224 protein-coding genes and 9 pseudogenes (1 of these 233 running past the window's edge) are annotated in these 221755 nt (G+C 72.2%); 131 read left to right on the plus strand and 102 right to left on the minus strand.

Features of this window, described 5'->3' with window-relative positions; genetic code table 11:
• The first annotated feature begins 48 nt into the window (after positions 1–48).
• Complete coding sequence (locus AB0J66_RS02540; RefSeq protein WP_364655014.1) at positions 49–828, plus strand: hypothetical protein; 780 nt, start codon at positions 49–51, stop codon at positions 826–828.
• Positions 829–910: 82 nt separating this feature from the next.
• Positions 911–1171, plus strand: a complete 261-nt coding sequence (locus AB0J66_RS02545) for a hypothetical protein (RefSeq protein WP_364655016.1) — start codon at positions 911–913, stop codon at positions 1169–1171.
• Between the two features lie 26 nt (positions 1172–1197).
• Here the strand turns inward: AB0J66_RS02545 and AB0J66_RS02550 are convergent, their stop codons facing one another.
• From AB0J66_RS02550 to AB0J66_RS02565, 4 genes are read right to left on the minus strand one after another with little or no spacing between them, the layout of a single operon-like run.
• Positions 1198–2937: a GAF domain-containing protein gene (locus AB0J66_RS02550; protein WP_364655018.1), complete on the minus strand. Its 1740-nt coding sequence runs from the start codon at positions 2935–2937 to the stop codon at positions 1198–1200.
• Positions 2938–2983: 46 nt separating this feature from the next.
• Positions 2984–3892: a nitroreductase family protein gene (locus AB0J66_RS02555; RefSeq protein WP_364655019.1), complete on the minus strand. Its 909-nt coding sequence runs from the start codon at positions 3890–3892 to the stop codon at positions 2984–2986.
• Between the two features lie 56 nt (positions 3893–3948).
• Positions 3949–4692: a HAMP domain-containing sensor histidine kinase gene (locus AB0J66_RS02560; protein ID WP_364655020.1), complete on the minus strand. Its 744-nt coding sequence runs from the start codon at positions 4690–4692 to the stop codon at positions 3949–3951.
• Between the two features lie 25 nt (positions 4693–4717).
• Positions 4718–5332, minus strand: a complete 615-nt coding sequence (locus AB0J66_RS02565) for a DUF2202 domain-containing protein (protein ID WP_364655022.1) — start codon at positions 5330–5332, stop codon at positions 4718–4720.
• Between the two features lie 173 nt (positions 5333–5505).
• On the opposite strand from AB0J66_RS02565, the gene AB0J66_RS02570 reads away from it, so the two are divergent.
• From AB0J66_RS02570 to AB0J66_RS02590, 5 genes and pseudogenes are all read left to right on the plus strand, one after another.
• A complete protein-coding gene (locus AB0J66_RS02570) occupies positions 5506–5661 on the plus strand; it encodes a hypothetical protein (RefSeq protein ID WP_364655024.1) in 156 nt (51 codons plus the stop codon).
• Positions 5662–5670: 9 nt separating this feature from the next.
• A pseudogene (locus tag AB0J66_RS02575) lies at positions 5671–6558 on the plus strand (ATP-dependent metallopeptidase FtsH/Yme1/Tma family protein); the annotation flags it as partial.
• 128 nt (positions 6559–6686) lie between these two features.
• A pseudogene (locus tag AB0J66_RS02580) lies at positions 6687–6893 on the plus strand (cell division protein FtsH); the annotation flags it as partial.
• Between the two features lie 82 nt (positions 6894–6975).
• A pseudogene (locus AB0J66_RS02585) lies at positions 6976–7128 on the plus strand (hypothetical protein); the annotation flags it as partial.
• 127 nt (positions 7129–7255) lie between these two features.
• The gene (locus tag AB0J66_RS02590) at positions 7256–8629 is read left to right on the plus strand and encodes an MFS transporter (RefSeq protein WP_364655026.1); all 1374 of its coding nucleotides are present in this window, start codon (positions 7256–7258) and stop codon (positions 8627–8629) included.
• 34 nt (positions 8630–8663) lie between these two features.
• Here the strand turns inward: AB0J66_RS02590 and AB0J66_RS02595 are convergent, their stop codons facing one another.
• Together AB0J66_RS02595 and AB0J66_RS02600 are read right to left on the minus strand one after the other, a co-directional pair.
• The gene (locus AB0J66_RS02595) at positions 8664–11024 is read right to left on the minus strand and encodes a glycosyl hydrolase family 65 protein (RefSeq protein WP_364655027.1); all 2361 of its coding nucleotides are present in this window, start codon (positions 11022–11024) and stop codon (positions 8664–8666) included.
• A gap of 87 nt (positions 11025–11111) precedes the next feature.
• The gene (locus AB0J66_RS02600) at positions 11112–11876 is read right to left on the minus strand and encodes a 2,3-bisphosphoglycerate-dependent phosphoglycerate mutase (protein ID WP_364655029.1); all 765 of its coding nucleotides are present in this window, start codon (positions 11874–11876) and stop codon (positions 11112–11114) included.
• Between the two features lie 113 nt (positions 11877–11989).
• On the opposite strand from AB0J66_RS02600, the gene AB0J66_RS02605 reads away from it, so the two are divergent.
• The gene (locus AB0J66_RS02605) at positions 11990–12679 is read left to right on the plus strand and encodes a CBS domain-containing protein (protein WP_364655031.1); all 690 of its coding nucleotides are present in this window, start codon (positions 11990–11992) and stop codon (positions 12677–12679) included.
• 57 nt (positions 12680–12736) lie between these two features.
• Here AB0J66_RS02605 and AB0J66_RS02610 read toward each other — a convergent pair whose 3' ends face one another.
• Positions 12737–14143: a DUF4389 domain-containing protein gene (locus AB0J66_RS02610; RefSeq protein WP_364655033.1), complete on the minus strand. Its 1407-nt coding sequence runs from the start codon at positions 14141–14143 to the stop codon at positions 12737–12739.
• Between the two features lie 142 nt (positions 14144–14285).
• On the opposite strand from AB0J66_RS02610, the gene AB0J66_RS02615 reads away from it, so the two are divergent.
• Positions 14286–15239: a nitroreductase family protein gene (locus tag AB0J66_RS02615; RefSeq protein WP_364655035.1), complete on the plus strand. Its 954-nt coding sequence runs from the start codon at positions 14286–14288 to the stop codon at positions 15237–15239.
• Here the strand turns inward: AB0J66_RS02615 and AB0J66_RS02620 are convergent.
• The 3 genes from AB0J66_RS02620 to AB0J66_RS02630 all read right to left on the minus strand — a co-directional run bounded on the left by AB0J66_RS02620 (position 15214) and on the right by AB0J66_RS02630 (position 18057).
• Complete coding sequence (locus AB0J66_RS02620) at positions 15214–15420, minus strand: hypothetical protein (protein WP_364655037.1); 207 nt, start codon at positions 15418–15420, stop codon at positions 15214–15216. The genes AB0J66_RS02615 and AB0J66_RS02620 overlap by 26 nt on opposite strands.
• Positions 15417–16526: an AMP-binding protein gene (locus AB0J66_RS02625; RefSeq protein ID WP_364655039.1), complete on the minus strand. Its 1110-nt coding sequence runs from the start codon at positions 16524–16526 to the stop codon at positions 15417–15419. The genes AB0J66_RS02620 and AB0J66_RS02625 overlap by 4 nt, the downstream gene beginning before the upstream one ends.
• Before the next feature lie 235 nt (positions 16527–16761).
• Positions 16762–18057: a CoA-binding protein gene (locus tag AB0J66_RS02630; protein WP_364655041.1), complete on the minus strand. Its 1296-nt coding sequence runs from the start codon at positions 18055–18057 to the stop codon at positions 16762–16764.
• 194 nt (positions 18058–18251) lie between these two features.
• On the opposite strand from AB0J66_RS02630, the gene AB0J66_RS02635 reads away from it, so the two are divergent.
• Positions 18252–18632, plus strand: coding sequence for a hypothetical protein (locus AB0J66_RS02635; RefSeq protein ID WP_364655043.1), 381 nt, complete (start codon positions 18252–18254; stop codon positions 18630–18632).
• Positions 18633–18691: 59 nt separating this feature from the next.
• Positions 18692–19093, plus strand: coding sequence for a spore germination protein GerW family protein (locus AB0J66_RS02640; protein WP_364655045.1), 402 nt, complete (start codon positions 18692–18694; stop codon positions 19091–19093).
• Positions 19094–19153: 60 nt separating this feature from the next.
• Here AB0J66_RS02640 and AB0J66_RS02645 read toward each other — a convergent pair whose 3' ends face one another.
• Positions 19154–19975: an SPFH domain-containing protein gene (locus AB0J66_RS02645; protein WP_364655047.1), complete on the minus strand. Its 822-nt coding sequence runs from the start codon at positions 19973–19975 to the stop codon at positions 19154–19156.
• A gap of 50 nt (positions 19976–20025) precedes the next feature.
• Here AB0J66_RS02645 and AB0J66_RS02650 point away from each other — a divergent pair, with 50 nt between their 5' ends.
• A complete protein-coding gene (locus AB0J66_RS02650) occupies positions 20026–21381 on the plus strand; it encodes a wax ester/triacylglycerol synthase domain-containing protein (RefSeq protein ID WP_364655049.1) in 1356 nt (451 codons plus the stop codon).
• Positions 21382–21392: 11 nt separating this feature from the next.
• On the opposite strand, the gene AB0J66_RS02655 is transcribed toward AB0J66_RS02650, so the two are convergent.
• Positions 21393–22406 (minus strand): hypothetical protein, encoded by a 1014-nt coding sequence (locus AB0J66_RS02655; RefSeq protein ID WP_364655051.1) that lies wholly within the window; start codon positions 22404–22406, stop codon positions 21393–21395.
• A 140-nt stretch (positions 22407–22546) separates the two neighbouring features.
• On the opposite strand from AB0J66_RS02655, the gene AB0J66_RS02660 reads away from it, so the two are divergent.
• The 7 genes from AB0J66_RS02660 to AB0J66_RS02690 all read left to right on the plus strand — a co-directional run bounded on the left by AB0J66_RS02660 (position 22547) and on the right by AB0J66_RS02690 (position 28521).
• On the plus strand, positions 22547–23050 hold the full coding sequence (locus tag AB0J66_RS02660) for a pyridoxamine 5'-phosphate oxidase family protein (protein ID WP_364655053.1): 504 nt from the start codon (positions 22547–22549) through the stop codon (positions 23048–23050).
• 3 nt (positions 23051–23053) lie between these two features.
• Positions 23054–24214, plus strand: a complete 1161-nt coding sequence (locus AB0J66_RS02665; RefSeq protein WP_364655055.1) for an acyltransferase family protein — start codon at positions 23054–23056, stop codon at positions 24212–24214.
• Entirely contained in the window at positions 24211–24801 is a 591-nt protein-coding gene (locus tag AB0J66_RS02670) for a hypothetical protein (RefSeq protein WP_364655057.1), read from the plus strand. Before AB0J66_RS02665 ends, AB0J66_RS02670 begins: the two co-directional genes overlap by 4 nt.
• A gap of 143 nt (positions 24802–24944) precedes the next feature.
• Positions 24945–25811, plus strand: coding sequence for a universal stress protein (locus AB0J66_RS02675; RefSeq protein WP_364655059.1), 867 nt, complete (start codon positions 24945–24947; stop codon positions 25809–25811).
• A 15-nt stretch (positions 25812–25826) separates the two neighbouring features.
• Complete coding sequence (locus AB0J66_RS02680; RefSeq protein ID WP_364655061.1) at positions 25827–26867, plus strand: ABC transporter permease; 1041 nt, start codon at positions 25827–25829, stop codon at positions 26865–26867.
• Positions 26864–27673, plus strand: a complete 810-nt coding sequence (locus AB0J66_RS02685; RefSeq protein WP_364655063.1) for an ABC transporter ATP-binding protein — start codon at positions 26864–26866, stop codon at positions 27671–27673. Before AB0J66_RS02680 ends, AB0J66_RS02685 begins: the two co-directional genes overlap by 4 nt.
• Positions 27670–28521, plus strand: a complete 852-nt coding sequence (locus tag AB0J66_RS02690; RefSeq protein ID WP_364655065.1) for an ABC transporter ATP-binding protein — start codon at positions 27670–27672, stop codon at positions 28519–28521. The genes AB0J66_RS02685 and AB0J66_RS02690 overlap by 4 nt, the downstream gene beginning before the upstream one ends.
• 7 nt (positions 28522–28528) lie before the next feature.
• On the opposite strand, the gene AB0J66_RS02695 is transcribed toward AB0J66_RS02690, so the two are convergent.
• The 6 genes from AB0J66_RS02695 to AB0J66_RS02720 are packed head-to-tail and all read right to left on the minus strand — an operon-like array spanning position 28529 to position 33710.
• Positions 28529–30106, minus strand: a complete 1578-nt coding sequence (locus AB0J66_RS02695; RefSeq protein ID WP_364655067.1) for an ABC transporter permease — start codon at positions 30104–30106, stop codon at positions 28529–28531.
• Positions 30103–31005 carry an ABC transporter ATP-binding protein gene (locus AB0J66_RS02700; protein ID WP_364655069.1) on the minus strand — a complete coding sequence of 301 codons (903 nt, stop codon included), beginning with the start codon at positions 31003–31005 and terminating at the stop codon, positions 30103–30105. Before AB0J66_RS02700 ends, AB0J66_RS02695 begins: the two co-directional genes overlap by 4 nt.
• Positions 31006–31011: 6 nt before the next feature.
• On the minus strand, positions 31012–31482 hold the full coding sequence (locus tag AB0J66_RS02705) for a universal stress protein (protein WP_364655071.1): 471 nt from the start codon (positions 31480–31482) through the stop codon (positions 31012–31014).
• Between the two features lie 54 nt (positions 31483–31536).
• Entirely contained in the window at positions 31537–32352 is an 816-nt protein-coding gene (locus tag AB0J66_RS02710; protein WP_364655073.1) for a universal stress protein, read from the minus strand.
• Positions 32353–32361: 9 nt separating this feature from the next.
• Positions 32362–33228 carry a universal stress protein gene (locus AB0J66_RS02715; protein WP_364655075.1) on the minus strand — a complete coding sequence of 289 codons (867 nt, stop codon included), beginning with the start codon at positions 33226–33228 and terminating at the stop codon, positions 32362–32364.
• A complete protein-coding gene (locus AB0J66_RS02720) occupies positions 33225–33710 on the minus strand; it encodes a flavodoxin domain-containing protein (RefSeq protein ID WP_364655077.1) in 486 nt (161 codons plus the stop codon). Before AB0J66_RS02720 ends, AB0J66_RS02715 begins: the two co-directional genes overlap by 4 nt.
• Before the next feature lie 196 nt (positions 33711–33906).
• Between AB0J66_RS02720 and AB0J66_RS02725 the strand changes: the two genes are divergently transcribed.
• From AB0J66_RS02725 to AB0J66_RS02775, 11 genes are all read left to right on the plus strand, one after another.
• Positions 33907–35016: a 4Fe-4S dicluster domain-containing protein gene (locus AB0J66_RS02725; protein WP_364655079.1), complete on the plus strand. Its 1110-nt coding sequence runs from the start codon at positions 33907–33909 to the stop codon at positions 35014–35016.
• Positions 35013–35822, plus strand: coding sequence for an FAD/NAD(P)-binding protein (locus AB0J66_RS02730; protein WP_364655081.1), 810 nt, complete (start codon positions 35013–35015; stop codon positions 35820–35822). The genes AB0J66_RS02725 and AB0J66_RS02730 overlap by 4 nt, the downstream gene beginning before the upstream one ends.
• Entirely contained in the window at positions 35822–36577 is a 756-nt protein-coding gene (locus AB0J66_RS02735) for an oxidoreductase (protein ID WP_364655082.1), read from the plus strand. The genes AB0J66_RS02730 and AB0J66_RS02735 overlap by 1 nt, the downstream gene beginning before the upstream one ends.
• Positions 36574–37872: a Ni/Fe hydrogenase subunit alpha gene (locus AB0J66_RS02740; protein WP_364655084.1), complete on the plus strand. Its 1299-nt coding sequence runs from the start codon at positions 36574–36576 to the stop codon at positions 37870–37872. The genes AB0J66_RS02735 and AB0J66_RS02740 overlap by 4 nt, the downstream gene beginning before the upstream one ends.
• 1 nt (position 37873) lies before the next feature.
• Complete coding sequence (locus AB0J66_RS02745; protein WP_364655085.1) at positions 37874–38335, plus strand: hydrogenase maturation protease; 462 nt, start codon at positions 37874–37876, stop codon at positions 38333–38335.
• Positions 38332–40602, plus strand: a complete 2271-nt coding sequence (hypF, locus tag AB0J66_RS02750; RefSeq protein ID WP_364655086.1) for a carbamoyltransferase HypF — start codon at positions 38332–38334, stop codon at positions 40600–40602. Before AB0J66_RS02745 ends, hypF begins: the two co-directional genes overlap by 4 nt.
• Position 40603: 1 nt before the next feature.
• A complete protein-coding gene (locus tag AB0J66_RS02755; protein ID WP_364655088.1) occupies positions 40604–40852 on the plus strand; it encodes a HypC/HybG/HupF family hydrogenase formation chaperone in 249 nt (82 codons plus the stop codon).
• Positions 40849–41961 (plus strand): hydrogenase formation protein HypD, encoded by a 1113-nt coding sequence (gene hypD, locus AB0J66_RS02760; protein ID WP_364655089.1) that lies wholly within the window; start codon positions 40849–40851, stop codon positions 41959–41961. The genes AB0J66_RS02755 and hypD overlap by 4 nt, the downstream gene beginning before the upstream one ends.
• Positions 41958–43013, plus strand: coding sequence for a hydrogenase expression/formation protein HypE (hypE, locus tag AB0J66_RS02765; protein ID WP_364655091.1), 1056 nt, complete (start codon positions 41958–41960; stop codon positions 43011–43013). Before hypD ends, hypE begins: the two co-directional genes overlap by 4 nt.
• A gap of 89 nt (positions 43014–43102) precedes the next feature.
• The gene (locus AB0J66_RS02770) at positions 43103–43960 is read left to right on the plus strand and encodes a universal stress protein (RefSeq protein WP_364655093.1); all 858 of its coding nucleotides are present in this window, start codon (positions 43103–43105) and stop codon (positions 43958–43960) included.
• Positions 43961–43965: 5 nt separating this feature from the next.
• Entirely contained in the window at positions 43966–45381 is a 1416-nt protein-coding gene (locus AB0J66_RS02775) for a serine hydrolase domain-containing protein (protein WP_364655094.1), read from the plus strand.
• On the opposite strand, the gene AB0J66_RS02780 is transcribed toward AB0J66_RS02775, so the two are convergent.
• From AB0J66_RS02780 to AB0J66_RS02790, 3 genes are all read right to left on the minus strand, one after another.
• Positions 45322–45510: a hypothetical protein gene (locus AB0J66_RS02780; protein ID WP_364655096.1), complete on the minus strand. Its 189-nt coding sequence runs from the start codon at positions 45508–45510 to the stop codon at positions 45322–45324. The genes AB0J66_RS02775 and AB0J66_RS02780 overlap by 60 nt on opposite strands.
• 78 nt (positions 45511–45588) lie before the next feature.
• Positions 45589–45774: a DUF6767 domain-containing protein gene (locus AB0J66_RS02785; protein WP_364655097.1), complete on the minus strand. Its 186-nt coding sequence runs from the start codon at positions 45772–45774 to the stop codon at positions 45589–45591.
• Positions 45771–46268 (minus strand): Crp/Fnr family transcriptional regulator, encoded by a 498-nt coding sequence (locus AB0J66_RS02790; RefSeq protein ID WP_364655099.1) that lies wholly within the window; start codon positions 46266–46268, stop codon positions 45771–45773. The genes AB0J66_RS02785 and AB0J66_RS02790 overlap by 4 nt, the downstream gene beginning before the upstream one ends.
• A 145-nt stretch (positions 46269–46413) precedes the next feature.
• On the opposite strand from AB0J66_RS02790, the gene AB0J66_RS02795 reads away from it, so the two are divergent.
• Complete coding sequence (locus tag AB0J66_RS02795; protein WP_364655101.1) at positions 46414–46572, plus strand: hypothetical protein; 159 nt, start codon at positions 46414–46416, stop codon at positions 46570–46572.
• A 3-nt stretch (positions 46573–46575) separates the two neighbouring features.
• Here the strand turns inward: AB0J66_RS02795 and AB0J66_RS02800 are convergent, their stop codons facing one another.
• Positions 46576–48207, minus strand: a complete 1632-nt coding sequence (locus tag AB0J66_RS02800; RefSeq protein WP_364655103.1) for an ABC transporter permease — start codon at positions 48205–48207, stop codon at positions 46576–46578.
• Entirely contained in the window at positions 48197–49105 is a 909-nt protein-coding gene (locus tag AB0J66_RS02805) for an ABC transporter ATP-binding protein (RefSeq protein WP_364655105.1), read from the minus strand. Before AB0J66_RS02805 ends, AB0J66_RS02800 begins: the two co-directional genes overlap by 11 nt.
• 122 nt (positions 49106–49227) lie before the next feature.
• Between AB0J66_RS02805 and AB0J66_RS02810 the strand changes: the two genes are divergently transcribed.
• Both AB0J66_RS02810 and AB0J66_RS02815 read left to right on the plus strand, forming a co-directional pair.
• Complete coding sequence (locus AB0J66_RS02810) at positions 49228–49749, plus strand: flavodoxin domain-containing protein (RefSeq protein ID WP_364655107.1); 522 nt, start codon at positions 49228–49230, stop codon at positions 49747–49749.
• Between the two features lie 82 nt (positions 49750–49831).
• Positions 49832–50227, plus strand: a complete 396-nt coding sequence (locus tag AB0J66_RS02815; RefSeq protein WP_364655108.1) for an Hsp20/alpha crystallin family protein — start codon at positions 49832–49834, stop codon at positions 50225–50227.
• A gap of 53 nt (positions 50228–50280) precedes the next feature.
• Here AB0J66_RS02815 and AB0J66_RS02820 read toward each other — a convergent pair whose 3' ends face one another.
• From AB0J66_RS02820 to AB0J66_RS02865, 10 genes are all read right to left on the minus strand, one after another.
• On the minus strand, positions 50281–51669 hold the full coding sequence (locus AB0J66_RS02820) for an NAD(P)(+) transhydrogenase (Re/Si-specific) subunit beta (RefSeq protein WP_364655110.1): 1389 nt from the start codon (positions 51667–51669) through the stop codon (positions 50281–50283).
• Positions 51666–51950 (minus strand): NAD(P) transhydrogenase subunit alpha, encoded by a 285-nt coding sequence (locus AB0J66_RS02825; RefSeq protein ID WP_364655112.1) that lies wholly within the window; start codon positions 51948–51950, stop codon positions 51666–51668. The genes AB0J66_RS02820 and AB0J66_RS02825 overlap by 4 nt, the downstream gene beginning before the upstream one ends.
• Positions 51947–53023 carry an NAD(P) transhydrogenase subunit alpha gene (locus tag AB0J66_RS02830; RefSeq protein ID WP_364655113.1) on the minus strand — a complete coding sequence of 359 codons (1077 nt, stop codon included), beginning with the start codon at positions 53021–53023 and terminating at the stop codon, positions 51947–51949. Before AB0J66_RS02830 ends, AB0J66_RS02825 begins: the two co-directional genes overlap by 4 nt.
• On the minus strand, positions 53020–56577 hold the full coding sequence (gene nifJ, locus AB0J66_RS02835; protein ID WP_364655115.1) for a pyruvate:ferredoxin (flavodoxin) oxidoreductase: 3558 nt from the start codon (positions 56575–56577) through the stop codon (positions 53020–53022). The genes AB0J66_RS02830 and nifJ overlap by 4 nt, the downstream gene beginning before the upstream one ends.
• The gene (locus AB0J66_RS02840) at positions 56574–58211 is read right to left on the minus strand and encodes an NAD(P)-binding protein (RefSeq protein ID WP_364655116.1); all 1638 of its coding nucleotides are present in this window, start codon (positions 58209–58211) and stop codon (positions 56574–56576) included. The genes nifJ and AB0J66_RS02840 overlap by 4 nt, the downstream gene beginning before the upstream one ends.
• An 11-nt stretch (positions 58212–58222) precedes the next feature.
• Positions 58223–59116 (minus strand): fructose-bisphosphate aldolase, encoded by an 894-nt coding sequence (locus AB0J66_RS02845; RefSeq protein WP_364655118.1) that lies wholly within the window; start codon positions 59114–59116, stop codon positions 58223–58225.
• A gap of 51 nt (positions 59117–59167) precedes the next feature.
• Positions 59168–61642, minus strand: coding sequence for a cation-transporting P-type ATPase (locus tag AB0J66_RS02850; protein ID WP_364655119.1), 2475 nt, complete (start codon positions 61640–61642; stop codon positions 59168–59170).
• Positions 61639–62505, minus strand: a complete 867-nt coding sequence (locus AB0J66_RS02855; RefSeq protein ID WP_364655121.1) for a universal stress protein — start codon at positions 62503–62505, stop codon at positions 61639–61641. Before AB0J66_RS02855 ends, AB0J66_RS02850 begins: the two co-directional genes overlap by 4 nt.
• Before the next feature lie 7 nt (positions 62506–62512).
• Positions 62513–63244 (minus strand): nitroreductase, encoded by a 732-nt coding sequence (locus AB0J66_RS02860; protein ID WP_364655123.1) that lies wholly within the window; start codon positions 63242–63244, stop codon positions 62513–62515.
• Positions 63245–63322: 78 nt separating this feature from the next.
• Complete coding sequence (locus AB0J66_RS02865; protein WP_364655125.1) at positions 63323–65047, minus strand: GAF domain-containing sensor histidine kinase; 1725 nt, start codon at positions 65045–65047, stop codon at positions 63323–63325.
• 83 nt (positions 65048–65130) lie between these two features.
• Between AB0J66_RS02865 and AB0J66_RS02870 the strand changes: the two genes are divergently transcribed.
• Positions 65131–65772 carry a response regulator transcription factor gene (locus AB0J66_RS02870; RefSeq protein WP_364655127.1) on the plus strand — a complete coding sequence of 214 codons (642 nt, stop codon included), beginning with the start codon at positions 65131–65133 and terminating at the stop codon, positions 65770–65772.
• A 5-nt stretch (positions 65773–65777) separates the two neighbouring features.
• On the opposite strand, the gene pflA is transcribed toward AB0J66_RS02870, so the two are convergent.
• From pflA to ppdK, 4 genes are all read right to left on the minus strand, one after another.
• A complete protein-coding gene (gene pflA / locus AB0J66_RS02875; protein ID WP_364655128.1) occupies positions 65778–66509 on the minus strand; it encodes a pyruvate formate-lyase-activating protein in 732 nt (243 codons plus the stop codon).
• Positions 66509–68746, minus strand: coding sequence for a formate C-acetyltransferase (pflB, locus tag AB0J66_RS02880; protein WP_364655130.1), 2238 nt, complete (start codon positions 68744–68746; stop codon positions 66509–66511). The genes pflA and pflB overlap by 1 nt, the downstream gene beginning before the upstream one ends.
• A gap of 73 nt (positions 68747–68819) precedes the next feature.
• Positions 68820–69854 carry an alcohol dehydrogenase AdhP gene (gene adhP / locus AB0J66_RS02885; RefSeq protein ID WP_364655131.1) on the minus strand — a complete coding sequence of 345 codons (1035 nt, stop codon included), beginning with the start codon at positions 69852–69854 and terminating at the stop codon, positions 68820–68822.
• A 66-nt stretch (positions 69855–69920) separates the two neighbouring features.
• Positions 69921–72515, minus strand: coding sequence for a pyruvate, phosphate dikinase (gene ppdK, locus AB0J66_RS02890; protein WP_364655133.1), 2595 nt, complete (start codon positions 72513–72515; stop codon positions 69921–69923).
• Positions 72516–72646: 131 nt separating this feature from the next.
• On the opposite strand from ppdK, the gene AB0J66_RS02895 reads away from it, so the two are divergent.
• From AB0J66_RS02895 to AB0J66_RS02905, 3 genes are read left to right on the plus strand one after another with little or no spacing between them, the layout of a single operon-like run.
• On the plus strand, positions 72647–73687 hold the full coding sequence (locus AB0J66_RS02895; RefSeq protein ID WP_364655134.1) for a zinc-dependent alcohol dehydrogenase family protein: 1041 nt from the start codon (positions 72647–72649) through the stop codon (positions 73685–73687).
• A complete protein-coding gene (locus AB0J66_RS02900) occupies positions 73684–74319 on the plus strand; it encodes an SRPBCC family protein (RefSeq protein ID WP_364655135.1) in 636 nt (211 codons plus the stop codon). Before AB0J66_RS02895 ends, AB0J66_RS02900 begins: the two co-directional genes overlap by 4 nt.
• 10 nt (positions 74320–74329) lie before the next feature.
• Positions 74330–75019 carry a CBS domain-containing protein gene (locus AB0J66_RS02905; protein WP_364655136.1) on the plus strand — a complete coding sequence of 230 codons (690 nt, stop codon included), beginning with the start codon at positions 74330–74332 and terminating at the stop codon, positions 75017–75019.
• A 45-nt stretch (positions 75020–75064) separates the two neighbouring features.
• Here the strand turns inward: AB0J66_RS02905 and AB0J66_RS02910 are convergent, their stop codons facing one another.
• Positions 75065–75391 (minus strand): hypothetical protein, encoded by a 327-nt coding sequence (locus AB0J66_RS02910; RefSeq protein ID WP_364655137.1) that lies wholly within the window; start codon positions 75389–75391, stop codon positions 75065–75067.
• A 105-nt stretch (positions 75392–75496) separates the two neighbouring features.
• Positions 75497–76219: a universal stress protein gene (locus tag AB0J66_RS02915; RefSeq protein WP_364655138.1), complete on the minus strand. Its 723-nt coding sequence runs from the start codon at positions 76217–76219 to the stop codon at positions 75497–75499.
• A gap of 382 nt (positions 76220–76601) precedes the next feature.
• On the opposite strand from AB0J66_RS02915, the gene AB0J66_RS02920 reads away from it, so the two are divergent.
• Positions 76602–77036, plus strand: a complete 435-nt coding sequence (locus AB0J66_RS02920) for a hypothetical protein (protein WP_364655140.1) — start codon at positions 76602–76604, stop codon at positions 77034–77036.
• A gap of 52 nt (positions 77037–77088) precedes the next feature.
• Here AB0J66_RS02920 and AB0J66_RS02925 read toward each other — a convergent pair whose 3' ends face one another.
• The gene (locus AB0J66_RS02925) at positions 77089–77580 is read right to left on the minus strand and encodes a hypothetical protein (RefSeq protein WP_364655141.1); all 492 of its coding nucleotides are present in this window, start codon (positions 77578–77580) and stop codon (positions 77089–77091) included.
• A 33-nt stretch (positions 77581–77613) separates the two neighbouring features.
• Positions 77614–78282, minus strand: a complete 669-nt coding sequence (locus AB0J66_RS02930) for a site-2 protease family protein (protein WP_364655142.1) — start codon at positions 78280–78282, stop codon at positions 77614–77616.
• Between the two features lie 273 nt (positions 78283–78555).
• On the opposite strand from AB0J66_RS02930, the gene AB0J66_RS02935 reads away from it, so the two are divergent.
• The 8 genes from AB0J66_RS02935 (at position 78556) to AB0J66_RS02970 (ending at position 87736) form a co-directional block, all read left to right on the plus strand.
• A complete protein-coding gene (locus AB0J66_RS02935; RefSeq protein WP_364655144.1) occupies positions 78556–78960 on the plus strand; it encodes a hypothetical protein in 405 nt (134 codons plus the stop codon).
• A 10-nt stretch (positions 78961–78970) separates the two neighbouring features.
• Positions 78971–79714, plus strand: a complete 744-nt coding sequence (locus AB0J66_RS02940) for an SDR family NAD(P)-dependent oxidoreductase (protein ID WP_364655145.1) — start codon at positions 78971–78973, stop codon at positions 79712–79714.
• Between the two features lie 86 nt (positions 79715–79800).
• Positions 79801–82188 carry a phosphoketolase family protein gene (locus tag AB0J66_RS02945; protein WP_364655147.1) on the plus strand — a complete coding sequence of 796 codons (2388 nt, stop codon included), beginning with the start codon at positions 79801–79803 and terminating at the stop codon, positions 82186–82188.
• Positions 82185–83072 carry a universal stress protein gene (locus AB0J66_RS02950; protein WP_364655148.1) on the plus strand — a complete coding sequence of 296 codons (888 nt, stop codon included), beginning with the start codon at positions 82185–82187 and terminating at the stop codon, positions 83070–83072. The genes AB0J66_RS02945 and AB0J66_RS02950 overlap by 4 nt, the downstream gene beginning before the upstream one ends.
• 32 nt (positions 83073–83104) lie before the next feature.
• The gene (locus tag AB0J66_RS02955; RefSeq protein WP_364655149.1) at positions 83105–85831 is read left to right on the plus strand and encodes a cation-transporting P-type ATPase; all 2727 of its coding nucleotides are present in this window, start codon (positions 83105–83107) and stop codon (positions 85829–85831) included.
• A gap of 23 nt (positions 85832–85854) precedes the next feature.
• Positions 85855–86736, plus strand: a complete 882-nt coding sequence (locus tag AB0J66_RS02960) for a universal stress protein (RefSeq protein WP_364655151.1) — start codon at positions 85855–85857, stop codon at positions 86734–86736.
• Between the two features lie 12 nt (positions 86737–86748).
• On the plus strand, positions 86749–87039 hold the full coding sequence (locus tag AB0J66_RS02965) for a hypothetical protein (protein ID WP_364655152.1): 291 nt from the start codon (positions 86749–86751) through the stop codon (positions 87037–87039).
• A gap of 10 nt (positions 87040–87049) precedes the next feature.
• Positions 87050–87736, plus strand: a complete 687-nt coding sequence (locus AB0J66_RS02970) for a phosphoribosyltransferase family protein (RefSeq protein WP_364655153.1) — start codon at positions 87050–87052, stop codon at positions 87734–87736.
• Here AB0J66_RS02970 and AB0J66_RS02975 read toward each other — a convergent pair.
• The 3 genes from AB0J66_RS02975 to AB0J66_RS02985 all read right to left on the minus strand — a co-directional run bounded on the left by AB0J66_RS02975 (position 87730) and on the right by AB0J66_RS02985 (position 90803).
• The gene (locus AB0J66_RS02975) at positions 87730–89901 is read right to left on the minus strand and encodes a bifunctional polysaccharide deacetylase/glycosyltransferase family 2 protein (RefSeq protein ID WP_364655155.1); all 2172 of its coding nucleotides are present in this window, start codon (positions 89899–89901) and stop codon (positions 87730–87732) included. The two genes, AB0J66_RS02970 and AB0J66_RS02975, sit on opposite strands and share 7 nt — an antisense overlap.
• A complete protein-coding gene (locus AB0J66_RS02980; RefSeq protein ID WP_364655156.1) occupies positions 89901–90179 on the minus strand; it encodes a hypothetical protein in 279 nt (92 codons plus the stop codon). The genes AB0J66_RS02975 and AB0J66_RS02980 overlap by 1 nt, the downstream gene beginning before the upstream one ends.
• Before the next feature lie 114 nt (positions 90180–90293).
• Entirely contained in the window at positions 90294–90803 is a 510-nt protein-coding gene (locus AB0J66_RS02985) for a hypothetical protein (RefSeq protein WP_364655158.1), read from the minus strand.
• Positions 90804–91256: 453 nt separating this feature from the next.
• Here AB0J66_RS02985 and gap point away from each other — a divergent pair, with 453 nt between their 5' ends.
• Complete coding sequence (gene gap / locus AB0J66_RS02990; RefSeq protein WP_364655159.1) at positions 91257–92258, plus strand: type I glyceraldehyde-3-phosphate dehydrogenase; 1002 nt, start codon at positions 91257–91259, stop codon at positions 92256–92258.
• Between the two features lie 4 nt (positions 92259–92262).
• Positions 92263–92874 (plus strand): CBS domain-containing protein, encoded by a 612-nt coding sequence (locus AB0J66_RS02995; RefSeq protein ID WP_364655160.1) that lies wholly within the window; start codon positions 92263–92265, stop codon positions 92872–92874.
• A 52-nt stretch (positions 92875–92926) separates the two neighbouring features.
• Here the strand turns inward: AB0J66_RS02995 and AB0J66_RS03000 are convergent, their stop codons facing one another.
• On the minus strand, positions 92927–93796 hold the full coding sequence (locus AB0J66_RS03000; RefSeq protein ID WP_364655161.1) for a universal stress protein: 870 nt from the start codon (positions 93794–93796) through the stop codon (positions 92927–92929).
• Positions 93797–93928: 132 nt separating this feature from the next.
• Here AB0J66_RS03000 and AB0J66_RS03005 point away from each other — a divergent pair, with 132 nt between their 5' ends.
• On the plus strand, positions 93929–94882 hold the full coding sequence (locus AB0J66_RS03005) for a nitroreductase family protein (RefSeq protein ID WP_364655163.1): 954 nt from the start codon (positions 93929–93931) through the stop codon (positions 94880–94882).
• Positions 94883–94885: 3 nt separating this feature from the next.
• On the opposite strand, the gene AB0J66_RS03010 is transcribed toward AB0J66_RS03005, so the two are convergent.
• The 3 genes from AB0J66_RS03010 to AB0J66_RS03020 are packed head-to-tail and all read right to left on the minus strand — an operon-like array spanning position 94886 to position 99285.
• Positions 94886–95752: a universal stress protein gene (locus AB0J66_RS03010; protein ID WP_364655165.1), complete on the minus strand. Its 867-nt coding sequence runs from the start codon at positions 95750–95752 to the stop codon at positions 94886–94888.
• A gap of 11 nt (positions 95753–95763) precedes the next feature.
• Complete coding sequence (locus AB0J66_RS03015) at positions 95764–98415, minus strand: GNAT family N-acetyltransferase (RefSeq protein ID WP_364655166.1); 2652 nt, start codon at positions 98413–98415, stop codon at positions 95764–95766.
• Between the two features lie 3 nt (positions 98416–98418).
• Entirely contained in the window at positions 98419–99285 is an 867-nt protein-coding gene (locus AB0J66_RS03020; RefSeq protein WP_364655167.1) for a universal stress protein, read from the minus strand.
• A 177-nt stretch (positions 99286–99462) separates the two neighbouring features.
• Here AB0J66_RS03020 and AB0J66_RS03025 point away from each other — a divergent pair, with 177 nt between their 5' ends.
• The 3 genes and pseudogenes from AB0J66_RS03025 to AB0J66_RS03035 all read left to right on the plus strand — a co-directional run bounded on the left by AB0J66_RS03025 (position 99463) and on the right by AB0J66_RS03035 (position 101432).
• Complete coding sequence (locus AB0J66_RS03025; RefSeq protein ID WP_364655168.1) at positions 99463–100392, plus strand: universal stress protein; 930 nt, start codon at positions 99463–99465, stop codon at positions 100390–100392.
• Positions 100393–100488: 96 nt separating this feature from the next.
• Positions 100489–100890: pseudogene (locus AB0J66_RS03030) on the plus strand (SulP family inorganic anion transporter); the annotation flags it as partial.
• A gap of 14 nt (positions 100891–100904) precedes the next feature.
• Positions 100905–101432 (plus strand): STAS domain-containing protein, encoded by a 528-nt coding sequence (locus tag AB0J66_RS03035; RefSeq protein ID WP_364655169.1) that lies wholly within the window; start codon positions 100905–100907, stop codon positions 101430–101432.
• Here AB0J66_RS03035 and AB0J66_RS03040 read toward each other — a convergent pair.
• The gene (locus AB0J66_RS03040; protein ID WP_364655170.1) at positions 101396–101842 is read right to left on the minus strand and encodes a universal stress protein; all 447 of its coding nucleotides are present in this window, start codon (positions 101840–101842) and stop codon (positions 101396–101398) included. The two genes, AB0J66_RS03035 and AB0J66_RS03040, sit on opposite strands and share 37 nt — an antisense overlap.
• A complete protein-coding gene (locus AB0J66_RS03045; RefSeq protein WP_364655171.1) occupies positions 101839–102048 on the minus strand; it encodes a DUF1918 domain-containing protein in 210 nt (69 codons plus the stop codon). The genes AB0J66_RS03040 and AB0J66_RS03045 overlap by 4 nt, the downstream gene beginning before the upstream one ends.
• Positions 102049–102313: 265 nt before the next feature.
• Here AB0J66_RS03045 and AB0J66_RS03050 point away from each other — a divergent pair, with 265 nt between their 5' ends.
• Positions 102314–102589 carry a DUF1876 domain-containing protein gene (locus AB0J66_RS03050; protein WP_364655172.1) on the plus strand — a complete coding sequence of 92 codons (276 nt, stop codon included), beginning with the start codon at positions 102314–102316 and terminating at the stop codon, positions 102587–102589.
• Between the two features lie 3 nt (positions 102590–102592).
• Positions 102593–103072 (plus strand): hypothetical protein, encoded by a 480-nt coding sequence (locus tag AB0J66_RS03055; RefSeq protein ID WP_364655174.1) that lies wholly within the window; start codon positions 102593–102595, stop codon positions 103070–103072.
• Between the two features lie 24 nt (positions 103073–103096).
• On the opposite strand, the gene AB0J66_RS03060 is transcribed toward AB0J66_RS03055, so the two are convergent.
• Both AB0J66_RS03060 and AB0J66_RS03065 read right to left on the minus strand, forming a co-directional pair.
• Positions 103097–104545, minus strand: coding sequence for an AAA family ATPase (locus tag AB0J66_RS03060; protein ID WP_364655175.1), 1449 nt, complete (start codon positions 104543–104545; stop codon positions 103097–103099).
• A 15-nt stretch (positions 104546–104560) separates the two neighbouring features.
• Positions 104561–105529 (minus strand): nitroreductase, encoded by a 969-nt coding sequence (locus AB0J66_RS03065; RefSeq protein WP_364655177.1) that lies wholly within the window; start codon positions 105527–105529, stop codon positions 104561–104563.
• Between the two features lie 211 nt (positions 105530–105740).
• On the opposite strand from AB0J66_RS03065, the gene AB0J66_RS03070 reads away from it, so the two are divergent.
• A complete protein-coding gene (locus AB0J66_RS03070) occupies positions 105741–106040 on the plus strand; it encodes a hypothetical protein (protein ID WP_364655178.1) in 300 nt (99 codons plus the stop codon).
• A 10-nt stretch (positions 106041–106050) separates the two neighbouring features.
• Positions 106051–107040 (plus strand): zinc-binding alcohol dehydrogenase family protein, encoded by a 990-nt coding sequence (locus AB0J66_RS03075; RefSeq protein WP_364655179.1) that lies wholly within the window; start codon positions 106051–106053, stop codon positions 107038–107040.
• A 4-nt stretch (positions 107041–107044) separates the two neighbouring features.
• Here AB0J66_RS03075 and AB0J66_RS03080 read toward each other — a convergent pair whose 3' ends face one another.
• Together AB0J66_RS03080 and AB0J66_RS03085 are read right to left on the minus strand one after the other, a co-directional pair.
• Positions 107045–108529 carry a long-chain fatty acid--CoA ligase gene (locus tag AB0J66_RS03080; protein WP_364655181.1) on the minus strand — a complete coding sequence of 495 codons (1485 nt, stop codon included), beginning with the start codon at positions 108527–108529 and terminating at the stop codon, positions 107045–107047.
• A gap of 28 nt (positions 108530–108557) precedes the next feature.
• Complete coding sequence (locus AB0J66_RS03085) at positions 108558–109967, minus strand: wax ester/triacylglycerol synthase family O-acyltransferase (protein WP_364655183.1); 1410 nt, start codon at positions 109965–109967, stop codon at positions 108558–108560.
• 130 nt (positions 109968–110097) lie between these two features.
• Here AB0J66_RS03085 and AB0J66_RS03090 point away from each other — a divergent pair, with 130 nt between their 5' ends.
• The 3 genes from AB0J66_RS03090 to AB0J66_RS03100 are packed head-to-tail and all read left to right on the plus strand — an operon-like array spanning position 110098 to position 112298.
• On the plus strand, positions 110098–110970 hold the full coding sequence (locus AB0J66_RS03090) for an alpha/beta hydrolase (protein WP_364655184.1): 873 nt from the start codon (positions 110098–110100) through the stop codon (positions 110968–110970).
• A 51-nt stretch (positions 110971–111021) separates the two neighbouring features.
• A complete protein-coding gene (locus AB0J66_RS03095) occupies positions 111022–111963 on the plus strand; it encodes a patatin-like phospholipase family protein (protein WP_364655186.1) in 942 nt (313 codons plus the stop codon).
• On the plus strand, positions 111960–112298 hold the full coding sequence (locus AB0J66_RS03100; protein ID WP_364655187.1) for a helix-turn-helix transcriptional regulator: 339 nt from the start codon (positions 111960–111962) through the stop codon (positions 112296–112298). The genes AB0J66_RS03095 and AB0J66_RS03100 overlap by 4 nt, the downstream gene beginning before the upstream one ends.
• Before the next feature lie 24 nt (positions 112299–112322).
• Here AB0J66_RS03100 and AB0J66_RS03105 read toward each other — a convergent pair whose 3' ends face one another.
• Positions 112323–112604, minus strand: coding sequence for a hypothetical protein (locus AB0J66_RS03105; protein ID WP_364655189.1), 282 nt, complete (start codon positions 112602–112604; stop codon positions 112323–112325).
• Between the two features lie 74 nt (positions 112605–112678).
• Positions 112679–113194, minus strand: a complete 516-nt coding sequence (locus AB0J66_RS03110; RefSeq protein ID WP_364655190.1) for a flavodoxin domain-containing protein — start codon at positions 113192–113194, stop codon at positions 112679–112681.
• A gap of 154 nt (positions 113195–113348) precedes the next feature.
• Here AB0J66_RS03110 and AB0J66_RS03115 point away from each other — a divergent pair, with 154 nt between their 5' ends.
• From AB0J66_RS03115 to AB0J66_RS03125, 3 genes are read left to right on the plus strand one after another with little or no spacing between them, the layout of a single operon-like run.
• On the plus strand, positions 113349–114035 hold the full coding sequence (locus AB0J66_RS03115; protein WP_364655192.1) for a CBS domain-containing protein: 687 nt from the start codon (positions 113349–113351) through the stop codon (positions 114033–114035).
• Positions 114036–114091: 56 nt separating this feature from the next.
• Complete coding sequence (locus AB0J66_RS03120; protein WP_364655193.1) at positions 114092–114571, plus strand: cyclic nucleotide-binding domain-containing protein; 480 nt, start codon at positions 114092–114094, stop codon at positions 114569–114571.
• Complete coding sequence (locus AB0J66_RS03125; RefSeq protein WP_364655195.1) at positions 114565–115050, plus strand: nitroreductase family deazaflavin-dependent oxidoreductase; 486 nt, start codon at positions 114565–114567, stop codon at positions 115048–115050. Before AB0J66_RS03120 ends, AB0J66_RS03125 begins: the two co-directional genes overlap by 7 nt.
• A 24-nt stretch (positions 115051–115074) precedes the next feature.
• Here the strand turns inward: AB0J66_RS03125 and AB0J66_RS03130 are convergent, their stop codons facing one another.
• Positions 115075–116073 (minus strand): nitroreductase, encoded by a 999-nt coding sequence (locus AB0J66_RS03130; protein ID WP_364655197.1) that lies wholly within the window; start codon positions 116071–116073, stop codon positions 115075–115077.
• A 175-nt stretch (positions 116074–116248) separates the two neighbouring features.
• Between AB0J66_RS03130 and AB0J66_RS03135 the strand changes: the two genes are divergently transcribed.
• The 6 genes and pseudogenes from AB0J66_RS03135 to AB0J66_RS03160 all read left to right on the plus strand — a co-directional run bounded on the left by AB0J66_RS03135 (position 116249) and on the right by AB0J66_RS03160 (position 120455).
• Complete coding sequence (locus tag AB0J66_RS03135) at positions 116249–116380, plus strand: hypothetical protein (protein WP_364655199.1); 132 nt, start codon at positions 116249–116251, stop codon at positions 116378–116380.
• Positions 116381–116646: 266 nt separating this feature from the next.
• Positions 116647–117103 (plus strand): annotated as a pseudogene (locus tag AB0J66_RS03140) (nitrate reductase subunit alpha); the annotation flags it as partial.
• 257 nt (positions 117104–117360) lie between these two features.
• Positions 117361–118047: a response regulator transcription factor gene (locus AB0J66_RS03145; protein WP_364655200.1), complete on the plus strand. Its 687-nt coding sequence runs from the start codon at positions 117361–117363 to the stop codon at positions 118045–118047.
• Positions 118037–119404, plus strand: a complete 1368-nt coding sequence (locus tag AB0J66_RS03150; protein WP_364655202.1) for a HAMP domain-containing sensor histidine kinase — start codon at positions 118037–118039, stop codon at positions 119402–119404. The genes AB0J66_RS03145 and AB0J66_RS03150 overlap by 11 nt, the downstream gene beginning before the upstream one ends.
• A 337-nt stretch (positions 119405–119741) precedes the next feature.
• Complete coding sequence (gene trxA, locus AB0J66_RS03155) at positions 119742–120125, plus strand: thioredoxin (protein WP_364655203.1); 384 nt, start codon at positions 119742–119744, stop codon at positions 120123–120125.
• Positions 120126–120185: 60 nt separating this feature from the next.
• Positions 120186–120455, plus strand: a complete 270-nt coding sequence (locus tag AB0J66_RS03160; protein ID WP_364655205.1) for a metal-sensitive transcriptional regulator — start codon at positions 120186–120188, stop codon at positions 120453–120455.
• Positions 120456–120625: 170 nt separating this feature from the next.
• Here AB0J66_RS03160 and AB0J66_RS03165 read toward each other — a convergent pair whose 3' ends face one another.
• Entirely contained in the window at positions 120626–121294 is a 669-nt protein-coding gene (locus AB0J66_RS03165) for a DUF2202 domain-containing protein (RefSeq protein WP_364655206.1), read from the minus strand.
• Positions 121295–121384: 90 nt separating this feature from the next.
• Positions 121385–121747: an FAD/NAD(P)-binding oxidoreductase gene (locus tag AB0J66_RS03170; protein WP_364655208.1), complete on the minus strand. Its 363-nt coding sequence runs from the start codon at positions 121745–121747 to the stop codon at positions 121385–121387.
• A gap of 270 nt (positions 121748–122017) precedes the next feature.
• Between AB0J66_RS03170 and AB0J66_RS03175 the strand changes: the two genes are divergently transcribed.
• The 4 genes and pseudogenes from AB0J66_RS03175 to AB0J66_RS03190 all read left to right on the plus strand — a co-directional run bounded on the left by AB0J66_RS03175 (position 122018) and on the right by AB0J66_RS03190 (position 125298).
• A complete protein-coding gene (locus AB0J66_RS03175; protein WP_364655209.1) occupies positions 122018–122290 on the plus strand; it encodes a rhodanese-like domain-containing protein in 273 nt (90 codons plus the stop codon).
• 10 nt (positions 122291–122300) lie between these two features.
• Positions 122301–123687, plus strand: a pseudogene (locus AB0J66_RS03180) (MBL fold metallo-hydrolase).
• Between the two features lie 82 nt (positions 123688–123769).
• A complete protein-coding gene (locus tag AB0J66_RS03185) occupies positions 123770–124369 on the plus strand; it encodes a rhodanese-like domain-containing protein (protein WP_364655210.1) in 600 nt (199 codons plus the stop codon).
• Positions 124366–125298 carry a sulfite exporter TauE/SafE family protein gene (locus AB0J66_RS03190; RefSeq protein ID WP_364655211.1) on the plus strand — a complete coding sequence of 311 codons (933 nt, stop codon included), beginning with the start codon at positions 124366–124368 and terminating at the stop codon, positions 125296–125298. Before AB0J66_RS03185 ends, AB0J66_RS03190 begins: the two co-directional genes overlap by 4 nt.
• A gap of 101 nt (positions 125299–125399) precedes the next feature.
• Here the strand turns inward: AB0J66_RS03190 and AB0J66_RS03195 are convergent, their stop codons facing one another.
• Positions 125400–125861, minus strand: a complete 462-nt coding sequence (locus AB0J66_RS03195) for a DUF302 domain-containing protein (protein ID WP_364655213.1) — start codon at positions 125859–125861, stop codon at positions 125400–125402.
• 322 nt (positions 125862–126183) lie between these two features.
• Here AB0J66_RS03195 and AB0J66_RS03200 point away from each other — a divergent pair.
• From AB0J66_RS03200 to AB0J66_RS03225, 6 genes and pseudogenes are all read left to right on the plus strand, one after another.
• Positions 126184–126561, plus strand: a pseudogene (locus AB0J66_RS03200) (transposase); the annotation flags it as partial.
• Positions 126561–127802: an FAD/NAD(P)-binding oxidoreductase gene (locus tag AB0J66_RS03205; RefSeq protein WP_364655214.1), complete on the plus strand. Its 1242-nt coding sequence runs from the start codon at positions 126561–126563 to the stop codon at positions 127800–127802. The pseudogene AB0J66_RS03200 and the gene AB0J66_RS03205, both read left to right, overlap by 1 nt.
• A 4-nt stretch (positions 127803–127806) precedes the next feature.
• The gene (locus tag AB0J66_RS03210) at positions 127807–128121 is read left to right on the plus strand and encodes a TusE/DsrC/DsvC family sulfur relay protein (protein ID WP_364655215.1); all 315 of its coding nucleotides are present in this window, start codon (positions 127807–127809) and stop codon (positions 128119–128121) included.
• A 13-nt stretch (positions 128122–128134) separates the two neighbouring features.
• Positions 128135–128650, plus strand: coding sequence for a DsrE/DsrF/DrsH-like family protein (locus tag AB0J66_RS03215; RefSeq protein ID WP_364655217.1), 516 nt, complete (start codon positions 128135–128137; stop codon positions 128648–128650).
• A 351-nt stretch (positions 128651–129001) separates the two neighbouring features.
• Positions 129002–129517, plus strand: a complete 516-nt coding sequence (locus tag AB0J66_RS03220) for a hypothetical protein (protein WP_364655219.1) — start codon at positions 129002–129004, stop codon at positions 129515–129517.
• Positions 129518–129777: 260 nt separating this feature from the next.
• Positions 129778–131760, plus strand: a complete 1983-nt coding sequence (locus AB0J66_RS03225; protein ID WP_364655221.1) for a cellulose binding domain-containing protein — start codon at positions 129778–129780, stop codon at positions 131758–131760.
• Positions 131761–131822: 62 nt separating this feature from the next.
• Here the strand turns inward: AB0J66_RS03225 and AB0J66_RS03230 are convergent, their stop codons facing one another.
• Positions 131823–133340 (minus strand): alpha/beta hydrolase, encoded by a 1518-nt coding sequence (locus AB0J66_RS03230; RefSeq protein WP_364655222.1) that lies wholly within the window; start codon positions 133338–133340, stop codon positions 131823–131825.
• Positions 133341–133485: 145 nt separating this feature from the next.
• Between AB0J66_RS03230 and AB0J66_RS03235 the strand changes: the two genes are divergently transcribed.
• From AB0J66_RS03235 to AB0J66_RS03255, 5 genes are all read left to right on the plus strand, one after another.
• On the plus strand, positions 133486–133647 hold the full coding sequence (locus AB0J66_RS03235) for a hypothetical protein (RefSeq protein WP_364655224.1): 162 nt from the start codon (positions 133486–133488) through the stop codon (positions 133645–133647).
• Positions 133648–133720: 73 nt separating this feature from the next.
• On the plus strand, positions 133721–136663 hold the full coding sequence (locus AB0J66_RS03240) for a PAS domain S-box protein (protein WP_364655225.1): 2943 nt from the start codon (positions 133721–133723) through the stop codon (positions 136661–136663).
• Between the two features lie 50 nt (positions 136664–136713).
• On the plus strand, positions 136714–138771 hold the full coding sequence (locus AB0J66_RS03245; protein WP_364655227.1) for a DUF4132 domain-containing protein: 2058 nt from the start codon (positions 136714–136716) through the stop codon (positions 138769–138771).
• Positions 138772–138811: 40 nt separating this feature from the next.
• Positions 138812–139246, plus strand: coding sequence for an SRPBCC family protein (locus AB0J66_RS03250; protein WP_364655228.1), 435 nt, complete (start codon positions 138812–138814; stop codon positions 139244–139246).
• Positions 139233–139562 carry a metalloregulator ArsR/SmtB family transcription factor gene (locus AB0J66_RS03255; RefSeq protein ID WP_364655230.1) on the plus strand — a complete coding sequence of 110 codons (330 nt, stop codon included), beginning with the start codon at positions 139233–139235 and terminating at the stop codon, positions 139560–139562. The genes AB0J66_RS03250 and AB0J66_RS03255 overlap by 14 nt, the downstream gene beginning before the upstream one ends.
• Before the next feature lie 9 nt (positions 139563–139571).
• Here AB0J66_RS03255 and AB0J66_RS03260 read toward each other — a convergent pair whose 3' ends face one another.
• Positions 139572–140672, minus strand: a complete 1101-nt coding sequence (locus AB0J66_RS03260; RefSeq protein ID WP_364655232.1) for a SigB/SigF/SigG family RNA polymerase sigma factor — start codon at positions 140670–140672, stop codon at positions 139572–139574.
• 127 nt (positions 140673–140799) lie between these two features.
• Between AB0J66_RS03260 and AB0J66_RS03265 the strand changes: the two genes are divergently transcribed.
• The 4 genes from AB0J66_RS03265 to AB0J66_RS03280 are packed head-to-tail and all read left to right on the plus strand — an operon-like array spanning position 140800 to position 144638.
• Complete coding sequence (locus AB0J66_RS03265) at positions 140800–141321, plus strand: GAF domain-containing protein (protein ID WP_364655233.1); 522 nt, start codon at positions 140800–140802, stop codon at positions 141319–141321.
• A 9-nt stretch (positions 141322–141330) separates the two neighbouring features.
• Positions 141331–142035, plus strand: coding sequence for a GAF and ANTAR domain-containing protein (locus AB0J66_RS03270; RefSeq protein WP_364655234.1), 705 nt, complete (start codon positions 141331–141333; stop codon positions 142033–142035).
• Positions 142036–142063: 28 nt separating this feature from the next.
• On the plus strand, positions 142064–143860 hold the full coding sequence (locus AB0J66_RS03275; protein WP_364655235.1) for a thiamine pyrophosphate-requiring protein: 1797 nt from the start codon (positions 142064–142066) through the stop codon (positions 143858–143860).
• A 13-nt stretch (positions 143861–143873) separates the two neighbouring features.
• Complete coding sequence (locus AB0J66_RS03280; RefSeq protein WP_364655236.1) at positions 143874–144638, plus strand: nucleotidyltransferase domain-containing protein; 765 nt, start codon at positions 143874–143876, stop codon at positions 144636–144638.
• Here AB0J66_RS03280 and AB0J66_RS03285 read toward each other — a convergent pair.
• Positions 144635–145075: a hypothetical protein gene (locus AB0J66_RS03285; RefSeq protein WP_364655238.1), complete on the minus strand. Its 441-nt coding sequence runs from the start codon at positions 145073–145075 to the stop codon at positions 144635–144637. The two genes, AB0J66_RS03280 and AB0J66_RS03285, sit on opposite strands and share 4 nt — an antisense overlap.
• Before the next feature lie 143 nt (positions 145076–145218).
• Between AB0J66_RS03285 and AB0J66_RS03290 the strand changes: the two genes are divergently transcribed.
• Positions 145219–146181, plus strand: coding sequence for a hypothetical protein (locus AB0J66_RS03290; protein WP_364655239.1), 963 nt, complete (start codon positions 145219–145221; stop codon positions 146179–146181).
• A 31-nt stretch (positions 146182–146212) separates the two neighbouring features.
• On the opposite strand, the gene AB0J66_RS03295 is transcribed toward AB0J66_RS03290, so the two are convergent.
• On the minus strand, positions 146213–147241 hold the full coding sequence (locus AB0J66_RS03295; protein WP_364655241.1) for a hypothetical protein: 1029 nt from the start codon (positions 147239–147241) through the stop codon (positions 146213–146215).
• A gap of 36 nt (positions 147242–147277) precedes the next feature.
• Here AB0J66_RS03295 and AB0J66_RS03300 point away from each other — a divergent pair, with 36 nt between their 5' ends.
• Positions 147278–147670 carry a hypothetical protein gene (locus AB0J66_RS03300; RefSeq protein WP_364655242.1) on the plus strand — a complete coding sequence of 131 codons (393 nt, stop codon included), beginning with the start codon at positions 147278–147280 and terminating at the stop codon, positions 147668–147670.
• A 157-nt stretch (positions 147671–147827) separates the two neighbouring features.
• Here AB0J66_RS03300 and AB0J66_RS03305 read toward each other — a convergent pair whose 3' ends face one another.
• Positions 147828–149654: a PHB depolymerase family esterase gene (locus tag AB0J66_RS03305; RefSeq protein WP_364655244.1), complete on the minus strand. Its 1827-nt coding sequence runs from the start codon at positions 149652–149654 to the stop codon at positions 147828–147830.
• Positions 149633–152302, minus strand: a complete 2670-nt coding sequence (locus tag AB0J66_RS03310; protein WP_364655246.1) for a TIM barrel protein — start codon at positions 152300–152302, stop codon at positions 149633–149635. Before AB0J66_RS03310 ends, AB0J66_RS03305 begins: the two co-directional genes overlap by 22 nt.
• 155 nt (positions 152303–152457) lie before the next feature.
• Between AB0J66_RS03310 and AB0J66_RS03315 the strand changes: the two genes are divergently transcribed.
• Both AB0J66_RS03315 and AB0J66_RS03320 read left to right on the plus strand, forming a co-directional pair.
• The gene (locus AB0J66_RS03315; RefSeq protein ID WP_364655247.1) at positions 152458–154017 is read left to right on the plus strand and encodes a Na+/H+ antiporter; all 1560 of its coding nucleotides are present in this window, start codon (positions 152458–152460) and stop codon (positions 154015–154017) included.
• A complete protein-coding gene (locus tag AB0J66_RS03320) occupies positions 154014–154508 on the plus strand; it encodes a hypothetical protein (protein WP_364655248.1) in 495 nt (164 codons plus the stop codon). The genes AB0J66_RS03315 and AB0J66_RS03320 overlap by 4 nt, the downstream gene beginning before the upstream one ends.
• A 267-nt stretch (positions 154509–154775) precedes the next feature.
• Here the strand turns inward: AB0J66_RS03320 and AB0J66_RS03325 are convergent, their stop codons facing one another.
• Together AB0J66_RS03325 and AB0J66_RS03330 are read right to left on the minus strand one after the other, a co-directional pair.
• Complete coding sequence (locus tag AB0J66_RS03325) at positions 154776–155909, minus strand: glycosyltransferase family A protein (protein ID WP_364655249.1); 1134 nt, start codon at positions 155907–155909, stop codon at positions 154776–154778.
• Positions 155906–156937, minus strand: coding sequence for an XRE family transcriptional regulator (locus AB0J66_RS03330; RefSeq protein ID WP_364655251.1), 1032 nt, complete (start codon positions 156935–156937; stop codon positions 155906–155908). Before AB0J66_RS03330 ends, AB0J66_RS03325 begins: the two co-directional genes overlap by 4 nt.
• A gap of 458 nt (positions 156938–157395) precedes the next feature.
• Between AB0J66_RS03330 and AB0J66_RS03335 the strand changes: the two genes are divergently transcribed.
• Complete coding sequence (locus tag AB0J66_RS03335) at positions 157396–157635, plus strand: hypothetical protein (RefSeq protein ID WP_364655252.1); 240 nt, start codon at positions 157396–157398, stop codon at positions 157633–157635.
• Positions 157636–157714: 79 nt separating this feature from the next.
• Positions 157715–158272, plus strand: a complete 558-nt coding sequence (locus AB0J66_RS03340; RefSeq protein WP_364655254.1) for a GNAT family N-acetyltransferase — start codon at positions 157715–157717, stop codon at positions 158270–158272.
• Positions 158273–158279: 7 nt separating this feature from the next.
• Here the strand turns inward: AB0J66_RS03340 and AB0J66_RS03345 are convergent, their stop codons facing one another.
• Positions 158280–159614, minus strand: coding sequence for a hypothetical protein (locus AB0J66_RS03345; RefSeq protein ID WP_364656029.1), 1335 nt, complete (start codon positions 159612–159614; stop codon positions 158280–158282).
• A 199-nt stretch (positions 159615–159813) separates the two neighbouring features.
• Here AB0J66_RS03345 and AB0J66_RS03350 point away from each other — a divergent pair, with 199 nt between their 5' ends.
• The 3 genes from AB0J66_RS03350 to AB0J66_RS03360 all read left to right on the plus strand — a co-directional run bounded on the left by AB0J66_RS03350 (position 159814) and on the right by AB0J66_RS03360 (position 161478).
• The gene (locus tag AB0J66_RS03350; protein ID WP_364655256.1) at positions 159814–160473 is read left to right on the plus strand and encodes a DUF305 domain-containing protein; all 660 of its coding nucleotides are present in this window, start codon (positions 159814–159816) and stop codon (positions 160471–160473) included.
• Positions 160474–160493: 20 nt separating this feature from the next.
• Entirely contained in the window at positions 160494–161189 is a 696-nt protein-coding gene (locus AB0J66_RS03355) for a VIT family protein (protein ID WP_364655258.1), read from the plus strand.
• A gap of 79 nt (positions 161190–161268) precedes the next feature.
• Entirely contained in the window at positions 161269–161478 is a 210-nt protein-coding gene (locus AB0J66_RS03360) for a hypothetical protein (RefSeq protein WP_364655259.1), read from the plus strand.
• Here AB0J66_RS03360 and AB0J66_RS03365 read toward each other — a convergent pair.
• Complete coding sequence (locus AB0J66_RS03365) at positions 161472–161882, minus strand: cupin domain-containing protein (RefSeq protein ID WP_364655261.1); 411 nt, start codon at positions 161880–161882, stop codon at positions 161472–161474. The two genes, AB0J66_RS03360 and AB0J66_RS03365, sit on opposite strands and share 7 nt — an antisense overlap.
• A gap of 91 nt (positions 161883–161973) precedes the next feature.
• Between AB0J66_RS03365 and AB0J66_RS03370 the strand changes: the two genes are divergently transcribed.
• The gene (locus AB0J66_RS03370; protein WP_364655263.1) at positions 161974–162708 is read left to right on the plus strand and encodes a helix-turn-helix transcriptional regulator; all 735 of its coding nucleotides are present in this window, start codon (positions 161974–161976) and stop codon (positions 162706–162708) included.
• A 41-nt stretch (positions 162709–162749) separates the two neighbouring features.
• Positions 162750–163871 carry a 4-hydroxybenzoate 3-monooxygenase gene (locus AB0J66_RS03375; RefSeq protein ID WP_364655264.1) on the plus strand — a complete coding sequence of 374 codons (1122 nt, stop codon included), beginning with the start codon at positions 162750–162752 and terminating at the stop codon, positions 163869–163871.
• Here the strand turns inward: AB0J66_RS03375 and AB0J66_RS03380 are convergent.
• Entirely contained in the window at positions 163864–164190 is a 327-nt protein-coding gene (locus AB0J66_RS03380; protein ID WP_364655265.1) for an STAS domain-containing protein, read from the minus strand. The genes AB0J66_RS03375 and AB0J66_RS03380 overlap by 8 nt on opposite strands.
• 155 nt (positions 164191–164345) lie before the next feature.
• On the opposite strand from AB0J66_RS03380, the gene AB0J66_RS03385 reads away from it, so the two are divergent.
• On the plus strand, positions 164346–165269 hold the full coding sequence (locus AB0J66_RS03385; protein WP_364655267.1) for a hypothetical protein: 924 nt from the start codon (positions 164346–164348) through the stop codon (positions 165267–165269).
• 237 nt (positions 165270–165506) lie between these two features.
• Here the strand turns inward: AB0J66_RS03385 and AB0J66_RS03390 are convergent, their stop codons facing one another.
• The gene (locus AB0J66_RS03390; RefSeq protein ID WP_364655268.1) at positions 165507–166181 is read right to left on the minus strand and encodes a polysaccharide deacetylase family protein; all 675 of its coding nucleotides are present in this window, start codon (positions 166179–166181) and stop codon (positions 165507–165509) included.
• Here AB0J66_RS03390 and AB0J66_RS03395 point away from each other — a divergent pair.
• Together AB0J66_RS03395 and AB0J66_RS03400 are read left to right on the plus strand one after the other, a co-directional pair.
• Positions 166156–167022, plus strand: coding sequence for a GNAT family N-acetyltransferase (locus AB0J66_RS03395; protein ID WP_364655270.1), 867 nt, complete (start codon positions 166156–166158; stop codon positions 167020–167022). The two genes, AB0J66_RS03390 and AB0J66_RS03395, sit on opposite strands and share 26 nt — an antisense overlap.
• Positions 167015–167416 carry a DUF4279 domain-containing protein gene (locus AB0J66_RS03400; RefSeq protein ID WP_364655271.1) on the plus strand — a complete coding sequence of 134 codons (402 nt, stop codon included), beginning with the start codon at positions 167015–167017 and terminating at the stop codon, positions 167414–167416. Before AB0J66_RS03395 ends, AB0J66_RS03400 begins: the two co-directional genes overlap by 8 nt.
• A gap of 27 nt (positions 167417–167443) precedes the next feature.
• Here AB0J66_RS03400 and AB0J66_RS03405 read toward each other — a convergent pair whose 3' ends face one another.
• Positions 167444–167746 carry a transposase gene (locus AB0J66_RS03405; protein ID WP_364655273.1) on the minus strand — a complete coding sequence of 101 codons (303 nt, stop codon included), beginning with the start codon at positions 167744–167746 and terminating at the stop codon, positions 167444–167446.
• Between AB0J66_RS03405 and AB0J66_RS03410 the strand changes: the two genes are divergently transcribed.
• The 3 genes from AB0J66_RS03410 (at position 167680) to AB0J66_RS03420 (ending at position 170834) form a co-directional block, all read left to right on the plus strand.
• Positions 167680–168732: a transposase gene (locus AB0J66_RS03410; RefSeq protein WP_364655275.1), complete on the plus strand. Its 1053-nt coding sequence runs from the start codon at positions 167680–167682 to the stop codon at positions 168730–168732. The two genes, AB0J66_RS03405 and AB0J66_RS03410, sit on opposite strands and share 67 nt — an antisense overlap.
• A gap of 179 nt (positions 168733–168911) precedes the next feature.
• On the plus strand, positions 168912–170501 hold the full coding sequence (locus tag AB0J66_RS03415; protein WP_364655276.1) for an ABC-F family ATP-binding cassette domain-containing protein: 1590 nt from the start codon (positions 168912–168914) through the stop codon (positions 170499–170501).
• Entirely contained in the window at positions 170502–170834 is a 333-nt protein-coding gene (locus AB0J66_RS03420; RefSeq protein WP_364655277.1) for a gamma-glutamylcyclotransferase family protein, read from the plus strand.
• Positions 170835–170945: 111 nt separating this feature from the next.
• Here AB0J66_RS03420 and AB0J66_RS03425 read toward each other — a convergent pair whose 3' ends face one another.
• From AB0J66_RS03425 to AB0J66_RS03435, 3 genes are read right to left on the minus strand one after another with little or no spacing between them, the layout of a single operon-like run.
• Complete coding sequence (locus tag AB0J66_RS03425; RefSeq protein ID WP_364655279.1) at positions 170946–172118, minus strand: SIS domain-containing protein; 1173 nt, start codon at positions 172116–172118, stop codon at positions 170946–170948.
• Entirely contained in the window at positions 172115–172762 is a 648-nt protein-coding gene (locus AB0J66_RS03430; RefSeq protein WP_364655281.1) for a TetR/AcrR family transcriptional regulator, read from the minus strand. The genes AB0J66_RS03425 and AB0J66_RS03430 overlap by 4 nt, the downstream gene beginning before the upstream one ends.
• A 1-nt stretch (position 172763) precedes the next feature.
• Entirely contained in the window at positions 172764–173363 is a 600-nt protein-coding gene (locus AB0J66_RS03435; protein WP_364655283.1) for a TetR/AcrR family transcriptional regulator, read from the minus strand.
• 70 nt (positions 173364–173433) lie between these two features.
• Here AB0J66_RS03435 and AB0J66_RS03440 point away from each other — a divergent pair, with 70 nt between their 5' ends.
• Both AB0J66_RS03440 and AB0J66_RS03445 read left to right on the plus strand, forming a co-directional pair.
• Positions 173434–175389 (plus strand): acyl-CoA dehydrogenase, encoded by a 1956-nt coding sequence (locus AB0J66_RS03440; protein WP_364655284.1) that lies wholly within the window; start codon positions 173434–173436, stop codon positions 175387–175389.
• 64 nt (positions 175390–175453) lie between these two features.
• Positions 175454–175708 carry a hypothetical protein gene (locus AB0J66_RS03445; protein WP_364655286.1) on the plus strand — a complete coding sequence of 85 codons (255 nt, stop codon included), beginning with the start codon at positions 175454–175456 and terminating at the stop codon, positions 175706–175708.
• Here the strand turns inward: AB0J66_RS03445 and AB0J66_RS03450 are convergent.
• The 3 genes from AB0J66_RS03450 to AB0J66_RS03460 form a co-directional block, all read right to left on the minus strand.
• The gene (locus AB0J66_RS03450; protein ID WP_364655288.1) at positions 175699–177108 is read right to left on the minus strand and encodes a pentapeptide repeat-containing protein; all 1410 of its coding nucleotides are present in this window, start codon (positions 177106–177108) and stop codon (positions 175699–175701) included. The two genes, AB0J66_RS03445 and AB0J66_RS03450, sit on opposite strands and share 10 nt — an antisense overlap.
• 123 nt (positions 177109–177231) lie before the next feature.
• Positions 177232–177867, minus strand: a complete 636-nt coding sequence (locus tag AB0J66_RS03455) for a response regulator transcription factor (protein WP_364655290.1) — start codon at positions 177865–177867, stop codon at positions 177232–177234.
• On the minus strand, positions 177860–178993 hold the full coding sequence (locus AB0J66_RS03460) for a GAF domain-containing sensor histidine kinase (RefSeq protein ID WP_364655292.1): 1134 nt from the start codon (positions 178991–178993) through the stop codon (positions 177860–177862). Before AB0J66_RS03460 ends, AB0J66_RS03455 begins: the two co-directional genes overlap by 8 nt.
• Positions 178994–179096: 103 nt before the next feature.
• On the opposite strand from AB0J66_RS03460, the gene AB0J66_RS03465 reads away from it, so the two are divergent.
• Together AB0J66_RS03465 and AB0J66_RS03470 are read left to right on the plus strand one after the other, a co-directional pair.
• A complete protein-coding gene (locus AB0J66_RS03465) occupies positions 179097–179843 on the plus strand; it encodes an SDR family oxidoreductase (RefSeq protein WP_364655294.1) in 747 nt (248 codons plus the stop codon).
• Positions 179840–180844: an S-adenosylmethionine:tRNA ribosyltransferase-isomerase gene (locus tag AB0J66_RS03470; protein ID WP_364655296.1), complete on the plus strand. Its 1005-nt coding sequence runs from the start codon at positions 179840–179842 to the stop codon at positions 180842–180844. Before AB0J66_RS03465 ends, AB0J66_RS03470 begins: the two co-directional genes overlap by 4 nt.
• A 44-nt stretch (positions 180845–180888) precedes the next feature.
• On the opposite strand, the gene AB0J66_RS03475 is transcribed toward AB0J66_RS03470, so the two are convergent.
• The 5 genes from AB0J66_RS03475 to AB0J66_RS03495 all read right to left on the minus strand — a co-directional run bounded on the left by AB0J66_RS03475 (position 180889) and on the right by AB0J66_RS03495 (position 184737).
• Positions 180889–181335 (minus strand): hypothetical protein, encoded by a 447-nt coding sequence (locus tag AB0J66_RS03475; protein ID WP_364655298.1) that lies wholly within the window; start codon positions 181333–181335, stop codon positions 180889–180891.
• Between the two features lie 200 nt (positions 181336–181535).
• Complete coding sequence (locus tag AB0J66_RS03480; protein WP_364655300.1) at positions 181536–182486, minus strand: ABC transporter substrate-binding protein; 951 nt, start codon at positions 182484–182486, stop codon at positions 181536–181538.
• Between the two features lie 99 nt (positions 182487–182585).
• On the minus strand, positions 182586–183314 hold the full coding sequence (locus tag AB0J66_RS03485) for an MBL fold metallo-hydrolase (RefSeq protein ID WP_364655302.1): 729 nt from the start codon (positions 183312–183314) through the stop codon (positions 182586–182588).
• Between the two features lie 66 nt (positions 183315–183380).
• Positions 183381–183800 (minus strand): nitroreductase/quinone reductase family protein, encoded by a 420-nt coding sequence (locus tag AB0J66_RS03490; protein WP_364655304.1) that lies wholly within the window; start codon positions 183798–183800, stop codon positions 183381–183383.
• On the minus strand, positions 183790–184737 hold the full coding sequence (locus tag AB0J66_RS03495; RefSeq protein WP_364655306.1) for an RNA polymerase subunit sigma-70: 948 nt from the start codon (positions 184735–184737) through the stop codon (positions 183790–183792). Before AB0J66_RS03495 ends, AB0J66_RS03490 begins: the two co-directional genes overlap by 11 nt.
• Positions 184738–185309: 572 nt before the next feature.
• Between AB0J66_RS03495 and AB0J66_RS03500 the strand changes: the two genes are divergently transcribed.
• Entirely contained in the window at positions 185310–186266 is a 957-nt protein-coding gene (locus AB0J66_RS03500) for a TIGR03885 family FMN-dependent LLM class oxidoreductase (protein ID WP_364655308.1), read from the plus strand.
• Between the two features lie 41 nt (positions 186267–186307).
• On the opposite strand, the gene AB0J66_RS03505 is transcribed toward AB0J66_RS03500, so the two are convergent.
• Together AB0J66_RS03505 and AB0J66_RS03510 are read right to left on the minus strand one after the other, a co-directional pair.
• Positions 186308–187402, minus strand: coding sequence for an LCP family protein (locus AB0J66_RS03505; RefSeq protein WP_364655310.1), 1095 nt, complete (start codon positions 187400–187402; stop codon positions 186308–186310).
• 271 nt (positions 187403–187673) lie between these two features.
• Positions 187674–188111: a LysR substrate-binding domain-containing protein gene (locus tag AB0J66_RS03510; RefSeq protein WP_364655312.1), complete on the minus strand. Its 438-nt coding sequence runs from the start codon at positions 188109–188111 to the stop codon at positions 187674–187676.
• A 442-nt stretch (positions 188112–188553) separates the two neighbouring features.
• Here AB0J66_RS03510 and AB0J66_RS03515 point away from each other — a divergent pair, with 442 nt between their 5' ends.
• Positions 188554–188847, plus strand: a complete 294-nt coding sequence (locus AB0J66_RS03515) for a hypothetical protein (protein WP_364655314.1) — start codon at positions 188554–188556, stop codon at positions 188845–188847.
• Positions 188848–188898: 51 nt separating this feature from the next.
• On the opposite strand, the gene AB0J66_RS03520 is transcribed toward AB0J66_RS03515, so the two are convergent.
• Positions 188899–189582, minus strand: a complete 684-nt coding sequence (locus AB0J66_RS03520; protein WP_364655316.1) for a trypsin-like serine protease — start codon at positions 189580–189582, stop codon at positions 188899–188901.
• Between the two features lie 93 nt (positions 189583–189675).
• Here AB0J66_RS03520 and AB0J66_RS03525 point away from each other — a divergent pair, with 93 nt between their 5' ends.
• Together AB0J66_RS03525 and AB0J66_RS03530 are read left to right on the plus strand one after the other, a co-directional pair.
• A complete protein-coding gene (locus AB0J66_RS03525; protein WP_364655318.1) occupies positions 189676–189861 on the plus strand; it encodes a hypothetical protein in 186 nt (61 codons plus the stop codon).
• A 140-nt stretch (positions 189862–190001) separates the two neighbouring features.
• A complete protein-coding gene (locus AB0J66_RS03530) occupies positions 190002–193196 on the plus strand; it encodes a hypothetical protein (RefSeq protein WP_364655320.1) in 3195 nt (1064 codons plus the stop codon).
• Between the two features lies 1 nt (position 193197).
• On the opposite strand, the gene AB0J66_RS03535 is transcribed toward AB0J66_RS03530, so the two are convergent.
• Positions 193198–193908, minus strand: a complete 711-nt coding sequence (locus AB0J66_RS03535; protein WP_364655322.1) for a DivIVA domain-containing protein — start codon at positions 193906–193908, stop codon at positions 193198–193200.
• Positions 193909–194026: 118 nt separating this feature from the next.
• Here AB0J66_RS03535 and AB0J66_RS03540 point away from each other — a divergent pair, with 118 nt between their 5' ends.
• Positions 194027–194386, plus strand: coding sequence for a hypothetical protein (locus AB0J66_RS03540; RefSeq protein WP_364655324.1), 360 nt, complete (start codon positions 194027–194029; stop codon positions 194384–194386).
• Here the strand turns inward: AB0J66_RS03540 and AB0J66_RS03545 are convergent.
• The 3 genes and pseudogenes from AB0J66_RS03545 to AB0J66_RS03555 all read right to left on the minus strand — a co-directional run.
• Positions 194334–195884, minus strand: coding sequence for an FAD-dependent oxidoreductase (locus AB0J66_RS03545; RefSeq protein ID WP_364655326.1), 1551 nt, complete (start codon positions 195882–195884; stop codon positions 194334–194336). The two genes, AB0J66_RS03540 and AB0J66_RS03545, sit on opposite strands and share 53 nt — an antisense overlap.
• Before the next feature lie 47 nt (positions 195885–195931).
• Entirely contained in the window at positions 195932–196858 is a 927-nt protein-coding gene (locus tag AB0J66_RS03550; protein ID WP_364656031.1) for an alpha/beta hydrolase fold domain-containing protein, read from the minus strand.
• A 45-nt stretch (positions 196859–196903) separates the two neighbouring features.
• A pseudogene (locus tag AB0J66_RS03555) lies at positions 196904–197797 on the minus strand (NADP-dependent oxidoreductase); the annotation flags it as partial.
• A gap of 90 nt (positions 197798–197887) precedes the next feature.
• Between AB0J66_RS03555 and AB0J66_RS03560 the strand changes: the two are divergent.
• Together AB0J66_RS03560 and AB0J66_RS03565 are read left to right on the plus strand one after the other, a co-directional pair.
• The gene (locus tag AB0J66_RS03560) at positions 197888–198550 is read left to right on the plus strand and encodes a helix-turn-helix domain-containing protein (protein WP_364655328.1); all 663 of its coding nucleotides are present in this window, start codon (positions 197888–197890) and stop codon (positions 198548–198550) included.
• 5 nt (positions 198551–198555) lie between these two features.
• Positions 198556–199701 (plus strand): AI-2E family transporter, encoded by a 1146-nt coding sequence (locus AB0J66_RS03565; protein WP_364655330.1) that lies wholly within the window; start codon positions 198556–198558, stop codon positions 199699–199701.
• A 19-nt stretch (positions 199702–199720) separates the two neighbouring features.
• Here the strand turns inward: AB0J66_RS03565 and AB0J66_RS03570 are convergent, their stop codons facing one another.
• From AB0J66_RS03570 to AB0J66_RS03585, 4 genes are all read right to left on the minus strand, one after another.
• Positions 199721–201106 carry a cellulase family glycosylhydrolase gene (locus tag AB0J66_RS03570; protein WP_364655332.1) on the minus strand — a complete coding sequence of 462 codons (1386 nt, stop codon included), beginning with the start codon at positions 201104–201106 and terminating at the stop codon, positions 199721–199723.
• A 90-nt stretch (positions 201107–201196) separates the two neighbouring features.
• Complete coding sequence (locus AB0J66_RS03575) at positions 201197–201514, minus strand: hypothetical protein (RefSeq protein WP_364655334.1); 318 nt, start codon at positions 201512–201514, stop codon at positions 201197–201199.
• A 23-nt stretch (positions 201515–201537) separates the two neighbouring features.
• A complete protein-coding gene (locus tag AB0J66_RS03580) occupies positions 201538–202533 on the minus strand; it encodes a serine hydrolase domain-containing protein (RefSeq protein ID WP_364655336.1) in 996 nt (331 codons plus the stop codon).
• A 31-nt stretch (positions 202534–202564) separates the two neighbouring features.
• Positions 202565–203380, minus strand: a complete 816-nt coding sequence (locus AB0J66_RS03585; RefSeq protein ID WP_364655338.1) for a helix-turn-helix transcriptional regulator — start codon at positions 203378–203380, stop codon at positions 202565–202567.
• Between the two features lie 94 nt (positions 203381–203474).
• Here AB0J66_RS03585 and AB0J66_RS03590 point away from each other — a divergent pair, with 94 nt between their 5' ends.
• Positions 203475–204173: an SDR family NAD(P)-dependent oxidoreductase gene (locus AB0J66_RS03590; RefSeq protein ID WP_364655339.1), complete on the plus strand. Its 699-nt coding sequence runs from the start codon at positions 203475–203477 to the stop codon at positions 204171–204173.
• 30 nt (positions 204174–204203) lie between these two features.
• Here the strand turns inward: AB0J66_RS03590 and AB0J66_RS03595 are convergent, their stop codons facing one another.
• Complete coding sequence (locus AB0J66_RS03595; RefSeq protein WP_364655340.1) at positions 204204–204548, minus strand: DUF2795 domain-containing protein; 345 nt, start codon at positions 204546–204548, stop codon at positions 204204–204206.
• Positions 204549–204812: 264 nt separating this feature from the next.
• Here AB0J66_RS03595 and AB0J66_RS03600 point away from each other — a divergent pair, with 264 nt between their 5' ends.
• Positions 204813–206375, plus strand: a complete 1563-nt coding sequence (locus AB0J66_RS03600; RefSeq protein ID WP_364655341.1) for an MFS transporter — start codon at positions 204813–204815, stop codon at positions 206373–206375.
• Here the strand turns inward: AB0J66_RS03600 and AB0J66_RS03605 are convergent.
• Both AB0J66_RS03605 and AB0J66_RS03610 read right to left on the minus strand, forming a co-directional pair.
• Entirely contained in the window at positions 206364–206819 is a 456-nt protein-coding gene (locus tag AB0J66_RS03605; RefSeq protein ID WP_364655343.1) for a DUF4383 domain-containing protein, read from the minus strand. The genes AB0J66_RS03600 and AB0J66_RS03605 overlap by 12 nt on opposite strands.
• Positions 206820–206874: 55 nt before the next feature.
• A complete protein-coding gene (locus AB0J66_RS03610) occupies positions 206875–207132 on the minus strand; it encodes a hypothetical protein (RefSeq protein ID WP_364655345.1) in 258 nt (85 codons plus the stop codon).
• A 168-nt stretch (positions 207133–207300) separates the two neighbouring features.
• On the opposite strand from AB0J66_RS03610, the gene AB0J66_RS03615 reads away from it, so the two are divergent.
• The 5 genes from AB0J66_RS03615 to AB0J66_RS03635 all read left to right on the plus strand — a co-directional run bounded on the left by AB0J66_RS03615 (position 207301) and on the right by AB0J66_RS03635 (position 210062).
• Complete coding sequence (locus AB0J66_RS03615; RefSeq protein WP_364655347.1) at positions 207301–207669, plus strand: DUF4956 domain-containing protein; 369 nt, start codon at positions 207301–207303, stop codon at positions 207667–207669.
• The gene (locus tag AB0J66_RS03620) at positions 207666–207902 is read left to right on the plus strand and encodes a hypothetical protein (protein WP_364655349.1); all 237 of its coding nucleotides are present in this window, start codon (positions 207666–207668) and stop codon (positions 207900–207902) included. Before AB0J66_RS03615 ends, AB0J66_RS03620 begins: the two co-directional genes overlap by 4 nt.
• An 8-nt stretch (positions 207903–207910) precedes the next feature.
• On the plus strand, positions 207911–208051 hold the full coding sequence (locus AB0J66_RS03625) for a hypothetical protein (RefSeq protein WP_364655351.1): 141 nt from the start codon (positions 207911–207913) through the stop codon (positions 208049–208051).
• A complete protein-coding gene (locus AB0J66_RS03630) occupies positions 208048–209229 on the plus strand; it encodes a carbohydrate-binding domain-containing protein (protein WP_364655352.1) in 1182 nt (393 codons plus the stop codon). The genes AB0J66_RS03625 and AB0J66_RS03630 overlap by 4 nt, the downstream gene beginning before the upstream one ends.
• Positions 209230–209417: 188 nt before the next feature.
• Positions 209418–210062, plus strand: coding sequence for an NAD(P)H-binding protein (locus AB0J66_RS03635; RefSeq protein WP_364655353.1), 645 nt, complete (start codon positions 209418–209420; stop codon positions 210060–210062).
• A 6-nt stretch (positions 210063–210068) separates the two neighbouring features.
• Here the strand turns inward: AB0J66_RS03635 and AB0J66_RS03640 are convergent, their stop codons facing one another.
• Positions 210069–210530, minus strand: coding sequence for a helix-turn-helix domain-containing protein (locus AB0J66_RS03640; RefSeq protein ID WP_364655355.1), 462 nt, complete (start codon positions 210528–210530; stop codon positions 210069–210071).
• Between the two features lie 78 nt (positions 210531–210608).
• Between AB0J66_RS03640 and AB0J66_RS03645 the strand changes: the two genes are divergently transcribed.
• Positions 210609–211952 carry an MFS transporter gene (locus tag AB0J66_RS03645; RefSeq protein ID WP_364656033.1) on the plus strand — a complete coding sequence of 448 codons (1344 nt, stop codon included), beginning with the start codon at positions 210609–210611 and terminating at the stop codon, positions 211950–211952.
• A 62-nt stretch (positions 211953–212014) separates the two neighbouring features.
• On the opposite strand, the gene AB0J66_RS03650 is transcribed toward AB0J66_RS03645, so the two are convergent.
• Entirely contained in the window at positions 212015–212305 is a 291-nt protein-coding gene (locus AB0J66_RS03650; protein ID WP_364655357.1) for a hypothetical protein, read from the minus strand.
• A gap of 37 nt (positions 212306–212342) precedes the next feature.
• Between AB0J66_RS03650 and AB0J66_RS03655 the strand changes: the two are divergent.
• Positions 212343–213197, plus strand: a pseudogene (locus AB0J66_RS03655) (aminoglycoside phosphotransferase family protein).
• On the opposite strand, the gene AB0J66_RS03660 reads toward AB0J66_RS03655, so the two are convergent.
• On the minus strand, positions 213187–213552 hold the full coding sequence (locus tag AB0J66_RS03660; RefSeq protein ID WP_364655359.1) for a GIY-YIG nuclease family protein: 366 nt from the start codon (positions 213550–213552) through the stop codon (positions 213187–213189). The pseudogene AB0J66_RS03655 and the gene AB0J66_RS03660 sit on opposite strands and share 11 nt — an antisense overlap.
• Positions 213553–213605: 53 nt before the next feature.
• Between AB0J66_RS03660 and AB0J66_RS03665 the strand changes: the two genes are divergently transcribed.
• The 7 genes from AB0J66_RS03665 to AB0J66_RS03695 are packed head-to-tail and all read left to right on the plus strand — an operon-like array spanning position 213606 to position 221341.
• A complete protein-coding gene (locus tag AB0J66_RS03665) occupies positions 213606–214595 on the plus strand; it encodes a serine/threonine protein phosphatase (protein WP_364655360.1) in 990 nt (329 codons plus the stop codon).
• A gap of 48 nt (positions 214596–214643) precedes the next feature.
• A complete protein-coding gene (locus AB0J66_RS03670) occupies positions 214644–215639 on the plus strand; it encodes a MoxR family ATPase (RefSeq protein ID WP_364655361.1) in 996 nt (331 codons plus the stop codon).
• Positions 215639–216577 (plus strand): DUF58 domain-containing protein, encoded by a 939-nt coding sequence (locus AB0J66_RS03675; RefSeq protein ID WP_364655363.1) that lies wholly within the window; start codon positions 215639–215641, stop codon positions 216575–216577. The genes AB0J66_RS03670 and AB0J66_RS03675 overlap by 1 nt, the downstream gene beginning before the upstream one ends.
• The gene (locus AB0J66_RS03680) at positions 216574–217524 is read left to right on the plus strand and encodes a VWA domain-containing protein (RefSeq protein ID WP_364655365.1); all 951 of its coding nucleotides are present in this window, start codon (positions 216574–216576) and stop codon (positions 217522–217524) included. The genes AB0J66_RS03675 and AB0J66_RS03680 overlap by 4 nt, the downstream gene beginning before the upstream one ends.
• 20 nt (positions 217525–217544) lie before the next feature.
• A complete protein-coding gene (locus AB0J66_RS03685; RefSeq protein WP_364655366.1) occupies positions 217545–218228 on the plus strand; it encodes a response regulator transcription factor in 684 nt (227 codons plus the stop codon).
• On the plus strand, positions 218225–219373 hold the full coding sequence (locus AB0J66_RS03690; RefSeq protein WP_364655368.1) for a HAMP domain-containing sensor histidine kinase: 1149 nt from the start codon (positions 218225–218227) through the stop codon (positions 219371–219373). The genes AB0J66_RS03685 and AB0J66_RS03690 overlap by 4 nt, the downstream gene beginning before the upstream one ends.
• Before the next feature lie 27 nt (positions 219374–219400).
• The gene (locus AB0J66_RS03695; protein WP_364655369.1) at positions 219401–221341 is read left to right on the plus strand and encodes a SpoIIE family protein phosphatase; all 1941 of its coding nucleotides are present in this window, start codon (positions 219401–219403) and stop codon (positions 221339–221341) included.
• Here the strand turns inward: AB0J66_RS03695 and AB0J66_RS03700 are convergent.
• A protein-coding gene (locus AB0J66_RS03700) for a GGDEF domain-containing protein (protein ID WP_364655371.1) crosses the window boundary here: on the minus strand, positions 221326–221755 show its 3' end. Its footprint extends 956 nt past the window's final position; the window shows 430 of its 1386 coding nt (coding positions 957–1386); its start codon lies beyond the right edge, outside the window; it ends in the stop codon at positions 221326–221328. The genes AB0J66_RS03695 and AB0J66_RS03700 overlap by 16 nt on opposite strands.

Below are 221755 nucleotides of genomic sequence, written 5' to 3' on the forward strand. Positions count from 1 at the left end.
GTGTGCCGGAAGAAAGATGACGGAGGCCGGGACGTGAAGATTTCGAGCATGCGTGATCTCGACACGGGCGTCGTTACTTTGTGGCTGAGCGGCGGGCTCACGATGAGGGCCCAGCCGCCGCTGCGCCAGGCGATCGGAAAAGCGGCGGCGGAGTGCCCGGCCGCCGTGCTGGTCGACCTCTCCGGCCTCGGCCGGGTCGCCCCGGGCTCGCTGGCCGTCTTCGCCACAGCGACTTGCCAGGCGCAGGAGAACTGGGGCATGCCCGTGCTCCTGTACGGCGCGGGTCCGGAGACCAGCCGAGCCCTCGGCGCACACCGCAGCTTCGTGAGCCTGTACGACGACCGGCCGCAGGCGCTGTCTGCGATGCGGGCCTACGTTCCTCGCTGGATGCGCCGGCGGCTGCCGCCGGCGGTCGCGAGTGTGACCGCGGCTCAGGAGCTGCTCGGTGAGGCCTGTGTCGCGTGGGACCAGGTCAACGTGTACGACAACGCCCAGCTGATCGTCTCCGAGCTGGCCTCGAACGCGATCCGGCACGCCGGCACCGATTTCGATGTCATCACCGCCTTCACCGGCCGCTACCTGCGCATCGCCGTCCGGGACGGAAGCCACGCCATGCCGCGCCTCATCGACGCCTCGATGTCCGGCGGCGCCGTCCTGCCGGCCGGATCCGGCCGGGGGCTGCGCATCGTGGCCGCCGCCGGCACTCACTGGGGCGCGACGAGGCTCCGGGACGGGAAGATCGTCTGGGCGCTGATCGCCTCCCCTCGCCGAACGAGGACAACACCCGTAATGGGACCTTCGCCTCTGCGCCGGGCCGGTCGCCGGTGAGAGCGTGAATGCGCCGGGTGCCCCTCCTCCGGACATCCTGGCGGAGCGAGGACCATTTGGTCGCTCTCGCCGGGGAGCCGCAATGGGTCCGGACGTGCGTGCGGCGCACGGCCACGCGGTGATCCGCCGTCGACGGGCTCGCCCCGTACGGCTCGACGAGCTCGCGCCGCCGGAGCGCACGGACGTCATCGTGCCGTATCTGCGGGCGGGTCGGCGACGTAGCGGCGCGGCGGCCGGTGCGGCCGAGGCACGCTACTACTTCGGGCTCGGCCCCGACCCGGCCCGCGCCGACATCGACGCGGTCGCGGATCACTATCTAGTGTTCCGTGTCGTCTATCTGTAGGCGTCCCGAGGACGACGAGGAGCCGGTCAGGCGAAGGGCGCCGACCAGACGAGCAGCGTGCCGGCGGGCTGGGCCGGAGCGACGGTCAGCGTGCCCTGGTGGCGCTCCGCGCGCTGTCGCAGGTTGGCCAGCCCGCTGCGGCGGCCGTTGTCGGCGATGCCGATACCGTCGTCGCGGACTTCCAGCGTCACACGGCCGTCGGTGACGGTGACGGCGACGTCGGCCGAGCGGGCCCGGGCGTGCCGGGCGATGTTGCTCAACCCCTCGCGGAGAACGGCGACGAGGTCGTCCACCACGTCGCCCCGCAGCTCGTCGAGCAGGCCGGAGAATCGCAGCCCGGGTTCGAAGCCGAGGGTGTGCCGGGCCTGGCCGACGACCTCCAGCAGCCGGGCCCGGATGGTGTTCGTGTCGTTGCGCCGGCTCCGGTGCAGCGCGAAGATCGTGGTCCGGATCTGACCGATGGTGTCGTCCAGATCGTCGATGACAGCGGTGATGCGCTCCTGGGCGGCACCCGGGCCGATCCGGGCCGCCACCGTCTGCAGCGACAGGCCGGCCGCGAAGAGCTTCTGGATGACATGGTCGTGCAGGTCGGCCGCTATGCGGTCACGGTCGTCGAGCATCGCGGCCCGTTGCTGCTCGGCACGCGCCTCGGCCAGCTCGATGGCCACCGCGGCCTGGGTGGCGAAGCCGTCGGCCATCTCGAGTTCCTCGGCCGCGAAACCGGCCGCCTCGCGGCGGCGGAAGGCGCCGAGCACACCGAGGATCCGGGTCGACCCGCGCAGCGGAAGGACCATGCTGGGGCCGACGTCGATGGTGGCGGTGCTCAGCGGTTCGAGCCCCGCCTCCTGTGGCTCGTTGAGCCGCAACGGCCTGCCCTCGCGGTAGACCTTCCCGCTCAGCGAGCCCTCCAGCTCCAGGACCTGGCCGGGCAGCCCGTCGGCCCCCTCGCCGACGGCCACCTCGATCCCGAGGGCCTTGCCGTCCGGCAGCGGCAGCACGACCACGACGAGATCCGCCTTTGCCACTTCCCGGCTGCGTTCGGCAATCAGCTGCAAAGCCGTCGCCTCTTGGTCGTCCGCTGCCAGCAGCTGAGCCGTGATGGCCGCGGAGGCCTGCAGCCATTCACCGCGGACACGGGCGAACTCGTACAGCCGGGCGTTGTCGATGGCGGCGGCCGCGGTCGCCGCCAGGGCCCGGGTGAGCTCCTCGTCCTCCTGGCTGAACTCGCCCTTCTCGCTCTCGGCGAGGTAGAGGTTGCCGAACGCGGCGCCCCGGATGGTGATCGGGACGCCGAGGAAGCTGTCCATGGGCGGGTGGCCCGGCGGGAAACCGGAGGAGCGGACGTCGTCGGCGATGCGCCGCAGCCGGATCGGCCGGGGGTCGTCGATCAGCGCGCCGAGCAGGCCCTTGCCCTGGGGCAGGTGCCCGATGCGGGCCACCGCGTCGGCCGGCATGCCGGAGTGCACGAACTCGCTGAGCCCGCCGCCGGGCGCGATGACGCCGAGCGCGGCGTAGCGTGCCCCCACCAGCTCCCGGGCCGCCTCGGTGACCTGCTGCAGCACTGCCGGCAGGCTCAACTCGCCGACGATCAGCTGGTTGGCTCGCAGCAGGCCCCGGAGCCGGCCCTGGGTGCCGATCACCTCCTGAGCCCGGTCGATCAGCTGGCCGAGCAGCTCGTCCAGCTCGAGCCGGGGCTGGTCGGGGAAGGTCAGCCGAGGGGGTGTGGCGGCCGTCTGGTCACGTGGGTCGGTGCCTGATGTGGACACGGTTCTCCTCCAGCCGAGGCGTCGTCGCTGCCGCAGGCGGTTCCGGTCAGCCTAGGCCCGAGGTGACGGGGGAGGACACCTCGGAGAGCAGCACATCGTGAAGCGGGCGCCGGGGTGTGAGCCCACCCGGTTCGCCGTAGCCGATGCGGAAGGTCATCTGCGGGGCGCCGTAGCGGCCGAGCGAGCGGCGCAGCTGATCGCGCGCGGCCGGGACCTCGATGGGCTGCGACATCATCGAGCCGGCCAGGCCGGCGTCGGTGAGGGTGAGCAGGATGCGCTGCAGCGCCTGGCCCGCACCGATCTGATCGGCCGGCCGGTCGGCATAGGTGCCGAGCACGGCGATGAGCGGCTCCTGGTCGTGGGCGCGCCCGGGCACCGGGCGGAGCCAGCCGCCGCGGAAGGCGGCCGATGCCTCGCTTCGATAGGCCGGATCGCGCCGGAGCACGCGGTCGGCACTGGCCGCGATCTGCGCGAAGCCCGCCAGCGGCACTGTGCCGACCAGAAGGTCGAGCCAGACCGACTCGGCCCGCGCGGCCTCGAGCAGGCGGCTCCGGATCTCGGGCGGCACCGGATCCGGGCGGAACGGCCGGCGGTTGCTGTGCCGCCGGGCGATCGTGCCGTAGAGGGCCGCCTCGTCCGGCGAAGGCGAGGGCTCCGGTCCGGGCCGCAGCCGGGCGATGAGGTCGGGATCGCCGGGATCGGGCAGCAGCTCCACGACCGGCCGCGAGGCGTGCACGGCGAGCGCGAGGCGGGCGTTGAAGGTGGCCGCGCCGCAGGCGATCCGGGTCGCCCAGCCACGTTCGTCGGCCACGCTCAGGCGCCGCCGCGGATCGGCCAGGATATCGATCGCCCCGTCGCGCAGCCGGAACAGCCACGGCTGACTGTTGTGCATGGACGGAGCGCGGATCCCCGCTTCGGCCGCCCGCCACAGATCGGTCTCGGTATAGGTGTCCACGGGTTGCTCCTCGATGTCGGCTCCCTCACCAGGGTGCCGGGCGGGCCGAATCCCGTTCAGGGCCGAAAGACCCGCAGTGATCCCGGGTGCGCCGGCAGCCGTACGGTGAACACCGCCCCCCGGCCGGGCTCGCCGGTCGCCTCGATGGTGCTGCCGTGGCCTGCGACCACCTCGCGGGCCAGCGCGAGGCCGAGGCCGAACCGGCGCTGGTCGGCGTGCCCGCGCGCGAACCGGTCGAAGATGCGGTCCGCGTCGGCCGGGTCGAATCCGGTGCCGTCGTCGCGCACCGTCAGCGCCACCGAGCGTTCATCCGGCCGGTTCCGCAGCTCGACGGTCACGTGTCCGCCGGCCGCGGTGTGGCTCAGCGCGTTGTCGACCAGCGCCGTCACCACGCGGCGCAGCGCCGCCTCGCGGCCGGCGACCAGTGAGGGGCCGGCGTCGTCCGGATCGAACACGAGGGCGATGCCGAGCTGGCCGGTCCGGGCCGCGAAACCGGCCACCGCCCCGGCGGCCACGACGCCGAGGTCGACCTCCTCGGCCGCTCCGGCGCCGTTCTCCAGCTGGGTGGAGAGCAGCAGATCGTCGATCACCTCGCCGAGCTGGCGGGTCCCGGCCAGCAGCTGTTCGACATCGGCCGCCGTGTCGGCCGGCGAGGCGCCGGCCCGCAGGTCCTGCCGCAGCAGCTGGGCCCGGGTGTGCAGTTGCGTGACCGGGGTGCGCAGCTCGTGGCTGGCGTCGGCGACGAAGCGGCGCTGCCGGGCCAGCGCCTCGCCTAGACCGGCGGTGGGGACGGGCCGCACGACTGAGCCGGACGGATAGGGCGGCTCAGCGGGTGAGGGCGTTCAGTTGCCCCTCGGACATCCACCGTAGCGCGGTGTAGACGTGCTCGACGTCCGGGGCGCTGAGCCCGGCCAGGGCCGCGTCGAGTGTGGTGATCTCGTCCGTCTCGAGCCGGCGCCCCACGCCGCGTGGTGCGGCCAGGCCGGCACTGCCCTGAGCCAGCAGGCTGTCGTAGGTGCCGGCAGGCTGGTCGGTGGTCGGGTCGGCCACGCCGTACCGCCGGAGCAGCACCCGCAGCATGGCCAGATGCCCGCTCTGCGTGGCGGCGAGGTGATCGAACACCGTCGCGTCGTAGCGGGCGGCGAACGCCGTGTAAAGGTCGCGGGCGAGTTGTTCCTTCTGCGCCACGGACGCGAGCGTGGTCTTCTGCGCCGCGGTGAGGCGGCCCGTCGCCCCTTGCCGGCATGTGCCGTTGCCGTAACCGGATCCCATGCCGTAGCCCGGCCCCATCCGGTAGCCGCCGCGATCGGCGGTGGCCGAGGGCGCCGGGACCGGGGCGCCGAGGATGCCGGCCCCGGCCGGCGCCGTGACCGCCAGTCCTCCGATGCCGATCAGACCGGTCACCGCGATCGTGGCCGCCCGGCGGGAGATGGTCCTCATGGCTGGTCCCCTCCTCAGAAGCACGGTGTCATTTCTTCTGGATACGTCGGCGTGGTCACCCTCGCCCGGGCACAACGGCGCGAGCGAGGGCCCGTCCGCTGGTGTCTTAGGTCCCTGGTGGCCGGCTCCGCTCGTGTGCAGGCTGACACCAGGACCGCGTCGAAGGGGGCGGCATGATCACCGAGATGCCTCTGTCGCTGCGCCACCTCGCGCGAGCCGCCCCCACCGATCCGCCGAAGCTGCCACCCGCGTCGCCTCCGTCACGAACCGGGTGGTGGCGCCGATGGGTGTTGCCGGTCGGCCTGCTGGTGCTGTTCGCGCTGCTGTAGTGGCCTCTGCTGGCGAACGCCCCGGCCTCGGACACCCTGTCGTACACCGACTTCCTCGGCAAGGTCGATGCCGGGCAGATCGCCGCGGTCTCGGTCGACGACCGCGGTTCGGTGGCGGGCTCATACACCGACGGAAAGCGCTTCACCTCGCAGCTGCCCACCGCGCTGGACCCGACCGGGCTCGATCAACGGCTCAGCGTCCACAACGTGCAGGTCACCGCCACGCGCGCGCAGGGCTTGTGGCTATCGGGCCTGTTGGGCTGGCTGCCGTTCCTCGCCCTGATCGTGTTGTTCCTGGGGCTCGGCCTGCGCGCCGGCCGGCAACTCGCCGGCGGGGTCGGCGGGTTCGGCCGGTCACGAGCGCGGATCATCGAGGCCGAGCGCCCGCAGACCCGCTTCTCCGACGTGGCCGGCTACGACGGCGTCAAGCAGGAGATCAGCGAGGTGGTGGATTTCCTGCGGGAGCCGGAGAGGTACGCGGCGGCGGGCGCCACCGGTCCCAAAGGCGTGATCATGGTCGGGCCGCCGGGCACCGGCAAGACCCTGATCGCCCGTGCGGTGGCGGGCGGGGCTCGCGTGCCGTTCCTGTCGGTGACCGGATCCGAGTTCGTCGAGATGTTCGCCGGCGTCGGAGCGTCGCGGGTGCGCGACCTGTTCGCCGAGGCCCGCAAGCGGGCGCCGGCGATCGTGTTCATCGACGAGATCGACGCCTTGGGCAGCTGCCGCGGCGGCGCGCGGACCGGTGGGCACGACGAACGGGAGCAGACTCTCAACCAGTTGCTGGCCGAGATGGACGGATTCGACCAGGCGACCGGCACCGTCGTGCTGGCCGCGACCAACCGGCCGGAGACGCTGGACGGGGCCCTGCTGCGCCCGGGCCGTTTCGACCGGCAGGTGGTCGTGCCGCTGCCGAATCAGGCCGAGCGCTCGGCGATCTTGGCGGTGCACTCGGCCGGCAAGCACCTCGACCCTTCGGTGGATCTGTCCGTGGTGGCGCGGGGCACGCCGGCTTCTCCGGCGCCGACCTGGCCAATCTCGTCAACGAGGCGGCGATCAACGCCGTACGGGACAAGCGGGTCGTGGTCGGGCCCGGCGACTTCGACGCGGCCCGCGACCGTGTGCTGCTCGGCCGCCGGGACTCCTCGAACGCGCTGCTGCCGGAGGAGCGCCGCGCGGTGGCCTTGCACGAGGCCGGCCACGCCCTCGTCGCCGCCCTCTGCGAGCACGCCGACCCGGTGGCCAAGGTGATCATCCTGCCGGCGGGGATGGCGCTGGGGCGGGCGTCCCGATTTTCTCGGCGAGGACAGGGACGAACTGCTCGGCCGTCCGTACTCCGAGCAGACTCAGCGAGTCATCGATCAGGAGGTCGCCGCCCTGCTGCGCCAGGCGCAGGAACGCGCTATCGGTCTGCTGAGCTCCCACCGCGACGCCCTGGACCGGCTCGCGGATCTGCTGGTCGAACGGGAAACGGTCGACGGGCGGTGGTGCGGCAGGTGCTGCGTGCCGCCCCGGCCGGCGGGTCAGGTCCTGCGTGCTGTCGTGGACGGTCTTTCGGCCCTGCCGCGGCCGGTGCTGTTCGTCCGACCGTGGTGGTGTGAGTATCGGGCAGCACCTGTCGTCCTCCGCCCTGGCGGAAGTCGTCCGGCTGCGCCCGTTCCGCCGGCTGTGGTTGGTGTTCGGGCTGTCTTCGCTGGGCGACTGGCTGGGACTGCTCGCGACGTCGTCGTTCGCGTCCGCCCAGATGCGCTCGCCCGCGGCCCAGGGCGCGGCGTTCGGGGGCGTCATCGCGGTCCAGCTGTTGCCGTCGCTGATTCTCGGGCCGGTCGCCGGTGTGCTGGCCGACCGGTTCGACCGGCGGCGCACCATGGTTCTGGTCGATGTCGCGCGGTTCGCCCTGTACGCGTCGATCCCGACCGTGGCGCTGCTGTCGCAGGACCGGGCGGTCGTGGTCGCGTGGGCGGGAATCGCCTCGTTCGCGGCCCAGACCGGCGCGATGCTGTGGAACCCGGCCAAGGAGGCGGCGGTGCCGAACCTGCTGCCCCGCCGGCGGCTCGAGAAGGCGAACCAGCTGACCATCATCACCACGTACGGCATCACCCCGGTGCTGGCGGCGCTGGCCTTCGCCGGCGCGGCCCGGCTGCCGAGCCTGGGCCGCACCGACGCCGCCGCCTTCGCGCTGTACTTCGACGCGCTGACCTTCCTGGCCTCGGCGGCTGTGGTGCTGTTCGGGGTGCCCGAGATCTCGGGACGCCGTTCGGCAGCGCCGTCCCACGAGTCCTCGCTGGAGGCGCTACGGACCGGATGGCGTCATCTCACCGGCACGCCGCTGCTGCGCGGATTGATCGTGGGATTGCTCGGCGCTTTCACCGGTGCCGGGATCGTGGTGGGCGGAGCGCGCTTCTACAGCCGTTCCCTCGGTGGCGGTGATTCGACGTTCGCCCTGCTGTTCGCCGGGTTGTTCGTCGGCTTCGGGCTGGGCGTCGCGGCCGGCCCGAGGCTGGCCGGGCGGGTGTCGAGGCGCCTGGCGTTCGGTTTGTCGGTGCAGCTGGCCGGCCTGGCCGTGCTCCTGCTGGCCGTCACCACCCGTCCGGCGGTGGCCTTGGCGGAAGTCGTCGCCGTCGGGGTCGGTGCGGGCATGGCGTTCCTCTGCGGCATCACCCTGATCGGCCGGGACGTGGACGACGCCGTACGCGGCCGGGTCTTCGCCTTCGTCCAGACCGCAGCCCGGGCGATGTTGTTGCTCGCGGTCGCCGCATCGAGCGCGCTCGCCGGCGCCGGCGCCGGCCACGATGTCGTGATCGGCCCGATGGCCCTGGCTCCGGCCGACAGCCGGGTCCTCTACGCGATCGCCGGTCTGTGCGGACTCAGCGTCGGCGCCATCGCCCTCCGGCAGATGGCCGCCGCCGACGTCGCGTCCCTGCACCGGAGATGGCGCGACGCGTGGCAGCGCCGCCGACAGCGGCGCTGAGCACCGGAACGGATCGGCGACGGCTCACCGTCGGCTACGCGTCGGCGTGGCGGCGGCGGACCGGGCTGCGCCCGGGTGGTTGGACCGGCTCGGCGGTCAATGGGGTGGCGCCGTGGATCGGCCGGGTGACCGGTGCGCCGGGGGTGAGGGTCACGGGTTCGCCGTGATGCCACAGGTCAAGTTCGTGGTCGCCGGCCAGCGAGTACGTGGCCTGATGCCGGCCGATCTCGACGTGCAGGCGCTGTCCGCGCCAGAGCACGGAGAAAGCGAGCCGGTCGATGCGGGTGGGCAGGCGGGGCGCGAAACTGAGTCGGCCGCCGTGGTCGCGCAGCCCGCCCAGCCCGGCCACCAGGGACAGCCACGCGCCGGCCAGGGAGGCGATGTGCAGGCCCTCGCGGGTGTTGCGATGCAGATCCCGCAGGTCCATCAGGACCGCCTCGCCGATGTAGTCGTGGGCGAGCTCCAGATGCCCGACCTCGGCCGCCAGAATGGCCTGGGCGCAGGCCGACAGGGACGAGTCCCGTACCGTGCGCTGCTCGTAGTAGGCGAAGTCGCGGGCCTTGTCCTCGGGGGTGAAGGCGTCGCCGCACCAGTGCATCGCCAGCACGAGGTCGGCCTGCTTGACCACCTGGCTGCGGTAGAGCTCCAGATAAGGGAAGTGGAGCATCAGTGGGTACTCGCCGGGGCGTACGGCGCCGAAGTCCCATTCCTTGAGCAGGGTGAACCGGCGGTCCTGCGGGTGCACGCCCAGCTTGTCGTCGTACGGGACGGTCATGGCGGCCGCGGCGGCGCGCCAGCCGGCGATCTCCTCGTCGCCGACGCCGAGAGCCCGGCGCTGATCGGGCCGCCGGGCCACGGCGTCGGCCGCGGCCAGCAGATTCCGCCTCGCCATGAGGTTGGTGTAGACGTTGTCGTCGGCCAGGGCGGTGTACTCGTCCGGGCCGGTCACGCCGTCGAGGTGGAACGCGCCGGTCCGGTCGTGGTGGCCGAAGGAGGCCCAGAGCCGGGCCGTCTCCACCAGCAGTTCGGTGCCGGCCTCACGGTCGAACTCCTCGTCGCCGGTGGCGTTGACGTAGCGTACGGCCGCGTCGGCGACGTCGGCCGCGATGTGCACAGCGGCCGTGCCGGCCGGCCAGTAACCGGAGCACTCGTGGCCGCGGATCGTCCGCCACGGGAAGGCCGCCCCGGCCCACCCCAGGGTGGCCGCCCGTTCCTTGGCGAGCGCGAGGGTGGCGTGGCGCCAGCGCAGGACCTCGGCGGCCGCCCGCGGGCGCAGGTAGGTCAGGGCCGGCAGGACGAAGCGCTCGGTGTCCCAGAAGACGTGCCCGTCGTACCCCGGGCCGGTCAGGCCCTTGGCCGCGATGGGCTCGCCGCGCAGGCAGGCCCCGGCCTGCAGCACCTGGAAGAGCGCGAAGCGGGCCGCCTGCTGCACCTCGGCGTCACCGTCCACCTCGACGTCGGCGCCCGCCCAGAACGCGTCCAGGTAGGCGCGCTGGGCCGCCGTCAGCCCCTCCCAGCCTTCGAAGCGGGCGCCTTCGAGCGCCGCCTCGACCTGGTCGCGCAGGGCCGGCCACGACCGCCGGCCGGACCACGCGTAGGCCAGGAATTTGACCAGCCGCAGCGGCTGCCCGGGCTCGAGCCGGCCGACCACGGTGGTCCGGGCCAGGTCGTCCTCCGCCTCGCTGCGCCATCGCAAGTCGGCGGGGCCCTCGACGAGATGCTCCATCGCCACGGCCAGCCGCAGACCGCTTTCGCGGGTGGCGTGCGCCAGCAGGGCCCCGGTGCCGCCGGCCCGGCTGAGCTCGGCGACCAGGGGCGCCCGGAGCACGGCCGAGACCCGTGGGTCCTTGAGCGGGCCCGGCAGGGCCTCGTTGGTCACCAGCTCCGACTGCAGGATCACCCGGATCGGCGCGTCCAGCGGCTCCACCGTGTACTCGATCGCGGCGATCGGCCGCTGGGTCAGCGAGACCAGGCGGGTTGAGCGCACCCGCACGGCCCGGCCGGCCGGCGACTCCCATTCCACGTCCCGGCGCAGCACCCCCGCGCGGAGGTCGAGAACGCGTTCGTGGCGGCGCAGCCGGCCGTCGCGCACGTCGAAGGGCTCGTCGTCGACCAGCAGGCGGATCACCTTGCCGTTGGTCACGTTGACGATCGTCTGCCCGGATTCGGGATAGCCGTAACCGCCTTCGGCGTACGGCAAGGGGCGCAGCTCGTAGAACGAGTTGAGATAGGTGCCGGGCTGGGCGTGCGGGTCGCCCTCGTCGAGGTTGCCCCGCAGGCCGAGGTGACCGTTGGAGAGCGCGAAGATCGACTCCGACCGCCCCAGCAGCCGGCTGTCGAAGGCGGTCTCGCGGACCTGCCACGGCTCCACGGCGTACGCCGGGTGGCGGATCATGGTGGGCCTCCGCTCGCTATCCGGGGTGACGGGCCGCCCCTGACAGCTTGAGCCCGCCCGGTCCCGGCCCGCGAGGGCCGAACGGCCCTACGGCTGCCGGACCGGGCCGACGCGTATGCGCTCGCCGGCGCCGATCGGGTCGAGGTAGCGGCCGGCCGGCCCGGTGACGGCCTTCCCGCGCCGGTCCAGGCGGTAGCGCATCGGCACGGCGGTCGGGATGTCCAGGCGTTCGACCTCGGCCGGCCCGAGCTCCTCGAGGTACGTCACGAAGGCGCGCAACGTGTTGCCATGCCCGACCACCAGCGGTGTCTCACCGGCCAGCAACTGCGGAAACAGCACATCGGACCAGTACGGCAGCATGCGCCGCCACACGTCGGCCAGGCTCTCCGTGCGTGGCCGCGCGCCAGGCGCCAGGGTGGCGTACCGGGCGTCGGCGTACAACGCGGCCGTGTCTTCCTGATCCATCGGCGGCGGCGCCACCTCGTACGACCGCCGCCAGGCGCGGAACACGGCGGCATCGACCTCCGCGGCCACGGCGCGCTTGTCACGGCCGGTGAGGGCGCCGTAGTGGCGTTCGTTGAGCCGCCACGAGCGGTGCACCGGGATCCAGGACCGGCCGAGCTCATGCGCGACGATCTCGGCGGTGTGGATCGACCGCCGCAGCAGGGACGTGTGCACGGTCGTCGGCGTGATGCCCAGCTCGCGCAGGGATGCGGCGGCGCCGCGGGCCTGGGCGGCGCCCAGAGGGCTGAGCGGAACGTCGGACCAGCCGGTGAAGACGTCGGCGGCGTTGCTCACACTCTGCCCGTGCCGCAGGAGCAGCAGGGCGCCGCGATGCTCGGTACGCGTCATCCGAGCACCGTAGGCGACGGGGAGCACGTCCCGGCCGGACGGGCCGGAAGGCCCTCCTGCCGGTCCGCCGGCCGCCGTAACGTCCGGTGCGAATCCCATCGAAGGAGGACATGGTGAAGACCTGGAGTGTCGAGGATGTCATGACCAGGGCGGTCCTGTCCGTGACGGCGACCGACTCCTATCGGGACGTGGTCGATCTGCTGATCGGAAACAAGCTGAGCGCGGTGCCGGTGATCGACGCCTTCCGGCATGTCGTCGGGGTGGTGTCCGAGGCGGACCTGCTCCGCAAGATCGAGTACGCCGGCGAGGAGGAGCCGAGGCTCTTCGAGAGCCGCCGGCAGCGCGGCGAACGGCGCAAGGCCCGGGCCCGGACCGTGGCCGACCTGATGAGCGCGCCCGCGGTCGTGGCCCTCAGCAGCACCTCGATCGCCGCGGCGGCGCGGCTGATGGACAGGGAGAACGTCAAGCGGCTGCCGGTCGTCGACGACCTCGGGCGCCTGGTCGGCATCGTCTCCCGCGCCGACCTGCTGAAGGCTCACCTGCAACCTGACGACGAGATCCTCGCCGACATCGAGTCGGGTGTGCTGCGCCCGTACGTGGACGACGAGGGCACCAACGTCGCCGCGGCCGTGGCCGACGGGGTCGTCACGCTGTCGGGCCGCGTCCACCGTTACACGTCGGCCGAGCTGGCCGAGCGGCTGTGCCGGCAGGTCGCAGGTGTGGTCGATGTGCGGTCCTCGATCGCCTACGACTACGACGATCGCGTCTCGCTGGGCATCCGGATGGGGACGGTCGCCGGCTGAGCGCCCGGAAGGCGATCGCCCGGCCCGTTCGCGGGCCGGGCGAAGGTCGCCGTGCGGTCATGACCCGACCGTGGCCGGTGGAACCTGTTGCGGGGCCGGGCCGGTGGGACCGGGGGCCGGTGGTGGCGGGCTGTGCCGGCGGCCGAGGCCGATGCCGCCCAGCGCGATCAGCCCGATCGCGATGACGCCGAGTACGATACCGGTGGTGAGCAGGCCGGCGCCCAGACCGGTCAGATCGGGCACCTGGACCCCGCCGCGCACGTCGGCCGTCAGGCCGGGCGTGCCGTCGAGATTGGTCACGACGACCGCGTAGTCGCCGTCGGTGACGTTCCACTGCAGGGTGCCGGAGCCGGTCGCGGTGGCGATCCAGAACGGCTGAGCCGCGGGGTCGGCCACCGCCCGCGTGACGCCGCCGGCCCGCTGATAGCGGGCGTCTCCGGAGTTCACGCCGGTCAGCTCGTCGTGGGCGGTGCCGGCCAGCCACGCGTCGACGGAGCTCTGCGGGGCGATGCCGACGAACAGCGCCCGACCGGACGGCGACGTCGCGGACACCCGCAGCCCACCGACGTCGGCGATGTCGCGGGTCCACAGATCGGCGTCGGCGATCCTCAGGTTCTCGGCCGTGACCGCGGCCGTAGTGCTGCCCAGGCGCAGGGCCGGGCTGGTCACGTAGCCCGCGCTGTCCCGCGACGAGTCCAGGCCGAGCAGGACACCCCCGCCGATGGTCAGGCCGGCGGCCGGCGCGAGCAGCAATACTCCGGCCACGAGCGCGATGACCGAGCCGGCCACCGAGCCGGCGCGCGGTGGCGAAGCGAGTCTCGGTTCGTCCGGCGGCGGCTCGGGCTCGGTCTCTCCCTGATCCAAGCGGAACGGCGGATAAGTGGGCGTGAGCAAGGTCAGGTAGGCGGCCACCCGGAGATTCCAGCGGGCCACCCCGACCAGCAGATCGTGGAGTCCGCGCGGATATTTGCCGGTGAACAGCAGGGCCACGCCCGCGATCAGCAGCGCGGTGCCGATCACACTCACCGGGGCGCCCTCGCGCCGGGTGCCGGCGCCGGTCAGCGCGCCCAGGATCACCAGGTGCGGGACGGCGAACAGCCAGGCGACCAGGGGCAGCCAGCGCGGCGGCGGCCCGGACGGCTCCAGGTGCACGCGAGCCGGGTGGTCCGGCACGTCGGCCAGCGTGAACGGCGGGTACTGATCGGTGCCCAGGGCCTGGTAGCCGTAGTAGCCGACCCGCCACGTCCAGCGCAGCACGCCGAGGTTGTAGGCCCGGATCGACTCCGGGTAGCGGCCGGTGAACAGCACCGCCAGGTAGGCCACGAGAGTGAGCACCACCAGACCGGTCCACAGCACCAGCAGGACGATGTAGTGCGGGATCAGCAGCAGCCATTTCACCAGCCAGAGCCACCGGCTCGGCGAGGGGTCACGGCGTGCCTCGACCTGCAGCGGAAAGCGGTTCATGTCACCTCCCAGAAGGCGTTTCCTCCAGCGAATCGCCGCCGGCCCCGGCCCGGCAGGGCCGGAAGTCCGTGGGTGCGGGCCGTCCAGCCCTGCCACCCGCGACGGCGCGCGGCTTAGCGTGGGAGCGGAGAGGAGCCCGGTCATGGACGCACGCGTGCTCGTCCGGTGTGTCGAGGCGGCGACTCTGGCGCCGTCGCTGCACAACAGCCAGCCCTGGCGTTTCCGCATCGACGGCGACGCGGTCGAGGTGTACGCCGACCGGCTGCGCCAGCTGGAGGTGCTCGACCCGGCCGGCCGCGAGCTGATGATCAGCGTCGGCGCCGCCGTCTTCACCCTGCGGGTGGCGATGCGGGAGGCCGGCTGGATCCCGGGAGTCGAGACGTTCCCCGACGACCACCGGCCGGATCTCGTCGCCCGGGTGTTCCCCGAGCAGTCCGCCCGGCCCGGCCCGGGCGCGCGGGAACTCGCGGCCGCCATACCGCGCCGGCACACCAACCGGCGGCCCTTCGCCTCGGCCGTGGTCCCGGCCGGCGCCATCGAGAAGCTCGAGAAGGCCGCCGGCCACGAGGACGTGATGCTGACGGTCGCCGGCCCGGCGAGTCGTACGGTGATCGTCAGCCTGGGCCGGACGGCGGCGGAGCGTCTGAGCCGCCGCGGCGGTTACTTCGCGGAGCTCAACCGCTGGACACGGCCGTTCCCCGGCCGGCGCGACGGCATCCCGCCGTCCGCGATCGGGCCGTGGGACGCGATGGAGCGCGTCCCGATGCGTGACTTCGGCGTCGTCAGCCCGCAGCCGTCGCGCCGAGGCGAACGTTTCGAGGCGTATCCCACCATCGTCGTGCTCTCCACCCACGGGGACGGTCCGGAACAGTGGCTGCGGGCCGGTCAGGCCATGCAGCGGGTCCTGCTCGTCGCCACCGGCCTGGGCCTGGCCACCACGCCGGTCAGCCAGCCGGTGGAGATCGCCTCGATCCGCGAGGTGCTCTCCGACCCGAAGACCGGCCGCTGGGCCCAGATGCTGATCCGGCTGGGATACGGGGCACCGGCCGCCGCCACTCCCCGCCGCCCGCTCACCGACGTCCTGGCCGACGGCTGACCCCGCGCCGGCCGGCGAACCAGTAACAGCCGTCGTCGTCGCGGGAGACGAGGTCACCCGTCAGATACCAGCCCTCGCCGAAGGCGTCGGCGGTGCGGACGGGATCGTCGAGATAGCCCTGGAACATCGACGGCCACCCGGCTCGGAACGCGAGCTCGCCCACGGCGCCCGGCGCGGTCACGGGCTCGACCCGCCCCGGGGCGACCGCTTCACGACGGCCGCCCGGATGCCCGGCATCGGCCGGCCGATCGAGCCCGGCCACACGTCAAGGCCCGCGAAGTTGCTGACGAGAATGGCGCCGGTTTCCGTCTGCCACCACGTGTCGTGCACCGTGTGACCCAGGGTGGCGTGGCTGCCGGCGACAGTCTCCGGCCGGAGACCGCCTCCCTCGGCGACGATCAGGCGCAGCGACGGCGGCAGTAGATGCGGCAGCCCGTCTTTGTGCAACCGGTCGAGCAGGGCGGCGGGCGCGTACCACAGCGTCGTCCGCTCGTCGTGCGGCAACGACGGCGGGCCGAGGTCGACGACGGTCGTGACACCCCGGGCCAGTGGCGCGATCATCCCATAGGCGGTGTGGGTGACCCGGCCCGCGGACACCGAGATCTCGAGGTTGTCGTCGTCCTGCAGGTCGAGGGCGTACGTCGCGGACGCGAGCTGAGCGACCACCGCCTCGTGCGGGTGGACGACTCCGGAGACCGCGCCCATCGTCCCGGCCGTGAAATGCACCATGGCCGGTTGCCCGGGATCCGTGGGCGGAACGGCGAAGCGCGGCGACATCGTGCCCAGCACCGTGTCGAGACCGTCCGGCTCGGCAACGAGAAGGACCCGGCGCAGCCGGGAGAGATGTGGCCGGATCGGCGCGACGAACCGGTCGTACAGCTCAGGGCTGGTCACCAGAAGGGCGGCCTCGCTCGCGGACAGGCATCGCGGCGTCTCCGCGGCCCGCTCGACCGGCAAGGTGGTCAGGACCGCGCCGAACTTCAACGTCCCCAGGGCGCAGACGTACGCTTCGGGGCCGGCGCCGAGAAGCACGAAGATCCGATCGCCCGGCCGCAGCCCCAGCTCCTGGAGGACGTTGGCGAACCGGCTCGTGGCCCGCTCCAGGTCACCGTAGGTGAATTCGGAAATGCGCCACCCGGACGGAGAAACCGGAGCGCGGCCTTGTCCCGCCGGCTCGTCCGGGCGTGCCGGTCGACCGCCTCGTAGCCGATGTTGAGCCCGCGATCGTCCGGCAGACCGCTCAGCCAGGCCCGGGCCCGGGCCCAGCTGAAGTCGTGCCGCGTCCACGCGTAATTGTCGAGGTTGGACCGGGCACGGTCTCGCGCGCTCTTGCGGATGACTGCGAGATCAAGCACCTCGCTCCTCCTCGAGCCAGGCGGCGGACGGGTAATCGGTGTTTCGGGTTCGCCGGCAGGGCCTTCCCCGGGTCCATGGTGGGAGCGTCCACCACCTCAGGTTGTCACCATCGTGCCGGCGAACTCGATTTCATCGTCCGCCTGGGCGGTGACGGCGGCCAGGGCCGTCAGTCCTGTCCTGCGGGCCGGACGGCCGTACGGGCGCCACGGCGCCACCTCGCGTAGCGGTAGGTGTGGGCCATGGCCCGGATCGCCCGGTCGTGCTGCCGGTAGACGGGCAGGCGACGGATTCCCACGTGGAGCGGGTCGTCGGAGCTGCCGATGAGGACGGCGGCGGCGGTGCGGCCGGGATGGCGGTCCAGGACGTCGGCGACGGCGGTCAGCATCGCCCCGGGTACATTGGCCCGAGAGCCGACGATCATGGGCAGCACAATGTCGGCCCGGCCACCGGCGGCCACCTCCTCGACCGCGTCCGCCATCTCGCGCGGACCGGCGCCGGCGCCCAGATCCATGGTGCAGTCGCCGGGCATCGACGGCACGGCGAAGCCGTACGCCCGGGCCGCGCTCGCGGCGATCGAGGCGAGACCGCCGGCGTTCCCGACGATGGCCAGCCGGTTGCCGGCCGGCAGCGGCTGGTCGACCAGCATCCGGGCCGCGTCCGTCAGCTCGTCGAGGCCGTTCGCGCGGACGATACCGGGACCGGGCGCACCGCCGACGGTCAACACCGGTTTGCAGGCGGCCAGCATCCGGGCCGCGCAGTCGTGGGCGCCGGATGGACCGGCCGGGTCCAGGTAGAGGGCGACCGCCCGGGTGAGCGCGTCGTCCCGCCAGAAGTCGATCAGGTCGGCGATCTCGCCGTCCGGGCCCGGCCCGAGGGACACGAAGCCGGCCACCCCGCAGCCGTTGCGGGCCACGTGCTCCAGCACGGCGGCGCCGACCGCGCTGGACTGCACGGCCAGCGCCAGGCCGCCGCGGGCAGGCGGGGTCCGGGTGAGCGTGGCGTTCAGCAGCACACGGGGATCGGTGTTGAGCACGCCGAAGCTGTCCGGGCCGACCAGCCGGACGCCGTGGGCGCGGGCGACCCGGGCCAGTTCCCGCCCGCGCTCGGCGCAAGTGGCCGCGAGCAGCACGGCGTGCCGGGTGCCGAGCCGGCCGGCAGCCCGCAGGATCTCGGGCGCTTCACCGGGAGGGGTCGCCACTACGAGGAGATCGACCGGCCTGGGCAGACCCGCGATCGCGCGATGACCCGGGACCCCGCACACGGGGCGGCCCGAGTCGTGGACCGGGTAGAGCCGGGCCCGCAGACCGAAATCGCGCAGCGTGTGCACGATCTCGTAGCCGGCCTGGCCATGGCCGCGCATGGCCCCCACGACCGCGATCGACCGGGGCGCCAGCAGCGGCCGCACCGGCGAGGGGAGGGGAGTGCTCACGTCCGGAGCATCGTGGTCGGTGGTCGTCGTCATCCTCCGGCCCTCCTTCGGTGGGACCTCCACCGTGGGCACGGCGGCCACCTGGCCGTAAGGGCCGAAGGTCCCACCGGTCCTGAGCGGCCGGTGTCAGCCCGTCGACAGGCCCAATGACCCTACTGAGGACGGCCCGGGAGATTTGATCATTAGTTACGACCCGGTGAACGGCCGGGACCAGTCAGGGAGGCGTCATGACTCGTACGGAACAAGTCATCAGCCCTCAGGTGCACACCCATGGCGAGGTCGGGCCGGAGGCCGCTGCCTACGCCGTCGGCAAGCTGACCGCGGCCCTGCACCACGCCCCGGGACCGGTGCTGCGCTCGTCGCTGACGATCGACTCCGCGGCACCCGGCGACCGGGTGGACGCGCACGTCGACGTCAACGGGGTGGGCCTGCATGTGCACGCCATCGGCGAGACCCTGCAGGAGGCCACCGACCTGATGCAGGAACGCCTCCGCTCCCGGCTGCGCCGCATCCGCCGCCGCCCGCAGCAGGGCCCGCCCGCGCCACCTCCGTACCCGGCACAAGAGTCCTTCGACCCTGCCCTCGGTGCCGGCCCGGGCGCAGCGTGAGAAGTCGACGGACCGGTGCTTCGATCGGGGGGTGCCGGCCCCGGAAGGGAGTGATCACAATGGTGGCGACGACTGAGGGAACGGACGTCCTCCGCGCGGTACGCGACGGCCTGTCGGCGAGCACCGCGGGGCGGGTGTTCGGTGAGCCGGTCACCGAGAACGGCACCTTGATGCTGCCGGTGGCCAAGGTCGCCGGTGGCGGCGGAGGAGGCGGCGGGTCCGGGCCCGCCGGTGAGGGACAGCCCGAGGGCTCCGGCGGCGGCTTCGGCACGGCGGCGCGGGGGCTCGGGGTCTTCGTGCTCAAGGACGGCCGGGTCAGCTGGCATCCCGCCGTGGACGTGAACCGGATCGTGCTCGGCGGTCAGATCGTGGCGGTCACCGCCCTGCTCGTGGCCGGTGTCCTGCTGCGCGGCCGCCGCTTCAAGGCGCGCCGTCGTCCGGGGCTCCGGCGGCACAAGTAGCCGGGCGCGACGGGGACGGGGTGACACCGGCGGTGTCACCCCTTCGCCGTCCGCGACGGATCATCGGCTGGAGCCGGCGAGCTCCAGTCCGGACAGCGCGCTCTCGGCGCCGGCGGACTCGCCGCTGCGGGTGACCTTGTCGAAGTAGCGGAGCAGCTCGACCGGGAACGGCATCACCAAGGTGCTGTTCTTCTCGGCGGCCACGTCCACGACCGTCTGCAACAGCCGCAGCTGGAGCGCGCCCGGGGTGGCGGCCATCGCGTGGGCGGCCTCGGCCAGGCGCTTGGACGCCTGGAACTCGCCGTCGGCGGCGATGACCCGGGCCCGGCGTTCGCGTTCCGCCTCGGCCTGCCGTGACATCGACCGTTTCATGGTGTCGGGCAGCGCGACATCCTTGACCTCGACCCGCTCGATCAGCACCCCCCACGGCTTCTCGGTCGGCGCGTCGATCGTCGTCTTGAGCTCGCTGTTGATCCGCTCCCGGTCGCTGAGCAGGATGTCCAGGTCGGCCCGGCCGATCACCGACCGCAGCGAGGTCTGGGCGACCTGAAGCACCGCGCGCGGGTAGTCGCGCACGTTGACCAGCGCCCGGACCGGGTCGACGACGCGGTAGTACACCACGGCGTCCACCGTCAGGGTGACGTTGTCATGCGTGATCGCGCCCTGTGCCGGCACCGGCATCACGACCGTCTGCATGGTCACCTTCACCATGCGGTCGGCGAGCGGAATGATCACGCGCAGTCCGGGTTCGCGGACGCCGTCCAGCACGCGCCCGAAACGGAACACCACGCCACGCTGGTACTGCTGCACCAGCCGCAGGCTCAGCAACCCCAGGACCAGCACCGCGGCTACGGCGATGCCGGCGATCAGCCATCCGTTCATGGCTCCTCGATTCCTCGTCACTATGGACTTCCTCCTTTCACCCTGCTCCCGTGAAAGCGGTCCGGGCAGGAACCTCCGGCCTCCGGCGGTGGGCCGAGCGGCCCTGGATCCGCGTGGACAGCGGCCGGACAGTGGAACGGACAGGAGCGGAGAAGATGATGGAGCTCTACCGCAACGAGTCGCTCGCCGGCCGGGTGAGCGACGCCGACCTGGCCTACCTCGCGATGGACCGCGGGCCGGTGCACGAGCAGTTCGCGGTCGTGCTCCTCCTCGGGCCCGGCTTCGACGTCGAGCGGGGAGCCCGCGTGCTCGGCGAACGCGTCCGGCAGATCCCGCGGTTGCGGCAGCGCATAGTGCGTACCCGTCGCGGACCGGCCTGGGCGGACGACTGCTCCTTCGACCCGGCCCGGCACATCTACACCCGGCGCTGCCGCCGGCCGTGCAACGAACGCTCGGTGCTGGAAGTCGTCGTCCCCGAGGTGACGTGGTGGCTGCGGCGCGACCGGCCGCTGTGGCGGGCGATCTTCGTGACCGGCCTGGCGGAGGGGCGTACAGCCCTGGTGCTGATAGTGCATCACGCCCTGGCCGACGGCCTGGGTGGCCTGGCCGTCCTAAACGCGCTGATGGACGGCGGCGGGTCGCCGTCCGGCCCCGGGGCCGGACCACCCGAGCGTCGCCGCCGGCGGGGCCCGATCGCCGCGAGCACCGATCTCTTCCACGGCCGGGCGGCCCGGAACTCCTTGTTGCGGCCCACCGGGTCGCGACGGCGGGCGCTGGCGGTACGCACCGGCCTGGAGCCGGTCCGCGCCGCCGCCCACCAAGCCGGGGCCACGGTCAACGCGGCCGTGCTCGTCGCGGTGGCGGGAGCACTGCGCCGCCTGCTCGCCTACCGGCGCGAGAGCCTCGATGCCGTCCGTGTCGGCGTGCCGGTCGGCGACAGCCACCACAGCGCGCCGGGCGCGGGCAACGCGGTGAGCCTCATGGTGGTCACCGTGCCGGCTGATGGGCCGTACCGGCCCCGGATGGCCCGAGTGGCGGCCGACACGCGGGCCCGGCGCGGGCGGGCGGCCGCGCCGGCCCCGATCACGGTGCTGGGCCGGGTCTTCCGGCTCGCCGCCGCCACCGGGAGTTATCAGTGGTACATGAACCACCAGCGCCGGCTGCACATCGTGATCAGCTGCCTGCGCGGCCCGGCCGGCCCGGTGTGCCTCGCCGGTGTCCCGGTGGAGCGGATGATCCCGATCGCCCCGGCCACCACCTCCAACCTGACGATGGCCTGCCAGGCGTTGTCCTACGCGGGTGAGCTGACCGTGACCACGGTGGCCGACCCGGGCCGCTGCCCGGAGCTGGATCTGTTCGGCCGGTATTTGCACGCCGAGCTCGAGGCCGTCGCCACCCGCCGATGACCCGGTTCAGGTCAGGTCGCGGCCAGGAGGATGCCGGCGGCAGCGAGCATGAGCACCACCGCGGCCGCCGAGACAGCTCTACCGGCGGAGAGCTCAGGTAGCTCGCGTGGGCGCAGGGGTGTCCGGCGGCGGGCCAGCGCGACTGCCGCCCCGATCAGCACCGCGCCGGCGATCAACGTGGCGAACGCCGTGGCGACAGACCCCGGGAAGTAGGCGGTGGTGACGGCCGGGACGATGAACAACGAGCCGATCGCGGCGGTGACCAGCACCGCCAGGTCATGCCGGGCCACGGCGAACACGACGAGGCCGATGACCGTGCCCATGGACAGCATGGCATGCCAGCCCGCCCCGGCGAGGACGACGGCGCCGGCCACCGCGGCCAGCGCACCCAGGGCCCGGCCGAGAGCCGCCGGCCTGAGCAGGTCACCCCACGCCAGCAGGCCCCAAGCCAGGCGCGCGGCCCAGATCCCGGCCCAGGGCAACAGATCCTCGTCGAGCCCGAGAGCGACCAGGGCGCCGGCCAGGACGAGCCAGGGCAGCCAAGCCCCGGCGTGCTGCACGGGGTGATGATGGGCGGCCCAGAACGTGCCGGCGCACGCCAGGGCGCCGGCGGCCGCCACCGCGAACGCGCCGTCGAAGCCCAGATCGAGCAGATCCCGCCCGGCGATCAGCATCCAGGCGAACGCGGTCACGACGGCGGCCAGCCACAGCACCGCGCGCAGGCGCGCGGCCGCCGCACCGGCCCGGCCCGGCGTGATCACGCCGGCCCCGGTGAGCACCAGCCCGGCCGCGCCGATGACGATCAGCCGTCCCGCGGTGCCCAGCTCGGTCCAGTAGTGGCTGCTCAGCACGATCAGGGCAACAGTGACCAGACTGCCGCCGAGATAGCCGAGACCCTCGCTGACCAGCGAACGGCGCGACGCGCCACCGGGCAGCCCGGCACGCATCCGTTCCGCCTGCTCGGTCGTGACCAGTCCTTCTTCGGCCCACCGCTGGATCTGGTGCGCCATGTCAGCCGATCTCATCGTCAGCCTCCCCGGGGCGGACCCTCGCCTTCACTGTCATCCGCGCCGGCCGAGGCCACCAGGGCCGAAGGGCCGTGCCGGTCGGCCCTGCCGCCGGTGATGGACAGGGGTGTAGGTGTGGACTGAGGAAGGGAGCCGCCATGTCGACCTCGATCAGGGCCATGCGCCGCACCGGACCGTCGTTGACGGCCAAGGACGTGTGGCGTGCGATCTCCCGGGCGTCGTTCGCCGTGCTCGCTCACGTCACGCCGGCCGGTGCACCCCGCTCGAGCGGCGTCGTCTACATCCTCGAGGACGGCCGTCTCTACGTGGCGGTCGCCGCGGACAGCTGGAAAGCCCGGCACGTGGCCGCCGACGGGATGGTCGCGATGACCGTGCCGATCCGCCGGGGCGGGCCGCTGTCGCTGATGCTGCCGATTCCACCGGGCACAGTGAGCTTCCCCGCGGTCGCGGTGGTGCATCCGGGCGACCATTTGGCGCACCATCCGCGCCTGGCCCGGCTGCTGCCGCCCGACCGGCGCGGCACGTGCGTGATCCTCGAGATCCGGCCGACCGGTCATTTCGTCACGTACGGCCTCGGTGTTCCGCTGAGCGCGATGCGTGACCCGGCCCGCTCCCGGGCCCGGATACCGGCCGGGCGATGACCCATGCCGCCGGGCGGGCACCGTAACCGCTACCTGGACCTGCTCCGCGCGGCCGCGATCGTCCGTGTCATCGTCTACCACCTGTTCGGATGGCCGTGGCTGCCCATGGTCCTGCCCGCGATGGGCATCATGTTCGCCCTCGCCGGATCGCTGACCGCGGCCTCGATGTCGCGGCGCGGAGCCGTCCAGGTGGTCCGGTCGCGCCTGCGGCGCCTGCTGCCTCCGCTGTGGCTGCTCGGCCTGGTCGCCGTGCCGTTCATGATCCTCACCGGATGGGCGCGGGAAAGCGGTGGCGAACACCCCTTCTCCGTGCCGTCGCTGATCTTCTGGATCCTGCCGGTCGGCGATCCGCCGGGCAGCGAGGCCGCGGCTGACGTCTGGGTGCCGCTCTGGTACATCCGGGCCTATCTGTGGTTCGTGTTGCTCTCGCCGGCGCTGATCTTGCTATGGCGCCGGATCGGCTGGGCCACGGTGGCCCTGCCGTTCGGGCTCCTGGCCGCTCTCGGCCTGTCCGGCGTCTCGTTGCCGGCGGTCGCCGACGCCGCGGTCTGGGATTTCGCCACATTCGGAGCGTGCTGGATCGCCGGCTTCGCCCACCACGACGGCCGGCTGGCCCGGGTGGAACCGTGGCTGGCCTACACGCTGGCGCCGATGCTCGCCGCGGCGGCGCTGTGGCGGGCCCACGACGCCGGTAGCTGGGACCTCAACGACGTGCCGGAGACGCAGGCGCTCTGGTCCTTCGCGTTCGTCCTGATCGTGCTGCGCTGGCAGCCGCCGATGGGATGGCTCACCAGAGCCGTCCCGCTCGACCGGACGGTGACTGTCGTCAACTCTCGCGCCGTCACCATCTACTTGTGGCACAACGCGGCCATCGCGGCCGTCTGGCCGTTGCTGGCCTACCCGGGCCTCGACGACCTGGGCGGCCTGCCGGGCGCCGCGGTCCAATTGCTGACCACCTTCGTGCTGGTCCTCGCGACCATGCTGGCCTTCGGCTGGGCCGAGGACCTGGCCGCCCGTCGGCCGGCGCGGTTGTGGCCCAGCACGGCGGTCCCGGACAAGGCGGGACTTCAGTCCCGTCGAGGTCAGGCACTTGGCCTCGGGCGTCGCGCCGAGGCGTCCGGCAGTGTCAGGGGTACGGACACCGATGAAGGAGGAAGACCATGACGACCATCGGCCGCGGCTCCGCTGCTCATCTCGAAAGGGTCGAGGCGCCCGGCTCCATGCTCACCCACGCCGCCGCTCGCGCGCTCGCCGTGCTGCGCATCTCCACGGGCTTCGTGTTCCTGTGGGCGTTCTTCGACAAGACGTTCGGCTGGGGCTTCGCCACCCCCTCGGCGCGGGCCTGGACCAACGGCGGCTCGCCGACCAAGGGCTTCCTGTCCGGCGTCGACGTCGGGCCCGGCTGGCTCCAGACCTTCTTCCACAACATCGCCGGTGACCCCTGGGCGGACTGGCTGTTCATGCTCGGCCTGCTGGGCATCGGCCTGGCCTTCATGCTCGGCATCGGTATGCGGATCGCTGCCGGCGCCGGTGTGATCATGATGGCGCTGATGTGGGCCGCCGAATGGCCGCTGGACAAGACCACCAGCGCCGGCGAGCCCAGCATGTCGACCAACCCGATCACCGACTACCACTTCATCTACGCGGTCGCCGGCATCGTGCTCGCCCTCACCTACGCCGGGCACACCTGGGGCCTGGGCAAGTGGTGGGCCTCCCTGCCGCTCGTGCAGAAGTACCGCTGGCTCATCTGACCTCATGCGAACCCCACGACCGGCCCGGCCGCCGTCACGGCGGCCGGGCTTCGTGGGTCTTTGGGCCGGCCGAACCGGGACCTGGTGCCCTGCCGGCCCGCCGGTCACGGGATGACGCTGGAGGGGAGCCCGAAGGAGGCGTCATGAAACCGCACACGATCGTCGTCGGTGCCGACGGCACCGAGCACAGCAAGGCCGCGGTGCGCTGGGCCGCGCGCGAGGCCTACCGCCGTGGGCTGCCGTTGCGGGTCTCCCATGTCTTCGACTGGGAATGGGGCGAGGCCCGCTACGACATGAGCAACACCTACTTCGACGAAGCCCGCAAGCACGCCGAAGGCGTCACCGGCACCGCGGTCTACGAAGCCCGTACCGCGGCGCTGGAGGTGGATGTCGAAGGAGACCCGTTGGTCGGTCACGCCCCGGCCCGCCTGCTGGGCGAAGCCGAGGACGCCGAGCTGATGGTGCTCGGCAGCCGGGGCCGCGGCGGGTTCGCCAGCCTGTTGCTGGGATCGGTGAGCCAGCGCGTGGCCACCCACGCCGCTTGCTCGGTGGTGGTGGTCCGGGGACGCGGCGGCGACCTCACCGAGGGACCGGTGGCGGTCGGCCTGGACGATTCGGCGACGGCCGACACGGTGCTCGCGGTCGCCTTCGAGCAGGCGGCCGGACGGGGGAGCAGGCTGCTGGTGATCCGCGGTCAGGCGCCGGTCGGCTATGTGGCGGGTGACGTGGAGCTGCCGGAGCCGTCGGCCGAGGAACGCGCCCGGGTCGAGGCCCAACTCGCACCGTGGCGGGGCAAGTACCCGGATGTGCCGGTCGATGTCCGGCTGGTCCGCGACGGGGCGGCGGCCGCGCTGGTCGACGCGTCCTCCCGTGCCCAGCTGGTCGTGGTCGGCAGCCGGGGCCGGGGAACGATCACCGGGACGGTGCTCGGCTCCGTCGGGCTGCAGCTGCTGCATCACGCCGATTGCCCGGTGTACATCGTCCGCGAACCGGTTCGCCGTCAGGGCTGATCTCCCGTGTGGGCGATGATCGTCAAGGAGTTCCGGCAGATGCGCCGGGACCGTCGCACCCTGGCCATGATGGTCGTGCTGCCGATGCTTTTGCTAGTCGTCTTCGGATATGCGGCCAGCTTCGATGTCACGGCCATCCCGACCCGGGTGGTCGGTGACCGCGCCGCCGCGGTCGCGGAGCAGCTGCCGCCACCGTTCGAGGTGCGGGCTGTCGCACCCGCCGAAGGACGGCCAGAGGCGGTGCGGAGCCTGCGCGACGGCGTCGTCCCGGTCGTGATCGTGGCCGGGGCGAGCGGGGTCACGGTCCTGCTCGACGGCGCCGAGCTGTTCACCGCGAACGCGGCCCGGGCCGCCCTCGCGCGCACCGACGGCACCGCGCGGATCGAGGTCCTGTTCAACCCGGACCTGCGGACCTCGGCCGTCATGGTCCCCGGCCTGGCCGGCATGATCCTGCTCTTCGTGGGCACCGTGATCACCAGCCTCGGTGTGGTGCGGGAGCGGCAGAGCGGCACCCTCGAGCAGCTCGCGGTGATGCCGTTGCGGCCCCGCGACGTCTTCTTCGGCAAGATCACCCCGTATTTCCTCGTCGCCGCGGTCGATCTCACCGTCGTGGTCGCAGCCGGGACGCTGCTGTTCGGCGTGCCCTTCCACGGTTCTCTGCTGGTCCTGGCGCTCGGCGCGTTGCTGTTCCTGTTCGTCACGCTCGGCACCGGCGTGCTGATCTCCAGCGTGTCGCAGAACCAGGGGCAGGCCATCCAGCTCGCGATGATGACGCTGCTCCCGCAGGTGCTGCTGTCCGGGCTGATCTTCCCGCTGCGCTCGATGCCGGTCGGGGTGCGCTGGATCGGCTACCTGCTGCCGCTGACCTACTTCACCCAGATCTCGCGCGGCGTCATGCTGCGCGGCGCCCCGATCACGGCGCTGTGGCAGCCGTTCCTCTACCTCACCCTGCTGGGCGTCGCGGTGGTCACCTTCGCCACCTTGCGCTTCCGGGCCTTCCTGTCCCCGCAGGGCACCCGGCGGAGCCCGGCCGTGGCGGCGGGAGCGGAACCATGAGCTGGGGCCTGGACGGGGTCTCGGTGGAGCGGGGCGCCGTCACCGTGCTCGGCGCGGTGACCCTGGAGGTGACAAAGGGCGAAATCGTGGCCGTGGTCGGCGGTGACGGCGCCGGCAAGTCGACGCTGCTGGCCGCGCTGGCCGGGCTCATCCGGCCGTCGTCCGGAACGATCCGGCGGCCGGAGCGGTCCCGGATCGGTTTCCTGCCGGCGTCGTCGGGCGTGTACCCCGACCTGACGGTAAGCGAGAACCTGCGTTTCGCCGCCTCCGTCTACGGCCTGCCCGAGCGGATCGCGGCCGACCGCATCCGTACCCTGCTGGAACGGACCGGCCTGGCCGGGGCCGCCGATCGCCTCGGCGGCCGGCTCTCCGGTGGCATGCGCCAGAAGCTCGGTGTGGCCCGGGCGATGCTGCACCAGCCGGATCTGCTGATCCTCGATGAGCCCACCACCGGGGTGGACCCGGTGAGCCGGTCCGACCTCTGGTGGCTGCTCACCCGCGAGGTGGCCCGGGGATGCGCCGTCGTGCTGAGCACCACGTATCTCGACGAGGCGGATCGGGCCGGGCACGTCGTCGTCCTGCGGTCCGGCCGGGTCCTGACGGAAGGCACACCGGCCGCCATCACGGCGGCGGTGCCGGGGACCTTGCGCACCGTCGCGTTTCGGCCGGCGGCGCCGTTCGCCTGGCGGCGCGGGCGGACCTGGCGCGCCTGGAGCGCCGACGGCGGGCCAGACGGTGATCGGGTCGAGCCGGATCTGCAGGACGCGGTCGTGCTGGCGACCCTTCGGGCGGAGGGCCGGCCATGACCGAGCTTCTGGCCCGGTGCGCCGCCGTGTCGCATCGATACGGCACCCACACGGTTCTGGATGTCGTGAACCTTGAAGTGCCGACGGGAGAGGTCGTCGGTCTCCTCGGCGCCAACGGCGCCGGGAAGACGACCCTCATCCGGATCCTTCTCGGGCTGCTGGCGCCCTCGTCGGGGTCGGTGAGCCTGCTCGGCGCCGCGCCGTCGCGGCGGGCCCGCAGCCGGATCGGCTATGTGCCGCAGAGCCTGGGCCTGTACGAGGACCTGACCGCCGCCGAGAACCTCGACTTCACCGCCGCCGCGTTCGGCGGCCGGACCGCGTCCCTGCCGGCGGCGCTGGCCGTTCCGCCCGGCGTCCTCGCCGGCCGGCTTCCGCTGGGCCTGCAGCGGCGTCTCGCGTTCGCCACCGCGTTCGCGCACTCGCCGCGGTTGTACGTTCTGGACGAGCCGACGTCCGGGGTCGACCCGCTGGCCCGGACCCGGCTGTGGGACGTGATCCGCGACGTCGCCGACAACGGCGCCGGCGTCCTGGTGACCACCCACAGCATGGAGGAGGCCGAGGAGTGCGACCGGCTGGTCATGCTGGCGGCCGGGCGGGTGGTGGCCGACGGCACTGTCGCCGGGATCGTCGGGCATTCCCAGGTGGTCACCGTCACCGGCGACGACTGGCCGGGCGCGCTGTCCGCTCTGGAACGGGCCGGGCTGCGGCCCTCGCTGGTGGGCCGCTCGCTCCGGGTGCCGGGAACGGATCTCGCGGCGGCCCGGATCGCCCTGTCCGGCACGGGGGCGCGGGCCAGGCTCGCCCCGGCCACCCTGGAAGAGCGTTTCGTCGAGCTGACCGCTTCGTGAGGCGGGTTCAGGGGCCGATGTCGCGGCGGCGGAGGCCGGCATAGCCGGCTGTTGTGAGGACCGCGGCGACCAGCCCGATCGTCAGCAGCGGGGTGACGCTGAGCGGCTCCAGCGGGACCTGCGGGGTGTGCGCGAACGGCGACGCCCGCTGGGCCCAGCCCGGCAGGTCGAAGGACTCGGCGAACAGGCCCACGACCACGCAGTAGGCGACCGCGATCCACGACACCGCGGCGGCGGCCCGCGGTTTCCAGCCGACGGTCAGCACGGCCACCGCGGCGATCAGCCAGACCGCGGGCAGGTAGGTCAGCGCCGCCCCGGCCAGCCGGGGCACCTGGCTCGGGTCCGACACCGTCAGGGCGTACGCCAGTCCGAGGCCGCCGCCGATGGCGGCCAGGGCCAGGGCGGTGCCGGCCAGGGCCACGCTGAGATGCCCGGCCAGCCAGGCCAGACGGCTGGTCCGGGTGGCCAGGACCGGTTCGGCGCGCCCGCTGGTCTCCTCGGCGTGCAGGCGCAGCACGCTGGTGACTCCGTAAGCGGCGGCGACCAGGGCGGACAGCCCGAGGGTGAGAGCCAGATAGGCGTCCAGCACGCTGCGGCCACCACCGGGCAGGAACTGCATGATCTCGGGGTTGTCCTCGACGTACTGCTCGATGCTGTTCGCGACCGACCCGTAACCGGCGCCGAGCAGGGCCAGCCCGCAGACCCAACTGACCAGAGCCGTACGCTGCAGGCGCCAGGCCAGCCCGAAGGCGTTGCCGAGAGCGGGTGAGGCGGTGGACCGGCCGGGCCGGGACGGCACGAGGCCGGCGCCGAAGTCGCGCCGATCGAGCAGCGCCGCGGCCAGCATCACCAGCAGCGCGCTCACCACGAGCGGGATCAGCAGCGGCCACCAGCGGTCGCCGGCGTACGGGAAGGTGCGCTGGCCCCACCCGATCGGCGACAGCCACGACAGGGCGCCGTTGCCGGTGTCGCCGGCGGCACGCAGCGCGTACGCCGCGCCCAGGAGGAACCCCACCGCGCCGTACACCGCCCGGACATTCTCGAAGAGCTGGGCGGCGACCGCGGTGAGCGCGGCGAACACCAACCCGGTGGCTATCACCGCGAGGCCGAGTAGGAGCGACCCATCGGCCGGCAGACCGGTGAGAGTGGCCGCGCAGAACACCAGGAACCCGGCATTGGCGTCGGCCACCACGGCCAGCAGCAGCGCGGCGGCCGTCGGGGCGCGACGCCCGACCCGCACCGAGCGGATCAGCTCCGCGCGCCCCGCCTCCTCGTCGCCCCGGGTCTGCCGGCCGACCAGGAACATGCTCATCAACGCGACCACGATCGCCACGAAGGCGAAGATCTCGAAGACGATCTCGCCGCCGATCGACTGCAGCAGCGGGGTGGGCCCGCTCATGGCGATGACGGCGCTGTTGCCGCCGATCGTGCGCCGCAGGTTGGCCAGCGCCTCCGCGGTGCCGTAGAGCTTCTGGCTCTGCAGCGACTGCACGTACAGCAAGGCCGTGGCGCCCAGCAACCACCAGGGCAGCCCTCGTCGTTCGCGGCGCAGCATGAAGCGCAGCAGACCGATCGTCCCGGTCATGAGGGCGTCGCCTCGTCGCCGTAGTGGCGCAGGAACATCTCCTCGAGCGTGGGCGGGGTGCTGGTCAGACTGCGCACGCCGAGCGGGGCGAGACGCCGCACCACCTCGTCGAGCCGAGCCGTGTCGACATCGAAGCGGGCCCGGTGGTCCTCCAGGACGGCGTCGTGCACCCCAGCCAGACCGGTGATGCCGGTCAGCGGCTCGCTCGTCTCCACAGTGATCGACGTGCGGGTCAGATGGCGGAGCTCGGCCAGTGTGCCGGTCTCCACCCTTCGGCCGAGCCGGATGATGCTCACCCGGTCGCACAGCGCCTCCACCTCGGCCAGAATGTGGCTGGACAGCAGCACCGTGCGGCCGTCCTGTCGCATGTCCTGGATGCACTGCTGGAAAACCGATTCCATCAGCGGATCGAGGCCGGAGGTGGGCTCGTCGAGCAGCAAGAGCGGCGCGTCGGACGCGAGCCCGGCGATCAGGGCGACCTTCTGACGATTGCCCTTGGAGTAGGTGCGTGCCTTGCGGGAGGGGTCCAGATCGAACATCTCGAGCAGGCGGTCCCGGCGCCGCCGGTCGAGCCCGCCGCGCATGCGGCCGAGGAAGTCGATCACCTCACCGCCGGTGATGCCCGGCCACAGCGTGACGTCGCCGGGCACGTAGGCGAGCCGGCCGTGCAGGGCCACGGCGTCGCGCCATGGGTCGCGCCCGAGCAGGGTGACCTCGCCCGCGTCGGCTCGGAGCAGGCCGAGCAGCACCCGGATGGTGGTGGTCTTGCCGCTGCCGTTGGGGCCTAGGAAACCGTGCACCTCGCCGGCCGGCACGGTCAGGTCCAGCCGGTCCAGTGCCTGGACCGGACCGAACGACTTGCTCAGGACTGAGATCGAGATCGCCGGTCCGGTCGCCACGACGACTCACCGCGGGGCGGGCTCGGCGCCATGGGCCCGCGTCCCGGCCGGCACCGGGATCACGACGACCGGGCAGGCCGCCTTGCGGACGCATTTCTCACTGACCGAGCCGAGGACCGTGTGCCGCACCCCGTTGTGCCCGTGGCTGCCCAGCACGAGCAGGTCGGCCGAGCGGCTGCAGGCGCCGAGCACATCCGCGGGCGGGCCCTCGATCACCTCGGTGGCGACCGGGAGATGCGAGCCGTAGCGCGGCAGGAGCGCTCGGACCTCGTCGTCGAGCACCCGGGTGGCGCGCTCCTTCGCTTCCTCGGGGTTGGTCGCGGTGACCGGCCCGAACTCGAGCCCGTCCCACGACCAGGCGATGACGGCCTGCACGGCGCTGCCGCGCGTGGCCGCCTCGCGTACGGCCCACTCCAGGGCGCGGCGGCCACCTTCCGAGCCGTCCACGCCCACGACGATCAGATGTCGATCGGTCATGGCTTCACCTCCGTCGGGGTTCTCCTCCACCGTGCCGTCCGCGGCGGTGGCGGATCAGAGTCCAAAGTCCCTTGCTTCCGTGGGACGCGTAATCAGCACCGGGCAGCCGGCGTGGTGGAGCAGGTACAGGCCGGTCGAGCCCAGCAGCAGGCTGCGCGGGTAGTCGCGGCCGCGACTACCGACGACGACGAGCCGGGCGCCGGTGGAGAGCTGGGCCAGCGCCGGCCCCGGATCCCCGCCGGAGGGATCCAGCCGCACGGCCACCCGCGGATACTTCGGGCGCCAGGGCGCCACCTGCTCCTCGACGCGGTCCCGCTGCGCCCCGGCATGGACCACCACGAGGCCCTTGGCCCTGTCGGCCGCGGCCCGGAACGCCGTGCCGAGAACCGCGTCGGCGGCCGGGGAGTCGTCGACGCCGGCCACGACGGGCCCGTCGGGGGTGATACGGCCGCGGACGACGGCGACTGGGCACGGCGCGCGGCGGGCGACCCGTTCGCCGACCGACCCCAGTCCCAGGCCGGCGAAGCCGCCCCGCCCGCGGTGCCCGACGACCATCAGGTCGGCCTCGCGGGCGAGCTCACGCAGCCGTTCGACCGGCCGGCCGAGCAGGGTGTCGGATCGAACGGCGACCTCCGGGGCGATCCGGTGGGCCCGCCGGGTCGCCTCGGTGATGAAGCTGTTCGAGTCGGCCCACATGGCCTCTATGTAGGAGCGCTCGTCGCGGTCGCCCCGATCAACCGGACGTCCCTCAAGAACGTGGACGATTCGCAGCGGCGCCCGGCGATACCCGGCTTCGCGGGCCGCCCAGGCGACGGCCGTGTAGCCGGGGTCGGAGCCGTCGGCCCCGACGACGATCGAACGACGGTCCATGGGTATCCCTCACCCCCTGGTCTCATGGGTGACGACGACCGGGCAGGCGGCGTGGCGCAGCAGATGCTGGCTGACCGAGCCGAGCAACAGCCCGCCCAGCCGGCCACGGCCGTGGGTGCCCACCACGAGAAGCTGAGCGGCTCCGCTCGCCTCGGTGAGCTCCGCCGCGGGATGGCGGACGACCGCCCGCGCGGTGACCGGCACCGCCGGGTACTTGTCCCGCCAGCCGGTCACGAGCTCGTCGAACGGCCGCCGGATCCCGGGCGGAACCGTGCCGCGGGCCAGCTCGGTGGCGTTCACCATGCCGACGGTGGGCGCCCAGGTCCGGATCACGTGCAGCGGCACGTGGAGGTCGGCAGCCGCGTCGAAAGCGAAGCTCAGCACGGCGTGGGCATCGGCCGACTCGTCGACGCCGGCCACGATCGGGCGGTGCGCCTGCGCGGTGCCCCGCACCACCACGACCGGGCAGTGTGCGTGCGCGCTGACCGCGACGGTGATCGAGCCGAGCAGGCCCGACACGCCGCTGTGGCCGTGTGCGCCCAGCACGATCATGCGGGCCCCCGCGGACCGGTCGATCAGCGACGGAACGGCGTCGGCGTCCATGGTGACACTTGTCGCGGTCACTTCCGGATGGCTCCGGCGGGCTTCGGCGATCGCGTCGGCCAGGATGCCCTCGACCCCGCGGCGGATCTCCGCCTGCGGCAGGATGGAGGGTGACGGGATCATCGAGACCGCCGGCGCCCAGACGGGCCATTCGTAGGCATAGAAGAACTCGATCGAGGCGCGCGTCCGCGCCGCCTCGTCCAGGGCCCAGGCCGCGGCCATCCTGGCCTGTGGCGATCGGTCGTACCCGATGATGATTTTCTTGGTTGTCATGACGGTGCCCTTTCCTGACAGGCGATCAGCTGCCGGGCCCAGGCGCCGATCTCGGCCCAGTCACGCAGATCGCGTCGCGTCGTGCCGCCACGCCCGGCAGGGTCGGCGCCGCCGAAGAGCCCGGTCGCCACAGGGGTGAGCCAGGGCCGCCTCGCGAGCGCCCGATGGAGTTGATCCCAGCTGTGCCGCCACGCCTGTTCGTCGTCGCGGCGCGGCCCCAGAGCGAAGACCGCTGCCGGCACGGTGTGCAGGTCATCGCGATGCCGTTTGAGGAACCGGTGGGCGTCGCGATGCCAGCGGCCGGAGTAGAGGGGCGCGCCCAGCACCACCAGGTCGTACCCCGTCAGCGGTTCGTGGACGGCATGCGCGGGCACGGTCTCGGCGAGGGCGCCGCCGGCCCGGGCGACGGTGGCGACCGCCTCGGCGACCTCCCGGGTCGAGCCGTTCCTGGTCGCGTAGACCACGAGGACGTTGGCGTACATGGTGATCCTCTCATCAGTACCAGCACAGTCCTTCGCAGCGGCCTCGCACAGGGCACAAGGGCATGAACTGTCCGGGACAAGGGGGTGCCTCACCCGGCCGACGCGGGACTTCCGGCCCTGTCGCGGCGCCGCGACCCGGCAGACGGTGAAGAGGAGTCCGGGAGGCGCCATGAGTAGAGCCGGAGATTCGCCTCGGTTGATCGATCCCGCCGCGCTGGGCGTGCTTTTCAGCGCGCTGCGTGAACGCGGCTACACGATCGTGGGCCCGACCGTCCGCGACGGCGCGGTGGTGCTGGCCGAGCTGGAATCGGCCCGGCAACTTCCGTCCGGGTGGAGCGCCGACACCGAGGCCGGCCACTACCGGTTGCGGCGCCGGGCCGACGAGGCGGTGTTCGCCCACTGCGCCGGCCCGCTGTCGCTGAAGAACTTCGTGCATCCGCCGCGGGCCCGGCTCTGGTCGTCCGAGCGGGCCGAGAACGGCGCGGTGTCGACCACCGGGCCGGAGGAGCCCGGCAAACGCTTCGCGTTCGTCGGTGTGCATCCCTGTGACATCGCCGCGCTCGGGGTGCTCGACCGGGTGCTGGCCGGCGGGAAGCACCCGGACCCGGTCTACACCGCCCGCCGCGACGGCAGCTTCGTGGTGACCGCCGAGTGCACCGAGCCGGCCGCCACCTGCTTCTGCTCGTCGATGGGGACCGGGCCGGCCGCCACCGGCGGCTTCGACCTGGCGCTGACCGAGCTGCTCGACGGCGGCCACCGTTTCGTGGCCCGCAGCGGTTCACCGGCGGGGGCCGAGGTGCTGGCCGCCCTGCCGTCCCGGCCGGCCGGCACGGCCGACGTCCTGGCCGCCACGTCCGCGCTCGAGCAGGCGGCGGCCGCGATGACCCGGCACATGCCGAACGAACCGCTTCCCGCCCTGATCGCGGGCAGCCGGGAGTCGCCGCACTGGGACGACGTGGCGTCGCGCTGCCTGACCTGCGGCAACTGCACCATGGTGTGCCCCACCTGCTTCTGCACCACGACCGAGGACCTCACCGATCTCACGGGCGAGCACGCCGAGCGCTGGCGGCACTGGGACTCCTGCTTCAGCGTCGACTTCTCCTATCTGCACGGCGGCTCGGTGCGTACCTCCGCCGCCTCCCGCTACCGGCAGTGGATCAGCCACAAGATCGGCACCTGGCCCGAGCAGTTCGGCAGCTCCGGCTGCGTCGGGTGCGGACGCTGCATCGCCTGGTGCCCGGCCGGTATCGACATCACCCGGGAGGCGGCCGCCCTGTCGGCTGCGACCGCCGGGGACGAGCCGTGAACGCGGCCCTGCCGGTGCCGCACCGGGTCGCGGGCCGGTGGGTGGACACCGCCGACACGGTCACGCTGGAGCTGGCCCCGACGGGCGCGTCCCTGCCAGTCTTCCGACCCGGGCAGTTCGCGATGCTCACGGCCTACGGCATCGGGGATGTGCCGATCTCGGTGAGCGGATGGCACGGCCCGCGGCCGCTGCACACCATTCGTGCGGTCGGTGCGGTGACCCAGGCCCTCTACGACGCGCGGCGCGGTGACGTGATCGGGGTTCGCGGTCCGTTCGGCACGGCGTGGGACGTCGGATCGGCCGCCGGACGCGACGTGATCGTGGTGGCCGGCGGCATCGGCCTCGCCCCGCTGCGCCCCGTCGTGGAGCGGTTGCTCGCTGACCGGGCGTCGTTCGGGCGGATCGCGGTCCTCGTCGGCGCCCGGCAGCCGGCCGATCTGCTCTATCCGCGGGACCGTGACCGGTGGGCGGCGCGGGCGCAGGTCGAGGTGACAGTGGACCGCGCGGGCAACGGCTGGACCGGGCGGACCGGGCTGGTGACCACCCTGATCCCCGGCCTGCGGGCCGATCTGGGCGCAGCCGCGGCGTTCGTCTGCGGCCCGGAGCCGATGATGCGGTTCACCGTGCAGGCCCTTGTCGCCCGGGGCGTGTCGCCCGGCCGGGTGCAGGTGTCGCTGGAGCGCAACATGCGCTGCGGGCTGGGCTGGTGCGGCCACTGCCAGCTCGGGCCGCTGCTGCTGTGCCGGGACGGCCCGGTTGTCCGCTACCCGGTGGCCGAGCCGTTGATGAGCGTACGGGAGTTGTGATGCCCACCCTCGCTGTCTGGAAGTTCGCCTCGTGCGACGGCTGCCAGCTCACCCTGCTCGACTGCGAGGATGAGCTGCCGGCCGTGGCCGCCCAGGTGCGGATCGCCCATTTCCTGGAGGCGTCCCGCGCGGTCGAGCCGGGGCCCTACGACGTATCGCTGGTCGAGGGCTCGATCACCACCGCGGCCGACGTCGAGCGGATCCACCGGATCCGGGCCGCCTCGCGGGTGCTGGTCACCATCGGCGCGTGCGCCACCGCCGGCGGCATCCAGGCGCTGCGCAACAGCGCCGACGTGGCCGAGTACGCGGCGGTGGTCTACGCCCGGCCCGGTTATCTCGACACCCTGGCCACCTCGACCCCGATCGCGGCCCACGTCGACGTCGACTACGAGCTGCACGGCTGCCCGATCGACAAACGGCAACTGCTCGATACCCTCACCGCCCTGCTCGCCGGCCGCAAGCCGAACCTGCCGGCGCACAGCGTCTGTTTCGAGTGCAAGCGCCACAACACCGTCTGCGTGGTGGTGGCCCGGGGCGAGCCCTGCCTCGGCCCGGTGACCCGGGCCGGGTGCGGGGCGATCTGCCCGGCGCTGGGCCGTGGCTGTTTCGGCTGCTTCGGGCCGGCCGAGACCCCCAACGGCCCGGCCCAGGCCGCGCTGCTGCGAGCGGCCGGCGTGTCCGGCGAGGACGCCGCGCGGCTCTACCGGACCTTCAACGTGCTCGACTTCGCGGCAGTGGCGGGAGACGCGTCATGACCCACCGATCCGACCGGCTGATCGACGTGCGGGCCCTGGCCCGGGTGGAGGGCGAGGGCGCCATGCACGTCCGGGTCCGTGACGGCGCCGTCGCCGACGTGCGGCTGGAGATCTACGAGCCGCCCCGCTTCTTCGAGGCGTTCCTGCGCGGCCGCCGGCACACCGAGCCGCCCGACGTCACGGCCCGGATCTGCGGGATCTGCCCGGTGGCGTACCAGATGAGCGCCTGCGCGGCGATCGAGGACGCCTGCGGCGTCACGGTGCCGCCCGGCCTCGCCGATCTGCGCCGGCTGCTGTACTGCGGCGAGTGGATCGAGAGCCACACGCTGCACATCTATCTGCTGCACGCGCCCGACTTCCTGGGCTACCCGTCGGCTCTCGAGCTGGCCAAGGACCGGCCGGACCTGGTCGAACGCGGCCTGGCGCTGAAGAAGACCGGCAACGACCTGGTCGAGGTGGTCGGCGGCCGGGCCATCCACCCGGTCAACGTCCGGGTCGGCGGCTTCTACCGGCTGCCGGAGCCGGCCGACCTGGCCGCGCTGCGGGAGCGTCTGCGCGTCGCCCTCGACCAGGCGCTGGCCACCGTGCGGTGGGTGGCCGCCTTCGACTTCCCGGACTTCTCGCACGATCACGAGATGATGGCGCTGGTCGAGCCCGGCCGGTACGCCATCGAGCGCGGCATGGTCCGGACCACGGGCGGACTGGCCTTCGAGGTGCGGCAATTCGAGGACCATGTCGTCGAGGAGCAGGTGGCGCACTCGACGGCCCTGCACGCCCGCCTGGCCGGCCGGGGGCGGTATCTGACCGGCCCGGCCGCGCGCTACACCCTCAGCCATCAATGGTTGTCGCCGCTGGCCCGGCAGAGCGCCGAGACGGCTGGGCTCGGCGCCGAGTGCCGCAATCCGTACCGCAGCATCGTGGTCCGCGCGGTCGAGACGGTGTACGCGGTGGAGGAGGCGATCCGCCTGATCGACGACTACGAACCCCCGCCGGCGGCCGCAGTCCCGGTGCCGCCGCGGGCCGCGGCCGGCCGCGGCGCGACCGAGGCGCCGCGAGGCACCCTGTTCCACCGGTACGAGCTGGACGCCACAGGACTGGTCACCTCGGCCCGCATCGTGCCGCCCACCTCGCAGAACCAGGGCGCGGTCGAGGCCGACCTCGCCCGCTTCGTCGCCGGTCGGCTGGATCTGCCCGACGACCGGCTCACCGCCGAATGCGAGCAGGCCATCCGCAACTACGACCCGTGCATCTCCTGCGCCACCCACTTCCTCGACCTGCGCGTGGACCGGGGCTGACATGACAGCCCGGCGGGTGGTGATCGGGGTGGGCAACGAGTTCCGCCGCGACGACGGCTTCGGGCCCGAGGTTGTCGCCGAGCTGCGGGGCCGCCGCGACGCCCGGCTGGCCGGGGTGGAGCTGTGTGTCAGCGACGGGGAGCCGAGCCGGATGCTGGACGCCTGGTCGGGCGCGGAACTGGCCGTGGTCATCGACGTCGCCGCCGGTACCGGCCGCAGCAGCGGCTGGTGCGAGCTGTCCCTGCCCGAGCCGGGCGAGGCCCGGCACGTCGCCTCGGGGCACGGCATCGGGCTGGGCGTCACGGCGGCCCTGGCCCGGGCGCTCGATCGGTTGCCGGAGCGCCTGGTCGCCCTGGTCGCCTACGGTCAGGAGTTCGGCTTCGGGGTCGGTCTCAGCGACGGCGTCGCCGCGGCCGTCCAGCCGGTCGCCGAGCGGGTGATCGCCTTGGTGGCGACGCCGTGACCGGCTGGTCGGTGCGGGTCCGGGGCACCGTGCAAGGCGTCGGGTTCCGCCCGTTCGTCCACCGGGTCGCCACCGACCTGCGCCTCGACGGCGTGGTCAGCAACGTCGGCGGTGACGTCCTCATCGAGGTGGGCGGCACCGAGGCGGCCGTCCACCGGCTGGTCGAGGCGCTGCGGGAGCAGGCGCCGGCCGCCGCGGACATCGGCGAGATCACGGTTGTGCCGGTGGCCTCGGCGCCGGCCCCCGGTTTCCGGGTGGCGCCCAGCGCCGACGCCGACGTCTCCCGTGGCTTCGCCGGGCTCCCGGCCGATCTCGCCACCTGCGACGACTGTCTGCGGGAGCTGTACGACCCGGCCGACCGCCGCTACCGCTACCCGTTCATCAACTGCACCGCCTGCGGGCCGCGGGCCACCATCGTGGACGACCTGCCTTACGATCGGATGCGCACCGCCATGGCCGGGTTCGTGATGTGCCCGGACTGCGCGGCCGAGTACCACGATCCGGCCGACCGGCGGTACCACGCCGAACCAATCGCCTGCCCGGCGTGCGGGCCGCGGCTCGCCTGGCACGAGCACGGCCGTCGCACCGACGGCGAGCGGGCTCTGACGGCGGCGGCCGCCGCCGTCGCGGCCGGCCGGATCGTCGCGCTCAAGGGCCTCGGCGGATATCAGCTCATCTGCGACGCGACCGCGCCGGCGGCGGTGGAACGGCTGCGTGAGCGCAAGCGCCGGCCGACCAAGCCGTTCGCGGTGATGGCGCACGACGTGGTGGGGGCGGACACGGTGGCGTCCGCCGCCCTCCGCTCCCCGGCCCGGCCCGTCGTGCTGCTGGCCGGGGTGCGGGCCGGCCTGGCCCCCGCGGTGGCGCCCGGCCTCGACCGGACCGGCCTCTTCCTTCCCGCGACCCCACTGCACCACCTGTTGCTCGGCCTGCTGGGCCGTCCGCTCGTGGTGACCAGCGGCAACCGTGCCGACGAGCCGATCGCCATCGACGATGCCGACGCGGCCGAACGGCTGGCCGGGATCGCCGACGGCTTCCTGAGCCATGACCGGCCCATCCGGGCCCGTTACGACGACTCGGTCGTCCAGGTGATCGACGGTGCGCCGCGCCTGGTCCGCCGGGCCCGCGGTTACGCGCCCCGCCCGCTGGATCTGCCGATCCCCGCTCCTCGGCCGCTGCTGGCGGTCGGCGGGCATCTCAAGCACACCTTCACCCTGGCCCGGGGTGGGCGGGCCCTGATCGGCCCGCACGGCGGTGACCTGGCCGACGCCGACGTCCTGGCCGCCTTCCAGGCCACCGAGGCCCAGCTCAGCCGGTTGCACCGGTGCCGTCCCGAGGTGGTCGCGCACGACCTGCATCCCGGCTATCTGTCCACCGCCTACGCCCGGGAAGTGGCGCCGCCCGCCCGGCGCCTCGCGGTGCAGCACCACCACGCCCATGTGGTCTCGTGCGCGGCCGAGAACGGCGTCGAGGGCCCGTTCCTGGGTGTCGCCTACGACGGCCTCGGGCTCGGCGACGACGGCCGGCTCTGGGGCGGCGAGCTGCTGCTGGCCACCTACACCGGCTTCCGCCGGCTGGCCCGGTTCGGCACCGCGCCGCTGCCCGGCGGGGAGGCCGCGGTCCGCCACCCGGCCCGGATGGCGCTCGGCTACCTGTACGGCGGCGAGTTCCCCCTGCCGGCCGGGCCGCGACCGGCGCCGGCGGCCCGGATGCCCGCCGCCGACCTCGGCCGGCTGCGCCGGATGATCGAGCGCGGGGTGCGCAGCCCGCACGCGTCCAGCGCGGGCCGGTTCCTCGACGCGACCGCGAGCCTGCTCGGGCTCTGCGATGACGCCGGCTACGAGGGGGAGGCGGCGATTCGGCTGGAGACCGCTGCCCATCGGGCCGTCGGCACGCCGGAACCCCTTCCGTGGCGGATCGTCCGGCGCGGCGGCCTGTCCGTCTACGACTGGTCGGGCACGCTCGGCGCGTTGCTGCGGCGCCAGGCCGACGGTGAGCCGGCCGCCGCCCTGGCCGCGGCCGTGCATCGCGCGGTGATCGACGTGACCGTGGCCCTGTGCGCCCGCGCCGCCGAGCAGACCGGGGTGAGCGCGGTCTGCCTCTCCGGCGGCTGCCTGCAGAGCCGGATCCTCGCCGGCGAGCTGACCCGGGATCTGCGCGCGGCCGGGCTGACCGCGCTGCTCAACCGTGAGGTGCCGGCCAACGACGGCGGCATCAGTTACGGCCAGGCGGTGGTCGCCGCCGCCCGGCTGGCCGAGGGGAGCTGACATGTGCCTAGGCGTTCCGGGCCAGGTGACCGCCATCGAGAGGGAGGACGGCCTGCCGATGGGGACGGTCGACTTCGGCGGCGTCCGCAAGCGGGTCTGCCTCTCCTACGTGCCCGAGGCGCGGGCCGGCGACTACGTGATCGTCCACGTCGGCTTCGCGATCAGCACGGTCGACGCCGCCGAGGCCCGGCGCACCCTGGAGGTGCTGCGGGCCATGGACGGCGTGCTGGGGCGGGAGCTGGAACCGTGAAGTATCTCGACGAGTACCGCGATCCCGTGCTGGCCCGGGCGTTGCTGGCCGAGCTCCGGCGGATCACCACCCGGCCCTGGGCGCTGATGGAGGTGTGCGGCGGGCAGACCAACACCATCGTGCGCCAGGGCATCGACGAGCTGCTGCCGGCCGGTCTTCGTATGGTCCATGGGCCGGGCTGCCCGGTCTGCGTCACCCCGCTGGAGGTCCTCGACCGGGCGGTGGCCATCGCGCAGCGGCCCGGCACGATCCTGACCAGCTTCGGCGATATGCTGCGGGTGCCCGGTTCTCGGACGGACCTGCTGGCGCTGCGGGCCCGCGGCGCCGACGTGCGGGTGGTGTACTCGCCGATGGACGCGGTGACCCTGGCCCGCCGGGAACCCGGCCGGCAGGTCGTCTTCCTGGCCGTCGGCTTCGAGACCACCGCGCCGGCCAACGCGATGGCCGTGCTGCAGGCGGCCGCCCTCGGCCTGACCAACTTCAGCATGCTGGTCAGCCACGTCCTCGTGCCGCCGGCCATGGAGGCCGTGCTGCGCGCGCCCGGCTGCCAGGTGCAGGGGTTCCTCGGGGCCGGGCACGTGTGCGCGGTCATGGGCTGGACCGAGTATGAGCCGCTGGCCGCCCGCTACCGGGTGCCCATCGTGGTCACCGGCTTCGAACCGCTCGACCTGGTCGAGGGGATCCTGATGGCGGTGCGGCAGCTCGAGCAGGGGCGGCACGAGGTCGAGAACCAGTACGCCCGCGCGGTTCGCCGCGACGGCAACACGGCCGCGCGGGACGCCGTCCGGCGCGTCTTCGCGGTGACCGACCGGCGGTGGCGGGGGATCGGCACGATCCCGGCCAGCGGTTTGCGCCTGGCCGCCGAGTTCGCCGCGTTCGACGCCGAGCGCCGCTTCGACGTCGGCCGGCTCGTGGCCCGGGAACATCCGGCCTGCCTCGCCGGGCAGATTCTGACCGGGGCCAGGAAGCCGACCGACTGCATCGCCTACGGCACCACCTGTACGCCCCGGACCCCGCTCGGCGCGCCCATGGTGTCGGCCGAAGGTACCTGCGCCGCCTACTTCACCGCGGGCCGGCGCCGGCCACCACAACGGGAGGGACCGTCATGACCGCCGTCGACCCCACTACCGGAAGCTGCCCGGCGCCACGGCCCGAGACGGAGCTGATCCTGCTCGGGCACGGAGCTGGCGGCCGGCTCTCGGCCGAGCTGATCGGCCACGTCCTGGTGCCGGCGCTCGGCGCCGTCGCGCCGGGCGGCCCGCCGGAGGATGCCGCGGTGGTGGCGGTGGGGCAGACCGCACTGGCTTTGAGCACAGACGCGTACGTGGTGGATCCGCTCTTCTTCCCCGGCGGCGACATCGGCGCGCTCGCCGTGCACGGCACGATCAACGACCTGGCCATGCGCGCGGCCATGCCCGTCGCGCTGACGGTGGCGTACATCGTGGAGGAGGGCTTCCCGATCGAGGAACTGCGCCGGGTGGCCGCCTCGGTCGGGCGAGCGGCCGCGGATGCCGGGGTGCCGGTGGTCACCGGGGACACCAAGGTCGTCGGCCGTGGCGCCGCCGACCGGATCTTCGTGACCACCGCGGGTCTCGGGCGCTGCCCGCCGGACCCGCTGCCGTCGGCCGCCCGGGCCCGCCCAGGCGACGCCATCCTGCTGTCGGGGCCGATCGGCGGTCACGGCGTCACGGTGCTCAGCAGCCGCGAGGGGCTCGGCTTCGAGGCCGACGTCGCTTCCGACACCCGGCCGCTGCACCGTCTGGTCGCCGCCATGATGGCCGCGGGCGGCGACGGCGTGCACTCGTTGCGCGATCCGACCCGGGGTGGGCTGGCGGCAACGCTCAACGAGATCGCCGTCGCGTCCGGGACGGGGGCCGAGGTCGAGGAGCTGTCGCTGCCGGTCGGCGAGCCGGTCCGGGCGGCTTGTGAGCTGCTCGGCCTGGACCCGCTGTCGGTGGCCAACGAGGGCTGCCTCGTCGCCTACGTCGCCCCGGAGCGGGCGCAGGCCGTGCTCGAGGCGATGCGGTCCCGGCCCGAGGGCACCGGGGCGGTCCGCGTCGGCACAGTGTCCGAGGCGGGCCCGGTGATGCTGCGCACGGCGATGGGCGCCCGGCGGGTGATCGACATGCCGCTGGGGGAGCAGTTGCCGCGAATCTGCTGAACGGGACCAGGAAGCGGACCTTCGGCCCTGCCCACCGGGCCGGGCCGGGGTTCTGATGAAAGAGGACGAGCGGGTCCGGGAGGCCGGTCATGAGCGAGCTGGAGAAGCTACAGACGGAGCGGGACGCCCGCGACGGGCGGTCCACCAGATACAGCGAGGCCGTCGATCGCTATCTGGGCGTGGGTAGCTATCGATCGGAGGAACCGATGCGGCCGGTGGTTGCATCGGCGCGGACCGGGCTGGTGCTGGCCGGGGTGGACGACACACCGACCAGCTACATTGCCCTGGACCATGCGGCCATCGAAGCCGAGCTGCGCGGCTGGGGTCTGCGGATCCTGCACGCGCAGCACTCCGGCAGCCTCCACCAGCCCACCCGAGAGGACGGCGCTCGCCTGCTCGAGCGGTTGATCGACCGGGTACACGCGAGCGCGCCGACGGTCGCGGTGACCAGTCGCCTGGTCGTCGGCTCGGCAGCCACGCATCTGCTGGTCGCCGCGCGGGACGCCGGGCTGGTGGTGGTGGGACACCGGCACGGTCCGGCCAGTACCGTCTTCGGCGTCAGCGTGGCCGACCGGGTGGCCACCGACCACAACGGCCCGGTGCTGGTCGTGCGTGTCCCCGGTTGGCCGCCGGGACCGGGTTTCGGCCGGCGGCCGATCGTGGCCGGCGTCGACGGCCCGGAGGATCCGGCCGGCGAGTTCGCCCGGCGCGAGGCCCGCCTGCGGGGCAGTGATCTCGTCTTGCTGTACCCGGACCGGAGCCCGAGGATGCCCCGCACGAAGGTCGTGGACGGCGTCACCACGCACTCGCGATTCGTCACCGAGACCGCGGCCGAGGCGTTGCTCGACGTCTCCGATCAGGCCGCCGCGCTGGTGGTACCCCGCCGGAGCCCGGCCGTCCGGCCGCTGCTGCAGCGGGCGCGCTGCCCCGTCTTCCTGATCGGCTGACGGATATGATCGGCCCGACCGAGGAGTCGCTGACACGCAGCGCCGTCGCGATCGCGCGCCGGCGGCCCTGCGTCGGACTGGCGCTGGCCGTGGTCCGCCCGGCCGGGCCGATCGCGTTCGGCTTGCACGGGCTGGGCGGCATCGCGACGCGGGCGCCGGTCACGCCGGAGACGGTCTTCCGGATCGGCTCCATCACCAAGACCATGACCGCGATCGCGGTCCTGCAGCTACGTGACCGCGGGCTGATCGACCTGGACGCCCCGGCCCAGGCCTACCTGCGGGCATACCGACTCGGTCCCGGGCGTCCCGGCTTCCGGCCGGCCACGGTGCGGCACCTGCTGACCCACACCGCGGGCATCGGCGAGGTGCGCCGGCCGTCCGGCCTGCTGCGGTTGCGGGACCTCGGGGAGACCGTGCGCCACGGCGCGCCGGTGCCCGGCCCGGCCGAGTACTACCGGGGTCATCTGCGGATCCACGCCGACCCGGGCACCCGTTTCATGTACACCAACCATGGCTTCGTCACGCTGGGCCAGATTGTCGCCGACGTGACCGGTGTGACGCTGGACCGGTATCTGCGGGAGAACGTCTTCGAGCCGCTGGGGATGCGGCACACCGACCTGGAGCGCTCGGACCGGGTGCGCGGGGAGCGGGCCATCGGCTACGAGCTGCGGCGGCGCGGCGCCACGATGGTCGCGGACTACGACGTGATCACCGCGGCCGCCGGTGGCGTGTGGTCCACGGCGGCCGACGTCGCGCGGTACGCCTCGGCCCTGCTCGGCGGTGGCCGCAACGAGCACGGATCGATCCTGCCCTCGGCCACCGTGGCCGAGATGTTCGCCCCGCACTACCAGCCGGACCCGCGCGTCCCCGGTATCGGCCTGGCGTTCTTCCGGGCCGATCTGGGCAGCTTGCTCGCCGTCGAGCACGACGGTGTCCTGCCCGGCTTCGACGCGCACCTGCTCCTGGTGCCCGCGGCCGGCGCGGCCGTGGTGGCCCTGGCCAACGGCGCCCGCCGCGGCCTGCACTGGCTCGGCCCGGAAGTGGCCGGCCTGATCCGGAACCTGCTGGACCTGCCGGATCCGGCCGCCCGGCACGACGCCCCGCACCATCCGGAGGTGTGGGCCGATCTGTGCGGCCGCTACCGGCTGTCGGCCTACGCGACCGATCCGGCGCGCTTGTTCCTCGGCGCCGGGGCTGAGGTGCTGGTGCGGCGCGGGCAGCTGGTGATCCGCTTCCTGAGCCCGGTGCCCATGCTGCTGCGCGGGATGCCGCTGCGGCCCGACGATCCCGGCGACCCCTTCGTGTTCCGGGCCGATCTGCCGTTCGGCGGGGGCCGAGTCGTGTTCTCCGGTGAGCCCGGGTCACCGGCGCGCGCCGTCCATCTCGACCTCGGACCGCTGCGACTCGCCCGAAGCCGGTGAACGGTCCGTCCGGGTCGTCGCGGCCAGGGCAGCCACCACGTCGGCCGGGGAGCCGGCCCCGTTCCACACGGCGCGCTGCCGGTCGGCGCCGGTCCCCCGGGCCCGCGCCAGGGTCAGCAGATGCTCCACCGAGCGATCGTCGCCGGCGGCGGCCAGCGCTCCGCCGGTGTGGTCGACGAGCCGGTCCAGCAGAGCGCCGCCGGCCGGTCATGGCGGATTCCTCCGGGCCCTTGCGGCACGGGCTCTCCGGGCCGCCTCGCGAACCCCAGCCCACAGTTCGTCGTCGGTCATGACGAGGTACACCAGCGGGCAGTCCTGCGGGCCGGTGGCGCCCATCTCGCACAGTGTGCAGGGCTCACCGGGCCGTACGGGGCAGCGAGCGTCCGGCTTCATGCCCTTGTGCCCTCCGGGGTGAGAATCGGCGATCGGGCGGCGCAGAGATCGGCGACGCGGCCCCGGGCCGTCCGCAGGCGGCGCTGGGCCACGGCGAGGATCCGGTTGGTGAACGCCAGGCCGAACATCGGGTCCTCGGCGATCAGCTCACGAACCGCGCCGGCCCGCAGCTCGATCGTGTGACAGTCCTCGACGACGAAAGCGCCGACGGTGGAGCGGAACGGCGGGACGAGGCAGGACCATCCGACGACGTCGCCGCCGCCGATGCGCTCGATCGGCACGTCGCCGCCGGGCACGTGGAAGTCGAGCTGCACGAGGCCGGCCGAGATCAGCCACAGCTGGTCGCCGGGATGGCCCTCGCGCAACAGCCGGGTCGAGGCGGGCCACCGGGCGGGTGTGCCGCACGCGGCCAGCCGGTGCAGCCACCGGGCGGGAAAGTCGGCGATCAGCGGGTGCAGGGCGAGGTTGTCGAAGACTGTCAACGAGGTTGTCACTGTCGGCTCCTTTCCGGGCTTGCCCCCACTGTGGTCCGCGTGCTCCGGGGTCGGCAGGGCCGGAAGTCCGGTGGTGCCCGAACAAGCGGCCCTACCGGTCCGGCGGCTGCCGGCGGTATGCCTGAGAGGACGAGGGAGGCGCGCCGTGACTGTCATCTGGCTGATCGTCTGGCTCATCAACGGGACACCGGATGTCGTTTCGTGGGGTCCGTGGAACGGCTGGGGGGTCGCGTTGTTCGTATGCCTGGCCGTGGATCTGATCGGGGCAATCGGCCGGTCGAGCCGGCCGCGCCGGACGTCGTGAGCCTCACCAGAGGCCGCGCCGGCGGACCACGAGAAGGCCGAGTAGCGCCCAGGCGCCCAGGACGGCCAGATGCCACCAGGCCAGGCCCGAACCACCGCCGCCGGGCTCGGTGGCGGTCAGCAGCGCCTGCAGCAGGTGGCGCAGGGGAAACACCCCGGCCACCGTCGTGAGCGGGGACGGCAGCGGCTGATCGCCCACCACGAAGATCTCCGAGACGAAGCAGAGCGGCAGCAGGGTGCCGAGCGTGATCGCGACGAGTGAGCGGGCCGAGCGCAGCACGGCGGCGATCGCCAGACCGAGCGAGGCGAAGCACAGCGCGCCCGCGATGATGGTCAGGATCACGGCTGGCAGGTGCTGGGGCGGGAACCGCACGCCGAGGAAGCCGAGGCCCGCGGCCGCGAGCAACGAGGCGGCCAGCAGGGCGACGAGCACCGCGGCGCCGATCCGCCCGGCAACGTACCAGCGCAGCGGCAGGGGCGTGCCCCGCAACCGCTTGATCACGCCGGCCGAGCGCGCGCTCACCACCGCCTCGGGAAGGTCCACGTAGGCCGACACGGCGGCCGTGTAGGCCAGCATGCCGGCGAACAGATACTGGGCCATCGACAGGCCGTGCACCCGCGTATCGCCGAACACCGTGGGAAACAGCACCAGCAACAGCGCCGGGAAGACGACAGCGAAGAACACGGCGAGCGGATCGCGGGCCAGCCCCGTCACGGCGTACCGGATCTGCCCCGGCAGAAGCGCGGCCGACGCCGGGCGCCGGCTCACGACCGGAGGCGAGAGGCGATTCCCGGCCCTGGTGGGTGGCTCGGCGGCTGGGCGGGGCCGGGTGTCGCCGCGGGGCTCCCAGCCGAACCGGCGCTGGGCGACCACGGCGCCGGCCAGCGTCCACGCCGCCAGGACGATCAGGTGGCCCGGCGAGAAGCCGTACCCGCCGGTGGGGTCGAACGTTTCCGCCATGGCCTGGGCGAAGTGCTTGAGGGGCAGGGCCGAGCCGATCGCCGAGAGCCAGCGGGGCAGATCGGCTCCGACGATGAACACGTCGGAGACGAACGCCAACGGGATCAGCACACCCTGGGCCAGCGCCTGGGCGGCCCGGGCGGTGCGCACGAGCGCGGCCAGAGCCAGCCCCAGGCAGGCGCAGCAGGCTGTTCCGAGCAGCAGCGTGGCCAGCATCGCCGGCATCTTGCGCCAGATGACGTCCACGTCGTAGGCGGTCACGCCGACGGCCGCGAGCAGGGCCACGGTCACGCCGGAGACGATCACCGACGCGGCGACGCGGGCCCCCAGGACGGTCCACGTGGGAACCGGGGCGGCCCGCCGGCGCAGCAGCACACCGTTCTCCCGCAGCACCGCGGTGTCGGCCGCCAGCAGGGTGAACGAGGCCTGAGCGACGCCGAAGACCGCGAACGGGGGAACCAGGAACTGCGCCACCGGGACACCGGAGCCGGTCAGCTCGCCGCCCACGAGCGACGACACGATGACGAGGAAAGTCAACGGGAAGGCCACCGTGAAGAACGCGGCGACCGGGTTGCGCAGGAAGGCGCGGACGGCGTGGACGGTCAGTTGCGGCAGGGCCCTGATCCGGGTCGCGGGCGACGGCGGGCGCACCCGCTGGGCGACGTCAACGGTCATCGTCCTGATCCTCGGTCAGGCTCAGGTAGACGTCCTCCAGCGTCGGCGGCGTCACGGAGAGGTCCTCGAGCGGGAACCACCGCGCGGTGGCCCAGGCGGTCAGGTGCCAGGTGTCGGCGACCGGGTCGTGGGTGTCCAGCCGCACGGCACCGTCGGTCAGACGGGGCGCGGCGCTGAGCGACGGCAGATCCGACAGGGCGCCCCCGGGCATCCGGAAGCTGATCACGGTCGGCAGGGTGCTCGCGGCCCGCAGCTCGCCGGGCGTGCCCACGGCCAGCAGGCGGCCCTCGCGCAGCACGCCCACCCGGTCGGCGAGCCGTTGCGCCTCCTCCAGGTAGTGCGTGGTCAGCAGGATGGTGGTGCCGAGCTCGTGCAGGCTCGCGACCAGATCCCAGGCGTGATGCCGGGCCGCCGGGTCGAAGCCGGTCGTCGGCTCGTCGAGGAAGAGCAGATCGGGCGCGCCGGCCAGGCCGAGGGCCAGGTCGAGCCGGCGGCGCTGCCCGCCGGAAAGACCTTTGACCCGGGTGGTCCGCTTGCCGGCGAGCCCGACCAGGTCGATCAGCTCGTCCGGGTCGTGCCGGCGTGGGTAGAGGCTCGTCTGCAGGCGCACCAGCTCCCGGACGGTGAACTCCTCCTCGAAGCCGGCGGACTGCAGCACGACGCCGATCCGGGCCCGATAGGCCGGATCGGCGGCGGCCGGGTCGAAGCCCAGCACCTCGACCGTGCCGGCGTCGCGTCGCCGGTAGCCCTCGAGAATCTCGACGGCCGTGGTCTTGCCGGCCCCGTTCGGTCCGAGCAGAGCGAACACCTCGCCCCGGCCGACCGAGAAGGTGATCCCGTCGACCGCCCGCACGCTGCCGTAGGAGCGCGCGAGACCGCGTACCGCGATGGCCGTCATGACTTCAGCGTCGGGCCCGGCACCGGTCCGCCGCCAGCGACCGAGGTCCCTCGTCGAGGGACGAACGGCCCTGGCCGCGGGGGCGACCCGGCCGTCTGATGGTGAGAAGGGAGGAGAGGGCCATGCTCGTTCTGGTGACGTACGGAACCACGGGCGGCGGCACCGGCGAGATCGCCGAGTGGATCGCCGACGAACTGCGGGCGGCCGGGCTTCCGGTGCGTCTCGCGCCGGCCGGCGAGGTCGGCGAGGTCGGGGAGTACGACGCGGTCGTTCTCGGCTCCGGCCTGTACGCGCACGGATGGCACCGCGACGCCCGGCGCTTCGTGCACCGGTTCGCCGGCCGGTTCGCCACCCGTCCGGTGTGGCTGTTCAGCAGCGGGCCGCTCGACAGCTCGGCCGACACGCAGGAGCTGCCGCCGGTGCCGCACGCGGCCGCCGCGCTGCGGAAGCTGCCGGCCCGGCAGCACGTGACCTTCGGCGGCCGGATGACCACTCAGGCGCACGGCTGGCTGGGCCTGATCGGGCGGCGGCTCGAGCGTGAAGGGCACGGCGGCGACTTCCGCAACCCGGAGCGGGTCCGGGTCTGGGCGCGCGGCCTGGCCACCGAAATCCTGGCCGGCAGCGACGCCTCCGGCCGGTCCTGAGGACGGGTCGTTCGCCTCTGACCGCCGCGGCCGCGGCGAGGTCCGATGGAGGAGAACGGGAACACCGGCGAAGGAGGAGGAGATGAGTGCACTGTTGCCGCGCCTGCTGGGCGACATGACGGACTGGTTCGAGGTCGACTTCCCGCGTCCGCTGCCCGCCATCCGGTTCGAGGACAGGCTCAGCGAGGACGAGTACGTGCTGCGCGCCGAGCTGCCCGGGATCGACCCGGAGAAGGACATCGAGATCACCGCGGTGAACAAGGTCCTGACAGTGCGCGCCGAGCGCCGCGAGGAGGAGCAGAACCGGCACCGCAGCGAGTTCCGCTACGGCTCGCTGCAGCGTTCCGTGCGCCTGCCCGAGCACGCCGACGAGGACGCGATCAAGGCCACGTACCGCAAGGGAATCCTCGAAATCACGGTGCCGCTGACCGCGCCTCAGCCGAGCGGCCGGCAGATCGCTGTCACCCGCGAGGAGTGACGAGCTGATCCACCCCACGACGGCGGCCCCAGCCGGGGCCGCCGTCAGGCCCGTCAGGCGTAGGCGTGCAGAGCGGCCAGAATCGAGGCCAGGCCCTCTTTGGCGTCCGCGAAGAGCATCGTCGTCCGCGGATCGGTGTAGAGCTCGTTGTCGATGCCCGCGTAGCCGTGCCCGAGCGACCTCTTGATCACGACGACCGACCGCGCCTTGTCCACGTCGAGAATCGGCATGCCGGAGACCGGGTTGCCGGGACGGCGCGCCGCCGGATTGGTCACGTCGTTGGCCCCGACGACCAGCGCGACGTCGGCCCGGGCCAGGTCGGCGTCGCCCTCCTCGAGGTCGCGCAGCTGCTCGTACGGCGCGTTGGCCTCGGCCAGGAGCACGTTCATGTGCCCGGGCATCCGGCCGGCGACCGGGTGGATGGCGTAGCTGATCCGCACGCCACGCTGGGAAAGCGCCTCGGCCAGCGCGACCGCCTCGTGTTGCGCCTGGGCGGCGGCCAGCCCGTAGCCGGGCACGATCACGACCTGCTCCGCGTAGGCGAGCTGCAGGGCGACATCGTCCGCGGTCGTCTCCCGCACCGGGGCCGAGCCGGGCCCGGCCGCGGCCGCGATCGCGTCACCGGTGCCGTAGCCACCCGCGATGATCGCGCCGATGGACCGGTTCATCGCGTCGGCCATGAGTGAGGTCAGGATGGCGCCGGCCGCGCCGACCAGCCCGCCCGCGATGATCAGTGGGGTGCTGGCGAGGACGAAGCCGGCCATCGCCACGGCAGTGCCGGTGAATGCGTTGAGCAGCGAGATCACCACCGGCATGTCGGCGCCGCCGATGGGTAGCGTGAGCAGGATCCCGGCCGCCAGCGCGCAGCCGGCGAGACCGTACAGCGCGGCCACCGGGGCGTCGAAGCCGATGACGAGCACGCCGAGACCGGCCGCGATCACACCGAGCGCGGCCGCGGCCGGCCGGCCGAAGGGAACGATGATCGGCTGGCCGGCGATCTTTCCGGCGAGCTTGCCCGAGGCGACCAGCGAGCCGCTGAACGTCACGGCTCCGATGAGCACGTCCAGGACGCCGGCGACCGCCGCGCGGGTGCCGTCCGGCGGGTCACCGAGCGCGATGAGCGCGGCCGCCCCGCCACCGACCGCGTTGAAGACGCTGACGAGCTGTGGCATGGCGGTCATCCGGACCCGGCGGGCGGCGACCGTGCCGGCCACCCCGCCGGCCAGGGCGCCGGCGACGAGCGTGGTCACGGCGCCCACGCCGGCGTCGCCTTCGTGGACGAGCACCGCCGCGGTGACCAGGACGGCGACGGCCATGCCCAGGCCCGAGATCCGGTTGCCGCGCCGGGCGGTGGCCGGCGCGTTCATCAGATGCAGGCCGGCGACGAAGCCGACGGCGCAGGCCAGGTAGATCAGGTGCACGGCGGTGTCGAAGACGCTCATGACCGGCTCCGGAACATCGCCAACATCCGGTCGGTGACCACATAGCCGCCGGTCACGTTCATCGCGGCGCAGAACGCGGCCCCGGCCAGCACCACCTGGCCGGGCCCGGTGGACACCACGGCCGCCAGCAGCATGACGCCGATGATCACCACCCCGTGGATGGCGTTCGCGCCGGACATCAGCGGCGTGTGCAGGGTCGCCGGCACCTTGCTGATGACCTCGAAGCCGACCAGCAGGGCCAGGACGAAAACGGTCAGGTCGGCGACAAGCAGCGGATTCACGGCCGGGTTCCTTCCTCGGCGGGTAGCAGCAGGGCCCGGGTGATCTCGTCCTCCGGGTCGAGGACCACATCGCCGTGTGGCATCAGGTGGGTGAGAAGGGCCAGCAGGTTCCGGGCGTACGCCGTGGACGCCGCCACCGGCACGGTCGCCGCCAGATCGGGGGCGCCGATGACCAGGACGTCGCCGGCGCGGATGCGGTTGCCCGGCTCGGATCCCTCGACATTGCCCCCGATGTCGCCGGCCGCGATGTCGAGCACGACCGAGCCCGGTCGCATGGCGGCGAGCGCTTCGGCAGTGACCAGCCGTGGCGGTGTGCGCCCCGGGACCTGGGCCGTCGTGATGACCACGTCGAAGCCGGGGACGGCCTCAGTCAGCCCGCGCAGCTGGGCCCGGGTCTCGTCGTCGGTGAGGCTACGTGCGTAGCCGCCGTCCGCCTCGGCGCCCGCGGTGGCCAGGTCCAGCACGGCGGCGCCGGTGGACGCGATCTCGGCCCGGGCCGCCTCGCGGACGTCGTAGCCGGTGACCTGCGCGCCCAGCCGGCGTGCGGTGGCGATGGCCTGCAACCCGGCGACGCCGGCGCCGAGCACGAGAACCCGGGCCGGCCGCGTCGTGCCGGCCGCGGTCATCAGCATCGGGAAGAAGCCGGGGTACGCCTCGGCGGCGATCAGCGCGGCCTTGTAGCCGGCGACGTTCGCCTGCGAGGTGAGCGCGTCCATGGCCTGGGCCCGGCTCAGCGTGCGGGGGAGCCGGTCCAGGCTGACCGCGGTGACGCCGCCGGCCGGCCGGTCCGGTCCGGGGCCGAGCAGCCCGATGAGCACCTGGCCGGGTCGCGCGGCGGCCACGTCGTCCGGGCAGCGTACGGACAGGAGCACGTCGCTGTCGGCGTAGACCTGCTCGCGCGTGGTCACCACGGCGCCGGCGTAAGCCTCGTCGCCGAAGCTCGACGAGCGTCCCGCACTGGCTTCCACCTGTACCTTCAGGCCGCGGTCGGACAGCCGGCGCGCCGCGTCGGGGGTGAGCGCCACCCGGCGCTCGCCGCGCGCGGTCTCCCGGAGCACGCCGATGGTGGTCATCTCTCCCCCTGGGGCCGGGCGTCGGCCGGGAATCGCTCCGGGCCGCGGGTGGCCATCTCCTCGTAGGTGTCCCAGCGCTGGTCGACGGCCTCCTGTGCGAGGGCGGCGAGCCGGGCCGCCTCGGCCGGATCGGTGTCGCGCAGCCGGCGGAATCTCAGCTCCCTGTCGGTGTAGTCGGACAGGGGGGTGCGGGGGCGCGGCGAGTCGAGCAGGAACGGGTTGCGCCCGGCCGTGCGCAGCACCGGGTCGTAGCGCATCAGCGGCCAGTAGCCGGACCGCACGGCCCGGCGCTGCTGGCCGAGACCGTCGCGCATGTCGATGCCGTGGGCGATGCAGTGCGCGTACGCGATGACCAGCGACGGCCCGTCGTACGTCTCCGCCTCGCGCAGCGCCCGCAGCGTCTGCTCCGGGTCGGCGCCCATGGCCACCCGGGCCACATAGACGTTGCCGTAGGCGATGGCCTGCAGGGCGAGGTCCTTCTTGGGGGTGGTCTTGCCGGCCGCGGCGAACCGGGCGACGGCCGACAGCGGGGTGGCCTTCGACATCTGCCCGCCGGTGTTGGAGTAGACCTCGGTGTCGAGCACGAGCACGTTGACGTCCCGTCCGCCGGCGAGCACGTGGTCGAGCCCGGCCGAGCCGATGTCGTAGGCCCAGCCGTCCCCGCCGACGATCCAGACGCTGCGCCGCACCAGGTGGTCCAGCACGCTGCGCAGGTCGGCGACGGCCGGGTCGTCCGGCGGCAGCAGGTCCAGCCGGTGGCTGAGCTCGGTCAGGCGTTCGCGCTGGGCGGCGAACTCCGACTCGCGTCGCTGCGGTGCGGTCAGCACGGCGTCGACCAGGTCCGGCCCGAGCCGGTCGCGCAACTGGCCGAGACGGTCGGCGGCCAGCCGGTGGTGCAGGTCGGCGGCGAGCCGGAAGCCCAGGCCGAATTCGGCGTCGTCCTCGAACAGCGAGTTCGACCAGGCCGGCCCGCGCCCCTGCGGATTGCGGGTCCACGGCGTGGTCGGCAGATTGCCGCCGTAGATCGACGAGCATCCGGTCGCGTTCGCGACCATGAGGCGGTCCCCGAACAACTGCGACAGCAGCTTGAGGTATGGGGTCTCGCCGCACCCGGCGCAGGCGAGGGAGAACTCGAACAGCGGCTGCAGGAACTGCGCGCCGCGGACCGTGCCGAAGTCCACCCGCGACCGGTCGGCGTGCGGCAAAGTCTCGAAGAAGGCGATGTCGGACCGCCCCGCCTCGAGCCGCGGCTCCCGGGGCTCGAGGTTGATCGCCTTGTGCTCCGGGGTGCCGATCGGGCACGCCTCGACGCAAAGCGCGCATCCGGTGCAGTCCTCCAGGTAGACCTGCAGCGTGAACCCGGTCTCGGGCAGCCCGCGCGCGTTCAGCGGCGCGGACGGGAAGCCATCCGGGGCACCGGCGAGCTCCTTGAGGTCGTAGAACTTCGACCGGATCACGCTGTGCGGGCAGACGAACGAGCACGTGCCGCACTGGATGCAGGTCTGCGGGTCCCAGACGGCCACGAGGTCGGTGATGTTGCGCTTCTCGTAGGCGGTTGTGCCGCCGGGATAGGTGCCGTCCGCCGGCAGGGCGCTGACCGGCAGCCGGTCGCCCTGCCCGGCCAGCATCGCGCCGGTCACCTCGCGGACGAACGGCGGCGCGCCGGGCGGTACGGGTGGGGGACGGTGACGGGTGGCGGTGACCCGACCGGGTGCGGCGATGCGGTGCAGAGCGACCAGGGTGGCGTCGACGGCCGCGTGGTTGCGCGCGACGACGTCGGGCCCGCGCCGGGCGTACGTCCGGGTGATCGCGTCTTTGATCCTGGCGATGGCCTCGTCGCGGGGCAGCACGCCGGAGATGGCGAAGAAGCAGGTCTGCAGAATCGTGTTGGTGCGCCCGGGCAGCCCGTGTTCGGCCGCGATGCGGTCGGCGTCGATGGCCCAGACGGTCAGGCCGCGATCGAGGATCTGGTTCTGGACCTCGCGTGACAGCTCGTCCCACACCTGCTGCGGGTCCGGTGCATTCAGCAGGAGGGTGCCGTGGCGGGCGGCGTGGCCGAGCACGTCCACCCGGTCCAGCAAGGCGAGGTGGTGGCAGCCGATGAAGCCGGCCTCGGCGATGAGGTAGGGGGCGCGGATCGGGTCGGGCCCGAACCGCAGATGTGACACCGTCATCGACCCCGACTTCTTGGAGTCCAGGACGAAGTAGCCCTGCGCGTGCATCCGGGGATCGGCCCCCAGGATCTTGATGGTGTTCTTGTTCGCGCCGACCGTGCCGTCCGAGCCGAGCCCGTAGAACAGCGCCCGCACGGCGCCCGGCGGCTCGATGTCCAGCTCACCGTAGGGCAGGCTGAGACCGGTGACGTCGTCGGTGATCCCGACGGTGAACCGCGGGCGGGGGTGTGCACGGGCCAGTTCGGCGAAGACACCGGCGACCATCCCCGGGGTGAACTCCTTCGAGCCCAGACCGTAACGGCCGCCGATCACGGTCGGCATCGCGTCGCGGCGGTGCTCGGCCAGCGCGGCGACCACGTCGAGGAAGAGCGGCTCGCCCAGGGAGCCGGGCTCTTTTGTCCGGTCCAGCACCGCTATGCGGGTGGCGGTGGCGGGGATGGCCGCCGCCACCTCGGCCGCCGGGAACGGCCGGAACAGCCGGACCCGCAGCACGCCGACGCGGTCGCCGGCCGCGGTCAGGGCGGCCACCGTCTCCTGGGCCGTCTGCGCGCCCGAGCCCATCAGGACGACGACCCGGTCGGCGTCGGGCGCCCCGGTGTACTCGACGATGCGGTACCGGCGGCCGGTGCGGCGGCCGAGGGCTTGCATCGCGTCGTCCACCGCCCCGGGCACCCGGGCGTAGAACGGGTTGACCGTCTCCCGGCCCTGGAAGTAGACGTCCGGGTTCTGCGCCGTGCCGCGGATCACCGGGTGCTCGGGGGAGAGCGACCGGGCCCGGTGCTCGCGGACCAGCCCCGGAGGGATCAGCGCGCGCAGATCGTCATCGGTGAGCGTCTCGATGGTGTTGATCTCGTGCGACGTGCGGAAGCCGTCGAAGAAGTGCACGAACGGCACCCTGGTCCGCAGCGAGGCCGCCTGCGCGACGAGGGCGAGGTCGTGCGCCTCCTGGACCGAGGCCGAGGCGAGCAAGGCGAAGCCCGTGGCGCGCGTGGCCATCACGTCGGAGTGGTCGCCGAAGATGGACAGGCCCTGTGCGGCGAGTGAGCGGGCGGCCACGTGCAGCACGGCCGGGGTGAGCTCGCCGGCGATCTTGTACATGTTGGGGATCATCAGCAGCAGACCCTGCGAGGCGGTGAACGTCGTGCTCAGCGCCCCGCTCTGCAGGGCTCCGTGGAGAGCGCCGGCGGCCCCGCCCTCGCTCTGCATCTCGACCACGGTGGGCACTGAGCCCCAAATGTTGGTTCTTCCGGCGGCTGACCACTCGTCGGCCAGCTCGGCCATCGCCGAGGACGGGGTGATCGGGTAGATGCAGCAGACCTCGTTGAGCCGGTAGGCCACCGAGACGCAGGCCTCGTTGCCGTCGATCGTCGCGCGGGTCATGGTGTCGCCTCGGGAATCATCGTGATGGGGTGCACCGGGCACTGGTCGAAGCAGGTGCCGCAGCCGGTGCAGCGCGTGTAATCGAACCGGTAGCGATCACCCGGGCCGATCTTGATGACGGCGTCCTCGGGGCAGGAGCCCAGGCAGCTGTCGCATTCGAAGCAGGTGCCGCAGGACAGGCAGCGGGCCGCCTCGTAGCCGGCCGCGTCGGCGCCGAGACCACTGACCACCTCGGTGAAGTCGGCCAGACGCCGGCCGGGGTCGCGCTCGGTCTGCCGTCGTCGTCCCGCGTCGGTGAAGTACCACGGGTGCAGCCCGCCGAAGTCGGCGATCGGCGGCGGCGCCGGCTCGGTGGGGCTCAGGCCCCGCAGGTACGCGTCGATGTGCCGGGCGGCCGTGCGGCCGTGGCCGACGGCGACCGTCACCGTTCGTTCGGCCGGGACCATGTCGCCGCCCGCGAACACCCCCGCACAGCCGGTCATGAGCTGCGCCGAGACCACGACGGTTCCGTCCGGCGTGAACGCGATGCCCGGTACGCCGCGCAGGAAGGCGGTGTCGGCCCGCTGCCCGAGTGCCAACACGACGGTGTCCGCGGTGAGCGTCTCGGTGCGCCCGGTCGGCACCGGCCGTCCCTCGGCGTCGATCTCCATGACCTCGACGGTGAGGTTCGGCCCGTCGAACGCCTGGATGGTGCGCAGCCAGTTGATCCGGACGCCCTCTCGCTCGGCCTCGTCCGCCTCCTCCGGGTGGGCGGGCATTTGTGCGCGGGTACGCCGGTAAACCACTAGAGCTTCTTCGGCGCCGAGGCGGCGGGCCACACGGGCGGCGTCCATCGCGGTGTTGCCGCCGCCGTAGACGGCCACCCGGCGGCCGATGGTGGGCCGTTCCCCGGCGGCCACGCTGTGCAGCAACCCGACCGCGTCGACGATCCGCCCGGCTTCCCGCGCCGGGATGTCAACGCGCTTGGACAGATGGGCGCCCACGGCGACGAAGACGGCGTCGAAGCGACCGTCGCGCCGCTCGGCGACCAGGTCGCGGACCGGATGGTCACCGACGATCTCGACGCCGAGCGCGGCGATCCGGGCGATCTCGGCCGCCAGCACGTCACGGGGCAACCGGTAGGCCGGAATCCCGTAGCGCATCATGCCGCCGGGCTCCGGCTCGGCGTCGTGCACGACGACGTGATGCCCCAGCCGGGCCAGGTGGTAGGCGGCGGACAGCCCGCTGGGCCCGGCGCCGACCACGAGCACCCGCCGGCCGCTGGACGCGGGCGGCGGGTCGAAGCGCCAGCCGCGCTCGAGGGCGAGGTCGCCCAGGAACCGCTCGACCGCGTGGATCGACACCGGGCTGTCCAGCTCGGCGCGGTTGCAGACGCTCTCGCACGGGTGATAGCAGACCCGGCCGTGCACGGCCGGCAACGGGTTGGCCGCCACCAGCGACCGCCAGGCGCTTTCGTGGTCACCGGCGTGGGTCAGCGCCAGCCACTGCTGGATGTTCTCGCCGGCCGGGCAGCCCGCGTTGCAGGGCGGCAACAGGTCGAGGTAGACCGGGCGGTGCGTCCGGGCCGGCCCGCCCCGCGCCTGATCCAGGCGCAGGTCGGGCGGGGCCGTCAGGTCGTCGTGGGACTGGTTCATGACATGTCCCGTCAGGGTGTCGGGTACTTGGCCAGGATCTGGCGCAGCCGGTCGACGAAGCGCAACGACTCCTCGTGGTCGCGCTGCCAGACGTTGCGGCCGAAGATCAGGCCGGTGGCGCCGGCCGACATCGACTCCTGAGCCTTCTCGAACATCACCTCGTCGCTCGCCCGTCCGCCGCCGGAGACGAGGACCATGGTGCGGTTGGCCGCGCGGACCACCTCGTCGATCGCTTCCTGGCTGCTGAACTCCGTGGCGTACGCCTCGGGCACGTCGGTGTGCTTCTCGGGGTGCGGGAAATTGACCTTGACGACGTCGGCGCCGAGCTCGCTGGCCACCCGGGCGGCATAGTGCACGGCGTAGAAGGAGTCCTTGCCGCCCTTGCGCTCGATGGCCTCACCCCGCGGGTAGGCCCACACGATCAGCGGCATGCCGAATCGTTGCGCCTCCTGGCGGACGGCCCGGTACTGGGCGAAGTCGTCGTCCTGGGCGGGTGATCCCACGTACAGGGTGTAGCCGACCGCGTCGGCGCCCAGCCGGACGGCGTCCTCGACCGAGGCGTGCAGCGGCGACAGCGCGCTGCGGTCGCTGGGGATGTCGGTCTTGCCGTTCAGTTTGAGAATCAGCGGGACCTCGCCGGCATAGTCCCAGTAGAACTTCTCGGCCAGCCCGACCTGGATCGCGATGCCGTTGAACCCGCCCTCGAGGGCGAGCCGGACGATGTATTTCGGGTCGGCGGCGATCGGGTCGGGGAAGAAGTCGCGAGGGCCGTGTTCGAGGCCCTGGTCGTACGGGAGGAACAGGGCCGTGCCGTTGCCCAGCCCGTGCTTGTACAGGATCCGGTGCAGCCGGGCCTTCTTGCCGGCGCTCAGGCCACACTGGGCGAGCCGTAGCCGATTGCTCATGGCGCTCTCCTTTGCCTCGTTCTTCACGGTGCGCCCGGCGCCGCCCGGCGGTCAGAGGCGCAGGACCCGCCGTACGGGGCCGGTCGGCAGGCGCAGGGCCAGTCCGGGCACGACCGCGACGGCCGCGCAGGCCAGCAGCTCGAGGGGGGAGAGCGTCTCGGTGCCGAGCAGCGTTTGCAGCGGCGCGACCAGCACCCCGGCGACTTGGAGGAGTGCCGAGAGGGCGACGGCCGCGAGCAGCGACCAGTTGCGCGGGGTGCCCGGCGCCGCTTTGGCGCGGACGGCCAGGGCCACCCCGAGCTGGGCGAGACCGAGCACGACGAACATGACGGACTGCCAGGGGCGCCCGTTGTGGTGGGCGACGAGGCCGGCGGTCAGAACGACGGTGGCCACACAGATCCCACCGGCGAGCACGCTCGCCAGCAGGCCGTCGCCGAGCACGGATTCGCGTGGCGATCGGGGCCGGCGGTCCAGGACACCGGCCTCGGCCGGTTCCGCGCCCAGGGCGACGCCCGGCACGCCGTGCGTGAGCAGGTTGACCCAGAGCAACTGGGCCGGCAGCAGCGCCAGCGGCATGCCCAGCAGCGGACCGGCCAGCATGACCAGCAACTCGGCGATGCCTCCGGACAGGCCGTAACGCAGGAAACGGCGGATATTGTCGTAGATGCGGCGGCCTTCACCGATGGCGGTGGCCACCGTGGCCAGGTTGTCGTCGACCAGCACGAGCTCGGCCGCCTGCCGGGCGACCTCGGTGCCGCTGCCCATGGCGACGCCGATGTCGGCCCGGCGTAACGCGGGCGCGTCGTTGACGCCGTCGCCGGTCATCGCCACCACCTCGCCCTGCTGCTGCAGGGCGGCGATGATGTCGAGCTTCTCGGCCGGCTGGACGCGGGCGTGGACCCGAGCCTCACCGTCGCCCGACCCGCCTTCGGCGACGCGGTCGCCCGGGCCGATAATTCCGAGTTGAGTGCCGATGGCGGCGGCTGTCGCGGGATGGTCCCCGGTGATCAGCAGCAGCCGTACGCCGGAACGGGCGAACGCGGCGGCGGTGTCCCGGGCGCCGGCGCGCAGCGGGTCGCCGATGCCGACCAGCCCGGCCGGCCGCAGTGGCGGCAAGACGGCCGGGTCCGCGGTGAACCCGGTGGCGACGGCGAGGACCCGCAGCCCCTGGGCGGCCAGCTCGGCGGCCGCGCCGGCGTCGCTCGGCACCCCCTCGGGCGCGCCCTTGCAGACGACCAGAAAATCGCCGCCGGGCCGGCGGTGCACGGTCGTCATCCGCCGCGCCGCCTGGTCGAACGGATGCTCCGCCACCCGGGGCGCGGCCGCACGCTCGGCCGCGGCGTCGAGGCCACAGCGGGCCGCGAAGGCCAGCAGCGCCGCCTCCATCGGGTCGCCGGCCGCGGTCCACTCCGGCCGGTCCGCTGTGGGCGCGACGAGGCTGGCGTCGTTGCAGAGCAGGCCCGCGCGGGCGAGTAGAAGAAGCTCCTCACCCGAAGCGGCGGTGTCCTCCGCGGCGCTGATCTCACCGGCCGGGTCGTAACCCGCGCCGCGAACGGCGTACCGGGTTCCACCGGCGGTGACCGCCCGCTGCACCGACATGCGGTTCTGGGTGAGAGTGCCTGTTTTGTCGGAGGCGACCACGGTCACCGAGCCGAGCGTCTCGACGGCGTGCAGGCGGCGCGGGATGGCCCGGGTCCGGGCCATCCGCCGGGCACCGAGCGCGAGAGCGAGCGTGACCACCGCCGGCAGGCTCTCCGGCACCGCCGCCACGACCAGGCTGACCGCGGTGATGGCCATCCGCGCCAGCGGCTGCCCGCCGAGGACGCCCAGGGCGAACACGATAGCGGAGACGGCGACCGCCGTGACGCCGAGGACCCGGCCCAACGTCGCGATCCGCCGCTGCAACGGCGTCGGCCCGGGCCGCGTCCGGGCCACGAGCGCGGAGATCCGGCCGAGCGTGCTCGCGGGGCCGACGCGGATCACCGTGCCGGCCGCCCGCCCGGTGGCCAGCACGGTGCCGGCGGCTGCCTCTCCGCCGGAGGCGCGATGCACGAGGACGGATTCGCCGGTCACGGCCGATTCGTCGAAGCCGGCCCGCTCGGCCTCGCCGAGTCGCAGGTCAGCCGGGACCACGTCGCCGGCCTCGAGGCGGACGAAGTCGTCCCGGACCAGCTCGGCGGCCGGCACGATGCGGTCCTGGCCGTCGCGCACGACGCGGGCGGTGGGCGCGGCCAGGCGGTCCAGCGCGGCGATGGCCGCGTCGGCCCGGACCTGCTGGACCACGCCGATGACCGTGTTGACGGTGACGACCAGGAGGATCACCGCGGTGTCCGGCAGGTCGCCGAGCAGCGTGGTGACGATCGCCGCGGCGAGCAGCAGCGCGACCAGCGGGTCGGCGAGCTGATGGACGATCCGGCCGAACAGCCGGCGTGGCGGGAGCGCCTCGACCACGTTGGGCCCGTCGGCGGCCAGCCGCGCGGCAGCCTCGGCCGCAGTCAATCCGGTCGTGGTGACAACGGTGCTCACAGCGGATCTCCTTCGCGCTGGTCCGCCGGTACGACGGCGACCGGGCAGGGCGCCCGGGTGGCGACAGCGAGGGGGACGTCGCCGGTGCGAGCCCGGCCGACGACGCCGCGGCGCATGTCCCCGAGGACGAGCAATGCGGCGCCGTAGCCGGCCCGGTCCAGCCCCTCGATCACCGAACCGTGCAGGACCGCCCGCCGCACGGGCAGGCCAGGATGTCTGAGCGCCAACGGCTCCGTCTCGGCGGCCAGCAACTCCAGCGCGGCCGGCTCGATCGCGAAGTGCGCCGACAAGGTCACGTCGTCGTTGAAGTAGTCGTCCCGGCTCGCCGGCGAGACGTGGGCGGCGGCCAGGGGCAGGTCGTGCTCGCCGGCGAACGCGAAGCCGAAGTCCAGCGCCGCCCGGCTCGCCGCGGTGCCGTCCACGCCTACCACCACGTGTCCGGCCAGCGCGGCGCCCCGCGACTCCCGGGTCTCCGACCGGGCCACCACGATCGGGCAACAGGCGTGCCGCACCACCCGGCGCACGGTCCGGCCGCCCGTGCCCTCGCCGATCACCAGCAGCCGTACGCCGGTGGAAGCGGCGGCGAGCCGCGCCGCCGGCTCGCCGCGCGGAGCGAGCAGCGCGACGCGGTGCCCGCCGAGGCGCGACCGGGCCCGGACGACAGCGCGGGCCAACGGTGGATCGACCAGCTCGAGCTCGGCCGGGCCGAGTTCGCCGGCGAGCGGGTCCAGCGGTGACCCCGGCGGGCGGACGTACAGCAGCAGCACCAGCCGCGCGCTGTTCCGCTCGGCTTCGTTGACGGCCCAGGTCAGCGCCCGCCATCCGCTGTTCCCGCCGATCCCGGCCGCGATCGAGCGACCCATGGGTCACCTACTTCGTGAGGGTGATGAGGTCACGCAGGTCGTGGTGGGGCGTGGCCGGCGCCGGCTCGCGGCCGGCGGGGTAGCCGAGCCGGACGATCAGGTAGGGCACGCCGCTGTCGCTGATCAGCTGACGCGGCCAGGCCACTTCGGCGGCGTCGCTCAACGAAGTGGCGGACAGGCCGTCGGCGGCGGCGAGCAGCAGCAGCGCGGACAGGGATTCCCCGGCCCGCAGCAGGTCGCCCGGCCGGGCGCCGCGGCCGAAGAGGACGACCGAGACGGCGCCTTGTTCGTCGGTGCGGACGGTGTGCAGGCCGGCACCCTCGCTTTCGGCGAAGCGGCGCAGCTTGGTCAGCTCGAACTCGGTGACCGGCCGATTCCCGATCCCGCGCCGTTGCGCGCGCCGGCGTGCGATAGCGCCGGCCATCCGGACCGCCTCGGGGTCCGGCGGGACCGGCTTTCCGAGGTGGAGCCGGGCCAGCAGCTCGGGCCGCGCCGGGTCGGGCAGCCGCTCGACTGTCACGGCCCAGCCCGCCGCGGCCAGATAGGTGCGGGCGTGGTGCAGCGCCGTGCCGCAGCCGAGCAGCAGCAGGCGGCCGTCAGAGTCGACATTGTCGATCCGGCGCTCGAAATCGGCGAACAGCTCCATGCTGGTGCCGGTGATCCGCCAGCTCCACGGCTGGCAATTGAAGATCGACGGCGCGTTCTGGGCCGCGCGGGCGGCCTGCTCGAGCGGTGTCATAGCGGCGAACCTCCGTTGTCCGGTCTCTCACCACGGTGCCGCCCCGCCGGATGATCGATCAGAGTCGAAGGTCCCGTCTCAGCCCGGAAGTGGTACTCGCCATGTCAGAATCGTCCCCTCCTCGTTCGATCCGCGCCCGACCTCGAATGAGCCGCCGAACTGACGGGCCCGGTCGCCCATGCTGATCACCCCGCCCCGGGCCCGGGCCGGATCGAAGCCGACGCCGTCGTCCTCGACGCAGAGCACGGCCTCGCCGTCGGCCGCCCGCAGGGAGATGCGGGCGCTCTTGGCTTGCGCGTGCCGGGCTGTGTTCGACAGCGCCTCGCGGAGAACGGCCAGGATCTCCGACTTGAAGTCGTCGGGGATCGCGCTGTCGACCGGCCCCGACGTGTCCAGGACGGGATGGAAACCGAGCGCTTCGGCCGCCGCCTCCAGCTCCTCGCGCAGCTCGGACCGTAGGGACGGCCCGACGGGTGTGCGCAGTTCGAAGATCGAGCGCCGGATGTCACGGATGGTGGCGTCCAGGTCGTCGACCGCGGTGTTGATCCGCTGGGCCACCTCGGGTCGGACCGCCTGGTGAACGGCGCCCTGCAGGTGCATGCCGGTGGCGAACAGCCGCTGGATCACCACGTCGTGCAGGTCACGCGCGATGCGCTCGCGATCCTCCAGCACGGCGAGCTGCTGGCGTTCCTCCTGGGCGCGGGCCCGCTCGAGCGCCAGGGCGGCCTGACCAGCGAATGTTGACAGTTGCACCGCTTCCTCGTCGCTGGGTGGTTGGCCGGCGGGCTGGGTGACGATCAGGACCCCATGCAACGTGTCCGGTCCGGCGAGCGGGACGGCCATCGCCGGACTGTCCGGCACCGGCCCGGGCCATGCGGTGGCGGTCCGGAGGTTGTCCACGGGCCGGTACTTCTCCCGGCCGAACTCGGCCGCTGCGGCCGGATCGACCGAGACCTTCTTACCGGCCAGACCGGCGTACGCCCGGTCGGCGCTTTCCGCGACCTCGATGATGTAGCGGGCCTCCTCCTCCTCGTAGAGCATCACGAGCACGAGCTCGGCGCCGGCCACCTCGCGGGCGCGGCGGGCGATCAGCCCCAGAGCTTCGGTGCGGCGGACGGTGCCGAGCAGGACGCCGGTGATCTCCGCGCTGGCCGCCAGCCAACGCTCCCGCCGCCGGGCCAGCGCGTAGAGGCGGGCGTTGTCGATGGCGACACCGGCCGCGGCGGCGAGCGCGACCACGATCTCCTCGTCGTCGTCGCTGAACTGATCGGCTCCCTGCTTCTCGGACAGGTAGAGGTTGCCGAAGATCTGGCCGCGGGTCAGCACCGGCACGCCAAGGAAGCTGTGCATCGGCGGATGGTTCGGCGGGAAGCCGAACGAATCCGGGTGCCGGCGGATGTCGGGCAGCCGCACGGGGCGGGGGTCGGTGATGAGCAGGCCGAGCACACCGCGGCCGCGAGGTAGATCACCGATCTTCGCGTGCGTCACCGGGTCCATGCCGTGGGTGATGAAGTCGGCCAGGTCGGTACGGTCGGCTCCGATCACCCCGAGGGCGCCGTACCGCGCGCCGACCAGTGCGCACGCGGCTTCGACGATGCGCTGCAAGGTGTTGCGCAGCTCGAGGTCGCTGCCGATCCCGACCACGGCGTCGAGCAGGGAACGGAGTCGTTCCCTGCTGGTCATCACGTCGCCGACCCGATCGAGCATCTCCTGCAGGAGCTCGTCGAGCCGCACGCGGGACAGCGGGCTGAGACCCAGCGAAGGCGGATCGATCCGGTCGTCGTCCGGCAGCCGTTCGGCCATGGGCCCACGCTAGCGCCAGGGGTTGTGAAGGGGAACCGGCCGCCTGGCCTTGACTCGGTCGGCCCGGGCGGTAGAAAGAGAGGGTGATTCGCGTCTATCTGCTCGACGACCACGAGGTGGTCCGCCGTGGCCTGGTCGACCTGCTGCAGGCCGAGGGTGACATCGAGGTGGTCGGCGAGTCGGGTCTCGCCGTCGAGGCCACGCATCGCATTCCCGCGCTGCGGCCGCATGTGGCCGTTCTCGACGCCCGGTTGCCGGACGGCAGCGGCATCGACGTGTGCCGGGACGTGCGGGCGGTCGACTCCACGATCAAGGGCCTGATCCTCACCTCCTACGAGGACGACGAGGCGCTGTTCGCGGCGATCATGGCCGGGGCCTCGGGTTATGTGCTCAAGCAGATCCGCGGCAGTGATCTGGTCGACGCCGTGCGCCGGGTGGCGGCCGGGCAGTCCCTGCTCGACCCGGCGGTCACCCAGCGGGTCCTGGAACGGATCCGGCACGGTGTGGAGCAGCCGCGGGAGCTGCGGTCGCTCACCGATCAGGAACGACGGATCCTGGAGTTCATCGCCGAGGGCCTGACCAACCGGGAGATCTCCGAGCGGATGTTCCTCGCCGAGAAGACGGTGAAGAACTATGTGTCCAGCCTGCTCACCAAGCTCGGCCTGGAGCGCCGCACCCAGGCCGCGGTGCTGGCCACCCGCCTGCTCGGCGAGCATCCGCACTGAAGCCGTCAGAACACCGTCAGACCGTGCTCACGGAACTGACGCCGTACTCGCTCGATCAGGGCGATGTCCGGCGACGGCGTGCCGGCGAGCGGAAAAGGCCGGCCGAGCGCGGCGTACTTCGGGGCGCCGAGCCGGTGGAACGGCAACACCTCGACGCGTTCGACCGTCGGCACGCCGGCCGTGATGGCGGCGACGGCGTCGACGTTGGCCGGGTCGTCGGTGAGCCCGGGCACCAGGACGAACCGGACCCAGATGGGTTTACCGAGATCGGCCAGGCGGTGCGCGAAACGGACGGTCGGAGCCAGGCGGCCGGTCCGGGTGACCTCGCGGTAGGTGGCCGGGTCGCCGGATTTGATGTCGAGCAGCACCAGGTCGGTGGCGTCGAGCAGGGCGGCGTCGGCCCGGTCGCCGAGGAAGCCACTGGTGTCCAGCGCGGTGTGCAACCGCATGTCCTTGCAGCCCTGGAGCACCTCGCGGGCGAAGTCGCGCTGCTGCAGCGGCTCGCCGCCGCTGAGGGTCACCCCGCCGTGCGCCACCTTGAGGAAGCGCTCGTAGCGGCGGATCTCGGTCAGCAGCTCGCCGGCCGTCTCGAGCACGCCGTTGCGCCGGTACTGGGTGTCCGGGCTGTGGCAGTACTGGCAGCGCAGCGGGCAGCCGGCCAGGAAGGCGACGAAGCGGGTGCCCGGCCCGTCCACCCCGGTGGAGAGGTCGAAGGAGTGGACGGCGCCGGTGGTCATCACAGCGACCCGTGGAAGGTGCGGGAGATGACGTCGCGCTGCTGCTCGGTGGTGAGCTTGACGAAGTTGACCGCGTACCCGGAGACCCGGATGGTCAGCTGCGGATATTCCTCCGGATGGGCCATCGCGTCCTCGAGGGTGGCGCGGTCGAGGACGTTGACGTTCATGTGGAAGCCGCCGCCGTCGGTGTAGCCGTCGAGCACGCCGGCCAGGTTGCCGATTCGTTCGTCGCACGAGTGGCCCAGTCCGTCGGGGGTGACCGTGATGGTCAGGGAGATGCCGTCCCGGGCGGCCCGGTAGGGCAGCTTGGCCACCGACAGGGCCGCGGCCACCATGCCGTGCTTGTCGCGGCCGTTCATCGGGTTGGCGCCGGGGGCGAACGGCTCACCGGCCCGCCGGCCGTCCGGGGTGTTGCCGGTGTTCTTGCCGTAGACGACGTTGGACGTGATGGTCAGGACCGACAGCGACGGCTCGGCCCCGCGGTAGGCGGGCTGCCGCCGGATCTTCGCCATGAAGCGTTCCACCAGGTCGACGGCGATGGCGTCGGCGCGGTCGTCGTTGTTGCCGAAGGTGGGGAAGTCACCGTCGGCCGCGTAGTCGACGGCCAGGCCGGTCTTGTCGCGCAAGACCTTGACGTGGGCGTGCTTGATGGCACTGAGGCTGTCGACGGCCACGGACAGACCGGCGATGCCGGTGGCCAGGAACCGGTGCACGGGGTAGTCGTGCAGGGCCATCTCGAGGCGCTCGTAGGCGTACTTGTCGTGCATGTAGTGGATGACGTTGAGCGCGTCCACGTAGGTCTCGGCGAGCCAGTCCAGCGTCTTGTCGTACGCTGCGATCACGGTCTCGTAGTCGAGCACGTCAGCGGTGATCGGATCGGCCTCGAAGATCTGCTCGCCGCTGAGCTCGTCCCGGCCGCCGTTGATGGCGTACAGCAGGGCCTTGGCCAGGTTGGCCCGGGCGCCGAAGAACTGCATGTCCTTGCCGACGCGCATGGCCGACACGCAGCAGGCGATCGCGGTGTCGTCGCTGTAGGCGGGCCGGAGCAGCTCGTCGTTCTCGTACTGGATCGAGCTGGTGTCGATGGAGACCTGGGCGCAGAACCGCTTGAACCCCTCGGGCAGCGCCGGCGACCACAGCACGGTCAGGTTCGGCTCGGGCGCCGGGCCGAGGTTGTAGAGGGTCTGCAGGTAGCGGAAGCTGGTGCGGGTCACCAGCGGCCGGCCGTCGCAACCGATGCCGCCGAGGGCCTCGGTGACCCAGGTCGGGTCGCCGGAGAACAGCGCGTCGTACTCCGGGGTGCGCAGGAACCGGATGATGCGCAGCTTGATGACGAAGTCGTCGACCAGCTCCTGAGCGTCCTGCTCGGTGAGCCGGCCCTCGGTGATGTCGCGCTGCAGGTAGACGTCCACGAAGCTGGCCGTGCGGCCCAGCGACATGGCGGCGCCGTTCTGCTCCTTGGTCGCGGCCAGGTAGGCGAAGTACAGCCACTGAATCGCCTCCCGGCCGGTGGCCGCCGGGCCGGAGATGTCATAGCCGTACCGGTCGGCCATGAAGCGCAGCTCCTCCAGCGCCCGGATCTGCTCGGCGAGTTCCTCACGGTCGCGGATGACGTCCTCGGAGGACAGCCGCGCGTCCAGCGAGGCCTTGAGCTCGCGCCGGTCGGCGATGAGCCGGTCCACGCCGTAGAGGGCGACCCGCCGGTAGTCGCCGATGATGCGGCCGCGGCCGTACGCGTCCGGCAGGCCGGTGATAATGTGCGAGCGGCGGGCCGCCTTGACGTCGGCCGGGTAGGCGTCGAAAACGCCGTCGTTGTGGGTCTTGCGGTACTGACTGAAGATCGTCTTCACGGCCGGGTCGAGGCTGAAGCCGTACGCGGCCAGCCCGGCCTGGACCATGCGCAGGCCTCCGTTGGGCATGATCGCGCGGCGCAGCGGGGCGCTGGTCTGCAGCCCGACGATCAGCTCGTGGTCCCGGTCGATGTAGCCGGGCTCGTGCGAGGTGATCGTGGACGGGGTGTGCGCGTCGACGTCGTAGACACCCCGCCGGCGTTCCTCGGCGAACATGCGCCGCAGCTGCCGCCAGATCCGTTCCGTGCGGTGGGTCGGCCCGCTCAGGAACGAGGCGTCACCGGCGTACGGCTCGATGTTGTCGTGGATGAAGCCGCCGACGTCGATCGTCTCGCGCCACTGCGTCCCGCGGAAGCCGTGCCAGGCGTCGTGCGATGTGGGGGCCATGAACTCCTCCTTCGTCTTCCTTCAGCCTGGCCCGGCTCGCCCGCGGGGGACAGGGCCGGAGGTCCCGGCCCGGTCAGGGCACAAGGACCAACCGGGCCGGTACCCGGCCGGCCAGGACGTCCTCGACGGCGTCGTTGATCTTCTCGAGCGGACGGATCTCGTAGAACACCTTCGTGCGTCCCTCGGCGTGCAGGCGGAACACCTCGGCGAGGTCGGCGCGGGTGCCGACGATGGAGCCGATCACCTGCAGCCCCTTGAGGACCGTCTGGAAGATCGGCAGGGACATGGCGTTGTCCTTGGGCAGCGACACCAGGATCAGCCGGCCGCCGCGGCGCAGCGAGGCGTGAGCCTGCTCCACCACCTGGGGGTCGGCGGCGAGCACCACGGCGACGTCGGCGCCGCCGAGCGCCTCGATCGCGGCGACCGGGTCGGTCAGGGCCGCGTTGACGGTGTAGGCGGCACCCAGCTCCTTGGCCAGCGTGAGCTTCTCCTCGGTCACGTCGACCGCGATGGTGGTGCCACCGAAGATCTGCGCGTATTGCAGGGCCAGGTGGCCGAGGCCGCCGATGCCGAAGACGGCGACCCGGTCGCCCGGGCTGACCCCGCCGACCTTGACCGCCTTGTACGTGGTGACGCCGGCGCAGGTCAGCGGGGCGGCCTCACGTGGGTCGATGCCCTCCGGCACCGCCACCGCGTAGCGGGCGTCGGCGATCAGGTACTCCGCGTGCCCGCCGTCGACCGAGTAGCCGGTGTTGAGCTGGGTCTCGCAGAGCGTCTCCCGGCCGCTGACGCAGTACTCGCAGGTGCCGCAGGCCCGGCCGAGCCAGGGCACGGCGACCCGGTCACCGGCCTTGTGCTCGGTGACGCCCGGGCCGACGTTGTTGACGATGCCCACGCCCTCGTGACCGGGCACGAACGGCGGGGCCGGCTTGACGGGCCAGTCGCCGCGGGCGGCGTGGATGTCGGTGTGGCAGAGCCCGCTCGCCTCGATCCGGACCCGGATCTGGCCGGGGCCCGGCAGGGGCAGCGGCATCTGCCGGACGGTCAGCGGCCGGTCGAAAGCGGTGACCACGGCTGCACGCATGATGTCCTCCTTCTTGCTGTTCACGTTCCGAAGTCTCGGCCGACGTGGATCACCGCAGTAGGGCCGATAGACCCCCGCCGGCCGGGACCGTCACCGGCTGTCCGAGCCCGCTGCCCCGCTCGCGGCGCGACCGGCCTCGAGCCGGGCGATCGGCACGCGGAACGGCGAGCAGGACACGTAGTCCAGGCCGGCCTCGTGGAAGAACCGGACCGAGGCCGGGTCGCCACCGTGTTCGCCGCAGACGCCCACGGTCAGATCGGGCCGGGCGGCCCGGCCGCGGGTCACGGCCATCCGGACGAGCTCGCCGACCCCGTCAGCGTCGATGGTCTCGAACGGCGACACCGCGAAGATGCCGAGCCCGAGGTAGCGGCCGAAGAACGCGCCCTCCACGTCGTCGCGGGAGAAGCCCCAGGTCATCTGGGTCAGATCGTTGGTGCCGAAGGAGAAGAACTCGGCCGCACCGGCTATTTCGCCGGCGGTCAGGGCGGCCCGCGGCACCTCGATCATGGTGCCGATCCGGATCGGCGGCGCGCCGGGCACGCTCTGCAGCACCGACTCGGCTTCGGCCCGTACGGTCTCCAGCTCCTGGACCGCGCCGACCAGCGGCACCATGATCTCCGGTCGCGGCTCGCCGCCCGCGGCGACCCGGGCCGCCGCGGCTTGCGCCACCGCCCGGACCTGCATGGCGAACAGACCGGGAATCACCAGGCCGAGGCGGACGCCGCGCAGGCCCAGCATCGGGTTCTGCTCGTGCATGCGGCGCACCGCGATCAGCAGGACGCCGTCGCGCCCGGGGTCCTCGCCGAGCGCCTCGGCCCGGGCCACCCGCGCGGTCAGCTCCTCCAGCGGCGGCAGGAACTCGTGCAACGGCGGGTCGATCAGCCGTACGGTCACCGGCAGTCCGTCCATCGCCTCGAAGAGCTGCTCGAAGTCGGCGCGCTGCAGGGGCAGCAGGTCGTCCAGGGCGCTCGGGTCGCCGAGGATGAGCCGCTCCACCAGCTGCCGGCGCTCGCCGAGGAACATGTGCTCGGTGCGGGCCAGTCCGACGCCGGTGGCGCCGAAGCGGCGGGCCCGTGCGGCGTCGGCGCCCGTGTCGGCGTTGGCGTGCACCCCGAGCCGGGCCCGGTGGTCGGCGTGGATCATCAGGCGCTCGACCGCGGACAGCAGCGGATCGCCGTGCGCGGTGATCTGACCCTCGAAGTAGCGCACGACCTCCGACGGCCGGACCGGGACCTCGCCGGCGTAGACCCGGCCGGTGGTGCCGTCGATCGAGATGACGTCGCCGGAGCGCAGGGTGCGCCCGTTCACGGTGACCGTCTCACCCTCGATGGTGAGCTCCTCGGCGCCGCAGACGCATGTCTTGCCCATGCCGCGGGCGACGACGGCGGCGTGCGAGGTCTTGCCGCCGCGGGAGGTCAGGATGCCGCGTGCGGCGATCATGCCGGGCAGGTCGTCCGGGTTGGTCTCGCGCCGCACCAGGATGACCGGACCGGTCGCGGCGGCCGCGGCGGCCGAGTCGAAGACGATCGCGCCGACCGCGGCGCCCGGGGACGCGGCCACGCCGGTGGTCAACGGCGGTGGAGCGGAGGCGAGGTCGAAGCTGGGGAACATCAGGTGGGCCAGCTGCTCGCCGGTGACCCGTTGCAGCGCCTCGTCCAGGGTGATGGTGCCCTCGTCGACCAGCTGAGCGGCGATCACGAAGGCGGCGGCCGGTGTGCGCTTGCCGACCCGGGTCTGCAGCATCCACAGCTTGCCGTTCTCGATCGTGAACTCGATGTCGCACAGATCGCGGTAGCGCTGCTCCAGGCGCTCCATGACGGACAGGAGCTGGGTGTAGCTCGCCGCGTCGATGGCGGCCAGCTCGTGCAGGCTCAGCGTGTTGCGGATACCCGCGACCACGTCCTCGCCCTGGGCGTTCTGCAGGTAGTCACCGTAGACGCCGCGCCGGCCGGTCGCCGGGTCGCGGGTGAAGGCGACCCCGGTGCCCGAGTCCTCCCCGCGGTTGCCGAAGACCATGGCCATCACGTTGACGGCGGTGCCGAGATTCTGCGGGATGCGCTCCTGGCGGCGGTAGAGGACGGCGCGCTCGGCGTTCCACGACCGGAACACCGCGCCGATCGCCAGGAACAGCTGCTCGTGCGAAGCCTGCGGGAACTCGCGGCCGGTGTGGGCCAGGAAGACCTTCTTGTACGCGACCACCAGATCCCGGGGCTGGCCGGGCCCGATCGCGTCGAAGTCCTCGCCCGGCACGTCGAACACGGTCTTGCCGAACATCTGGATCAGCCGGCGGTAGGAATCCCAGGCGAAGTGCTCGTCGCCGCTCTGCCGGGCCAGGCCCTCGACGCTGGCGTCGTTGAGGCCGATGTCGAGGATCGTCTCCATCATGCCGGGCATGGAGAACTTGCCGCCGGACCGCACCGACAGCAGCAGCGGATCGTCGGCGTCGCCGAAGGTCTTGCCCATCTGCGTCTGCAGCAGCTCCAGGTGGCGTTGCACCTGGGACAGCAGCCCCTCGGGCATCCGGCCGGTGTGCAGATAATCGCGGCAGGCCTCCGTGCTGACAGTGAAGCCGGGTGGCACCGGCAGTCCCATGCGGGTCATCTCGGCGAGGTTGGCCCCCTTGCCGCCTAGCAGGTCCTTCAGATCCTTGTGGCCCTCGGTGAAGTCGTAGACGTATCTGGTCATGCCGGTCGCACCCCTCTCTTCTCCTCGTTGGTAACCCGGCCGAGGACCCGGCCTGTAGGGCCGGACGTCCCTACTGGACGGGACGGATCAGGGCCAGCGTGGAAGGCACAGACACCGGAAGGGAGACGGTAATGAGAGGTCTTGTGTACGGCGGGCCGGGGATGCGGTCCTGGACGGAGATCCCCGATCCCCGGATCCAGGATCCGCGCGATGCGATCATCCGGGTCGACGCCGTCACCATCTGCGGCACCGACCTGCACATCCTCGGCGGCGACGTGCCCGAGGTGGCGGCCGGCCGGGTCCTCGGCCACGAGGCGGTCGGTACGGTGATCGAGACCGGGAACGGTGTGGCGGGCCTCGTCGCGGGCGACCGGGTGCTCGCCTCCTGCATCTCGGCCTGCGGTATCTGCCGGTTCTGCCGCGCGGGCGCGTACGGCCAGTGCCTGGGCGGCGGGGGCTGGATCCTCGGCCACCTGATCGACGGGGTGCAGTCCGAGTACGCCCGGATCCCGTTCGCCGACCTGTCCACGTACAAGCTGCCGGAGCAGGTCAGCGACGAATCGGCGGTCCTGCTGGCCGACATCCTGCCCACCTCGTACGAAGTGGGCGTGCTCAACGGCCACGTGCGGCCGGGCGACACCGTGGTGGTGGTGGGCGCCGGGCCGATCGGCCTGGCGGCCGTGCTGACCGCGCGGCTCTACTCGCCGGCGCACATCGTGGTGATCGACAAAGCGGAGAGCCGCCTGCAGGCCGCGAAGATGTTCGGCGCGGACACGACCGTGGTCGCCGGCGCCGACGACCCGGTCCAGGCCGTGCAGGCCCTGACGGGCGGGCTCGGCGCCGACGTCGCGATGGAGGCCGTCGGCACCCCGCAGACCTTCGAGCTGTGCGCCTCGCTCGTACGCCCCGGCGGTCGAGTCGCCAACATCGGCGTACACGGCAAGCCGGCAACGTTGCATCTGGAAGACCTGTGGATCCGCAACGTCACCATCACCACCGGTCTGGTCGACACCTTCTCGACGCCGAAGCTGCTCGACATGCTCGTGGCGGGCCAGTTCGACCTGGGCCACCTGGTGACCCATCGCTTCGCCCTCGGCGATTTCATGCAGGCGTACGACGTCTTCGCGGACCCGATTCGTTCGGGCGCGCTCAAGGTGGTGTTGTCGCGATGAGGATGGGGACTGTGGCCGCCGCGGCCGGTCTGACGGCCGCGGCTGTGGTGGCTGCCCTGTCGCGACCGGCTCAGCGCCGGTACATCACCTGGGGCGCCGCACCCGAGGAGGCGTACGGGCCGATGCCGGGCGACGACCTGCTGCCGGCCGCGCGGATCATCTCGACTCGGGCGATCTCGATCGGCGCGCCGCCGTCGGCGATCTGGCCGTGGCTGGTGCAGATGGGCAGCGGCCGGGGCGGCGCCTACACCTACGACTGGATCGAGAATCTGTTCGGCCTCGACATGCACAGCGCCGACGAGATCCTGCCGCAGTTCCAGGACCTGGCCGTCGGTGACGTCCTGCCGCTCGGCAGCAACGGGCCCGGCATGCGGGTCGAGATCTGTGACCGGGACCGGGTGCTGGCTCTCCGATCGACCGACGGCACCTGGGTGTGGACCTTCGAGCTGCGCCCGGCCGGCGGACGGACCCGGTTGATCAGCCGGAACCGTCTCACCCCGCCCGAGTCACAGAGGTTCGTCTACGACGTGCTGATGGGGCCCGGCAGCCTGGTCATGGAGCACCGGATGCTCCGGGGAATCCGGCGGCGGGCCGAACAGGGCACGCCGTCGACCGTCACGGTCGCACAGTGAGGAGGACACCATGAAGACCTGGACCGTGGACGATGTGATGACCGAGGCGGTCGTGACCGCCGGACCGGCCACCTCCTACCGCGAGCTGGTCGACCTGCTGGTGAGCCGGCGTTTTAGCGCGGTGCCCGTCGTGGACGAGTTCGAGCGGGTGACCGGCGTCGTCTCCGAGGCCGACCTGCTGCGCAAGATCGAGTACGTGGGCGACGAACAGCCCCGCATGTTCGAGAGCCGCCGGCGCCGCGGCCGGCGCGCGAAGGCGCTCGCGAGCACGGCCGCCGACCTGATGAGCAGCCCCCCGGTGACGGCCCGGGCCGGCACCCCGCTCGCTGCCGCCGCCCGCACGATGGACGACGAGGATGTGAAGCGGCTGCCCGTAGTGGACGACCGGGGCCGGCTCCTCGGCATCGTCACCCGGTGCGATCTGCTCAAGGTGCACCTACGGCCGGACGACGAGATCAAGGGCGAGATCGTCGACGGTGTCTTCGGCAGGTATCTGATCGGCTCCGACACGTCGGTGACGGTCACGGTCGAGGAGGGCGTGGTGACGCTGGCCGGGCGGGCCGACCGCTGGTCGACTGCGGACATCGCCCGGCGGCTGACCCGGCAGGTGGCGGGGGTGGTCGAGGTCGACGGCGAGCTGACGTACGACATCGACGACCGGGAGATGCTTTCCACCGGCCTGGGCTTCGGCTCGGCCTGAGAAACGGCCACGCCGGCCCGTTCGCGGGCCGGCGAGCCTCAATGCTCAGCGGTAGGTGGGCGACGTGCGCTCGGTCGCGTGGCAGCGCTTGCACGTGTGCATCTGTGGCGAGTTGAACTCCCAGTTCGCGTAGCGCCACGGCCCCCAGTCGTGTTCGGGCCACGAGTCGGTGGCGCCGCACCGCCCGCACCGGCGGACCCGGTCGCATCCACCGGGGACCACGAAGGCGAACTCGCCCCAGCTGTGCTGCACGCGTTCCTCGGTCCTGCCGCAGACCTCGCAGACCCGGACGCTCTCGCATCGGCGGCCGGGGTAGGACCACTGGCCTCGATGTCGCCCGGCCACGCACAGAACTTTGCCGATGACGCTCATGCCGGCCCTCCTTCCGGGCTCCCACTGACCAAGGTAGGCGCTACCCGGAGGCGACGAGAGGGCCCGAAGACCCGAGCCGGCCGGTCCGACGGGCCGGCCGATGACTCAGGAAACGACGAGCAAGGGGCGGGTGATCCGGCGCAGAACGGCCGCTGTCAGGGCGCTGCGGGGAGCGCCGACGACGACCACGGCCGCCCGTTCGCGGTCTGCGCCTGTGGCGAGTGTCTCGGCCACCACCGGGGCCAGTGATCCGCCGGACCGCCGGGCGTGCGGCACCGTGAGCGTCACCAGCCGGCGTTCGTCGAAGAGCCGGCCTGCGACCTCGCGGGCCCGCTCCGCGCCGACCGATCCGTCGCAGCCGACCAGAACCGGCCCCTCGCGCAGGGCCGCCCGCGCGATTACCGGCAAGGGCGAGCAGACGACGAGCACCGGCTGGAAGCAGAATCGTACGACGTCGCAAGCGACGCCGCCGGCTCCGCTCGTGCCGACCAGCACCAGGTCGGGGCCGAGCTTGCCGGCGAGCTCGGCCAGCCGGCGGCCGACGGCGCCGTGTCCCCGCTCGACCCATGGCTCGGCCGACCACCCGTTCGACCGGGCCACGGCCAGCCCGGCCGACGCCAGGCGGTGGGCCTTGACTTCGGCGTCCCGCTCGGCCACCGCGATCAGGCGTTCCGCAGCCGCGCCGGCAGCGTCGGGCAGCGTTGTCCACAAGCAGGTGACCCAGGCGTGGGTGCACGGCAGCAGGGCCGAGGCGACCTCGAGGGCCAACTTCGCCGCCGGCGTCCCGTCGTAGCCGGCCAGCACCCGGGCCGACCTGCGTCCGTCCATGGCCACCTCCCCAACCCGCCCCTCAAGCTCAGCCCGCCCGGTCGCGGCCGGCCAGAGCCGTCGGTCACGCCGAGGCGGCCGGGCCGGGTCCGTTGGTCCTCCCGCGACCCGACGTCGGCCTCTGGTCGCGCTCCGCCGTCCGGCGCACGGTGAAGGGAAAAAGCCGGGGGTGTGCGATGTCCGATCAGCCCACAATCAGGCTCCCGGCGGTTCCGGAGCCGCCGGAGAAGAAGCGGCACGTGTGGCGCGTGACCCTGGTCGCCGTGCTGGCCACCCTCGCCACCACGGTCTACGTCACGCACGACCAGATCGAGGCGATGACTCTGGGGGCTCGCCCAGCATGAACTTCGCCACGATCACTCCGCGCGAGGACGACGGCCGGTTGACCGCCGAGCTCGGCGGACGGATGCTGCCGCTCCCGGACTCCCTCCGGCACCATGTCAGCCTCCGGAAGTATCTGGGTAAGCCGCTGGTCATCGGCCTGCGACCGGCAGCGTTCTCGCCGGCCGACGACGACGGACCAGCGCTCGAAGTGGTACCGCTGGGTGTGGAGTCGCTCGGAGACGAGAAGCACGTGCTCCTTGCACCTCCGGCTGATGGGCTGCGGACCGCCGCCGACAGGGACGTGCCGGTCGCGGTGGACGAATCAGCCGGCACCCAGTTGTGGACGGCGAAGGTCGGGCAAGGAGCCGACGTGGCGATCGGGCGCCCAGTCCGGCTCACCGCCGATCTCGGCGCCGCGTCCTTCTTCGACCCCGGCAATGGCACGGCGATAGCGACGCCGTCCATCGAACCCGCCGTGCCCGCCGCCGCCTGACGAACCCCGAACGGCCCGGGCTTGCTCGCCCGGGCCGTTACGCTCGGCCGCCTCACGACTTGCCGGCCGATCCGCGGCGATGCCGGACGAAGCTCAGATAGACGCCCGCACGGTGCCGCGACCTCTCCTCCCGGCGCCGGTCGGCCTCCGCGAACGGCGATTTCCGCCAGCGCCACAGCGCCGTCGTCCTGAGCTGGTAGTCGGTCATGTCCCGGTACCGGCGGTCACCGGACGCCGCGAGCCGGAAGATGCGGCTGGTCTCCTGCTCGAGGCCCTCGGCCCACCGGGCGTGGGACCGCTGAGCCTTACGCATGTAGGCCCGGGCCCGTTCGTTCCACGGCACATCACAGTGCCGGTAGCCGCGTGGCACGGCCAGCGGCCAGTACTCCGGATCGGCGCTGACCGGTTCGATCAGCAGCCCGGCGCACGGCACGACCCCGTCCGCGCCGGCCAGCGGGCACTCGCCGGACGAGGCCGGCCCGGGACACCTCCCGGTCAGCTTCCCGGTCCGGGGATCCAGGATGCGAATACCGCGTCCGCTCATCGTCTTGCCTCCTCACGGTCCAGCCGGGTGAGATCACCGGCGGTCGGAACTCCGCACGGCCGGGCCCCGTCCAGGACCACGGCCGGGCGCAGCGGTGCCACCGGCAGCGTCGGCGGCTCGCTCGTAGTGGGCGCTGACAGCCAGGAACCAGCCCACGAGGATCAGCCACAGGCCGCCGAAGGCCCCGGTCGTCAGGCACAGCAGGAGGCCCGCGATCGCCATGGCCGAACCGAACACGACGCCGGATACGGCGGCCGCGCGATGGGCGGCCGCGTGGTCGCCGACCATCCACCAGATGACGGCGGCCAGCACCCGGCCACCGTCCAGCGGCGCCGCGGGCAGAAGGTTGAACAGCAGCAGCACGAGGTTCATCACGGCGAGCCACCCGAAACCGGCCTCGAGCAGACCGGCTTCGGCGGAATGGGCCGGCCCCACCGCGAGCAGGCAGGCGCCGGCCACGGCGCCGGTGGCCGCCGGGCCGGTCAGGGCGATCGCCAGCTCGGCCCGCGGGCGCTCCGGATCGCCGTCGAGCTCCGAGACGCCGCCGAACATCCACAGGGTGATCGAGCGAACCCGGATGCCGTGACGCTGGGCGACCCGGGCATGCGCGTACTCGTGCAGGAAGAGCGAACCGAGCAGGAGAACGGCGAACCCGGCCGCGGCGGCATAACCTCCGGCCTGCCGGGGCCGGACCGTGGCCACGACACCGTGTCAGCAGACCGAGTATCACCAGGGTGGACCAGTGAAGCCCGACCGCGATGCCCTGCATCTGCCCGAGGCGAATGGATTGGCGCATGGCGCTCGCCTCCCGCTACCACCATCGCGCACCTGTCGCCGCCGGAGGCAGAGTCACGTGGCTCTTTCCCGGGGTGCCGCTGCGGAGCGGACGTCTTCACCCGCCGGGACCTTCGGCTCTGCCTCATCGCCGGCCCCAGCGGGACGCTGAGGGTACGAGAAACGGCCTGAGGAGCGATCATGACCCACCGCGCCGGCGTCCAAGGCCCCGTCGTTGCCGGGATTCTGGCCGAGCAGTCGGCCGAGGATGTCCTGCGGGTCGCCTTCCCCGAGGCCCAGGGACGGGATGTGCCGCTGCGGGTGGTGGTCGCCGGTGCGGCCGCGTCCTTCGCGGCGACCGGGGTGCCCGAGACGATCGAGCGCTGGGGCGAGAAGTATCCCGGCGTCGAATGCACGGTCGCCGTCCGCGCCGGCCTCGACGCGGCGGTGACGCTCGTGGCCGGCGCCCGCGGCTCTGCCCTGATGGTGGTGGGAAAACCGGTGAATCGGCGTGATGCCGCGGTTCTCCAGGCCGTGCGACATCGGCTGTCATGCCCGTTGAGGGTCCTCGGCGAGGAAGTGACAGTTGCGACGAGAACCAGTTGAGGAGGCTGAGATGCAGCAGGAGTTTGCGGGCAAGGTGGCGATCGTGACCGGTGGCGGGTCGGGCATCGGTGAGGCCACCGCGGTGCTGCTGGCCCGCCGCGGCGCCAAGGTGGTCGTGGCCGACTGGGACGCCGAGGCCGCCGAACGGGTGGCCAAGCAGATCGGGGACGCCGCCATCCCGTACGCGGTGGACGTCTCGGATCCGCAGGGCTGTGCCGCCATGGTGCACGCGACCGTGGAGGCGTTCGGGCGCCTCGACGTGGCGGTCAACAACGCCGGCGTCGGCGGCCCCCAGGCGCTTACCGGCGACTACCCGCTGGACGGCTGGGAGCTGGTCATCGGCGTCAACCTGAGCGGGGTGTTCTACAGCATGCGGGCCGAGATCCCCGCGATGCTGGCCTCCGGTGGCGGCTCGATCGTCAACATGGCCTCGATCCTCGGGAAGGTCGGATTCGGTATGGCGGTCGCCTACGTGGCGGCCAAGCACGGTGTGGTCGGGATGACCAAGTCCGCGGCGATCGAGTACGCCCAGCAGGGCATCCGGATCAACAGCGTCGGCCCCGGCTTCATCGACACGCCGCTGCTGGCCACGGCCGACCAGGAGGTCATCGCCGGGGTGAGCGCCCTGCACCCGCTGGGCCGGCTGGGCCGGGCGGAGGAGGTCGCCGAACTGGTCGCGTTCCTCGCCTCGGACAGGGCCTCCAACACGACCGGCTCGTACCTGCTCACCGACGGCGGCTATACGGCTCAGTGACAGCGACCCGGGCCGAAAGCCCCTAGGGCCGCCGAGACCGCGGTCCTACGGTCGGGAGGACGGCCGGCTCTGCGGAAGGAATCATCGTGACCACGATCGCGCCCGATCTGCTCCACGCGCTCGCCGATCCGGACGGGGCGGAAATCGCCCAGCTGGACGCCTGGTGGCGGGCCGCCAACTACCTGACCATCGGCCAGATCTACCTGCAGGCCAACCCCCTGCTGCGGGAGCCGCTCAAACCGGAGCACATCAAACCCCGGCTCCTCGGCCACTGGGGCACCAGCCCCGGCCTCTCCTTCGTCTACGCGCACGTGTCCCGGCTGATCCGCCACACCGGGCAGGAGACGCTCTACCTGACCGGGCCCGGGCACGGCGGTCCCGCCCTGGTCGCGGCCGGGTGGCTCGAGGGGACGTACAGCGAGATCTATCCCGCCGTCAGCCGGGACGAGGCGGGCATGCTGCGGCTGTTCCGGCAGTTCTCCAGCCCCGGCGGCATCCCCAGCCACGTCTCGGTGACCACGCCCGGCTCCATCCACGAGGGTGGCGAGCTGGGTTATGTGCTGGTCCACGCGTTCGGCGCGGTGATGGACAACCCTGATCTGCTCGCGATCGCGGTGGTCGGTGACGGCGAGGCCGAGACCGGGCCGCTGGAGGGCTCGTGGAAGGGCATCTCCTTCATCAATCCGGCCCACGACGGCGCCGTGCTGCCGATCCTGCATTTGAACGGGGCCAAGATCTCCGGGCCGACCGTGCTCGCCCGGAAAGATCCGGCGGAGGTGCGTGAGCTGCTCAGCGGCCACGGCTACGAGGTCATCGAGGTCGAGGGGTCCGACCTGCCCGGCATGCACACCCGCTTCGCGGCGGCCCTGGCCACGGCCTACGACAAGATCAAGGCGATCCAGGCGGCGGGCGGCGACGGCAGCCGGCCCCGGTGGCCGCTGATCATCCTGCGAACCCCCAAGGGCTGGACGGGTCCGGAGGAGGTCGACGGCGTTCAGGTCGGCGGCACGTTCCGGGCTCATCAGGTGCCGCTGGCCGGTGTCCGCGAGAACCCAGAGCACTTGGCGCTGTTGGAGCAGTGGCTGAAGTCGTACGGCCCCGCCGAGCTCTTTGATTCTGCGGGGACGCCCGTCGCGCTGGTCAGGGAGGCGGCGCCCGAGGGTGGCAAGCGGATGAGCGCCACCCCGCACGCCAACGGCGGCCTGCTGACGCGGGAGCTCGACCTGCCGGACTTCCGCGACTACGCGATCGTTGTGCCGAGCCCCGGAACCGAGCAGGCGGAGTCCACCCGGCGCCTCGGCGAGCTGGTCCGCGACGTGTACCGCCGCAATCCTGACCGGTTCCGGCTGTTCAGCCCGGACGAGACCAACAGCAACCGGCTCGGCGCGGTCTTCGAGGTCTCCGATCGGGCGTTCATGGAGCACGTCACCGGCGACGACGTGGCGATCAGTCCGTCCGGGCGGGTGATGGAGGTGCTCTCCGAGCACAACTGCCACGGCTGGCTCGAGGGTTACAACCTCACCGGCCGGCACGGACTGTTCGCCACGTACGAGGCGTTCGCCATGGTCAGCGCCTCCCAGACCGTCCAGCACAGCAAATGGCTGCAGGAGGCGGACCAGCTGTCCTGGCGAGCGCGCGTGCCCAGCTTCAACGTGCTGCTGACCTCGACCGCCTGGCGCAACGACCACAACGGCTTCTCCCACCAGGGCCCCGGCCTCCTCCAGGTGGTGCTCAACCAGCGTGGTGACGTCAGCCGGATCTACCTGCCGCCGGACGCGAACTGCCTGTTGTCGGTGGCCGACCACTGCCTGCGTTCCCGTTCGTACGTGAATCTGATCGTCATCGACAAGCAGCCGCAGTTGCAGTGGCTGAACATGGACGACGCGATCGAGCACTGCGCCCGTGGCGCCGGCGTGTGGGACTGGGCCGGCACGTGCAGCGACTGGACTGATCCCGACATCGTGCTGGCCTGCGCCGGCGACGTCGTGACGATGGAGACGGTGGCGGCGGCGCAGATCCTGCGCGAGCGGCTGCCGAAGTTCAACGTGCGCGTGGTCAACGTGGTCGACCTGATGACGCTGATCCGTCGCCGGGACCACCCGCACGGGATGAGCGAAACCTTGTTCACCGAGCTGTTCACCGACACGATCGACGTGGTCTTCGCTTTCCACGGATTCCCAGGGGCCATCCATCAGCTGGTGCACGGCCGGCCCGACGCCGACCGGTTCCGGGTGCGCGGCTTCATCGAGCAGGGCACGACCACCACCCCGTTCGACATGACGGTACGCAACAGGGTGTCGCGCTACCACCTGGTGATGGACGCCATCAACAACGCCAAGCGGCTGCCGCGCGGCGCCGAGGACCTGAAGAAGTGGTGTCAGGAGCAGCTGGTCCGTCACGAGCGATACGTGGTCGAGCACCTCGAGGACATGCCCGAGGTGCGGAACTGGGCATTGGAGGGACGGCGCCCGTGAGCGAGACAGCCGGTCCCACCGCTCTGCTCGGCTATGACGGCTCCCTGCCGGCCGGAGCCGCGATCGAGGTCGCGGCCCGGCTGTTCCCCGCGGCCCGGGCACGGATCGTTTACGTCTGGACACCCCCGTTCGCCAGCGAGGCGCTGCGGCGCCGGCTGTGGCGGGGGACCGCGGGGGTCGACGAGTTCGTCGCGGCGGTCGAGCACGAAGGCGAGTCCGAGGCCAGACGGCTGGCCACCATGGGCGTCGCGCTCGCCGCCCCCTACGGATGGCGGGCCGAGCCGGCGATCCGCCGCACCTACGGCGGCGAGGGGCTGCAACTCTGCGAGATCGCGGAGGAGTTCGGCGCGGAGGTCATCGTGGTCGGTTCGCGCGGCCTCACCGGCGCGCGGGCGGTGCTCGGCAGCGTGTCGGACATGGTCGTGCACGGCGCGGCCTGTCCCGTGCTCGTGGTGCCTCATCCCTTGCTGGAGGCTCAGCGCGCGGTCCTGGACACCGGGCCGGTGCTGCTCGGCTGGGACGGCTCGGCCGGCGCCGAGGCGGCCCGGCAGGGCGTGGCGCATCTGTTGCCGGGGCGCTCAGTCGTACCGGTGTACGCGGAGGACGGCGACGGGCCACCGGACGGCGAGGTCGCCGATCTGGTCCGGGTGCGCCCGGCCGGCGGCCATCTGGAGCACGGCCGGGCGGTGGCCGCCGCGCTGGCCGGGCAAGCGGGTGAGGCGCACGCCGCAGTGGTGGCCGTCGGCTCACGGGGCCGGTCGGCGGTGCGCGAGATCGTGCTCGGCAGCGTCGCCATGGCCACCCTGCACCACACCTACCGGCCCGTGCTCGTGGTGCCGCGGCACGGACCCGAGGGACCGGGCAGCCGGGACGTTCGGCCCTGACCCGGCGGCGGGCGCCGGCGAACCCTGAAGTCATGGCACAGACGACCACGCCGGCGGCGGAGATCGACGGCCGGCAACCACCGACCGAGCTCTTCCGCCATCTGCGGTCCACCCCGGCGGGCCTGCGGTCGCGGGAAGCGGCCCGCCGGCTGACGGTGTATGGGCCCAACGAGTTGTCCCGGCGGCACGGCCGCCGATGGCCCCGGCAGTTGCTGGCCCAGTTCACCCAGCCGCTCGCGGTGCTGCTGATGATCGCCGCCGCGCTCGCCTGGGCCGGACACGCGCCCGCCCTGGCGGCCGCGGTCATGGCCGTCATCCTGCTCAACGCCGCCTTCGCCTTCGTCCAGGAGCGGCAGGCGGAACGGGCGGTGGAGGCGCTCGCCGCCTACCTGCCGGATGCGGCGCGGGTCATGCGGGACGGCGTGCTGATCGAGGTGCCGGCCCGGGACCTGGTGCCCGGCGACGTGCTGGACGTCGCCGAAGGCGACCGGATCTGCGCCGACGCCCGCCTGGTGGACGGCTCGGTGGCGGTCGATCTGTCGGCGCTCAACGGTGAATCGGTGCCGGCCATCCGCACGGCCGACGACGAGCCGGCTCCGGGTCCCCTGCTGGAGGCCCGGGAGCTGGTGTTCAGCGGCACGTCCTGCACTGCCGGTCAAGCTCGGGCCGTGGTCACCCACACCGGGATGCACACTGAGATCGGCCGCATCGCGGCTCTGTCCCAGCGCGGCAAGCAGGACCCGAGCCCGCTGGAGCGGCAGGTGCGCCGGGCCACCTGGATCATCGCGGTGGTGGCGGTCGTGGCCGGCGCCGCCTTCCTGCCCATCGGCGTGCTCGCCGGTCTCGGTTGGGCGGCGGCGATCAGCTTCGCCATCGGGCTCATCGTCGCCAACGTGCCGGAGGGTCTGCTGCCCACCATCACCCTGGCGCTCGCCGCGGGGGTGCGCGAGCTCGCCCGGTCGGGCGCGGTCGTCAAACGACTGTCCGCTGTGGAAACACTCGGATCGACGACAGTGATCTGCACCGACAAGACCGGCACCTTGACGGAGAACCGCATGCGGGTCACCCGCCTCTGGGTGGCCGGCGAGGATCGGGAGGCGACGACAACGGCCACCGATCCGGCCGTACGGGAACTGATCACCGCGGCCGCGTTGTGCACCACCGCCCACCTGGCCGGCGACGGGACACCGGGTGACACCGGCGATCCCACCGAGCTGGCACTGCTCAGGCTGGCCGCGGACGCCGGAGCGCCGGTGCACGCGGCCGAGCGCGACGCCGCGCGGACGGCCCTGTATGCCTTCGACCCCCGTACCAAACGCATGTCCATCACCGCCGGCGGGCAACTGTTCTCCAAGGGCGCCCCCGAATCGGAGGTCCCGCTCTGTACCACGATCCTCGCCGCGGACGGCCGGGCCGAGGAACTGACCGGCGCCGTACGCTCGGAGGTCGTGCAGGCCGTCGACCGCTACGCCGCGAACGGGCTGCGCGTTCTCGCGATCGCCCGCCGCTCCGGCCTCCCAGCCGCCGACCGGGAGGCCGCGGAGAGCGGCCTGACCCTGCTCGGTCTCGTCGCCATGGCGGACCCGCCCCGCGCGGCCGTGCCCGCCGCCGTCGCCGCCGCGCACCGCGCCGGCATCACGGTGCACGTGATCACCGGCGACTACGGTCCCACCGCCGCCCAGATCGCCGCTCAGGCCGGCATCGGCCGCGCGGGCCGGCGCATCATCACCGGCGCCGAGCTCGAGCGGATGGGCGACGCCGAGCTCGACCGGCTGCTCGGCGACCACCAGGAAATCGTCTTCGCCCGTTCTTCGCCCGAGGGGAAGCTGCGCGTCTGCGAGGCCCTGCGCTCCGAGGGACACATCGTCGCCATGACCGGCGACGGGGTGAACGACGCCCCGGCCCTGCGGCGCGCCGACATCGGTGTGGCGATGGGCCGGGCCGGCACCGACGTCGCCCGGGAGGCCGCCACGATGGTCCTCACCGACGACAACTTCGCCACCATCGTGCGGGCGGTCGAGGCCGGCCGCCGGGTGTACGACAACGTGCGCAAGTTCGTGCTCTACATCTTCGCCCACGCCGTTCCCGAGGTCGTGCCGTTCCTCATCTTCGCGTTGTCCGGCGGCGCCGTGCCGCTGCCCCTGACCGTGCTGCAGATCCTCGCCATCGATCTGGGCACCGAGACGTTGCCCGCGCTGGCCCTGGGCCGCGAGCGCGCCGAGCCCGGCCTGATGGATCGGCCACCCCGCTCGCCGAGGTCCGGGGTGATCGATCGCCGTCTCCTGCTGCGCGCCTGGGGCCTGCTCGGGGTGACCTCGGCCGTCCTGGTCACGGCCGGCTTCTTCTGGGTCCTGTGGCGTGCGGGCTGGCAAGCCGGCACGAGCCTGCCCGCCACGGTGCGGGACGAGGCGGCCACGATGACCTTCGCCGGCATCGTCGCCTGCCAGATCGGCACGGCGATGGCCTCGCGAACCGATTACGCGCCGCTTCGGAGCATCGGCGTGTTCAGCAACCGTCTTCTCCTGGGCGGCATCGCCTTCGAGATCGTCTTCGCCGCCGCGCTCATCTACCTGCCGCCGCTGCAGCCGGTGTTCGGCACGGCCGCGCTGAGCGGGGCCGAACTCGCTTTCCTGGCGCCGTTTCCGGTGATCGTCTGGGGCGTGGACGAGATCTACCGTGCTCTCCTTCGCCGGCGGCTTGCCGGCGACCCGCCCGGGAAAGGTCCATCGGCCCTGCCATCGGCCGTCCGCAAGGCGTGAGATGGACGTAGGAGGTGGCTGCCATGACGCGAACGAACGAGGACGCCACCCGCTTCGGCGAGGCGATCAACCGCTACCTGGGCGCGGTCGGGTATCCGGATCCGTACGCCGTGAAGCCGGGCCCGGCGGCGGCCCGGGCCGCCGTTCCGCCGCCCGGCGGACTGGTGCTGGTCGGTGCCGACGAGAGCCCGTCCGCCTGCGTCGCCGTGGATCACGCGGCGGTCGAGGCCGAGCTGCACGGCTGGACCCTGCGCCTGCTGAACGTCCGGCGCGGGGAATCGGGCGAGGCCGGCCCGGCGTTACTCGACCGGCTCACCGCACGGGTACGGGCGGGATCGCCGTCCACCGTCGTGACCAGCCGGCTCGTGATCGGCCCGGACCCGGCGCGAGCGCTGCTGGCCGAGGCCGGCGAGGCCGCCCTGGTGGTGGTGGGACACCACCACGGTGCGACCGCGACGGTCTTCGGCCGCAGCGTCGCGGACCGGGTGGCCCGGCACCACAACGGCCCGGTCCTGCTCGTACGGATGCCGGCCGGGTCCGGCTGGGCCACCCGGCCGCTGGTGGTCGGGGTGGACAGTTCCGCGCCGGCGCGGGCCGCTCTGGAGTTCGCCTTCGCCGAGGCCGAGGTCCGGGGATGCGAGGTCGTCGTGCTGCACGTGGTCGGCGACGGCACCGATCTCGCCCGGCGCCTGGACACGCGGTCCCGCGTGCCGATCCGCCACAAGATCATCCAAGGTGACCCGGCCACCGCGCTCATCGAGGCGTCCGGCCAGGCCGCCGCCCTGGTCCTCGGACGGCCCGAGGGCGGCCGGCTTGCTCCCGGCACGGCCTTGAGCGCGGCCACCCACGTGCTGCGGCGCCGCGCACTGTGCCCGGTCTTCGTGGTCGGGTCCGGCGTGGGTTGACGGTGGCGGGCCATGGACGCGCTGATCGCCGGCATGGTGGCGATGCTGGCCGTACGGATCCTGGGTGCCGCTGTGCTGATCTTCGTCCGGCGGGCCCCGGCGGAGGCGGCTCCGCGTGCCGGCGCACCTGATCCGTGTCTGGCCCCCCTGCTCGGGTTGCCCCCAGCGAGTGGGCCGGACCCCGAGGCATCGCTTCTCCGGCAGCTGAACTCCGGCGAGATCACGCGGCGTCAGTACCGGAACGCCGTCGAAGAGCTGGCACGCCGCGACGCCGCCGTCCACCCGTTGCGGGGTCCGTCATGAGGTGGTCGACATGATCTTCGCAGATCGGGCAGCCGCGGGCCGGGTCCTGGCTCGCCGGTTGATCGCATCGAAGGGGTCCGGCGCGGTCGTCCTCGGCGTGCCCCGCGCCGGCGTGCCGGTGGCGTTCGAGGTCGCGGAGACCCTGGAGCTGCCGCTCGACGTCATCGTGATGTGCGGCCTGGCCGCGCCCGGCCGTCCCGGACTCACCCTGGGCGCTGTCGGTGAGGACGGCGCGTCCGTTGTCGATGAAGACGCCGTCCGGGCCGGCCGGGTCTCGGCGGACGAACTCGCCGAGGCCTGCCGTAAGGCCGGCGCCGAGGTCGTGCGCCGGGCCCGGACGCTTCGTGACGGTTGGGATCGGGCCATGCTGTCCGACCGCACGGCGATCGTCGTCGACGACGGAACCGTGACCGGGGCGACGGCCGGAGCGGCCTGCCGGATCGCTCGGAAGTTGGGCGCCCGCCGGGTCGTCCTGGCCGTCCCGGTCGGCTCCCGCGAGGCCGTGGCGGCGGTGGGGGGCGCGGCCGACGAGATCGTGTGCCTTGCCCGGCCCCACCCGTTCCTGGGGGTGGGACGCTATTACGGCGATGTCGCCCCCACGACGGATGTCGACGTCGTCAGGTTGCTGATCCGGGCCGGGCGGCGCTGCCGTGCCGTCGGCTCGGCCTCGCGGGCCGCACTAGCTTCCGGTCAATGAGCCGGGACACGCACCTCTCCGGTACGGCGCATCTTCTGCCAGTGCAGCCGCCGCCCGGCCACGGCCGTCAGCGCCGAGTGCAGCAGCACCAGGTACATCAACTGCCGGTAGAAGACCTGCTGCAGGGGCAGGGTCCACAGGGGGCGCCAGGACTCCTGGTCCAGCCGGAAGGCCACCGCGGCCGTGACGATCTGCACGGCGAGCATCGAGAGCCAACCGATCGCCGCCGCCGAGCTGTCCAGGAAGAACAGCCCGTACACCGCCATGATGTCGAACAGCGGCGCCAGCAGGGGCAGGAGCACGCTGAACGGAACGACGAGCAGCAGGGTCCGGCGCCCGAAGCGGCCGGAGCGGCCGTGCTCGACGACGGCCCGGCGATGCTTCCACAAAGCCTGCATCGTGCCGAAACTCCACCGGTACCGCTGCCGCCACAACTGCCGCAGGCCGGTCGGCGCCTCGGTCCAGGCCCGAGCCGAGTCCTCAAAGACCACGCGCCAGCCGGCCCGCTGAACGGCGATGGTCAGATCGGTGTCCTCGGCCAGGGTGTCGACCCGCAGACCGCCGGCGTCGATGAGGGCCTGCCGGCGGAAGGCGCCCAGCGCACCGGGAACGGTGCAGATGCAGCCGGCTGTGTCGTAGAGGCGCCGGTCGAGGTTGAAGCCGACGACATACTCGATGTGCTGCCAGGTGCCGAGCAGACCATGCCGGTTGCCCACCTTGACATTGCCCGAGACGGCGCCGACCGCCGGGTCGGCGAACGGCTGCAGGAGCCGGTGCACGGCGTCGGGCTCGACCACGGTGTCCGCGTCCACCATGACGATCAGATCGTGGCGGGCGAACGCGACGCCGGTGTTGAGCGCCGTCGCCTTGCCTCCCGACGGCTGCCGGATCACCCGGACGTTGCTCAGGCCCAGCTTTCTCACCACGTCCGCCGTCCCGTCCGTCGAGGCGTCGTCGACCACGACGACCTCGACGCCGCCGGGGTGGGCGGAAAGCGCCAGCGATCGCACCGCGGGGCCGATCGTCGCCGCCTCGTTGAACGCCGGAACGATGATCGAGACCGCTTCGGTGACCGGTGGGCCCCAGCCCGGGCCCGGCCGGCGCCGCCGGCGGGCGTGACGCACTGCCACGACGACCAGCGCGACGGTGCGGGCCACGACCAGAACGCCCGCGGCGAACAGCGACCACCAGAGCAGCCGGAGAGTCAGGTCGGCGATCCGCACCATCGAGACCATCGCCCATCCCCGGGACGCCGGAAAGAAGCCGGCCGGTGGGTTCGCCGCCCGGATTCGCCCGGCCAGGGCCTGGGAGACGGTGACGAACCGGTAGCCGCGCTGCTGCAACCGCGGGATGAGCAGGTCCAGCGCGGCGACCGTCTGCGACCGGTCGCCACCGGCGTCGTGCATCAGGACGATCGCTCCCGCACCGTTCGCCGGTGTCGCGTGCCGGACGATCGTCTCGACGCCCGGCCGGCGCCAGTCGTCGCTGTCCAGGTCGTTCAACACGGTCACGTAGCCCTGACGGGCGGTCTCCCGGAGGGTGGCGAGGTCGCCGTTGCCGACGGCGTCGGCCGTCGAGGAGTAGGGCGGCCGGTACAAGGTGGTCGAACGCCCGGTCCGGTAGGCGATCGTACTCTGGGTGGCGGAATGCTCCAGGTGGCGCAGCCACGCCGGCACGGCGGACACCAAAGGATGGGTGAACGTGTGCACGCCCACCTCGTTGCCCTCGGCGACCACCCGGCGGGACAACGCGGCGTTGCGCACGACCTGAGAGCCGATCATGAAGAACGTGGCGTGGGCGTCGTGCCGGCGCAGCACGTCGAGCACTTGCGGTGTCCAGCGCCGGTCCGGTCCGTCGTCGAAGGTGAGGACGATGGTGTGTGCCGGCGCCTGGTAGGAGACCGGCCGGGCGCCGGAGAGGTCGATGATCGGTCCGCCGGTGCGAACATCCGAGGGGACGGCCGAGGTCGACTGCTCGGCCTGTGCGGAACTGTCCGGCGCGAAGTCGTTGCGCAGGTACGCCTCCACCAGCAGCATGTTGGCGAGCAGTAGAAGCAGCGCGAGGGCGACCGCCGCCCTCAGCACGGAGCGGCGGCGGCGCAGCGCCGGGAGCCGGCCGGTCGTGACGTCGGGTTCGGTGGTCCGGACCCCGCGATAGACCGCCATCACGGCGCTCCACCACTGAGCTGGCTGAGCCAGAAGGCCAGCAGCACGGCGAGGACCAGCAGACCGGCGGCGTACGCCACATGTCGCAGCCGCCGGCGCCGGCCGCCGGTCGGGTCGGCGAAGACGGGGCGGGGCTCGTCGCCGAGACGCGTCACCTCGGTCGGGGCCTGCTCGATCGGAGCGACCCGGCCTTTCACCGGACCGGTGCGCACCCGCCCCGTGACCCGTCCGACCGCCCGGGGTGCCGCGGAAGGTTCGCGTCGTCGCTGGTTGGCCATAATTCGACGTTATGCGCCCTCGACGGGAACGCGCATGTTCCGAAAGTCCCGAAGGCGAGGCCTTTGTTACCAAGACCTCGCCTTCGCTGTTCCGTCGTCAGCCGAACTGCTGGATCACCGTGGATCCTCGGCCTTGATGACGGGGCCTTCGGCGTATCCCATCATGTCGTATCCAATCCCGCCGATCTTCGAGTCGAGGAATGTCGTGACGACAACCTTGTAGGTCCCGGACTGGCCGGGATCGCCGGGGTTCTCCTCGGACAGGGCGAAGGCCGGAACGGGAATCTTGGCCGTGTAGTGCTCATCGAGCGAGAACGGCGGCCCGCCGACGGGAACCTTCACCGATTCAAGGATCTTCTCGTCGCCGGGGCCCTGCGACTCGACGTAGGCCGTGACGACCCAGGAGTCGGTCTCGCGGGAGAGGGCGGTCAGCCAGAGCGGCACGAGGTTGCCGTAGACATGCCACTTGACCTCGATGTCGAACGGCTTGGTGCGGTCGATGACGAGGTTGCCGGTGCCGATCGCCGGCTGCTCGGTGATCACGACGGTGCCGATGAACTCGCCCTCGATGGACGGCGAGGCCGGGCCGGCCGGCGGGATGTTGGGATCGAAGCGGTCGGTCATAACAGGCTCCTCCCGGATGACGGGACGGTCGCGGAAATGCGCCGCCCTCAATGCCGATGCTTGTTCCGTCCTCGAAGCTCACCCAGAGACGGAGGTCCTTTCAGGATTGTCCGCAGCGGCAGATGGCGTCTGTCTCGGGGCGCCGGCGCAAAATCGGCTGGAGCGGGTTCGGATGCGCTGCGTCGCTGATTTCCCTTCGTCATCACCGACCGTCACGGACATAGACCTGCGTCATCGACAAAACGGATGGTGGGTCACACCCCGCGCCCTGGTGACGACGACATTCGGTGATCCGCCGATCCGCGTCTCGTGAGGACATGGGCCGAGGCGCGGGGGCCGAGGGGCACGGTGCCGGCCGGTTCTGCCCGGCCGGTCGGGACCTTCGGCTCTGCCTGACCCGGCGCCAGGGGCGAAACGCTGGAGACACACCACGTCGAAAGCTGGAGGATCACCATGACCTACCGCATCGCCATCAACGGATTCGGCCGGATCGGCCGCAACTACCTGCGGCTGCTGGCGAACCGGGCGCCCGAGCTGGAGGTGGTGGCGGTCAACGACCTGTTCGACACCGCCACCCTCGCCCATCTGCTGGAGTACGACTCGACGTTCGGCCGGATGACGGCCGAGGTCGGCCACGCCGCCGACGCCCTGATCGTCGACGGACGGCGTATCCCGGCGTTCGCCCGCCGCACGCCGGACGAGCTGCCCTGGGCGGAGCTCGGTGTCGACCTGGTCATCGAGTCCACCGGCAAGCTGCGCACCCGCGACGACGCGGCGCTACACCTCAAGGCCGGCGCCGGCCGCGTGCTGATCTCCGCACCCGGCAAGGGCGTCGACGCCACGCTGGTGCCCGGAGTCAACGCGGAGACGTACGACCCGGTGAAGCACCAGATCGTCTCTGCCGCCTCGTGCACGACCAACTGTGTCGCGCCGTTGCTCAAGGTGATCCACGAAGCTTTCGGCATCGAGCAGGGCTACCTGACCACGGTGCACGCGTACACCAACGACCAGAACGTGCTCGACGCGCCGCACAAGGACGCCCGCCGGTCCCGGGCCGCCGCCGTCAACATCATCCCGACCAGCACGGGCGCGGCCAAGGCGGTCGGCCTGGTGCTGCCGGAGCTGGCCGGCCGTCTCGACGGGGTCGCGCTGCGGGTGCCGGTGATCGACGGCTCGATCAGCGATCTGACCCTGCGGCTGGCCGGCGAGGCCACCGCCGAGCGGATCAACGAGGCCGTCGCTGCCGCCGCGGGCTCGCAGATGCGGGGCATCATCCGCTACACCGACTCGCCGCTGGTCTCGACCGACATCATCGGCGACCCGGCGTCCTGCGTCTTCGACGCCCGGCTCACCCAGGCCCAGGACCGCCTGGTCAAGGTGTTCGGGTGGTACGACAACGAGTGGGGCTACACCAGCCGTCTGGTCGACCTGACGGCGCAGATGGCCGCGAGGTGACGACATGCGGGTCAAAGACATCATGAGCAGTCCGGTGCACACCGTGGTGCAGACCGCCTCGGTGGAGAGCGCGGCCGAGCTGATGAGCGCGCGGTCGGTGACAGCACTGCCGGTGGTCGACACGACGGGCGTCCTGGTCGGCATGGTCAGCGAGAGCGATCTGCTGTGGCACCGGGTGCCGCGGGATCCGACCGCTCATCTGCGGCCCCTGCCGGACCTCGACCCGGAGAACCGGCCGGGAATGGTCGTGGAGGTCATGTCCTCCTATCCGCTGACCGTCCGGCCCGACATGGACGTGGCCGACGTCGCGGAGGCGATGCTGGACAACGACGTGCGCAGCCTGCCGGTTCTCGAGGACGGGGCGCTGGTCGGCATCGTGAGCCGCCGGGACATCCTGCGGGCCATGGTGCGCAGCGACGAGGCGCTCGCCGGTGAGGTGCAGCACCGTCTCGACGAGTATGCCGACGGCGGCCGGCGCTGGACGGCGACGGTGCACGGCGGCGTCGTCCGGGTGCACGGGACGTTCGGCGACGAGACCGAACGCGCGGTCGTCACCGTGCTGGCCCGCACCGTCCCTGGTGTGGCAGGCGTGGAGACCGGCGTGATCGAAGAGTGACACGGCAGAGAGAACGGGACCGGCGGCGCTGCCGGTCCCGTTCACGTCTGTGCTACCGGACGATCGCGACCGGGCAGCCGGCGTGGTGGGCCAGATGACGGCCGACGGAGCCCAGCAGCAGACCGGCGAAACCGCCGTGCCCCCGGCTGCCCACGACGACGAGCTGAGCGTTCGCCGACCACTCGGTCAGCAGCCGCCGTGCCGGTCCGCGGTGGACCTGCGGCCGGATCTTCAGGTCGGGGTGTTTCCCGGCGATCCCGGCCAGCGCCTCCGCGAGCACCCGCTTCTGCTCGTCCTCGCCCGACCAGTTCGCGGAGGACATCGGCAGCTCGCCGTTGAGCTCGGTCCCGTCGGCGTCGTTCCAGGCGTGCAGCGCCACCAGCTCCGCGCCCCGGCGGGCGGCCTCGTCGGCGGCGAACAGCAGCGCGTTCTGCGAGGCGGCCGAGCCGTCGACACCGGCCACCACGGCACCATCGGGGCGGATCTGGCCGCGCACGATCAGCACCGGGCAGGAGCTGTGGGCCGCCGTCTGGGCGGCCACCGATCCGATGACGAACTCGGCCGCCGCGCTCACGCCGTGGTCGCCGAGAACGAGAAGATCGGCGTGCCGGCTCTCGTCCACCAGGACGGCCGCGGCGCCGCCCGGCACGACCGCCGCGGTGACGCTCAGCCGCGCCGCGTGACGGCGGGCCAGATCGGCCGCCTCGGCCACGAGACGCTCGGCCTGCGCCCGGTAGGCCGGGTAGGCGGGCGGGGCGATCGACGGCGACATGGTCACGCCCGCCGGCACGTAGACGAGGGCGTGCACGATCCGGAGCGGCCGCTTGCGACTCAGCGCCGCCGCCGCGGCGGCCTCGACCGCGGTCAGGCTGCGCGCGGACCCGTCGACTCCGACCACGACCGGTGCTCCTGCGGTGTTCATGACTTCATCGTCGCGCCCGGCACGGGCGGTGGACAGGGCCGGGCGGATCGGCCCGTACTGTCCTTCGGCCCTGGCCGGTGGTCACCAGCCGCGATGGGGTGGAGGTGCCCGCACGCCGTGGAAGGGGGAGCCATGAGGGAGATGCTCACTGAATGTGTCCGTACGGCGACGAGCGCGCCCTCGCTGCACAACAGCCAGCCGTGGCTGTTCCGGATCAGCCGCGACACCGTCGAGGTCTACGCCGATCCGCGTCGCCGGCTGCCTGTTCTCGATCCCGTCGGCCGCGAACAGCTGATCAGCGTCGGCGCCGCCGTTTTCACGTTACGTCTGGCGATCGCTGCGGCCGGGTACCGCTGCGCCGAGGAGATCTTCCCCGAGACGGCTGAGCTGGACCTGGTGGCCCGGGTCAGGCTCGGCCGCCCCGCGCCGGCCAGCCGTGCGGCCGAGGCGCTGGCCGCTGCCGTCCCGCACCGGCACACCAATCGGTGGCCGTTCTCGCAGACGGCCGTCCCGGCAGCCGTGCTCGAGCACCTGCGCGACGCGGCCCGCCGCGAGGGCGCGGTGCTCACGATGGTCGCCCTGCCCGCCCGGGACGCGGTGCTCGGCCTGGCCCGGGCCGCCGAGCAGTGGCTGCGGGAGCGGCCGGGACACCGCGAGGAGCTCGCGCGCTGGACCGGCCGGGGCGCCCGCCACGACGGGGTGCCGTGGTGGGCGGTCGGTCCGTGGGACTCCCTCGAGGCGGTGCCGATCCGTGACTTCGCCGAGCTGTCCGAGCTGCCCCGGCCCAGCGAGCCGTTCGAGCCCTATCCGGCGATCCTGGTGCTGGCCACCGAGGGCGACGAGCGCGCCGACCAGGTCCGGGCCGGCGAGGCTCTGCAGCGGGTGCTGCTCACCGCGACCTGGCAGGACCTGGCCACCACGCCGATCAGCCAGCTCGTCGAGGTGCCGGAGGTGCGCCGGGCGCTGACCGACCCGGCCGGCGGCCTGTCGGCGCAGATGGTGCTGCGGGTGGGCTACGGCCGGGTGGCCGGGCGGACGCCCCGGCGCCCGCTCGGCGAGGTGTTGCTGGGGCGCCGGGACGGATGACGGTCAGGACTCGGCGTCGTGCACGATCGCGATCGAGCAGGGGGAGTGCCGCAGCAGGTGCTGGCTCACCGAGCCGAGCAGGGTGCCGCGCACGGCGCCGCGCCCGCGGGTGCCGACGACGAGCAGCTGGGCGTTGAGCCCGGCCCGCTGCAGGACGGAGGCCGGGTGCTCGACCACGGCGTCGGCGTGGATCTCCAGGCCGGGGTGCTTGTCGCGCCACGCGGCGACCAGCTCGTCGAACGGCTGCCGCTCGGCCGGGGTGACCTCGCGGGTGACCATCGCGGTGCTCTCCCAGAGCCCGGTGACCGGCTTCCAGGCCCGCACGAGGTGCAGGGCGACGCCGCGGGCGAGGGCCTGGTCGGCCGCGAACGCCAGAGCCGCCTGCGCGGCCGGGGAGTCGTCCACGCCGACGACGACCGGCGCCGTCGCGGCGGCGTCACCACGGACCAGCACCACCGGGCAGCGGGCGTGGGCGCTGACCGCGGCGCTGAGCGAGCCGAGCAGGCCCAGCACGGCGCTGTGCCCGCGGCAGCCCAGGACTATCAGGCTGGCCTCGGCCGACCGGTCGATCAGGGTCAGGGCGGCGCTCGCGTGGACGATCGAGATCGCGGTGCGGACCTGGGGATGGGTCTTGCGCGCCGTCACCACCGCCTCGTGCAGCGCTCCCTTGATGGCACGGTCGGTCTCGCCGTCCGGCCAGACCGCGGGCGCCGGCACGGTCGAGGTCGCAGGCATCCACGTCGGCCATTCGTAGGCATAGAAGAACTCGACGAGGGCGCCGGTGCGCGCGGCCTCGTCCAGCCCCCACCTCGCGGCGTCGCGGGACCCGGCCGACCGGTCGTAGCCGATGATGATTTTGCGGGTGGACATGGTGGCTCCCTTCAGGCGGGCCCGGCCGCGCTCAGCCGGCGCAGCAGAGCATCCGGCTCGGCGCCCACCGGCGCCAGCCGTAGCTTCGCGTCCACGGCGGTCACACCGCCGGGACCGATCAGGATCGGGTTGAGGTCGAGCTCGGCGACCTCCGGGAAGTCGTCGGCCAGCCGGCCGAGACGCAGCAGCAGGTCCTCCAGCGCGCCGGTGTCGGCCGCGGGCGCGCCGCGGTAGCCGGTGAGCAGGGGGGCGCAGCGCAGCTCGCGCCACATCCGCCCGGCGTCGAGGTCGGTCATCGGCAGCAGGCGCAGGCTCCGGTCGCTGAGCAGGTCGGTGTGCACCCCGCCGGCGCCGAGCAGCACCACGGAGCCGAACCGGGCGTCGTGCGCGATGCCGGCCACCAGCTCGGTCTCCTCGTGGACCTGCGGCTGCACGAGCGCGCCGAAGCCGGGCCGGCCCGCGCCGGCGACGGCGGCGAACGCGTCGCGCACCGCCGCCGGCCCGGTGAGGCCGAGGCGTACGCCGCCGGTGTCGCTCTTGTGCACCAGCTCCGGGTCGGCCGACTTGAGCACCACCGGGTATCCGGTCCGCTGGGCGGCCGTTACCGCGGCCTCGGCGGTGCCGGCATGGGTGGTGGCGACGAGCTTGATGCCGTACGCGCCGAGGATCGCGCTCGTCCGTTCGTACGGCTGCCAGCCGCCGCCGTCCGCGAGCGCACAATCGATCGCGTGCCGGGCCGGCGCGGCCGAGACGCCCCGGAGCTCGGGCCGTCGCCCCAGGGGACGGCGCCGCCATCCGGCGTACGCGGCGGCGTGTGCGAGTGCCCGCACGGCCCGCTCGGGGAGGTCGTAGACCGGAACCGCCCGGTCACCGAGCCGGGTGGTGGCGCCGTCACCGCCGACCAGCACCGCGGCCGCGGCCAGGCCGGGCCGGTCGTCGAAGACCTTGGCCAGCGCGGCGAACAGGTCGCCGGGGGCGTTGGACTCGGTGGCCACGGCGATCACCAGCAGCATGTCCACCTCGCCGCTGTCGGCGATCGCCGCGGCGGCAGCGGTGAACGCCTCGGCCGATGCGGCGGCGCCCAGGTCGACCGGGTTGTCCCGGCCGCCGGCGCTCCGGCGGACGGCGGGGCCGATCGCGGGCACGGTCAGGCCGTGCCCTTCCGCAGCGTCGGCGGCGAGCACGTTGAGCCCGCCCGCGTTGCTCACCACGGCGAGCCGATGTCCGGTGGGCAGGGGCTGCCCGGTGAGCATGCGGGCCGCGTCGATCAGGTCGCCGAGACCGTCCGGGCGGACGACGCCGGCCTGCGCGAAGAGCGCGTCCACGGTGGCCGCCGGGGCGGCCGCGGCCGCGGTGTGCGAGGCGCCGGCACGCCGTCCGGCGTCGGTGCGGCCGCTCTTGAGGGCCAGGACCGGCTTGCGGCGGGCGAGGGCCCGTACGGTGCGGGCGAATTTGCGGGGGTTGCCGAAAGACTCCAGGTAGAGGGCGACCGCCTCGGTCGCCGGGTCGTCGTACCAGTACGCGATGAGGTCGTTGCCGCTGACGTCGGCCTTGTTGCCGAGCGACACGAACGTCGAGATCCCGAGCGTGGCCAGCAGCGCGATGCCGACCGCCCCGGACTGCGCGGCCACGCCGAGCCCGCCGGGGAGTGGGCTCCCGGGCGCGAAGGTCGCGTCGAGCCGTACCCGGGGATCGGTGTTGATCACCCCGAGGCAGTTCGGCCCGACCAGCCGGATGCCGTTCGCCCGGGCCAACCGGACGAGTTCCCGCTGGCGTTCCCGGCCCTCCGGCCCGGCCTCCCCGAAGCCCGCGCTGAGCACGACGGCCGCACGGACCCCGATCGTCGCCCCGTCGGCGATCACCTCGGCGACCTGGTCGGCCGGGACCGCGACCACCAGCAGATCGACGGCGGGCGGGAGGTCGCGAACCGAGCGGTAGGCCGTGCCGCCGTGGCGGTTCACCGCGTACAGCGCCCCCGTGAACCCGTACTCGCGCAGTTTTCTCAGGGTCTCGTGGCCGACGCTGCCGGGCCGGCGGCCGGCCCCGACGACCGCCACCGCGGCGGGGCAGAGCAAGGCTCGCAGCGACGCCCGTTCGGCGGCCCTGTCGCGCACGTCCACCGCGTTCTCGGTCGCCTCATCGCCCGTGGTGTCCAGCCCGACGTCCACGATGCCGTCGCCGAACCGGGACCAGGCGTGCGCGCTGAGGTCGCGGGCGACGCGCAGCATGGCGAAGTTGCCGGGCAGGACCTCGCCCACCAGCTCGGCGATGCCACGCCGTCGGGCCCGTACGGCCAGGTGTTCGAGCAGCAGGGTGCCGATGCCGCGGCCGCGATGCGGGTCCGCGACGAAGACCGAGAACTCGGCCCGGTGTGTGATGTCGTCGGTGCGCTCGCAGGACGCGACCCCGATGACGTGCTCGCCCTCGGTCGCGAGCATGGCCAGGTGGCGGTCGTTCTCCGGGCGGACCAGCCGGTCCACCTCAGCCGCGAGGGTGCCCGGCCCCGGCATCGCGAAGAAGCGCAACCGCAGGCTCTCCGGCGACGCGCCGGTGTAGAGGGCAGTGAGCGCCGGCCGGTCCTCGGGTGACACGGGCCGGATCGTGATGATCCCGCCGTCGGCGGCGAGGGCGTCGGCGGCGCCGAGGTCGATGTCGGCCGGCATGGCTCACGCCTCCGGGCGTACGACTAGCACGGGGCACTCGGCGTGGTGCAGCAGCGGCAGCCCGGCCGAGCCGAGCAACGCGCCGCCGATCGCGCCGTGGCCGTGGCTGCCGATCACGGCGAGCTGGGCGCCCGCGGAGGCGGCGACGAGCGCGGCCGCGGCGCTCTGATGCGTGAGCACGACCTCGACCTTCACCTGGGGGTACTTCTCGATCCAGGGTGCGAGCTGCTCGTGCAGCCGGGCCCGCTCGTCGGAGTCCTGCGCGGGCGTCTCCACCTCGGACGGGCGGACGTCGGCCAGCCAGAGCGGAATCACCGGCAGATAGGACCGGACGACCGTCAGAACGGCGTCCCGTGCGGCCGCGGCCGCGAAAGCAGTCTCCAGCACGCGGTCGGAACCGGGCGAGTCATCGGCTCCCACCACGACCGGGCCCTCCGGCGTGACCTGGCCGCGGACGACCACGACGGGGCAGGCGGCGCGGGTGGCCATGCGCTGGCTGACCGAGCCGAGCAGCAGCCCGGCGAAGCCACCCCGGCCGCGGCTGCCCACCACCAGGAGGTCCGCGTCGCGGGACGCTTCGGCCAGCCGGGGCGAGGCATGCCCGATCAACGTGTCCGTCTCGATCTCGACGTCCGGCGCCAGCGCGCGGGCGCGGTCCCGGGCCGCCGACACGACACTGTCGGCCAGCAGGCGGGCGACGTCGATGTACTCGTTGCCGATGTCCAGGCGTGACTCGTTCCAGTCCCAGTCGAAGGCGTGCACGATGCGCAGCGGCATCCGGCGCCGCCGTGCCTCGTCGGCCGCCCATTCGACGGCGGCGCTGCCACAGGTGGTGCCGTCGGTGCCCACGACGATGATCGGCTTCCTCATGGCTGTTCTCCCTTCGATCTCCTTCGATCGTCGGGTGCGCCGGTGCGGACGGTCAGAGCGTGAGGTCCCGTACGGACGGGCTGGAAGTCCCGAGCGGCCACGGCCGGGACGAACGGCCCCGGCACAGGTGCCCACCGGCCGTGACCCCAGCCACGCCGGCCCGCCTAGCCTGCGACTATGCACACCGACGTGTCGAAACCTCGCATCCGGCCGGTGATGGTGGGAGTGAACGGCTCGCGCTCGGGCCCGGCCCTGGTGGATCTCGCGGCGGCAGAGGCCGCCCGGTACAGTGCTCCGCTGCTCATCGTGCATGTCTGGCCGGGCCGCTACACCGGCGCTTATCGCGGCCGCGGCGCGGTCGCGTCGCGGGCCGACGCGCAACGGTTGCTGGACCTGCTGACCAGCCGGGCCCGGCTGGCCGCGCCGCGGCTGCGCGTCCGGGCGGAACTGCTCGACGGCAACGCGGCGAACCTGCTGACCGAGACCTCGGCCCGGGCCCAGCTGCTCGTGGTCGGTCACCGCGACGAGGCCTACGGGCGCCCGGCGTGGGGCTCGACCACCGCCTACCTGTCGTTCCACAGCGCTTGCCCGACGCTGGTGTACAGCGGTTCGGTTCCGGCTGACGGGCCGGTCGTGGTGACCACCTCGGCCCGGCCCGAAGGCGACGGCACTCTCGGCTACGCCTTCGAACGCGCGTCCCTGGTGGGCGCCCCCCTGGTCGCGGTGCACATGTGGACGCGGCCCGGTGCCGAGGACGGTCCGCCGGTCGCCGTGCCGAAGGGCGCCTACGCCGAGGAGCGTGCGGCCGCCGAGCAATCGCTGTCCGCGGCGCTGGGCAAATGGGTCGCGCGGTTCCCCGATGTGACGGTGGAACAGCTGATCGTCAACGACTTCGACATCGCGTTCACCGTCGAGCGGGCCCTGCGGCGCGGTCGCCTGCTGGTGGCCGGGATCGGCCGCGGCGGCAGCTTCGCCGAGCTGCTGTGCAGCGCCCGCCAGTCCCATGCCGGCCTGCGGGCGAACAGCCCGATCGTCCTCGTGCCGCCCGGCTGGTCCGGGCGGGACGAGGACACGTCCGTCGCGAGCGCCCGCGTGGCACGCTCGTGACGGGTCGCTGTCGGCCTCCTGGCCCACTACCGGCGGAAGTGGCTGCGGGGCGATGTTCTGGCCGGACTGACCGTGGCCGCCTAACTGGTGCCCCAGGTGCTGGCGTATGCGAGCGTGGCCGGCCTGCCGCCGGTGACCGGGCTGTGGGCGACCGCTCCCGCGCTGCTCGCCTATGCGCTGCTGGGCACGTCGCGGCTGCTGTCGGCCGGGCCGGAGTCGACCACGGCCCTGATGACGGCGGCGGTGGTGGGCCCGATGGCACCCGGCGATCCCGGGCGGTATGCCGGGCTGGCAGCCGCCTTGGCCGTCACGTTCGGCCTGCTGTGCCTGCTGAGCCGCCTGTTGCGGCTCGGATTCGTGGCCGACCTGCTGTCCCGGCCGATCCTGGTCGGCTATCTGGCCGGTATCGCGGCGATCATGGTGGTGAGCCAGCCCAACAAGATCACCGGCGTGCCGGTCGACGGCGGCACGTTGTTCGGTGAGGTGGCGTCGTTCGTCTCCGGCCTGCCGTGGTGGTCAGGATCTTCGGACTCGAGGGCCAGGGGATCCGAGTCGTCGGGGCGGTGCCGGTCGGCGTCCCGTCGCCTTCCCTGCCCGACCTGGCCAGTTTGCCGTCGCTCGTCCTGCCGCCGGCCGGTCTTGTCCTGGTCGGCTACAGCGACAACCCGCAGGCGCGCACGGTGCCCGGTCTGGTCGTCTACCGCTACGACTCGCCGCTGTTCTTCGCCAACGCCGACAACTTCCGGCGGCGAGCGCTGGCCGCGGTGACCGCCCACGAGGGTCCGGTGGCCTGGTTCGTGCTGAACGCGGAGGCGAACGTGGAGGTCGACATCACGGCGCTCGACGCGGTGGAGCGGCTGCGGCACGATCTGGTGGAACGGGGGATCGTCTTCGCGCTGGCCCGCGTCAAGCAGGACCTGCTCGTCGATCTCGAGTCGTACGGCCTGGCCGACGCGGTCGGCGCCGACCGGATCTTCCCCACGTTGCCGACCGCCGTCGCCGCCTACGAGAAGTGGCGCACCGGGTCGGGCCGCGCCTGAGAGCGGTCGGCGTGCACCACCAGCACCGGGCACCCGGGCCGGCGCAGCAGGACACGCTCGATCGACCCGCTCAGCAGCGCCGGCCACGGGCCGCGGCGCCGGCCGCCGATGACGATCATCTCGGCGCCCTGGCTCTCGCTCAGCAGCACGTCGCGGGCGGGCCCGGCCGCGATCCTGGTCGTGACGGTCAGGCCGGGAGCGTAGTCACCGGCTCGGGCCGCGGCCGCCGCCACCAGCGCCTCCGCCCGCGCGTGACCGGCCCGGCCGGACGGCGGCCCGGCGAGCGCGTGCACGAGATGCAACCGACGGTGGCGCCGGGCCGCCTCGACAGCGGCGATCTCCACCGCGGCCAGGCTCGGCGCCGATCCGTCGACCCCCGCCACGACGGGCGCCCCGGCCCGTGCTATCACGGCTGTGCGCCTTCTTCTTCAGTGTCGTGCTCGATCCGCGCCTCGGCGCCCGGGAAGATCAAAGTGGTTCGCCCGTCGTCGAGCCAGCGCACCTCGTACGGTGGTCCGCCGTCGGCGTGACCGACTGCGGTGATCACCCCGATCCGTCGGCTGTCGCCGAGATGAGTGCCTTCCAGGACGATCCGGTCACCGATCCGCGCGATCATGAGAGGTCCTCCTCCGAGAGTCGGAACCCACCGGGTGCGGTGGCGACGTGCGGTCGATGCCGTTCTCCACGGTGGGTCTTGCGGCGCGACGGCCGTCTGACTGGTCTCGCCGCCGTCGCCTCCGGCATCCGGTGGGTTCCTCTCCAGCCTCCCTGCCGGCGGCGGCGCCCGGCAGGGCCGTTGGTCCTGTCCCGGGGACCAACGGCACTGTCCACCGGCGTGTCCCCGGGCCTAGACAGGAGGTAACGAAGCTGGAGGTGACGCCATGATCCACACTCGGACGTGGACGGTGGAGATCAACATCACCGAGGACGACATGCACCGCCGGACCACCGCCGCTGCGGTCCTGCACTCGGACGCGCGCACGCCGGTGCGGGGCGAGGGGGAGGCCCGGCGCCGGCCGGCCGACACCGAGGTGCCGGAGATCGGCGACGAGCTGGCGACCGCGCGGGCGCTGGCCGATCTGGCCTACAAGCTGCTCGACGTGACCGCGGCTGACATCGAGCAGTTCACGCACCGGCCCGTCCACCTGGCGGGTTGACCGATGGGAGCTGCGCCGGATCGGCGGTGGCGCTACAACTACGGCGCCACCGCCGAGGAGGTGACCAGGCCGCTGCCGGGTGACGACCTGCTGCCCGGCCCGGACGTGCTGTCGACGCGGGCCGTCACCATCGAGGCCCCGCCGTCGTCGGTGTGGCCGTGGCTCGTGCGCCTCGGCGGCGACTCGCTGTCGATCGCTCCGTGGCCGGCCCACATGCGGATCGAGAGCTGTCAGCCGGAGCACGACCTCGTCCTGAGCTCACCCGACGGCACCTGGGTCTGGACGCTGTCGCTGTCCGTCGTCTGGCTGATGACCAGGCTGATCAGCCGGAACCGCATCGTCCTGGCCGGGCAGCGCACGGCCCGTCTGGTCACCGAGCCGGAGCGGCTCGTCGCGGAAAGGCGACTGCTGCGCGACATCAAGCACCGCGCCGAGGCCATCGCGCCGACGGCCGCGTGCCCGTACCCCCTTCCCCGCCGTTGATGCGTCCAGCGGCCCGTCTGGTGATCAGGTTTCCACGGCGGCGCGGGCGCGGCTGAGCGACTGGTCCGGGCTCTCGTCGGTGGCGATCAGGGTGGCCTCGGGCCAGGGGCCGAAGGCCGCGCTCATGGCCTTGGCGATGACCGTGTCGGCGTCCGAGGCGTCGCCGTGGCGCCGGGCGAGCCGACCGGAGACGGTCGCCGCGCCGGCGGTGCAGCGGATCTCGTGCAGGGCGCTGCTGGTGGCGCGGGCCAGCTCGCGGGCCGCCGCCCGGCGTCGCGGGGCGTACCAGGAGGCGTCCAGAACGACGGTCTCGCCGCGCTCCAGCAGCCGGCGGGCCCGATCGAGCAGCTCGTGATAGGCGCGGTCGGTCCATTCGGTGGTGTAGATGCCCTCACGCCAGCCGGCCGCCGCGCTCCGCTCCGGGGCCAGGCCGGCAATCTCCTTGCGGATCCGGTCGCTGGAGAGCACGGTCGCGCCCAGCCGGTCGGCCAGCTTCCCGGCCAGGGTGGTCTTTCCCGTGCCGGGAGCGCCGCCGACGAGCACGAGCCGGACCTCGCCGGCCCGCAGGTGCTGCCGGGCCAGCCCGGTGTAGTCGGCGACGTCCGCGGCGGCGGACGGATCGCCCTGGGCGTGCCGGAGACACGCCACCTTCGTGCGTACGTACGCGCGGTACGCGATGTAGTGGTGCCGCAGCGACGCCGGGGCCGGATCCCCGCTGAACTCGGCGTACCAGTCGAGGAAGGAGCCGGCGAGCAGGCCCGCGCCGAGATGTTCGATGTCCATGGCGAGGAAGGCCGCGTCATCGAGCCCGTCCAGCCGGCGCAGCCGGTCGTCGAACTCGAGACAGTCCAGGGGGCGGGGCCCGTCGGGCAGACAGAACACGTCGTCGGCGATCAGGTCGCCGTGGCCGTCGACGACGCGCCCGTGGGCGACCCGATCGGTGAACAACGGTTGCCGCCCAGCCAGGAAGGCATGCACCCGGTCCTCCACCTCCGCCGCGGCGGCGGCGTCGAGAACGCCGCCCGCGAAGGTCTTCAGCTGCGCGAAGGTGGCGCTCCAGCGGGCGAGCAGCGCGTCGCGGCTGCCCTCGGCGGAGACGTCCGGCCCGCGCAGCGCGTGCGCGTGGAACGAGGCCAGCATGTGGGCCACCCGGCGCAGATCGTCGCCGACCGGCGCGCCGGCGCGAATCAGCGCCGACAACCGGCGGTCCGCCGGCATCCTGCGCATCACCACGAGGTGGTCGCAGAGCTCACCGTCCGGGCCGTGCACGTCCGCCACTCCCAGATAGACGTCGGGCGCCATCCTCCGGTTGAGCTCGACCTCCCGATGGCAGACGACCTCCCGGTCCGGCCGCCGGCGGAAGTCGAGGAAGCCGAGGTCGACGGCCTTCTTGAGCTTGTAGACACGGTCACCGAGGAAGAAGAGCACGGCGGCGTGCGTCTCCAGCAGGGCCGATCGGTTCGTCGAGGTCATGGCCGTGCCTCACCTTCAGCCAGTCGAGAAGATCTCCGAGTTCGGCAGGCGGGGCGTGCCCGGACCGGCCGGGTGCGCCGACGCGGCCGCCAGCCGTACCACCAGATGGGGGTAGGCGGACCAGTTGAGCAGTTGCCGGATGCGGTTGCGGCCGCCGGCCACCTCGGTGACGACGCTGAGCGGCAGCACGGCGACACCGAGGTGGGTCGCGGTGAGCCAGCCTGCCGACAGCGCCTCCCCGGAGATCAGCCAGTCCGGCCTCAGGTCGTGCGTGCTGTGCAGAACGGCGAAGGTGGCCGCCGGGCCGCGCGACTCGTCCAGCAGCACCGATCCGGCCCGCCGGAGCGCCCGGGCCGGGGCGGTCAGCACCTGCGGATCGTCGGGCAGCGCGGAGGAGGGCACGCCGGTGTGCGAGGGCCGGTCGCCGCCGACCCAGCCGGCGATCTCGACCTGCCATTCGGGGTCGGCCGCCTCGACCTCCTGGGCCAGCTCGGCGGCCTGGGCGACGGCGAACATCTCGTTCAGCCGCAGCACCATCAGGCCGGCGCCGTGTCGGCGTACCGCCTGTTGCACGGTGTGGACCTGGTGCGTGTCGAGCGGCGGGCCCGGCTCGTTGCGCCGGTCCGTGTGCCGGCGCGGCTCGGCCCGGACCAGCCGGGCCGCGTCCCGGTCGGGGGCGATCCGGTCGCCGAGGCCGACCCGCGCCAGCAGGTACGGATCGTCGGCCACCGGCACGCGCGTCACCTCGGCCGCCCAGCCCTGGGCGGCCAGGGCGATCAGCGCGTGGTGCAGCGCCGCCCCGCAGCTGAGCACCGCCAGCCGGGACGTGGGGTCGGTGACGCGAAGCAGCCGCCGCGGCTCCAGGCTCAGCTCGAGCACATCGTGGCGTAGCGTCCAGTGCCACGGCTGGCTGTTGTGCAGCGACGGGGCCCGGCCGGCGAAGATCACGGCCTGGGCCAGCGGGTCCGCTGAATCGAGAGTCATCGTGGCCTCCCTGGCACGTTGCGGTCCCCTTCGAGCCTGTCCGCCCGCGGCCACCGGCGGCAGAGCCGACCGGCCTGTCGGCCGGGCCGTCGGGCACTGTCACCCCGGGCCGGCCTCGGCGACCGGGGGCGGACCGGCCCGAGGAGGCGGGACTTCGTTCCCTGCCCGACGCCGGCCGGCCGGCCGAGCATGATGGGCGGAGGTGAGATTCATGTGGATCATGTTGGTCATCCTGGGATGCATCGTCGCGGTCTGTGTTCTTCCTGCCGTCTACTCGTGGTACGACGACTTGGCCGCGGCCAAGCGCGGCAAGACCGCCGCGGGCGACGCGACGACGGCCGGTTCCCCGCTGCCTCGCCCGGAGAGCCTCGAGGGCGTCCTGGTGGCGCAGCTGGCCGAGGGTGAGATCACGAGAGGGCAGTACATCCGGGCCATGGCCAAGCTCGCGGCCCGCGACGACGAGCGCCACCCGCTCGCGGTTCCGCCCGAGCAGGGCGCTGCGGGTGTGTGAGGAGGACGGCATGTACGGCTGGCAAGTGACCGAACCCGGCCCGGATGTGCGACGGGCCCTGCGGCGCACACCCATGAACGTTCCCCGGCCCGGGCCCGACGAGCTGCTGGTGGCCGTGGACGCCTGCGGGGTCTGCCGCACCGACCTGCATGTGGTCTCGGGCGAGCTGCCACCGCACCGGGCCGGTGTGGTGCCGGGCCACGAGGTGGTCGGGCACGTGCTCGAGGGGGCCGGCGGGTTCCGGCCCGGCGACCGGGTCGGGGTCGCCTGGCTGCGCGAGACGTGTGGGCAGTGCCGCTTCTGCCTGCGCGGCGCCGAGAACCTGTGCCCGTCGTCGCGCTACACCGGCTGGGACGCCGACGGCGGCTACGCCGGCTACCTGACGGTCCGGGCCGACTACGCCTACTCGCTGCCCGGCGGCTATCCCGACGCCGAGCTGGCGCCGCTGCTGTGCGCCGGGATCATCGGCTACCGTGCGCTGCGGCGGGCCGAGCTGCCACCCGGTGGACGGTTGGGCATCTACGGCTTCGGCGCCTCGGCTCACATCACCGCCCAGGTCGCCCTGGCCGAGGGCGCCCGCGTCCACGTGCTGACCCGCTCGGCACGGGCCCGTGAGCTGGCTCTGGAGCTGGGCGCGGCCTCGGCGGGCGGGGCGTACGACGCCGCGCCCGAGCCGCTGGACGCGGCCGTGCTGTTCGCGCCGGCCGGTGATCTCGTCCCGGTCGCGTTGCGGGCTCTCGACCGGGGCGGAACGCTCGCCGTGGCCGGCATCTACCTCAGCGACATCCCGGCCCTAGACTACGACCGGGATCTCTTCCAGGAGCGTACGGTCCGCAGCGTCACCGCGAACACCCGGCAGGACGGACGTGACCTGCTGGCCTTCGCCGACAAGCACCCTCTGTCGGTGACGGTGACCGGATATCCGATGGCCCGGGCCGCGGACGCGCTGGCCGACCTCGCCGCGGACCGGGTCACCGGCGCCGCCGTCCTGCTGCCCTGAGGTCTCAGGCCAGATCCTTCTTGAGGACCTTGCCGGTGCTCGACAGCGGCAGCGCCGCGCGGAACTCGACCAGCCGGGGGTACTTGTAGGCGGCCACCCGGTCCCGGCAGTAGTCGATGATCTCCCGCTCCGACGGTGTGTGGCCCGGCCGTGGCACGACGATCGCCTTGATCTCCTGGCCGAGCCGCTCGTCGGGCACTCCCACGACGGCCGCCTCGAGCACGCCCGGATGACGGTGCAGGATCTCCTCCACCTCGCGTGGATAGACGTTGTAGCCGCCGCGGATGATGAGCTCCTTCTTGCGGTCCACGATGTAGAGGAAGCCGTCCTCGTCGGCATAGCCCAGATCACCGGTGCGGAACCAGCCCCGGTCGAACGCCTCGGCGGTGGCGACGGGGTGCCCGTGATAGCCGCGCATCGTGTGGTATCCGCGGGTGACGAGTTCTCCGATGTGCTCACGGCCCGCCGGCAGGCGCCGGCCGGCGTCGTCCCACACCTGCACCTGTACGCCCCAGACGGGCTTGCCGACGCTGTAGGCGCGCCGTTCGTCCGGCCCCGGGTTGAACGTGATGGTGGAGGCGGTCTCGGTCATGCCGTACCCCTCGAGGATCGGCACCCCGAAGCGCTCCTCGAAGGCGTCGAGCAGCTGAGCGGCGATGGCGTCGCCGCCGGAGACGCACACGCGCAGCGACGAGGTGTCGTAGTCGTGCTCCTCGGCGTGGGCCAGCAGCGCGCCGAACATGGTCGGCACACCGTCGAAGATGGTGGCCCGGTCGCGTTCGATGGCAGCCAGCACTCTCTCCGGCGTGAAGCGCGGCACCAGCGACAGGGCGGCCCCGAAACGGATGCCGAGGTTCATCGCGCTGGACATGCCGTAGACGTGGAACAGCGGCAGAACAGTCAGGACGACGTCGTCCGGCCTGATCTCGAAAATCCGGCCGGGGATGTCGGCGTTCATGTACATCTGGAAGTGGGTCAGCTCGGCGCCCTTGGGCAGGCCGGTCGTCCCGGAGGTGTAGACGATGGCCGCGGTGTCACCCGGCTCGCGGGGGCACACCGGGAACGGCTCGGCGACAGGCACGGACAGCTCCTCGGTCGAGCCGTCGACGACGTACGGCGCGGGCAGTCCCGCTTCGGCGGCGCCCTTGGCCGCCTCGGCGGCGACACCGGCCCAGGCGATGAACGCCCTGGCACCCGAGTCGCGCAGCTGATGGGCGATCTCGGGGGCACGCAGCAGCACGTTCATCGGCACGACGACCGCGCCCGCCTTGAGGATGCCGTAGTAGGTGATCGGGAACGCCGGGATGTTGGGCAACTGCAACGCCACCGCCGTGCCGGGCCCGATGCCGCGGGCGGCGAGCGTCGCGGCGACCGCGTCGGAGCGGGCGTCCAGCTCCGCGTAGGTGATCGTGCCGCCGTCGTGCATCACCGCCGGGGCCCGCGGGCGGCTCTGCGCCGACTCGCGCAGGATCACGGCCAGGTTCAACATGTCGGTCACCCCTTTCCGGGGTCGGGGATCAGGTGAGCTGGGCGACGCGGGCGGTGCGCCGCGGCGCCGGGCACAGCCGGCGCACCTCGTCGACGACGGCGGCGGCGAACTCGGCGGCCTCGGGCACCGAGGCGAGGTCGGTGGTCACGCCGATGGCGGCCTGATTTGCGTAGGTCATCACGGCGACACCGACGCGCAGCCGTTCCGCGATCGGGACGTACGGCAGGATCTCGCGGATCGGGCGGCCCAGGATGTAGAGCGGCGCCCGGGGACCGGGAACGTTGGTCGTCACGGCGGCGAGTCCACGTTGCGGCAGGCGCAGGGCGCTGCGAACGAAGAACGAGACCGCGGCGAACGGCTCCTGTTCCGCCATCGCGACGAGGGCGACGCCGGCCTCGACCTCGTGGCGGGCCCGGAGCTCGGCGATGCGCTCGTGCACCGCGCGAAGCCGGCCGGGCGCTTCCTCGATCTCCACCGGCAGCTCGAGCAGCAGCGACGCCACCCGGTTGTCCAGCACGTGCTCGGCGTCGGAGGTTCGCACGCTGACCGGCACCAGAGTCCGGATGCTGCCGGCCTCAGGTTGTTCGGCGCGGGACAGCAGCAGGCGCCGGAAGGCGCCGGCCACCGCAGCCAGGTAGACGTCGTTCATCGTTGTGTCGTGCGCCTTGGCCACCGCGACCATGTCCTTCAGCGGCATCCGGGCCACCGCGTAGCGCCGGGCCCGGCCGAACGGCCCGGCCAGAGACGTGGCCGGGGCCGGCAGGAAGGCCGTGGCCAGCGCGGCGGCGCCGCGAGCGACATCGCCGAGCCGGCGGGCGGTCCCGCCGGGGTCGCGGACCGCGCCGGTGAGCCAGCGAGCCTGCTCGAAGGGGAGCCGGGCCCAGTTGCCGAGCGCGTCCAGGGCCAGGTCGACGGTGGCCTCCGCGGGGCCGGGACGCCAGTGGTCGGGCACGGGCCTGCGCGGCTCGGGTCTGGTGTCGCAAACCAGGCGGTACAGCTCGTTGCCGCCGATCCCGTCGATCATGCAGTGGTGCACCTTGGACATCAGCGCCCAGCGCCCTTCGGGCAGGCCCTCGATGAGCCAGTCCTCCCAGAGGGGGCGTTCGCGATCCAGGCGCTGCGACATGACCCGGCCGATGAGGCGCTCGAGCGCGGCGTCGTCGCCGGGCTCGGGCAGCGCGGTGCGCCGCAGGTGGAAGTCGAGGTCGAAGTCCGGGTCGTCGGCCCAGACCGGCCGGCCGAGGTTGAGCGGCACCCGGCGGACCTTCTGCCGGTACCGCGGCACCAGCGCGAGCCGGCCGCGAATCGCCTCGGTGAACTCGGCCTGGCTGGGCGCCGGCCCGTCGAGCACCGCGATCGAGGCGATGGCGAGTGATGCGTGCGGATCCTGGTCCTCGGCGTCCAGGAAGGACGCGTCCAACGGGCTGAGGTATTCCACGGTGCCCTCCTCGCGGTCGTCACACACCTCCACGGTCACCCGCGCCGGCCACCGGAACCAGGGCCGGACGGCCCGGCGGCCCCGACGTTCGCCTCCTGCCCAGGACGTCCGAGCGCGACAGGCTGGAGTCATGACGACGGGTGTGGCGAGACACGGTGCGGTCGAGATCGCGTACGAGGTGGAGGGCCCGGCCGACGGCAACCCGCTCCTGCTGATCATGGGCTTGGGGCTGCCGATGCTGTTCTGGCCCGTTTCGTTCCGTCGTCTGCTGGTCGAGCGGGGTTTCCGGGTCGCCTGTTTCGACAACCGCGATGCCGGCCGGTCGACCCACCTGACCGGGCTGGGCCTCGCCTCGCCTCGGGTGCTGCTCACCCGCCGGCCGCCGTACGGCCTGCCGGACATGGCCGGCGACGCCGTGGCGGTGCTGGACGCGCTCGGCTGGTCCAGCGCCCACGTGGCCGGTGTCTCCCTGGGCGGCATGATCGCCCAGCTCACGGCGGTGCTTCACCCGGCCCGCGTCCGCAGCCTGATTTCGCTGTCCTCGACGCCGTCACCGCACGTCGGCCGGCCGCATCCGCGCGCCCTGCCCGCCCTGCTGTCCGGCCGGGCCCGCGACCGGGTCGAGGCGGCCGAGCACATGGTCCGCATCTTCCGGATCATCGGCTCGCCCGGCTATCCGCTCGAGGAGGACTGGTTGCGTGCGGTCGCGGCCCGCAGCTTCGACGAGGCGCACGACCCCGACGGGGTGCGCCGCCAGCTCGCCGCGATCGTGCTGGCCGCCGACCGCCGGCCGCTGCTGCGCCGCCTTCACCTGCCCGCGCTGGTCGTGCACGGGGACGCCGATCCGCTGGTTCGGCTCTCCGGCGGCCGCGCGACGGCCCGCGCGATCCCCGGCGCGAAATTGGTCGTCTTCCCCGGGATGGGTCACGACCTGCCCACCGCGCTGCAGCCGGCCATCGTGGACGAGATCGCCGGACTGTCCCGGCAGTGGGCGGCGCCGTGACCGCCGTGGCACCATTGTGTTCCAGATCACTGCCAGTGGATGGTGAACGCGATGGCCGTCGGACGTGTGGGACTGGTGCTCGGCGCGGGCGGAACGCTGGGCGCGGCATGGACCATCGGCGGCCTGGCTGCCGTCCAGGAGCGGATCGGTCGCCCGCTGAACGAGGCTGACGTCATCGTCGGGACGAGCGCCGGCAGCATCGTGGCCGCCGCCCTCCGGCATGGCTTCACCCCGGCTGACCTGGTCGCCCATCAGCTCGGCGAGGACGCCGCCCACCTGCCCGGCGCGCACGAGTTCGAGCACGACTCGGGCCGACTGCCGCCACCGCCGCGCCTGCGGCTGGGCTCGGCCCGCATGCTGGCCACCGCCGCGCTGGCCCCGCACAGCGTCCATCCCCAGGCACTGGCCAGCGCCTTCGTGCTCCAGGGGCGCTCGGAGCACCGCACTCTCCGCCGCTACGTGGACACCCTGGTCAGCGACGACCCCGACCGCTGGCCCGAGCGGGCCACGTGGATCGTCGGGGTCGACTACGAGCGTGGCCGCCGGGTGGTGTTCGGCCGTCCGGGCAGCCCGGCCGCCTCGCTGCCGGACGCCGTCGTGGCGTCCTGCTCCATCCCCGGCTGGCACCGCCCGGCCACTATCGGCGACCGGCGGTACGTCGACGGGGGAGTGCGGTCGTCCGCCTCCCTCGACCTGCTGCAGTCCGCCGAGCTCGACGAGGTGTACGTGCTCGCGCCGATGGCCAGCCACCGCACCGACCGGCCGCTGCGGCCGGCCTGGCGGGCCGAACGGCTGCTCCGGCAGGTCTTCGCGGCCCAGCTCGACGCCGAGCGGCGCAAGGTCGAGCGGGCCGGAACCCGGGTCGTCGTGCTCACCCCGGGTCCGGACGACCTCGCCGCGATCGGAGTCAACCTGATGGACGGTCGTCGTCGGCGGGACGTGCTGCGTACCGCCCAGGCCACCGTCCCGGCCGCCCTGCGGGTGGCCACGTGAGCCCGGCCCTCGGGGAGATCATCCGCAATCGGCGCGAGCTGGCCGAGCTGCCGTTGCGGCAGTTCGCGTCCATGGTCGGCATCTCCGGGCCGTACCTGTCCCAGATCGAGCGGGGGCTGCGTGCGCCCTCCGACAAGGTGCTGGACGGCATAGCCCGATCGCTGCGGACGACCGCCGACGTGCTTCGGCGTGAGTCAGCGCCAGCCGGGGAATCGTCCGCCGTCCTTAGCGCGATTGGCGAGGATCCTCGGCTGACGGCCCGGCAGAAAAGCGCGCTGATCGACGTCTACCTCGCCTTCGTGGCGACCGGGGACAAGGATCGGCCCGGGAGCTGATCTCCCGGGCCGATCCGCGGTGGTTCACTTCAGCGCCTGGCGGGCGGTCTTGACGTAGGCGGCGCCGACGTCCTCGACGAGCCCGGCGCTCATGGTGAGCGCGGACTTCATCCACGGGTACGGCGCGATCCTCGCGGCGTCCTTCTCGAACGCCACCAGGTCGGAGACGCCACGCTCGTAGACGTTGACCACCAAGGTGCTGACCTCACGCCCGATCCGGCGGGTGCGGACCCGGCGGTCCTCCGGGTGGGTCTCCACCTTGGCCGGAGGCGCCGTGCGGACGGTCTTCGTGCTGGGGTTCGTCATGACTTCCTCGCCTCCCTCCTCTCGGTTAGCACGTTAGCTATTTCCAGCTAACAGTGTCAGGGCCGGAAGTCCCGTCATACCGGATGACGGGCGATCAGCACCGCGGCGCTGATCTCGGCCGCCCACCGGCACGCCCGCTCCAGCTCGCCGGCGACCAGCGGGCCCTCGGTCCCCGACACGCGGAAGCTCTCCGGCCCGCGGACCATCCGGCACCCGAGCCGCCGCAGCCGCCGGTGCGCCTTGTGCGCGGCCGAGCCGGGCATGAACGGTTTGTCGATCCTGGTGTCGAAGGCCGCGGCGGCCAGGCCCGGCAGGTTCGGCGACACGTCCAGGTACTCCCGCAGACCCACGTCCATCGTGTCCGGCCGGACCTCGCCCTGGTGGGCCGCGCTCTGCCGGGTGCTGGGCCGGCTCAACCCGAACGCATGCGTGGGCGCCCCGGCCACCAGCAGCTCGACATCGTCGGCGGACGGGATCTCCCGCGCCTCCACCAGCCGGACTTCGAACGTGTCGCCCAGGCCCTCCGCGACGGCCCGGGCGATCGCCTCCGTGTTGCCGAACAGGGATTCGTAAACGACCAGAGCCTTCATGTCGGCCTCCGTTCAGTTGTCCCCTCCACCGTTACTCCGCGGCGTCCGGGCCGATCAGGGCCGAAAGTCCTCGCCGGGCTGCATGGGACTTTCGGCCCTGACGGCCGGGTGATCCCCCTCCTAGCGTCGGAGGTGACTCATCGAGGAGGCTGCCATGTCAGCGTGGAAAGTGGACGACGTGATGACCAAGGCGGTTGTGTCGGTGCAACCGGCCGCCTCCTACCGGGACGTGGTGGATCTGCTGGTCGGCCATCGGTTCAGCGCCGTGCCGGTCGTGGACGAGTTCCACCGCGTGTCGGGCGTGATCTCCGAGGCGGATCTCCTCCGCAAGATCGAGTACGCCGGCGACGAGTCGCCGCGGCTGTTCGAGGGCCGCCGTCGCCGGAGTGAGCGCGCCAAGGCGTACGCGGGCGCGGCGGCCGGCCTGATGAGCAGCCCACCGGTCGTGGTGACCAGCGGGACGCCGATCGCCGCCGCGGCCCGCCTCATGGACGCCGAGAGCGTCAAGCGGCTGCCGGTCGTCGACGACCTCGGCCGGCTGATCGGCATCGTCTCGCGCGGCGACCTGCTCAAGGTCCACCTGCGGCCGGACGACGAGATCCTGGCCGACCTCGGCCGGGATGTGATCGCCGCGGTACGGCCCGGGGGCTCCGATCAGCTGGACGTCACGGTCGACGAAGGCGTCGTGACGATGACCGGCCGGCTGGACCGCCGCTCGACTGCCAACCGCGCGGTGCGGCTGGCGCGGCAGGTGCCCGGGGTCGTCGAGGTGACCGACAAGCTCGAGGTCGCCTTCGAGGACACCGACACCACCGGCGCCGGCGTCTTCTACGTCGCCTGATCTCATCGCGCGGAGTCCGGCCGCCACCGGGCTCCGCGCCCACCACGGGAGCTGCCATGTCGCCGTTGAGCGTCTTCGACCTGCTCGCCATGCACGACTTCGTGGCCGATCTGCCGTCCGGCTGGCTGCACCGGCTCGCCGCGGCCGGACGGCCGGTGTTCCTCGGCGCCGGGCGCCGGCTGTGCCGCGAGGACGCCCACGCCGACCGGTTCTGGTTGATCAACTCCGGTGCGGTCGTCATCGACTTCCATGTGCCCGGGCGCGGCGACATCGTCGTCGAACGGGTCGGGCCCGGCGCCCCGGTCGGCTGGTCGTGGATGCGGCCACCCGCGCGGTGGCGGTTCGGCGCTGTGGTCGCCGAGGACGTGCACGCCGTCGAGCTCGACGCGAAGCGAGTGCTGACGATGATTGCCGAGGACGCCGAACTCGGTCGGGAGCTGACAGGCCGGATGCTGGCCGTCGTGTCGGCTCGGCTGCAGGCCGCGCGCCACCGGCTGATCGAGCTCTACGCCTACCCGACGGAGTCGCCATGCTGATCGCGAGTCCATTGAAACGCTGGATGTACCGTGGCGGCCGTCCTCACGGGTTGGCCCGCCTGCTGAATCGCTTGTCCGCCATTCAGTTCGGAGCGGGTTTCCTTGTGCCCCGCACCTGGGTCACGCTCGAGGTGCCGGGACGTCGTACCGGCCGAACGGTGGCCTGCCCTGTCGTGGTCACCCGATACGGACGCCGGGAGTACCTGGTGTCGATGCTGGGAAATGACGCCAACTGGGTTGCCAATGCGCGTGCCGCCGGAGGCAAAGCGATCCTGAGACACGGCCGCCGTCAGCGGATCCAGCTCAGCGAGGTGGCCGTGGACCAGCGGCCGCCGATCTTGCGGCGGTACCTCGCGAAGGCGCCCGGGGCGAGACCGCACATCCCTGTTGACCGGCATTCGCCTGTGGCCGCCTTCGTGCCGATCGCCGCCGACTACCCGGTGTTCCTGGTGACCCGCCTCGGCAGTCCGATGGGCTGACCGCCGAGGAGTTATGGTGAGGCGTCAATCGTCGATATGGATGACGTCGGTCGGTGTCCGACGGGGCGACGGAGGCACCGCGTCCGAGGCTTCGACGTAGCCGAGCCGGACGATGAGATAAGGCTCGCCGACTCCGGACAGCAGCCGGCCCAGCAGATGCCGCGGCCAGGCCAGCTCGACGGCCTCGCTGATCGGCGCGGTCGCCAGGCCTTCGGCGGTGGCTTGCAGCAGCAGGGCTGACATGGCCTCACCGCCGCGCAGCAGGTCGACGGGTGCGTCCGTGGTTCCGAAGACGACCACGTAGGAGGCGCCCTCGTCGTGGTCGGCGCCGGCGAGCATGCCGGGGGAGCCGTCGGGAAGAAAATTGCGCACCGGCACCCGCCGCAGTCCGGGCTGCACCGCGGTGGCCGCCGGCACTCCGTCGTCGGTCCAGGCCGGCCGGTGTGTCCACTTGGTCAGCTCGCTGTGGTGCGCCGGGTCGAAGTAGTTGGCATCGGCGGCCTCGTCGACCGAGATGGCAAGCTCGGGCACCCGGTCGTCCGGCACGACGTGCAGGTAGGCGCCTTGCTCCTCCACCAGCCGGCGCAGGCGGTCCAGCGTCTTCTCGGCCACCGGGCGGGGGCCGAACGCTCGGCGGTCGGTGCGCCGCCGGTTGATGGCGGCGACCAATTCCCGGGCGTGCTCGTCGGAGACGGCGTGACCCGTGACCCGGATGCGGGCCAGTAGATCGGGGCGCCGTTCGTCCGGGAGACGCTGCACCTCGGCGCGCCACCCCGCGGCGGCCAGTGACACCCGCGCGTGGTGGAGGGCGCCGCCGCAGCTGATCAGCAGCAGACGGCCCTCGGCATCGGTGATCCCGAGGCGACGGGACGGATCGGAGGACAGCTCCAGCACGGTGCCGGTGAGGCGCCACCTCCACGGCTGGGTGTTGAACACCGAGGGCGCCCGCAGCGACTCCCGGGCTGCCAACTCGAGGGCGGCACGCGCCTCGGCGGCGGTCACGTGTTCTTCGGGCCTGGTCATGGCAACCTCCGGCTTCGCTGACTGACCTCACCGTCTCAGGCCCGGGCCGGACCGGTCAGGGCCGAAAGGCCCGCAACTGCCGGGTCCGTCGGAGCCGCGGGAATGGCTTTGGGCTCTGCCTCGCCGCACGTCTCAGCGGTCTCCTGGAAGGAGAAACCGAAGGAGGCCGGTCATCATGCTCAAGCGCCATCTGATCGCGGCGGGTTACACCGTCCTGCTACCCGTGTCCAGCGCCGTTGTCGTTGTCCTGGTCGCCGCCGGCGTCGAAGGCGTGGTGTCGGGCGTCCGCAGGCGGGCCCATCGATGACGACGCGCCGAACCGCCCGGAGGCCGGAGCGATCCGACGCTGTGGCGCCTCGGGCAGCCGGTCGCCCGCAGGAACCCGGGCCGCCGCTGCTCGCGGACCGGCTCGCTCACCGTCTGCGGGTCCGGCGGGTTAGGACTTTGGTCCCGCCCGGCTCGGGACCACGTCCCCCTGACCCCGGGCGCTCGGCCGACGACGCTGAAGAGGTCTCGCTCCCGTGGGCGCCGACGGTCCTGCCGTCGCCGGTCACCGCTTGAAGGAGTGGCCCCGTGTCACCAGAACCCGCGACCGATGCCGTCCCCGGCAGTGCTCCGCTACTCGCGGCCCGCCGCTTCCTCAAACGCGAGACGGTCGGCGACCACGGCCGTACACTGCACCAGCTCGACGACAGCGCCTGGGACGCGTTCTACCGGGACCGGTGGCGCTACGACAAGGTGGTCCGCTCGACCCACGGCGTGAACTGCACCGGATCCTGCCCACCAGGCCACCGACTAACCGACGACCGGGCCGGACGCGCCGGACTACGAGCCGCGCGGCTGTTCCCGCGGGGAGTCGTTCTCCTGGTACGAGTACTCGCCGTCGCGCGTGCGTCATCCGTACGTCCGCGGGGTCCTGGCCGAGATGTTCCGTGAGGCGCGGCAGCGGCTGAACGACCCCGTGCTCGCGTGGGCCGAGATCGTCGAGACGCCGCTAAAGGCCCAGGCCTACAAGGTGCAACGCACTCGACCTTCTGGGTACGGCGGCGAATCACCGTGATCTCGTCGCGCCGGCTGCCGATCGGGCCGTAGTAGTCGAAGGCGTACATGAGCTGGGCGTGGCCGCCGGCCAGGTGGGTCGGCGTGACGGGCCATGTTCAGCGGGGCCCAAGCGTCCCCGTATGTGTGGGACGGGCCAACTCGTCATCACCTACCTTCCGGTGGTGGGGTCGATCGGCCCTGTCCGGGTGTGCATCTGGTGTGCAGAGTGAAAGTGTGACGGGCGCTGTGCTGGTCGTCGAGGACGACCGCGAGCTGAGGGAGCTGATCCGCCGCTATCTGCAGCGGGCCGGCCATGTGGTGCAGAGCACCGGCTCCGGCGCCGAGGCGATCGCTCTGGTGACCGGCGGCGGCGTGGGACTGGTGGTCCTCGACCTCGGCCTGCCCGATATCGACGGTCACGAGGTCCTGGCAGCCGCCCACGGGGACGCCCGGGAAGTGCCCGTGGTGGTGCTGACCGCGCGCAGCAGCGTCGACGACCGCATCGACGGGCTACGCCGCGGCGCCGACGACTACGTGACCAAGCCGTTCTCGCCGACGGAGCTGGTGCTGCGCGTCGAGGCGGTGCTGCATCGCACACAAGCCGTCAACGGCAATGATCCGGCTGCGAAGTCGTTCGGTGGCGGACGTCTGCGGCTCGACGACGTCCGCCACGAAGCCCACCTGGACGGCGGCCGGTTGGACCTGACGCCGACCGAGTGGGGCCTGCTGACCGCGCTGGCCGCAACGCCGGGGCGGGTGTACTCCCGCTTTGAGCTGATCAACCAGGTGCGCGGGTACGAGTTCCCCGGCTACGAACGCACCGTTGACTCGCACGTGAAGAACCTGCGGCGCAAGCTCGGACCCGGTGCCGCGCAGATCGTGGAGACCGTATTGGGCGTCGGCTACCGGCTGGGGTGGTCGCGTGATCGGTGACCACCCGGCGCTGACCGGTCCGCTGGGCCGCAGGCTGCTGGCCGCGTTCCTGCTCGTGGCACTGTCGTCGGTGGCCGTACTCACGGTGGCCGCGCTGGTCGCCACGGACCGCGGGCTGGCCAGCGCCGCGCAGCAGGACCGGCAGCGTGTCGCGGCCCGGGTCGCTGCGGCCGCCGCGGACGCCTACACGCGGTCGAACGGCTGGGACGGCGCGGACCTGACCGCCGCGTCGGCCCTCGCCGGGGCTGCGGACGCCCGGCTGGTGGTGTGGGACACACGCGGCGGCATGGTGTGGCCCGGACGCCGAATGGGAGCCGGCGCGGGCGGCATGCACAGCATCGACAGTGCCGGGCCGGTCGTGGAGACCGCGGTCACGGTCGGCGGACAACGGGCGGGCAACGTCCGGTTGGCGTTCCCGGTGAGTGAGCCGGGTGGCCGTACGGTGGCGTGGTCGTGGGTTGTCGGGGCGGCAGGCGTGGCGCTGCTGGCTGCCTTAGTAGTCAGCGCATTCGTGTCGGGCCGGCTGATCCGGCCACTCACGGTCGTGGCCGCGACCGCCCGTCGGTTCGCCGCCGGCGAGCGCGACGCCCGAGCTGACCTGCGTACACCCGGCGAACTGGGCGAGGTCGCACACGCCTTCGACACCATGGCCGACGAAGTCGTGCGCGCGGAGACCGTGCGCCGCCGCCTAGCCGCCGACATCGCCCATGAACTGCGCACTCCGCTGGCCGGGCTGCAGGCCGGGTTAGAGGAACTACGCGACGGCCTGCAACCGGCGAATACTGAGCGCCTGGCGGCTCTGCACGACCAGTCTCTGCGGGTGGGCAGGATCGTGCAGGATCTGGCCGACCTGTCCGCGGCCGAATCGGCTGCGCTGTCCCTGCACCCGGTCGACACCGATCTGGCCGGCGTCGCCGCGGCGGCGCTGGCGGCGCAGCGGCCGCGGCTGGACGCAGCCGGACTGACCGTGACCACGGATCTCGACCGACGGGTGCCGGTGCGGGGGGACCCGGACCGGTTGCATCAGGCGGTGGCCAATCTGCTCGCCAACGCGGCCCGCTACTGCCGTCCCGGTGACGGGATGCACCTGCGGGTGTACCTCGCGGATGGGCAGGCCGTTCTGCAGGTCGCGGACACCGGACCTGGTATTGCCTCCGACGAGTTGCCCTATGCGTTCGACCGGCTCTGGCGCGGCCGCGCCACAGCGGGAACAGCCGGCTCCGGGATCGGTCTAGCAATCGTCCGCGAGTTGGTCACCGCCCACGGCGGCGCGGTCGGCATCGACTCGCCGGCCTCCGGGGGCGTCACCGTGACCATCAGGCTGCCGACAGCCGCCCCCTTGCCTCCACGACCATGACGGGCGCTGACCGGTTCACCGTCGGGCACGGCCGGTTCCGAGAGCCGGGTCTTGCCTCGCCCGCAAGGCAAGAACTCGCAGGAATGCGGTGGTGGCGCCCGGCCGGCACTGCACTCGCACTTCGCCGTCGGATACCTCGCTGAGCCAAGCGAACAGGTCCGCAGCGGGATGGGCACGGCAGCGTCGCTACGGTCGTCGTCATCCCTTCGCCCCTCCGTGTCCGAGCCGTGCGACCCGCCGATTTATACCCCCGGGGGTATCATGGGGCCGCGGGCGACGTGCATCTCGGCGACGCCGGCAACGCCGACGTGCGCCGCGGCGAGAAGGGAAGAACATCATGAGTACGACAGGCCTGACGGCAGAAACCTTCGAGCAGACCATCGCCGGTGACGGCATCGTCCTGGTCGACTGGTGGGCGTCGTGGTGTGGCCCGTGCCGCCGTTTCGCCCCCGTCTTCGAACAGGCCAGCCAGCGACACCCCGACATCGTCTTCGCCAAGGTCGACACCGAGGCCGAGCAGCAACTCGCAGCCGCGGACCGGATCTCCTCGATCCCGACGCTGATGGCATTCCGGGACGGAATTCTCGTCTTCTCCCAGCCCGGCGCGTTGCCGTCCGCGGCGCTGGAGGAACTCATCACCGCCGTACGCGCGCTGGACATGAAGGAGCTCCGCAACAAGGTCGCGCACCAGCGTGGTAGCGGCGAACCGGCAGCGGCATGACACCGAGGACCGGCATACCCCGCAGGGTATGCTGGTTCTCGGCTGCTCCGGGAGGTAAGTATGGAGATCGAGGCAGACGCCCTCACCGACGTGATCAAGCGGCTGCGCCGCGCCGAGGGCCAGATCCGCGGCATCATCGCCATGCTGGAGTCCGGCCGTGACTGCGCCGACGTGGTGACCCAGTTGGTCGCGGTGTCGAAGGCCCTGGACCGGGCCGGCTTCAAAATCATCGCGACGGGCCTGCGGCAATGCGTGATCGCCGAACAGGACGGCAAAGACCCGACCGTCGACATGGCCCAGATGGAAAAGCTCTTCCTGTCGCTGGCATGAGGCTCGTTCGGCCAGCGTGTCAATGCCGGGAAAGGGGTGACGGCATCTGATCCTGGTCCGGCTTCCGGTAACGCCGCGAACACCCGATCGTCTTTGGTGGGTCGGCGAGACTCGCCGTGCCGTCCGGCTGCGGTGGGTGGGGCGGCGATGACCGCCCCGCCCACCATGGTTCACCGGTTCGCCCAGCGGGTGAAGGCGGTCAGGTGCCGCTCGGATGCCGCGAGCAGGTAGGTGTAGACCTGCTTGACGTCCAAGGCGGTCAGAGCGTTGAGAGCGGCTTTCAGGTCGGCGATGTCGGTGTCTTCCACTTGCTGTCCAGCGGCCAGGGCCCCGGACAGGCTCTGGTTACCCTGTGCCAGCAGCTTGTCGTAGGTGGCTTGGACGGCAGGGTCGGTGAACGTGCCGGCCGGCTGGTTGGCGGTCGGGTCGGTCACGGCGTAGCGCTGCAGCAGTGTGCGCACGGCGGTCAGGTGCTGGTTCTCCGCGACGGCGACGTGGTCGAAGACGGCAGCGTCGTAGCGGGTGGCGAAGGCCGCATAGAGATCGTGGGCGAGTTTCTCCTCCTGCGCCATGGACGCCAGCGTGGTCTCTTGGGCATCGGTGACGGTGCCCTGCTGGGCGGTGACGCCCTGCCCCATGCAGGTGCCGTCGGCGAAGCCGGACCCCATGCCGTAGCCGAAGCCCCGGCCGGGGGCGGACGAGCCGGCGGGGGCAGTGCTGGACGGTCCGGGACCGAACGGGCCGACGCCGGCCAGTGCCGGTGCCGCGACCGCGAGTCCGCCCAGGCCCAGCGCGCCGGCCGCCACCAGGGTGGCTGTGCGGCGGGTGACGGTCTTCATGACTTTCTCCTTCCTTGTTCTTGCACCTTCACGGTCGCTCTCCGGCGTGATGACGGCGTGCAACCGAGATGCAGAACGCGTGGAGAAATGTCAGGGCCGGGTGGCGACCGCGACGGTGTCGCGGGCCGGCATCGGGCTGCGAGTGCCTGCCAGCCTTTTCGACCAGCCACAGAGCTTTGCGTCCTTCGCCGGCGGGTGAACACCGCCGGGAGCGCTCGGTGGCGGGGTGGCGTGCGGCATCGTGTGGTTACCTCGCCCCATCCGGGCTGCCTGCGGGCGGAGCAACTCGTCGGCGTCGGCGCGGCCGCCGCCGACCCGGCTCCACAGGGGCTGGTAGAAGTGCCGGTCCGACCGCTTGACGATCGCGATGTCCCCGCCACCGGCCCGGCGCAGCCGTGACACGACGCTGATGCCCGCGGTGCCCCCGCCGATGACGATCACCTCATGACGCATTGCCGTTCACCTTCTCTGCCCGGATCAGCATACCCCTGGGGGTATACGGAACTGTAACCAGATCCATCGCCGATCGCCAATCCCCAGCGGGCGGACGGTCGGGGTGACTGCGGCAGGGCGGCTGGCGGCTCGCGCGGATCGCCAGGCTTGACGCGACGGCCGATCAGCGCGCTATGGTGAGATTCAGATACCCCCGGGGGTATATGGAGGAGGCGTTTGTCGATGCGCGAAGTCGACCGGACCGCATTCGCGGCCGCACACCGAGAAGGCTTGATCATCGTCGATGTACGCGAGCCGTTCGAGTACACGGGCGGGCACGTGCCCGGCGCGGTGCTGATCTCGCTGCGGCAGCCGGTGTCGCGGGTGGCCGAGTTTCCTCGCGGCGTCCCGGTCTACGTGGTCTGGGTCAGCGGCAACCACAGCCTTTCCGCCGCCGATCACCTGGCCGCGGCCGGTATCGACGCCTGGTCGGTGACGGACAGCACCGAGGCGTGGCTGCGCGCCGGCCGGCCCCTCGTACGCGGCACACGAGCCGCGGCCTGATCCCCGATCGATGACAGCAGAAGGAGTTCCGAACGTGTTGCGAATCCTGCCGATCGACACCCCGACCCTGGGCGATCGTAGTTACCTGGTGCACGACGGACAGGTGGCATTCGTGGTCGACCCCCAGCGCGACATCGACCGGGTGCTGGGCTTGGCCGCGAGCGAGGGCGTCGCGATCACCCACGTCTTCGAGACGCACATCCACAACGACTACGTCACCGGCGGGTACGCTCTGGCCCGGGCGACAGGGTCGGCGTACCACGTGAACGCCGACGACCCGGTCACCTTCGAACGGGTCCCGGTGAGCGACGGCGACGTGATCGCCGTCGGCGACAGCTTTCGGGTGCGGGTGCTGGCCACTCCCGGGCACACCTTCACCCACCTGTCGTACGCCCTTGATGCCGGCGGCGAACAGGTGGCGGTGTTCTCCGGCGGTTCCCTGCTGTACGGCTCGGTCGGCCGGCCGGACCTGCTCGGCCCGGACCACACCCACGCCCTCGTCCGGCACCAGTACGCCTCCGCGCAGCGTCTCGCCGCCGAGCTGCCGGATGCTGCCGAGGTGTATCCGACTCACGGGTTCGGCAGCTTCTGCTCGGCCACCCAGAGCGCGGCCGACGCCGCCACCATCGGCTCGGAGAAACTGATCAACCCCGCGTTGACTCGCGACGAGCAGGCCTTCGTCGACGAGTTGCTGGCCGGCTTGGACGCCTGGCCGGCCTACTACGCCCACATGGCACCGGCCAACAGCGCCGGGCCCGCCGCCCCGGATCTGTCCCGGCCGGAGCGGGCCGACGCGGACCAGATCCGCAAGCGCATCGCCGCCGGCGAGTGGGTGGTCGACCTGCGCAACCGGGTCGCGTTCACCGCCGGGCACGTCGCCGGCACGCTGAACTTCGGCCTGGACGGCAGCTTCGCCACCTACCTGGGCTGGCTCATCGGCTGGGGCACCGCGGTGACCCTGCTCGGCGAAACCCCGGACCAGGTCGACGAGGCGCTGCGGGAACTCGTCCGCATCGGCATCGACCGCCCCGCCGCTTACGCCACCGGCATGCCCACCGAGTGGGCCGGCGGCGAGGACCTCGCCACCCTCCCGCGGGCCACCTTCGCCGACCTCGTGCAGGTCCGCCACCACCGGACGGTCGCCGTGCTCGACGTGCGCCGCAATCTCGAAGCCGCCCAGGGTCGCATCGACGGGGCTGTGCACATCCCGCTGCATGACCTGCTCCGCCGCGTCGACGAGGTCCCCCTCGGCGAAGTTTGGGTGCACTGCGCTGCCGGCTACCGCGCCACCATCGCCGCCAGCATCCTGGCCGCCCACGGCCGCCGCCCCCGTCGTTGTCGACGATGACTTCGACCAGGCCCGAGCCGACGGAGTGCTCGCCCTCGCCGCCGGCTGACCGATCCCGCACCGCCGCCGGGCGCCACCGCCGAGCCGCCCGGCGGGTTCTCCCTGCCCGCAATCAAGCCGAACGAGGAGCTATGACCCCCTCCGACCCGACCACACCGGGCGCCGTGGACGCCGGCACACTGCGCGATTTGCTCACTTCCGCAGACGGATCGCGGGTGCTCGACGTGCGCACACCGGGCGAGTTCGACAGCGCGCACATTCCCGGCGCCTACAACGTCCCGCTCGACCTGCTCCGCGAGCACCGCGCCGAACTTCTCGCTCACCTCGACGACCAGATCGTGCTGGTGTGCCGCTCCGGCGCCCGCGCCACTCAGGCCTTCACCGACATCGGTCTGCCGAATGTGAAGATCCTGGAGGGCGGCATGCTGGCCTGGCAGGCCGCCGACGCCCCGGTCAACCGAATCCGGCCCCGCTGGGATCTGGAACGACAGGTCCGCCTCGTCGCCGGCGGCATCGTGTTGGCCGGCATCCTCGGCTCCCTGCTGGTGCCCGGCCTGCAATGGGTCGCCGCTCTGGTCGGCGCCGGCCTGGCGATCGCGGCCCTCACCAACACCTGCGCCATGGGCATGCTGCTGGCCAAACTGCCCTACAACCGCGGTGCCACCTGCGACCTGGACAGCATCGTCGGCCGGCTGCGGGACACCGCGCCACAGCCGGAGGGCCGGCCATGACCGCCACCACTCTTGTGTTCACCATCGTGCTCGCGGTCGGTGTCGGCGTCAGCCTCGGCCTGCTCGGCGGCGGCGGTTCCATCCTCGCCGTCCCTCTCTTGGTCTACGTCGCCGGCCTGTCCGCCAAGGAGGCCATCGCCACCTCGCTGCTGGTCGTCGGCACCACCAGCGCCGTCGCCGTCATCCCGCACGCCTGGGCCCGGCGGGTCCGCTGGCGTACCGGCCTGATCTTCGGGGTGGCCGGAATGACCGGCGCTTACGGCGGCGGCCGGCTCGCCGCCTACATCCCCGGCACCGTCCTGCTCGCCGGATTCGCGCTGATGATGCTCGCCACCTCGATCGCGATGATCCGCGGCCGCCGCCCGAAACCCGGAAAACCCGTTCCGCACGAGCTTCCGGTGCTGCACGTCATTGCCGACGGCATCGTCGTCGGCCTGGTCACCGGTCTGGTCGGCGCCGGGGGAGGCTTCCTCGTCGTGCCCGCCCTGGCTCTGCTCGGCGGGCTGCCCATGCCCGTCGCCGTCGGCACCTCCCTGCTGGTCATCGCGATGAAGTCGTACGCCGGCCTCGCCGGCTACCTCTCCACCGTGCACATCAACTGGGCCCTCGCCGCCGCGGTCACCGCCGCCGCCGTCCTCGGCAGCCTGGCCGGCGGGAGACTCGCCGGACGCATTCCCGAACCGCAACTGCGCAAGACCTTCGGCTGGTTCGTCGCCGTCATGGGTCTCTTCGTCCTGGCCCAGCAACTGCCCACCAGTCTCTACACCGATCCGATCCTTTGGGCGGGTGGTGTCGGGCTCGTCGCCGCAGGGGTCATCTGGGCTCTCGCGCGCCGCCGGTCCGCTCACCTGACCGACACGACCGGCGCCGACGATCGAGACGAGTCGCCCGGCCAGCCGTCGGCTGACCGCCACCGAGTGCGGCGGTGAACACCGGCAGGTCCACCAGCGTGAGCCGCGGTACCGGCCGTGGCTCGCGCCGGTGACTGTCGCACCTGCCGGTGACTGCCTTAGTTTGGCCGGTTCGGCGCTCAGACTGTTAGCTGGTCGAGGGCGGCGTGCAGCCGGGCGGCGGCGTCGTCGGCGACGACTTTGAGTTCGGGTCGGCCGGTGACCTGGACCATGGTCTGCGGGTCCAGTGCCTGGACGAGGGTGGCGTCGGGGCCGTCGGCGCGGACGACGACGTTGCAGGGCAGCAGCAGCCCGATTTCCCGGTCGATGTTCAGGCCGCGGTGGGCGAGCGGCGGGTTGCAGGCGCCGAGGATCAAATAGTCCTCCATGGTCACCCCGAGTTTCGCCTGAAGGGTCGCCTGGACGTCGATTTCAGTGAGCACGCCGAAACCCTGGTCCTTGAGCGCGGCGCGGATCCGGTCCACGACGGCGGCGGAGAACGGCTCCGAAAGGCGGGCGGTGTATGCATAGGACATCGTCGGATCTCCTTGGTTCTGTTGGTAGAGCACCTGCAGGTACTCGCGGTCGCACAGCAGCGCCAAGCAAGGGCGCAACATATGGTTGTGCAGCGATTTGGCTCCGGTGAGCGACGATCGGGCGTTGTTGACGAGAGTAGGAGACGCTGAGCCGCGCGTCGATCTCGTCCGGAATCGCCTCGGCCGGCGGTGGAGCCGGCGGCGCGGGCTGCGATGAGCGCGGTGAAGCACGGGAAACCATGCAGGCGACAAGGCGGTCCAGCGCCGCGCCCAGCGCGGACGATTCGTCGTCCGGGTGCGCGATGACGACGAGGACACCTTCCGCGTCCCGGGCCGGTTCCAGGCGCCGTCCGGGCGGGCCGATCGTCGGGTTCGCCGGAGGTCTTTGCAGCTGCATGAGTCGGCGCTGCCGAACACCGGGGCCGGGCTGCGGAAATCGCTCGACAAACTCGGCCGCGACGGCCGGATCCTGGCCGTGGTCGACCAGTCCGCCTCGATCGGCTTTCTGCCCCTCGCGGTCGCCCGAGCCGCCAGGCACCAGATCGCCTACCTGCCGGGTCCGGTCATCCGGCGGCTCGCCGATCTCCATCCCGGAACGGCGAAGACCGACGCCCGTGACGCCAACGCCGCCGCGCAATGCCGACAGCACAAGGATTGCGTCCGCATGATCCCATCGTCTCGTCGTGGTCAGGACTTAGTCCCCTACGACGCAGTCCAGCTCGTCGATACCGTGGGGGGTATCGGAGCTCGGCAGGAGGTGGCGTGATGCGACGGTTGCTCGTGCTGGGCGCCGGTACGGCGGGCCTTATGGTGGTCAATAAGCTGCGTCGCCGGTTGTCCCGAGCGGACTGGCAGGTCACCGTGGTGGAGCCAAGCGACTCACACTTCTACCAGCCGGGCTACCTGTTCCTGCCGTTCGGCATGTACTGCCCGGATCAGGTCGTCAAGCCGACCCAGCCGCTGGTCGCCGCCGGCGTGGACCTGGTGCGGGCCGAGGTCGACCGGGTGGCCGCGGCCGAGAACCGGGTGTTGCTGACCGACGGCCGGTCCCTGCCCTACGACTACCTGGTCATTGCCACCGGCGTGACCCCGCGACCGGAGCAGACTCCGGGCATGCTCGACGGCCGGCAGTGGCGTCTGAGCATCTTCGACTTCTACACCTACGACGGCGCGCTGGCCCTCGCGCGGGCCCTCGAGGCGTTTGATGGCGGCCGCCTGGTCGTGCACATCGCTGAGATGCCGATCAAGTGCCCGGTCGCGCCGCTGGAGTTTGTCTTCCTGGCCGACGCCTACTTCCGTCGGCGGGGTATGCGGGACCGGGTCGAGCTGGTGTACGCGACACCGCTGCCGGGAGCGTTCACCAAGCCGATCGCCGCCGACCGGCTCGGCTCGATGCTGGACGAGCGCAAGATCACCGTCGAGCCGGATTTTCAGGTCGAGCGCGTCGACGGCACGTCGCTGGTGTCGTACGACGAGCGGGAGATCCCGTTCGATCTGCTGGTCACCGTGCCGCTGAACATGGGTGCCGACTATGTGGCCCGCTCCGGGCTGGGCAACGAGCTGAACTTAGTACCGGTCGACCGGGGCACCATGCTCGCCATGGCGCACGACAACATCTTCGCCCTCGGCGACGCCAGCGACATCCCCACCTCCAAGGCCGGATCGGTCGCGCACTTCGCCGTCGAGGTGTTCACCGACAACTTCGTCGCATACGTTGCCGGCCAGCCAATGACCGGACGATTCGACGGGCACGCCAACTGCTTCGTCGAGTCCGGGGACGGCAAGGCCCTGTTAATCGACTTCAACTACGACACCGAACCGCTGCCGGGCCGCTACCCGGTGCCGATCCTGGGCCCGTTCCGGCTGCTCGACGAGGCAGCCGTCAATCACTGGGGCAAGCTCGCGTTCCGGTGGATGTACTGGAATGTGCTGCTGCCCGGGCGGCCGATCCCTTTGCCGGCAAACATGTCGATGGCCGGCAAGCACATCCCGCAAGCCGAGGAGTAATACCATGTCTGTCACCAGCATCGCCGGCCGCGACATCCACGTCGACGCCGAGGGCTTCCTGACCAGCTACGACGAATGGACCCCGGAGCTGGCCGAGCAGCTCGCCGCCCAGATCGGCATCGACCTCACCGACGCGCACCGCAAGGTGATCACCTGCCTGCGCGACGACTACACCGCACACGGCGAGACGGCCACCCTGCGCCGAGTCACGTCCCTCAGCGGGGTCGGCACCAAGGAGCTGTTCGCCCTGTTCCCCAAGAAGCCGGCCAAGAAGATGGCTTACATCGCCGGCCTGCCCAAGCCGCACGGTTGCGTTTGAAACGGAGCATTCCATGACCAGTCCCGAAGCAGTGCCGGCCATCGTCCCGAATTTCGACGACGACCGCACCGAGGGCCGCAAGCTTGCCGTCATCTGCTCCAAAGGCACCCTCGACATGGCCTACCCCGGCCTCGTGCTCGCCAACGCGGCGTTGGGTGAGGGCGTCGAGACGCACCTGTTCTTCACGTTCTGGGGCTTTGACATGATCACGAAGTCGCGGATGGGGAACCTCAAGTTCACCCTGCTGGGCAACACCGCCACCCACCTGCCGCAAGGTGTCGGCGGCCTGCCCGGGATGACCGCGCTGGCCACCCACCAGATGAAGAAGCAGATCGCCGACCTCGGCGTGCCCGAGGTGCCGGAATTCCTGGAACATATCGTCGCTTCCGGCGGCCACCTGTGGGCCTGCCGGATGTCCGCCGACATGATGCACCTGAACAAGGAGGACCTCTACGACGGCGTCGAGGACATCATCAACGCATCTGACTTCATAGAGAAGACCGACGGCGCTCAGCTGCTGTTCATCTGATCAGCGGTTCGCGCGCCCTGGCACAGGTCGACGGCTACCGGCCCGGCGACGCTGCGAGGTGCGGCGGCCAGCATGGCCGGGCTGGTGCGCTGGCGAGGGTTACTGCTTCGTGTGATCGACGGGACCACCTTGAACGCGGCGGACAGCGCGGCGAATCTGGCCAGATACTCCAAACAGCGTGGGGTCGTCTCGGTGGGTCGAGCTATCCGATGCTGCGGCTGGCCACGGTCATGGCCTGTGGCACCACGTGCTGGCGGTCGTGGCCGGACGCGGCGCGCATCTGCTGATGTGGGCCAAGACCGGCCGTGACGGCCCGAAGCTGCGCCGATTCCCCACAGCTCTTACCAGTCGGTGTTCGGCGGCCAGAGTGTCCGGGTCATCGACGCCGAGATCAGCGTCAAGACGAAGACCGCAACGGCCAATGGTGCCTACCGGTTGATCACCACCGCTCGACGCGGACGTCTAGCCCTGGCCGCTGCCCGCGATCAGATCGTCCACGCCGCCGGTGTCATCGCCGGCACCGTCATCGACCTTGTGGGCAAGACCGGCCGCCTCGTCCTGAACGACCTGCTGCCCGAACGACGGCTACCGGTCAATGCCCGCACCGTCAAACGAGCAATCTCCAGGCACGACGCTCGCGGCCCGAACATCGACCGACGTGCCTACCAGGCCACCATCAGCCTCATCATTCTCGCCCCGGGCCCATCTCGACAGCCAGCCCAGACCCTTAACCACGGCATTGCCCCTGGTGTGGCACCGCTGGCAGCCGAGTGGTCGCTGAGCGAGGCCACGATGTGCCTGCGGGCCGCGGTCGGCGGTAGTCGTTCGGTAGATGCCATTGGGCCACAGCAGCCGGCCCGGTCATGACCAGGCGCACCCCGATCGGCTCGGACTTGAGAAGACGGGGGAGGAACTTCCACTGGCTCCTGATCGAGCACGTCATTCAGCCGATCGTGTCGGCTGCACTCTCGATCACGGGCGGCGTCGACCAGACGGTGGTGGATTCATTCATTGACTTTGATCACTTTAACGGCGACGATTGGGAGCGCTCCCATATCGGTTGGGCCTGGAGGCATGTGGTGCGATCCTCGGTATTTCGGCGTGTCTTGAGCGGTACGGCATTGGCGGTGGCGGTCGCGGTGGGGGCGGTGGTGCCGACGGGAGCCAGCGCGGCGGCGGAGGCCGTCACGCGGGTCGATGTGGATGTCAGGGCGGGTCTGGCGACCGTGGGGGACCTCGCGCTGGGGGTCAACCACGCGATCTGGGACTCGGAGCTCGGCACGCCGGCGGTGACCGATCTGCTCGGCGACGCAGGCGTCCAGATGGTGCGTTACCCGGGCGGGTCCTACGCCGACATCTATCACTGGAAGGATCACACCGCGCCGGGTGGCTATGTGGCGCCGAACACCGACTTCGACACCTTCATGGCGGGGGCGCGGCGGACCGGCGCCGAGCCGATGATCATCGCTAACTACGGGACCGGCACAGCGAAGGAAGCGGCCGATTGGGTGCGCTATGCCAACGTCACCAAGGGGTACGGGGCGAAATACTGGGCGATCGGCAATGAGAACTACGGCAACGGGCACTACGGGTCGGCGTGGGAAGCGGACGACCACGCGGACAAGAGCCCCAAGGAGTACGCGGCGAATGTCGTGGCCTACTCGCAAGCCATGAAAGCGGTCGACCCGACCATCAAGATCGGGGCCGTCCTGACGATGCCCGGGAACTGGCCGGACGGAATCGTGGCGGCGGGGGACCAGGGCAGCTGGAACGAGGAAGTGCTGACCCGGGCCGGCGCCGCCATCGATTTCGTGGACGTCCACTGGTATCCGGGCGGCAGCACACCGGCCGAAGCGCTGACCAAGACCGCGCACATCGAGGACGCCGTCTATCTCTTGAAACAGCAGATTCAGCGGTACGCCGGTGACGGCAACATCAGAATCAGCATGACCGAAACGAATGTCGACGTCGGGCGCAACACGCAACCCGGCGCGCTGTTCCTGGCCGATGTGTACAGCGGACTGCTCGAACAGGGCGTCTTCACGGTTCAGTGGTGGAATGTGCACAACGGCATCGGCGATGTCACCACGGTGGCGGGGCACACCGACTACGACGATTTCGGTCTGCTGTCGAGCGGCAATTGCCAGGACGACGTCTGCCAGCCGCCGCTCAACACCCCGTTCGCTCCCTACTATGCGCTGTCGTTGATGGGTGACTTCGCCCGCACGGGCGACCAGTTCGTCGGCACGGGCACGGACAACGCCCTGGTGAGCTCGCACGCGGTCCGCCGCGCCAACGGTGACCTGGCGGTGCTGCTGATCAACAAGGATCCGGGCGCGGAGCACACCGTCGCCCTGAACTACCACGGCTTCACCCCGGCCTCGGGCGCTCCGCAGGTCGCCGCCTTCGCCAACGGCGCCGGCGCGATCTCCACGGGAGCTGAGGGCAGCGCGGCCGGGCAGACGCTTGCTCCGTACGAGCTCAAGCTGGTCACCCTGCACCCGGCCGGCCCGGTCCCGGCGGGGCCGAAGGCGCCCGCCCAGCCGGCCGCGACCGTCACCGACCGCACCGCGACGATCTCCTGGCCGCCGGCCGGCGCGGGCCTGAAGTACGAGGTGTACCGGCAGAACGGCGGGATCAGCGAGCAGCTCGGCGAGACCACGGCAACGTCCCTGACCGTACGTAACCTCGACCCGGGCCGCCGTTACACCGTGAACGTGCTGGCCCGTGACGGAGCGGGACGGGTGTCGCCGAGCTCGCCGCCGGTGACCTTCACGACCGGCAGCCCGGCCCAGGCCCCGTGCACGGTGAAGTTCCGCGACACCAGCGACTGGGGCAACGGCTACGTCGGCTCAATCGACATCACCAACAACGCCGCCGGCCCGGTCAACGGCTGGACGCTCACCTACACCTGGCCGACCACGTGGCAGAGCGTGAGCAGCGGCTGGAGCGCCACCTGGGAGCAGACCGGCCGCACGGTCCGCGTGACCAGCGATGCCGGCCTGGCCGCCGGCGCCACCACGACGGTCGGCTTCGTCGGCTCCTACAGCGGCCCGAACGTCCTGCCCAGCACCTTCACCCTCAACGGCGCAGTCTGTACGACCGTCTAAGGAGGCGTAAGCGAGCGTCCGCGGTGACCCAGAGGTAGGGGGCCGCGGACGCTCGCGTGGTTCTATGCGGGGAACGGGGTGCGATCCTGTGCGCAGCGGGTGCCCTTCGGCGGCACGGCGCCGCCGATCAGGTACTTCGTGTACCAGTCGGTGACGCAGGTGCTGAAGCTGCTGGTGTGGCCGAAGCCGTCCATCGTGAGCAGCCGGGCGTTGCCGAGCTCGCGTTCCATGCGCTGGGCGAAGGCGTAGCGAGTGGCCGGGTCGTACGTGGGGTTGACCAGCAGCACCGTCGCCGAGGTCTTACGGTTCCACGGGCCGTTGTAGCGTTCGGTGGTCCGCGGCCAGTTGGCGCAGCCGACCTCGCTGAACGCCTCCATCCGGCCGAAGGTCGGGTGGGCCGCCTCGAACGCCGCCGCGAAGCCGGGGTAGAGGGCCGGGTTGCGCGGCAGCGGCGCGTCGGCGCAGTTCACCGCGAAAGAGGCGTCGTTCCCGCTGTACGAGTACGCGTCCGGCAGCCCACCCCGGGCCGGCACGGCCGGCAGGTCGATCTTCCGAGCCGACAGCGGAGTGGGCGCCCCGGTGATCGTGTCGTACGCGAGCCGTAGGACGTCGGCCAGCGAAGGGAACGCGGCGACGTCGTACATGCTCGACGCGACGTAGCCCGTGAAGTCGTCCAGCGTCACCACCCCGTACCCCGGCAGCGTCACCGGCCCCTGCCGGAACCGGAGCCGCACCTTCTCGTACTTGCCCCGGGCGTGGCCCGAGAGCGCACAAGCGTCCCCGGCGGTGTCGCAGGCGCGCAGAAAGCCGTCGAGGGCGGTCTCGAAGCCGCCGGCCCGTTCGAACTTGTTGGCCAGCCGCCGGTTCGTGCGCTGGTCGGGATCGACGTTGCCGTCGAGCACGACCGCCCGGACCTTGTTCGGGAACAGGTTCACGTAGGTGGCGCCGAGGTGCGTGCCGTACGAGTACCCGATGTAGTTCAGTTTGGTGTCGCCCACCGCCTGGCGCAGCCGGTCGAGGTCCTTGGCCACGTTGAGCGTGCTCATGTGCTCGAGCAGCGGCCCGGCGTCGCGTTTGCAGGCCTCGGTGTAGGCGTAGTTGGCGCGCAGCGTGCTCGCGATCTGCGCCTTGCTGATCGGGACGAGCGTCATCTGGGCGAGCAGCGCCTCGGCCTCGGCGTCGGTGGCGAAGCACTGCAGCGGGTCGCTGGCCCCGATGCCGCGCGGGTCGAAGCCGACGATGTCGAAGCGGGCGAGCACGTCGGCCGAGACGAGCTCGTCGGCATAGGTGACCATGCCGCGGCCGGCCCCGCCGGGACCTCCCGGGTTGAGGAAGAGGCTGCCGATCCGGTGGGCCGGGTCGGTGGCCGGGCGGCGGGAGAGGGCGATGGTCGTGGTGGCGCCGCCGGGCCGGTCGTGGTCCAACGGCACTTCTTTCGTCGCGCACTGGTAGCCGGCCAGCTCCTCCTCCGCGCAGGCGGTCCAGGTGAGCGCGGGTGGGGCGGCGCCGGCGGTGGACGGCGCGGTCAGCCCGGCCGACAGGACGGCGAGGGCGAGAACGGCGACCTTCGATAGGGACATGCCGCCATCGTCACATGACATTCATCTCGATCGTTCCCTGAAAAAACCAGTAGGAGGTGACCCCCATCCCACGTACGTATCAGCGCCGATGTCTCCGGGTACAAGCAAAGTCGTACAGGTCAAGATCAAAACATGGAGGTACGTCATGAGCGACGCCGCCGAGAAGCGTGAAGAACTCGAAGAGCTGGCCAAGGAGCGCGTCGAGGAGCTGCCGGGCGAGACCGCGCTCGGTCACCGTGACCCCGAGGCGGGCGGCGAGGGCGACCCGAAGGACTACGAGGGCAACAAGGACGTCCAGCTCCCGTGACGGGAAGGGCCCGGCCGATCGCGGCCGGGCCTGGTTGCCTCAAGGCCGCCGGGGGCCGGCCGATAGAGGCGGCATGTCTCTGCGGCACTCAGGCAACGCACAGGCGGCCGTTCGGCAGGACGGTCCGGCGCACAGCACGACCGTCCTGGACAGGCTGACCCGCCTGGCCGCCCGGCTGCTGCGCGTCCCGGTGGCGGCGGTCTCCCTCGTCGGCGACAGCCGTCAGGTCTTCCTGAGCACGGTCGGCCAGTCGCCGGAGCTCGCCTACGCGCCGTGCCGGCACGTGATCGAGGCCGACGCCCCGCAGATCGTCAGCGACGCGCGGGCGCGCACCGCGGCTCCCGGCGCCGGCGGCTATGCGGGCTTCCCGCTGCGCTCCCCGCGCGGCGAGACCCTCGGCTCGTTCTGCGTCGTCGACGTCGAGCCGCGGGACTGGACGGCCGAGGAGCTCGCCACCCTCGAGGACCTGGCCGCCGCGGCCGAGGCGGAGCTGGCGGCGCGGCGGGCCGACACCGAGATGCGCGCCCGCGCGGCCCGGTCCCAGGGCCGGCTCGACGCGGCCAACGCGGTCTCGGTCGACCGGGTGGAGACCCGGTTCCGCTCGATGTTCGAGTCGTCGCCGATCGGCGTGGCCCTGGTCGGGCTGGACGGCTCGTGGGTGCGGGTCAACGCCGCGGTCGCCGACATCACCGGCTACTCGATCGACGAGCTGCTCGCCGGCACCTTCCAGTCGATCACCCACCCGGCCGACCTCGACTCCTGCCTCGACCTGGTGGCCCGGATGGTTGCGGGCGAGGCGCACAGCGCGCGCCTGCAGAAGCGGTACGTCCGCCGCGACGGCACCTCCGTGTGGTGCATGGTGTCCGTGGTGCTGCTGCGCGACGACGAGGGCCGGCCGCTGCAGTTCCTGATGCAGATGGTCGACATCGACGTGGAGCGGCGCAGCCAGGACCAGGCCGAGGCGCTGGCCGCCCGGGAGACGTACCGCCTGCGCACCACCATCAGCATCCAGCGTGAGGTGGCCGCGGCCGCCTCCGACCTCGGCACGGCCCTGCGGCTGATCGCCGAGCGGACCCTGACCGCCATCCCGGCCGACGGCGCCGTGGTCGGGCTCGTCGAGGACGAGGTCCTCCGGCCCGCCGCCACGGCCGGCTCGCTGGCCCACCGGACGATGTTCGAGGCGCCGCTCGACGGCTCGCTCTCCGGGCTGGCGGTTCGCACGAAGACGACGCTGCGCTGCGACGACACCACCACGGACCCGCGCGTTCAGCCGGCCCTGGCCCAGGCCCTCGGCATGCGCTCGCTGATCATCGCGCCGCTGCTCGTCGACGGCAAGCCGGTCGGCGTGCTCACGGTCTCCAGCGGCCGTCCCCACGCCTTCGACGACGCCGACGCGCAGCAGCTCACCCTGCTGGCCGACGCGCTCTCCGGCGCGCTGCGCCACGCCGAGGAGGCCGAGCACCGCGCCCGCCTGCTCGCCCAGGCCAACGAGGCAGTGGCCGCGCTGCAGCTCAGCGAGGCCCGGTTCCGCTCGTCGTTCGACAACAGTCCGCTCGGCATGGCGATCACCAGCCTGCGCCCGGGCGATCTCGGCACCGTGCTGCAGGCCAATCCGGCCCTGGCCGAGATCACGGGCTACGCCATGGAGGAGCTGACCGGCCGGACGGTGCACCACTACCACCACCCATACGATCACGCGGAGACCGACCGCACCCTGGCTGCGCTCCGCGACGGCGCGCTCGACACGGGCATCGCGGCCAAGCGTTACCGGCATGCCGACGGGCACATCGTCTGGGTGCAGATCCACGGCGCGGTCGTCCGCGACGAGAACGGCCGCCCGCTTCACCTGATCACGCAGGTGCAGGACGTGACCGCCCGCCGGGCCATGGACGAGCAACTGCGCCAGCGGGCCCAGCTGCTCGACCTCACCCAGGACGCGGTGATCGTGCGCGATCTGAGCGGGCGGGTCCTCTACTGGAACCCGGCGGCCGAGCGGGTCTACGGCTGGCCGGCCGACCTGATCATCGGGCACGACCTCGACCGTCTCCTCGGCACCGAGTGGACCGGCGGCGACGACCGCCGCTCGGTCACCGACACGTTGCTGCGCGACGGCCTGTGGGCGGGCGAGATCGAGCACCGGCGGGCCGACGGCCGCCGGGTGACGGTGCTGTCCCGCAAGGCGGTGCAGTGCGACGAGGACGGCAACCCGTTCGCCATCCTGTCCATCAACACCGACGTCACGGCCGGCCGCGAGGCCGAGCGGGCCCGCGACGCCGCCATCGCCGACCTGGCCGAGCGCAACTGCCAGCTCGAGGCGGCCAACCAGCTCAAGCAGGACCTGATCGGCATGCTCGGCCACGAGATCGGCAACCCGCTCTCGTCCATCATGGGCTACACCGAGACCCTGTTCGACAGCTGGGACGTGCTGCCGCCGGAGCGCCAGAAGGTGATGCTGGGCGCCGTCGACCGCAACGCCCAGCTGCTCGACGGCATCGTCCGGGAGGTGCTGGCCATGGTCGCCGTGGACGCCGGCAAGCTCACGGCCGTCCCCGAGCCGGTGGCCGTCCGCGCCCACCTGGAGGCCACTCTGACCTGCTCCGACCCCGGGGTCCGGGCGCTCGACCGGTTCGGCTCGGCGAGCCGGGTCCAGGCCCGCGTCGAGTGCCGGGACGACCTGAAGGCGGCGGTGCAGCCCGGCCACCTCGACCAGATGCTGACCAACCTGATCTCCAACGCGGCCAAGTACGGCGGCGGGGCCACCGCCCTGATCGCCGAGACGGCCGGCGACCAGGTCCGCATCGTCGTGCGGGACAACGGCGCCGGCGTCCCGGCCGACCTGCGGCCGCACCTGTTCACCCGCTTCGCCCGGGCCGAGGGCACCGCCGGCACGGTCAAGGGCACCGGGCTGGGTCTCTACATCGTCCGCGAGCTGGCCCGGGCCAACGGCGGCGACCTGAGCTACGAGCCCGCCCCGGACGGCGGCTCGATGTTCGTGATCACGCTGCCCGCCGCCTGACGCGCTCCGGTACGGTCTCCGGGCCGGGGAAACGATGTGGAGGCTCAGTGATGGCGGGCGACGAGCCGGATCCGACCGTGATGGCCTGGGCCGACGGCGAGCGGGAACGCTGGCTGGCCCGGGCCGCCGTCCTCGATCACGGCCGGGCCGAGCCCGACTGGCCGCGGGTGGTGGCCGGCGCCGACCACCTCTCCGACCTGCACCCGATGCAGGTGGCGTGGCTGTTCGGCCAGGGCCCGGAGAGCTCGGCCCGGGCGCTGCTGAAGCCGATCCTGTTGCGGCACGCCCAGCGGACCGACATCGGCCTGGTCGCGGTGGCCCGGCTGGAGCTGGACGCGCTCGCGTTCGCGCTCGGCGAGGCGGGGGAGAGCCCGGACCGCCGGGGCTTCCTGCTGCTGCCGTTCCGGGGCCCGGCGCCGGCGCTGCTGGTCGCGGGGTGGTTGCGGCATCTCGGATCGGCCCGGCTCTGGGCCCGCCTCTGGCTGGACCGGCACCCCGAGGCGGCCGTACGGGCCCTGACGCCGGCCGCGGCCGGTCGGGCGGGCAAGACGCGGCAGAACGCCGAGGACGCGCTCGCCTACCTCGCCGACCGTCCCCTCGGCCGCCCGATGGGGAAGCCGACGGCACTGTTCGAGATGCTGCCGGAGATCGGTCTGCCCGAGGACGAGACCCTGCGTCTGGTCGGCGCCCTGACCTGGTCCGGGCTGGCCGATCCGCCCGAGCCCGCCCCAGGCGACCCGGCGCCGGCCGGCGGCCCACCGGTCGCGGTCGAGTCGTCGGCCGCCGCCCAGCCGGAGGTGCGGCCGCTCGAGCCCGGGGCCGCGGCCGTCCTGGCCCGCTGCGACCGGCCGAGCCTGGCCGCGTACGGCCACAAGCTGCTCGACGACTGGCTGACGGCCGACATGCCCGCCGCCGGGGCCTGGATGTTGCTGGCCCAGGCCCATCTCGGCGACGACTCCACGTGGGACAGGCTGGCCCCACTGCTCAAGTCGTGGCCGGCCCGCAGCCGCTGGCTGCGCGCGATCGACGGCTACGCCGTGCTGGCCACCGCCGGCACCGACGCGGCGCTGCGGCACCTGATCGCCATCGAGGAGGGCATGTCGGGCGGCCCGATGACCGATCGGGCCCGCACCTACCTCACGCAGGCCGCGGCCCGGCGCGGGCTGTCGGTGACCCAGCTGGCCGACCGGCTCGCCGTCACGCACGGCCTCGACGAGGGTGTCACGCTCGACTACGGCCCGCGCGCGTTCGCCGTCCGAACCGACGAGCATCTGGTTCCGTACGTCGTGGGCGCGGACGGGCGGCGGCTGGCGCGGCCACCGAAGCCGGGCGTGCGGGATACCGATCCCGGGGGCTACGAACGATTCGTACGGCTCAAGAAGGATCTCAAGGCGAGCGCTGCCGCGCAGATCGCGCGGCTGGAGCGCGACATGCTCCGCCACCGGCGGCGCCCGGCCGGTGACCTGGCGGCCGTCGTCCTGCCGCATCTAGTCCTGGGACCGATCGCGCGGCGGCTGTTGTGGGCCGAGTACGACACCGGCGGGCGCGTCTTGCGGGCGCTGCGGATCGCCGAGGACGGTACCTTCGCCGATGTCCACGAGACGACCGCGACCGTCGCCCCGGACGTGCTCCTCGGGCTCGTGCACCCGGCCGAGCTGGCGCCGGGGGAGCTCGCCGGCTGGGTTCAGATCTTCGCCGACTACGAGATCCTGCAACCGTTTCCCCAGGTGCACCGGCCGGCGGTCGCCCTGACCGAGCGGCAGCGGGCCGCGACCAGCCTGGCCGTGGCCAAGCCGGTGCCGTCGGACCGGATCGTCGACCTGCGGACCAGGTCGTGGCACGGCAACGGATTCAACGCGCCGGGCCGGGTGCACACCCAAATGAACCACCTGCTGCCGGGCGGGCTGGACCTGGTGGTCGAGCTCGAGCCGGGCGTGACCATGTCGGTCCCGAACGCCGCCGACGAGCAGCGGATCACCGAGATCTGGGCCGACGACGCCGACTCGGGCCACTGGCAGCGGGCCCGGCGGATCCCGATGGGCTCGTGCGACGCGGCCGCCCTGTCCGAATTGCTGGTGGCCCTAGACGCAACCATGGAGTTGCTATAAGTTGAGTGGCAACCAAACGGTTGCTACTCAGGAGGCAGTCATGGCTTTTCCCGATCGCATCGAGCGCACCCTCGACCTGGCCCAGCCGCCCGAGCGCGTCTGGGCGGCGCTCACCACCGCCGAGGGCCTCGGCACCTGGTTCGGTAACAGCGCCGAGGTCGACCTGCGCGTCGGCGGCCGGATCACACTGGCCTGGACCAGCGGCGACACTGCCACGCTGACCATCGAGCGGCTCGAGCCGCCGGCCGTGCTCGGCTACACGTGGGCGATCTACGGGCTGCCCCAGGACGACCCCCGGCGGACGTACGTGGAGTTCACCCTCGCCCCGGCCGGCGCCGGCACCACCCTGACCGTGGTCGAGAGCGGCTTCGCCCAGCTCCCGGAGGACGACCACAAGAAGGCGTTCGACGGCAACACCGGCGGCTGGACCAACGAGCTGGGCGAGCTGGTCGCGTACCTCGATGGCCGGCTCTGACCGCGAAGCGGTCGCCCAGGAGGTCTTCACCGCCCTGGCCGACCCGACCCGGCGCGAGATCGTGGCCGCGCTGGCCTCGGGCGGCCCGGCCACCGCGACCGACCTCGCCGCCCGCCTGCCGATCAGCCGGCAGGCCATCGCCAAGCACCTGACCCTGCTGGCCGAGGCCGAGCTCGTCATCGCCGAGCCGGGGGAGCGGCGCCGGGTCCGCTTCCGCGTCAACTCCGCCCCGATGAAGGTCGCCCAGCAGTTCCTGGCCGCCCTCGCCCGCGACTGGGACGGCCCGCTGGCCACCCTGAAGGAGACGCTGGGCTGACCCCGGCGGCTAGCTGTGGGCGCGGAGGCCCGCGATCTCGGCGACGCGGCGGACGAAGGGCTGCATGCCGGTGAGGGCGATCCGGACGCCGCGGCCGGCGGCGGCGCGGCGGAGGGCGATCAGAGTCTCGATGCCGGCCGCGTCGAGCGTCGGGACGCGGGTGAGGTCGAGCGTGATGGTCGTGTTGTCGGAGCGGGCGAGCAGGGGCTGGACGGCCGCGCGGAGCTGGCTCCTGTTGTCCCGGTCGATCTCGCCGATCACCCGCAGCCAGGGGCCGCCGCCGGTGCGCAGCTCGGGGATGACCTTCAGGTTCCCGTTCTGGTCGGCCTCGCCCGGCCACGGCGGCAGGGCGTCGCTGAGCATCGCCTCCCGCAGCCAGGTGAGGGCGCGGGTCAGCAGCCGGGAGACGTGCATCTGGGAGATGCCCAGCTCCTCGCCGATCTCCTGCTGGGTCCGGTTGCCGTGGAAGCGCATGGTCAGGATGTGCCGTTCGCGTTCGGGCAGCCGGTCGAGCAGGTCGGCCAGGCTCACCCGGTCGGGCACCGACTCCAGGTCGTGGTCGTCCGAGCCGATCAGGTCGCCCAGCTCGGCCCCGCCGTCGCCGGTGGGCTGGCTCAGCGACGTGGCGCGGTAGCCGGCGCTGGACACCAGGGCGGCCCGCACGTCTTCGCGGTCGATGCCGCACCGGTCGGCCAGCTCGGTCTCGGTCGGCCACCGGCCCAGCTCGCTGGTGAGGTCCTGGCGGGCCCGGCCGACGGCCAGGGCCAGCTCCTGCAGCCGGCGTGGCACGTGCACGTTCCAGCCGTTGTCACGGAAGTGGCGCTTGATCTCACCGGTGATCACCGAGACGGCGTACGCGGTGAACGAGCCCCGCTCGGGGTCGTAGCGCTCGACCGCCTTGACCAGGCCGAGCCGGGCGACCTGGGTGACGTCGTCGGCCGGCTCGGAGCTGTTGCGGTAGCGCCGGGCGAGCCGGTCGGCCATCGGGAGCATGATCTCGATCGTGGCGTCGCGGAGGCGGCGGGCCCGGGTGGCGTCCGCGGCGTCGCGGCCGGCGGCGTAGCTCTCGGCGATCACGTCGAGGTTCTCGAGCTGTGCGTGTGCGGACATGGAGACTCCTCCGGTGTTGTCCGCGGACACAGGGCGGAGAGCATGACCAGCGACAGCAAGGTTCCCGAGAGAGTTGTCTTCAAACAAAAGAGGTTTTTTCGGGGTGACGCCGGGAAGCCAGAGTGCCATGCCCGTTGATCAAAGAGCGCTCGCGACCAGCTTGGAAACCCTGGGCGCCGCCGGCCTGGACGGTGACCGACGGCCCCTGGCGGAACGTCTGGACGAGGTGATGACGGCCGCCCGCGATATGATCCACGTCGATGGGGTGGGTCTGATGCTGCTGGACGACGCCGGTGCGCTGCGGTTGGCCGGCGCCTCCACTCCGGCCGGGATGGCGCTCGAGCGGGCCCAGCTGCGGCTGAATTGCGGCCCGGGCATCGACTGCGTGCGGGAGAACGAGACCGTCGCGGTGGCCGACCTGGCCGCCGCCGACGACTACGCCCCCGTATGGGCCGACCTGGAAAGAGGCGAGGAACCGGTTCGGGCGGTACTGTCCGTTCCGGTACAGGTGGCCGGCTCGGTCGTCGGCACGCTCAACGTGCTTCGCACCGAGCCCCAGGCCTGGGATTTCGACAGCGTCCGGGCCGCCGAGGCGTACGCCGAGCTCATCTCGGTGCTGCTCCGCCTCGGCGCCACCGCTCAGGAATGAGGAGGCCCGATGCCGAACATCGATCCGGAAGTCCTCGCGGGCAGCCTGCGCCGGCTCGAGAAGCTGGGCAGCGGCGACGTCCCCGGCGCGGTGGCCGACGTCGTGCACGCCGCCGTCGACCTGTTCGGGGTCACCGGCAGCGGGTTGATGATCGCCGACGAGGAGAACAGCCTGCGCTACGTGGCGGCCAGCAACGCGCCCAGCAAGATCATGGAGCAGGCGCAGAGCACCACCGGCGAGGGCCCGTGCGTGTCGGCGTTCGTCCACAACCGCGTCGTGCACACCGACGACCTGCGCCAGGACGCCCGCTGGCCGCGTATCCACGACACCTTCCTGCAGCACGGCGTCGTCTCGGTGCTGGGCGCGCCGGTGCGCCTGGGCGGGGTGCCGGTCGGCACGCTCGACGTCTTCCACGACGTGCCGCACGACTGGGACGAGACCGAGGCGGCCGCCCTGGAGCGGTACACCGGCCTGCTCGAGGCGACGCTGAGCACGGCCCTGGCCGCGCAGCGGGCCGGCGAGCTGGCCGGGCAGCTGCAGTACGCGCTCGACTACCGCATCGTCATCGAGCGCGCCGTCGGCTACCTGATGGCCCGCCACGAGACCGGCGCCGAGCAGGCGTTCAACCTGCTCCGCAGCACGGCCCGGGGCCAGCGTCGCAAGATCGCCGAGGTCGCCCAGCATCTGCTCGACACCGGCCGCCTGCCCGATTGAGAGGCCCGCCCGGGGGTAGCCCGGAGACATGACTGAGCGCACGGTTTCCGATCTTCTGGTGGAGCGCCTGACGGCGTGGGGCGTCGAGCGGGTGTTCGGCTACTCCGGCGACGGCATCGACGGCGTCCTGGGGGCGCTGCGGCGGGCCGGGCGGCCCGCGTTCGTGCAGGGCCGGCACGAGGAGGCGGCGGCCTTCATGGCGGTCGCCCACGCCAAGTACGCCGGCGGGGTGGGCGTCTGCCTCTCCACCCAGGGGCCGGGGGCGGTGCACCTGCTCAACGGCCTCTACGACGCCAAGCTGGACAGTCAGCCGGTGGTGGCGATCGTCGGGCAGCAGGCCTCGACGGTGCTCGGCAGCGCGTACCAGCAGGAGATCGACCTGCAGCGGCTCTTCGGCGACGTCTGCGCCCAGTTCGTGCAGACCGCACACACCGCCGAGCAGGTGCCGATGCTGATCGACCGGGCGTTCCGGGCGGCGCTGGCCACCCGCAGCCCGGCCTGCGTCATCCTGCCCCACGACGTGCAGTCCGAGCCGGCGCCCGACCCGGCCGGGCACGAGCACGGCGTCCTGGTGACCAGTCCCGGTCTGCGTCCCGCGCGGTTGCTGCCGCGCGAGGAGGACCTGCGCGAGGCGGCCGGCCTGCTGAGCTCGGGGGAGCGCGTCGCGATCCTGGTGGGCCAGGGGGCGTACGGGTCGGAGCGCGAGATCGTCGAGCTGGCCGACCGCCTCGGCGCGGGCGTCGCGGCCTCGCTGCTCGGCAAGCCCGTGCTCGACGAGACCCTGCCCTTCCACACCGGAGTCATGGGGCACCTGGGCACCACGGCCAGCGCCGAGCTGATGCGCAACTGCGACACGCTCCTGCTGATCGGCACGAACGACCCGTGGACCGAGTTCTACCCGGCGCCCGGCCAGGCCCGCGCGGTGCAGATCGACATCGACGGCCGCCGGCTCGGCGTGCGCTACCCGGTCGAGGTGCCCTTGCTCGGCGACGCGTCCGAGACCCTGCGCGCCCTGCTGCCCCTCGTCGAAGCGGCGCGGGACCGAAGCTGGCGGGACCGGGTCGAGGGCTGGGTGCGGCGCTGGCACGAGATCGGCTCGGCGCGGGCCTCAGCGGCGGCCGAGCCGCTCAACCCGCAGCATGTCGTCCGGTCGCTGTCCGGCCCGCTGCCGTCCGACGCCCGGGTCGCGGTCGACGTCGGCTCGGTCGTCTACTGGTACGCCCGCCACCTGCGCCTGCCGGCCGGCGTGCCGGCCCACCTGTCGAGCACGCTCGCGTCGATGGGCTGCGGAATCCCGTACGGCCTGGCGGCCAAGCTGGACGAGCCCGGCCGGCCAGTAGTGGTGCTCTCCGGCGACGGCGGCTTCCAGATGCTCGGCCTGGCCGAGCTGGCCACCGTGGCCGCCCGCTGGCGCGACTGGGCCGACCCGCGCTTCGTCGTCTGCGTACTCGACAACGGCGACCTGGCCGAGGTCAGCTGGGAGCAGCGCGAGATCGAGGGCGAGCCCCGCTTCGCCACCTCCCAGGATCTGCCCCCGGTGCCCTACGCCGGCTACGCCGAGCTGCTCGGCCTGCGCGGCATCGAGGTCAGCGACCCGGCGGCGATGACCGCGGCCTGGGAGACGGCCCTGGCCGCCGACCGGCCCACCGTGATCCACGCCCGGGTCGACCCGGACATCCCCCTGCTGCCGCCGCTGCAGAGCCTCGAGAAGATCAAGCCCATGTACGCCGGGCTCGCGGCCGAGAAGAACGAGCGCGCCGAGGCCCACCTACGGCGGGAACGCGCCGACGAGGGTTTCGACGACGGCTCGGTGGCGGCCGGTTGATACGGTCCCGCGCATGATCGCGCAGGACGTGGCCCATCGATATCTCAAGCTCGCCGACGACCGGCGGCCCGGCCTCGTGACCGGGCTGTACCTGGTCGGATCGGCCGCGCTCGGCGCCTGGCAGCCCGAGCACAGCGACGTCGACGCCGTCATCCTGACCTCGCGCGAGACGGCGCCGGAGGACCTCGCCGCGCTGGCCGGGATCCACAGCGAGCTGGGCCGTCCGTTCTTCGACGGCGTCTACCTCTCGCCGGCCCTGGCCGGGATCTGGCCGGACGACCGGCGGCCGGTTCCGTTCGCGGTCGACGGCGTGCTGGTCACCGATCGGCCGTGCGGCGAGCTCACGCCGGTCGTGTGGCTGGTGCTGCGGAAGTACGGCATCGCGATCCGCGGCGCGGCCGACCCGGGCGTGCGCGTCGACCACGAAAACCTGCGCCGCTACCTGCTCGACAACCTGCGCGACTACTGGCAGGACATGGCGGCTCAGATCACCGCCGCCGTCCCCGCCATCACCGGCGAGGCCGTCGACGCCGACTCCGTCGTGTGGGTGGTGCTCGGCCCGGCCCGGCTGCACTACACCCTGGTCTACGGCGACGTCATCGCGAAGGCGGCCGCCGGCGGCTATCTGGCCAAGCGCTTCCCGGAGTACGCCGACCTGGCCGCCCGGGCCGTCCGCCACCGCGCCGGCCATCCGCAGCAGTTCACCCCGGCCGACCTGGCCGCCGCGGCCGAGGCCGCCGACGCGGTTGCCGGGGACGCCCACCGCCGCTTCGGTTAAGGGGCCAGCACGTCGAGGAAGGGCTGGACCTGGGCCGTCGGGGTGAGCACGGTGGCCGTGGAGCGGTCGGTGAACGTCAGGCGCAGCCGGCCGTTCTGTTCGGTGGCCGAGGTGAGGCTCGACCGGAGGCACTCCCAGCGCAGGCGCAGCGGTCCCGAGCCCCGGCGGAACAGACCGGAGCGCTTGGCCAGGACGAGCAGGCGGCGGTCGGTCAGGGCCAGCACCCGCGGGTCGTTGACCGTGTCGAGGTGCTCCTCGAGGGCGGTGGCGAGGCTGCTCGGGGCATCCCGGCGGGCGGCCGGCGGGCGGCGGAAGCGCCACGGCGACATCTCGGCCCGGGACATCTCGGCCGAGTGGCCGGCGGCCCGGCTCACCCAGACGGCGGCCCGGAACGTCTCGCCCGATTGAAGGTGCTCCTGCACGTCAGCCGCGTTCACCCGATCAGTCGACCACGCGGCGGCGGGAGCGCCGTCACCGGGCCCGGCGATCGATGTCGGATACCGGTCGAAGCCCTCGACTCCCGGCCCGGGCAGGCATCCGCTGGAAGTGGTCCTCATCCCGTCGGCATCGGGAGGCTGAGATGCATCGGATCACCTGTCTAGCGGCGGTCATCGCGCTGTCCTTGAGCGCCGGGCTTTGCGCGGCCTGCGACGAGAAGGTCGAGGCGAAAGACTGCCCCGATGGCTCGGACAACTACAACGGCAAGTGCCTGCCGCCCATCACGGCTCTGTTCGTCCAGTGCGTCGACGCCAAGGAGAAGGACCTGACCCAGGAGGTCGGGCTCGGCGCGACAGTGCCCGCCGCGGCCAACACCACCTTCAAGGCCGCGTACACCCGCTCGCGCAAGGAGAACAGCGCCGCCGCCCTGGAGTTCGTGAAGACCTGCCTGACGCTGGCCCGCGAGCAGGCGTCGGGCCAGGACGCCGTCGAAGTCGGCAAGGTCGAGAAGAAGACCACCGACGCCATCGTCGTCGCGAAGAAGAAGCTGCCCGCGATCGAGGTGGACCCGAAGTCGCTGACGTGCGAGGCGGACCCGTGCGGTGAGCTCACCGTCAACAGCACCGGTTTCGCGAAGCTCCAGATCACCCGGATCACCGTGACCGGCGAGAACCGTGAGGCCTTCGTCGCCGGCGACGAGTGCGAGAACCTCTGGCTCGAACCCGAGACCAGCTGCCGGATGACGGTGGGCTTCCGGCCCACCGGCGACGGCCCTGTCAGCGCCACTCTGGTGATCCACCAGAACCTCCCGAGGCCGGACACCGGCACGCGCGTCAAGCTCACCGGCGCGGGCACCGGCACTGGGGGCCAGGACTACGAACTGACTGTGGACGCCGCCGCCGGGATCAGGGTGACCAGCGGCTCCGGCGGCATCGACTGCGGTGACACCTGCACCGCCACCTTCGCGCCCGGCACCGACGTCACCCTGACGGCCGCCTTCGACGCCGGCGGCGAGATCCTGTGGACCGGCTGCGACACGGCCGAGGCCAACACCTGTCAGGTGCGCATGGCCGCCGACACGAAGGTGAGGGCCGGGCTCTCATAGTGAGATGACGACACTGGTGGCAGTTACAGGGTCACTGCATGAGGTGACGCACCCCGTCGAAGGCCGGATCGAGTCGTGCCTCGGCCGATGAGCGGCCCTCCCGCCACTGCGGGAGACGCGACTCGATCTCGGCCCGGGCGTTGCTCTGCGCGTCGACGTAGAAGTGCAGCGTCCGCAGGCGCCTGCTCGTCTCGTGGGCGACGAGCGCGCCGTTGCCGCCGATGGCCGCGGCCACCTCGTCCTCGAAGCGGCGCAGGGCCTCCAGCGACTCGTCGGCCGGGAGCTGCCCCGCGTTGTACTGCGCGTACGGCAGCCGGACGGGCACGTGCAGGTCGAACCGCGGCCATCGGGCCGGCCGCAGCGGCGCCGTGGCCATGGCCAGCAGCGGCACCCCGTCGTCCCGCTGCCCCTGCATCAGCATCCAGGAGTCCTCACCGGCGGCCAGGGCCCCGACCGCCTGCCGAAGCTCGGCCGGCGTCCGCGGCTCGGCCGGCTCGGCCCCGGTCCAGGAGATCTCGCCGAGCCAGATCTCCACCGCGTCCTCGCCGATCGCCCAGTCCAGCGACAGGAAAGTGACCTGCCCCCGCATGTCGTCCGGCAGCCCGGCGAAGGCGGGGTGGTAGCAGACGACGTCGGCCTGGCGGCGCTGCTGATCGACCGTGACGCCGTACCGGATCTCCGAGAGCTCCAGCTTGTGCCCGCCCATCTCCATCACCGACTCGAAAGTGGACGGATCCGCGGCCCGCGCGGCCCGGTACGACCAGACCGCATCGGCGGGCGGCGCCGCGGCCAGCCACCGGGCGGCCACCGCCCGCAGCTCCGCCTGCCCACCGGGCGTCACGGACAACGCGTGCGCGCTGCCGTCACCCGGGCTCAGCTCCCACTGCAGGCCCGGATGGATCGCGTCCACCCGCCGGCCGAAGGCGTCCCCGTAGCCCTCCACCGTGCCGCCCTCGACGGCCGCGGCCACCTCGTCGCGTACCGTCGCCCACCACGACCAGAACTCGCCGATCGCCTCCGCCTGGGCCTCCGGGCGAGCCTTCTTCTTGAACAAGCGCATGGCCGCGGAGTGTAGCCACGGCCCTATGCTCGGCCCATGCCCCACGCCACGCTCTACGCGCTCGAGGACGAGCTCGCCGGCCGCGAACCGGCCCTGATCACCGCCCTGACCGACGCTGTGGTCTCCGTCTACGGCGAATGGGCCCGGGACTCCGTCGAGGTGCGGCTGATCGGCATCCCCACTGGCCGCTGGGCCCGCGGCGGCGAGCCGGTCACCACCGCCGCCCCCGCGATCAGCTTCAGCATGCGCGAGGAGGTCTTCACCCGCGACGACGCCCCGCGGCTCACCGCCGCCCTGATCACCGCCCTGACCGACGCCGCGACCACCGTCTTCGGCGAAGACCGCCGAGACGCCGTCCTCGTCGACCTGATCGGTCAGCCCACCACCCGGACCGGCCTCGGCGGAACCGTCATCAGCGACCGCGGATGATCACCGGTTACGACAGCGTCGTGGTCGCGCGGACGCCGGTTGGTGCCGGGATCCGGGCCATGGTGGACGGCCTTCAGATTCGAGCCGTATCCGGCCACGTTGGTCGCGGCCGGGCTCTCCCTCGTCACGATCGTGACCCCGGATGAGGCGAGCACCTTCAGCCGGCGGCTTCGTGAGCTGCTGGTGCAGGCGCTGAGTCAAGGCGGCGGCGGTCGTAGGGGTGCTTGAAGGCTGACGGGCTGTAGTAGCGGATCGCGGTGCCGTCAGGGGTCAGCTCGCGGCTGTAGTGCTTGAGGAAGTCCCAGAGGAGGGGACATTCCTCGGGCATCGTGTTGTGGGAGCGGTAGAGGTTCTTGGTGAGCTTGAGGACGGGGATGCCGTCGGTTTCCCAGAGCCAGGTCTGGAATCGCCTCCGGTAGCCGGAGCGGCCCTGCTGACGTACGTCGGCCAGGGTCAGGCCGTTGACGGTCAGGTGGTAGCGGGCCCAGGCGTCCAGCTGGTTCTCGGTGGTGTCCCAGAGGGTGCCCGCCAGGAAGGCGAGGTCGCCGTAGCCGTAGATCTGGTAGGTGGGGATCGGGCGGTACGCGGCGGGGTGGGCCACGCCGTCGAGGGTGACGGTGCCGTTCGCGCCGGGGGCGACGGTGAAGGACGTGGAGGCCACGGCGGCGAAGTAGTCGGGGAAGGCGATGGCCAGGGTCTGGGTGACGCTGCTGCCGGCGGACTGGCCGGTGGAGTAGAAGCGGGTGGGGTCGACGTCGTAGTGGGCGGTGATGTGGTCGCGCAGCTGGCGGTAGAAGGCGAGCGAGTCGCGGTGGCTGACCGAGACGGAGTTGACGCTGTACTGCTCGCAGACGATGACCAGGATGAAGCCCTCGCGCTCGGCCACCTTCCACCACTGGGTGGCGTCCAGGAAGACCTTGTCGGTCTGGCTGTTACCCGGCCAGACGAAGACGACGGGCGCCTTCCGGCGGGCCGGCCGGGGGCGGTGGACGAGGTACTCCCGGAGGTAGCCGTTGACGGTCATCGTGTGGACTCCGATACCGAGGCGCGCGTAGTCGGCGCGTTCGAAGAGCTGATTGCCGTAGGCGAAGAAGTTCTCGTAGCGGGTGTAGGCGGTCAGGAAGCTAACGATGTCGCTGATGGTCGTGCGGCCGTGGCGGACCGCGACCTGGGAGATCGGGCCGGCGTGCGAGGTCATCCAGCGGTCCGAGCGGGGGCGCTGACGGTAGACGCCGCCGACGGCGGTCGGGAGCGTGTCGTTCGCTCGCTTCCAATAGGCCAGGCTGGCGGCGGCCTGCGGGCGGGGATTGACGTACGCGGTGGGCAGCACCGTTTCGTCGTAGCGGATCAGGTCGAAGCCGGGAGGGAACACCACCGGGGTGTAGCCGTCGGTCTGGCCGCCGAACGTCCGCGAGGCGTAGGTGTCGAGCAGGCCGGGTCTCAGGCCGGGCGAGTCCACGTACACCTGGGCTATGACCCTCAGCGGGTGGGCGAGGGCCCACGCCTCCAGGGCGGGGGCGCCGGCGCCGTAGCCGACCAGGTAGTGCAGGCCGAAGATGGTGAAGTAGCGGTTGTTCTGGAAGAAGGACAGCGCGGCGTCGACGTAGGCGGCCTCCTCCTCGGGAGTGCCCCAGCCGCCGGGGCCGGGCTCGAGGACGAACAGGCCCTCGCCGCGCTGGTCCGCGATGCTGATCCACTCGCGCAGGGCCGTGCTGTCGTGGTCGGGGAGGGCGATCACGGTGAAGTACGAGCGGATCGGGGTCTCGGCGGAGATGTAGACCTTCGCGGCGCGCCCTTCGGTGATCGTCTTCGTCCAGAGGCCGCTCATCTCGCGGGGGAGCTTGTTGGCCCGGGAGTAGTCGTAGTCCGGGAAAGGACGGCCGTCGAGCGATCGGGCTTCCCGGGGCGGGGCCGCGGACGGGGTGGCGATCGGGGGCAGCGCGGCGAGGGCGGCGGTGCCGGTCAGCAGCGTACGTCGGTGCATGGCTTGTCCTCTCGGTGCTCCAGGTGGTCGCGGGTCCGGCTGAGGGCGAGGCGGGCGTGCTCCTTGCCGCCGACCTGAGCGACGAGCTCGGCGTGCGGGATCTCCAGGGCGTAGGGCAGGCCGGGCGGCAGCGCGCCGAGGATGGTGGGGATGTCGATGCCGCCCTCGCCGGGGAACAGGCGCTCGAAGCGGGCGGTGTGGATGAGGCCCTCGTTGGTCGCCGGCACGGCCGGGGGCGCGTCGCAGACGTGCACGAAGTGGAACCACTCGGCGGGCAGCTGCCGCAGGTCGGCCACGCTGGAACCGGAGCGGGCGAAGTGCAGCAGGTCGACCAGGATGCCCGCGTTCGGCTGGGCGGCGCCGCGCAGAACCCGTACAGCCGCATTGAGGTCGGGGGTTTCGGTCCAGGACGGGAACTCCAGATCGACCGTGAGGCCCAGCGGGCGGGCCATCTCGCACAGCTGGGCGAAGCGGTCGGTCTTGCGGGCGTGGTCCGGGTCGGGCAGCTGGCCGATGACGTGCCGGGCGCCGAGTTCGGCCCCCGCCTCCAGGAACCGCTGGAAGTCGCGCGGGTTCTCGTCGGGGCTGATCCGGGCCAGCTCGATGTCGAGGACCTCGATGCCGGTGGCGGCCAGGCGCACCTTGGTGGTCCGCATCAGGGCGGGGTCGGTGGCGAGCGGATAGTGCGGTTCCCGCGCGGTGACGCGGGTCAGGCGCAGGCCCACGTAGCGGTAGCCGGCCTCGGCGGCGGCGTCGACCAGCTCGGGCGGGGAGAGGCTGAGCGCGGTCAGGTGGGCCAGGGAGAAGTCGTGGCGCTGGTCGGGCTCCTGGCGCCGGCGCAGCCGGGTCAGCCGGCGTTCTCGGTGGGCGGCCATCCGGACCGGGGCGCTGACCGGGCCGCCGTAACCGTTGTAGCCGCCGATCCGCTGGACCACGGCGAAGAAGACGCGGTGGCCGAGCATCTCGGTGGAGAAGTGCAGGTACGCGCCGTGCTCGTCGGTGTCGTAGAGGATCGAGTGCTCGCGCAGCGCAGCCAGGAAATCCGGGTCCAGGTCGTGGCGGGCGTCCAGGTCGGCGTAATAGTTGCCGGGGATCCGCAGGACGTGGTCGCGCATCGCCTGGGCGGCGGCGATGGCGTCGCCGGTGCGGAACGCGACGTGCTGCGGGTTGGGGACGACCGGGGCCCAGTCGCCGCGGCGCATCGGGGCGGTGTTGAGGGTGAGGCGCACCCGCTGGGCCGGGTCGGCCGCGGCCCGGCTGAGGATGGGGCCGAACGGCGCGGCGATCTCGGTGGTCCGCCCGGCCTGCAGCCCGAGCACGGCCCGGTAGAACAGCGTGGACTCGTCGAAGTCGTCGACCGAGTCGGTCAGCGACACGTGGTCGGTGCCGTCGATCGGGCCGCCGCCGGCCGGGGCGCCGGCGACCGGGGTGAAGTCCTGGAGCCAGCTCTCGTTGCGGACCAGGAAGACGGACGTGCCGTCGGGGGCGGCGATCGAGGCGAGGTCGGCCTCGCCCGGTTGGCGGAGGCGGGGGAGGACCGGGGCGAGCAGCCGTTCGGCGCGGGCGGTGGAGAGGGCCGGGTCGGCGGTCTCGACGGCCAGGGCGCAGACCGACGCGGTGCCCGGAGCGACCGTGCGCTGGGCGGCGAAGTTGAGCAGGACTCGCGCGGTGCCCTGCTGCCAGAGCTCCACCGGCTTGGAACGATGCCGGCCCGAGTGGACGAAACCCAGCGCTGTCAGCGCCGCCGACACCTCGGGGCCGGAGATCTCGTCGACGGCCAGCTCCGTGAAGACGATGCCGGTCAGTGGCGGCGGCTTGTCGCCGGCCCGCAAGGCCAGCAATGACCGCATTCCGTTGATGGCGGCGTGCCGGGGATCGGCCTGCCGGTAGATGTCGTTCGAGACCTCGAGCGAGACCGGGCCGTCGTAGCCGGTCTCCTCGACGTGCCGGGTGAACGCCGCGACGTCCAGCTCGCCGAGGCCGGGCAGCAGGCGATGGTGCCGGCTCCGTTCGACCACGTCCATGGTGGCCGCGGGCGCGTCCGCGAGCTGCACGTGGAAGATCTTCGAACCCGGGATGACCCGGATGCTCCGGGCCGACGCCTCCCTGATCAGCACGTGGAAGCTGTCCAGGCACAGCCCGAGGGCGGGGTGATCGGCCTCGCGCACGATCCGCCAGGCGTGCGCGGGCGTGTTGACGAAACGACCCCAGGCCAGGGGCTCGTAGGCGATCCGCAGCCCGGCCGGCTCGGCCCGCGCGGCGAGCGCCCGCAGCTGCTCCGCGGCGAGCTGGTCGTCGTCCACGGCGTCGGGCGACATCGAGGAGCTGACGACCACGGTCCGTACGCCCAGCTCCTCGAGCACGGCGAACGTGCGCGACGCCCGCCGCAGGTTGGCCGCCAGGAGGGCGGGCGGCACCGCCTCGAAGTCGGTGAACGGCTGGTACGCGTCGACGGTCAGCCCGCGCCGCGCGCATTCGTCGCGGATCCGCCGCGGGCTCCACGACGAGGCGACCAGGTCGCTCTCGGCCAGCTCGACACCGGAGAAGCGGGCCGCCGCGGCCGCCGCCAGCTTGTCCTCCAGCGTCCCGGACAGACAGTGCGTGGCGATCGTCAGCCGCGTAACGGATGGACGTACTGGATAGTTCATTATCGGCCGACGACTCGACCCATCGAGCGTCATCATGGCGTGACCCTAACCCCGGTCCGCTCATTGGTCCAGTAGGTCCGCAGAGCGGTTCGCCTTGCTGGAGCAGGCAGCGGGCGCGATGATCGGGCGGCCAAAACATCTCAGCGGGGGCGCCAGTGTCCAGTCTCGAATTGGTCGTCGCGGTCGGCCTGACGATCCTCATCGCCACCAGCCTGTCCCGCCGGCTCGGCACCGCCCCGCCCGTGGTCATGCTGCTGGCCGGGATCCTCCTCGGATTCGTGCCGGCGCTCCGATCCGTACACCTGCCGCCGGAGGCGGTGTTGTTGCTCTTCCTGCCGGTCCTGCTCTACTGGGAAGGCTTCACCTCCTCGATCCGGCAGATCCGGCGCGACTTGCGCGTCGTCGTGCTCATGAGCACGGTCCTGGTGGTGCTGACGGCGGCCGGCGCGGCGGCGGTGGCCCACGCGCTCGGCGTCCCCTGGGGACCGGCCTGGGTCCTCGGCGCCGCCATCGCCCCCACCGACGCCACCGCCGTCGGCGTGCTCGGGCGCGTCCTGCCCCGCCGCGTCGGCACCCTGCTGCGCGCCGAAAGTCTGATCAACGACGGCACCGCGCTCGTCCTCTACGCCCTGGCCGTCGGGATCACCCTCGGCGAGGAACACTTCAGCCTCGGCCATCTGGGCATCGACTTCCTGCTGTCGTACGGGGGTGGGGTCGTCATCGGCCTGGGGGTGACGTACGTCGTGGTGCAGTTCCGGCGGCGGCTGACCGACGCCTTCCAGCACACGCTTTTCGCGGTGGTGACGCCCCTGATCGCGTACCTCCTGGCCGAGCTGGCCGAAGTCTCGGGGGTGCTCGCGGTGGTCGTCAGCGGGCTGTGGGTGGGGCGGGTGTCGCCGCAACTGTTCCCGGCCTACGCGCGCCAGCACGTGCGTACCGTCATGGGGTTTCTGACCACGCTGGCCAACTCGGCGCTGTTCATCCTGACCGGGCTCGAGGCCCAGTCGGCCGTCCGAGGGCTCAACAGCGTCGGCCTGACCCGCGGCATCCTCGTGGCGGTCGGCGTGTGCGCGGTCATCATCGCCGTGCGGTTCGGGTGGCTGTTCACCCTGCCGTACGTCATCCGGACCCTCGACCGCCGCCCGGCCCAGCGCGAACGGCGGCTGAGCGCCCGGCCCCGTACGGTCATGGCCACCGCCGGTTTCCGCGGCGCCGTCTCGATGGCCGCCGCCCTGTCGATCCCCGACACCACCACCGCCGGCGCCCCCTTCCCCGACCGCGACCTGATCATCTTCGTGACCGCGGTCGTGATCGCGGTGACCCTGCTCGTCCAGGCCCCGCTGCTGCCCCGCGTGGTCCGCTGGGCCCGCCTCGGCGAGGACCACACGGCCGACCAGGAACGCCACATCGCCGAGGTCACGGCCACCGAGGAGGCGCTGAACGCGCTGCCCGGCACCGCCTCCCGGCTGGGCAGCAGCGCCGACGTGACCGCCCAGGTCCAGACCGAGTACGAACGTCGCCTGCACGCCCTCCGCGACGGCGACGGCGCCGGCCAGGAACAGTACGCCGACCTGTATCTGGCCCTGCTCGCCCACAAGCACGACACCGTCATGCGCCTGCACAACGAGGGCAGAATCGACGACGAGGTCCTGCGGCAGCTCCAGGACCACCTGGACCAGGAACAGGTCCAGACCACCCGCCGCCGCGTCCGATGAGCCCGGTCGCGGCCGTCCGGCGCTTCGTCGACGCCTGGCGAGACGTGCGGGCACGCTTCTTCGGCGACCTGGCGCCGATCGACGGGCTCGACGACCTCCTGACGGCCGTACGGTCGCGGCGCGAGCTGCCTCGCCGGGGCGTCACCGCGAGCGGGATCGAGTACTCGGTGCACGGCGCCGGGTGCTGGATGCGCACCCCCGGCGGGGCCGTCGTGGACATCGACCTCGTCCATGACTCCCTCACCGGTCAGCGGGTGGAGGCCTTCGACTCCTGGCGGATCCGCGCGTTCCTCGCCGACGGAGCCGAGGTCGTCTGGAGCGAGGCGGAGATCGAAGCCGCCTGCCGCCGGCTCGTTGAGACCGGCGTCCTGCGCGTCGTCAACGGGTTCTGGTTCTCCGTGCCGGACCCCCCGCCTTCACGTGCCTGCTCGTCGACGCCGGCGGCAGCCACCGTTGCGCGGCCCCTTTCTGCGGCGCCAGCAGCATGCTGATGAGTACGCACGACTGTCGCGTCGACCTGGGCTTGCCATACTCACCCGATGATCGACACCAATGATCTAAGAGATAGAACTTAGAGCGCCTGACCCCAGAACCGGTTGACCGCGGTATCGGGTGACTGCCGAAGTCGAGCAACTAGAAAAGTTCTCGGCCAGCGTGTCACCGATTTCCTCACCCCCGCCGCGCCGGCTCCGATCTGGCGGTCATTAAACACCTCGGGCGTCGCCCAGCTGTGCCAAGGCTGGGGCATGCCGCAGCCGTCAGGTGGCGGCGATCATCTTGTTCGAGCGGTGCAGGCGACCGGACATGCCGACCTCCCAGGCGAACTTGGCCGGGTCGGAGCTGACCGGCACCCAGTCGAGGAAGTCGCGCCAGGTCGCCAGGTCGGCGCGCCAGGCGCCGAGGAAGTCCTCGCACAGCCGGTGGCTGATCAGGGCGCTGCGGCCGCGGGCGGCCTCGAGCGACTGACGGATCCGGGCCGGCGTGGGTGTCCGGTCGGCGCGCGCGTGGATGTGGTCGATGAACTGCCGGCGCCGGTAGAGCGCTTCGCCCCAGAACCCGTTGACCGCGGTGTCGGGTGACTGACCGAAGTCGAGCAGCCAGAACAAGCTCTCGGCCAGCGTGTCACCGAGCTCCTCGGCCGCGGCGCGCCGCGGGTTGGCGAACGGGTCGAAGGCGCGTTGCCGCATCTGCCCGGCGCGGGCGGCGCGGAACGGGACCCCGTCACCGAGCAGGAAGAACCAGTCCTCGTTGTAGATGTTGGGGAAGAACGATCTCGTCGCCGAGGTCTTCACCATCATCGCGCCGCCGCCGATGAAGGTGTCCTGCGAGCCGCCGACCGCGCGGTGGGCATGGCAGACGACGGAGTTGTCGGCGAAGCCCGTGTTGGCCAGGCCCACTGCGCGGAACTCGTCGAGGAGCCCGGCCACGCGGGGCAGATCCGCGGGCCGATCGACGATGATGTCGTCGTCGAGGAAGAGGATCCGCTCCCAGCCCGCGCCGCGAGCCAGCGCGAGGCCGAGGTTGCGCTTGAGACTGGTGTCGCTCGTCGTCCCCAGCGCGTGAGGCCGGAGCAACCGGTCGGCGGCGAAGTGCGGCAGAACGCGGGCGAAGGAGGCGTCCACGTCGACCGCCAGCACGGCCGCGTCGAGCCGGTTGGCCAGGCTGACCGCCGAGGCGGCGTTCGTCTCCCGGCTGCAGAGCACCACCACCGGGCAGCCCACCGACCGGCTGAGCGCCATGACGTGACCCAGCTCGCCGACCGGTCGCGCGGTGGGCACGACGATGGCGTCCAGCCGGGCGGCCACACCGGGTTCCGCGTCCGTCAACAGGTTGCTGTGCGACCCGTGATGCAGGGCGCCCAGCTCGGCAGACGATTCCGCCGGCTTTCTCACGAAGCAGCCTCCGACCACGTGTGCAGGACGGTGTCCGGCGCCGTCCAGTCGGGCGTGGCCAGCACACCGTTCACGATGTTGATGCGGAACAACACACTGAAGGTGCTGGCGTCACCGAACGTGTGTGTCAGGTAGTCCGCGTTCTCGTCGCGGAACACCTTGTCGGTCAACGTGCGAACCGCCCCGAAGGTTCCGATGGCGTACATGCCATTGCATACGGTCACGGTCCGCGATCGGTTGAACGGGTTCGGCGCGCGGAGAAAGTGTCCCACGTCCTGGACCAGCGCCCGGCCGGTTTCGGGTCCGTCCCATTCCGGCGAGAAGGACTTCGCGTTGTCCTTCTCGGTGACTTCGAAGCAGCCCCGGAGGGGATCGTCGTCGTGCGAGTGCTGCCGGACCGGCACCCCCGTGAGGCGCATCGTGTCCTTGGTCGCGGCGTTCCAGTCGATGCCGCCGAGAAGCACGAGGTGGGCCGTGAAGTCGTCGCGGCGGAGACGGCCGGCGCTGCGGTACTGCACTTCGGAGTCCGGGTTGACAGCCCGGATGTGCCCGTGCACCTCGAACAGGGCGTCGAGGTCGGCCACGCGGGCCAGCTCGGAGCTGTCCGGGCCGGATGCGGTGTCCGGTGGGAGCTGGTTCGGGGGCAGCTCCGAGCAGACGATGATGATGGGAGCGCCATCGGCGAAGTGCCACGGGCCGCGTCCGACGATGCTGGGCTCGGCGCCGGTCTCCCCGGCCGGCGACGCTTCGCCGCCGCCGGTGGACGCCGGAGCGGCCTGCCGCAGCTCGAGAAGCTCCTGCCACAGCCTCTCCCGCTCGGCGCGCTCGTCGTCCGTCAGTTCACTGTCGTCGAGCAAGTGGTAGGCCGCTCCCTCGAGGGAGCGCCGCGTGCAGAAGAACGTCGCGATCGCGTGGAGCCGATCCTCGGGTGGGCGAGCCGGATTCGACGGTCGCTCCCAGGAGGAGATGAGCTGAACGCTGGTGGCTTTACGCTGGGCCAGGGCGTTGGCCAGCTGCGCCTGGGTCACTGAGACATCAGACCAATGCGACCGGCGTAGACCGCGCAGACGGTCGGCCAGGGCTCGGGCCGCCTCATCCGGATCCGGCACTCAGCCACCTCCAGAAAAATCCACTGTACCTAGAGTGGATTGATATACACCACCTCAGCCGGTGACCGCCAGGCTTTTGGCATGACGGCCTGAGATCGTTATCCGCGTGAGTGAGTTCTCGTGAGCTGGTTCCTGGCACTCCACTGGATTGCCGAGCAGGTACAGCTGTCGTACAGTCAGAAAAAGTAGATACACCCAAATCCAGGTGTACCTCTGGGTGACGTGTAGGGGGGCCTACATGAGTCAGCCGTCCCGATTGATCGATCCGGCGCCGCGTGCGCCTCCGAATGCCGAAGTGCCTCCGGTTCGCGACAACCGAAGGCACTTCGCCCTTCTGAGCAGGACCTCTCGGTGGCTGACCAAGAAAGGACCTCTCGATGCGCACCATATTCGCGTACTTCTCGTCGGCGGCTCCGGACCCGCCGGTGGAAACCGCGTACAGCCAGGATCTGGCGCATGCTCTCACGGCCGCGGCCGGCCTGATCGCGATGCTCGCCGTCATCTACCTGGTTTTCAAAGCCACGTACCTGTTCCTCCGGCTGTTCACGCACGTGGCCTTCTTCATCACGCTCGGGCTCTTCGTCTCCGTGATGGTGATCGGCGTGCTCAACCGCTGAACCGACAGCGCGCTGCTGCCGGTTCGACAGCAGCGCGCGATCGCAGGACGATCACCTTTGGCCGCGGATCGGAGGGTGGATGTCGGACGGGGTGTCGATTCGGCGCGCGGGGGCCAACGACGTACGCGAGCTGGTGCTCGACCCCGAGGACCGGCACGGGCTGCTCGACCACCTCCGGCATCGGCGCGGGATTCTGCTCTTCGCCTTCCGCCGGGACGCCGCCGGCGGTGCCGTCTTCGCCGGTCACATCTTCATCCGTATCGCGCCCAACGATGAGCCCGAATTGACGGACCGGCTGCGGCAAGCTCCGCTGTTGCTGTACCTCCGGGTCGTGGACGAACATCAGCGCAATGGCCTCGGGCGCCGGCTCGTCGAGGAGGCGGAGCGGATCCTGGCCCGGGGGCGGCATCCGATGGTTGCGCTCGGTGTCGACCCGGAGAACACGCGGGCGATCGCGTTCTACGAGAGCCTGTCGTTCACGCGATGGCGTGACGAGCCGATCAGAACCCACGGCTGGGCCGTACGCGAGGACGGCGGGGTGGAGCAGGTCGAAGAGGACTGCTTGATCTACCAGAAGCTGTTGCCGGGCCCCGAAACGTACAACCGGGCCCCGCGCGAGGCGGGACCCGGCATCTGAGCGTTTGCTACCAGCGCAGGAAGTTGTTCTGGGTCTGCGCGTTGAACTCGCCGGTGCGGAAGAACTTGGCGATGTGGGTTCGCGGGTCCTTCAGGTCGAGGACGTCGATGCCCTTGGCGATGTCGTTGGAGAAGATGTAGCCGTTGTACCAGTAGGCGGACCAGGAGCCGCCGCCGATCGGCTCGGTCAGGGAGAGCGGGCCGCGCTCCCAGTAGGCGATCTCCTTGGGCTGGCGTGAGTTGGTGAAGTCCCAGACCGAGATGCCGCCCTGGTACCAGGCCTGGACCATGATGTCGCGGCCCGGGACCGGGATCAGCGAGCCGTTGTGGGCCACGCAGTTCTCGGTGTCGGCGTTGGTCCGCGGGATCTTGAAGTAGCTGCGGAAGACCAGCTTGCGCTTGCCCACGATGTCGTAGATGGCGTCGGCGCCGAGCTTCGGGCCGAAGCGTTCGTTGCAGGTGGCCAGGCCGCCGCCGCCGAGCTCGTCGGTGAAGACGACCTTGGTGCCGCTGTTGTTGAACGTGGCCGAGTGCCAGAACGAGAAGTTCACCGTGTCCCGGACCGTCGTGATCACCTTGGGGGCGGTGCGCTTCGAGATGTCGAAGAGCACGCCGTCGCCCATGCAGGCGCCCGCGGCCAGGTCCTTGTCGGCGTAGACGGTGATGTCGTGGCAGCCCGTGGTGGCCGACTTGCCCTCGCTGCCGGGGTAGCCGCCGTCGGGGAAGACGACCGGCGTGGCGACCACCGCGGCCTGGGTCGGGTTGCGCTTGGGCACCTTGATGATGGAGATCTTGTCGTGCGGCAGGGCGCAGTTCGGCAGGTCCACCGTGGACAGGTTGTACGAGGAGACGTACAGGTAGACGTTCGGGTCGCCCTTCTTACCGGGCACCAGGGTCTGCGTGTGGGAGCCGCAGTCCGTCTTGACCGACTTGAGGTAGCGCGGTGTCAGCGGGTTGCTGATGTCGAAGACCTTGATGCCCTCCCAGCGGGCGCCCGGGTTCTCCGTGGTCGAGCCGGCGCTGGCGCAGGAGTCGTCGGTGCGCTGCGAGTCCGTGCCCAGGAAGAGCAGGTTGCCGCTGACCGAGACGTCGTTCTGCGAGCCGGGGCAGACGACCTGGGTCGCCTCGAACGGCGCCTTCGGGTTGCGGATGTCGTAGACGGTGAAGCCGTTGTAGTTGCCGCTGTACGCGTACTTGCCCTGGAACGCCCAGTCCGAGTTGGTGGAGTTCGCGAACGGGCCGATCTTGTCCCGGTGCGCGACCTGTTTGAGGTTCGGGCTGCTGACGATCTCGTCGACGCCCGGTATCGGATTGGGTTCGGCCGCCTGGGCGGCGCCGCTCATCGGCGCCACGAGCAGGGCGGCTGCGAGCGCCACCGCACCGATCGCAGCCATGCGCCCTCGTGGGTGCGTCATGTAGCTCCTTCCGGATGACGGCCCGCCGGGGCAGGATGGACCCCTACCGGCCGTATTCAACTCTGTCGCTACAGTAATTGGCGGGGCGCGCCTCGGGAACATCCGCAAGGGTCAATGGAAGGATTTGATGAGCCGTTCACGGACGTCAATGCTGATCGCCCTGGTCATCGTGCTTGCGGCGGTCGGGATCGCCTTGGCCGTGCGGTCGGGACCGGGCGAGTCGGCCGCGGCCCCGCGGCCCAGCGTGAGTGCCACGGCAGCCGTACGGGTCGTGGTGCCCGGAAAACCCGGTGAGTCGTCGACGGTGACCGATTCCGACAAGGTGCGGGCCCCGGCCGGCGTGACCTACAACGCGGCCGACGTCGCCTTCGTGCAGATGATGATCGCCCACCACGGTCAGGCCGTCGAGATGACGAAACTCGTACCCGGCCGGGCCCGGAACGGTCAGCTGCAGGCGCTCGCGCAGCGCATGCTGGCCGTGCAGGAACCGGAGATCGGCTGGCTGCGCAACTGGCTCACCCAGCGCCGGCTGCCCGAGACCGATCCCTCGCACAACCACAGCACGATGCCCGGCATGCAGACCCCCGAGGCCCTGACCGCCCTGGCCGGCCTCAACGGCGCCGACTTCGACCAGCGATTCATCGCCATGATGACCGCCCATCACCGCGGCGCCATGCAGATGGCCGGCGACGTCATGAAGAGCGGCGAGGACGAGCGCCTCCGCGAGACGGCCGGCGAAATGGCCGTCGAACAGGGCAGCGAGATCAGAAGAATGCAGGATCTGTAAGCGCGAGGCAAGATCATCGGATGAGCACGCATCCGGGTGAGCCCCACGACGACGCGCTGGCGGGCCGGCTCAACTGGCTTCGGGCCGGCGTCCTCGGGGCCAACGACGGCATCGTCTCCACGGCCGGCCTGGTCGTCGGCGTGGCCGGCGCCACCACCTCGACCGGGCCGCTGCTCACGGCCGGCGCCGCCGGTCTGGTGGCCGGGGCCGTCTCGATGGCGCTCGGCGAGTACGTCTCGGTCAGCAGCCAGCGCGACTCCGAGAGGGCCCTGCTGGCCAAGGAGCGCGCCGAGCTGGCCGACTTCCCGGAGCAGGAGTTCGAGGAGCTGGCCGCCCTCTACGAGGCCAAGGGCCTGAGCCCGGCCACCGCCCGGCAGGTGGCCCGGGAGCTGACCGACAACGACGCGTTCGCCGCCCACGCCGACGTCGAGCTGCACCTGGACCCGGACGAGCTGACCAGCCCGTGGCAGGCGGCCGGCGCGTCCGCGATCGCCTTCACCACCGGCTCGCTGCTGCCGCTGGCCGCGATCCTGCTACCGCCGCCCGGCGCCCGCGTGCCCGTCACCTTCGCGGTGGTGCTGATCGCGCTCGCCCTCACCGGCTGGCTCAGCGCCCGGCTCGGCGGCGCCCGCCCGGCCCGCGCCGTCCTCCGCCTCGTCGCGGGTGGCGCTCTGGCCATGGCCGTCACCTACGCGGTCGGCAGCTTGGTCGGCTGAGGCAGGGTGACGGGGTGACGCTGACCCACTGCGCCGACCTCACCGCCGCCGACTGGATCATCACCAGTGACCAGGACTGGTGCGACCTGGTCACCTTCGGTCGGCGGGCTTCGAGGCGTACGCCCGGTTGCGTTTCATCTCCGACCCGAGCCACCCGGGCCAGCAGGAGAACGACTACGACTGGGCCGGCATCGGCGCCTCGGCCGCGGCCGTCGCCGCCCTGATGGCCGACCCGCGCATCGACGTGGTGCCGGCCGACCTCTCGGCCAGTCAGCCGCATTACTACTGAGCCTGGCCGTCCTTCTGGTAGACGTCCTCGGCGACCGGCTCGAGCCAGGTCGTCGGGTCGCCGCCGTCCGCCTCCGCCTCGACCATGGCCAGGTGGCTCATGAAGGTGTCGGCCGCGGCGCCGTGCCAGTGCTCCTCGCCGGGCGGGCAGACCACCGTCTCCCCGGCGTGGATGCGCACGACCGAGCCGTCGCGGGTGCCGACCAGGCCGACGCCCTCGGTGACGTGCAGGGTCTGGCCGACGGCGTGCGAGTGCCAGTACGTACGCGCGCCCGGCGTGAAACGCACCAGTCCCACGGTCAACCGCGACGGTCCGGTGCCGTTGACGATCGGGGTCAGATAGATGTCTCCCGTGAACGTCGGCATGGGCGTTTTCAGGGCGGGACGGACAGGCAGGAGTTCCATACCCTTCATGTAACCCGCCGGCGGCCGGCGCTGGGAGTCACTGCCGAGACAGGTACTACCAGAACACCCCAGGTGCGTAAGGTGACAGGCTATGCCCTCGATCAGCGGCGCGGGCTGGCTGCCGCACGGTTTCCACCTCGACGCGCACACGCACGACGAGGGGCAGCTGGTCTATGCGGCGGCCGGCGCGCTCGCCATCACCACCGAGCGCGGCACGTGGATCGCGCCGGCCAACCGGGTCACCTGGACGCCGCCCGGTTTCGAGCACTCCCATCACTTCTACGGCCGCACGGACGTACGTCTCGTCGCGATCCCGGCCGGGCTGAGCGTCAGCGACCGGCCCAGCCTGTTCGCGGTCAGCCCCCTGTTGCGGGAGGCGCTGCTCGCCCTGACCGACCGTCAAGAGCACAGACCGGGGGCGTACGAACGTTTGCGCGCCGTCATTCTCGACGAGCTGGCCGAGACGCCCGAACAGTCGATCCACCTGCCCGAGCCGCGGGACGACCGGCTGCGCGCGGTCACCGATCTGCTGCACGCCGACCCGGGCCGGGCGGCCACGCTGGCCGAGCTGGGCCGGGTCGCCGGGGCGAGCGAGCGCACGCTGAGCCGCCTGTTCCACACCGAGCTCGGCATGAGCTTCCACCGGTGGCGCACGATCCTGCGCGTCCACCACGCCCTGGTGCACCTGAGCAACGGCCTGACGGTGACCGAGACGGCGGCCGAGTGCGGCTGGTCCAACCCGTCCAGCTTCATCGACGCCTTCACCGAGGTCGTCGGGCAGACGCCGGGCCGTTACTTGGCGGGTTTCCGGCATCGCGTGGCCTGATGCTGGTTGGGCGCAGTCCGGAACGCGCCGATAGTGGGCGCATGAACATCGTCATCATCGGGGCGGGCGTGGCCGGCCTGACCCTCGGCAATTTCCTGCGGCGCAACGGCATCGACTGCGTCATCCTCGAAAAGCGCAGCCGGGCCTACGTCGAACAGCGCCAACGGGCGGGCACCATCGACAGCCGGGGCGTGCGGATGTACCGGGACTGGGGCCTGGAAGAAGTGGTGGAGAAGGGTCTCTCCACCGAGGAGGCCAGCGGTTTCTGGATCGACGGGGAGGAGATGCCGGTCGACTTCGAGGGCGACGACAACAGCGACAGCGTCTTCTGCCCGCAACAGGTGCTCGTCCGCAATCTCACCGAGGTGTTCCTGCGCGAGGGCGGCGACCTGCGTTATGAGGTCGACGACATCGCCTTGGGCGATTCCGTCCGCTACGGATCCACCGTTCTGGAATGCGACTACATCGCCGGCTGCGACGGCGACCGCGGCATCAGCCGGGCCGCCATCCCGGACGGCGTCCTGACCCGGTACACCCACGAATACGGCTACTCCTGGCTCAGCGTCCTGGCCGAAGTTCCGCCGAACCCGTCGGGCATGGCCATCCACTCCCGCGGCCTGGCCGGCCTCATCCCGCGCGGCGCGGCATTCAGCCGCGCCTATCTGCAATGCGACGTCGGCGACACCCCCGCCGACTGGCCCGACACCCGCGTCTGGAGCGAACTGCAAGCCAGGTTCGGTACGCCCGTGAGCACCGGCCCCATCGTCGAGAAAACCATCGTTCCCCTCCGCAACGCCGTCCACGAGCCCATGCAGCACGGCAAAATTTTCCTGCTCGGCGACGCGGCCCACATCGTCCCGCCGATGAGCGCCAAAGGAATCCACCTCGCCCTGCACGACGCCGAAGTCCTGGCCCAGGCGCTCATCCGCAAATACCAGAACAACGACGAGAGCCTGCTCGACAGCTACTCCGAGACCTGCCTGAGCCACATCTGGAACTACCAGGCCTTCGCCACCTGGATCACCGAGATCATGCACAACGCCGGCAACCCGTCCCACGAAGGCGAATTCCGCCGGCGCACCGCCCGGGCCGAATTGCAGCGCCAGTTCACCTCCCCCGCCGCGAGCCGCCTCTTCGGCGAACTGACCGCGGGCGTCAACTGACGATGCGCCGCAGCCGATGACGGGGGACGCCGGCCGCCGCGAGGCGGTCGGCCACCCCGGCCGCCGCGTGGTCGAACAGGACGGTGACCCGGTGGTCGTCGCCGAGCTGACAGGCCGCGGCCAGCGTCCCCAGATTGATCGGATCCAGATCGACGACGTCGGCCAAGTCGAGGATCAGCCGCTGCGGCCGCGTGTGCCGGATCGCCTCGATGAGAGCCCGGCGCAGCTCGCCGGCATCCGCGGAGCCGAGCACACCATGCGGCCGGATCACCAGTGTCCCGTCGGGACCGGTGTTGACGTCGACCACGGTGGCCGTCAAGGCGACACCTTCCGTTAGCCGCAGGTTCCCGGGCCGTCAAGGTTAAGGCCACCTAAGGACGCCGGTCCAGACCCCACGGCCATTCGGCTCGTCCCGGCGTCGGTTCTTGGACATGAGGCTCGAAAGGCGCCCACAGCGGCGCACGATAGGCGGCCATGAGCACTACTCCAGTCCCAGGCGCTCCGCCGGCCCCGGTCCGGGCGCCGGATCCGCTGATGAAGTACGGCCACGACTCCTGGTGGCCGTTCGGGATCCTGCTGGGGCTCTGGCTGGCCGCCGTTCTCGGCCTGGTGATCTGGGGCGTCCAGGAGCGCAGCGGGATGCAGCCGTATGCGGACCGCACGGGCGTCACCCAGTGCGCCGCCCCCGCCCCGGCCGCGGACAAGAAACCGGCCACCCTCACCGCCCAGGGCCAGGCCAACACGGCCATCGTGTTCGGGCGGTACCTCCAGCCGCAGACCCGCACGCTGCAATACGTTCTCGACGATCCGTCCTCGGTGCTCGCCGGCGCCGACTGCGTAGGCGTACAGGTGGGCCAGTTCCTGCGGGACAGCGGCGACACCGAGCTCAACCCCGCGAAGATCACCGCGACGGGAGTGCTGCAGGGCAACCTGCTGCGCGTCGACGTCAAGTTCGACCGCACCGCCGACTCCCTGGGCCTGTCCGGCTCGTACGCCGGCGCGATCAGCGTCGTGGACCCCAGGGTGCAGCGGGTCGACGTTCCGATGACGGTCACGATGGCCTACCCGACGTGGCAGTTCCCGCTGGCCCTGCTGATCGGGATCCTGCTTCCCGCGGTCATCTACCTCTGGCTGCTCAAGGGCAGCTTCCAGGGCACCATCAACAGCAACACGAACGCCACGCACGCCACCGGTTACCTGCTCAGCCGCAACGGCCTGCTCGCCGTCGCAGCCGGCGGCGCGGCCGCCTTCGGGAGTTTCACCGCGCTCTACCTCACCTCGGCCACCTGGGACGCCGACCCGCTGCGTTACATCGCCCTGATGACCGGCATGTTCGGCGCCTTCATCGCCGCCGCCGCCGGCGTCTCGGCCGCCGGCGTCGACAAGTCCGGCACCTGACGGTTGCTGAAGCGCCCAGCCCTTCCGGAGGCCGGCGACGCCCGAGGTGTTGTTGACGGCCAGGGTGGAGCCGGTGCGGCGGGTGAGGGAGTAGCTGTCGCCGTCGCGGGGCCGGGCCAGTAGACGACGCCCATCTGGCGGGCGCGGGCCAGGTCGGTGGTGACGGCGAAGTAGGACGTCAAGACGTTGCCGTCCTGGTGCCGCCCCATCCATCGACAATGGTCGATTCTTAATCGGTCAGGCCAGGACGAAGGTGTAACCCTTGGCCTTGAGCTGGCGGATCGTGGCGTTGAGGGAGGCCACGGTCTGGCTGCGGTTGCCGCCGCCGTCGTGCATCAGGATCACCGCGCCGGGACGGGCGCCCTTGACGGCGCGGCTGGTGATGGTGGCGCTGCCGGGGCGCGACCAGTCGCGGGTGTCGACGGTCCAGCCGAGGATGCGCAGGTTCTGGCCGCGGACGACCGTGCGGGTGCGGGAGTTGCTCGCGCCGTACGGGAAGCGGAAGACCTTGGGCTTGACCTTGGTCACGCTGTAGATCTTGTTCTGGGTCCAGACGACCTGGGAGCGGGCGGCCGAGTTGGACAGCTTCGTGAAATTCGGGTGGCTGCGGCTGTGATTGCACAGCCGGTGGCCCTCCCGGACAACCCGGCGCGCGGTCTTGGCGTACGAGCCGACATTGTTGCCGAGCATGCAGAAGGTGGCCTTGACATTGTTGCGCTTCAAAATGTCGAGGATCTGCGGCGTGTACTTGGACGGTCCGTCGTCGAAGGTGAGCGTGACCGTTTTCCGGGCCGCCGCCTGCTCGACGATCTGAATGGAGGCGGAAGCCGGAGAGGCCGGGGCGACGGCGACACCGGTCGCCAGCAGTGAGGCGAAAGCGAATCCCGTGGCGAGATTCCTGGTGAGTTTCATGGGGTCCCGTCTTGGTCGTCTCGAACGCGATGCCGACTTGAGCGTGCGGCCGACGGGCATCGGCGGGCATCGGTCGATCGACTGCTCGAAGAGCCAGTCGTGGCCGACCTCACTTTCCGTTCGCGGGCCGGACCGTGCTATTCCAGAACGCATGACGATCTTGGACGCGGGCCCGCTGGACAATCCGGTGTGGGGCGCGCTGTCGGGCCCGCAGACCGGGTTCGCCGAGGTGCACGGCCGGGCCGCGCGCTTCGCGCCGGGCATCTCGCCCTTTCACGCGCTGGCCGATGCCGCCGATCCGGCCGCCTGGGCCGATCTGGCCGCGCTGACCGGCGGCCACGACCCGGTCTTTCTGCCGTTCGGCCCGGACGAGAATCCGCCGGGCTGGGAGATCGGCTCACGCAATCAGGGCGTCCAGCTGGTGGGTTCGGCCGTACGGGCGGAAGCGGACCCGGAAGCAGTCACATTGACCCGAGTCGACGTGCCGGAAATGCTGGACCTGGTCGCCCGGACCCGCCCCGGACCGTTCGAGAACCGCACCGTCGAGCTCGGCGCGTACCTGGGGATCCGCCGCGACGGCCGGCTGATCGCGATGGCCGGCGAACGCCTGCGCCTTTCCGGCCACACCGAGATCAGCGCCGTCTGCACCGATCCGGCCTTCCGCGGTCACGGCCTCGCCCGCCGCCTGGTCAGTGCCGTCGCGGCCGGCATTGTCGCGCGCGGCGAGACGCCTTTTCTGCACGCGGCCATCGGCAACACCAACGCCATCCGGCTCTACGAGAAAATGGGGTTCAGCGTGCGCCGACCGGTCAACTTCCACCAATACCGGCGACTTGAGTAGGTATGGGCAGCGCGCGTACCTGTTCCTGACGCGCGAGGACGACGGGCCCTTCGACCTGGACGAGGTGACGCGCACGGTCGGGCTGACGCCCACGCGGGTGACGCGCCGCGGCGAGCACCGCTTCGACACCTGGAGTCACGGCCGGCCCGAAGTGGACGAGGTCGACACCGAGGTGGTCGTGGTGTCGTTGCCGGACGCCATCGAGCCGTACGCCCAAGGCCTGACCGCCGCCCGGCGGGACCTGGACCTCCGAGCCGGGATCATGGTGGTGGCGAAGATGTACGGCGACCGGGACACTGCCGACGGCAGCGTGGGCGTCTCGACCGTGGCCATCTGCTACCGGAATGCGGTCCAGTGTTCCGGCTTTCAGACCGGGGGCGAAGGCCCGCTCTGAGAGGGACGCCATGGCTCGAGCAGTGCCTTACCCGGGACGGTTTTGCAATTCGATGTATTGCTTAGCTGCGCTCAGCGGTATACCACCGGTGGAGCCCGCGAGGTACGGGCCCGACCAGAGTTTGTTGGCCCGGTCGTAGTGCCGCGCCAGATCGGGGAAATCCCGCCGTAGGCGGCGCGACGACACGCCCTCGAGACTGTTGACCGGCCGGGCCACGGTCACCTTGGGCGGGAAGTTGACCAGCGGGCGGTACGGTGCTTTCTGTGCAGCTGCGTTACAACTTCCGCGTGTACCCGACGCCTGGCCAGCAGATCGAGTTGGCCAGGGCATTCGGGTGTGCGCGGGTGGTGTTCAACGACGGGCTGCGCCTACGTCATCAGGCCCGGGAGGCGGGCGAGAAGTACATCTCCGATGGCGAGCTGTCCCGCCGTCTGATCACCGAGGCCAAGCTGACCCCGGAACGATCGTGGCTGGGTGAGGTGTCCGCGGTGGTGTTGCAGCAAGCCCTGGCCGACCTGAACACCGCCTACCGCAACTTCTTCGCCTCGATCTCGGGCAAGCGCAAGGGCCGCAAGGTGGCCCCGCCCCGCTTCCGGTCCCGCAAGGACAACCGGCAGGCCATCCGGTTCACCAAGAACTCCCGGTTCAAGGTCTGCGACAACGGCCGGCTGCGGCTGCCGAAGATCGGCGACCTGCAGGTGCGCTGGTCGCGGTCGCTGCCGTCGGACCCGTCCAGCGTGACGATCATCAAGGATGCCGTCGGGCGATACTTCGCCTCGTTCGTCGTGCGGGCCACGCAGGTCGAGACGCTGCCGCCGGTCGACTCGCAGATCGGGATCGATCTGGGGCTGACTCACTTCGCGGTCATGTCCGACGGCACGAGGATCGCGGCGCCGAAGTTTTTGCGGCGGGCCGCTCGCAAACTCAAGCGGCTGCAACAGGCTGTCTCGCGCAAGCAACGCGGTAGCGCGAACCGCAAGAAGGCTGTTGTCAAGGTTGCCCGGGCGCATGCGCGGGTGGCCGACACCCGGCGCGACTGGCAGCACAAGCTGTCCACGGCGATCATCCGCGACAACCAAGCGGTGTACGTCGAGGACCTGTGCGTGGGCGGTCTCGGCCGGACCCGGCTCGCCAAGAGTGTGCACGACGCCGGATGGGCCGGCTTCACCGGACGCCGCGCGGCCCACGCGCAGCGTGGAGGGATTCTCCGCCGTTTAAGGCGAAGAGGATGTCAATCGGCGCGCACCCTGCAACGCTGCCCGGCCCGGCTCGGACTGTCCATCGAGCACGACCAGTACGTGTTCCCGCCCGACTGAGGCCGCCCGGTCGCGCTAAGCTTCAGCGAGTTGCCCTGGGAAGAGGGAGTGGGCATGGCAGGCGAGGACGACATCTCCGGGTGAGTTCCCCGGCCGGCCGCAGGCGCGCGTGGACCACGCGCTGTCGCCGCGGCCTCCGTCGTCATGCCTTCGTTCGCCCTCTTCTCTGGGATTCTCACATGTCCGATGCATACATCGTTTGTTCCGCGCTGTCCTTTTCCTGGCCGGACGACACCCCGGTCTTCGACGAGCTCTCCGTGTCGGTGCCGGGCGGGCGTACGGGGCTCGTCGCCTCGAACGGCGCCGGCAAGTCGACGCTGCTCAAGCTGATCGCCGGGGAGCTGAAACCGGCCGGCGGCAGCGTGCACGTCGAAGGCGTCCTAGGTTATCTGCCCCAGCATCTGCCGTTCGCCACCGATCAGACCGTCGCGCAGGTGCTCGGGGTCGACCGGATCGTCGCGGCGCTGCTCGCGATCGAGAGCGGTGACGCCGGCGAGGAGAACTTCGCGATCGTCGGCACCGACTGGGACGTCGAGGAGCGCACCCGGGCCGAGCTCGACCGGCTCGGGCTGGGCGACGTCACGCTCGACCGGCGGCTGGCCACGCTCAGCGGCGGCCAGATCGTGTCGCTCGGGCTGGCCGCCCAGCTGCTCAAGCGGCCCGACGTGCTGCTTCTGGACGAGCCGACCAACAACCTCGACCGTACGGGCCGGGACCGTCTCCTGGAAGTGCTGCGTACCTGGCCCGGGTGTCTGCTCGTGGTCAGCCACGACCGGGAGTTGCTGGACGAGATGGACCGCATCGCCGCGCTCGAGCCCCAGGGCGACATCCGGTGGTACGGCGGCACTTTCACCGAGTACGAAGACGCCGTGCGCGGGGAGCGTGAGGTGGCCGAGCGGCAGGTCCGCAACGCCGAGGCCGACCTCAAACGGCAGAAACGCGAGATGCAGCAGGCCCGCGAGCGCGCCCAGCGCCGCGCCTCCAACGCCAGCCGCAACCTGGCCGACGCCGGCCTGGCCCGGATCGTGGCCGGGAACCTGAAACGGGACGCCCAGGTCTCGGCGGCCAAGCAGGCCGACACGCACGCGAGCCGGGTCGGTGACGCGCAGGCCCGCTACGACCAGGCCAGCCGGGCCGCCCGCCAGGAGGACCGGATCACGCTGGAGCTGCCGGGCACCGACGTCCCCGCCGGTAAGACGGTCTTCCAGGGCCACGGACTGCGGGCCGCCTATGACAGGGTCGTCTTCGAAGCTCTCGACCTCACGATCCGGGGGCCGGAGCGGATCGCGCTGATCGGTGACAACGGCGCCGGGAAGTCGACCCTGATGCGACAGATCGGGCAAGGTGCCACCGTCCCCACGGCCTATCTGTCCCAGCGGCTGGACTTGCTCGACGAGAACCGCACGGTGGCGGAGAATTTCACGGCGTTCGCGCCGACCCGGCCCGACGCCGAGCGGATGAACCTGCTGGCCCGGTTCCTGTTCCGTGGTGCACGGGCGCACCTGCCGGTCGGGGTGCTGTCGGGCGGCGAGCGGCTGCGGGCCACCCTCGCCTGCATCCTGTTCGCCGAGCCGGCCCCGCAGCTGCTGCTGCTCGACGAACCGACCAACAACCTCGACCTGGTCAGCGTCGGCCAGCTCGAGAGCGCCCTCACCGCCTACCGGGGCGCCTTCGTCGTGGTCAGCCACGACGACCGCTTCCTGGCCGAGATCGGCGTCAACCGCCGGCTCCGCCTCGCCGGCGGCCGGCTCACCGAGGATCGAGGATAGATGCCACTGCTCTTCTCGTACGGCACGCTGCGCGACCCCGCCGTCCAGCGCGCCACCTTCGGCCGCGAGCTGACCGGCCACCCGGCCCGCCTCGCCGGCTTCCGAGTGGCCCAGGTCGAGATCACCGACCCTCAGGTCCTGGCGCTGAGCGGTGAGACCCACCACCCGATCCTGCTCGCCACCGGCAACCCGGCCGACGGCGTCGACGGCGCGGTCTTCGAGGTGACCGACGCCGAGCTGCTCAAGGCCGACGAGTACGAAGTGGACGACTACCGGCGGGTGGCGGCCCCTCTGGCCTCGGGCGACTCGGCCTGGGTCTACGTGGCTGCTTAGGGGGCCTCCGCAGAGCATGGGCCGGTCCGGGCGGGCCCGGCCGGCCCGGTCGCGCGTGGGCCGGCCCGGTCGCGCGTGGGCCGGCCCGGTCGCTTGCGGCGTTCGTGGCGGTTAAAGGGCCTCCCACAGGGCGTGGTCGGCCCAGGCGCCGGTGATGGCGATGTCGGCGTTCTGGGCTCGCTGGCGGGCGAAGCGCAAGGCCAGCAACTGAAGGCGGACAGTCATCGGAATCTGGTCCAGCAGGCCGTCGCCGGCGACAGCACCGCCACCACCACCGGCGCGGCCATCGCCATCGCCACCGACGCGGGCCGTGGCATCGCCACCGGCATCGCCACCGGCGCGGCCATCGCCATCGCCACCAACGCGGGCCGTGGCATCGCCACCGCCACCGGCACCGCCACCGGCGCGAGCGCTGGCATCAGCGCCGTCACCGGCGACGGCATCGGCACCGCCCCCGGCGCGGGCGACGGAATCGGCACTGCGACCGGCGTCGGCGCTGGTGGCGGGGAAGATGTAGACGCCCAGGCCGGTGACGCGGGCGGCGTGGGTCAGGCCGGCGGTGAGGTCGTCGGTGGGGGCCAGGGCCAGCAGGGTGTCGGCGCTGCCGTAGGGGACGGCGGCGCCGTGCAGGAGGCGGTCGGGGTCGAAGCCCTCGCAGAGCAGGCGGGCGGCCTCGCGGATCTTCAGGGCGCCCTCGCGGGCGGTCACCGACCAGTCGCCGGGGCCGACGATCGCCATGGCCCGGGCCGGGATCGGCACCGCGTCGATGCCCGGGTCGGTGAGCACGTGGCGTACGGCCTCGGCTGTGGACTTGATCTTTGACGGGTCGAGGCCGGGGGCGCCGAGGTGGTGGGCGAGGCCGGCCAGGACGGTCAGGGCGGCGGTGTAGCTGACGGTGTAGGTCTCCGACTGCTCGGCCACGGGGGTGCGGACGGCTTCGGGCCAGTCGACGTCGGGGCCGGTGATCGAGACGAGCGGGAGGCCGGCGTCGAGGACGATCTGGCGGCTGCGCCGGGCGTGTGCCGTCTGGCCGGTGTGGGTGATGACGATGGCGGCGTCGCCGGGGCGTACGGCGGTGAAGCGGTTGGCGGCGATCGGGCGGGCGTCGAGGCCGGCCGTCTCCAGGGCGGAGGCGCCCAGCTCGGCTGCGTGCAGGCTGGTCCCGGTGCCGATCAGCCAGATCCGGCGCGCGCCGGCAAGGCGGTCGGCGGCGGGGACAGGCGCGGCCAGGGACGCGATGACGTCGGGCTGGGCGGCGATCATCGAGGCGAGGGCGGTGGTCATCGGGCGAGCCGTTCTATCGTGTCGAGCAGGGCGGTGAGCAGGCCGGTGAGGACGACGTCGTCGTCGACCGTGGCGAAGTGCGGGGCGACGGCGGCGATGTGCGGGAACTCGGCGGCCGGCAGGGCCTGGTACTCGCGGGTCCAGGCCGACTCGTCGCCGCGGCGGCTCGGCTCGTCCAGGGCGGCGTAACTGCCGCACATGCCGGCGTACGACAACAGGGTGTCGGCGAAGACGCGATGCTGCACCGCGGCCTGGCGGTCGTCCAGGCCGGCGTCGTGCAGCGCGCCCAGGACGGCCTCGACCGTGCGGAACTCGCCGGGGCGCCGGGTGGTGCGCATGGCGACGGTCGGGGCGATGGCCGGGTGCTCCACGAACGTACGGACCAGGGCCCGGCCGAGCCACTCGAGGCGAGCCCGCCAGCCCAGGCCCGGTGGCAGCTCTTCGATGATCCGGCCGATCAGGCGGTCGGCCACCTCGAGGATGATCTCGTCGCGGTCGCGGAAGTGGCGGTAGACGGCGGTCGGGTCGGCGCCGAGCTCCCTGCCGAGGCGGCGCACGGTCAGCGCCCCGGCCCCGGAGGTGGCGGCGAGCCGGCTGGCCGCGTCGATGATCAGCTCGGGGCTCAGCGAGGGGCGTGCCCGCACGTCACGGCTCCGGATAGGACGGTGTCAGGGGCGCTCCGGGGTCGAGGGTGGTCAGCGCGGCGGCCAGCAGCAGCCACACCTGGGCGCTCAGCGAGGCGCTCAGCGCTTCCTGGCCGATCTCGTCGCGGTGCTCGAACCACCACAGCACGCTCGCGTCGACCAGGCCGATCACCCCGGCCACGACGTGCTCGGGCGGGGCCTCGCCGGCATAGGCGGCCAGGGCGCGGGTCAGCTGGGGCACGGCCTCGCCGGGGCCGAGGCGGACGCGGAAGCGGTAGAGGTTGGGGTGGAAGGCGGCCCACTGCAGCACCCGCGCGACGAGGCCGTCGATGACCTCGGGCGGGGTGCCGCGCACGGTCAGCGACGGGCGGATCCAGGCGCCGAGCATCTTCGCGGCCTGCCGGGCCACGGCCTGGTCGAGCTCCTCCTTGCCGGTGAAGTGCCGGTAGACGTGCGGCCGGGGGAGACCCGCGAGATCGGCGATAACGGCCAGCCCCGGGTCGCTGCCGTGCTCCTCGATCGCCTGCACGGCCGCCGCGACGATCCGCTCCCGGTGGTTGACGCCCCCGGCCCGGCGCGCGGCGACGGTGTCCCTCCTCATGGGCACACCCTAGCTGGTACAGTCTGTACCCACGGACGGGTACACGCTGTACCACCGCTTGGAGGTCGTCATGGTTGATGCTGCCGCGCTGCGTGAGGTGCTCGACGGTCGCTGGGCGCACATCCGTCAGGCCGCCCGCGAGCGACTCGACGACAGCCGCTTCACGCCCGTGCCGGGCGAGAGCATCGAGGAGGCCCGCACCCGCATCACCGGGCTCCTGGCCGAGCTGCCCGGCGAGCTCGGGGTCACCGCGGCCTTCCCCTCGGAGTACGGCGGCACGTTCGACCCGGGCGCGGCCGTGGTCGCGGCCGAGATGCTCGGGCACGTCGACCTGTCACTCATGGTCAAGGCGGGCGTGCAGTGGGGCCTGTTCGGCGGGGCCGTCTCCGCGCTGGGCACGCACAAACACCACGAGGCGTACGTCCGCGACATCATGTCGGCCGAGCTCATGGGCTGTTTCGCGATGACCGAGACCGGTCACGGCTCCGACGTCCACCGGCTGCGCACCAGCTGTGTGTACGATCCCGCCACCCAGACGTTCGACCTGCACACGCCGCACGAGGCGGCCCGCAAGGACTACATCGGCAACGCGGCCCGCGACGGCCGGATGGCGGTCGTCTTCGCCCAGCTGATCACCCAGGGCGTCGGCAAGGGCGTGCACGCGTTCCTGGTGCCGATCCGCGACGAGCACGGGCAACCGCTGCCCGGCGTGACCATCGGCGACGACCGGCACAAGGCCGGCCTGCTCGGCGTCGACAACGGCCGGCTCAGCTTCGACCACGTCAGCGTGCCCCGCGACATGCTCCTCGACCGGTACGGCCAGGTCGCCGAGGACGGCGCCTACTCCAGCCCGATCGAGAACGACACCCGCCGCTTCTTCACCATGCTCGGCACGCTCGTGCGCGGCCGCGTCAGCGTCGGGGGCGCCTCGTCGGCCGCGACCCGGGTCGCGCTGGCCATCGCCGTCCGCTACGGCGACGTCCGCCGCCAGTTCGGCGCGCCCGGCCACGACCGCGAGATCGTCCTCAACGACTACCGGGCCCACCAGCGCAAGCTGCTGGTCGCGCTGGCCAAGACGTACGCGCTGCACTTCGGCCAGGAGGAGCTGGTGGCCAAGCTGCACGACGTGCAGACCGCGGGAGCCGGCGCCTCGGATCACGACCAGCGCGAGCTCGAGTCCCGGGCGGCCGGGCTCAAGGCGGCGCAGACCTGGCACGCCACCCACACGATCCAGACCTGCCGCGAGGCGTGCGGCGGCGCCGGCTACCTCTCGGAGAACCGGCTGCCCGGCCTCAAGGCCGACACCGACGTGTTCACCACCTTCGAGGGCGACAACACCGTCCTACTCCAGCTGGTCGCGAAAGGCCTGCTCACCGGCTACCGCGACGCCTTCGGCTCGCTCGACGGCTGGGGACGTACGGCCTTCGTGGCCGACCAGGTCCGCGAGATGGTGCTCGAGCGTACGGCCGCCCGCACGCTGATCCGCCGGCTGGTCGATGCGGTCCCCGGCCGCGGCGACGACGTGGCCCTGACCGACCGCGGCTGGCAGCTGAAGATGCTCGAGGACCGCGAGAAGCACGTTCTCGAGAGCGTCATCCGGCGCCTGCGCCGCGGCGCGGCCACCAAGAAGGACCGCCAGTTCGACATCTTCAACGACGTGCAGGACCACGTCCTGAAAACGGCCACCGCGCACATCGACCGCGTCGTGCTGGAGGCCTTCGTGGCCGGCATCGAGCGCACCGCCGACCCCGACGCCAGGGCGCTGCTCTCCAAGGTCTGCGATCTGTACGCGCTGACCACCATCGAGGCCGACCGCGGCTGGTTCCTCGAACACCAGCGCCTCACCCCGGCCCGCTCCAAGGCGGTGACCGCCACCGTCAACGAGCTCCTGCGCGAGCTGCGCCCCCACATGCGCACCCTGGTCGACGCCTTCGCCCTCCCCGACACCTGGCTCGACGCCGCCATCCTGCGCGAAGAGCCCGCCCGCCAGGAAACCATGGCCAAACACGACGCCACCGCGAGCTGAGGCACCATCTGAACATGTCGCTGATCCGGCTGACCCGCGCCGTCGCGGTCGCGATGGTAGTGCCGTGATGCCCAACCGCTTCGCCCCACACCACCCGCCGACGAGGCCGAACGGCGCGTGCATCCAGGGCGAGTTCACGGGGGTCGTGGTCACGGAGGAAGGGCGGGCCGGCGCCTCGGACCTGGTCGTGGAATCGTCGCGGGCCTTCGGGATCGTGGTCAGCTGGCGGATCTTCGGCAACCTGGTGCCGATCTGGCTGACGGCGCTGACGGTGCTACGACATCGTCGGTTACGCCGAAGGACCGGTCATCACGATTGAGCGCGGGGCGTAGGCCGGGTCGTGCGGACCAGGGTTCCTTGCGTCGGGTCGTCCCACCCGGCACGCACCTTCCAGTTCTCCGGCCAGATGCGGCGGGCGCCCCCGCCGGGCTTGTTGAGATCCGGGTCGTCCAGGTGCAGGACGCGCGCCAGGCGCAGCCCGGTGTCGTCGGCGAACGTCGCCTCATCGAACTGCGCGCCGCTGACGAAGGTTGCCTCCCTGAATTGGACAGTGCGGTTGAACTGTGTTCCGCCGAACCGGGCGATGCCCGCGAAGGTGGCTTCGGCGAACTCGGCGACACCGTCGAAGGTGGCATCGGCGAACCGGGTCAGATCGGAGAACGTGCATTTGGCGAATACCGCGCTCCCCGTGAAAGCCGCGTGTCCGAACATGGCGTCCCCGGCGAAAGTGGCCCCGCGGAACAGGGTGCCTTGGGCGAACCGGGCCCGGGTGAAACGGGCGTCGCCGGTGAAGGTCGCGCCCTCGAAATGGGCGTCGCCGTGGAAATGGGCGCCGTCGAATCGGGTGCTGGCGGCGAATCGCGCCCGATCGAAGCTCGCGCCGCCCAGGAACTCGGTATCCACGAAGCGTGCGCGCCCGCCGAAAGCCGCACCGACGAAATGGGCATCGCTGGTGAAGGTGGTCTGGACGAATGAGGTGTCGCCGGTGAAGCTGGCGCCGTCGAAGCGGGCGGTGCTGAGGGACGCCTCGCGCAGATCGAAATCCACGAGGGTGGCGCCGACAAGATCGAGGATCACTCCCGGCCAGAAGTGGTTGCTCGGTGAGGCGTCCAGAGCCGCACCGTGGTGGCTGTCGGGCGGGCGGAGGTGGGCCGCCAGCAAACGTTGAGCGGTCAACCGGACTTGGAGCTCCTGTTGCGCGTCACCATCGTCGGCCGGTGCCGCGGCCGGCCGTAGCGGCAATCCGGCCAGCGGCGGCGGCTTTGCGGCCGGGGCCGGCGGTAGCTCGGCGAGCGGTGGCGGCTTCGCGGCTGCGACCGGGGGCGGCGCCGGTGTGTACGGCATACGCAGGTAGCCGCAGATGACGTCGACTACCGAGGCGCGCTGGGGTGGGTTTGCCTGGGCCAGCTGCACCAGTGAGTACAGGGCGCCGAGCCGGACCGGGGCGTGCTGATGGCCGAGCTGGTCGACGGCGGTGGCGAAGAATTCGTTGATCTGCTCGGCCTGGCGGAGTTCGTAGGAACGGTCGTGTTCGCGGCGGTTCTGGCTGAAGGTGCGGTAGGTGACGATTGCGCCGCTGGCCACGGCGAGGCCGACGAAAGCCTGCACGAGGGTGGTGCGTACGTCGTTCTTGGCCTTGAGGGTCTGCTCGGCGGTGAGATTGTGCCGGGGGTACCGCGTGAACAGCCAGGGACCGACCGCGAGCAGGAAGACCAGCACCAGCGTCCCGGCCAGCCCGCCGAGCGCCCACAACGCCGGCGTCCATCGGCGCCACCGGAGTCCGGCCATGCCCTCATGGAACAACGGGGGCGGCGGCCGGCGCTCCGGTTTGTCGCTGATCCGCTATGGGCGGTCGGGACCGGCGGCCAGGCCGGTGCGGACGGCGTGGAGGGCGGCCTGGGTGCGGTCGGCCAGGCCGAGTTTCAGCAGGATGCTGGAGACGTGGGTCTTGACGGTCTTTTCGGCTACGACCAGGGCGCGGGCGATCTCGCGGTTGGAGCGGCCCTCGGCCAGCAGGGCCAGGACGTCGCGTTCGCGGGCGGTCAGGGGTGGATCCTCGGGTGGGGCGCCGAGCAAGCTGGTGGCGACGTCGGGTTCGAGCAGCAGATGGCCGGCGGCGACCGAGCGGACGGCGGCCACGAGCGCGTTCGGGTCGACGTCCTTGGAGAGGTAGCCGCGGGCGCCGGCGCGGACGGCCGGGAGGAGGCGGGCGCGGTCGGTGTAGCTGGTCACGACCAGGACGCGGGCCGGTAGTTCGCGGCGGCGCAGCTCGCGGAGCACCTCGACGCCGTCCAGGCCGGGCAGGACCATGTCGAGCAGGACGACCTCGGGGGCGGTCTCGGCGATCAGGTCGAGGGCGGTGGGGCCGTCGGCCGCCTCGCCGACCACTTCCAGGTCGCCGGCCAGCTCCAGGAAGGTTCGCAGCCCACGGCGTACGGCGGGGTGGTCGTCGACGATCAGCACCTTGATGTCAGGCATTGCGCACCTCGAGGCGGACGACAGTGCCGGCACCCGGGGTGGAGTCCACGGACAACAGACCGCGGACGGCGCAGGCTCGTTCGCGCATGGAGCGCAGGCCCAGGCTGCGGCCGGCTCGCAAGGTGGCCTCGACGTCGAAGCCGATGCCGTCGTCGGTCACCTCCAGGCGGACGGCGCCGGGGGCCGCGTTCTGGAGACAGACGCTGACTTCGGTGGCCTTGGCGTGGCGGACGGCGTTGTGCAGGGCCTCCTGGGCCACGCGGAAGACGACGGTCCGGGCGGCGATGGGAAGTTCGGGTGGGTCGTCCTTCTCGCAGTAGGTCAGGTGCGGGGCGCCGCCGTAGGCGCGGTCGAGGATGCTCACCTGTTTGCGCAGGACCGACGGGAGGCCGTCGGTGGCCAGGTCGCCCGGGCGGAGCTCCTGGACGGCGGCCTGGAGCTCCTCGGTGGCCTCCCTGGCCAGGGTGGTGACCTCGGCCAGGTGGGCGCGGGCGGCCGCGGGGTCGCGGTCGAGCACGAGGCCGGCCGCCTGGGCGGTCAGGCGGAGGCTGAAGAGGCGCTGGGCCACGGCGTCGTGCAGGTCGTGGGCGATGCGGGCGCGTTCCTCGGCGATGGTCAGCTCACGGTTGCGGGCGTACAGCCGGGCGTGGGTCAAGGCGATGGCCGCGTGGGCGGCCAGGACGCCGACCAGCTCCTCGTCGTCGCCGGTGAAGCCGCCGGGCTTGTTGGCCAGGTAGAGCGCGCCCAGGATCTCGTCGCCGCTGGTGACGGGGACGCCGAGGAAGGCCTCGAGCACCGGGTGGGCGGCGGGCCACCAGTTGAAGCGCGGGTCGGCCCGGATGTCGGCCACGCGCTGGGTGGCGGGGTCGCGCAGCATCACGGCGAGGAAGCCGTGCTGGCGGGGGAGCGGGCCGATCGCGGCCTGGATCTCCTCGCTCACGCCGGAGACCACGAACTGCGCGAACGAGCCGGCCTCGTCGGGGACGCCGAGCGCCGCGTACTGCGCGCCGACCAGCTCGCGTGCGGTGTCGACGATGGTTTGCAGCACCTCGGGGACGGTCAGCCGATCGCTGACCGCGAGCACCGCGGCCGACAAGCGCCGCGCGGTGTGCAGCCCGTCGTTCATGCCGCCACCCTAGCCGGGCCCGCCGCGGAGAAACCCTGCGCCGATGGTCCTAGGACCAAGGTCCCGGGGCGGGGCCGTCCCGCGCCCGATGGAACCGGCGTCGATGAAGAGCAAGGTCGACAGCATGACCAACGACAACACGACACCGGTCGCCGTCATCACCGGGGCCTCGCGGGGGCTCGGGGCCGCCCTCGCCGACGGGCTGGCCCGGGCCGGGTGGCGGCTGGTGCTGGACGCGCGTACCGCCGAGGACCTCGACGCCACCGCAAGTGAGCTCGGCCGTCTGACCACCGTCATCGCCCTCGCCGGGGACGTGGTGGACGACGACCATCGGGCCGTGCTGGCCGCCGCGGCGGACCGGCTGGGCGGGGCCGACCTGCTCGTCAACAACGCGTCCGTGCTGGGTGGCTCGCCGCTGCCCGCACTGGCCACCTTCCCGCTGCCGGCGCTGCTGGAAACCTTCGAGGTCAACACCCTCGCCCCGATCGCGCTGACCCAGCTCCTCCTGCCGCAGCTGCGCCGGTCGCGGGCGGGCGGCGCGATCCTCAACATCAGTTCGGACGCGGCCGTCGAGGCGTACCCCTCCTGGGGTGGTTATGGGGCCGCCAAGGCGGCCTTGGATCATGCGGGCCGGGTGCTGGCGATCGAGGAGCCGGTGGTACGCGTGTGGAGCGTCGACCCGGGCGAGATGCGCACCCGGCTCTACCAGCAGGCCGCACCGGGCGAGGACATCTCCCACCTGCCACCGCCCGAGACCGTCGTGCCACATCTGCTGGGGCTGTTGCGGTCGCGTCCCGCGTCGGGCCGTTATGCCGCGGCCGACCTGCCGGCCGTCGACGTGGTGCGATGAGCGCCGGGACGCTCGACTTCGAGCTGCCCGCCGGCCTCGAGGCCCGCGAGCCGCCGGAGACCCAGGGTCAAGGGCGTGAGGACGTACGCCTGCTGGTGAGCCGTGGCGCCGCGGTGAGCCACCATCGTTTCCCCGAGCTGCCGCGCCTCCTGGCCGCCGGGGACCTGCTGGTGGTGAACAACTCGGCCACCGTGCCGGCCGCCGTGGACACCGCCGACGGGCTGGTCGTGCACGTGTCGACCGAGCACGCCGACGGGTCGTGGCTGGTCGAGCTGCGCCGGCCGGCCGGGGGCAGCACGGCTCCGTTCGCGCCGGGCACGGGGCCGGCGCGGGCGGGGCTGCGGCTGCCGGTGCCCGAGGGAGCGGTGACTTTGCTGCATCCGTACACCGCACGGCTCTGGACTGCGAAAGCCGACGTGCCGGGCAGCCGGGTCGAGTATCTGGCGCGGCACGGGCGGCCGATCCGGTACGACTACACGGACCGGGACTGGCCGCTGGCGACGTACCAGAACGCCTACGCGACCGAGCCGGGCAGCGCCGAGATGCCGAGCGCCGGGCGGCCGCTGACCGGTGCGGTGCTGGCCGCGCTGGCCGGACGGGGGATCCTGGTCGCGCCGGTCACGCTGCACACCGGTGTGGCGTCGGCCGAGGTGGACGAGCCGCCCTACCCGGAGTGGTACTCGGTGCCGTCGACGACCGCGCGCCTGATCGGGCATGTGCGGGCCGGCGGGGGCAAGGTGATCGCGGTCGGTACGACGGTGGTGCGGGCGCTGGAGTCGGCGTACGACGGGCCCTCGTCGGGCTGGACCGACCTGGTGATCGGGCCCGAACGGCCGGTGCGGTCGGTCGACGGGCTGCTCACCGGCCTGCACGAGCCGCGCGCGTCGCACCTGCGGATGCTGTCGGCGATCTCCTCGGAGCTGCGGCCGGCCTACGAGGAGGCGCTGCGGGAGCGGTACCGGTGGCACGAGTTCGGCGACGTCCACCTGCTGCTGCCATAAAAAGACGGCCATGCCCCTTCTGGTAGGGGCATGGCCGTTGTTTCTCAGGCGGCGTACTTCTCGACCAGGGTGCCGACGGCCGGCAGGGCGGCCTCGATGTGCTTGCCGGCGCCCCCGCGCACGGCGCCGTACGCCTTGACGACGACGGCCTTCTCCGAGTCCTTGGCCATGTCGTCGGTGACCTTCAGCATGGCCTCGGTGACCTCGGGGCTGCGCTTGGCCAGGTAGTCGCCGAACGTGCCGCCGCCGGCCGCGTGGAAGTCGGCCCAGAACGGCTGAAGCTGCTCGAGCGCCGACGGGACGATCAGCTCGACGGTCTGGCCGTAGTAGCCGGGAGCGAACGACGTGACGGCCTTGTAGGCGAGCTTGACCGCGCCGGCCGAGACGCCGGACTTCTTGGCCAGCTCCGACTCCACGACGCCCTGCAGGTCGGTGGCGATCGCCTTGACGGTGGTCTCGTTGGACGCGAGGTCGTTCAGGTTCGAGATCATTGGTGGGTGCGCTCCTGTTTGCGGGACAACGCGAGGCACACTACTCAGCCAGCGATCTCGTGCAACTCCCAGCTGCCCCTGCGCCCGAACCGCGGACCGGGCCGGTCGAATTTCCGGCCCCTCGGCCCCCGGGAAATGACCGGACGGTGACGGACAAGTGGCCGTGTTGCAGCTCGGTCAGGGCTTCGTCAAGGTTTTCGTCAAGGCAGGAGCTGGTCCAGCGACGGGGCCTTGGTGAGGATGCCGTCGCGGCGGCCGAGCTGGGCCAGACGGTCGATCGAGGCCCGGTTGATCTCGCCGGGCCAGCTGGGCAGGATCATCGCGATCCGGACCGTGTCGTTGATGGTCGTGTAGGTGCCGACGATGTCGCGCACCTCGTCCGGGTGGGTCGCGGCGTAGGCCAGCGACTCCTTGATCGCCTCGGTGAAGTGGGTGACCAGCTCCGGGCTCTTGGCCACCGCGGCCTCGCTGGTGAAGTAGAGCGCCACGGTCAGGTCGGCCGCGGTGTCCACGAAGTTGGACGCCACGACCTGGCCGCCCTGGGTGAGCACCTGCGACAGCTGCGGCTCGACGACCCAGGCGGCGTCGACCCGGCCCCCCTGCAAGGCGGCCGGCATGTCGGGGAACGGCATCGCCTCGAACTTCAGGTTCTTCGGGTCGCCGCCGTCGCTGCGCACGGACTGGCGTACGGTCGTGTCGCCCAGGTTCTTCAAGGTGTTGACGGCGATCGTCTTGCCGGCCAGATCCTTGGCCGACCGGATCGGGCTGCCGTCGTGCACCACGATGGCCGAGAAGTCGCGCCCCGGCCGGCCGGTCGAGGAGACGCCGGCCGCCACGCCCTTCAGCTTCGCCCCGCCCGCCTGCGCGGCCATCAGCGAGGTCACATTGCTGAAGCCGAACGGATACTTGCCGCCCACGACGTTCTTGACGATCGCGGCGCCACCCTGCTCCTGCACCAGCGTCAGGTCGATGCCGCGGCGGGCGAAGAAACCCTTGGCCTTGCCCAGATAGATCGGCGCCACGTCGATGATCGGGATGACGCCGACGGTGACCTTGGTGCCACCGCCCGCTTTGTCCTTGTCGTCACCCGAGGAGCACGCCGTCGTGGCGAACATCAGAAGAACAACGGCGGCGGCGAGGATCCGGCGCATGGGGGTCCGCTCCAGGAGAGGTGATGGGGCGCACACTTGCGCCGCGGGAACGCTACCTGATCTCGCGCCCGTTGGGGACCGGCCAGAAGGGACGAATCTCTAGACACCGGCCAGCTTGCGCAACTCCTCGGCCGCGTTGACGGTGAGGGGCTCGCCGTGGCCCGGGAGGATCGCCTTGACGTCGAGGGCGGCCAGCTTCTTGAGGGAGGCGGCCGCCTTGTCCAGGTCGGCCGTGTACTGCGGGTCGGAGCCCTGCAGGCCGCCGCTGGTCCGCAGGGCGTCGCCGGCCACGAGGACGCCGGTCGACGGCTCGAAGACCGAGACGTGCCCGAGCGTGTGCCCCGGCGTGCTGACGATCCGCAGGCCGAAGACCTCGTCGCCGTCGTCGAGCGGCTCCAGCGGCTTGGTCGCGTTGACGATCGAGCCGACGTCGTCCTGGCCGGCGTAGAACTTGGCCTTCACCTGTGGCTCCACCCCGGGCAGGCCACCCACGTGGTCCTGATGGTAGTGGGTGAGGATCACGTGCTTGACCGACGACCACCCGCTGCCGGCCGCGGTCAGGGCGTCGCCGATCGCGTTCTCCGAGCCGCCGGTGCCGAGGTCCACCACGGCCGCCTCGCTGCCCCGGATCAGCAGGTACGCCGAGACGAAGGACAGGCTGACCCGTTTCCAGTCACCCAACCCGGCGCTCGCGGCGACCGTGGGCGTTGCCGCCGTCCCCGAATCCGCATCGGAGCATCCGCTCACGGTGTTCACGATGGCCACGCCGAGGACTCCGGCCCCCGCACCCATCAGCAGCCGCCGCCGGGTGACCCGAAACTCCGTCATGGTCCGATGATTGATGCCGCCCGCTCACGATCGCCATCGATTCGCAGCGCTCGTGACCGATTCGTGTCACGGCGCGGGCACGCCTTCGAGGACGACGACGGGGAAGACCCGGTCGGTGTTCTGTTCGTAGGGCGAGGCGCCGTCGGAGACCAGGCGGTAGAGCCGTTCCCGTTCCTCGCCGGCCGTCACGACGGCCCGAGCCGGGAAGAAGCCGCCGCCAAGCTCGACCGTCACTTCTGGATGGGCCCGCAGATTGTGGAACCAGGACGGATGCCGCGGGGCGCCCGCCTTGGAGCCGACCACGAAGACGCGGCCCCGGTCGTCGACGCCGAAACCGAGCGGCACGGTCGTCCGCCGTCCGGTCCGGGCCCCGGTCGTGGTCAGCAGCAGGATGGGGAACGGCGGCCGGCTGACCCGGCCCTGGTTGGCGCGGAACTCGTCGATGACGCCCTCGTTGTAGGCGAGGAACTCCTCGTCAGTGGGCATCGTGCTCTCCTCGCGCCGCGGGCAGGCCGAATCTCGCCACCAGGTCCGGCCCGCCGGCGAAGACGGTGATGCGGGCGACGCCGTCCGGGCCGACGTCGAGCACGGCGATCCCCAGCGCCTGGCCGCGGTGGTACGCGGCCGCCGCGGGCTGGCCGTTGGCGCTGGTCGGCGTCATCAACCAGTCGCCCGGAGCGCCGATCACGCGGGCCAGGTAGCGCAGGCACGTCCGCTTGCCGGAGAACCAGGTGCGCGTGCCCACCAGCTCGATGGCGGCGTCGGCCCGCAGCGCCTTCTCCAGGGCGGCCAGGTCGGCGTTCTCGAAACCGGCGATGTACTGGCCCAGCAGCTCCCGGGCGCGCGGCTCGACCGGCTCGACGACGCTGTCCGGGTCGGGATCGACCTCGTCGAGCCGGGCCCGGGCCCGCTGCAGCGCGCTCTTGACCGCCGCCACCGACATGCCGAGCATGCCCGCGACCTCGGCCGCGCTGAAGCCGAGCACCTCCCGGAGCAGCAGAACCGCCCGCTGCCGGGCCGGCAGATACTGAAGGGCGGCAACCAGAGCCAGCCGTACGTGGTCACGCGCCGCCAAAATCGCGGCCGGATCCGGAATCGGCCCCAGCCAAGCCAGCTCCGGCTCGGCCACCCCGGGCTGCGCGTCCGGATCCTCCGCGGCCGCGCCCAGCCCCGACGGCAGCACCCGCCGCCCCTTCCGCTGCAGCGCCGACAGACAGACGTTGGTCGCGATCCGGTAGAGCCAGGCCCGCAGCGACGACCGTCCCTCGAACGCCGCGTAGCCCCGCCAGGCCCGCAGATAGGTCTCCTGCACCAGATCCTCGGCCTCTTCAACCGACCCGAGCATCCGATAGGCATGCACCACCAGCTCCCGCCGAAACGGCTCCGCCACCCGCGCGAACTCCGCCGACCGTTCCTCAACCATGGGCCACCCGATCCCTTCCTCTCGCCAGTGATGACCGTTGAAGTCCGCCAAAGGAATCGCTCCGGGCAAAAAGAGCCGTTCCGCCGTCGTGCGCTCCCGCCGCCGGCTCAGCCGGCCCGCTCCACACCCGTCACCTTGGCGGTGATCCTGGTGTTGCTCGTCTTCCGTGTACTTCGGCCCGGTCACCTCGAAGGTGCCGATGATGGGACCGTCTTCGCTGCCCGTCAGCTGGGGACGCCGAGCTCAGCACCGTCCAAGCCGGCGAAGGGATCGGCAACCGGTGCGGCAGTCGTCGTTGCGACCGGGCCGGCCTTCGCTTGCTGGTCAGCATCCCGCAATTGCTGTCACCTCTTGGTGACCAAAAGGGACGGTGTCGCCCGGCCGATCGGGCCACGCGGTCGGCCATGGAATCGATTACGGGTTGTAGGTCTCCCGAGGGGTCCGGTCACGCCGGTGCTGGGGCCGGGTCACCCGTGAGGCGCGAAACGTCAGACCGTGCCGGGCGGCACGTCGGGCTGAAGGGGCGGCCAAAGAGGTGGTGTGGGGGGTCGCTCTGGGTAGAGAGGAGGGGTATGACGGTCTACGGAATCCACGCCTCTCATGAGCAGATCCCGCCCGCCGAGCTGCTGGCCGCCGTGGTCGCTGCGGAACGGGCGGGGTTTGAGGCAGCTATGTGTTCTGATCACTTCTCGCCGTGGAGTGCGCGGCAGGGGCAGTCCGGGTTTGCCTGGTCGTGGCTCGGGGCGGCGCTGCAGGCGACGAATCTTTCGTTCGGGGTGGTGAACGCGCCGGGGCAGCGGTACCACCCGGCGATCATCGCGCAGGCGATGGGGACGCTGGCCTCGATGTACCCGGGGCGGTTCTGGGCGGCGCTGGGCAGCGGTGAGTACAGCAACGAGCACGTCGTCGGTGGGGAGTGGCCCCGCAAGGATGTGCGGGAGGCGCGGCTGCTGGCCTGCGTCGACGTGATCCGGGGGCTGATGGCGGGCAAGGAGGTCACCCGGGACGGGATCATCACCGTGGACCGGGCGCGGCTGTGGACGCGGCCGGAACAGGCGCCGCCGCTGATCGGGGCGGCGGTCAGCACGAAGACCGCGGCCTGGTGCGGCGGCTGGGCCGACGGGCTGGTCACCGTGAACGCGCCCGAGGAGCACCTGCGCGAGATGATCGACGCCTACCGGGGCGCCGGCGGGCAGGGGCCGGTGTGCCTGCAGGTGCACCTGAGCTGGGCGCCGTCGCAGGCCGAGGCGGAGGAGATCGCGTACGACCAGTGGCGCAGCAACATCTTCCCGCCGCCGGTCTGCTGGGACGCGGAGACCGTCGAGCACTTCGACGTGATCTCCCAGAACGTCACCGTCGAGCAGGTGGCCAAGGTCGTCAACATCTCGGCCGACCTGGAGGAGCACACCGAGCTCCTGCGTGGGTACGCCGACCTCGGCTTCGACCGGATCTATCTGCACCACGTGGGGCAGAACCTGAACCCGTTCATCGAGGCGTTCGGCAGCAAGGTCCTGCCGGCCCTGCGCTGAAAAAAGACGGGCCCGGCGGAAACGCCGGGCCCGTACAGAACTCAGGACGTGGCCGCGTCGTTGATCAGCATCTCGGGGTGGCGGCCGAGGAAGGCCGGCAGCTTGTCGTCGGCGGTGGCCTTGAACAGCTCCCGCGTGGCGTCGTTGATGCCCTCGCCGCCCGAGACCGCGGCGAACGTGCCGCCGTTGGTCTTGATCGGGATCAGGTCGCCCGCGGCCAGGCCCTTCATGCCGAAGATGAAGTCGGTGACCGGGACGCCGTGGGTGTCCATCCGCAGCGAGGTGCCGGCGGCGGCCAGGATCTTCGAGACCTTGCTCGGGTTGCTGATGATGCCGCCGCTGGTCGCCTTCTTCATCATGGCCCGCAGCAGCTGCTGCTGGTGCTTCTGGCGGTCGTAGTCGCCGTTGCTGGAGTGGCGCAGCCGGGAGAACTCCAGCGCCTCCCACGGCTGCATGTTGCGGCAGCCCTTCTTGAACCAGAGCGCGTTCCTGGGCGGGGACTTGGGGTCGGCGCCCTCGGCGTACTTCACCTTGCCGTCGACGACGATGTAGTGGCTGGACCACATGTCCTTGTCGACGCACATGTAGACGCCGCCCATGGCCTCGAGGATGCCCTTGAAGCCGCCGAAGTCGATGACCACGACGCCGTCGAACTCGATGCCGGTCAGCTTGTTGACCGTCTTGGTGGCCAGTTTGGCGCCGCCCTGCCAGCCCTTGCCGTCCTTCGACCCGTTGGCGTACGCGCCGTTGATCTTCTCGGTCGAGCCGCGGAAGCCGAGCTGCTCGTCGGCCGGGATGTCGACGATCGTGTCGCGGGGGATCGAGAGCATGTACGCCTGGTCGTGCGAGGCCGTGACATGCAGGATGATCATCGTGTCGGAGCGGGACAGCTCGCCCTTCTCCTCCCAGCCGGTCCGGGTGTCGAGGCCGAGCATCAGGATGTTCATCGCGCCCTCGGGCATCTTGCCCGCGGCGACGGCCTGGTTGCTGAGCCCGGCCGAGCCGAGCACGGTCGACGTCGTCTGGATGTTGCTGGTGAGCTGGCCGAGGAAGTACTTCACCGAGACCAGGCCGCCGGCGCCCACCACCAGCAGAACCGCGCCGAAGACGGTGAGCAGTTTGGTCCATAGCGGCAATTTGCGCCTTTTCGGCGGCTTTTTCGCGCTGTACGTGGACCCGCCCTGCGGCTTACCCTGCCCTCGTTCCCCCAACGTGGCCTGTGCCGGCATAGACGTCGAACTCCTCACTGTCGGGCTATAGCCTCCGTGAGGCCGCGCTCATCGCCGACAGAACAGATATATGGTCCGGAAACGTTAGTCAAGCCGAATGACACCGCGTGATTTCACAGCGACTTTCGGATTTGAAATGTCGACGTTTCGTAGTCCGGCGAGGGCGCAGAGCGAATGATCAAGCGGCCGCCGGCAGCGGGGCGAGCGAGGCCACGGCACCCTCGACGAGCTCGCGGGTGATGCCGCGGCGGCTGCGCACCGACAGCTCGAGCGGGGCCGGCGGGGGCAGGTCGTCGCGCGGGACGAGACCGTCCGGATGCTCGCCCAGGGTGGCCATCAGCCCGACGCCGAGGCCGGCCCGGACGGCGGCCTGCACGCCCGCCAGGTGGGCCGCCTCGCAGCTGACCTCGGCCGGCAGGTCTTGCGCGGCCAGGGTGTCCAGGGCGCGGCTGCGCAGCGCGCAGGGCGCGTCGAAGGCGACCAGCGGCACCGGGCCGGCGCTCGGCGACCAGCCGGGGGCCGAGTACCAGGTCAGCTCGAGCGAGCGACAGGCGTTCGCGGCCGACATCCGGGCCCGGGCCGCCGCCAAGGGCCGTGACCCCTCCCATGTCCTCATCTTTCCGGGGATCGGCGTGGTCATCGCCGACACGGACGAGGAGGCGCTGGAGAAAACGCGCGGCACCAAGGACTTTCACGTTGCGGCAGACGGTCGAGCACACGCTCACCTCGCGTCGGTCGCCGTTAGCCGGGTCACCGCTGACCGTGGCGAACGAGATCGAGCGCTGGTGGCGCGCCGGCGCCTTCGACGGCATCAACATCACCGTCAACGCCCCAGCGAGTTCGCGCGCTTCACCGACGAGGTGCTGCCGATCCTGCGCGAGCGAGGGGTGGTCCGCAGCGAGTACGAGGCGACCACCCTGCGCGGCAACCTGGGTCTGCCGATCCCCGAGAACGTCCACGGACGGCCCGGTCGAGCTGACTGCGCTGGTCCGGGCCGGGGGCGATGGGGCACTAGCGCTACGACGCCTCACCGATCGTCTGGTACGAGGAGAACCAGCATGCCGGGGCACCGCGCCCCCGACGGCTATGTCGACCCGTGGGGCGACACCCTCTACGACCGCATCGGCCACCGCTTCGCCCTGCTCGTCCTGGACGGCGGCGCCGAGGCCTTCCGCAAGGAGGCCGACGCCCGCAACCTCCCGTTCACGGTCATCCACCTGCCCGAACGCCGCCGCTTCGGCGCCGCCAACGTCCTGATCCGCCCCGACCAGCACGTAGCCTGGCGCGGCGAGGACCTGCCGCCCGGCAGCGCGGCCGCGGTCCTCGACAAGGCGCTCGGGTTCACGGCCTGAACCATCGCCCGCCTTGGCGCCCCTCGCCGGAGCGCCAAGGCGGCGCGGCGGTCAGACGCCGGCCGTGGAGGTGATCCAGGCGCGGTTGTACGCGACGCTGCCGTAGTACTGCCGGCTCGTGCCGTCCGCCGTGGAGGCCACGCCGACCTGAGCGCCGTTGTAGACCTGCGGGCCGCCCGAGTCGCCCCGCCAGGCGTTGCCGTTGATCCGTGTGCTGCCGATGGCGCGACCGCCGTACGCGTCGGTCTGGTTGGTCGAAGTGACCTGGACCGTCGCCGTCTTCAGGGTGGTCGACGCGCTGCAGCCGCTGTAGCAGGTCATGCCCCAGCCGTAGATGCTGTTGGTCGAGCCGACCGGCGGGTACGCGCTGGACAGCGGCATGTAGGTGGTCGTGATCGGGCTGGCCAGGCGCATCAGGGCCAGGTCGGAGCGGGTCGCCGTGCTGGTCACGTTGCGGGTCGTGCCGCCCGAGGTCCGGTTGACGCTGCCCACCCGCACCGACATCGTGCCGCTGATGCAGTGCCGCGCGGTGAGCACGTAGTTGGCCGAGATGATCGTGCCCGAGCAGGTGAAGCTGCCGTTGCTGAACACGGCCGCGGCCCACGGCGCCGACGAGACCGTGCCGCCCCCGATGATGTTGGTGGACGGATCCTCGACCGCCGAGGCCGCGGACGGAACGGCCACGGCACCGGCCAGAGCGGTGGCAAACGAAGCAACGACGATGCGGATACGCACGCGGAGCTCCTTCCATTGATAGACGGCTGTCGAAGTACCGTACGTGCCGCCCGCTCCCGCCGTTACCCTCCACTTCCCACATAACTTCGTGTGATGACCCGCCCCCCGCACACCCCCGGCGCACCGCGTCAGCCCGGGCGCCTCCAGCCCAGCCACCCGGTCGAGCAGCCGCTCGCGGCTCCGCCGACCCGCACCGGTCTGCTCGAGAGGGACCCGCACCAGGTTCGGGCGCATGCTTTCCGGCCGTCCCGCGCCATCCGGGCCCTGGGCGGTGACTGAGATCAGCACGCTGCGAGCCGGCACCGCGGTCACCGACCGCGCCCAGCCCGCGGAGGTCCTGAGGTTGGGGGCGATGACCTGCTGAGTCCACGCGGATCCGGCGCTGACAACTCGGTTGGCGGGGTGGGGACAATGATCGGGTGCTTGCTGCTACGCGTGATCTGCTGAGTCTGCTGGAGCCGTTGGCCTACGCGGAGAGGATGCGGCGGCTGGCCGGGTGGGCCCGCAGTGCGGAGGATCGGGCCGCGGTCTGTGCTGAGCTGCGGTTGGCGGGGGATTACGAGCGGCATCTCGCGCTGGTGGCGGCCATGGTGGTGCGGGATCGGGACGGGATCCTGGCCGCGGTGGGGGATCCGGCGCCGTCGGTGCGGGCGGCAGGGCTGGTGGCGGCGCTGCGGGGCGGGCTGCTGCGGGGCGGGGTGGTCGATCTGGCGGAGGCTGATCGGCGGCGGGTCTATCGCACGGTGCGGCGAAGGTATCTGCCTGAGGTGGCGGAAGGGCTGATCGCCGAGGTGCGGCCGTACTGGGGCGATGCGGAGGCGGCGGCCGTTCTGCCGGGGTGCGGCGCTGAGACCGTACGGGCGCTGTTGCCTGAGTTGGAGCACGCGGTCAACCTGTCGACGCTGGCCCGGCGGCATCCGGGGCCGGTGCTGGAGCGGGTGGGGGTGCGGCTGGCGGCGACCCCGCCGGAGCATCGGGACGCGCTGTGGCGGCGGGTGGCGGACGCGGCCGAGATCTGTGACCCGGGCGGGTTCCTCGACCTGGCCGAGCGGTATGCCCCGGCCGACTGGCTGCCCAGCCGGGGTGAGCTGGCCGCGCACGATCCGCGGCGGGTGGTGGGGCTGCTGACCGCGCCGCGGAGGCGGGCCGCGCTTCGCCGGGCGTGGTTGCGGCCCGCGCTGCTGAGTCGTCTGCGGGTGCTGTCCGGCGCCGAGCTGGCGCCGCTCGTCGCTGCCGTTCGGGATGTTCCACGGCAGTTCGAGGCGCTGCTCGCGGCGATGCCGCCGGCCCGGCGGGCGCAGCTCTACGAGCCGGCCGACCTTCCGCCCACCGAGGCCGTGATGGAGTTGCTGCCCGCGGCCGTACGGATCGGCGAGGCGAACCGCGTCCTCGGGCTCCCGCACACCCGCGAGCGCGAGGACCGGATCCGCGCCTGGAGTGCCTTCCTCGCCTGGCCCGAGGCGTCGGCCGCGCTGATGCCGGCGCTGCGCTCCGGCCGGGCCGAGGAGCGCCAGGAGGCGTACCGCCTGATCCTGGACGCCGCCCGCCGCCACCGGGACCCGATGGCGGCCCTGAACCTGCTGGGACGGCTGCGCAACGAGCAGGACCCGGTCCGGGCCGTGGCGCTGACCGCGCTGGCCCGCCTGGCCCGGCTCTTCCCGCCGGCCGCCGCGGCCGAGTTGACCCGGCTCACCACCGACGCCGTCGAGGCGCGTGACACCTCGCGGGGCACGACGAGCGCGCTGGCCACGCTCGCGGCCGACGTGCTGCAGCACCACACCGGCTCGCCGGAGCTGCGCGAGTGGGCGCTGCTCACCATCGACCTGGTCAGCGGCTCGTCGTCGGTGCCGCTGCTGCGCCGCTTCGACCAGGTGCTGCGCCGGGGGCAGGAGGTCATGGTCTTCGAACGGCTGCGCGGATGGGTCGGGACCGGGATGGAGCGGGGGCAGTACGGGCCGCTGTTCGCGCTGACCTTGGCGCTCGGCAAGCGGGCCTGGGAGTTGCCGGGTCTGCAGGAGCTGCTGCGGCGGGCGATCGAGCCGCCGGCCTCGGCCTGGGTGGCGCGCCAGGCGGTGGAGCTGTGGCTGGCCGACCCGCGGCACCGAGCGGCCCGGGTGGCGGTGGTGATCGAGACCGATCCGTCCATGGTGGCCGTGCCCGCGGTCTGGGACATCGTCGCGTCGTCCCGGACCGATCTGCTCGACCGCGTGCTGGGCCGCCGTCCCCGGGGCCGGATGATCGAGGCCGGTCAGCGGTGGGTGCCCGGCGCGCCGCGGCACGCCGACCGGTGGCTGCCGCGTCAGCAGGCCGCGTTCGTACGGATGCTGGAGTTCGTCGTCGACGACCGTGCGGCCGGCGTCTGGCCGCGGGCGCGGGCGCTGCAGGCGGCGGCCCGGGTGCCGGGGGCCGGTCGCGCGCTGGCGCTGCGGCATGTCGAGGCGGCCGACGTCGTCGTGGCCGAGGCCGCGCTGGGCGCCCTGGTGTGGACCGATCGGCCCGACGAGGCGCTGTCCGTGCTGCTCGAGTACGCGGGTGGCGATCGGGCCCGGGTGGCGATGTACGCGGCCGGGCGGGCGGTCGCCCACGCGTCGCCGTCGCGGCTGCCCGCGCTGCTGGGCGGGCTCGTCACGGCCCCGGTCAAGGTGACCAGCCGCAAGGAGGTGGCCCGGCTGCTCGGCCGCTTCGGGCCGCCGAGCGTGATGGCGACGTTGCTTGACGCGTACGTCCGGGAAGGCGCCCACCGCGACGTGCGCGCGGCGATCGTGTCGGCCGCCCGGCAGCGTCTCGAGGCCGGGCCGAGCTGGGAGATCCTGACCGCGGCGGCGGGCGGGAGCCGGGAGGAGGGCCGCGCGGTGCTGGCCGGCGGGCCCGCCTCCATCGCCGCGCGGTTCCGGGCCCGCTACGCCGCGCTGGTCGTCGATTTGTGCCGCGCCGCCGACCGCGAGCTTCGCCGGGAGGCGTTCGCCGCGCTACCGGCGTGGGAGCGCTGGATCGAGGGTGGGCACGAGCTGATCGCGCAGCGTCTCACCGATCTCAACGAGCAGGTGGAGCTTGCGGATGCGGTTGGGCTGCTGCCGTTGCTGAGTGAGCCGGCCGCTCATACGGTCTTCGCCGGGCTGGTCGCGCAGGATCAGGCTGACGCCGAACCGGGCCGGCCCGGCGCGGACCGTCCCGCCCGCCGCCGTCTCGAGACCCTGGCCGCGGCGGCCGCCGCCCGGTACCGGAACGCTCCCGCCGCGGCCGACCGGCGCCCGATGATCGGCGCCGCCCGCTGGCTGGCCGGCCAGGAGGGTTTCTTCGCCGTGGCTGTCACGCTGCTGACGGACCTGCTGCCCGTGACGGACATGGCGGAAATCGCCGACTTGTGCGCGTCACGGCCGGTGACGGCGGTGGCGGCGGCCGAGGTGCTGCGCAACCGGATGTACGCCGCGCAGGATCCCGCCGTCCTCGCGGGCACCTCGGACCGTCTGGCCGGGCGGGGCGACCTGGCCGGCGGCCTGCTCGCGGTGGCGATGCTGCAGCACGGGCCGCCGCGGGCGCGGGCGCTGAACGCGCTGCGCGGCCACCCCTCGCCCGAGGTGCGGGAGGTGGCCTACGGCGTACGGCTGGGGTAGGTCAGTCGAGCTCGCGGCCCGCGCCGTTGGAGACGCTGTCGAGCTCCTGCAGCTGCTGCTGGACGTGCGCGCCGAGCGCCTGCTGGTAGGTGCGGGCCAGCTGCCCGAGCCGGTCGATCTCGTCGAGCAGGGCGTCGCGCTTCTCGTCGATGCTGGCCAGCGCGTCGTTGTGGTTGCGCCGGGCGTCGGTCTCGATGTTGTCGGCGGCCAGCAGCGCGTCGCCGGTGATCTGCTCCGACTGGGTGCGGGCGTTGCCCAGCAGCGTGTCGGCCTCCTGCTGCGCGTCGCGCATGTGGTCGTCGGCGGTGCGCTGAGCCATCATCAGCACGGCCGAGAGCCGGTCGTCCTTCTCGGCCGGCGGCGGCGTGGCCGGGCGCTCGGTGCGGGCGCGCTCGAGCTGCGACTGCACGCTGCGCGCGTTCTGCTCGGCGCGGGCCCGGGCCTCCTGCATGCGGCCGAGCTGGGTGGTCAGGGCCTGCAGCTCGGCCTCCATGGCGCGGCTGTTGGCCGACGGGCCGGACGGGCCGGAGCCCATGCCGCCGCCGCCCCGCTGCACCTGGTCCGAGAGGGCGCGGTTCTCCTCGATGAGGCGGATGAGCTCCTGCTCGACCTCGTCGAGGAACGCGTCGACGTCCTCCTCGTCGTACCCCCGCTTGCCGATCGCAGGCTTCTTGAAGGCCATGTTGTGGATGTCGGCTGGAGTGAGTGGCATCGTTTCCCTCGGATCCCTGCGGCAAGACCGTGCGGGGACGAATCCTACGCATGAACTTTGGAAGACTGTCGGCGGTGGCACGTTGTTGTGTCATCTCGGACAGAAAGGATTGACCGTCGTGGCGACCGCCGACGATGTCCGCCGCCTGGCGCTGTCCCTTCCGCACGTCGTCGAGATCGACAGCGACGGCTTCGACTTCCGGGTGGCCGACAAGGGCTTCGTCTGGTCGTACCCGGAGCGGGAACCGGGGCGGCCACGGGTGATTCGCACCGATGTGGCCGTCCTCTACGTGGGGGACGAGGCGGAAAAGCAAGCCCTTCTTCTGGGTGAACCCGGCCTCTTCTTCACCACACCGGGGTACGACGGTCTTCCATTGGTGATGCTGCGGTTACCCGCCGTTGATGTGGCGCGGCTCACTGAACTCATCACCGACGCCTGGCGGATGCGCGCGCCGTCGACGCTCGGTGAAGAGCCGTGACGGCGGCCCGGGCCGAGACGAAAGCGCCGTGCTGCCACGCGACCGTGTGGCTCAGCCAGTCCCCGGCGAAGAACACCCGGCCGGCGGGCGCTTGGAGAACCGTCACGGCCGGGCTGCCGTAAGGCGGCGCGGCCCAGGCGCCCTCCAGGTAGGGGACGCGGCTCCAGCTCACCGAGAACGACGACACCAGGTCCGTACGGAACTGAGCGCCGTGGATCTGCTCGCCGAGGGAGACGGCGCGCTCGGCCCGATCGGATGGGGCCAGGGCGGCGTACGTCTCCGCGTCGGTCCCGAAGTTGTAGTAACCGACGAGCAGGCCGCGCGGGCCGTGGAAGCCCGACGACGGATACCAGATCTGCTGCAGATCGAGGTCGGTGCTGGTGCTGCCGCCGTAGATGCCCAGGTCGGTCTCCCACCACCGGCGGCCGTATTCCAGCCCGAGCTTGCCCGCCGGGAACGGAGCGAACGCGCCCAGCGCCGTGCTCACGTCATCGCCGAGGTTGTGCGGCAGCCGGGCCATCAGATGCGGCGGCAGGGCCGCGACGCAGTAGTCGGCCACGATCGTCCGCTCCCGGCCGCCCTGCCGGTAACGGACCTCGACCCCGTCGGCCTGGCCGGTGAGCGCCGTGACCACCGCGCCGAGCCGGATCCGGCCGGCGCCGACCGCCCGGGCCAGCGCCATCGGGATCCGGTCCATCCCGCCGACCGGCTGGAACATCGGCATGGCCTGGTCGAAGGCCAGATCAAAGCCGAGGTACGGCCCGGTGCCGCCGGCCAGCACCTCGGCCAGGCCGGGCGGGCCGTCGAGCGGCACACCGCCGTCCACCCCGGGATAGGTGACGAAACCGCGGTCGGGGCCGCCCTGGTACTCCCCGTCGTCGGTGAGCCGGCCGAAGTCGCGGAGGAACTCCAGCAGCTGGTCCCGGCCGCCGCCGGCCAGCTCGGCGTCGAGGCCACCCCCGCGTACGACCGTGGTGAGCAGTTGCGACACGTACCCGTAGAGATCGGCCCGAGCGGTGCGGAAGCGGACCGGCGGGCCGCCACCCCGGCGGTGGATGAAGGCGTCGGCATTGGAGTTGACGAAGACCTCGACCGGGACGCCCAGCTCCCGGCAGTAGTCCAGAGTGACCATCCACGGCGCGATGCGGGCCGCCCCGGCGTTGAAATAGGTGCCGTAGGAGAAGGTGGCCCGCTGGGTGTGACCGTCGAGGTCGGTCTCGGTGTCGCCGCCCCGGATGGTCAGCACCCGGCCGCCGGGCCGGGGACGCGCCTCCAGGACCGTACAGCGGTAGCCGGCCTTGCCCAGCTCGTAGGCGCTGGTCAGGCCGGCGATGCCGGCGCCCAGGACGACCACCGACTGGCCGTCGCTCGACGTCGGCGCGGTGAAGGGCGGGGTGACGGCGGCCCCGTCGGACGCGACCAGGGTGGCCAGGAGGGCCCCGGCCCCGCTGCTCACCCCGACCGCCTGCAGGAACCGGCGCCTGCTCAGTTCGCCCACGGGGCCAGTGTGGAGGGCGGCCGCCCGTGGCTCAAGCGCCGGCCCCGCTAGGCCGACAGGACTCTGCGCATCCAGCTCTTGCGGGCCGCCTGGGCCGCGATGGAGATCTCCGCGGTGCCGGCCTGTTCGAAGCCGTGCCACCCGCCCGCCCAGATGTGCAGTTCCGCTTGGCCGCCGGCCGCCCACAACCGGGTGGCGTACTGGACGGCCTCGTCGCGGAAGACTTCGGCCGATCCGGCGTCGATGTAGGCCGGCGGCAGGCCGCTGAGGTCGAGCGCGCGGGCCGGTACCGCGGTGGGGTCCGGTGCGGCGTCGCTGTGGCCTTCGCCGAGCACCATGTCCCAGGCGAAGGCGATGTGTTCCGTGGTCAAGCCCCGCCGGGCGCCGTTCGCCCGGGAGAACTGGCGGGCCGACGCGGTCCGGCCCCGGTCGTCGAGCTGCGGGCAGATCAGCAGCTGGGCGAGTGGGGCCGGGCCGCCGCGATCGCGGTTGAGCAGTGCGGTGCCCGCCGCCAGCCCGCCGCCGCCGGAGAACCCCGCCACCACGATCCGCGCGGGGTCGATGCCGAGCTCCGCCGCGTGCTCGAAGGTCCAGGCGAGTCCGGCGTGGCAGTCCTCGGTGAGCGCGGTGCCCTGCACCTCGGGCGCCAGGTGGTATTCGGGGGAGATCAGGACCAGGCCGAACTCGGCCACCCAGTCGAGGAAGCCGAAGGCGTCCAGCCCGCCGAACCGGTCGCCGGCGATCATGCCGCCGCCGTGGATCGAGTACATCGCGGGCATGCCCGGACGGGGAGCCGGCGGTGTGAAGATCGACAAGGTGATGTCGCCCGACGGCCCGGGCACCGTCCGCTCCTCGTGACGCACACCGGTGCGGGCCAGGGCCGGTTCCAGCTCCGCGATGCCCGGCGCCGGGGCGGACCTCATCGCGTCGAGCAGTTCCCTGGTGAACGGCGGGATCTCCTGCTCCGGCACCATCGCCAGCAGCTCCGGATCGTACGGCGGGCGGGGGATCGCTCCGGCGAGCAGGACGAGCTTGCCCCGGACCCGGCCCCGCTCGCCGGCCCGGTGCGCTTGGGCGATCTCGGCGAGCGGGTAGGTGCGCACCGGCGGCAGGCGGAAGCGCCCGGCCTCGATCAGCTCGCCGACCTGGGTCAGCGCGTGGAGCGCGCGCCCGTCCTCGCCCCGGCTGAACGCCACGCCGTGCCGTTGCGCGCCGGCGAAGTCGGCGATCGTCAGCACGTGGTCGGCGCCGCCGGCGAGATCGATGAGTTCGGGCAGGACGCCGCTGCCGGCCACGTCGAGCGCGACATCGACGCCGCCCGGTGAAAGCGCCCGGACCCGCCCGCCGAGGCCGTCACCGTAGGCGACCGGTTCGGCTCCGATCGAGCGGACGAAGTCGTGGCGGGCCGGGCTCGCGGTGCCGATGACCCGTGCGCCCCGCGCCACCGCGAACTGGACCGCGGCGCTGCCGACGCTGCCGGACGCGCCGTTGACGAGCAGGGTGCTGCCGTCGCGGACGCCCAGGTGGTCGAGCGCCCGCACGGCGGTCTCGATCGCGGCCGGCAGCGCCGCGGCGGTCGCGAAGTCCAGCGGCGCCGGGATCGGCGCGTAGGCGGACAGCACCGCCAGCTCGGCCTGCGCGGCCCCGCCCGCGTCGAACCCGAACACCCGGTCGCCGACGGCCACGCCGGTGACCCCGTCGCCGAGTTCGTCGACGACGCCCGCGGCCTCATGGCCCAGGGTCTGCGGGAGCGTCCCGCCCATCAGCCCCTGACGTTTCTTCATGTCGCTGAGGCCGATGCCGGCGGCCCGCACCGCGATCCGGACCTCGCCGGGACCGGGGTGCGGCTCCGGCACCTCCACGACCTCCAGGACCTCCGGTTCCCCGAAGCGGCTGAAACGGGCTGCCTTCATCACGTGCTCCTCGGCTCGGTTCTTGTCTCGCTTGGAGCGTACGCCAAAAATAGGGCGCACTCTAATTTTGTGGCTTGGTACACTCAGGTGGTGGCAGAATCCGGACTTCGGGATCGCAAGAAGGCGCGTACTCGCCGGCTCATCGCCGACACGGCGACCCGGCTGTTCGCCGAGCGCGGCTATGAACGCGTGACGGTCAGCGAGATCGCCCGGGCGGCCGAGGTGGCGGAGCAGACGCTCTACAACTACTTCCCGACCAAGGAGCAGCTGGTCATCGACCGTGAGCAGGAGATCGAGGAGCGGCTGAGCGAGCTGATCCGCGCCCGGGACACCACTACGAGCCCGGCCGCCGCCGTCCGGGCGTACGTCCTGCAATCGATCTCCGCGATCCGCGACATGCCGCCGGAACTCGCCCGGGGCACGCTCGGCTACCTCGCCGCCGTGAGTCCCGCCGTGCACCGGCTCGCCCTGGAACTGATCGACCGGCAGGCCACCGCCCTGGCCGCGGCCATCGCCGAGACGAGCACTGTCGCGCCGGAAATAGCCAAGCTGCAGGGCATCGCGCTGGCCGGCGTCTTCCGCGTCATCCTCGGCGAGTCGGGCCGCCGGGCCCTCGAGGGTCAGGCGCCCACCGAGATCGCCGCCGGCCTCCTGGCCGAAGTGGCCTCCATCCTCACCGAGCTGGACCGCTGGATGACCCCCAGCGTGTCACGCGGGCCGGCGCGCGGTGGGGACCGGCGATCTCTAAGGTGATCGGCATGCCTGCCAAGCTCAATGCCGACAAGGCGCGGTCCGCGCTCCGGACCAGCGCCCTGTTGTCGGCCCAGACGTTGCTCGTGCTGGCGGCGTCGTACGTCGCGTTGTGGCTGCTCGGCAAGGCGTGGTCGGTGATCTGGCCGATCGTCGTGGCGCTGCTGCTGACCACCCTCACCTGGCCGGTGACGCGCCTGCTGCGGACCCGGCTCCGGATGCCGCCGGCCCTGGCCGCGGCGGTGGTGACGGTCCTGTTCCTGGCCATCGCGGCGGGCATCATCGTGCTGATCGCGGTGCCGGTGGCCGGCCAGTCCGGTCAGCTCGCGGACGGGGTGGCCGACGGCATCCAGCGTTTGCGGGACTGGGCGTCCGGGCCGCCGCTCAACATCGGCGACGACGACATCACGCACGCCTTCGACGCGGCCATCGCCCAGATCCAGAGCCGCGCCGGCAGCATCGTCAACGTCACCCTGGGCACCGTCACCACGATCGTCAACGGCGTGATCACCACGGTGCTGGCCCTGTTCCTGATGTTCTTCTTCCTCAAGGACGGCCCGAAGTTCCTGCCGTGGCTGTCCCGCCAGCTGCCCGGCCGCCTGTCGGTGGACATTCCGGTGGTCGCCCAGCGCGGCTGGGACACGCTGGGTGCGTTCGTACGCTCGCAGGCGTTCGTCGGTCTTCTCGACGCGGTCTTCATCGGCCTGGGGCTGTGGATCGTCGGTGTGCCGCTGGTGCTGCCCCTGGCCGTGCTGACGTTCGTGTCGGCCTTCGTGCCGATCGTGGGCGCGGTCTTCGCCGGTTTCGTGGCCGTGCTCATCGCGCTGGTCTCCAACGGCCTGACCGACGCGCTGATCGTGCTGGCCATCATCCTGGCCGTGCAGCAGCTCGAGGGCAACGTGTTCCAGCCGATCGTGCAGAGCCGCGGCCTGGGCCTGCACGCGGCGGTGGTGCTGCTGGTGGTGACGCTCGGCGGCGGGCTCGCCGGCATCATCGGCAGCCTGCTGGCCGTGCCGGTGGCGGCTGTCATCGCGGTCATCTGGAACTACATCCGCGAGCAGCTCAGCGACAACCCGCCCGAACCGTCCACCGAACCCGAACCGGAACCACCGGTCCCGCCGCTGGCCAGCACGGAGCCGGACCCGGCCACCTGAGCCGGGTCCGGCCGTCCGGTCAGGTGGCCGAGCAGGCCAGGGTGGGGACGCTGTTGGTGCCGGACCAGGAGCCGAGGAAGCCGAATGTGGCGCTGGCGCCGGCCCCGAGGCTGCCGTTGTAGCCGACGTTGCGGGCCGTCACGGTCGAGCCGCTGCTGCTGACCGTGGCGTTCCAGGCCTGGGTGACGCTCTGGCCGTTGGCGTACGACCAGGTGACCGTCCAGCTCTTCACGGCCGTGCTGCCCGCCGTGACCTTGACCTCGCCCTGGAAGCCGTTCTGCCACTGCCCGGTGACCGCGTAGGTGGCCGAGCAGCCGCCGCCGGCCGGCGGCGGGGTGGTCACGGGCGGGGTGGTCACGGGCGGGGTGGTCACGGGCGGGGTGGTCACGGGCGGGGTGGTCACCGGCGGCGTGGTCACCGGGGGAGTGGTCGGCGTCGTGCCACCGTAGATGCTCGCCTGCTTGGCCGTCGCCTTGAGACCGTTCGGGCCGTTCACGATCCGCTGGCCCCACGTGGTGAGCTGGGTGGCGTCGAAGTTCGTGGTCATGTCGAGGATCGGGTCGGTGTTGCCCGACCACGACCATCCGAGGTAGCCGAGGTTGCGCTTGACCGCCTCGGCCAGCACCGTCTGGTCGTCGACCTCGCCGCTCGCGAACTGCCAGCCGAACTCGCCGATCACCAGCGGCCAGCCCTTGCTCTCGAACGTGTCGAGGTAGCTGGTGATGGCCGAGGGCTGGTTGAACACGGCGTACATGTGGATCGACAGCACGGTGTTCTTCTGCGTGTCGGCGTCGAGCACGGTCTGCGCGTTGTCCCGCATCGTGTACTGCCAGTCCTGGCCCCAGTTGGGCGCGTCCACCATGAGCAGGTGCTGGAAGCCGTTGCTGCGCATCTTCTGCACCGCGGCCACGGTGGCGGCGGTCCACTGGCCCGGGTTCGTGTTGCCGATCGGCTCGTTGCCGATGTTGACGACGACGTAGTCCTCCTGGCCCTGCAGCACGCTCTTCAGGCTGATCCAGTAGTTGACGGCCTGGTCGAGCGTGTACGCGGCGCCGTCCTCGCCGTAGCCGGTGGTGTCGTGGTCCTCGAGGACGCAGATCAGCTTGTTGGCCTTGCACAACGCGATCACGTTGGCCACGTCGGACGCCGTGTTGGCCGTCCACCGGCCGCCGCTGAGCACCACCCGTACGGTGTTGGCCCCGGCGGCCTTGATGTCGGCGATGGAGTTCGTGCGGTTCGCGTACCAGGCGTGCGCGTGGTTCACACCCCGCATGACGAAGGTCTGGCCGTTGGCCTCGACGATGTTGCGGCCCACGATGTGCAGGCCGGCCGCGGCGTACGCGGGCGCGACGAAGAACAGCACGGACACGGCGGCGGCCACCAGCGCGGCGGCGAGTCTCTTCATGACCTACCTCTGAAGGAAGACGGGCGCGCCCACTCAGTGCCGTCGGCACCACGCTGGAAACAACTTAACCGGTTCGCCATGTCATCGCAATTAATCGATGTATTGCGCCGCCAGCTCCCGGTGCAGCGCGGCCGCCGCCTGCACCTTGTCCGCCGTCACGACGCTGCCCGGCATGGCCCCGAGCCGCTCGATCTGCTCGGCCAGCTCCAGATGATGGCGGTGCGCGAACACCCGGCACGGCCGGCAGGTGACCTTGGACGGCTCGATCGAGGTCGTCACCAGCGGCACCTCGAGCCCGCACCCGGTGGTCACCGTGCCCGGCAGGTCCGCCGCCAGCCCGAAGGTCGCCGCCATCATGTCCCGGACAACCACATCACTGTGGTTCTTCCGATCGACGTGGACGTCCATCCCTCCTCTGTAGCACGCCCGGCTCAGCTCCGCCCGGCCGTGGACAGTCCCTCGCGGAAAGCGGCTACGACGAACTGATTCATACGGCTACCGGTGTCACCGCCGGCCCGGGGTGTGACGGCCACGGTCGCCTGGCGCACTCCGTCGCCGGTGGTCCAGCTGAACGTCTCGTACCCGAAGGTTCCGCCGTTGTGCCCCCACAGTCTCGCGCCGTCGTCCAACTGCCTGGTGGCAAGACCAAGGCCATAACCCAGAGCCGAGCCGGTACGCATCTCGGCCAGCTCCGCCGCGTCCAGCAACTGCCCGGTCATCAGCGCCCGGTAGAAGCGGTTGAGGTCCGCCGCACTGGACACGAGCTCCCCGGCGGCGCCGGCGAACGAGTGGTCGAACACCGTGATGTCCTCCTCGCCCAGGTAGCCGTGCAGATGAGACCCGCGCATGTACGGGCTCGAACCCGGCAGCTCGGTGTTGCGCAGACCGAGCGGCCGCAGGATCCTTCGTTCGACCTCACCGCCGTACGGGCGACCGGTGACCCGCTCGACGAGCAGCCCGAGCAGGAGGTAGTTGGTGCTCGAGTAGCCCCAGGACGACCCCGGCTCGAACAGCAACGGCTGCCCGTCGACGAGCGTGCGAAGCTCGGCCGCCGTCCAGCTCCGGTGACGCAACCCCAGGATCGCCTCCGTGGTGCCGTAGAGACTCCGGAACCGTTCACTTTCGCCGTAGTCGGCGATACCGCTGGTGTGTTGCAGCAGATGCCGAACGGTGACCCGGCATCCTGCCCCCACCGGCTCGTCGAGGCCGATCCGCCCCTCACCGACGAGCTGCAGCACCACCACCGCCACAAACGACTTGGTGACACTCCCCGCCCGAAACCGCGCGCCGGCGGGCGCCGGCCGCGTCGAACCACGCTCGGCGACGCCGCCGGCGCCTCGCCACACCCGATCACCCGCACGTACCTCGGCCACCACGCCGAACGCCGACGTGGCCGCGATCTCGTCGAGGACAGCCTGCAGAGTCACCCGGCCATCAAGGCAGATGGCCCGGGATTTGTCATCCCGAGGTGGTCAACCGGGCCAGGCGGGTGGCGTCCGGTGTGCCCGGCGCGGGGGAGTAGACCACCAGGCGCAGGTCGGAGCCGGGGGCCTGGAGGACGTCGCCGTCCAGGACCATCGGGCCGGCATCGGGATGGTCGATGTGCTTGCGCATGCCCCGGTAGCGGGCCGGGCGGGCGGCGGTCCAGCGCTCGGCGAACTCGGGGCTGGTCTCGTGCAGGGCGGTGACCAGGTCGGCCAGCTCGGCGTCGCCGGGGTTCTCCAGGTAGGCCACCCGCAGGTCGCCCACGATCGCGTCGCGGTAGGTCTGATCCTCGGCCGGGTCGACCCACACGCCGGGGTTGGGCTGTGTCATCTCGAACCAGACCACGTTGCGGGCCCGTCCCCGGAGCTCCGCCGAGTCGCCCAGCAGCGCCGTCCAGGCCGCGTTCCAGCGCAGCAGCCACCAGTCGGCGGAGTAGACCGCGGCCGGCCACTCCCGCATGCGGGTGACCATGCGCTCGAGGCCGGCGGGGACGACCCGCGTGAGCGACCCGGTGGCCGGGGCCAGCCCGGCCGCGCGGTGCAGAAGCGCGGAGTCGTCCCGGTCCAGGCGCAGGGCGCGGGACAGCGCGGCCACCACCGGCGCGGAGGGCCGGGCGGCGCGGCCCTGCTCGAGCTGGACGACGTAGTCGACCGAGACGCCGGCGAGCAGCGCCAGCTCCTCGCGGCGCAGGCCGGGGGCGCGGCGGGCGGTGGCCACCATGCCGGTCAGGTCGGCGTCGCAGCGGTCCCGGAACCCGCGCAGAAGCGTCCCGAACCCCGGTGCCTTCACGTGATCATCGTAGCCGTCCCCGCGGGTGGTACCGGCAGTCCTACCGACGGGTGTCGCCTTCCGCCCGTCGCGGCCCGGCCGCAGGGTGGTGGGCATGGAAACGATCACTCTCGTCACCGGCGGGAACAAGGGCATCGGCCGGGAGACCGCCCGCCGGCTCCAGGCGGCCGGGCACACGGTGCTCATCGGCGCGCGCGACCCCGAGCGCGGCCGGGTCGCGGCCACCGAGCTCGGCGTCGGGCTGCTGCACCTGGACATCACCGACCAGGCGAGCGTGGACGCCGCGGCGGCCCGGGTGCGGGCCGAGTTCGGGCGCCTCGACGTCCTCGTCAACAACGCCGCCGTCAACAGCGTCGCCGCCCCGCTGGAGCAGATCACCGCGGAGGACGCCGCGGCCGAGCTGAACGTCAACCTGCTGGGCGCGCTGCGGGTCACCAACGCCTTCGTTCCGCTGCTGCGAGCCTCCGAGCACGCGCGGATCGTCAACGTCTCGTCCCGGGTGGGCTCGTTCGCGGCCACCCTCGAGTACGACATGTTCGACTGGCGGGTCGTGCCGCCGATCTACGCCATCGCCAAGACGGCGCTGACGATGCTCACCCTCAAGTACTCCCGGGCGCTGCCGGGGATCCTGGTCAACGCGGCCGACCCCGGCTACACCGCGACCGACCTGAACGGCGGTCAGGGTACCCAGACGGTCACCGAGGGCAGCGACGCGATCGTGCACCTGGCCACCCTCGGCGACGACGGCCCGACCGGCGTGTTCCTCAGCCGCGACGGAGACGTGCCCTGGTGAGGTGAGCCGCGCGCCCCGGCTGGGCCGGCGTCAGCCGCGGCCGAGGGCGGCCCAGATCTGGCTCACGTTGTCGTAGGTGGCGTCGGCCGGCAGGCTGTCGATGTCGGCCAGGACGTCGTCCGGCGCGCCGAGCGTCTCGGCGCTCTGCCGCAGCTTCTCGCGGTCGCCGGGCAGGGCGGACAGGCCGATGTAGGTGCCGAAGCGGCTCAGGTCGTTGGCGGGCTCGCTGCCGGCCACCGCCGACACGTCGGGCTGGTCCTCGCCCGGCGGCTCGGCCATCTTCCACTCGTCGGCGCGCCCCTTGTCGTGGCCGCGTTCGCCGCGGTCCAGGGCGTCGTCGACCCGGGGACTGTGCTTGCTGCTGCCTCTTTCCATGAGGCGCAGCTTGCCCATCGCAAATAGTGCTAAACGTCAGCTCCTGCCGTACGGCGACACCTGATCTTCGGGCACGGGACGGTCCTCGGCCCGGTCGTGGGGCCCGCCGTGCGGCCCGTCCGTGGGGTTCGCGTCCTGGGTGCGCTGCTTGGTGGCCGGCGATTCCTCGCTGCGGCGCAGTTACGGCTGCTGTGGGTTCGTCATGCGGCCCGGCTACCCGCGATCTCCGCCAATACACGGGCCGAATCGGGGTATCGACGGCCCATGGAAGCCTGGGCGCCGCTGCGCATCGCCGCCTACCGGAGCCTGTGGCTCGCCCTGCTGGCCAGCAACATCGGCACGTGGATGCAGACCGTCGGCGCGCAGTGGCTGCTGGTCGAGGAGTCCGGCTCCGACACCCTGGTGGCCGTCGTGCAGACCGCCAGCACCCTGCCGATCGTGCTGCTGGCGCTGCCGTCGGGGGCGCTGGCCGACACGCTGGACCGGCGGCGGCTGCTGATCGCCGTGCAGAGCGCCCTGGTCGGGGTCGGGGCCGTGCTGACCGTGCTCACCCTGACCGGGCACATGCCGCCGGCCCTGCTGCTGACCTTGACCTTCGCCCTCGGCGCCGGTCAGGCCCTGACCGCGCCGGCCTGGCAGGCGGTGATCCCGGAGCTGGTGCCGCGGTCGCAGCTGGCGGACGCCTCCGCGCTGGGCGCGATCAGCATGAACCTGGCCCGCGCGGTCGGCCCCGCGATCGCCGGGGTGCTGATCGCCCGTACCGGCGCCGGGGTGGTCTTCGGTCTCAACACGCTGACCTTCGCCGTCTTCGTCCTCGCCCTCTGGCGCTGGCGGCCGGCCGCCGACGGCCTCACCGAGATCCCGGAGCGGTTCGGCGCCGCGGTCCGGGCCGGCGGGCGTTACGTCCGGCACTCCCCGGTGGTCCGGCGGATCCTGCTGCGGGCGGGTGTGTTCCTGATCCCGGGCAGCGCCCTCTGGGCGCTGCTTCCGCTGGTGGCCAGCCGGCGGCTCGGTCTCGGCTCCGGCGGGTACGGTGTTCTGCTCGGCGCCGTGGGTGCGGGCGCGGTGGCCGGCGCCGTGCTGCTGCCCCGGCTCCGGGCCCGGTGGTCGGTCAACCGCCTGCTGCTGATCGCGGGCGTGGTGTTCACCGGGGTCTTCGTCGTGCTCGGCCTGGCCCGTTCGGAGCTGGCCGTCGTGCTGGTCCTGCTGCCGGCCGGGGTGGGCTGGGTGATGGTGCTGTCCAGCGTCAACGCCGCCATGCAGTTGTTCCTGCCGAACTGGGTCCGCGCCCGCGGCCTGGCCGTCTATCAGATGGTCTTCGCCGGGGCCCAGGCCGCCGGGGCGCTGCTGTGGGGCGCCCTCTCCGACGCCACCGGTCTGGTCGCCGCGCACCTCGCCGCGGCCGGCGTGATGGCGGCGGGCGTGCTGACGCTGCGCTGGTGGCCGATGCTGGACACCGCCGGGATGGACCGCGACCCGGCCGCGTACTGGCCGGAGCCGCACCTGGTCCTGGAGCCGGACCAGCACGACGGCCCGGTCCTGGTCACCGTCTCGTACCCGGTCAGCGCCGACCACGAGGAGGAGTTCACCGAGGCGATGCGAGCCGTCCGGCTGGGCCGGCTGCGTACCGGAGCCGTGCAGTGGGGGTTGTTCCGTGACGGCGAGGACCCGGGCCGGTTCGTCGAGGCCTACCTGGTGCCGAGCTGGGACGAGCACTGGCGGCAGCACACCGGCCGGCTGACCGGTGTGGACCGGGCGGCCGAGGAGCGGGCCCTGGCTCTCGCCGACGGCCCGCCCCAGGCCACCCATCTGCTGTCAGCGGGTTGAGGCGGTCCGGCGGGTGGTGAGGAAGCCGAGGGCGATCATCCCGAGCCCGAGGACCAGGTGCAGCCAGTCGTCGGCCGTGTTGAGCGGCACGAAGTTGGCCGAGCTGTTCTGGCCGACCACCAGCCCGTACAGCCAGAGGACGAGATAGACGGCGCCGCCGCCGATCAGGTACGACCGGGCGCCGCTGACGGTACGCGCCAGCGCCAGCCCGGCCAGGCCGAAGAGGAGGTGGACGATGTTGTGCAGAACGGACACCTGGAAGATGCCGAGCAGGTGCGCGTCGGAGTGGTGGCCGGCAAAGGTCATGGTGTCGAAGCCGGTCGTGACCCCCGGGATGAACCCGAGCACGCCGACCAGCAGGAACACGATGGAGACGGCCAGGGCCGCGGTGCGCACGGGGGAGCGCTCAGCGGCGACGCGGCCGGCGGAGGAGGCAGTGGACATGGCAGACGCTTCCTTTCAAAGGGAAGCGCCGCATGCCCGCCGCAAACCCCTCGGCTCAGCGTCGTCGCCATCGATAGGCGTCCACGGCGATCGCCGTACCCGTCAGCACGACCAGGGTGCAGGTCAGCGCCACCCCGAACGCGCCCCAGGCCACCATCGCCACCGAGAGCAGGCCCCAGACGAGCCCGCCCGCGACCGCGAGCGCGACCAGCACGCGGCGGGGAAGGCGCCGCCGGCCCGCCAGCGACGGGTAGTCGGTGGTGAGCCGCTCGACGATCTCGGCGAACTCTCGTTCCTTGTCGTTCGTTGCCATCGGGTCAACCTCCCGGCCCAGTGTCTCTCGGAGGCCTACGTCCGTATGGACGATAACCCTCGCCCTCCAGGACGCGTTTCTAAGTTAATTTGTGCAGTCCGGCGAATGACCGCAAGGCGGACAGCAAATACAGCCCGGTGCACAGCAAACCCCGGCTTACTGGTCGTCGTGAATCTTCTGCTGCTGTCAATCATCCGGCTGCGGTCGTACGAGATCGCCCAGCACGAGATCGCGTACTACTTCGCCGCTCTCGCCCTGGGCCTGCTGCCCGGCCTCACCGGCCGGGTGGACCTGCCGGTCGGCGGTCTGATGGCGCTGATCGTGGCCACCCTGTTCGTCGGCGACCACCCGCGGCTGTTCGCCCGCTACCGGCAGCAGACCGTGCAGCTCGACACCGCCCACACCGACGAGGGCGCCCTGCGTGCGCACCTCGAGACCCTGCTCGGCGCCCGCGTGGTCAACCTCTCCGTGCGCCACCTCGACCTGGTCAACGACACCACCCTGGGCGAGGTCCGCTACGTGGCCGGCGCCCCATGAGAACGATCTCGCTGGCCGAACTGGTCGATCAAGGCGCCCTGCTCAAGCGCTTCGACCACAAGTACGTGCTGCCGGCCGGGGCGCTGCCGGCTCTGATCGGCGCGCTGCCGCCCGACACCAGGATCCTCGCCATCGACGGCCGGCGCCTGTTCCCGTACCGCTCGACCTACTTCGACACCCCCGGCCTCGACAGCTACCTCGGGGCCGCGCACCGCCGCCAGCGCCGCGCTTGACGTCGCCCGTGGACCGTCTGCTGTGGTCGCTGGCGCACCGCCCGGCCCCGCCGTCCAAGTACGCGACCGGTCTGGCCGCGCTCCGTACCGATCTGCCCGCCAACCGCTGGCGCCCGCTGCTGCGCCGCCACTTCGGGAGCCCATCATGAGAAAGCTCGCCGTCGTTCCGCTCTTCCTGCTGGCCGCTTGCACCACCTCGTCGCCCGCCCCGGCCGCACCCTCGCCTTCGCCGGGTGACTCGGCGGCGGCCGTCCTTGCCGCCGACAAGGCTGTCCACGCTCCCGCCGACCAGGGCGGCCCCGTCACGGTCGACCTCTCGGGCTCGGCTTCTTCGGCCGCTGTCAAGATCGACAATGGCACGGTCGCGATCGGGGCGGCCGGAACGTACCGCCTGACCGGCTCGCTGACCGGCCAGGTGGTGGCCAGCGCGCCCAAGGCGGCCGTCACGCTCATCCTCGACAACGTCACGATCACCAGCCGTACGACCGCCGCCATCGCCGCCGTCGAGGCGGTCCAACTGGACGTCGTGCTGGCTCCGGGCAGCCGGAATTCGCTGGCCGACGCCGCCTCGTACCCCCAGGAAGCGGACGTCGACGCCGCGCTGTTCAGCGCCGGCGATCTGACCGTGAGCGGCGCCGGCGCGCTGACGGTGACCGGGAACGGCAACGACGGCATCGCCTCCAAGAACGGCCTGCTGATCACCGCCGCCGCCGACGACGCCCTGCACAGCAACGGCGCCATCCACCTGGCCGGCGCCACCGTGACGGCAGCCTCCGGCGACGGCGGCGGCCCCGGCGGCGGCCCGGCCGGCGAGGAAGTCGGCGACTACACCGCCACAGTCAGCGGCGGCACCCTCGTCATCGACGCCGAGGGCGACGGCTTCGACTCCAACGGCACCGCCGCCATCACCGGCGGCACCGTCGTGGTCAGCGGCCCCTCCGGCCGCGGCAACGGCGCCCTGGACGTCAACGGCACCTTCACGGTGGCGGGCGGCACCGTCTTCGTCACCGGCAGCGCCTCCATGCCGGTGGCCCCCGCCGTGGACTCCACCCAGGCCTGGCTGGCCGTCACCCTGGACACCGCCACCCCGGTCGGCGCCACCCTGCAGGTAGCCGACGGCACCGGTCGGGCCCTGGCCACCTTCGCCACCCGCAAGCCCACCGAGAACATCGTCTTCTCGGCACCGACCCTGAAAAAGGACACCGGGTACCGCATCCTCTCCGGCGGCCTGACCACGACCGGCACCCTGACCTCCACCACCGAGCTCGCCACCATCACCACCGGCGTACCTCCCGAGGGCGGCTGGGGCCGCCGCCCCGGCCGCTGACAGCCCGCACCCGCCGCGCGCTCGCCGACTGCTGCACACCTGCGTTGCTGCTCAGGCGCCACTCGGGGGCGACACAGCGGGCAATTGGGGCGAGAGCATGGCCACAATCCGAGGGGAGCTGTCGTCGCTGCAGCCAGGGGTCGCTATGTTTCAGGTAGTTGCTATCTGTGAGATAGAAGGAGCATGTCATGGCGAAGGTTGTCGTCTTCGGGATCACCGGGTATGCCGGCGGGCACATCGGGGCCGAGCTGGTGGCTCGCGGGCACCAGGTGACCGGGGTCGCTCGCAAGATCTCCACGCTGCCGGAGGGCATCGAGGGCCGCGCCGGGACGATTCATGACGCCGCGTTCGTGCGCAGTGTCACCGAGGGGGCCGACCAGATCGTGGTGGCCCTGCGTTTCGGTCCCCAGGACGACGAGCCGCAGCTGATCGAGGCGCTGCCGTCGCTGATCGAGTCCGCGGTCGCCCACGGGGCTCGACTGGCGTTCGTCGGCGGGGCCGGGTCGCTGCTGGTGTCCGAGGGTGGCCCGGCTCTGGTGGACACGCCGAGCTTCCCCGAGGCCTACAAGGGCGAGGCCCGGGCGGCGGGGGACGCGCTGGAGGCTCTGCGGGCGAGCGAGGAAGCCCTGGACTGGTTCTACGTGAGCCCGGCGGCCGCTTTCGGCAGTTACAACCCGGGGGAGCGGACCGGCAAGTTCCGGGTCGGCGGCGACATCCTGCTCACCGACGAGAAGGGCGACTCGAACATCTCCGGCGCCGACTACGCCATCGCCTTCGTCGACGAGATCGAGTCCGGCGCCCACCACCGCGCCCGCTTCTCCGTCGCTTACTGAGAGCTGTTACTGGGCTGCTGCGGGGCCGGTCATCGTCCAGCCGGGGGTGCGCATGCTGCGGCTGAGGTCGCCGGGGGCGGGGCGCTCCCCGCACTCCGCGCAGACGGTGGTGGGGTGGAACTCGTGGTCGTGGCGGTGCTCGAAGCGGACGGGGGGCTCGGTCACCGCCCAGCGGTCACCCCAGGCCAGCAATGACCAGATCACCGGGAAGAGGTCGCGGCCGGCCTCGGTCAGGTGGTAGCCGTCACTCTTCTCGACGATGCCGGCCTCGGTCAGGGCCTTGAGCCGCGCGGCCAGGCGGTCGCGGGGGGCGCCGGTGTTGCGGGCGATCTGGCTGAAGCGGTTGTTGCCGAACGAGATCTCGCGCACCGCCAGCAAGGCCCAGCGGTCGCCGACCAGCTCCAGAGCGGCGGCGACGGAGCAGGGGCGGCCGGGCAAGGTGGCGGGGTCGCGGCGGATGTCGGTCACCTCCCGAGCATGACACGGTTTGATTTTCCAACCTAAGCCGTGGTTGGACAATCAAACCGCCGCCTCGCCATTCTCGTGGTGACGCTCGCGGTCTTCATGACGAACCTGGACCTCTGGATCGTCAACGTCGCCCTGCCCGCGATGGGCGCCGACTTCCGGGCCTCGCTGGGCGATTTGAGCTGGGTGCTCAACGCGTACGCGATCACCCTGGCCGCCCTGCTCGTGGTGGCCGGGCGGCTCGGCGACCGGATCGGGCAGCGGCCGGTCTTCCTGGCCGGCGTCGTGATCTTCACCGTGGCCTCGGTCGCCTGCGCGGCCGCCCCGACGCTCGGATGGCTGGTCGCGGCGCGGGTGCTGCAGGCGGTCGGCGCGGCGGCGCAGCTTCCGACGTCCCTCGGGCTGCTGCTCGCGGCCGTACCGGAAGGTCGCCGCACCGCCGCGACCCGGTCCTGGGCCGCCGTCGGGGGCCTGGCCGCCGCGACCGGGCCGGTCGCCGGCGGGCTGCTCGTCGAGCTCGACTGGCGGTGGGTCTTCCTGGTGAACCTGCCGATCGGCGCCCTCGCCCTGATCGCCGGCCTGATCGCGCTGCCCCGCCCGGCCGCCCGCGAGTCCGGGCCGCTGCCCGACCTGCTGGGCGCCGTCCTGGTCACGGCGGCGGTGGCGGCGCTGTCGGGCGCGCTGGTCGAGGCGCCCGGCTGGGGCTGGCTGTCGCCGGGCACGCTCGCGCTCGCGGCGCTGGCCGTCGTGACCGGCGCCTGGTTCGGCCTGCGCTCAGTGCGGCATCACACACCGCTGCTCGAGCTGCATCTGTTGCGGCTGCCCCGCTTCGGATCGTCGGGGCTGGGCACCATGACCTTCGGTGTGGCGTTCGCCATCATGCTGCTGTCCAATGTGCTCTGGTGCCAGGAGGTGTGGCACTGGAGCGCCCTGCGCACCGGTCTCGCCCTGGTGCCCGGGCCGGCGCTGGTCCCGGTCGTGACGATCCTGACCGTGCGGGCCGTGCACCGCTTCGGGCACGGCCGGCTGGTCACCGTGGGCGGTCTGCTCTTCGCGACCGGCATGCTGTGGCGGGTGGCGACGGTCTCGGCTCAGCCCGACTACGTCCGCGACCTGCTGCCCAGCCTGCTCCTGAGCGGCACCGGCGTCGGCCTGACCCTGGGCACGCTGATCGCGGCCAGCGTCCAGTCGCTGCCGGCCGAGCGGGCGGCCACCGGTTCGGCCCTGGTCAACGCGCTGCGGCAGGTCTCCGCCTCGATCGGGGTGGCCGTGCTGGTCACGATCGTCGGCGACCGGGTGACAGCCGGCTCGGTGACCGACTTCCGCTGGGCGTGGGCCGTCGCCGCCGTGCTGGCGGTCGCGACCTCGGTGATCGGCTTGACGCTGAGCCGCCCCGTGCCGGCGCTCGCCACCGCCACGCGGTGAAGACCCCCGCCTCCCCGGCCGGCCCGACCCCCCCAGGCCGGGATCGGGGAGGCGGGTCCTCCTCAGTCCTGGTGCAGGCGGCGGCTTCGGCGGTTCTCCAGGAAGACCGAGACGAGCAGGGCGACGATCGCCGCGGACAACAGCACGGCCCGTACGGCCTGGGAAGTGGCGACCAGGAAACTGGCGGCCAGGGTGGCACAGCCGAGGGCGAGACTGAAACGGGCGTACGCCTGCAGTTGAGGCTCCTGGGTGTCGCTGCGATGCCGCCGCGCCCAGGCCCGCACGCCGGAGCCGGCGAGAAAGAGCGCCACGAGGCCGAAGCCGGCGCCCGAGAGGGCGTCGCCGGTGTCCATGACCAAACCATAGGGGCGGGTGCAGTAACGTCGCGGGATGTTCGCTGAGATCGACCCGGCGCTGGCCGGGGAGTTGCTGAGGGACCAGTTCCCGCGGTGGGCCGGGTTGCCGCTGCGGCCGGCGGAGAACGCCGGATCGGACCACGTCATATACCGGCTGGGCGACGACCTGGCGATGCGGCTGCCCCGGCACGCCGACGCCGTGGGGCAGGCCGAGAAGGAGAGCGAATGGCTGCCCCGGCTCGCGCCGCACCTGCCGCTCGCGGTGCCGGAGCCGGTCGCGGTGGGGCGGCCCGGTCACGGCTATCCGTGGGCTTGGTCGATCGCGCGGTGGCTGCCGGGTTCGGTGGCCACGATTGAGCTGGCCGACTCCCGGCCGGCGGCCGAGGCGCTCGCCGGGTTCCTCGGCGCGCTGTAGCGCCTCCCCACCGACGGGGCGCCCCAGGGTGACGTACGGCTGCTGCCCGAGCGGGACGACGCGACCCGCAAGGCCATCGCCCAGGTGGCGGAGGTCTTCGACGCGGACGCGATGACCGAGGTGTGGCAGGCGGCCCTGGACGCGCCCGGATGGACGGCGGCGCCGGTGTGGTTCCACGGCGACTTCCACATCGGCAACGTCCTGACCGTCGGCGGCCGGGTCAGCGCGGTCATCGACTTCGGGGGCCTCGGCGTGGGCGACCCGGCCCGCGACATGATGATGGCGTACACGCTGATGTCGGCCGGCTCGCGCGCGGTCTTCCGGGCCGCGCTCGGTGTGGACGACGCCACCTGGGCCCGCGGCCGCGGATGGGCGCTGTCGGCCGGGCTGAACGCCTACTGCTCGTACGCGGCCACGGACACCCGCGTGGCGACCCAGACCACCCGGCAGATCACCGAGGCCCTCATCGGCTGACCACGGAGTTGTCGTAGGCGCGCTTGGCCGCGACCACGGCCGCTTGAACGTGGTCAGGCTCCACTCCGGACACGTTCAGCGGCGGACGCAGCCGCCGGACAAGCGTGGCCTCGACGGCGGCCGGTTCCTCGTCCTCGGCCCAGGTCAGGCTCAAGTGCTGATGCATCCACGCCGTCAGCCGGGCCTCATCCTCCGGGATCAGGACCACCCGATCGGTGACCGTGGTCCGGTAGACCCCGCCACCCCGGCCGAGCCTCTTGGCGGCAGTGCCGACCGCGACCGGCACGCCGGAGAGCAGCCGCCAAGCTTCCGCCACGGCCGGGTCGTCGTCTGGTCGCACCACCGGATTCGTCATCGACGCCATGGTAGGCCTCCCGGCCGACGGGATCCGGGCGGCATGATGGGGCGGTGCTTTCTGCCCGCAGTTCGCGTCGTGAGCGGGTCGGGGTGGCGCTGGCGGCTCGGGGGGACGGTGAGCTGGCGGCGTTGCTGCGAACTGCCTCGGTGGAGAGCGTCGGCGTGGGTGGCGGCTCGTCGACGGTGAGCGTGGATGGCGTGGCCGTGTTCGTCAAGCGTGTTCCGATCACCGACGTGGAGCTGGCGCGCCCGTACAGCACGGCGAATCTGTTCGGGCTGCCGGCGCGCTGGCAGTACGGCATGTACCGCCTGGCCGTTCCCGGGTTCGGGGCGTGGCGGGAGCTCGCCGCGATGCGAAGCGTCACCGAAGGTGTCCTCGCGGGTGAGTCGGAATCGTTCCCGTTGCTGTACCACTGGCGGGTGCTGCCGGGCCGCCCGCCGGTCGCCGATGAGCACCTCGATGTCGAGGCGGTCGTGGCTCAGTTCGGCGGTGATCGGGCTGTGCGGGCCCGGTTGGAGGCGCTTGCGGGCGCCACCGCCAGCCTCGTGTTGTTCCTCGAGCATCTTCCCGACGGGTTGGCCCGGTGGCTGGCCGACCCGGTGGGCCGGGCCTCGGCGGTGGAGCGGCAGCTGTTCGGGATGGTGGACTTCCTGCGGCGGCGCCAGCTGCTGCACCTGGACGGGCACTTCGGCAACCTGCGGGCCGATGACGAGCGGCTCTACCTGGTCGACTTCGGGCTGGCCACGTCGCCGCGTTTCGACCTGTCGGGCGCCGAGCGGGACTTCGCCGCCCGCAACGCCGGCCATGACGCCGGCTACGCCGCCATGCGTTTGCTGAACTGGCTCGTCACCTCGGTGTACGGGCTGTCCGGGCCGGCCCGCGACGAGTTCGTCCGCCGGTGCTCGGTCGGCGGTGTCCCACCGGACGTGCCGCTGCCCATCAGGGAGATCATCGCTCGGCACAGCCCCGCCGCCGCCCGGATGAACGATTTCTGTTCGCGCCTCTTCGACGGCGATCTTCGGGCGGAGTATCCCGGCTGAGGCAACGCCTTCGGTTGTTTTTCGGTGGCGGATGGTGCCATCGGGAGCATGACGGAAGACGTGGCGGACGGGCGGCTGCTCGAGCAGACGCTGTTTGAGGTCAAGAAAGTCATTGTCGGGCAGGACCGGCTTGTCGAGAGATTGATGACGGCGCTGCTGGCCGGTGGGCACTGCCTGCTGGAGGGCGTGCCGGGGGTGGCCAAGACGCTGGCCGCGGAGACCCTCGCGGTGGCGGTGGGCGGGGAGTTCCGGCGGGTGCAGTTCACGCCGGACCTGGTGCCGTCGGACCTGCTGGGTACGCGGATCTACCGGGCGTCGCGGGAGGCGTTCGACGTCGAGCTGGGGCCGGTGATGGCCAACATCGTGCTCGCCGACGAGATCAACCGGGCGCCGGCCAAGGTGCAGTCGGCGCTGCTGGAGGTGATGGCCGAGGGGCACGTCTCGATCGGTGGGCGCACCCATCCCGTACCGCAGCCCTTCCTGGTCCTGGCCACCCAGAACCCGATCGAGAGCGAGGGCGTCTACCAGCTGCCGGAGGCGCAGCGGGACCGGTTCCTGATGCGGGTCGTGGTCGGCTATCCGAGCGAGCAGGAGGAGCTCGGCATCCTCTACCGGATGGGCGGGGAACGGCCGGTGGCGCAGCCGGTGCTCGACACCGGCAAGTTGAAGGCGTTGCAGGGGCGGGCGCGCAGCGTGTTCGTGCATCACGCGCTCTCCGAGTACGTGGTGCGGCTGGTCATGGCGACGCGTGATCCGGCGCGGTTCGGGCTGCCCGAGGTGGCGGAGGCCCTGGCGTACGGGGCCAGCCCGCGGGCCACCCTGGGACTGGTGGCCGCCGGCCGGGCGCTGGCGCTGCTGCGGGGGCGCGACTACGTGCTGCCGGCCGACCTGCAGGAGATCGCCGAGGATGTGCTCGCGCACCGGCTGGTGCTCAGCTTCGACGCGGTCGCCGACGGGGTGGAGGCCGAGCAACTGGTTCAGAAGATCGTGGCGGCGGTGCCGTTGCCGGTGATCGCGCCGCAGCAACAGCAAGAGGCCGCGTGATGGACAGCGGGGAACGGCGGCTGCGCCGGCTCGAGCTGGTGGTCACGCGCCGGCTCGACGGGCTGCTGCACGGCTCGTACCTCGGCCTGCTGCCCGGTCTGGGCAGCGAGCCGGCCGGGAGCCGGGAGTACCGCCCGGGCGAGGACGAGGTGCGCCGGATGGACTGGTCGGTGACCGCCCGCACGACCGTGCCGCACGTGCGGACCGTGGACGCGGACCGGGAGCTGGCCACCTGGGTGCTGGTCGACGCGAGCGCCAGCATGGACTTCGGCACCGCCGAGCTGGAGAAGCGGGAGCTGGCCGTAGCGGCGGTGGCGGCCGTCGGCTTCCTCACGCTGGGCAACGGCAACCGGCTCGGCGCCTATGTGATCGGAGACCGTGACAAGCGGTACCCGGCCCGCGGTGGCCGCGCCGCTCTGATGGGCCTTCTGCGCACGCTGGGAGAGACCCCACGGGCAGCCGGCAGTGGGTCGCTGGCGCGCGGCTTGCAGAACATGCGGATGACCCGCAGCGGCCTCGTCGTCATCGTCTCGGACTTCCTGGACGGCCTCGACGAGGACGGGCTCGGCGCCGGCCCGCCCGACTGGGAGCAGCCACTGAACAGGCTCGCGGCCCGCCATCAGGTGCTGGCCGTCCAGGTCGGCGACCCCCGCGAGCACGAGCTGCCGGACGTCGGCATCCTCACCCTCGTCGATCCGGAGACCGGCCGCCGCCGCGAGGTGCCGACGGCCAGCCGCCGACTGCGGGAGAGGTACGCCGCCGCGGCCGCCCACCAGCAGGCAACCATCGCGACCGCCATCCGCAGGTCCGGCGCCGCGCACCTGCCGCTGCGCACCGACCGCGACTGGATCGCCGACATAGTCCGGCACGTGCACGCGCGCCGACGACTGAGCCGCGCCGCCCAGAAAAATGCCAACAAACGAGGTAGGACAGCATGACCTGGCTCTCCCCGGAGCGGCTGTGGCTGCTCCTCGGCGTGGCCGCGCTGGCCGGGGCGTACGTCTGGGCCCAGCGCCGCCGCAGCCGCTACGCCGTCCGGTTCACCAATCTGCGCCTGCTCGACCGGGTCGCCCCGAAGCGGCCGGGCTGGCGCCGCCACGTGCCGGCCGGCCTGTTCCTGGGCATGCTGGCCCTGCTGGTGGCCGGGTTCGCCCAGCCCCAGGCCGAGGTCGAGGTGGACCGGGAGCGGGCCACCGTGCTGGTCGCGGTCGACGTGTCGCGGTCGATGCTGGCCGACGACGTGGCCCCGGACCGGCTGTCGGCGGCCAAGGCGGCCGCCCACGAGTTCGTCGGCGACCTTCCTGAGCCGTTCAATGTGGGCCTGGTCGGTTTTGCCGGCACGGCCTCCGTCTTCGTGCCGCCGGTGACCGATCGCGACGAGCTGGCCCGCGGGATCGACCGGCTCTCGGACGGCTCGGCCGGGCGGGCGGGCACGGCGATCGGTGACGCCATCGCGGCCGCGCTCGACCAGATCCGTACGCTGGACGCCCAGGCCGGTGAGGACACGCCGCCGGCCCGCGTGGTGGTGCTGTCGGACGGCGCCAACACATCCGGTCAGGAGCCGTCGGAGGCGGCCCGGGCCGCGACCGAGCTGGGGGTGCCGGTCGACACCATCTCGTTCGGCACCCAGGGCGGCACGATCGAGGGCGGTCAGCAGGTGCCGGTGGACGGCGAGACGCTGCGCTCGATCGCCGACGCCACCAGCGGGCAGTACTTCGAGGCGGCCAGCGCCGAGGAGCTGCGCGACGCGTACGCCGACATCGGCAGCTCGGTGGGGCACGAGACCGAGGTGCGCGACATCTCCGCGAGATTCATCGGCGTCGGTCTGGTGCTCGCTTTGGGGGCGGCGCTCGCTTCCCTTCTCTGGTTCAGCAAACTCCCATGAAACCGACGCACAGTCGGGGGATGCGCCTTCTGGTTGTTGAGGACGAGGAAGATCTGGCGGAAGGCCTCCGGGTGGGACTGGCCCGTACCGGGTACGCGGTGGACGTCGCCGGCGACGTCGCCCAGGCGTACGACCGGCTGACCGTCAACGCGTACGACCTGATGCTGTTGGACGTGAATCTGCCGGATGGCGACGGCTTCTCGTTGTGCCGCTCCGTGCGTACCGGCGAGACCCCGACCCCCGGCCCGGGTGACCTGCGGGTGTTGATGTTGACCGCCCGGGGCGGTCTGGACGACCGGGTGCGCGGGCTGGACGGCGGCGCCGACGACTACCTGGTCAAGCCGTTCCATCTGGCCGAGCTGCTGGCGCGGGTGCGGGCGCTGCTGCGCCGCGACACCGGCGGCGGCTCGGCCCGGCTCACCGTCGGCCCACTGGCGCTGGACACGGCCCGGCACCAGGCGGACCGCGACGGCGAGCCGCTGCCGCTGACCCCCAAGGAGTTCGGCGTCCTGGAGTACCTGATGACCCGGCCCGGGCACGTGGTGCCGAGCGAGGAGCTGCTCGAGCACGTGTGGGACGCCAACGCCGACCCGTTCACCCAGACCGTCCGGGTCACCGTCGGCACGCTGCGCCGCAAGCTGGGCGAGGGGTGGATCGAGACGGTGGTCGGGCGGGGCTACCGGCTGCGGGAGGCGGCGCCGTGAGGTCGCTGCGGGCCCGGCTGACCGTCATCTACTCGACGGTGCTGTTCGCGCTGGCCGGGCTCACCCTGGGCGGCATCTACATCGCGATCGCGCAGACCACCGAGCCGCAGCCGATCACCGAGCGGACGGCCAAGCTCTACGAGAACCGCCAGTACCTCGGTCAGGTCACGTTCGCCGAGGTCGGCGAGATCGAGGCGGCGGTCAACTACAACACGATGAGGAACCTGCGGCAGTACTCGCTGTACGCCCTGGGCGGGCTCTTCGTGGCCAGCCTCGGCGTGGGCTGGGTGCTGTCGGGGCGGGCGCTGCGGCCGGTCGGGGCGATCACCCGGACGGCCCGGGAGATCCAGGCGACCGACCTGTCGCGGCGGATCCGGCTCGACGGGCCCCGCGACGAGCTGCGCGACCTGGCCGACGAGATCGACTCCATGCTGGACCGGCTCGACCACGCGTTCTCGGCCCAGCGGCAGCTCATCGACGACGCGTCGCACGAGCTGCGGAGCCCGCTGGCCATCATCCGGACCAACCTCGACGCCTCGCTGACCGCGCCCGACGCCACACCGGAGGAGCGGGGCCGGGCCGTCGCGGTCGTCGACCGGGCCACCACCCGGATGTCCCGGCTGGTGGAGGACCTGCTGGCCACGGCCCGGCGTGAGGCCGGCACGATGACCGACACCGACCTGGACCTGAGCGTGGTGGCCCGCGAGGCGGGGGAGGAGTCGCCCGGGCGGGTCGCCTACGCGACGGCGCCGGGGCTGCGGCTCATCGGCGACGCCGACGCCCTGCGGCGGGCCGCGGGCAACCTGCTGTCCAACGCGGTCCGGCTGGCGCCGCCCGATTCGACGATCACGGTGGCCACGGGGCGTACGGGATCGTGGTTGTGGCTGGCCGTGGCCGACGAGGGCCCGGGCATCCCGGCCGGCGACCTGCCCAAGGTGTTCGACCGGTTCTGGCGGGGCCCGCAGAAGGGGACGGAACGGCGGACAGGGCTGGGCCTGGCCATCGTCCGGCAGATCGTCGAGTCGCACGGCGGCCGGGTCGCCGCCCACTCGGAGCCGGGCCGGGGTAGCACGTTCGTGCTGTGGCTGCCGGCCGCCGACCGTACGGACGAGGAGCCGCCACCCCCGGGCTCGCCATGGCCATGATCAGGTGGGCGGGGTTATCGTGCTCACGTGGCTCTGGAGGAAGCCGGCGACGCCGCCGAGGTCCACCGTGTGTTCGAGGAAATGCCCATCGTCATGTACGCCATGGCGGGCCCCGACCATCGCATCGTCGCCGCCAACGCGGTCGCGCGGGCGATCAGCGGCCGGCCCGGCCAGGTCGGCCGCACGGTGGCCGAGGTCTTTCCGGGGGCGCTGACCCAGCAGATCCTCGAGGTGTACGACCGGGTCTACCGCACCGGCGTGGCCCAGCCCGCCCTGGAGTGGCGGCTGCAGGTCGAGCGCGAGGACGGCCGCCGCGAGGAGAAGTACTGGGACTTCGTGGTCAGTCCGCGGTTCGACGAGTCGGGCGCGGTGATCGGCCTGACGCAGTACTCGGTCGAGGTGACCGGCCGGGTCCGTGAGCGCGAGGCCGAGCGGCAGCGGGCCGAGCTGGCCGAGCGGCGCTACGCCCGGGCCCGTGACGTGGTGGTGGCCCTGCAGCTCGAGCTGCTGCCCGGCGGCATGCCGGTGCTGCCCCGGGCCCGGGCCGCCGCCGGCTATCTGCCGGCCGAGGCCGACACGGCCGCCGGTGGCGACTGGTTCGACGCCCTCGCGCTGTCCGACGGCCGCCTGGCCCTGATCCTGGGCGACGTGGCCGGGCACGGCGTGGCCGCCTCGGCCACCATGGGCCAGCTGCGCGCGGTGGTGCAGGACAGGCTGCTCGACGGCGGCGACATCGCGGCCGCCCTGGCCGCGGCGGACCGGCTGGCCGGCCGGCTGCCGGCGGCTCGCGGGGCCACCGTCTGCGTCGCGATCCTCGATCCGGCCGACGGCTCGCTGGTCTACTGCACCGCCGGGCATCCGCCGCCGCTGCTGGTCGGCGCGGGCGGGCCGAGCCGCTACCTGCCGGCCACCGGGGCCGGCCCGCTCGGCGGCGGGGGCGGCCCCTTTCCGCTGGGCTCTGATCGGCTCGCCGTGGGCGACCTGCTCCTGCTGGTCAGCGACGGCCTGATCGAGCGGCCGGGCCGGGAGTACGCGGAGAGCCTGGTCGAGCTGGCCAACGTCGCCGAGGACACGGCGGCCGACCGGGTGCTGCGCGACTCCGGGCTGACCCCGGTCCAGCGGGTCTGCGTGCAGACGATCGAGTTGCTGCTGCGCCCGACCGGGCACAGCGACGACGTGACGATGCTGGCCGTGCAGCGGGTGCTGCCGCCGGCGCCGCTGCGCCGCTCGTTCGGCGCCACGCTGGAGTCGATCGCCCCGGCCCACGCGGCGATCGGCGACTGGCTGCGGGAGCTCGGCGCCGGCGACAAGGACGTGACGGCGCTGCGGCACGCGGTGAGTGAGCTGGTGACCAACAGCATCCAGCACGCCTATCGGGGCGGCGCGCCGGGACGCGTACGGCTCAGTGCCGATCTTGACATCGACGGTCAGGTCCGGGTCGAGGTGGCCGACGACGGCCGCTGGCACGAGCACCCGCCCTCGATCTCCGGCGGTCTCGGGCTGGTCCTGGTGGAGCAGATGGTCCACCAGTTCCGGTTGCGCCGGGGCCACCACGGCACCACCGCCGAGGTCCGGCACCGGATCACCACCCCGGCCCGGCTGCTGATCGCCGAGCGGGTCGGCCCGTCCGTGGCCGGCGATCCGGAGCTGCTGCTCGTGCTCGACCAGCCGTCCGCGCCCGGTCCCCGCGTCCGGCTCGACGGCCCGGTCACCGCGGCCACCGCCGGCGTGCTGGCCAAGGAGCTGCAGCGGCTCACCCGCAACGGCACGCGGCCGCTCACCGTCGACCTGACCGGGGTGACCCTGCTGGCCAGCGCCGGGGTGGTGGTGCTGCAGCACGTCCTGCGGCGCGACGCCGAGCACGACGGGAGCCTGGTGCTGTACGCCCCGGCCGGCAGCCCGGCCCAGCACGTGCTCACCCTCTCGGCGATGCCGCACCGCACGGACGATCCTCACGCCGCGGCGTGACCCCGCACGACGCCCTTGCCGGCGGCCTTGGCCGCGTACAGCGCCGTGTCCGCCTCGTGCAGCAACCGGTCGATCTCCTCGCCGGGCCCGGCGCTCACCCCGACACTGCCACGGGCGATCAACCGCCTGGTGCCGTACGGAACGGGCTCCGCCAGCCGGTCGAGCAGGCGCGCTCCCATCGCGGCCGCCTCGTGCTCGTCCGCGCCGGACAGGATCACCGCGAACTCGTCGCCGCCGAGCCGCGCGGCCAGGTCGCCCGGGCGCAGCTCGGCCGCCAGGCGGGCCCCGACCGCGGCCAGCAGAGCGTCCCCGGCCGCGTGGCCGAGGGTGTCGTTGACCGCCTTGAAGCCGTCGAGGTCGAGCCAGAGCAGGGCCATCTGCTCCTGCCCGGCTGCGTGCCGATGGAACGCGGCC

It is taken from the genome of Actinoplanes sp. NPDC049598, from assembly GCF_040675435.1.
Classification (GTDB): Bacteria; Actinomycetota; Actinomycetes; order Mycobacteriales; family Micromonosporaceae; genus Actinoplanes.

Coding starts and splice junctions, on each gene's coding strand:
- AB0J66_RS02540 (WP_364655014.1), top strand. CDS start 49: ATGCGTGATCTCGACACGGGCGTCGTTACTTTGTGGCTGAGCGGCGGG.
- AB0J66_RS02545 (WP_364655016.1), top strand. CDS start 911: ATGGGTCCGGACGTGCGTGCGGCGCACGGCCACGCGGTGATCCGCCGT.
- AB0J66_RS02565 (WP_364655022.1), bottom strand. CDS start 5,332: ATGAGGACCATCTCCCGCCGGGCGGCCACGATCGCGGTGACCGGTCTG.
- AB0J66_RS02570 (WP_364655024.1), top strand. CDS start 5,506: ATGATCACCGAGATGCCTCTGTCGCTGCGCCACCTCGCGCGAGCCGCC.
- AB0J66_RS02595 (WP_364655027.1), bottom strand. CDS start 11,024: ATGATCCGCCACCCGGCGTACGCCGTGGAGCCGTGGCAGGTCCGCGAG.
- AB0J66_RS02600 (WP_364655029.1), bottom strand. CDS start 11,876: ATGACGCGTACCGAGCATCGCGGCGCCCTGCTGCTCCTGCGGCACGGG.
- AB0J66_RS02610 (WP_364655033.1), bottom strand. CDS start 14,143: ATGAACCGCTTTCCGCTGCAGGTCGAGGCACGCCGTGACCCCTCGCCG.
- AB0J66_RS02615 (WP_364655035.1), top strand. CDS start 14,286: ATGGACGCACGCGTGCTCGTCCGGTGTGTCGAGGCGGCGACTCTGGCG.
- AB0J66_RS02630 (WP_364655041.1), bottom strand. CDS start 18,057: ATGACGACGACCACCGACCACGATGCTCCGGACGTGAGCACTCCCCTC.
- AB0J66_RS02635 (WP_364655043.1), top strand. CDS start 18,252: ATGACTCGTACGGAACAAGTCATCAGCCCTCAGGTGCACACCCATGGC.
- AB0J66_RS02640 (WP_364655045.1), top strand. CDS start 18,692: ATGGTGGCGACGACTGAGGGAACGGACGTCCTCCGCGCGGTACGCGAC.
- AB0J66_RS02645 (WP_364655047.1), bottom strand. CDS start 19,975: ATGAACGGATGGCTGATCGCCGGCATCGCCGTAGCCGCGGTGCTGGTC.
- AB0J66_RS02655 (WP_364655051.1), bottom strand. CDS start 22,406: ATGAGATCGGCTGACATGGCGCACCAGATCCAGCGGTGGGCCGAAGAA.
- AB0J66_RS02660 (WP_364655053.1), top strand. CDS start 22,547: ATGTCGACCTCGATCAGGGCCATGCGCCGCACCGGACCGTCGTTGACG.
- AB0J66_RS02665 (WP_364655055.1), top strand. CDS start 23,054: ATGCCGCCGGGCGGGCACCGTAACCGCTACCTGGACCTGCTCCGCGCG.
- AB0J66_RS02670 (WP_364655057.1), top strand. CDS start 24,211: ATGACGACCATCGGCCGCGGCTCCGCTGCTCATCTCGAAAGGGTCGAG.
- AB0J66_RS02675 (WP_364655059.1), top strand. CDS start 24,945: ATGAAACCGCACACGATCGTCGTCGGTGCCGACGGCACCGAGCACAGC.
- AB0J66_RS02680 (WP_364655061.1), top strand. CDS start 25,827: ATGATCGTCAAGGAGTTCCGGCAGATGCGCCGGGACCGTCGCACCCTG.
- AB0J66_RS02685 (WP_364655063.1), top strand. CDS start 26,864: ATGAGCTGGGGCCTGGACGGGGTCTCGGTGGAGCGGGGCGCCGTCACC.
- AB0J66_RS02690 (WP_364655065.1), top strand. CDS start 27,670: ATGACCGAGCTTCTGGCCCGGTGCGCCGCCGTGTCGCATCGATACGGC.
- AB0J66_RS02695 (WP_364655067.1), bottom strand. CDS start 30,106: ATGACCGGGACGATCGGTCTGCTGCGCTTCATGCTGCGCCGCGAACGA.
- AB0J66_RS02705 (WP_364655071.1), bottom strand. CDS start 31,482: ATGACCGATCGACATCTGATCGTCGTGGGCGTGGACGGCTCGGAAGGT.
- AB0J66_RS02710 (WP_364655073.1), bottom strand. CDS start 32,352: ATGGACCGTCGTTCGATCGTCGTCGGGGCCGACGGCTCCGACCCCGGC.
- AB0J66_RS02715 (WP_364655075.1), bottom strand. CDS start 33,228: ATGACAACCAAGAAAATCATCATCGGGTACGACCGATCGCCACAGGCC.
- AB0J66_RS02720 (WP_364655077.1), bottom strand. CDS start 33,710: ATGTACGCCAACGTCCTCGTGGTCTACGCGACCAGGAACGGCTCGACC.
- AB0J66_RS02735 (WP_364655082.1), top strand. CDS start 35,822: ATGCCCACCCTCGCTGTCTGGAAGTTCGCCTCGTGCGACGGCTGCCAG.
- AB0J66_RS02740 (WP_364655084.1), top strand. CDS start 36,574: ATGACCCACCGATCCGACCGGCTGATCGACGTGCGGGCCCTGGCCCGG.
- AB0J66_RS02745 (WP_364655085.1), top strand. CDS start 37,874: ATGACAGCCCGGCGGGTGGTGATCGGGGTGGGCAACGAGTTCCGCCGC.
- AB0J66_RS02755 (WP_364655088.1), top strand. CDS start 40,604: ATGTGCCTAGGCGTTCCGGGCCAGGTGACCGCCATCGAGAGGGAGGAC.
- hypE (WP_364655091.1), top strand. CDS start 41,958: ATGACCGCCGTCGACCCCACTACCGGAAGCTGCCCGGCGCCACGGCCC.
- AB0J66_RS02770 (WP_364655093.1), top strand. CDS start 43,103: ATGAGCGAGCTGGAGAAGCTACAGACGGAGCGGGACGCCCGCGACGGG.
- AB0J66_RS02775 (WP_364655094.1), top strand. CDS start 43,966: ATGATCGGCCCGACCGAGGAGTCGCTGACACGCAGCGCCGTCGCGATC.
- AB0J66_RS02785 (WP_364655097.1), bottom strand. CDS start 45,774: ATGAAGCCGGACGCTCGCTGCCCCGTACGGCCCGGTGAGCCCTGCACA.
- AB0J66_RS02800 (WP_364655103.1), bottom strand. CDS start 48,207: ATGACCGTTGACGTCGCCCAGCGGGTGCGCCCGCCGTCGCCCGCGACC.
- AB0J66_RS02805 (WP_364655105.1), bottom strand. CDS start 49,105: ATGACGGCCATCGCGGTACGCGGTCTCGCGCGCTCCTACGGCAGCGTG.
- AB0J66_RS02810 (WP_364655107.1), top strand. CDS start 49,228: ATGCTCGTTCTGGTGACGTACGGAACCACGGGCGGCGGCACCGGCGAG.
- AB0J66_RS02815 (WP_364655108.1), top strand. CDS start 49,832: ATGAGTGCACTGTTGCCGCGCCTGCTGGGCGACATGACGGACTGGTTC.
- AB0J66_RS02820 (WP_364655110.1), bottom strand. CDS start 51,669: ATGAGCGTCTTCGACACCGCCGTGCACCTGATCTACCTGGCCTGCGCC.
- AB0J66_RS02830 (WP_364655113.1), bottom strand. CDS start 53,023: ATGACCACCATCGGCGTGCTCCGGGAGACCGCGCGCGGCGAGCGCCGG.
- nifJ (WP_364655115.1), bottom strand. CDS start 56,577: ATGACCCGCGCGACGATCGACGGCAACGAGGCCTGCGTCTCGGTGGCC.
- AB0J66_RS02840 (WP_364655116.1), bottom strand. CDS start 58,211: ATGAACCAGTCCCACGACGACCTGACGGCCCCGCCCGACCTGCGCCTG.
- AB0J66_RS02845 (WP_364655118.1), bottom strand. CDS start 59,116: ATGAGCAATCGGCTACGGCTCGCCCAGTGTGGCCTGAGCGCCGGCAAG.
- AB0J66_RS02855 (WP_364655121.1), bottom strand. CDS start 62,505: ATGGGTCGCTCGATCGCGGCCGGGATCGGCGGGAACAGCGGATGGCGG.
- AB0J66_RS02860 (WP_364655123.1), bottom strand. CDS start 63,244: ATGACACCGCTCGAGCAGGCCGCCCGCGCGGCCCAGAACGCGCCGTCG.
- AB0J66_RS02865 (WP_364655125.1), bottom strand. CDS start 65,047: ATGGCCGAACGGCTGCCGGACGACGACCGGATCGATCCGCCTTCGCTG.
- pflA (WP_364655128.1), bottom strand. CDS start 66,509: ATGACCACCGGCGCCGTCCACTCCTTCGACCTCTCCACCGGGGTGGAC.
- pflB (WP_364655130.1), bottom strand. CDS start 68,746: ATGGCCCCCACATCGCACGACGCCTGGCACGGCTTCCGCGGGACGCAG.
- ppdK (WP_364655133.1), bottom strand. CDS start 72,515: ATGACCAGATACGTCTACGACTTCACCGAGGGCCACAAGGATCTGAAG.
- AB0J66_RS02895 (WP_364655134.1), top strand. CDS start 72,647: ATGAGAGGTCTTGTGTACGGCGGGCCGGGGATGCGGTCCTGGACGGAG.
- AB0J66_RS02900 (WP_364655135.1), top strand. CDS start 73,684: ATGAGGATGGGGACTGTGGCCGCCGCGGCCGGTCTGACGGCCGCGGCT.
- AB0J66_RS02905 (WP_364655136.1), top strand. CDS start 74,330: ATGAAGACCTGGACCGTGGACGATGTGATGACCGAGGCGGTCGTGACC.
- AB0J66_RS02910 (WP_364655137.1), bottom strand. CDS start 75,391: ATGAGCGTCATCGGCAAAGTTCTGTGCGTGGCCGGGCGACATCGAGGC.
- AB0J66_RS02915 (WP_364655138.1), bottom strand. CDS start 76,219: ATGGACGGACGCAGGTCGGCCCGGGTGCTGGCCGGCTACGACGGGACG.
- AB0J66_RS02925 (WP_364655141.1), bottom strand. CDS start 77,580: ATGAGCGGACGCGGTATTCGCATCCTGGATCCCCGGACCGGGAAGCTG.
- AB0J66_RS02935 (WP_364655144.1), top strand. CDS start 78,556: ATGACCCACCGCGCCGGCGTCCAAGGCCCCGTCGTTGCCGGGATTCTG.
- AB0J66_RS02940 (WP_364655145.1), top strand. CDS start 78,971: ATGCAGCAGGAGTTTGCGGGCAAGGTGGCGATCGTGACCGGTGGCGGG.
- AB0J66_RS02955 (WP_364655149.1), top strand. CDS start 83,105: ATGGCACAGACGACCACGCCGGCGGCGGAGATCGACGGCCGGCAACCA.
- AB0J66_RS02960 (WP_364655151.1), top strand. CDS start 85,855: ATGACGCGAACGAACGAGGACGCCACCCGCTTCGGCGAGGCGATCAAC.
- AB0J66_RS02965 (WP_364655152.1), top strand. CDS start 86,749: ATGGACGCGCTGATCGCCGGCATGGTGGCGATGCTGGCCGTACGGATC.
- AB0J66_RS02970 (WP_364655153.1), top strand. CDS start 87,050: ATGATCTTCGCAGATCGGGCAGCCGCGGGCCGGGTCCTGGCTCGCCGG.
- AB0J66_RS02975 (WP_364655155.1), bottom strand. CDS start 89,901: ATGGCGGTCTATCGCGGGGTCCGGACCACCGAACCCGACGTCACGACC.
- AB0J66_RS02980 (WP_364655156.1), bottom strand. CDS start 90,179: ATGGCCAACCAGCGACGACGCGAACCTTCCGCGGCACCCCGGGCGGTC.
- AB0J66_RS02985 (WP_364655158.1), bottom strand. CDS start 90,803: ATGACCGACCGCTTCGATCCCAACATCCCGCCGGCCGGCCCGGCCTCG.
- gap (WP_364655159.1), top strand. CDS start 91,257: ATGACCTACCGCATCGCCATCAACGGATTCGGCCGGATCGGCCGCAAC.
- AB0J66_RS02995 (WP_364655160.1), top strand. CDS start 92,263: ATGCGGGTCAAAGACATCATGAGCAGTCCGGTGCACACCGTGGTGCAG.
- AB0J66_RS03000 (WP_364655161.1), bottom strand. CDS start 93,796: ATGAACACCGCAGGAGCACCGGTCGTGGTCGGAGTCGACGGGTCCGCG.
- AB0J66_RS03005 (WP_364655163.1), top strand. CDS start 93,929: ATGAGGGAGATGCTCACTGAATGTGTCCGTACGGCGACGAGCGCGCCC.
- AB0J66_RS03010 (WP_364655165.1), bottom strand. CDS start 95,752: ATGTCCACCCGCAAAATCATCATCGGCTACGACCGGTCGGCCGGGTCC.
- AB0J66_RS03015 (WP_364655166.1), bottom strand. CDS start 98,415: ATGCCGGCCGACATCGACCTCGGCGCCGCCGACGCCCTCGCCGCCGAC.
- AB0J66_RS03020 (WP_364655167.1), bottom strand. CDS start 99,285: ATGAGGAAGCCGATCATCGTCGTGGGCACCGACGGCACCACCTGTGGC.
- AB0J66_RS03025 (WP_364655168.1), top strand. CDS start 99,463: ATGCACACCGACGTGTCGAAACCTCGCATCCGGCCGGTGATGGTGGGA.
- AB0J66_RS03045 (WP_364655171.1), bottom strand. CDS start 102,048: ATGATCGCGCGGATCGGTGACCGGATCGTCCTGGAAGGCACTCATCTC.
- AB0J66_RS03050 (WP_364655172.1), top strand. CDS start 102,314: ATGATCCACACTCGGACGTGGACGGTGGAGATCAACATCACCGAGGAC.
- AB0J66_RS03055 (WP_364655174.1), top strand. CDS start 102,593: ATGGGAGCTGCGCCGGATCGGCGGTGGCGCTACAACTACGGCGCCACC.
- AB0J66_RS03060 (WP_364655175.1), bottom strand. CDS start 104,545: ATGACCTCGACGAACCGATCGGCCCTGCTGGAGACGCACGCCGCCGTG.
- AB0J66_RS03065 (WP_364655177.1), bottom strand. CDS start 105,529: ATGACTCTCGATTCAGCGGACCCGCTGGCCCAGGCCGTGATCTTCGCC.
- AB0J66_RS03070 (WP_364655178.1), top strand. CDS start 105,741: ATGTGGATCATGTTGGTCATCCTGGGATGCATCGTCGCGGTCTGTGTT.
- AB0J66_RS03075 (WP_364655179.1), top strand. CDS start 106,051: ATGTACGGCTGGCAAGTGACCGAACCCGGCCCGGATGTGCGACGGGCC.
- AB0J66_RS03080 (WP_364655181.1), bottom strand. CDS start 108,529: ATGTTGAACCTGGCCGTGATCCTGCGCGAGTCGGCGCAGAGCCGCCCG.
- AB0J66_RS03090 (WP_364655184.1), top strand. CDS start 110,098: ATGACGACGGGTGTGGCGAGACACGGTGCGGTCGAGATCGCGTACGAG.
- AB0J66_RS03095 (WP_364655186.1), top strand. CDS start 111,022: ATGGCCGTCGGACGTGTGGGACTGGTGCTCGGCGCGGGCGGAACGCTG.
- AB0J66_RS03105 (WP_364655189.1), bottom strand. CDS start 112,604: ATGACGAACCCCAGCACGAAGACCGTCCGCACGGCGCCTCCGGCCAAG.
- AB0J66_RS03110 (WP_364655190.1), bottom strand. CDS start 113,194: ATGAAGGCTCTGGTCGTTTACGAATCCCTGTTCGGCAACACGGAGGCG.
- AB0J66_RS03115 (WP_364655192.1), top strand. CDS start 113,349: ATGTCAGCGTGGAAAGTGGACGACGTGATGACCAAGGCGGTTGTGTCG.
- AB0J66_RS03120 (WP_364655193.1), top strand. CDS start 114,092: ATGTCGCCGTTGAGCGTCTTCGACCTGCTCGCCATGCACGACTTCGTG.
- AB0J66_RS03125 (WP_364655195.1), top strand. CDS start 114,565: ATGCTGATCGCGAGTCCATTGAAACGCTGGATGTACCGTGGCGGCCGT.
- AB0J66_RS03130 (WP_364655197.1), bottom strand. CDS start 116,073: ATGACCAGGCCCGAAGAACACGTGACCGCCGCCGAGGCGCGTGCCGCC.
- AB0J66_RS03135 (WP_364655199.1), top strand. CDS start 116,249: ATGCTCAAGCGCCATCTGATCGCGGCGGGTTACACCGTCCTGCTACCC.
- trxA (WP_364655203.1), top strand. CDS start 119,742: ATGAGTACGACAGGCCTGACGGCAGAAACCTTCGAGCAGACCATCGCC.
- AB0J66_RS03160 (WP_364655205.1), top strand. CDS start 120,186: ATGGAGATCGAGGCAGACGCCCTCACCGACGTGATCAAGCGGCTGCGC.
- AB0J66_RS03165 (WP_364655206.1), bottom strand. CDS start 121,294: ATGAAGACCGTCACCCGCCGCACAGCCACCCTGGTGGCGGCCGGCGCG.
- AB0J66_RS03170 (WP_364655208.1), bottom strand. CDS start 121,747: ATGCGTCATGAGGTGATCGTCATCGGCGGGGGCACCGCGGGCATCAGC.
- AB0J66_RS03185 (WP_364655210.1), top strand. CDS start 123,770: ATGACCCCCTCCGACCCGACCACACCGGGCGCCGTGGACGCCGGCACA.
- AB0J66_RS03190 (WP_364655211.1), top strand. CDS start 124,366: ATGACCGCCACCACTCTTGTGTTCACCATCGTGCTCGCGGTCGGTGTC.
- AB0J66_RS03205 (WP_364655214.1), top strand. CDS start 126,561: ATGCGACGGTTGCTCGTGCTGGGCGCCGGTACGGCGGGCCTTATGGTG.
- AB0J66_RS03210 (WP_364655215.1), top strand. CDS start 127,807: ATGTCTGTCACCAGCATCGCCGGCCGCGACATCCACGTCGACGCCGAG.
- AB0J66_RS03215 (WP_364655217.1), top strand. CDS start 128,135: ATGACCAGTCCCGAAGCAGTGCCGGCCATCGTCCCGAATTTCGACGAC.
- AB0J66_RS03230 (WP_364655222.1), bottom strand. CDS start 133,340: ATGTCCCTATCGAAGGTCGCCGTTCTCGCCCTCGCCGTCCTGTCGGCC.
- AB0J66_RS03235 (WP_364655224.1), top strand. CDS start 133,486: ATGAGCGACGCCGCCGAGAAGCGTGAAGAACTCGAAGAGCTGGCCAAG.
- AB0J66_RS03240 (WP_364655225.1), top strand. CDS start 133,721: ATGTCTCTGCGGCACTCAGGCAACGCACAGGCGGCCGTTCGGCAGGAC.
- AB0J66_RS03245 (WP_364655227.1), top strand. CDS start 136,714: ATGGCGGGCGACGAGCCGGATCCGACCGTGATGGCCTGGGCCGACGGC.
- AB0J66_RS03250 (WP_364655228.1), top strand. CDS start 138,812: ATGGCTTTTCCCGATCGCATCGAGCGCACCCTCGACCTGGCCCAGCCG.
- AB0J66_RS03255 (WP_364655230.1), top strand. CDS start 139,233: ATGGCCGGCTCTGACCGCGAAGCGGTCGCCCAGGAGGTCTTCACCGCC.
- AB0J66_RS03260 (WP_364655232.1), bottom strand. CDS start 140,672: ATGTCCGCACACGCACAGCTCGAGAACCTCGACGTGATCGCCGAGAGC.
- AB0J66_RS03265 (WP_364655233.1), top strand. CDS start 140,800: ATGCCCGTTGATCAAAGAGCGCTCGCGACCAGCTTGGAAACCCTGGGC.
- AB0J66_RS03270 (WP_364655234.1), top strand. CDS start 141,331: ATGCCGAACATCGATCCGGAAGTCCTCGCGGGCAGCCTGCGCCGGCTC.
- AB0J66_RS03275 (WP_364655235.1), top strand. CDS start 142,064: ATGACTGAGCGCACGGTTTCCGATCTTCTGGTGGAGCGCCTGACGGCG.
- AB0J66_RS03280 (WP_364655236.1), top strand. CDS start 143,874: ATGATCGCGCAGGACGTGGCCCATCGATATCTCAAGCTCGCCGACGAC.
- AB0J66_RS03290 (WP_364655239.1), top strand. CDS start 145,219: ATGCATCGGATCACCTGTCTAGCGGCGGTCATCGCGCTGTCCTTGAGC.
- AB0J66_RS03295 (WP_364655241.1), bottom strand. CDS start 147,241: ATGCGCTTGTTCAAGAAGAAGGCTCGCCCGGAGGCCCAGGCGGAGGCG.
- AB0J66_RS03300 (WP_364655242.1), top strand. CDS start 147,278: ATGCCCCACGCCACGCTCTACGCGCTCGAGGACGAGCTCGCCGGCCGC.
- AB0J66_RS03305 (WP_364655244.1), bottom strand. CDS start 149,654: ATGCACCGACGTACGCTGCTGACCGGCACCGCCGCCCTCGCCGCGCTG.
- AB0J66_RS03310 (WP_364655246.1), bottom strand. CDS start 152,302: ATGAACTATCCAGTACGTCCATCCGTTACGCGGCTGACGATCGCCACG.
- AB0J66_RS03320 (WP_364655248.1), top strand. CDS start 154,014: ATGAGCCCGGTCGCGGCCGTCCGGCGCTTCGTCGACGCCTGGCGAGAC.
- AB0J66_RS03335 (WP_364655252.1), top strand. CDS start 157,396: ATGCGCACCATATTCGCGTACTTCTCGTCGGCGGCTCCGGACCCGCCG.
- AB0J66_RS03340 (WP_364655254.1), top strand. CDS start 157,715: ATGTCGGACGGGGTGTCGATTCGGCGCGCGGGGGCCAACGACGTACGC.
- AB0J66_RS03345 (WP_364656029.1), bottom strand. CDS start 159,614: ATGAGCGGCGCCGCCCAGGCGGCCGAACCCAATCCGATACCGGGCGTC.
- AB0J66_RS03350 (WP_364655256.1), top strand. CDS start 159,814: ATGAGCCGTTCACGGACGTCAATGCTGATCGCCCTGGTCATCGTGCTT.
- AB0J66_RS03355 (WP_364655258.1), top strand. CDS start 160,494: ATGAGCACGCATCCGGGTGAGCCCCACGACGACGCGCTGGCGGGCCGG.
- AB0J66_RS03365 (WP_364655261.1), bottom strand. CDS start 161,882: ATGGAACTCCTGCCTGTCCGTCCCGCCCTGAAAACGCCCATGCCGACG.
- AB0J66_RS03370 (WP_364655263.1), top strand. CDS start 161,974: ATGCCCTCGATCAGCGGCGCGGGCTGGCTGCCGCACGGTTTCCACCTC.
- AB0J66_RS03375 (WP_364655264.1), top strand. CDS start 162,750: ATGAACATCGTCATCATCGGGGCGGGCGTGGCCGGCCTGACCCTCGGC.
- AB0J66_RS03385 (WP_364655267.1), top strand. CDS start 164,346: ATGAGCACTACTCCAGTCCCAGGCGCTCCGCCGGCCCCGGTCCGGGCG.
- AB0J66_RS03390 (WP_364655268.1), bottom strand. CDS start 166,181: ATGAAACTCACCAGGAATCTCGCCACGGGATTCGCTTTCGCCTCACTG.
- AB0J66_RS03405 (WP_364655273.1), bottom strand. CDS start 167,746: ATGCCCTGGCCAACTCGATCTGCTGGCCAGGCGTCGGGTACACGCGGA.
- AB0J66_RS03415 (WP_364655276.1), top strand. CDS start 168,912: ATGTCCGATGCATACATCGTTTGTTCCGCGCTGTCCTTTTCCTGGCCG.
- AB0J66_RS03420 (WP_364655277.1), top strand. CDS start 170,502: ATGCCACTGCTCTTCTCGTACGGCACGCTGCGCGACCCCGCCGTCCAG.
- AB0J66_RS03425 (WP_364655279.1), bottom strand. CDS start 172,118: ATGACCACCGCCCTCGCCTCGATGATCGCCGCCCAGCCCGACGTCATC.
- AB0J66_RS03435 (WP_364655283.1), bottom strand. CDS start 173,363: ATGAGGAGGGACACCGTCGCCGCGCGCCGGGCCGGGGGCGTCAACCAC.
- AB0J66_RS03440 (WP_364655284.1), top strand. CDS start 173,434: ATGGTTGATGCTGCCGCGCTGCGTGAGGTGCTCGACGGTCGCTGGGCG.
- AB0J66_RS03455 (WP_364655290.1), bottom strand. CDS start 177,867: ATGCCTGACATCAAGGTGCTGATCGTCGACGACCACCCCGCCGTACGC.
- AB0J66_RS03460 (WP_364655292.1), bottom strand. CDS start 178,993: ATGAACGACGGGCTGCACACCGCGCGGCGCTTGTCGGCCGCGGTGCTC.
- AB0J66_RS03465 (WP_364655294.1), top strand. CDS start 179,097: ATGAAGAGCAAGGTCGACAGCATGACCAACGACAACACGACACCGGTC.
- AB0J66_RS03470 (WP_364655296.1), top strand. CDS start 179,840: ATGAGCGCCGGGACGCTCGACTTCGAGCTGCCCGCCGGCCTCGAGGCC.
- AB0J66_RS03475 (WP_364655298.1), bottom strand. CDS start 181,335: ATGATCTCGAACCTGAACGACCTCGCGTCCAACGAGACCACCGTCAAG.
- AB0J66_RS03480 (WP_364655300.1), bottom strand. CDS start 182,486: ATGCGCCGGATCCTCGCCGCCGCCGTTGTTCTTCTGATGTTCGCCACG.
- AB0J66_RS03485 (WP_364655302.1), bottom strand. CDS start 183,314: ATGACGGAGTTTCGGGTCACCCGGCGGCGGCTGCTGATGGGTGCGGGG.
- AB0J66_RS03490 (WP_364655304.1), bottom strand. CDS start 183,800: ATGCCCACTGACGAGGAGTTCCTCGCCTACAACGAGGGCGTCATCGAC.
- AB0J66_RS03495 (WP_364655306.1), bottom strand. CDS start 184,737: ATGGTTGAGGAACGGTCGGCGGAGTTCGCGCGGGTGGCGGAGCCGTTT.
- AB0J66_RS03500 (WP_364655308.1), top strand. CDS start 185,310: ATGACGGTCTACGGAATCCACGCCTCTCATGAGCAGATCCCGCCCGCC.
- AB0J66_RS03510 (WP_364655312.1), bottom strand. CDS start 188,111: ATGAGGACATGGGAGGGGTCACGGCCCTTGGCGGCGGCCCGGGCCCGG.
- AB0J66_RS03515 (WP_364655314.1), top strand. CDS start 188,554: ATGCCGGGGCACCGCGCCCCCGACGGCTATGTCGACCCGTGGGGCGAC.
- AB0J66_RS03525 (WP_364655318.1), top strand. CDS start 189,676: ATGACCCGCCCCCCGCACACCCCCGGCGCACCGCGTCAGCCCGGGCGC.
- AB0J66_RS03535 (WP_364655322.1), bottom strand. CDS start 193,908: ATGCCACTCACTCCAGCCGACATCCACAACATGGCCTTCAAGAAGCCT.
- AB0J66_RS03550 (WP_364656031.1), bottom strand. CDS start 196,858: ATGGTGCCGGAGCAGGAGATCCCGCCGTTCACCAGGGAACTGCTCGAC.
- AB0J66_RS03565 (WP_364655330.1), top strand. CDS start 198,556: ATGCCTGCCAAGCTCAATGCCGACAAGGCGCGGTCCGCGCTCCGGACC.
- AB0J66_RS03570 (WP_364655332.1), bottom strand. CDS start 201,106: ATGAAGAGACTCGCCGCCGCGCTGGTGGCCGCCGCCGTGTCCGTGCTG.
- AB0J66_RS03575 (WP_364655334.1), bottom strand. CDS start 201,514: ATGGACGTCCACGTCGATCGGAAGAACCACAGTGATGTGGTTGTCCGG.
- AB0J66_RS03590 (WP_364655339.1), top strand. CDS start 203,475: ATGGAAACGATCACTCTCGTCACCGGCGGGAACAAGGGCATCGGCCGG.
- AB0J66_RS03595 (WP_364655340.1), bottom strand. CDS start 204,548: ATGGAAAGAGGCAGCAGCAAGCACAGTCCCCGGGTCGACGACGCCCTG.
- AB0J66_RS03600 (WP_364655341.1), top strand. CDS start 204,813: ATGGAAGCCTGGGCGCCGCTGCGCATCGCCGCCTACCGGAGCCTGTGG.
- AB0J66_RS03605 (WP_364655343.1), bottom strand. CDS start 206,819: ATGTCCACTGCCTCCTCCGCCGGCCGCGTCGCCGCTGAGCGCTCCCCC.
- AB0J66_RS03610 (WP_364655345.1), bottom strand. CDS start 207,132: ATGGCAACGAACGACAAGGAACGAGAGTTCGCCGAGATCGTCGAGCGG.
- AB0J66_RS03620 (WP_364655349.1), top strand. CDS start 207,666: ATGAGAACGATCTCGCTGGCCGAACTGGTCGATCAAGGCGCCCTGCTC.
- AB0J66_RS03630 (WP_364655352.1), top strand. CDS start 208,048: ATGAGAAAGCTCGCCGTCGTTCCGCTCTTCCTGCTGGCCGCTTGCACC.
- AB0J66_RS03635 (WP_364655353.1), top strand. CDS start 209,418: ATGGCGAAGGTTGTCGTCTTCGGGATCACCGGGTATGCCGGCGGGCAC.
- AB0J66_RS03650 (WP_364655357.1), bottom strand. CDS start 212,305: ATGGACACCGGCGACGCCCTCTCGGGCGCCGGCTTCGGCCTCGTGGCG.
- AB0J66_RS03660 (WP_364655359.1), bottom strand. CDS start 213,552: ATGACGAATCCGGTGGTGCGACCAGACGACGACCCGGCCGTGGCGGAA.
- AB0J66_RS03670 (WP_364655361.1), top strand. CDS start 214,644: ATGACGGAAGACGTGGCGGACGGGCGGCTGCTCGAGCAGACGCTGTTT.
- AB0J66_RS03675 (WP_364655363.1), top strand. CDS start 215,639: ATGGACAGCGGGGAACGGCGGCTGCGCCGGCTCGAGCTGGTGGTCACG.
- AB0J66_RS03680 (WP_364655365.1), top strand. CDS start 216,574: ATGACCTGGCTCTCCCCGGAGCGGCTGTGGCTGCTCCTCGGCGTGGCC.
- AB0J66_RS03685 (WP_364655366.1), top strand. CDS start 217,545: ATGCGCCTTCTGGTTGTTGAGGACGAGGAAGATCTGGCGGAAGGCCTC.